The sequence below is a fragment of the Streptomyces sp. C1-1 genome, assembly GCF_050214755.1.
In the GTDB taxonomy this organism is placed as follows: domain Bacteria; phylum Actinomycetota; class Actinomycetes; order Streptomycetales; family Streptomycetaceae; genus Streptomyces.
Map to the genome: position 1 here is coordinate 3,580,451 of NZ_CP189826.1, position 225,548 is coordinate 3,805,998.

Genomic DNA, 225,548 nt, shown 5'->3' on the forward strand with positions numbered 1-225,548 from the left:
GCCGAGCGGTCAGTGGTGGCTGATCGACTTCGAGGGAGAGCCGTCGAAACCGCTGGCGGAGCGGCGGATGCCGCAGCCGACGGAGCGGGACGTGGCGGGCATGCTGCGGTCCTTCGACTACGCGGCCCACTCCGCCGAACGGCCCGACGAGGGCTGGGCCGAGACCTGCCGGGCCGCCTTCTGCACCGGATACGCGGAGGTCAGCGGCCAGGATCCACGCACCGACCCGGTGCTGCTGCGAGCATACGAAACGGACAAGGCGATATACGAGGTGCTCTACGAGGCCCGCCACCGCCCCGAGTGGCTGTCCGTCCCGATGGCGGCGATCGAGCACTACGCCGCGTCCGACCTGTACTGAACCGACCGACCCTCGCCGAGGAGGCGCCGCCCGTGACCCCCCGCCCCACGTCCAGCGGTTCGGATCCGAAGACTCCGAAGAAGACGGCCGAGGAGAGGGCCGTGAAGGCCGCGAAAGCAGTGAAGAAGGTGGCGGAGAAGGCTGTCGCGCCGAAGAAGGCGCCGGCCGCCAGGAAGACGGCCGAGAAGCCCACGCCCGAGAAGGCGGTCACCAAGAAGGCGGTCACCAAGAAGGCGGTGGCCCAAAAGGCCGTGACCAAGAAGGCCGTGACCAAGAAGGCGGTGGCCAAGGAGGCCGTGGCTGAGAAGGCTGTGGCCAAGAAGGCGACGCCCGAGAAGGCCGTGGCGCGGAAGGCCGCGGCGGGCGAGGGCACGGCGAAGAAGGCCGCCGCGAAGAAGAGCCCGGCGAAGAAGGCGGTGGCGAAGAAGGCCCCCGGCCAGGAGCCGGTCGCCGACCAGGCCGCCGCGCAGGAGGCCGTCGCCGACCAGGCCGCCGCGCAGGAGGCCGTCGCCGCGAAGGCCGTCACGACCAAGGCTGCCGCGAAGAAGGCGACCACCGCGGGGAAGATCACGCCGGCACCGGCCGCCGCGAAGAAGGCGGCTCCGGCGAAGGCCGCCGCCAAGAAGGCCCCGGCCAGGAAGGCCGCCGCGAAGAGGGCCGCACCCGAGACGACCTCCGTCGGTACCACTGCCGGCTCGCCGACCCCCGCTCCCGCGCCGGAGGTCTCCGCCGCTCTGGACGCCGGGGAGCGCGAGCGGCTGCTCGCCGGTACGCATCACGACCCGCACACCGTTCTCGGCGCCCACCTCGTCCCCGGCGGTGTCGCCTTCCGCGTCTTCCGGCCGTACGCGCTGGCCGTGACCGTCGTCGCGGGCGAGCTGCGGGCGGAGCTGAACGACGACGGGGACGGGTTCTTCTCCGGGCTGCTGCCATTGGCCGAGGTTCCGGCCTACCGGCTCCTGGTGACGTACGAGGGCACCGTCCAGGACACCGAGGACGCCTACGCGTTCCTGCCGACGCTCGGCGAGCTGGACCTGCACCTGATCGGGGAGGGCCGGCACGAGCAGCTGTGGACCGTGCTGGGCGCTCACCCGATGACCCACCAGGGCGTGGCCGGCACCCGGTTCTCGGTGTGGGCGCCGAACGCGCGCGGAGTGCACGTGGCCGGCACCTTCAACTTCTGGGACGGCACCGGCCACCCGATGCGCTCCCTGGGCTCCTCCGGCGTCTGGGAACTGTTCCTGCCCGAGGTCGGCGAGGGCGAGCTGTACAAGTTCCAGATCACCCGCCCCGACGGTTCGAAGACCCTGCGCGCCGACCCGCTGGCCCGCCGCACCCAGGCCCCGCCGGACACGTCGTCGATCGTGACCGCCTCCCACCACGAGTGGCAGGACGAGGAGTGGCTCTCCCGGCGCGCGGAACTCCCCGCCCACAAGGCACCCTTCTCGGTCTACGAGGTCCATCTGCCGTCCTGGCGACCGAGCCTGACCTACCGTCAGCTCGCCGAGCAGCTGCCCGCGTACGTCAGGGACCTCGGCTTCACCCATGTGGAGCTGATGCCGATCGCCGAGCACCCCTTCGGAGGCTCCTGGGGCTACCAGGTCACCGGCTTCTACGCCCCCACGGCCCGCCTCGGCACCCCGGACGACTTCCGGTATCTGGTAGACGCGCTCCACCAGGCCGGCATCGGTGTCCTGATGGACTGGGTTCCGGCCCACTTCCCGCGCGACGACTGGGCGTTGGCCGAGTTCGACGGACGTCCGCTGTACGAGCACGAGGACCCGTTGCGGTCGGCGCACCCCGACTGGGGCACCCTGGAGTTCGACTACGGCCGCCGCGAGGTCCGCAACTTCCTGGTGGCGAACGCCGTCTACTGGTGCGAGGAGTTCCATATCGACGGCCTGCGGGTCGACGCGGTGGCCTCCATGCTGTACCTGGACTACTCGCGCGAGCCGGGACAGTGGGTCCCGAACGAGCACGGCGGCCGGGAGAACCTGGACGCGGTGGCGTTCCTGCAGGAGATGAACGCGACGGTGTACCGGCGGGTGCCCGGCGTGGTGACCATCGCCGAGGAGTCCACCGCCTGGGACGGCGTCACGCGGGCCACGCACCACCGCGGCCCGGGCGGCTTCGGGGGCCTGGGCTTCGGCCTGAAGTGGAACATGGGCTGGATGCACGACTCGCTCGACTACATGAGCCACGAGCCGGTCTACCGCAAGTACCACCACAACGAGATGACGTTCTCGATGGTGTACGCCTACAGCGAGAACTACGTGCTGCCGATCTCGCACGACGAGGTCGTCCACGGCAAGCGGTCACTGGTGTCGAAGATGCCCGGCGACTGGTGGCAGCAGCGTGCCAACCTGCGTGCCTACCTGGCCTTCATGTGGGCCCACCCGGGCAAGCAACTCCTCTTCATGGGGCAGGAGTTCGCGCAGGGAGCGGAGTGGTCGGAGGCGCACGGCCCCGACTGGTGGCTGCTCGACCCGGGCTACGGCGCCCAGGCCGACCACCGCGGGGTGCAGGACCTGGTCCGCGACCTCAACACCGTCTACCGGCACACCCCGGCGCTGTGGCAGCAGGACATCGACCCGGCGGGCTTCGAGTGGATCGTGGGCGACGCGGCCGAGGACAACGTCTTCGCGTTCCTGCGGTTCGCCGCCGACGGGAGTCCCCTGCTGGCCGTCTCCAACCTCTCCCCCGTCGTCCGGCAGGACTACCGGCTGGGCGCCCCCGACGACGTACCGGCCTGGCACGAGTACCTCAACACGGACATCGGCAAGTACGGCGGCGGCGGTGTCACCAACGCGGACGTCATCAAGCCCGAACCGCAGGGCTGGCACGGCCGCCCGGCAAGCATCCGGCTGACCCTCCCGCCGCTCGCCACCATCTGGCTGCGGCCGGCCTGACCGCGGGGCACCGACGCGCCTCGCCCGGGTGCGAGCACCCACGCACCCGGGCGAGGCGCGTCACTCAGGTGGTGACCAGCGCCTTCGGCAGTCGTCCGGTGTGCAGGACGCCCAGGCGCTGGGTGGCTCGGGTCAGTGCCACGTACAGGTCGCTCGTGCCGTACAGCCCCGGCTCCACCACCAGGACGGAGTCGAATTCCAGTCCCTTGGCCTGCCGCGGGTCGAGGAGTACGACGGTCTTCGTCAGGTCGGGCTCGGCGCCCGCCGTCACCCCCTCCAGCCGCGCGGCGAGCCTGCGGTGCAGGTGGCGTGGGGCGATGACGGCGAGCCGGCCCTCCTCGGGGGTCAGTTCCTTCACCGCCCCGGCGACCGCGCCGGGCAGGTCGTCGGTGGCGCGCACCCAGGGCCGTACACCGGTGGAACGGACCGAGCTCGGCGGCTCGAAGCCGGGGTTCTCGGCGCGGACCACGGCCGCCGCGAGCTCCATGATCTCGGCGGGGGTGCGGTAGTTGACGCCCAGGCGGGTGTGCTCCCAGCGGTCCTCGACGTACGGCTGGAGGATCCGCTGCCAGGAGCCGACGCCCGCCGCCTCCGCGGTCTGGGCGGGGTCGCCGACCAGGGTCATCGAGCGGGTCGGGCTGCGGCGCATCAGCAGCCGCCAGGCCATCGGGGACAGCTCCTGCGCCTCGTCGACGATGATGTGCCCGAACGCCCAGGTCCGGTCGGCGGCCGCGCGCTCGGCGGCGCTGCGGTGGTCGTCCTCCTCCTGGCGCTCGGCGAACCGCTCGGCGTCGATGATGTCGTGCGCGGACAGGACCTCGGAGTCCTCCTCGTCCTTGTCGTCGAACTCGTAGGTGCGGGAGGCGTAGGAGACGTCCAGCACGCCCTGCGCGTAGGCGACCTGGGTCTCGCGTTCGCGTTCCGCGCGCGCCCGCGCGAGCCGCTCGTCCACGCCGAGCAGTTCGGCCGCCTCGTCCAGCAGCGGCACGTCCGCGACGGTCCACTCGCGGGTCACCGGGCGTCGCACGGCGGCGGCGTCCTCGTCCGGGAGGTAGCCCACGGGGTCGGCGAGGAAGTCGGCGACCAGGCGCCGCGGGGTCAGCCGCGGCCAGAGCTGGTCGACGGCGGCCCAGACCTCGGGGTTCTCGGCGAGTTCGTCGCGGATCTGGGTGATGTCGGCCGCGTCCAGGAGGCTGCCGCCGTCGTAGGGGTCGGTGCCGACGCGTTCGGCGTACAGCTCGGTGAGGGTGTTGAGGATGTGGCCCTCGAAGTGCTCGCGGGCCACGTTGTGCGGCAGCCGCGCGGCCCGGGTCTTGTCGCGGGCGACCTTCACCAGGCCGTCGTCGAGCATCAGCACCTCCCGGTCGTGCTCGATCGTGATCACCGGGTCGGGCAGCGACTGCCAGTCGCGTACGACCTCGGCGAGCACGTCCGCCATGTCGGCGCGGCCCTTCACGGCGGCCGCCTCGCGGGAGTCGGCGGCCGTCGCCTTCACGCCGGGGAACAGCTCCCCGACCGTGGCGAGCAGCACGCCCGTCTCACCGAGGGAGGGCAGCACCTCGCCGATGTAGCCGAGGAAGGCGGGGTTGGGTCCGACGATGAGGACGGCCCGCTTGGAGAGCAGTTCCCGGTGCTCGTAGAGGAGGTAGGCGGCCCGGTGCAGGGCGACGGCCGTCTTGCCGGTGCCGGGGCCGCCCTCGACGACCAGCACCCCGCGGTGCGGCGCCCGGATGATCTCGTCCTGCTCGGCCTGGATGGTCTGCACGATGTCGTGCATCCGGCCCGTGCGGGCGGCGTCGAGCGCGGCGAGCAGCACGGCGTCGCCGGTCGGGTCCTCGTGGCCGGTGCGCTCCCGGTCGCCGAGGTCGAGGATCTCGTCGTGCAGGGCGGTGACCGTGCGGCCGCTGGTGGTGATGTGCCGGCGCCTGCGCAGGCCCATCGGGGTGTGGCCGGTGGCCAGGTAGAAGGGGCGGGCGACCTCGGCCCGCCAGTCGATGAGGATCGGCGTGCGCTCGGTGTCGTCCGTGCGCAGGCCGATCCGGCCGATGTGGTGTTTCGTGCCGGAGGTGAGATCGATCCGGCCGAAGCAGAGCGAGCCGTCGACGGCGTTCAGCGCGGCGAGCAGCCCCGACCGCTCGGCGACCAGGATGTCCCGTTCGAGCCGGGCCTGCATGGGCGTGTTGCCCTGGGCGAGCGCGTCCGTGACACCGGCCTCGGTGCCTGCGCGCAGGGCGTCCACGCGGGCGTACAGGGTGTCGATGAATTCCTGCTCACCGCGAATTTCATCGCTGTTTGACAATTCCACTCCCGCGCCGATATACTGTGCCTACTGAACTTCTTTGCGACCGAAATGCCACGAAGTCGCGAACCATTGAATATACGCAAAGAAATCCCCCGGGCGCAATTGCCCGGGGGATTTCTTCTTATGCCGTCAGGTCAGAGGGCTTCCTCGATCTCCGCCAGGAGCCGCCGCTTGGGCCGCGCCCCCACCATCGACCGCACCGGCTCACCGTCCCGGAACACCATGAAGGTCGGCATGGACAGCACCTTGTAGGCGTTCGTCGTCTCCGGGTTGGTGTCCACGTCCAGCTGGACCACCTTCAGCCGCTCGCCCTCCTCCGCGGCGAGGGCGCTGAGCACCGGCCCCATCTGCCGGCACGGCGGGCACCAGTCGGTGGTGAACTCCACCAGCACCGGCAATGCCGAACCGATGACCTCCTTCGGGAAATCCGCGTCGGTCACCTCGGAAACACCAGCAGCCCTGATCACAATCCCTGCCCTCCCAGTTCGCACAACGGTGGCTCTGCGTCGAACGAGGCCAGCCGCACCCCGATCTGCGCCCGGACCGCCTGCAGCTCGCCGATCAGCTCGTCGAGTTCGGCCAGCTTGCGCCGGTAGACCGCGAGCGAGGCCGGGCAGGAGTCGCCCTCCGGGTGACCCGCGCGCAGACACTCCACGAAGGGCCGGGTCTCCTCGAGGTCGAAGCCGAAGTCCTGGAGCGTCCTGATCTGCCGCAGCAGCCTCAGGTCGTTCTCGTCGTACGTCCGGTGTCCCAGCTCGTCGCGCCGCGCGGACAGCAGCCCGCGCGACTCGTAGTACCTGAGCGCTCGCGTCGTGGTCCCGGCCCGCGCGGCCAGCTCGCCGATTCGCATGACCACGACGGTAGGCGTTGCCCCCGACGTCAAGGCAAGGCCTGTCGGAGGCGACGGGCCCGTTTTCGGGTCCGCCGCCTCGTCCCCCGGCCCTGACCCTGCTCAGGGAGATCACCGACCCGTGGGCCGGGGACTCCTAGAGCCTGCCTAGACCGGGACCCCGGCCGCCTCCTCGACCTCCAGCAGGGAGGCGCTGCGGCGCTCCTCGTCGAACGCCCTGCGGCCGCCCCGCAGCCCGAACAGCCGCTTGGCGAGGGCGATGTAGAGCACGGCGAGGATGTTGAGGACCAGGGTGGTGATCTTCAGCCAGCTGACGTGCTCGGTGAGCTCGTAGATCTCCAGCGGCAGGAAGGCGGCGGTCGCGACGACCGTCAGGTACTCCGCCCACCGCTTGGCGTACCAGAGGCCGACCGCCTCGACGAGCTCGACGATCGCGTACGCCAGCAGCAGTGCGGCCACCAGGAGCAGCGTGGAGTGCTTGTAGCCGAACGTCTTCTGGATGGTGCCGACGACCGGCGAGTGGTCGAGGTCGTAGTGGAAGTGCCGGAAGACGGGCCGGAAGACGTTCAGGTACTCGTCGAAGAGCCGGCGCACCGCGTCCTGGCTGTTGCTGAACCTCCACACCGCCGCGGCCACCAGCACGATGAACACCCCGCGCACCGCACGCTCGATCGCCAGGAAGCGCAGGATGAACAGATCGCGCAGCACCTTGCCGCGCGGCACGAGCGGCGCATCGGACGCCGGCCCCGAGCCGTGCGGCTCGCCGAGCACGAAGTCGCCGCAGCGCAGACAGCGCCAGACCTCGCCGAGCGCGGTCTCGGCGTGCAGCCGGACGCGGAGGCGGGGGTCGTCCGGCGCGTAGGTGACGTGCCCCTTGCGCGCGCAGGTCCGCCGGTCCCAGTCGATCTTCATCCCCCGTGCCTCCATACGTGCATACGGCCGTGCCGTACCGGACGGTCCGGCACGGCACGGTAGTGCATCGACGTAAGAGACGACGGTCCGGGCGGGTCAGTTCGCCGCGCTGCCGACGAGTTCCCGTTCCTCCTGCTCCCGGCTCTCCTCCCCGGCGCCCTTGGGCCTGCCCGGGAGCAGCAGGGCGACCACGACGGTGCCGATGCCCAGGACCACCGCTCCGATCAGGCTGGTGTGGGCGACCGCGGAGGAGAAGGACGAGCCGACCGCGTCGGCCATCTGCCGGGCGCCCGAGGCCAGTTCGCGCGCCTGCGCCTTGAGCTGCGCCGCCTGCTGCGGGTCGGTCGCCCGCGCGGCCTGCGCGGCCGCCTGCCGCGCCTTGTCGGAGATGCCCTGCGCGACGGCGTATCCGGCGCCGACCGAGTCCTGGGCGGTGGCGAGCGTGCCGGCGGGGAGCCTGCTGCCGGCGGTGGCGTCCGAGAGGCGACCCGAGTACGAGGTCGCCAGCAGCGAGCCGAGGATCGCGATGCCGAGCGAGCCGCCGAGTTCGATCGAGGTGTCGTTGACCGCGCCGCCGACGCCCAGCTGGGACTCCGGGAAGGCACCCATGATCGCGTCCGTGCAGGGCGAGAGCGCCAGGCCGATGGCCAGTCCCAGGATGATCAGGGGAGCGAGGAAGTCGCCGTAGGAGGACGTCGCGTCGATCCGGGTGAGCAGGGCGAGAGCGGTGGTGCCGCCGACCATGCCCGCGGTGACCGTCCACTTCATGCCGACCCGCGGAGTGAGCCAGCCGGTGAGGGCCGAGCCGACGAAGACGGCACCGGCGAGCGGGAGCATGCGCAGGCCGGTCTCGAGGGCGTCGTAGCCGAGGACGAACTGCAGGTGCTGGGTGAGGTAGTAGAAGGCGCCGAAGACTGCGAGGAAGAAGAGGGCGACGGCGAGGTTGGAGCCGGCGAAGCCGCGGTGGGCGAACCGGCGGACGTCGAGGACCGGGCGCGGGTGGCGCAGCTCCCAGGCGACGAAGGCGAGCAGGCCGGCGCCCGCGACGACCGCGGCGGTGACCGCCTTGACGCCCCAGCCGAAGTGCGGACCCTCGATGATCATGTAGACCAGCGAGCCGGTCCAGATCACCGACAGCAGCCCGCCGACGTGGTCGACACGGTCGCTGTGACCGGCCTTGGACGGCGGGACCAGGAACAGGGAGGCGACCAGGGCGACGGCGGCGATCGGCACGTTGATCAGGAACGTCGAGGGCCAGCCGTGGTTCTTCAGCAGCGCGCCGGCGACGACGGGACCGGCGGCGATGGCGAGGCCCGCCGTGGCGGTCCACAGGGTGATCGCCTTGGCGCGTTCGGCGCGCGGGAAGGTCGCGGCGAGCAGGGAGAGTGTGGCGGGCATGATCAGCGCGGCGCCGGTGCCCATCACGGCGCGGGCCGCGATGACCGTCGCGGCGCTGTCGGCGAGGTAGCCGAAGACCGCGCCGCCGCCGAAGACCGTGAGGCCCAGGAGGAGGGCGCCGCGGCGGCTGTACTTGTCGCCGATCGCGCCGAACAGCAGCATCAGCGCGGCGTACGGGACGGTGTATCCGTCGATGACCCACTGCAGGTCGGCGCTGGACAGACCCAGGTCCCGGGTCATGTCGGGGGCCGCGACCGTGAGGGCGGTGTTCGCCATCACGATGATCAGCAGGCTCAGGCAGAGGACCAGGAGCGCCCACCAACGCCGGGCATAGGGGGGCTCCGTCCGGTCGACCGGTTCGGTCAGGAAGAGTCGCATGGCAGGGGTGGCCTTCCTCGGCAACAACGTGTCTTGCACGGTGGACTGGCACTGCGGGTTGCACAGCACCGTGCACTTGCACAACGATGTGTAATGTACGCCGATTGCACAGCCATGTGCAAGTCGCCGGGAGGAACCGGCGGAGAAGGCGGAGGAGTGGGGAGAGGCACAATGTCAGCCATGACCACGGGTAGCACCAGCCGCGCCGACGCCAACCGCCGCCGCATCCTCGACGTCGCGCTCGCCGAGCTGCTGCGCGACCCCGACGCGTCCATGGACCAGATCGCCCGCGCCGCGGGTGTCGTACGACGGACGGTCTACGGCCACTTCCCCAGCCGTGAGGCGCTGGTCGGCACGCTCGTCGACGGGGCCGTGGAGGCGGTGGCGGCCGCGCACGCGGCGGGACGGGAGAGGACCGGGGACCCGGCGCAGGCACTGGCCGGGTCGGTGCTCGCGGTCTGGGAGGTCGCCGACCGCTACCGCATCCTGGTCTCCCTGGCCCAGCGCAGCGTCACCATGCAGGGCATCCGCGAGCGGCTCGCCCCGGTGCGCGAGGCCTCCGTCGCGCTGCTCCGGGACGGCCTGGACCGGGGCGTCTTCAGCTCCCCGCTGCCGGCGCCGGCACTGGCGTACGTGCACGAGCAGCTGCTGTTCGCGCTCATGGAGGCCGTGAACGACGGCCTGCTGCCGCCCGAGGAGGCAGGCCGCTCGGCCGCGGTCACCGCCCTGACGGCCGCGGGGGTACCGGCATCACTGGCCGGCTCCCTGGTGACGAAGCTGGCCGACGCCTGACGCGGGCCCTGGCCGAGCGGACCCGAAACATCCCCGGACCCCCGGCCGACGCGGGTTTCGTCCGGGGCCCGACGCACCCCCGGACGCGCGGAAGCCGAGCGGCCGGTCCACGGGGGTGGGACTCGGCCGCTCGGCTTCTGCCGCCGGGCGACTGATCTACGGGGGGAGAGTTCAGTCGCCCGGGGGGAGGAGTTGCCCGGGTCAGGCCTTTGCCAGCTCCTTCTCGCCGCCCTGCTCCGGGATCTCGGCGTGGGGCTGGACACCCTCGTCCAGGAGGGTCGTCTCGTCGAAGGGCAGCTCGCCGGCGAGGACCTGCTGGACCCGCGCCTTGTCGATCTCCTTGGTCCAGGTGCCGATCAGCACGGTGGCGACGGCGTTGCCCGCGAAGTTGGTCAGGGCGCGGGCCTCGCTCATGAAGCGGTCGATCCCGACGATCAGGCCGACCCCGTCCACCAGGGCGGGCTTGTGCGACTGCAGACCACCGGCGAGCGTGGCGAGACCGGCGCCGCTGACGCCCGCCGCGCCCTTGGAGGCCAGCAGCAGGAAGAGCAGCAGCGGGATCTGCTCGCCGATCGACATCGGGGTGCCCAGGGCGTCGGCGATGTAGAGGGACGCCATGGTCATGTAGATCATGGTGCCGTCGAGGTTGAAGGAGTAGCCGGTCGGCACGGTGATGCCGACGACGGGCTTGCTGACGCCCAGGTGCTCCATCTTCGCGATGAGCCGCGGCAGCGCGGACTCGGAGGAGGAGGTGGACAGGATCAGCAGGAACTCCCGGGCCAGGTACTTGAACAGGGTGAAGATGTTCAGCCCCGCGACGGCCCGCAGCATGACGCCGAGCACGATGAAGACGAACAGCGCACAGGTCACGTAGAAGCCGAGCATCAGCACGGCGAGGCTCTTCAGCGCGTCGAGACCGGCGGAGCCGACCACCGCGGCGATGGCGCCGAAGGCACCGATCGGGGCGGCCCACATGACCATGGCGAGGATGCGGAAGACGAGCCGCTGGATGTGCTCGACGCCGCGCAGGATCGGCTGGCCCGTGGAGCCCATCGCCTGCAGGGCGAAGCCCGTGAGCAGCGCGATCAGCAGGGTCTGCAGGACCTGGCCCTCGGTGAAGGCCGAGACGAACGTGAGCGGGATGATCGACAGGACGAAGTCGACCGGCGGCAGCGCGTCGGCGGACACCTGGTCGTGCCCGGAGGCCTTGATGGCGTTCGTGATGTGCAGCCCGTCGCCCGGGTGCAGGATGTTGCCGACGACGAGGCCGATGGTCAGCGCGACCAGGGACATCACCAGGAAGTAGCCGAGCGCGATGCCGCCGACGGCACCGACCTTCGCGGCCTTTCGGACCGAACCGATGCCGAGCACGATCGTGCAGAAGATGATCGGCGAGATCATCATCTTGATCAGGTTCACGAAGCCGGTACCGAGCGGCTTGAGCTCCACACCGGCGTCCGGCCAGATGAGCCCCACGGCGATGCCGAGTGCCACCGCCACGATGACGGCGATGTACAGGTAATGGGTGCGGTCCCGCTTGCGCGCGGGTGCGGCAGGTGCCGTATCGGGGGTGCTGGCGGCCACGGCTGCCCTCCTTGACGTCTTCGTCGGCATCACCGGCGTGCGGCTCACGTCCGGGGGATGGGGATGGGGGTGCGGTTCTCCACGGCGGCCGCGATGGCTGGAACCGAATGTCCCGCTTTCGCTCGCTGCCGCATTGCGGTGACTATCCCGTGCGGCTGTGAGGGCGGTCACCCTTCCGTTCATTTAGTTCACAATCGGCATGCGAGGCACACTGACGGCATGCGCATCCGCCTCCCCCGACCCCGCAGCCTGGCCGGCCAGCTGTTCGCCATGCAGGCCGTGCTGATAGCGGTGGTCGTGGCCGGATACGCACTGTTCACGTACGTCACCGACCAGCGGCAGGCCCAGGACGCTGCCGCCCGCCAGGCCATGGCGGTCTCCCGCTCGATCGCGGACGCCCCGTCCGTGCGCGCCGCGATCCACACCCCGAACCCCACGGCGGAACTCCAGCCGTACGCGCTGCAGGTGATGCGCGGCGCGGACGTCGACTTCGTCACGATCATGAATACGCGGGGCATCCGCTGGACCCACCCGCGCGAGAGCGAGATCGGCAAGCACTTCCGCGGCACCATCGAGCCCGCCCTGCACGGCAGGTCCTTCACCGAGACCTACACCGGTACGCTCGGCGCCTCGGTCCGGGCGGTCACCCCGATCTACGACAACGGGCGGATCATCGGGCTGGTGAGCGCGGGCATCGAGGTGAAGGCGATCAGCAAGCAGGTACAGGACCAGGTGTGGGCCCTGCTCGGTGTCGCGGCCGGCGCCCTCGCCCTCGGCGCGGTCGGCACGTACGTCGTCAACGCCCGCCTGCGCCGACACACCCACGGCATGAACGCGGCCGAGCTCAGCCGGATGCACGACTACCACGAGGCCGCGCTGCACGCGGTGCGGGAGGGGCTGCTGATGCTGGACGGGCAGTACCGGGTGGCGCTGATCAACGACGGGGGCCGGGAGTTGCTGGGACTGCCGCCGGAGGAGTCCGAGGAGGACGTGGTCGGCAGGTCGGTCGCGGACCTCGGGCTGCCCGCGCCGCTGACCGGGGCGCTCCTCGCCTCCGAGCCGCGGGTGGACGAGGTGCACCTGACGAACGACCGGGTGCTGGTGGTGAACACGTCACCGGTGTCGGGCGGCGAGCGCCGGGGCACCGTCGTCACGCTGCGAGACGTGACCGAACTCCAGTCCCTGACAGGCGAGTTGGACTCCGAGCGGGGCTTCACACAGGCGCTGCGCTCGCAGGCGCACGAGGCGGCGAACCGGCTGCACACCGTCGTTTCCCTGATCGAGCTGGGCCGCGCGGAGGAGGCCGTCGACTTCGCCACGGCCGAACTGGAACTGGCTCAGGCCCTCACCGACCAGGTGGTGGCGGCGGTGAGCGAGCCGGTCCTGGCGGCACTGCTGCTGGGCAAGACGGCGCAGGCGAACGAGCGGGGCGTGGAACTGGTGGTGTCGGAGGACAGCCGCCTCGACGACGGCCTGCTGCCGCCCTCGCTGCCGGCGCGGGACCTGGTGACGATCCTCGGCAACCTGATCGACAACGCGGTCGACGCGGCACAGGGCAGCCCGCGGGCGCGGGTGACGGTGACGGCGTACGCGGAGGGCGCCGAACTCGTCCTGTGCGTCGCGGACACGGGCGACGGAGTGGACCCCGCCCACGCCGGCCTGGTCTTCCAGCGGGGCTTCTCGACGAAGCCCGCCGGGCCGGGGGGCCGCGGCCTGGGGCTGGCCCTGGTCCGGCAGGCTGTGCAGCGGCACGAGGGCTCGCTGTCCGTGGCGGAGGCGGACGGCGGCGGAGCGGAGTTCGTGGTGCGGTTGCCGTTGGCGGAGGAGGGCGCTGTGGTCCCGGGGGGTGGCGTATGACGGGCGGACAGCCCATCCGGGTGCTGGTCGTGGAGGACGACCCGGTGGCCGCGGACGCCCATGTGATGTACGTCGGCCGGGTCCCGGGGTTCGTGGCCGTCGGCAAGACGCACAGCGGGGCGGAGGCGCGGCGGCTGCTCGACCGTACGGCGGTGGATCTGCTGTTGCTCGACCTGCATCTGCCGGACGTGCACGGGCTGCAGTTCGCGCGGTCCTTGCGGGCGGCGGGGCATCACGCGGACGTGATCGCGGTGACCTCGGCGCGGGATCTGACCGTGGTGCGGGAGGGCGTCTCGCTGGGGGTCGTGCAGTACGTGCTGAAGCCGTTCACCTTCGCGACCCTGCGCGACCGGCTCGTGCGGTACGCCGAGTTCCGCGGCGCCGCCGGCGAGGCGAGCGGGCAGGACGAGGTGGACCGGGCACTGGCCGCGCTGCGGGCACCCGGCCCGGCGGCACTCCCGAAGGGGCTCAGCGGGCCGACGCTGGAGCGGGTGACGGTCACGCTGCGCGATCGCGGCGAGGGCATGACCGCGGCCGGTGTGGCGGAGGCGGTGGGCATCTCCAGGATCACCGCCCGGCGCTACCTGGAGCACCTGGTGGAGGCGGGCCGGGCGGCCCGGGCTCCGCAGTACGGAACGGTGGGACGACCGGAGTTGCAGTACCGGTGGGTTCGGGGGGAGGCGGGGAGGTAGCGGCTCTGCGCGCCGTCGAGTTCGGCGGCCCAGGTGCGGGCTTGGGCTGCCTTGGCGGGCGAGTTGGCGCGGGTGCAGGCCTCGGCGGACTGGAGGAAGGCGGTGCGGGCCTCAGCGGGGCGGCGGTCCGCCGGGTGGGCGACGGCCAGGTTCTGGAGGGTGGCGCTACCGAGTTGATCGACGCGATTGCCACGCGGCGACGATCCCCTACGGCCTGGCACGGGGCGCGGGCCCGGTGAGGGCGTCGATCGCTTCCTCCGCCCGTCCCACGCTCTTCAAGGCGCTGCCGAAGTGGTCCTGCGCGATGGCCTCACCCAGCTGGTCGCCCGATCGGTGGGCGGCCTCCCGTGCGGCCCCCCGTGACGGCGAGCCAGTCGTCGAACTCAAAGGCAAGGCGTCGTACGGAAGTTCACGCGGCCTTCGCGTACCACACCACCTGCGAGGCGAGCCCGCACAGGGCGAGCGCCTCCACCCCCGACAGGGCGATGAGCAACCCGTTGCCACCGGCGGCCCAGAACACCACCAGCGCGGCCAGCGGCACCCCGCAGAAGGCGAGCAGGTCCACGACCAGTTGCACGGCCTTGCGAGACCTCCGCCGCGCGTCCCCACGGTGCGCCGTCTCCCACCCGAACGCCGGGGATCCCCCGCCCGGCTCGGCCAACTGAGCCAGTCTGGGACCGAGTTCGTCACGCACGTACGATCCGATCGCGGAGATCTTCTGGTCGTTGACGAGATAGGTCCACCCGAGCACGACACACACCGGCGGCAACGCGAGAAGCATCGACGGCTGCTTGGCCTGCGCGGCGGCGGCGATGACGGCGGCCACCACGGTCAAGGTCACATAGAGCAGGTTGTCGCGGAACCCGATCCGCGCCTTCTGCTCGTCCTTGATGCTCTGGTACTCGGCGAGCAGCAACTGCCCCACCGTGACGTCCCGTTCCGGCACTCGACTTCCTTCCCCCGGCAGTACCTTATGAGTGTGCCGGAGACCATATCCACCGCTCTCGTCCTGACCGCGCTTCCCCTCGAATACGCCGCCGTACGCGTGCACGTCCCGGAGCGTCGGGACCGCCCGCACCCCGACGGAACCTGGGTCGAGCAGGGCCGACTGCCGGGAACGGACTGGGACATCGCCCTCGCCGAGCTGGGCGTGGGCGCCGAGCGGGCCGCCGCTCTCGCCACCCAGCTCATCAACTGGCTGCATCCCAAGGCCGTGTTCTTCGTGGGTGTCGCCGGCAGTCTCAAGGACGACATCGGCATCGGCGACGTCGTCGTGGGCACGAAGGTGTACGAGATCCACGGCGGTAAGCAGTCCGCCGATGACGGCTTCCTGGTCCGGCCGACGGCCCTGCCTGCCTCGCACGCGCTGGAACAGGCAGCCCGTTCGGCGGTGCGGGACATGCCGGACGTGCGGGCACACTTCATGCCGATCGCCTCGGGGGATGTGGTCCTGGCGGACGCCGAGTCAGAGATCGCCCGGCACATCCGCAGGAACTACAACGACGCCGGCGCCATCGAGATGGAAGGTTCCGGCGCGGCGCAAGCGGCCCACCTCAGTGGTCATGTGGACGCGTTGGTCATCCGCGGCATCAGCGACCGCGCCGACGCCGACAAGCACAAGGCCGACGCCTCGGGTTCACAGAAGGTCGCCGCCGAACAGGCGGCCGCAGTGACCATGGCGGTCCTCCGCAAGCACAGGCCTCGCAAGGGTTCTTCCGACGCCGAGGAGGGGCCCCATCGACGCGGGGACGACGGAGCGTCGTACGGCGGAGACCACATCGACCTCAGGGGCGGTACCTTCTACGGTCCCGTCACCGGCAAGACGATCGAGCAGCGGTAGGGGCATCACCCACGGCCCGGTCCCACGCGCCACGGCCACGCTGCCGCCCCGCCCTCTGGGCTTCACCGGCCGCACGGCGGAACTGGACCGCCTGCTCCCCCACCTCGCCCCCGGCGCCGACGACTCGACCGCGCAACCGCTGTTCATCTTCGCTGTCACCGGCATGGGCGGGATCGGCAAGACGGCACTGGCGGTCGAGGTGGCGCACCGGGCGCAGGGGAAGGGCTGGTTCCCGGGCGGGACGCTGTTCGTGGACCTGCGCGGTTACGACGACGACCCGGTCACGGCCGACCAGGCGGTGCTTGCCCTGCTGGACGCGCTCGACGTAAGGAACCGGGATCTGCCGCCGACGGCGGAGCGCCAGTACGACGCCTACCGCGCGCTGCTCGCCGAGCGTCGGGAGCGCATTCTGCTGATCCTGGACAACGTCTCCGATCCGGCGCAGTTCCTGCCGCTGCTGCCGGGCACGGATCACCACAGGGTGCTGATCACGTCCCGGAAACGGCCGGATTCCCTTCCCGTTCGACGGATCGACCTCGACACGCTCGCCTCGGACGAATCGGTGGCCCTCCTGACACGTGCCCTGGGCGACTCCGACGAGCGCGACGAGCGTTGTGCGCGGGAACCGGAGGCTCTGCGGGAACTGGCGACTCTGTGCGGAAACCTGCCTCTCGCTCTGCAGATCGCCGCAGCCATGCTGCGCCGGCGTCAGCCCCGCACGATCGCTTCCTTGGTGCACGACATCCGGAAGGCCACGGACCCCACCATCGCCTTGGACGGCGGCACCGGTGCCACTGACCAGTACGGCCGCTCGCTGGTCCTCCGCCCGGTGCTGGAGACCTCGTACCGGCAACTGCCCGCCCAACAGGCGCGGTTACTGCGCCTGCTGGCCCTCGCTCCCGGTACCGAGACGGCCACGCTGGCCGCCGCGTCGCTCGCCGGTCTCGGCTTCGAGGCAACCCTGGTCCTGCTCGAGGAGCTCGCCGCCACCTCGTTGGTCACGCGGGTCCTGAGCGGCAACGGGACTGCCACGCCGCGGTGGCGGGTGCACGACCTCGTGCGGGCCTTCGCCGCCGGAGTGGTGGAGGGCGACGTGGATCTCAAGGAGGAGGGGGAGGCGGCGCGGGAGCGGGTGCTGAAGTTCTACGTCATGTGCGCGAGCCTGGCCGACCGCCGCCTGAAGTGGCTGCCGGGACAGCAGGAGCCAGAGATTTTCGAAAGCCGGGGGCAAGCGCTGGCTTGGCTGGACCGGGAACGAACCGCGCTGGTGGCGGCGGTGCAGTGGGCGGAGGCGGAGCGGTACGCGCCCCTCGCCGTGCCGCTGTCCGAGTGCCTGGCGGAGTACCTGGAGTGGCGGCGCTACTTCGACGACTGGATCACCGTCTCCCGCGTGGCCCGGGACGCGGCGCAGCGCCTGGGCGACCGCCGGGCGGAAGGCTGGGGTTGGGACTACCTGGGCCTGGCGCTGCGGAACGTCGGCCGCGTCGAGGAGGCCATCGACGCGCATCTGCGCGCCCTCGACCTGAGCCGGGCCATCGGGGATCGCCATGGTGAGGCGGTCAAATGGGAGCACCTCGCCAACGCTCTGCGCAACGCGGGCCGTACATCCGAGGCGATCGACGCGCACCTCCGCGCGCGCGACCTGTACCAGGCCGAAGACGACCGCCAACGCGAGGCCAATGTGTGGAACAACCTCGCGTTGTCCCTGCGCGACGCGGGCCGCGCCGAGGAAGCGATCGAGGCCCATCTGCGTGCCCGTGGTCTCTATCGGGCCAACGGGGACCGGCACGGCGAGGGCATCGCCTGGTACAACCTCGCCCACGCCTGGGAGCAGACCGACAGGGTGCAGGAGTCGATCGACGCATACGCCAACGCCCATGCCATCTTCAGCGAGTTCGAGGACTGGTACGGGGTCGGCCACGCCCTGAGCAACCAGGCTCGCTCGCACCTGGCCAACGACAACCGGGACGCGGCCCGCCTCGCCTACCGGCAGGCCGCCGAAGCCTTCACCCGGTCGGAGGCCTTCGACCGGGCTGCGCGTGCCCAATCCGACGCAGACGCATTGACCTGACTAGACCACTCCACTTACGTTCACCGGGCAGTCATCCCGCGCCACGACGTAGTGCAGCCGCAGGAGGTCATGCCCGTGCGCCCCACCGCCGCCTTCCCCCTCCTCCCCGTTCTCCTCACCACCGCCCTCGCCGCCACCGCCCTCACGGCCTGCGGCAGCGGCTCCGGCAGCAGTCCGGACACCGTGAAGGTCTCCTTCAAGCAGTCCACGGACAACTCCATCAAGGTGATGGACGGCTATCTCGCCGACATCAAGAAGCAGTTCGAGAAGAAGTACCCGGGCAAGAAGGTCGAGCTGATCCCGATCAAGGCCCCGGACTCGGAGTACTACACCAAGGTCCAGCAGATGCTCCGCTCCCCCAAGACGGCACCGGACCTGGTCTACGAGGACACGTTCCTCATCAACTCCGACATCACCAGCGGGTACTTGAAACCGCTCGACCCCTATCTCGCCAAGTGGCCGGACTGGAAGCAGTTCATCGACACGGCGAAGAACGCCGCCAAGGGCGAGGACGGCAAGACGTACGGCGTCCCGGACGGCACCGACACCCGGGGCCTCTGGTTCGACAAGGGGATCTTCAGGAAGGCGGGGCTGCCCGCCACCTGGCAGCCGAAGAACTGGGACGACGTCCTCTCCGCCGCCCGCGCCATCAAGAAGAAGGTCCCCGGCGTCACCCCGATCAACGTCTACACCGGCAAGCCGGCCGGTGAGGCGGCGACCATGCAGACCTTCGAGATGCTGCTCTACGGCACCGGTGACGGCACGTCCGACCCGCTGTACGACCGGGCGTCGAAGAAGTGGATCGCCGGGAGCCAGGGGTTCAGGGACGCACTGTCGTTCGTGCACACGGTGTACCGGGAGAAGCTCGGGCCCGACGTCTCCACCGCCCTCGACCCCAACATCCAGACCATCGTGGCCGGTGACCTCCTGCCCAAGGGCAAGCTGGGCATGGCCCTCGACGGGTCGTGGCTGCCGCAGGCCTGGCTGAAGGGCAGCGGGCACGAATGGCCCGAGTGGTCCAGCGAGCTGGGGCTGGCGTCCATGCCGACCCAGCACGGCCAGGCCCCCGGCAAGGTGAGCATGTCCGGGGGCTGGACCTGGGCCGTCCCCGCCAAGGCCGGCAACCCCGACCTGGCCTTCGACTTCATCAGGACGATGCAGACGAAGGCGAACGCCGAGAAGTGGTACATCGCCAACTCCGGCATCGCGGTCCGCAAGGACGTCGCGAGCGACCCGTCGTACGCCACGGCGCAGCCCGGTATCAAGTTCTTCACGGACCTGGTGGCCAGCACTCACTACCGGCCCGCCTACCCCGCGTATCCGAAGGTCTCCACCGCCGTCCAGGAGGCGATGGAGGGCGTCACGACGGGCGACATGTCCGTGGACAAGGCGGCGAGCGGCTACGACGACGCGCTCAAGGACGCCACGGACGACCAGGTCGTCCGGAAGTGAACGGCGGCACCCGCCGATGACCGCCGCACTCCCGCACACGAAGACGGTCGACGGCGGCCCGGAGACTCGAGGTTCCCTCCCTCCGGGCCCCTCGTCGGGCCGTCGCACGCCCGGCGCACGCGTCCGCCGCGCCCTGGTCCGGGCCCTGCCCGTCTCCCCCGCCCTGGTCCTGCTGCTGCTCTTCCTCGCCGGACCGATCGCCTACTGCGCCTACATCGCCTTCACCGACCTCCAGCTCACCGGCCAGGCCCACTCCTCCTTCGTGGGGCTGGCCAACTTCCGCAAGGCCTTCGCCGACGACGAGTTCCTCAACGCCGTATGGCTGACCCTCGTCTTCACCGTCGTGTCGTCCCTGCTGGGCCAGAACACGCTGGGCCTGGCCCTGGCCGCTTTGATGCAGCGCGCGTCGAAACCGGTCCGCACGCTCACCGGCGGCGTCGTCATCACGGCGTGGGTGCTGCCGGAGGTGGTCGCGGGGTTCCTGCTGTACGCGTTCTTCCGCCGCGAGGGCACCCTGGACGCCATCCTGCGATGGCTCCATCTGCCCTCCCAGAACTGGCTGTTCACGCTGCCGATCCTGGCGGTGTCGTTCGCCAACGTCTGGCGGGGCACGGCCTTCTCGATGCTGGTCTACTCGGCCGCGCTGAACGAGATTCCCAGCGAGATCACCGAGGCGGCGGAGGTCGACGGCGCGGGCGGCTGGCGCCGGATGTGGCACATCACGCTGCCCATGATCCGCCGCTCCATCGGCACGAACCTCATGCTCAACACCCTGCAGACGCTGTCCGTCTTCGGGCTCATCTGGGTGATGACGAGAGGCGGCCCCGGCAACAAGAGCCAGACCCTTCCCCTCTACATGTACGAACAGGCCTTCCAGAACAGCATGATCGGCTACGCCACCGCGGTCGCCCTGCTCCTGCTCGTGGTCGGCTCCCTCTTCTCGCTGGTCTATCTGCGCCTGCTGCGAACGGAGGTCTGACCCGCCATGGCCCCCACTGTCACCCTCGCCGCCCGCCGCCGCAGCCGCCGGCTGGCCGCCGACGCGGGCCTGCTGGCGGTCGCCGCCGCGTTCTCGCTGCCGCTGGCCTGGGTCCTGCTGTCCTCGGTGGACCCGCACGCGGACCTGCGGGTGAAAGCACCCGACGGCCTCACCCTCGCCAACTTCGACGCGATCCTGAAGCAGGACATCACCTTCACGCCGCTCCTCAACAGCCTGATCCTGTGCGGCGGGGGAACCCTGCTGACGGTGGTGTGCGCGGCGCTCGCGGCCTACCCGCTGTCGCGCTTCCGCTCCCGTCTGAACCGGCCCTTCCTCCTCACGATCCTGTTCGCGACGAGCCTGCCGATCACCGCGGTCATGGTCCCCGTGTACGCGCTGTTCGTCCAGGTGAACCTGATCGACACCATGCAGGGCACGATCCTCTTCTTCGCCGCCTCCCAACTCCCCTTCGCCATCTGGCTGATGAAGAACTTCATGGACGGGGTGCCGAAGGAGCTGGAGGAGGCGGCGTGGACGGACGGGGCGTCGTCGTTGCAGTCCCTCGTCCGCATCGTGCTGCCGCTGATGGGGCCCGGAGTGGCGGTGGTGACGGTGTTCTCGTTCGTGATGATGTGGGGGAACTTCTTCGTCCCGTTCATGCTGCTCCTGACCCCGGACCAGATCCCGGCGAGCGTGAGCATCAACGAGTTCTTCGGCAACCGGGGGATGGTGGCGTACGGGCAGCTGGCGGCGTTCTCGATCGTCTACTCGACACCGGTGATCCTGCTCTACGTGCTCATCGCCCGGCGGCTGGGCGGGGGGTTCGCGTTGGGCGGGGCGGTGAAGGGGTGACTTCACGCCACCCGCGGGCGGGGCCGACCGTGCGAACCCCTCTTCGAGGCCCGCCCGCGCGGACGACGGCCGCGGGACGCCGTCCGGACCGGCCGTCGCGCCGTGCCGGAGGCCCGGCACGCGAAGCCATCCGCGAATATGCCCGCCTACCTTGCCATTCGCCTCGTGCACGAAGATCGACCTCACCGTCCGTGACACGGTGGGTGGCCTGCCGCCGTCCTCGCCACCGCGTCCGGTCCGCGGTCGGACGATCTCCGGACCCCTCCCGGACCCCCTCAGCCGTACATTCCTACAATCCGTGATCCTGGCCGAACAGACCGTAGTCACTGCACCCCGGCGGCCCTACGTTGTGCCCGTGCGCCATCCCTCACACCACCCGGACCCCCACCCCAACCGCCCGATCCACCCCACACGGCCGCCCCAGCCGGCCCCGCCCTTCGACTCCACCGCCGCCCGCCGGCTGCGCACGGCGCTCAACATGGGCCCGGAACACGTCGCCTACGGACTGTGCTCCTCGTACGGGCTCCCCTACGTCACCCCGGATCTCGTGATCGCCTGGGAACGCGGGGTCGTCTCCCCCACCAGCCCCGAACTGGCCGCGCTCGCGGGCGTGCTGTGGTGCTCCCCCGCCGAACTCATCGGCAGGCCGCGCACCCTGCGCGAGCACCGCCTCGCCCGCGGCCTCGCCCCCGAGGACGTGGCCCGCAGCGTCGGCCTGGAACTCCTCGCCTATCTGCACATGGAGGAACACAACACCTGGCGCGGCAACGACCGTCAGTCGGCCGCCCTCGCCGACCTGCTCGACCTGTCGCTGCCGGACTTCGTCACCGTCACCGGACGCGAGCCGAAGCTCGCCGACGCCCTGCGCGGTGCGGTGACCACGCGCTGGCAGGCCTACGTCCGCCCGGTCGCCAGGATGGTGCCGCTGGACCGGCGCCTCCTGGAGGACACCCTCCAGGAGCTGCACCAGGACTACCAGGGGCAGATGGTCGCCTCACTGAGCTGGGGCGACGGAAGCGCGGCGAACGACGCCGGCCAGGCGGGACGGGACTTCCTGGACCGGATCGTCGACCACTTCTGGGGCGCCGTGCAGGACAACACCCGCTAGCGGGGGGCTAGAAGACCGACTCCGCCTCGTCCATGCGGTCCTTCGGCACCGTCTTCAGCTCGGTCACCGCCTGCGCCAGCGGCACCATCACGATCTCGGTGCCCTTCAGCGAGGTCATGTTGCCGAACTCACCCCGGTGCGCCGCCTCCACCGCGTGCCAGCCGAAGCGCGTGGCGAGGACGCGGTCGTACGCCGTCGGTACGCCGCCGCGCTGGACGTGGCCGAGGATGACCGGCTTGGCCTCCTTGCCGAGGCGGCGCTCCAGGTCGTACGCGAGTGCCGTACCGATGCCCTGGAAGCGCTCGTGGCCGAACTTGTCGATCTCACCCTTGCCATAGTCCATGCTGCCCTCGACCGGGTGGGCGCCCTCGGCCACGCACACGACCGCGAACTTCTTGCCGCGCGAGAAGCGTTCCTCGACCATCTCGGCCAGGTCCGCCGGGTCGAAGGGGCGCTCGGGCAGGCAGATGCCGTGCGCGCCGGCGGCCATGCCGGACTCCAGCGCGATCCAGCCCGCGTGGCGGCCCATGACCTCGACGACCATCACCCGCTGGTGGGACTCGGCGGTCGTCTTCAGGCGGTCCATCGCCTCGGTGGCGACGCCGACCGCGGTGTCGAAGCCGAAGGTGCGGTCCGTGGAGGAGATGTCGTTGTCGATGGTCTTCGGCACGCCGACCACCGGCAGACCGGCGTCGGACAGCATCCGGGCCGCCGTCAGCGTGCCCTCGCCGCCGATCGGGATGAGGGCGTCGATGCCGAAGGCCTCGACCATGTCCTCGGCCCGCTCGCAGGCCTCGCGCAGGCGGTCCCGCTCCAGCCGCGACGAGCCCAGTATCGTGCCGCCGCGGGCCAGGATGCCGCTGACCGCGTTCAGGTCGAGACCGCGGTAGCGGCCGTCCAGCAGGCCGGCGTAGCCGTCCTCGAAGCCGATGACCTCGTCGCCGTAGTTGTCGACCGCTCGGTGCACGACCGATCGGATCACTGCGTTCAGGCCTGGGCAGTCGCCGCCTGCGGTGAGAACCCCGATGCGCATCGTGCTGTGTCTCCTGCTCGCTGTCGGTACCGATGAGCCAGTCCGATTGTTTCATGTCCGGAGATGGTCACCGATCGCCCTTCTCCGGCACAGGGCCATGGGTCCCGGTGCGACCCCCGCCACAGGTCCTGACATGGGGGACGAATGCTGACGGGCGCCTTATCCAGCCCCGGGGGTATTGTCAAGTAGGTTCCGCTCACCTCGGTGGGCGATTTTCACGAGCCCCCATATGACCCGTAGGGACTCGGGCCGACATCGACGGGCGAGCGACGAAACGGAGAGCACGCGTGACGCGCAGCGTGTACGTGACCGGTATCGACCGCGGCGACGGCCGCCAGGTCGTCGAGCTGGGGGTCATGGAGCTCCTGACCCGGCAGGTCGACCGGGTGGGGGTGTTCCGGCCGCTGGTCCACCACAGCCCCGACCGGCTGTTCGAGCTGCTGCGGGCCCGCTACCGGCTCTCCCAGGACCCGGCCACCGTCTACGGCATGGACTACCACGAGGCCTCCGCGCTCCAGGCGGAGCGGGGCGCGGACGAGCTGGTGTCCGTCCTCGTCGACCGGTTCCACGCCGTGGCCCGCGACTTCGACGTCGTCCTCGTCCTCGGCACCGACTTCGCCGACACCCAACTGCCCGACGAACTCTCCCTCAACGCCCGCCTCGCCAACGAATTCGGCGCCTCGGTGATCCCGGTGGTGGGCGGCCGCAAGCAGACCTGTGAGTCCGTGCTCGCCGAGACCCGCAACGCCTACCGGGCGTACGACGGCCTGGGCTGCGACGTGCTGGCCATGGTGGCCAACCGGGTGGCCCGGGAGGACCGGGACGAGATCGCGGGGAAGCTGGACTCACGGCTGCCCGTGCCCTGTTACGTGCTGCCCGACGAGCCCGCCCTGTCCGCGCCGACCGTCTCCCAGATCGCCCAGGCACTGGGCGCGAAGGTCGTGCTGGGCGACGATGCGGGGCTGGCCCGGGACGCACTCGACTTCGTCTTCGGCGGCGCCATGCTGCCGAAGTTCCTCAGCGCCCTGACCCCGGGCTGTCTGGTCGTCACCCCGGGCGACCGCGCCGACCTGGTCGTCGGCTCGCTGGCCGCGCACAGCGCCGGCACCCCGCCGATAGCCGGCGTGCTGCTCACCCTGGGCGAGGCCCCCGACGAGAACGTCCTCACCCTCGCCGCCCGCCTGGCGCCCGGCACCCCGGTGCTGTCCGTACCCGGCATGAGCTTCCCGACGGCCGAGCAGCTCTTCGCGCTGGAGGGCAAGTTGAACGCGGCCACGCCCCGTAAGGCGGAGACCGCGCTCGGGCTCTTCGAGCGGCACGTCGACACCGCCGACCTCATCCGGCGCGTCTCCGCCCCCAGCAGCGACCGCCTCACCCCGATGATGTTCGAACACCAACTGCTCGAACAGGCCCGCACCGACAAGCGCCGCGTCGTCCTGCCCGAGGGCACCGAGGAGCGCATCCTGCACGCCGCCGAAGTGCTGCTGCGCCGCGGTATCTGCGACCTCACCCTGCTCGGCCCGGTCGACCAGATCCGCAAGAAGGCCGCCGACCTCGGCATCGACCTCGGCGACTCCCAGCTGATCGACCCGGCCCGCAGCGAGCTGCGCGACTCCTTCGCCGAGAAGTACGCCGCCTTCCGCGCCCACAAAGGGGTCACGGTCGAGCTGGCCTACGACGTGGTCAGCGACGCGAACTACTTCGGCACGCTGATGGTCCAGGAGGGGCTGGCCGACGGGATGGTCTCCGGGTCCGTGCACTCCACGGCGGCGACCATCCGGCCCGCCTTCGAGATCATCAAGACCAGGCCGGGCGCCGACATCGTCTCGTCGGTGTTCTTCATGTGCCTCGCCGACAAGGTCCTGGTCTACGGCGACTGCGCCGTCAACCCCGACCCGGACGCCCGGCAGCTCGCCGACATCGCCATCCAGGCGGCCACCACCGCCGAGCAGTTCGGCGTGGAGCCGCGGATCGCGATGCTGTCGTACTCGACCGGCACCTCCGGCTACGGGGCCGACGTCGACAAGGTGCGGGAGGCGACGGAGCTGGTGCGGCAGCGGCGGCCCGACCTGAAGATCGAGGGGCCGATCCAGTACGACGCCGCCGTGGAGCCGACCGTCGCGGCGACCAAGCTGCCGGAGTCGGACGTGGCCGGGCAGGCGACGGTGCTGATCTTCCCGGACCTCAACACGGGCAACAACACCTACAAGGCCGTGCAGCGTTCCGCCGGCGCGATCGCGGTCGGCCCGGTGCTGCAGGGCCTGAACAAGCCGGTCAACGACCTGTCCCGGGGCGCGTTGGTCTCGGACATCGTCAACACCGTCGCCATCACCGCCATCCAGGCCCAGACCCCGACACAGAAGGCGACCGTCCAGTGAGCGCGTCCCGCGTCCTCGTCCTCAACTCCGGCTCCTCGTCGGTGAAGTACCAGCTCCTCGACATGCGGGACAGCACCCGGCTGGCCATGGGGCTCGTCGAGCGCATCGGCGAGCAGTCCTCACGGATCAGGCACACGCACCTCGGCGGCGACGACACACGTGAGCGGAGCGGGCCCATCGCCGACCACGACGCCGCCCTGAAGGCGGTGTCGGAGGAACTGGCCAAGGACGGGCTCGGACTGGACTCCCCCGAGCTCGCCGCCATCGGCCACCGCGTGGTGCACGGCGGGATGACGTTCACCGAGCCGACCGTCATCGACGGCGCCGTGCTCGCCGAGATCGAGCGGCTGATCCCGGTGGCCCCGCTGCACAACCCCGCCAACCTCACCGGCATCCGCACCGCGCAGGCCCTGCGGCCCGACCTGCCCCAGGTCGCCGTCTTCGACACCGCCTTCCACACGACGATGCCGGAGTCGGCCGCCCGCTACGCGATCGACGTGCGGACCGCCGACGCGCACCGCGTCCGCCGCTACGGCTTCCACGGCACCTCGCACGCGTACGTCTCCCGGGCGACGGCGAAGCTGCTGGGGAAGGCGCCCGAGGACGTCAACGTGATCGTGCTGCACCTGGGCAACGGCGCCTCCGCGTCGGCGGTGCGCGGCGGCCGGTGTGTGGACACCTCCATGGGACTGACGCCTTTGGAGGGGCTCGTGATGGGTACGCGCTCGGGAGACATGGATCCGGCTGTCATCTTCCATTTGGCGCGTGTTGGCGGAATGTCCATCGACGAAATCGACACTCTTCTCAACAAGAAGAGCGGGCTGGTCGGCCTGTGCGGCGACAACGACATGCGGGAGATACGGCGCCGGGTCGACGAGGGCGACGAGGAGGCGAAGCTCGCCTTCGACATCTACATTCACCGCCTGAAGAAGTACATCGGCGCCTATTACGCCGTGCTGGGTACGGTGGACGCGATCGCGTTCACCGCGGGCGTCGGCGAGAACGCGGCAGCGGTGCGCGAGGCGGCCGTCGCGGGCCTGGAGACCCTGGGCCTCGCGGTGGACGGCGCGCTGAACGCCGTGCGCGGCGACGAGCCGCGGCTGATCTCGCCCGCGGACGCGCGGGTGAAGGTCGCGGTGGTGCCCACCGACGAAGAACTGGAAATCGCGACGCAGACCTACGCACTGGTCGGTCGGTATTGATATGCGGCTCCGCCGTGTGACAACTGAGCGGTAACAAAGCAACTGAGCGCCGGTCCGCCCATTTGTATCTTCCGCCAGACGGAATATTCCGCGGCGAAACAAACCGATAGGATCCACCCCATGCGCCGTTCGAAAATCGTCTGTACTCTCGGCCCCGCGGTCGACTCCCACGAAATGCTGGTCTCGATGATCGAGGCCGGAATGAACGTGGCCCGGTTCAACTTCAGCCACGGCACCCACGCCGAGCACCAGGGGCGGTACGACCGCGTCCGTGCCGCGTCGAAGGAGACGGGCCGGGCCGTCGGTGTCCTCGCCGACCTGCAGGGCCCGAAGATCCGCCTGGAGACCTTCGCCGAGGGTCCGGTCGAGCTGGAGCGGGGTGACGAGTTCGTCATCACCGTCGAGGACGTCCCGGGCGACAAGACCATCTGCGGTACGACCTACAAGGGCCTGCCCGGGGACGTCGACCGCGGCGACCAGATCCTGATCAACGACGGCAACGTCGAGCTGAAGGTCCTGGACGTCGACGGCCCGCGGGTGAAGACGATCGTCATCGAGGGCGGTGTCGTCTCCGACCACAAGGGCATCAACCTGCCCGGCGCGGCCGTCAACGTGCCCGCGCTGTCCGAGAAGGACGTCGAGGACCTGCGCTTCGCACTCCGCATGGGCTGCGACATGGTCGCGCTGTCCTTCGTCCGGGACGCCCGGGACGTGGCCGACGTCCACAAGGTGATGGACGAGGAGGGCCGCCGGGTCCCGGTCATCGCCAAGGTGGAGAAGCCGCAGGCGGTGGACAACATGGAGGACGTCGTGATGGCGTTCGACGCCGTCATGGTGGCCCGTGGCGACCTGGCCGTCGAGTACCCGCTCGAGAAGGTCCCCATGGTGCAGAAGCGCCTCATCGAGCTGTGCCGCCGCAACGCCAAGCCGGTGATCGTGGCGACCCAGATGATGGAGTCGATGATCACCAACTCCCGTCCCACCCGCGCCGAGGCCTCCGACGTCGCCAACGCGATCCTGGACGGCGCGGACGCGGTCATGCTCTCCGCCGAGTCCTCCGTCGGCGCCTACCCGGTCGAGACCGTCAAGACGATGTCGAAGATCGTCACCGCGGCCGAGGAGGAGCTGCTGAGCAAGGGCCTGCAGCCGCTGGTGCCGGGCAAGAAGCCGCGTACGCAGGGCGGTTCGGTGGCGCGCGCCGCGTGCGAGATCGCGGACTTCCTCGGCGGCAAGGGCCTGGTGGCCTTCACCCAGTCCGGCGACACCGCCCGCCGTCTGTCGCGCTACCGCGCGCAGCAGCCGATCATCGCCTTCACCACCGACGAGGACACCCGCAACCAGCTCACGCTGAGCTGGGGCGTGGAGTCGCACGTGGTGCAGTTCGTGAACACCACCGACGACATGGTCGACATGGTCGACCAGGAGATCGCCAAGATCAACCGCTTCTCGGCGGGCGACACCGTCATCATCACCGCCGGCTCGCCCCCCGGCGTCCCCGGTACCACCAACATGCTCCGCGTCCACCACATCGGCGGCAGCAACTGACACCGCCGCGAAGGCGGTTGTACGGCGCTGAGGGCGCCCCCCGGCAGTGGGGGGCGCCCTCAGCTCGTGCGGCTCCCGGTCAGGCCCGGCCGCTGCCCCAGCCGGAGCAGCGGGTGATCTCCTTCGTCGAGTACACGCCGTAACAGGCCTTGTAGTACACCGCGTAGCCCTCGGGAATCGCGGTGCCGTACGCCCTGTCGACGTACTTGTTGCAGCCGGCGGTGTTCCACACGTTCTCGTAGATCCCGGCGTCCGGGACCTCGACGACCGCCACGGCGGAGTGGTTGTCGCAGTCGGTGTCCCAGACCCGGATGATGTCGCCGTCCTGGTAGAACTTCGCGCACGTGGACTGCGGACCGGAGTTGCAGACCTGCGGGCCGTCCGTGCCCGCGAAGGACGATGTGCTCGTGGCGAAGACGAGCGCCAGCGCGGCGCCGAGCACCGCCAGGACGGAATAGATCTTCTTCAAAGTACACTCCCCGATCGTCGGCGGCCCGGCAACGAACAGAAGGAACGCCGCCGGACGACACCCCTGAGATCGAACATACTATCGAATACTGATCATCTGTCGACGGAATATCGAGACTCGTGTACGGCGCTGAGGGCGCCCCCCGGCAGTGGGGGGCGCCCTCAGCTCGTGCGGCTCCCGAACGGGCCTGTGGCGGCGCTCAGCCGATTCCGTCGGTCGTGTACAGGTGCATGCCCGGCACGTGCAGCGTGCCGCCGAACTGGGCGGCCTGGACGACCTTGACGTTGGTGAAGTAGATCAGAGGGATGTTCAGCGGCGGCGGGTTGTCGGGGCTGAACGTGATCGGGATCAGCCCGAACAGGTTCCCGGAGATGGACTCCGTGTACATCGTGGTGGCGCCGCCGCGGATGGTGGACGTCGTCCCCTTCCCGGCCTCCACGTGGTACGTCTTGTTCTGCTGCTTGTCCTTGACCGTCTGGTTCAGGTCGCCGATGTCGGTGCCGTTCGAGATGACGTACTTCAGCACCTTCTTGGTGGCGCCACTGGCCGTCTTCACCTCGACGACGCCCTGGTAGTCGGCCCCCTTCAGCAGCAGGGAGCTGGCGTTGAGGTACCAGGGGTCGTCCGCCACCGCCACCTTGTTGTCGACGCCGCTGACGTCCTCCGTGGCGGCGGGGCAGTTCTGCGCGTCGGTGCTGGAACTCGCCGAGGGGCTCGGCGAGGAGGTGGCCGTCTCGGCCGCCTTCTCGACCGACTTGGTGACGTCCTTGGCCGCGTCGGTGGCCGTGTCGGTCGTCTTCTTGACCGTGTCGGTGACCTTCTTGGTCGTGTCCTTCACGGTGTCGGACGCGCTCGACGTCGAGGAGTCCTTCGACGTGTCGCTCGACGAGGAGGACGCGGAGGCGGACGGCGACGGGCTCGCGCTCGACGAGGAGGTGGAGCCGGAGCCGCCGGTGAAGATCCCGGTGATCGCGTCGCCGATGTCGCCCAGCAGACCGCCGCCGCTGCCGCTGCTCGCGGACGCCGAGGGGGTCGGCGTGGGGGTGGCGCCGCCGGAGGTGTCCTTGCTCCCGCCGTCCGTCGCGGACGGGCTGGGCGTGGCCTTGTCGCCGGAACCTGAATCCGGCGAAGAGGTCTTGCCCGAGTCCGTGCCCGTGGCGGAGGAGTCCTTGGACGTGCCGGCGGAGGACGACGGCGAGGGCGTCGCCGTGTCGGAGCTCGCCGAGGCGGACGGCGACGGCGAGGCCGAGGAACCGTCCAGCGCGGCAACGCAGTTCTTGTACTCGTCGGCGGTCAGGCTCTTCGCCGTCGGCGTCGAGCCACCACTGTCGGCGAGGGCGAGCGAGGACGTGAAGCCCATGCCCATCAGGACGGCGGTCGGCATCGCCGCCATGGCTATCGCCTTGCCGGCCGGCATGTGGAACCGGGTGAACAGCGGCTTCTTGGGTGCCGCGTGGCGCGGCCCGGTTCTCACACGGGACTCGTCCACATCAGCCCCGTGGGTCACCTCGTCAGCCGGCACTGTGCCTCCCGTTCGCCCCGTTGGCCGGGCTCGTTCCTGACAGATCGTTCGGCTCGCCCACCACGGGCTTGAGGATGGTGGTGTCGGGGTCGGTGGCCTCCGGCGCACCGCCCGTCCCGGTCGTGTCCTCCTTGGCCGGCTGCTCACCGGGCTCGGCGCCCGGCGCCCAGGCGACGGCCATGGCCCCGCCCACCAACGAGAGCAGGAAGCCCATCAGGAACCCGCCGAGGTTGGACACCGGGATGGAGACCAGGCCCAGCAGGATCGCGGCGACACCCGCGAAGACCCGTACGTGCTTCTGGAACCAGAGGCTGATGCCCAGGACGACGAGCAGCACGCCGATGATCAGGGAACCGGCTCCACCGGTGGTGGCCATCGCCAACGTCAGGTGACCGATCTGGAGATGCGCGTACGGGAAGTACATGATCGGAAAGCCGGCGAGCAGGACGAACAGTCCGGCCCAGAACGGCCGCGTACCCCGCCAGGCGCGGAACTGCAGCCTCCGGCGGCTGAACTGGCCGACGGGTGCGGCAGGAGTCTCGGCGCTCATGGAAAACAGCTCCCTGGTGCGGCGTTGCTGTGGTGATCGTGCTGTGTGGTGACGCTGTGGTGGTGAGTGTGTTGCGTGTGAAGAAGGTGCGGGAAGGTGGACGGGCGGGGGCGCCATCGGCTCCCCCGCCCGTCACAGAGTGCTCAGTAGCACTCGTGCGTACCGGCCTGCACAGACATCTTCAGCCCGCTGAGCTTGAAGGTTCCGGCGGTGGTCGCCCACGCCGTCTGCTTCACGTGGCTCAGGGAGGCGTGCTCGGCCTGCTGCGCGAAACCGTAGGGGTTCGCGCTGTCCCCGCTGTGGATACCGGGGCCCTTGTTGGCGTCCTTGGCCGCCACACCGATGTCGATGCCGGTGAACGTCGCGTCGGCCGACAGGTCGTCGAGGTCGATGTAGAGGTTGTTGGCCTCGACCGGCGTGTCACCGCCGCCCGCCTTCAGGATGAGGCTGACGCTGCCCAGAATCGGAACGTCCGGGGTGACGACGGACTGGCACAGGCTCTTGATGGACGCGGACTTGAACGCCGAGACCGCGACCGGGTGAACCGTCTTCTTGCCGTCGAGGGTGTACCCCTGGTCGAGGGCTCCGTACTGCGAGAAGCCGTCACCTTCCAGCTGGTCGGCCGTGACCTTGAACTGCTGGCCGGACACGCTGAACGACGCGGCGAGAGCGCCCTGCGCGAGGGCGACACCTATCGCGGCCGTAGCGGCGACGCTGGGCACCATGACCACAGCGAACCGCTTCCATCTGGTCCCGCCACGCACCTGGGACTCCATATTTCCTCCTTCTCGGACGTACATCTCCTGGTCCCGGCTGCCCCCAGTCGGCGGCTCGTCCGGGCAGGGATGGGAGAAGTGCTACGTCCTCGGGAAGGAGAGCGCCCGTCTCGGAGGCGCGAACCGCGCACCGATCACCGGCGATCACCCCCGAGCGACAACCACTGGTCGCGCCTGACACGCATCACGCACAACCTTGCTGGACAGGCTTCACCGAGTGGGTGAAGACCCCCCTGCCCAAGAGCCGGTGCCGTCGGGCACTGGCTCTGCTCGGTGGGGACCCTGGAACTCCCGCGACCCGACCGGCTGTCGGGGTACGGGAACGGACCGAGCGTGGCCGATCGTGGTGCATTCTCGCCGCCCGCACAAGGGCCTTCGTTACTGGGTAGTAACGGCCGGATAACCGAAGGACGACCCACAGGTCTCGGGTGGCGACGCAGGGTGCACTCGGAGGCGAGGACAAAGCTATTGATCGTTGGACAGAAACCGACAGATCAACGCCCGTAACTTACTCCCAGTAACAGCGGCCGCGATTACCAAGATTTGGTAAAGCGCGGCCGCAGTGGAGCTACGTCGGCAAATCTTTCACTCGGGCATCACATGCGGTGACGTTTAGCGACTGGTCAGAACAGCGCCCGCGCCAGCGCCCGTCGGGCCGCCGCCACACGCGGATCATCCGCCCCGACAACCTCGAAAAGCTCCAGCAGTCGCAGACGTACCGCGTCCCGGTCGTCACCCACCGTGCGCCGGACGGTCTCGATGAGCCGCCCGAAGGCGTCCTCCACATGACCGCCGACGAGATCCAGGTCCGCCGCCGTGATCTGCGCCCGCGCGTCGGCCGGCTTCTCGGCCGCGTCCCGCCGCACGGCCTGGGGATCGAGCCCCTGCACCCGCTGCAGCAACTCGGCCTGCGCGAGGCCGAGTTTGGCCTCCGGGTTGGCCGGGTCGTCGCTCAGCACGTTCTTGTACGCCTGGACCGCGCCGCTGAAGTCCCCCGAGTCCAGGGCCTGTACGGCGGCCTCGAGCAGGGCGTCGTACGGCCCCGCCGGCATCTCCTCGGGCTCGGGACGGGCGCCGCCCGGCTCCGCGTCGGGGTCGACCGTCAGGCCGGTCAGGCCGAACCGCTGCTCGGCCACCTGCACCAACTGGTCGAGGGTCTGGCGGATCTGCGCCTCACCGGCGGCCCCCTGGAAGAGCGGCAGGGCCTGCCCCGCGACGACCGCGAAGACGGCCGGAATTCCCTGGATGCCGAACTGCTGCATCAGCATCTGGTTGGCGTCGACGTCGATCTTGGCGAGCAGGAAACGGCCGTTGTACTCGACGGCGAGCCGCTCCAGGACCGGGCTCAGCTGCTTGCAGGGCTGGCACCACTCGGCCCAGAAGTCGATGACGACGGGCACCTCGGCGGAGCGCTGCAGGACATCACGCTCGAAGCCGGCCTCGTCGACGTCGATCACCAGGTCCGCCGGCGAGACGGCTCCCGGGCCGCCACCCTGCCGAGCGGCCTCGGCACGCGCCTGCTCCGCCTTCTCCTTGGCCTCCTGGGCCGCCTTCACCGCGGCGAGGTCGACGACTCCGCTCATGGACATGTTCCGTGGCTGCATGCGTCTATCCTCCCCCGTACTGTGCGCGCGTGTGAAAAGCGTGGTGAAACCCGGTCATCATGCGTGGTCGCCGATGCGTGGTCGATGCGTGGTCGTACGTGGTTCGGCGCCGGGTCCCCACCCCACGCCAGTGGTCGTCACTCACGTGCGTCACCCGCGCGAGCCGCGCGAGCTTTCGCTACGAGTCGTAGCGTAATGGCACTGAGTGCCTCCGGGGTACCACCCCCCGGTGATCTCCCTCACTGCCTCACACGAACCGCCGGTTATGGTCGTGGGATGCAGAGCCACACCCGCGCCCCCCGCGCCACCGGGCGCCCGCGCAGCGCCGCCGCGGACGCCGCGATCCTGGCGGCCACGCGGGAGGCGCTGGTGGAGCTGGGCTGGTCCAAGCTCACCCTGGGAGACGTGGCGACGCGGGCCGGGGTTGCGAAAACAACCCTCTACCGGCGCTGGGCGGGCAAGAACGAGCTGGTCGTCGACGCGGTGGCGGAGCTCTTCGACGAGCTGCGCCTGCCCGACCTCGGCAGCCTCGCCGCCGACATCGAGGGCGTGGTCCTGCAGTTCGCGGCGATCCTCGCCCGCCCGGAGGCGGCGTGCGGCCTGATGGCGGTGGTCGCGGAGTCGACCCGCGACGACGCCCTGCGCGCACGGATCCGCACATCGATCGTGGAGCCGCAGAAGCGGCTAGTCCTGCAGGGCCGGGAGCGCGCCCAGCAGCGCGGCGAGCTGCCGCCCGAGCCGGACCCCGCGGAGGCGGCCCGCACGGTCGACCTCATCTTCGACGTGGTGGCGGGCGCGGTGGTCCACCGCACGCTGGTGAGCGCCGAGGCGGCGGACGAGGAGTGGGTGCGCGGCTTCACCCGGATCCTGCTGGTGGGGCTGACCTCGTGAGGCCCGGGGTGCCGAGGGGCGAGCCCCCGGCACCTGCGCACGGATGGACCTAGAAACCGGCCGGTTCGGTGTACACCCCCCACTCGTCCCGCAGCACCCCGCAGATCTCGCCCAGGGTGGCCTCGGCACGTACGGCGTCCAGCATCGGCTCGATCATGTTGGCGCCGGAGCGGGCGGCGGCGAGCATGGCGTCGAGGGCCGCCCGGACAGCGGCCTCGTCCCGGGCCGCCTTGCGGTCGCCCAGCATCCGCACCTGCTCCCGCTCCACCTCGTGGCTGACCCGCAGGATCTCCAGGTCCCCGGTGACCGACCCGGTGTGGACATTGACGCCGACGACCCTCTTGTCCCCCTTCTCCAGGGACTGTTGGTAGCGGAACGCGGACTCCGCGATCTCGCCCGTGAACCAGCCGTCCTCGATCCCGCGCAGGATGCCGGACGTGATGGGCCCGATGGGGTGCCGTCCGTCCGGATGCGCCCTGAGGCCCCGCTCCTTGATCTGCTCGAAGATCTTCTCCGCGTCCGCCTCGATCCGGTCCGTCAGCTGCTCCACGAACCACGAACCACCCAGCGGGTCGGCCACGTTGGCGACCCCGGTCTCCTCCATGAGCACCTGCTGGGTGCGCAGCGCGATCTCCGCGGCCTGCTCACTGGGCAGGGCGAGGGTCTCGTCGAGCGCGTTGGTGTGCAGCGAGTTGGTGCCGCCGAGTACCGCCGCGAGCGCCTCGACGGCCGTACGGACGACGTTGTTGTACGGCTGCTGGGCGGTGAGCGAGACGCCGGCGGTCTGGGTGTGGAAGCGCAGCCACTGGGCCTTCTCGGACCGGGCTCCGTACACGTCGCGCATCCACCGCGCCCAGATCCTGCGCGCCGCGCGGAACTTGGCGATCTCCTCGAAGAAGTCGACGTGCGCGTCGAAGAAGAAGGACAGGCCAGGCGCGAAGACGTCGACGTCCAGGCCGCGGGAGAGCCCCAGTTCGACGTACCCGAAGCCGTCGGCGAGCGTGTAGGCCAGCTCCTGTGCGGCCGTGGCCCCCGCCTCGCGGATGTGGTAGCCGGAGACCGACAGCGGCTTGTAGGCGGGGATGCCGGCGGCGCAGTACTCCATCAGGTCGCCGATCAGCCGCAGATGGGGCTCGGGCTGGAAGAGCCACTCCTTCTGCGCGATGTACTCCTTGAAGATGTCGGTCTGGAGCGTGCCGTTGAGGACGGACGGATCGACGCCCTGGCGTTCGGCGGCGACGAGGTACATGCAGAAGACGGGGACCGCCGGCCCGCTGATCGTCATGGACGTCGTGACGTCGCCGAGAGGGATGTCCTTGAACAGGACCTCCATGTCGGCTGCGGAGTCGATGGCGACCCCGCAGTGCCCGACCTCGCCGAGCGACCGCGCGTCGTCCGAGTCGCGCCCCATGAGGGTCGGCATGTCGAAGGCCACGGAGAGACCGCCGCCGCCGTTGGCGAGGATCATCTTGTAGCGCTCGTTGGTCTGCTCGGCGTTGCCGAACCCGGCGAACTGGCGGATGGTCCAGGTCCGCCCGCGGTAGCCGGTCGGATACAGCCCGCGGGTGAAGGGGTACTCCCCCGGCCAGCCGATCCGCTCGAATCCCCCGTAGGTGTCCCCTGGTCGGGGCCCGTACACCGGCTCCACGGGATCACCGGAGAGCGTGGTGAAGTCGGCGTCCCGCTTGCGGGAGGCGTCGTAGCGGGCCTGCCAGCGTCGGCGGCCTTCCTCGATGGCGTCAGCGTCCATACCCTCGAATTTACTAGGACGTCCAAGTAAATGTCGACGGCGGACCGCCGTACGCGATCCGTACGGCGGAGCGGTTACGCCTTCGCGACGACCGGAGCCTCGTCGGCGACCTTGGACTCCAGCTCGTGGGTGACCTTGCGCTCCACGAAGAACGCGGCCGTCGGGATCGTCCCGGCCAGCAGCACCCACAGCTGCTTGCCGACCGGCCACTTCGCCTTCGAGCCCAGGTCGAAGGCGAAGACCAGATAGACGACGTAGAGCCAGCCGTGGGCGATCCCCACGAAGGTGGTGAACTTGTCCGCCCCGTCGAGGTGGAGCCCGTACTTGGCGATCACGCCCAGGGTCAGCAGGACCAGCAGCACACCGGTGACGTAGGCCATGACGCGGTAGCGGGTCAGCACGCTCTTCTTCATGGCGTCGAGCGTAACCGCCCGTTCCGGGAGATCTTGGGCGGGGTCCGTGCCGGGTCAGTCCTCGTCGAAGTCGCTCGCCGCCACCCGCAGCGGCCGCAGCATCGCGAAGATCTCCGCGCACTCCTCGGCGTCGTAGACACCGAGGCCGAAGTCCATGGCCATCAGGTCACGAGTGGCCGCCTCGACCACCTCGCGGCCCTTGTCGGTGATGGACGCGAGGGTGCCCCGGCCGTCGTTGGGGTTGGGTCGCTTGGCGACCAGGCCCGACTTGACCAGGCGGTCGACCGTGTTGGTCACCGAGGTGGGGTGCACCATGAGACGCTCGCCGATCTTCGACATCGTCAGCTCGCCCTCCTTGGAGAAGGTGAGCAGCACCAGCGCCTCGTACCGCGCGAACGTGAGCCCGTACGGCTTGACCACCGCGTCGACCTCGGCCAGCAGGATCTGGTGCGCGCGCATGATCGAGGTGATGGCCGCCATCGACGGCACGTTGCCCCAGCGCTGCTTCCAGAGTTCGTCGGCGCGGGCGATGGGATCGAAGGCAAGACTGAGCGGCTTCGGCACGCCCCAGACCTTACCGGCCGGTCACATGGTGGTCAGCCCCGTCTCGCCCATCGGTCGGGAGGGTTCGGGGGCCTCCGTGCGACGGGCCTCTCGGGCGAGCAGGGCGCAGACCACGACACCCAGCACTCCCGCCCCCGCGACCGTCGCCCTCACCCCGGTGAACTCCGCGACCACCCCCGCCAGAGCCATCCCCACCCCCTGCAGCGTCATCAGCCCCGCCTGAAGCAGCGTCATCGCCCGCCCCCGCAGCTCCTCCGGCGCGGCCCGCACGAACCACTGGTCCAGGCCCAGCGTGTACGCCGACGCGGCACCCGCGACCAGCAGCAGGGCCAGCGAGGCGGCGAGGCCCGGACGCAGGGCGTAGCCGGCGTACGGCAGGACCGTCGCACAGACCAACGGGAGCACGACGCGTTCCCGGGTCGCGGGACGCAGCCGGGCGCCCGCGTACAGTTCGCCGGCGATCGTGCCGACCGGCAGGGCGCACATCAGCAGGCCCAGGCCCGCCGAGCCCGCCGACAGCTCGTCCGCGTACGGGGCCGCCAGGGCCTCCGGCGCCACCGCGAACATCGGCGGGATCCAGAACAGGAGCAGCAGGGCGCGGACCCGGCGGTCGGCGAGGACCTGGCGGGCGCCCCTGAGGGAGTCCTTCACCAGCGGGGCCGCCGTGCCGGTCCTCGCGGGCCTGCGCAGGGTGCCGAAGCGGAGCAGCAGCGCGGAGGCGCAGAAGGTGCCGACCGTGATCAGCAGCGCGTGCCGCGGCGAGACCACGATCAGCAGCAGGCCGCCCAGGCCGAACCCGACGAGCAGCGCGCTCTGACTCACGATCCGCAGCAGCGAGCGGCCCAGTACGAACAGGTCGCCGTCGCCGAGGATGTCGGCGAGCGTGGCCAGGCGGGTCCCCTGGAACACCGGCGAGACCACCGCGACGCCGCAGCGCAGGGCCAGCAGTACGCCGATGTGCGCGCCCGGCACCGTCATCAGCGCCACGCAGCCCGCGCACAGCAGGTCGCACGACACCAGCACCCGGCGGGCCGGGAAGCGGTCGGCGATGCCCGCTAGCAGGGTGCCGCCGATCACGTACGGCAGGAAGCCGAGCGCGAACGTGAGCGCGCTCATCAAGGGCGAGCCGGTGAGGTCGTAGACGAGGACCGAGAGGGAGATCTCGCTGACGATCAGGCCGAGGAGGGAGAGGGCGTGGGCCGCGAAGACCGCGCGGAACTCTCGGACGGCGAAGACGGCTGTGTAGCCGGTGGGGGGTGCGGGTGTGGGTCCGGGTGCGGGTCCGGGTGTGGGTGTGGGTGTGGGTGCTGCTGCGGGCATGGGGAGGAGCTTGGGGCTCTGGGGTGGGGCATCCTAGAGATTCGGGCTCAGGCGAATGTTGGGGCTGGTGCGAGGGGTGGTGCGCGGTGCCTTCGCGGCTCAGGTTCGGCGAGGACGACTTTCTGCGGTGCCGCTTCGCCGTGTCCCCGTTGTGGGAGACGCAGGAGGTGGTGCGCACGCTCAAGCGGCCCGAGCGGCACGGCTATCACGCGCGCTGGCTGCGGCGCGTCGGTGAGGTGGCCCGGGGGCTGGACCTCAGTGGTCTGTGGCTGCTGATGCCGCAGCCCGGTCACTGTCCCGACTGGCTGTGTCCGCCGCCGATCGGGCCGGCCGCCTCGTTCGAGGAGGAGATCGCGGCGGTGCGCGGGAGCGATCCGGAGGTGGCTCTCGCGGATACCTTGAAGTCGCTTGCCTGCACCCCCGGTGCTCTCGGTTCGGCTGTGGCCGAGCGGTGGCTCGGTGATCCCGCCGGGATGGTCGAGGAACTGGCGGACGCGATGGAGGCTGTGTGGCGCGCCCTGATCGCCCCGGACTGGCCGCGGCTGCGCGCCCTGCTGGAGGCCGACATCGCCTTCCACTCGCGGCGGCTGGCCGAGGTGGGGCTCGGCGGGCTGCTGCCGGAGATCAACCGGCGGTTCGACTGGGAGGCCGGGACGCTGACCGTCGAGATCCGTGGCGAGCACGAGCGTGAGCTGGCCGGGCAGGGGCTCGTTCTGCTGCCCAGCGTCTTCATCTGGCCGGACGTGGTCAGCACCTTCGAGCCGCCCTGGCAGCCGACCCTCGCCTATCCGGCCCGGGGGATCGGCGGGCTGTGGGCCGAGCCGGCCGAGCGCACCCCGGACGTTCTGGTACGGCTTCTGGGTCGGGGGCGAGCCGCCGTGCTCGCCGCCCTCGACGAACCGGCCGGCACCGGCGCGCTCGCCCACCGCCTGGGGCTCGCGCCGTCCTCCGTCTCCGCGCATCTGACCCTGCTGCGGGACGCCGGGCTGCTGGTCGCGCGACGGTACGGCCATCAAGTGCTGTACGAGCGGACGCCGTTGGGGATCGCGTTGGTGTCGGGGGACGGGTGAGGGTGCCTGCGGCGCCTGTGCGGGTTCGGTGGGGGTGCGCGTAGCGCCTTCGGCTCTTGGGGTGGGGCGGGGACGGGGTGGGGGGTGTCCGTCCTCGGTCGGGCGGTGCTGTCGGTCTTGCTGTGCTCGGCGTCGACGCCCGACACTGCGGGCGGGCACCCCCCACCCCGTCCCCTCTCCGCCGTCGGCGGGTGCAGGCTCCCGGGGGCGCTGGGAATTGCGCGGCCGGCCGTTGTGGGCCGCGGAGCGTGGCACTTGCTGGTGCGCTTCAGACTCGGCGGCGCAGGTGGTGGCGGATCGCTCGTTGGGCCACCGGGCCCAGGTCTTCCAGGGCGGCCACCAGGGCGCCCAGTTGTTCCAGGGCGTCCAGGGCCGCGTGGGCTCCCTGGCGGTCGACGCCCTCGTAGAGCTCGATCCCCACGAAGGACGCCGCCACGGCGCGGGCCAGGCCTCTGGGGTCGGCGAACTCCCCGAAGGGCGTGTTGGGCAGTACGCGGGTGAGGGTCTTCTCGATCTCGGCGATCCAGAGGTCCAGGCCCGCGGCGGTGGCGGGGCCCAGGGTGGCGTGGGTCTGGGCGCCTGCCAGGAGCTGGCCCAGGAGGGCGACATGGCCGCCCTCGCGTTCCTCCTCGTGGATCCGGCGGCCCAGGGTGAGAAGTTGGGAGAGAGACGTGACCGCGGCCAGGCGGCTGCGGTAGCGGGCGACCGCCTGTTCGGCGCCGTGCCGGCAGGCCGCGGCGAGGAGTTCGTCCACGGAGCCGAAGTGGTAGAAGACCAGGGCCTGGTTGACTCCGGCCGCCGAGGCGATCGTGCGGGCCGAGGTCTTCGCGATGCCCTGCTCGGTGAGGACGTTCAGGGCCCCTTCGAGCAGTTTGGTCTTCGTCTCCCGGGACTTGGCCGTCTCCGGGCTCATGCTCGGCGCTCCTCGCGGACCGGGCGCAGGCCCGGGCGGACGGCTCGGGTGCGGACGTCCGTGTACGTCGCCTCGAAGGAGCCCTCGTAGCCGAAGAGGGGGCCGAAGTGTTTGTTCACGACCCTGACTTGGATGCGGAAGCGGTTCGTCTCGTCGTCGTAGGACTCGCGAACCTGTGCTGTGGCGCCGATCAATTCGGGGACTCGGACGTCCACCTTGCCCTCTCTGAAGCGGTGTTCGCCCGAGCGGATGAGCAGGGAGCCGTCCGGCTCGGCGTGGAAGTGGAGGTCGCTCGCGAGGTGCTGGTGGGTGCCGAGGTAGTCCAGGACACGGTCCCTCTTGGGGCTCAGGACCATCTGGGCGTCGAAGCGGCGGGGGCGGCCGGGCAGGTCGAAGGTGCGCACGAAACTCACCGTCTCACGGCCGAAGGTGTCCGTGTACGGGACGTTCTCGATCACGAAGGGGACGTCGCGGCCGGGGCAGGGGACGAGGATGTTGCGGGTCGCGCCCAGGGCCAGGAAGGGCTTCACCCACGGCGCGCCGTGCCAGATGCGGTCCATCACGCCGCGTCCGGTGCACGCCTCGCCGCTCGCCAGGCCGACCGAGAAGCGGCGCCGTAACTGGGGGTGGAGGCGGTCGAAGTCGGCGCCCATGGCGGTGCGGAAGATCGACGCCGTCATCGGGGGCTTCCCAGGGTGCGCAGGAGGCGGGGGGCGCGCGTGCGGGTGGGAGGCGTGCGCAGGCAGCGGCGGGACGCCGGGGTGCAGGGCAGGGGTGCCGTGAACAGGGCCAGGGAGACGGTCACGGCCAGGAGCAGGGGCCAGGCGTAGGCCATCGGCGCCGCCAGGGGGCCCGACAGGCGCAGGAAGCGGTGCTCCAGGCCGAATCCGGCGCAGCCCGCGGTGATCAGGAGGGTGCGTACGAGCAGTTCGGTCAGCCAGTTGCGCAGCGCCCGCTCCGGGGTGATGCCCCGCTCCAGCCAGAGCCGGAGGCGGTCGAAGGACCAGGCCGTCGCCCAGCCGATCAGGGGGCGGAACAGCAGGCGGTCGGCCGCCGCGCCGAAGGCGCCCCAGCGGGGGCGGTAGTCGTAGCCGGTGAGGAAGCGGACTCCGTCGCCGTCCGGGACGTAGCGCCAGTAGCCGCTGCCCTCGGCCAGCAGGGAGAGGGGGTGCGGGGAGGAGAAGCGGAGGGCGGAGGTGCGGGTGCCGTCCGGGCGTTCCCGCTCCCCCGCCGAGACGCCGGTGCCGGCGACCGTGAGGAAGGGCAGCACCCGCGTGGCGTACCGGAAGTGCTGCGGCTCCCCCTCGGTGCGCGGCAGGTGGGAGATCTCGGTGAAGCGCAGGTCCCAGCGCTGGTGCGCGGTGGGGTCCTGGGTGTGGGTCCAGAGGTCGTCGAGGTGGGCGTGGATGCGCGCCTCCACGTAGAGCCCGGTGCGGGCCATGCGGTCCCCCTATTTTTGGTTTTGAGCGACTGCTCAATGTTGCGAGAGGGAGCGTACGTCTTTTTGAGCGATCGCTCAAAGGGGGGATACGAAAAACCCCGGCCCCTGCGGGCCGGGGGTGGCGCTTCCTACTGGGCCAGGTGGCGTTCCACCGTCTCGACCTTCGAGGTGAGGCCGTCGGTCACGCCTGGGCGGATGTCCGCCTTGAGGACCAGGGAGACGCGGGGCGCGCGTTCCTCCACGGCGGCCACGGCCCGTCTGACCACGTCCATCACCTCGTCCCACTCGCCCTCGATGCTGGTGAACATCGCGTCGGTCCGGTGGGGCAGGCCGGACTCGCGGACCACGCGGACGGCGTGGGCGACGTACTCCCCGACGTCCTCGCCGACCCCGAGCGGGGTCACGGAGAAGGCGACGATCATGCGTTCACGATCCCTTCCGCGCGGGCGCGGGAGGCGATGACCTCGTCCTCGGCGGCCCGCTTGAGCTTGCGCTCCGCGAAGAACCCGCCGGTCGGCAGGACGGAGAGGACGAAGTAGAGGGCGGCGGTCCGCAGCGGCCACTTGGCGCGGTTCCAGGCGTCCGCCCAGAAGATCACGTACAGGATGAAGAGAACGCCGTGGACCATGCCCATCACCGGCACCGCGTTGAAGTCCGTCGTCCGCTTCAGTACCGAGCAGAGCAGCAGGAGCAGGAAGGAAACGGCCTCGGGAGCCGAGACGAGTCGGAGGCGTCGGAGGGCGGTGGCGGTCTTGAGGTCCACGGGTCACCTTCGGTGGGAGACAGGTCGCTCTTTGTGAACGGATGCACAAGCGTTCCCCATTGTGACAAAGGGACGAGCGGATGTGGGTCGGGGGGTTACCTTCACACCGTGGCGATGTTCCGACTTCAAGGCACCAAGGTGCTCGCCGTCGACATGACCGGAGACGCCGTCAAGGCGAAGAACGGCTCGATGGTCGCGTACGACGGTCAGATGGCGTTCAAGAAGCTCAGTGGCGGTGGGGAGGGGCTGCGGGGGATGGTGACGCGGCGCCTCACCGGTGAGCAGATGACCGTGATGGAGGTGCGGGGGCAGGGGACCTGCTGGTTCGCCGACCGCGCGTCCGAGATCAACCTGGTCAGCCTGCAGGGCGACAAGCTGTTCGTGGAGTCGAGCAATCTGCTCGCCACGGACGCGGGGCTGCGGACCGGCACGACCTTCACCGGTCTGCGCGGGGCCTCCCAGGGGAACGGGCTGTTCACGACCACCGTCGAGGGGCACGGACAGGCGGCGATCATGTCCGACGGGCCGGCGGTGGTGCTGCGCGTGAGCGCGCAGTACCCGCTGATCGTCGACCCCGGCGCGTACATCGCGCACCAGGGGAACCTGCGGCAGTCCTTCCAGTCCGGTGTGACCTTCCGCACCCTTCTCGGGGAGGGCGGCGGGGAGGCCTTCCAGATCCGGTTCGAGGGGGACGGGCTGGTGTACGTGCAGCCGAGCGAGCGGAACACGATCGCGGGGGACGTCTGACATGGGCTTCCGGGAGATCAACTCCAAGATGATCGAGGCCACGGTGGTGCCGGGCCGGCGGCTGTTCAGTCAGCGCGGCGCGATGCTCGCGTACAAGGGCGAGGTGTCCTTCACGCCCAACATGCAGGGCGGCCAGGGCGGGATCATGTCGATGATCGGCCGCCGGGTGGCCAACGAGGCCACACCGCTGATGAGCGTCGAGGGCAGCGGGACCGTGCTGTTCGGGCACGGCGGCCACCACGTCCAGGTCATCGACCTCACCGGGGACACCCTGTACGTGGAGGCGGACCGGCTGCTCGCCTTCGAGGGCACGCTCGAGCAGGGCACGATGTTCATGGGCTCGCAGGGCGGGGTCATGGGCATGGTGCGCGGGCAGGTCACCGGGCAGGGGCTGTTCACCACGACCCTGAAGGGGCATGGCGCGGTGGCGGTCATGGCGCACGGCGGGGTCTTCGAGGTGCCGATCACCCCGGGGCGGGCCGTGCACGTCGACCCGCAGGCGTACGTCGCCCACTACGGGGACGTGCGCAACAAGCTGTCGGCCGCCCTCGGCTGGCGCGACATGGTGGGCCGCGGCTCCGGCGAGGCCTTCCAGCTCGAGCTCAGCGGAAGCGGCACGGTGTACGTCCAGGCCTCGGAGGAGAAGCTGTGAGCATGTACGGGGCTCCGGGCGGCGGCCCGACGGTCTACGACCCCATGACCCTGCCGGTCGACGACAACGTCAACAAGTACACCTTCTGCGTCGAGCTCAAGGGGAGCCAGTGGTTCCTGCAGAAGGGGAAGATGATCGCCTACTACGGCTCGATGGAGTTCAACGGCGTCGGGCACGGCCGACTCGACCGACTTGTCCGTACGTCCTTCCATTCGCCTCTGCACGCGAGCGACTGGGTCGTGGCGGAGGGCTCGGGCAAGATGCTCCTCGCCGACCGGGCCTTCGACGTGAATTCGTACGACCTGGACGACGGCAACCTGACCATTCGCTCCGGCAACTTGCTCGCTTTTCAGCCAAGTCTCGCGCTCAAGCAATCGATCGTGCCGGGTTTTCTGACACTCATCGGAACCGGAAAGTTCGTGGCCGCATCTAACGGTCCGGTGGTGTTCATGGAACCCCCGATCCGGGTGGACCCGCAGGCGCTCGTCGGCTGGGCCGACTGCCCCTCTCCGTGCCACCACTACGACCACGGCTACATGACCGGCCTCATGGGCGGCCTACGTGCGATGACGGGCCTCGGAGGGGCCTCCGGGGAGGAGCACCAGTTCGAGTTCGTCGGGGCGGGAACGGTCCTGCTCCAGTCGTCCGAGACCCTCATGGCGGAGCAGGCCGTGGGGGCGGTTCCGCAGGAGCCCGGAGTACCCGGTTCCGGGGGGCTCTTCACAGGGCCCTCACAGCCGGGAGGGGCACCGCGCCTTCCCGGACAGCTGGGAGACCTCCAGCGTCGCTTCGGGCTGTGAGCGGTAGTCTGCGGAGTGTGACGTCGAACGTGTGCGCACCGTCACGCGAAAACCCTCACTAGTTCGCTTTTCAACTTCTTAGGTAGACTTCATTCATGGAGACCGAGACGGCCACGCGCTGGCTGACCGATGCGGAGCAGTGCGCCTGGCGCACACACCTGGAGGTCAACAGGCTGTTGACGTACCAGCTCGAACGGGATCTGCAGCCGTTCGGCCTGACAATGAACGACTACGAGATCCTGGTGAACCTCTCCGAGTCGGAGGACGTACGGATGCGGATGAGCGACCTCGCGTCCGCCACCCTCCAGTCCAAGAGCCGGCTCTCGCACCAGATCACCCGCATGGAGAACGCGAACCTGGTCCGCCGGGAGAACTGCGAGTCCGACCGGCGCGGCCTGTACGCGGTGCTGACCGAGCACGGCATGGAGACGATGCAGAAGGTCGCACCGCACCACGTGGCGTCCGTACGGCGGCACTTCATCGATCTGCTGTCCCCCGAGGCCCTGTCGGAACTCGACAAGGCCCTCAAGCCCATCCAGGAACACCTGCGCGGGCAGCGGGGACGCCCCTAGGCGGCTGACCGGCAGTCCGGCGGGCGGAGTCCGAACACGGCTCCGCCCGCCGGTGCGGGGGCGTTCAGCCCTGGGTCAGTCCCGCCACCAGCTCGTCCGCCGCGCGATAGGGGTCCAGTTCGCCGCCGACGATGCGTTCCGCCAGCGCGCTCAGACGGCGGTCGCCGTGGAGGTCCCCGATGCGTTCGCGCAGGGCCGTGACCGCGATCGTCTCGACCTCACGGGCCGCGCGGACCAGTCGGCGCTCGGCGAGGACGCCGCGCTCCTCCATCCACGCGCGGTGCTTCTCCAGGGCCTCCACGACCTCGTCGACGCCCTCCGCGCGCGCGGCGACCGTCTTGATGATCGGGGGACGCCAGTCGCCGGGGCCGCGGGACTCACCGAGGCCCAGCATGTGGTTGAGCTCGCGGGCGGTGGCGTCGGCTCCGTCGCGGTCGGCCTTGTTGACGACGTAGACGTCGCCGATCTCCAGGATTCCGGCCTTGGCCGCCTGGATCCCGTCACCCATCCCGGGGGCCAGGAGGACGACGCTGGTGTCGGCCTGGGAGGCGATCTCCACCTCCGACTGGCCGACGCCGACCGTCTCCACCAGGATCACGTCGCAGCCCGCCGCGTCCAGCACGCGGATCGCCTGCGGCGCCGCCCAGGCGAGTCCGCCGAGGTGGCCCCGCGTCGCCATGGAGCGGATGTAGACACCCGGGTCGGACGCGTGCTCCGACATACGGACGCGGTCGCCGAGCAGGGCGCCGCCCGAGAAGGGGGAGGACGGGTCGACGGCAAGGACGCCGACCCGTCTGCCCTGCTTGCGGTACGCGGTCACCAGCGCCGACGTGGACGTGGACTTGCCGACGCCGGGCGAGCCCGTCAGACCGACCACATAGGCGTTGCCCGTGAGCGGCGCCAGTGTCTCCATGACCTCCCTGAGCTGCGGGGACGCCCCCTCCACCAGGGAGATCAGCCGGGCCACGGCCCGCGGCCGGCCTTCCCTCGCCTGGGCGACGAGTGTGGAGACGTCCTGCATCACAGCTCCGTTCAGAGAGGTTCGTACGACAGAGGGTTCAGGCCTTGGGTACCCGCACGATCAGCGCGTCACCCTGGCCGCCGCCACCGCACAGCGCGGCCGCACCGACACCGCCGCCCCGGCGCTTGAGCTCCAGGGCCAGGTGCAGGACGAGACGGGCACCGGACATGCCGATCGGGTGACCGAGGGCGATCGCACCGCCGTTGACGTTCACCTTTTCCGTGGACACCCCGAGGTCCTTCATTGACTGCACCGCGACGGCGGCGAAGGCCTCGTTGATCTCGACGAGGTCGAGGTCCTCGACGCTCAGGCCCTCCTTCTTCAGGGCGTGCAGGATGGCGTTCGACGGCTGCGACTGCAGCGAGTTGTCCGGGCCGGCCACATTGCCGTGGGCGCCGATCTCGGCGATCCAGTCCAGGCCCAGCTCCAGCGCCTTGGCCTTGCTCATCACGACCACGGCCGCCGCACCGTCCGAGATCTGGGAGCTCGTGCCCGCGGTGATCGTGCCGTCCTTCGTGAAGGCCGGGCGCAGCTTGCCCAGGGACTCCACGGTGGTGTCGCCGCGGATGCCCTCGTCCTTGCTGAAGACGACCGGCTCGCCCTTGCGCTGCGGGATCTCGACCGGGGTGATCTCGGCCTCGAAGATGCCGTTCTTCTGGGCGGCCGCCGCGCGCTGGTGGGACAGGGCGGCGATCTCGTCCTGCTCGGGGCGCTTGATGCCGAGGCGCGTGTTGTGCTTCTCCGTGGACTCGCCCATGGCGATGTTCTCGAAGGCGTCGGTCAGGCCGTCGTACGCCATCGCGTCGAGCATCTCGATCGCGCCGTACTTGAAGCCCTCGCGGGACTTCGGCAGCAGGTGGGGGGCGTTGGTCATGGACTCCTGGCCGCCCGCGACGATCACGTCGAACTCACCGGCGCGGATCAGCTGGTCGGCGAGGGCGATGGCGTCGAGGCCGGACAGGCACACCTTGTTGACGGTGAGCGCCGGGACACTCATGGGGATGCCCGCCTTGACGGCGGCCTGGCGGGCCGGGATCTGCCCCGCCCCGGCCTGGAGCACCTGGCCCATGATCACGTACTGCACCTGGTCGCCGCCGATCCCCGCACGGTCGAGGGCGGCCTTGATCGCGAAGCCGCCGAGGTCGGCTCCGGAGAAGGACTTGAGGGAGCCCAGCAGCCGTCCCATGGGCGTACGGGCCCCCGCGACGATCACCGAGGTCGTGCTGTTCGATCCAGACATGAGCTGCGATCCCCTTCCGGCTGCACTGCCGAGGAGTGAACGAGGGTTTACTTCGAATGTACTGAGTGGCACTCCGTGCCGTCACCGGGCCGTCGGTGTGATCGCGCGCACGTTGCGTAACCATCCGAAGAGCGCTGCACTGACAGACATGCTGACGCGAATCGACCACATCGGAATCGCCTGTTTCGATCTCGACAAGACCGTCGAGTTCTACCGGGCCACGTACGGCTTCGAGGTGTTCCACTCCGAGGTCAACGAGGAGCAGGGCGTCCGCGAGGCCATGCTGAAGATCAACGACACCTCCGACGGCGGGGCCTCCTACCTGCAGCTCCTGGAGCCGACGCGCCCCGACTCGACGGTCGCCAAGTGGCTCGACAAGAACGGCGAGGGAGTCCACCACATCGCTTTCGGTACGGCGGATGTCGACAACGAGGCCGCCGGCATCAAGGACAAGGGTGTACGCGTTCTGTACGAAGAGCCGCGACGTGGCTCCATGGGGTCACGGATCACGTTCCTGCACCCCAAGGATTGTCACGGCGTACTGACAGAACTGGTCACTTCGGCGCCTGTTGAGTCACCTGAGCACTGACCGCCGTACATAAGGGCCGGTAGGGTTGGGGGCGGTCGCTCCTCGAACCGGGGTGGCCGCACGCCGGGGTCCGGGTTTCGGGGGGCGAGCGCTGGGGCAGCAGCCCATGCTCCGCCGCGGATCTGACACCATTCCCCGGGGGCTCCGTCCGTCGGACGGACGGAGCTCGTATGGCCAGACTTGCGACCAGGGGACGGATGGGACCGCGCAGTGCGGGGCTACGAACGCCAGGAGCGAGAGCCGGCGGCTGACGTCGACCACCTCTCTCGGTTCGAGGCCGAGATGGATCGGCTGAAGACCGAGCGGGAGAAGGCGATCCAGCACGCCGAGGACCTCGGCTACCAGGTCGAGGTGCTGCGCGCCAAGCTGCACGAGGCGCGCCGCACCATCATGTCCCGGCCCGCCTTCGACGGCGGTGACCTCGGCTACCAGGCCGAACAGCTGCTGCGCAACGCGCAGATGCAGGCCGACCAGCTGCGCCAGGAGGCCGAGCGCGAGCTGAGCCAGGCGCGGGCCCAGACCCAGCGCATCCTGCAGGAGCACGCCGAGAACGCCGCCCGGCTGCAGGCCGAGCTGCACCAGGAGGCGGTCACCCGCCGGCAGCAGCTGGACCAGGAGCTGGCCGAGCGCCGGCAGACCGTCGAGTCGCACGTCAACGAGAACGTGGCCTGGGCGGAGCAGCTGCGCGCCCGTACGGAGTCGCAGGCCCGTCGGCTGCTGGACGAGTCCCGTGCCGAGGCCGAGCAGGCCATGGCGGCCGCCCGCGCGGAGGCCGAGCGGCTGACCGAGGAGGCCCGGCAGCGGCTGCAGAGCGAGGCCGAGTCGGCCCGCGCGGAGGCGGAGCAGTTGCTGCGCCGGGCGCGCACGGACGCCGAGCGCCTGCTGAACGCCGCCTCCTCGCAGGCCCAGGAGGCCACCGACCACGCCGAGCAGCTGCGCAACTCCACCGCCACGGAGTCGGATTCGGCCCGCCGCCAGGCCCAGGAGCTCAGCCGCACCGCCGAGCAGCGCATGGCCGAGGCCGAGGAGGCGCTGCGCAAGGCGCAGGCGGAGGCCGACAAGCTGGTCACCGAGGCGACCGCGCGGGCCGAGAAGGCCCTCGCCAGCGCCGAGTCGGCCAACGAGCAGCGCACGCGCACGGCGAAGGAGCAGGTCGCCCGGCTGGTCCAGGAGGCCACCAAGGAGGCCGAGTCCACCAAGGCGGACGCCGAGCAGGCCGTCGCGGACGCCCGCGCCGAGGCCGAGCGGATCGTCGCCGAGGCCGCCGAGAAGGCCCGGACGATCACCGCCGAGGAGAGCGCCACCCAGCTGTCGAAGGCGGCCAAGACCGCCGAGGACGTCCTCAACAAGGCCTCCGAGGAGGCCCGCAACACCACCAAGGCCGCCGCCGAGGAGGCCGAGCGGATCCGCTCCGAGGCCGAGGCCGAGGCGGACCGGCTGCGTGCCGAGGCGCACGACCTGGCCGAGCAGCTCAAGGGCGCGGCCAAGGACGACACCAAGGAGTACCGCGCCAAGACGGTCGAGCTGCAGGAGGAGGCCCGCCGGCTGCGCGGCGAGGCCGAGCAGCTGCGCTCCGACGCGGTCGCCGAGGGCGAGAAGATCCGCGCGGAGGCCCGCAAGGAGGCCGTGGCGCAGATCGAGGAGGCCGCCAAGACCGCCGAGGAGCTGCTGTCCAAGGCGAAGGCGGACGCGGACGAGCTGCGCCAGAGTGCCACCACGGATAGCGAGAAGGTCCGCACCGAGGCCATCGAGCGGGCGACCACGCTGCGCCGGCAGGCCGAGGAGACCCTCCAGCGCACCCGTCAGGAGGCCGAGCGGCACCGCGAGGAGGTCACCGAGCAGGCCGAGGGCATCAGGGCGGAGGCCGAGCGGGCCGCGCGCGAGCTGCGCGAGGAGACCGAGCGGGCGATAGAGAACCGGCGCGCGGAGGCCGCCGGGGAGCTGACGCGCCTGCAGTCCGAGGCCGAGGATCGGCTGGCCGCCGCCGAGCGGGCGCTGACCGAGGCCCGCGAGGAGGCCGGGCGCATCCGCCGCGAGGCCGGCGAGGAGGCCGACCGGCTGCGCGCCGAGGCCGGCGAGCGGATCCGCACGCTCCAGCAGCAGGCCGAGGCGGAGGCCCAGCGGCTGCGCGACGAGGCCGCGTCGGACGCGTCGGCCTCCCGGGCGGAGGGCGAGGCCATCGCCGTACGCCTGCGTTCGGAGGCCGCGGCCGAGGCCGAGCGGCTGAAGTCGGAGGCGCAGGACACCGCCGACCGGGTGCGGGCCGAGGCCCAGGCCGCCGCCGAGCGGCTGGGCACCGAGGCGTCGGAGACGCTGGCCGCGGCCCAGGAGGAGGCCAACCGGCGCCGCCGCGAGGCCGAGGAGCTCCTCGGCGCCGCGCGCACCGAGGCCGACCAGGAGCGCCGCCGGGCCCGCGAGCAGAGCGAGGAGCTGCTGGCCTCCGCCCGCAACCGGGTCGAGGAGGCGCAGACCGAGGCGGTCCGGCTGGTCGAGGAGGCCGACCGGCGTGCCACCGAGATGGTGTCCGCGGCCGAGCTCCACGCCCAGCACGTACGGGACTCCGTGGCCGGGCTGCACGAGCAGGCCCAGGAGGAGATCACCGGGCTGCGCAGTGCCGCCGAGCACGCGGCCGACCGCACCCGGCGGGAGGCCGAGGAGGAGTCGGACCGGGTCCGCGCCGACGCCTACGCGGAGCGGGAGCGGGCCACCGAGGACGCCAACCGCATCCGGCGGGAGGCCGCCGAGGAGACCGACGCCGCCAAGGCGCTCGCCGAGCGCACCGTCTCGGAGGCGATCGCGGAGGCGGAGCGGCTGCGCTCGGACGCGGCCGAGCACGCCCAGCGGGTGCGTACGGAGGTCTCGGACGCCCTCGCCGAGGCGGACCAGGCGGCGGCGCGTACCCGGGCGGACGCCCGCGAGGACGCCAACCGCATCCGGTCGGACGCGGCGACGCAGGCCGACACGCTCATCACCGAGGCGCGCAACGAGGCCGAGCGGCTGACCACGGAGACCGTCCGGGACACCGACAAGCTGCGCACCGACACCGTCGCCGAGGCCGAGCGGACGCGGGTCGAGGCGGTCGCCAAGGCCGAGAAGCTCATCGCGGACGCCACCGGCGACGCCGAGCGGCTGCGCGCGGAGGCCGCCGAGACCGTGGGCTCCGCCCAGCAGCACGCCGAGCGGATCCGCAGCGAGTCCCAGCGGGTCAGGGCCGAGGCGGCGGCGGAGGCCGAGCGGCTGGTCAACTCCGCGCGCGAGGAGGCCGAGCGCACCCTGGACGAGGCCCGCAAGGAGGCCAACAAGCGGCGCCAGGACGTGGCGGAGCAGGTCGACACGCTCATCACGGAGACCACGGCCGAGGCCGACAAGCTGCTCACCGAGGCGCAGCAGCAGGCGCACAAGACGACCGCCGAGGCGGAGACGCGGGCCGACACCATGGTGGGCGCGGCCCGCAAGGAGGCCGACCGGCTGGTGTCGGAGGCGACGGTCGAGGGCAACTCGCTGGTGGAGAAGGCCCGTACGGACGCGGACGAGCTGCTGGTCGGTGCCCGTCGCGACGCCACGCAGATCCGGGAGCGCGCGGAGGAGCTGCGCGACCGCATCACCGGCGAGATCGAGGCCCTGCACGAGCGGGCCCGCCGCGAGGCCGCCGAGACGATGAAGTCCACCGGCGACCGCTGCGACGCGCTCATCAAGGCCGCCGAGGAGCAGCTCGCCAAGGCCCAGGCGAAGGCCAAGGAGCTGGTGTCGGAGGCCAACTCCGAGGCCGGCAAGGTCCGTATCGCCGCCGTGAAGAAGGCCGAGGGCCTGCTGAAGGAGGCCGAGCAGAAGAAGTCGGCGCTCGTGCGGGAGGCCGAGGAGCTCAAGGCGGAGGCGATCCGCGAGGCCAAGGCCACGGTCGAGGAGGGCAAGCGGGAGCTGGAGATCCTGGTGCGCCGGCGCGAGGACATCCAGGCCGAGATCTCCCGTGTCCAGGACGTCCTGGAGGCGTTGGAGTCTTTCGAGGCACCGTCGGCGGGCAAGGACGCGGGGGTCAAGGCGGGCGCCGCGGTCGGAGCCCCTCGTTCGGGTGGCAAGCCTTCGGACGGCTGACCGACCGGTTCGAATTGCGATGCGGTCAGGGGCCTTTGACCACATTTTTGGCAAGCCGTCCGGGGGTCAGCCACTCAAAAGGGGTGTCATTCTCCAGATCAAACACGTATCCGCTCGATGACACACCGCTTCGGCCCCTAGGATTCCCCCTATCACCTCACCGGTCTCATTTGACAGGAACCCCATGAGCGACACTTCCCCCTACGGCTTCGAGCTTGTGCGGCGTGGGTACGACCGCGCTCAGGTGGACGAACGCATCTCCAAGCTCGTCTCCGACCGTGACAGCGCTCTCGCCCGCATCACCGCTCTGGAAAAGCGCATCGAGGAGCTCCACCTCGAGACGCAGAACGCCCAGGCCGCCGTGAGCGACGCCGAGCCGTCCTACGCCGGTCTCGGCGCCCGCGTCGAGAAGATCCTCCGCCTCGCCGAGGAAGAGGCCAAGGACCTGCGCGAGGAGGCCCGGCGCGCCGCCGAGCAGCACCGCGAGCTGGCCGAGTCGGCGGCCCAGCAGGTCCGCAACGACGCAGAATCGTTCGCGGCGGAGCGCAAGGCCAAGGCCGAGGACGAGGGCGTCCGGATCGTCGAGAAGGCCAAGAGCGACGCCTCTCAGCTGCGTTCCGACGCCCAGAAGGACGCGCAGTCGAAGCGCGAGGAGGCGGACGCCCTCTTCGAGGAGACCCGTGCCAAGGCCGCGCAGGCCGCCGCGGACTTCGAGACGAACCTCGCCAAGCGCCGCGAGCAGTCGGAGCGCGACCTGGCCTCGCGCCAGGCCAAGGCGGAGAAGCGCCTCGCCGAGATCGAGCACCGCGCCGAGCAGCTGCGCCTGGAGGCGGAGAAGCTGCGCACGGACGCCGAGCGCCGCGCCCGCCAGACGGTGGAGACGGCCCAGCGTCAGGCCGAGGACATCGTGGCGGACGCCAACGCCAAGGCCGACCGGATCCGTTCGGAATCCGAGCGCGAGCTGGCCGCCCTCACCAACCGCCGCGACAGCATCAACGCCCAGCTGACGAACGTCCGCGAGATGCTCGCGACGCTCACGGGCGCCGCGGTGGCCGCCGCCGGCACGCCGGCCGACGACGAGCCGATCTCCCGTGGGGTTCCGGCTCAGCAGTCCCGGTAACCAGCAGTACGTTCGAAGGCCCGCACCGTCTCCCCCGAAGGTGCGGGCCTTCGCCGTGCCCGCGGCCCTCGGGTGGCACCGGCCCTGCAGGCGTCTTAGCGTGGCCGCATGATCGAGCTGGCGGGCCTGACGAAGCGTTACGGCGAGAAGGTGGCGGTCAACAACCTGACCTTCACCGTCAGACCGGGCATGGTCACCGGGTTCCTGGGGCCCAACGGCGCCGGCAAGTCGACGACGATGCGCATGATGCTCGGTCTGGACCGTCCGACGGCGGGAGACGTCCGTATCGACGGCAAGCACTACGACCGTCTCAAGGACCCCCTGAAGTACATCGGCGCCCTGCTGGACGCGAAGGCGATGCACGGCGGGCGCAGCGCCTACAACCACCTCCTCTGCCTCGCGCAGAGCAACGGCATCCCGCGCGGCCGGGTGGCGGAGGTGCTGGACACCGTCGGTCTCACCGGCGTGGCGAGGAAGAAGGCCAAGGGGTTCTCCCTGGGCATGGGGCAGCGGCTCGGCATCGCGGGCGCGCTGCTCGGCGATCCGCGGATCCTGATGTTCGACGAGCCGGTCAACGGCCTCGACCCCGAGGGCATCCACTGGATCCGGACCCTGATGAAGTCGCTGGCCGCGCAGGGTCGGACGGTGTTCGTCTCCTCCCACCTCATGAGCGAGATGGCGCTCACCGCCGACCACCTGGTCGTCATCGGTCAGGGGCGGCTGCTCGCGGACACCTCCATGGCCGAGTTCATCGAGCAGAACTCGCGGTCCTACGTCCGCGTCCGCAGCCCGCAGCGCGAGCGGCTGCTCGACGTGCTGCACGAGACGGGCGTCACCGTCGTCGAGTCCGGGAGCGGGGCGCTGGAGGTGGACGGCGGGAAGGCCGAGCAGATCGGCGAGCTGGCGGCCCAGCACCAGATCGTGCTGCACGAGCTCAGCCCGCAGCAGGCGTCCCTGGAGGAGGCGTTCATGCGGCTGACCGCCGAGTCCGTGGAGTACCACGCGCATTCCGACGCCCCCGCCGAGCGGCGGCCGGCCTGGGGCGACGGCTGGGAGAGGAGCTGAGGATGGCGGCGATCCAGGTCGTGCGGTCCGAGTGGACCAAGATCCGGTCGGTGGCCTCGACCGTGTGGACCCTCTCCCTCGCCGTGGTCGTCACCATCGCCCTCGGCATGCTGATCTCGGCGCTGACGAAGCACGAGTTCGACAACATGAGCACGAAGGACCGGCTGTCCTTCGACCCCACCTACATCAGTTTCGCCGGCATGAGCCTCGGCCAGCTCGCGATGATCGTGTTCGGGGTGCTGGTCGTGTCGAACGAGTACAGCACCGGCATGATCCGCACCTCGCTGGCGGCCGTGCCGCAGCGCGGCACCTTCCTCGCCGGCAAGATCGGGGTGGCGTCCGGCCTCGCGCTCGTGGTGTCGATGGCGACCAGCTTCGTCGCCTTCTTCCTCGGGCAGGCGATGCTGGGCTCGCACAGGACCGCCCTCGGCGACCCGCACGTGCTGCGCGCGGTCATCGGCGGCGGTCTCTACATGACCCTCATCGCCGTGTTCTCGATGGGGGTGGCCACGATGCTGCGCTCGCCGATGCTGTCGCTGGGCATCCTGATGCCCTTCTTCTTCCTCATCTCCAACATCCTGGGGAACGTCTCCGCGACGAAGAAGATCGGCCGGTTCCTGCCGGACCAGGCGGGCAGCAAGATCATGCAGGTGGTGCCGAGGATCGACGACGACACCCCGTACGGCCCCTGGGGCGGTCTCGGGGTCATGGTGCTGTGGGTGGTCGCGGCGCTGTTCGGCGGGTACGTGTTGCTGCGGAGGCGGGACGCGTGAGCCGAGGTCCGGTTTTTACCTCCTCTTGAGCGGAACCGTCAGCGCCTCGATATCCTCCTAACCCTTACGGGGGCGTGTGCCCCGCTGTCCTGAACCTTTCGATGGGTGCGGAGCATGATCGAGGCAGTCGGCCTGACCAAGCGCTACGGCGACAAGACCGCTGTGTACAACCTTTCGTTCCGGGTGCGGCCGGGGGCCGTCACCGGCTTCCTGGGGCCCAACGGCTCCGGCAAGTCGACGACGATGAGGATGATCCTCGGCCTGGACAACCCGTCCGCGGGGCAGGTGACGATCGGCGGCTACCCGTACGCGAAGCTGCCGAACGCGCCGCGTCAGGTGGGTGCGCTGCTCGACGCCAAGGCGGTGCACGGCGGCCGGTCCGCCCGCAACCACCTGCTGAGCCTCGCCCAGCTGTCCGGCATCCCCTCCCGCCGGGTCGACGAGGTGCTGGGCGTGGTGGGCCTGCAGGACGTGGCCAGGCGCCGGTCCAAGGGCTTCTCGCTCGGCATGGGGCAGCGGCTCGGCATCGCCGCCGCGCTGCTGGGCGACCCGCAGGTGCTGCTCTTCGACGAGCCGGTCAACGGCCTCGACCCCGAGGGCATCCTGTGGGTGCGCAACCTGATGAAGGCGCTGGCGGCCGAGGGCCGTACGGTCTTCGTCTCCTCGCACCTGATGAGCGAGATGGCGCTGACCGCGGACCACCTCATCGTGATCGGACGCGGGCAGCTGCTCGCCGACATGAGCGTGGCGGACTTCATCGCCGCCAACTCCGCCGGCTTCGCGCGCGTGCGCACCCCGGACGCCGAACCGCAGCTGCGCGAGAAGCTGACGTCCGCGCTGACCGAGGCGGGCGGCCACGTGCTGCCCGAGCAGGACGGCGCCCTGCGGATCACCGGGCTGCCGCTCCCCCGCATCAGCGACATCGCGCACGACACCGACGTACGCCTGTGGGAGCTGTCGCCGCATCAGGCCTCGCTGGAGGAGGCGTACATGCGGATGACCCAGGCCGCCGTCGACTACCGCTCCACGATCGACCAGAAGGCGGGACTGATGCAGCCCCTCCCGCCCGGCGCCCAGCCCCCGATGCCGGTGCCCGGCCAGGGCCAGCCGGGCTGGTACGCCCCGCCGCCGCCCGGACAGGGCGGGCAGCCCTTCGCGATGCCGCAGGGGCAGCCCGGTCAGCCCGGCCCCTACGGCGCCGCCGGACAGCCCCCCGCGAGCCCGTACGGCGCCCCCACCACGCCGCCCGCGGGCCAGGGCAACCCGTACGCCCAGCCGGCGTCCCAGGCGCCTCAGGGACAGCCGCCGGTGCCCGCGGTACCGACCGGCGAGGCCCCCGGCACGCCGCCGCAGCCGCCGCACCCCGCGCAGCAGGCGCCGGAAGGTTCCGCCACGCCCGCCGTCCCGGCGCCGCCCGCCGGCGCGCCGCAGGCGTCCGTTCCGCAGAGCGCCGCCGCGGGCCCGCAGGACGCGGCGCCCGCGCCCGTCCAGTCCGCCGCCTCCGCCGACCTGACCAAGCCCGAGGACGTCCGATGAGCACCCCGCAGCCCCCGATGCCGCAGGCCGCCGCACCCGACTGGCAGGCGGCGGCGCCCGGTTCGCCGTATCCCGGCTACACCTCGCCGATCCCCGTGGTGCGCACCCACCTCGGGCACGCGATCGCCTCGGAGTGGACGAAGATCAGGTCGGTCCGGTCGACCATGTGGACGCTCGGCGTGTTCGTGCTGCTCGTGGTGGGGATCGGCCTGCTGGTGGCCGCGCTGGTGTCCGCCAGCGAGTCGGACGGAACCCTGGAGGGCGAGAACCCGCTGTCCTTCGGTGTCTTCGGCCTGCTCCTCGGCAGCATCTGCATCATCACCCTCGGCGTGCTGACCACCGCCTCCGAGTACGGCACCGGGATGATCCGCACCACGATGACCGCGTGCCCGTCCCGCGCCCGGGTGCTCACGGCGAAGGCGATCGTGTTCTTCGCGGTCGCCTTCACCGTGACGTTCGTGTCGGTGCTGCTCGTGGCGCTCGCCGATGTGTCCATGCTGAGCTCGGCCCGGACCCCGTCCGGCGAGGAATGGCTGAAGGGCACCCTCGGCATCTCGTTCTACATCGCCCTGCTCGGACTGCTCTCGCTCGTCATCGGCTCGGTCATCCGGCACTCCGCGGGCGCCATCACGATCATGATCGGCCTGGTGCTGGCACCGCTGGTGATCGCGCTGTTCATGTTCTCGCAGGCGCTGGAGGACGTCCGCCAGGCGCTGTTCGAGTACTCGATCCCCAACCAGCTGGCCGTCTTCTACTCCAACTCCCTCAGCGACTCCGGCGGCCCCAGCGGCTGGGACCCGCTGTGGATCGCCCTCGGCGTCACGGCCGCCGCGTTCGCCGGCGCGGTCGCGCTGCTCAACAGCCGGGACGTGTGAGCCTCCGGGAGCCCCGTCAGAACTTCGGCGTGTTACGGGACCGCTGCACCCGCGTGGTGCGGCGGTCCTTCGCGTTCCAGCACGCCTTGTGCCAGTGGCGGCGGTCGTCGACGCCCGAGTGCTCCGGCCAGGCCACCACGTGCGGCACCCCGGAGTGGATCATCTGGTCGCAGCCGGGGCAGCGGTAGGTCTTGCCCTGCGCACTCGCGCCCGCCACGTGCCGCACGCTCCACTCCTCGCCCTGCCAGCTCTCCGTCGACTGCCAGCCGCCGTAGCGGCCGGGGCGGTCGTCCTCGGCGCTGCGGCCGGACGAGCCCGACGGATCGGAGCCCTTGGGTCGGTTGCGACGCGGGGACACGGAACACCTCACGGGGCTATACAGGAAGCACGGTTCGTGTCCAGCCTACGGTCCCGGAACCCGGGTACGCGTGGGGCACCGACCCCCCGGGTCCCGCCCGCGACAGCCCGTTCTGCAGACAATCCGCAAATCTCTTCGCCAGGCCGTGACCCCCGCACGTGTCAGACGGTTATGCCGTGTGGGGGAGCTCCATGTCGGAGCCAAGGAAGCAGGAAAAGCAATGCGTGTTGGAAGTTTCGTGCTGTCGGCCCAGTTCCCGGGGCAGGGTCATGGGGAGGCGCTGCACCGCGCGGTCCGTTCGGCGGAGGTCGCCGAGGAGGCCGGTCTGGACTCGGTCTGGCTGGCGGAACACCACTTCGTGCCGTACGGGACCTGTCCGTCGGCGATCACCCTGGCGGGGTTCCTGCTGGGCCGCACCCGCCGGCTGCGGGTGGGCACGGCGGTCAGCGTGCTGCCCACCGTCCACCCGGTGGCCCTCGGCGAGCAGGCGGCGCTGCTGCACCTCACCTCCGGGGGGCGGTTCTCGCTCGGCGTGGGGCGCGGCGGACCGTGGGTGGACCTGGAGGTGTTCGGGTCGGGTCTCGCGGCCTACGAGGAGGGGTTCCCGGAATCACTCGATCTGCTGGTGCGCTGGCTGCGCGAACCGTCCGTCGGGGCGGCCGGGGACCGGTTCCGGTTCCGTGAAGTCCCCGTCGTGCCCAGGCCGTCGGAGTCCCTGACGGACGCCGACGGCCCCGAGGTCGTCGTCGCCTGCACCTCGCCCAAGAGCGTGCGGCTGGCCGCCGAGCGCGCCCTGCCGATGCTCCTCGGCATGCATGTGGGGGACGAGGAGAAGGCGGAAATGATCGCCATGTGGCGGGAGTTGGCGCGCGCGGCCGGGCATCCGCCGGAGCGCGTGATGGGCGCCGGCCACGTCTCCGCGGGCGTCTGCCAGATCGCGGACCGGCGCACGGACGCGGTGGAGGCTCTGACGAAGGCGATGCCGGCCTGGCTCAAGCAGGGGCTGGACGCGCATGTCACGGTGGACGGCCGGATCCGGCGGATGCGCGACCCGCTGGCGTACACCGAACTGCTCTGCGGGCTGCACCCGGTGGGCACGCCGCGGCTGTGCGTCGACCGGCTCACGGCGACCAGCGAGCGGACGGGCATCTCCCGCTTCGCCCTGCTGGTCGAGGGCTCCGGCGACCTGGCGGCCACCGAGGAGAACGTACGACGGCTGGGTGCCGAGGTCCTCCCCCACCTCGGCTGACCGCGTGGTCCGGCATGGGGCTTGCCGCTCCAGTACTTGATGCACCTCCCGCGTACGGAGCGGCAAGCAAGCGGCATGCCGCTCAGCAGTCCCGGAACTCCGGAGACTGGTTGAGCAGCTGACTGCGGACCGAGGTGAAGCGCGCCAGCGTCTCGTCGACGGTCGAGTCCAACGGGAACACCGCCACTCGGTGGCAGTTCTGGAAAGCCAGCCGGACACCGAAGTGCCGCTGGAGCGCGCCGCGTATCGCGTCACTCGCGAGCGCACGCAGCAGCTGACCGCGTGCCTGCTCGTCCGGCGGGGGCGTCTGGTTGTCGGCGAACTGTCCGCCGTCGACCTTCAGCTGGGCCACCAGGGAGCTGATCATCTCCCATGCGTAGGGCAGGGAGGTCCGGACGCAGTCGACGAATTCTGCTTCGCCGACCTCGCCTCGCTCGGCCTTCTCGAGTAGGGCCGGTGAGACGTCGAGCGACATGGGTTCTCCTCTCGCACCCCTGTGGTCCACAGGGGTTGCCGGACAGATGAGGGAGTTCGCGATACCGGACACGCTGTGTACACGCCTCGCGACCTCCCGTTTATACGGTAGGCAACGGACCGTGACGGCACCAGGAGATTGCGTACATAGGGGGTTCCCTTTAGGCCCACAATCGGCCACAACCGAACAGGGGCGGTCAGTCGTCTTCTGGGGCGAATCGCGTCGACACCTGCCCGTCGAGTAGCGTTGCCGACCATGCGTCTCGTCATCGCCCGATGCTCCGTCGACTACGCGGGCCGGCTCACCGCCCATCTCCCCTCGGCGCCCCGCCTGATCCTGGTGAAGGCGGACGGCAGTGTGTCGATCCACGCGGACGACCGTGCCTACAAGCCCCTGAACTGGATGTCACCGCCCTGCACTCTGAAGGAGGGCGCGGGCGACGACGGGGGCGTCTGGACCGTGATCAACAAAGCGGGCGAGAAACTCATCATCACGATGGAGGAGATCCTCCACGACTCCTCGCACGAACTCGGCGTCGACCCGGGCCTGATCAAGGACGGCGTGGAAGCACACCTCCAGGAACTCCTCGCCGACCGCATCGAGACCCTCGGCGAGGGCTACTCGCTCATCCGGCGCGAGTACATGACCGCGATCGGCCCCGTCGACATCCTGTGCCGGGACGCCGAGGGACGGACCGTGGCGGTGGAGATCAAGCGGCGCGGCGAGATCGACGGCGTGGAGCAACTCACCCGCTATCTGGAGCTGTTGAACCGCGACCCGCATCTGGCCCCGGTCCGCGGCATCTTCGCGGCACAGGAGATCAAGCCGCAGGCCCGCGTCCTCGCCACGGACCGCGGGATCGGCTGCGCGGTGCTGGACTACGACGCGCTGCGCGGCATCGAGGACGACAAGCTGCGGCTGTTCTGAGCGGCGGCGGTACGGCGAAGGGGCGGGGTTCCTGGTGGAACCCCGCCCCTTCGGTGTGCCTGCCTCAGATCACCGCGCCCGAGCTGCCGGTCGCGGGCGCGCTCGCCGAACCGCTCGTCTGGGCCGGGGCGGTGGAGGACGCCGGGGCGCCGGAAGCCGGGCCGCTGGCCGAGGTAGAGGTGGACGGGGGCTGCGCCGTCGACGACGTCGACGGCGAGGGCGACGTCGAGGTGCTCGGCGACGTCGACGGGCTCGAAGACGAGGTGCTCGGCTTCGGCGAGGTCGACGGTGACGAGGGCGGCTTCGACGGCGACTTGGACGGCGAGCTCGTCGAACCGCCGCCCGAGCCCTTCGTGCCGCTGGGCCGGTCCGACGGCGTGCTGCCGGTGTCGGACGGCGGCGTCGGGTCGTCCGAGGTGCCGTAGGTGCCGTCGGGCCCCGGATCCGTCGGCCTGCTCGTGGCCGTGCCGGTGTCGCCGCCGCCCTTGTCGGTCTTCGGCTTGTCCGCGCCGAGGGAGCCGTCGTCGACGCCCTGGCTGGCGGACGGGTTCACGCCGACCTTGTCGGAGGGGTTGTTGGCGTCGTTGTTGGAGGTCGCGCCGAGCGTGACCACCGTGCCCAGCACGGCGACGAGCAGTGCGCCCGCGCCGGCCGCCACCAGGTTGCGGCGGGCGAGACCCCTGATGCCCGCACGGTGGGTCTTGGGCGGGTGCCCGCCGGACGAGGCGGATCGGTTGACGACGATCGTCGCGCCCTCACCCGTGGTGGGGGCCGGCGGCCGGGCGGGCGGGAAGCCCGGGAGGACCGCCGGTACGCCGCCCGGCGGCGACTGGGACTCCTCGTAGCGGGCGTCCGGCACCTCCTCGCCGGCCGTCGAGACGAGACCCGGCGCCGTGCCGGTGCGGTCGGCGACCAGGGCGAGGGCACGCCGGGCGGCGACCGTGCCGCGCTTGTCGGACGTCGCGCCGCGCAGACCGAGGGAGGTCTCCAGCTCGGCGCGGGCCCGGTCGAACTCCCCGGCGCAGAGCGCGAGGACGCCCAGCTCGTGGTGGAAGTAGGCCTGTTCGGACACCTCTCCGGCCAGCCGGGCGGCCTCGGCACCGGCGCGCAGGGCGCGTTCCCAGGCGCTGAAGTCCAGTCCCGCGGCGAAGGCGGGCGCGGCCGTGCGGGCCAGCTGGACGGTGACGGCCTCCTCGTCCTCCGCGGGCGGGGTGGTGGCCGGCACCAGGACGCCGAGGGCGGCGAGCAGGGCGTCGGCCTCGGCGCACACCCGGTCCGGGGTGACCGACGGATGCCCGGCCCACCAGGCGTAGTGCTGGGCGGCGGTCAGCGCGCGGGCCGCGATGTCGTCGTTGTATCCGGCGGCCTCCAGCTGCTGGAGCACTCCGGCGGCGAGCCGGTAGCGGGAGCCGACCGGGGAGACCAGGCCGCAGGAGGCCAGCTCGCCGAGGGCGGCGTCCGCGTGGGTGTCTCCGACGAGCGCCGGCAGGTGGGCCTGGTGGGGCACCTCGCCGCCGAGGGCGACCGCGAAACGCAGGGTCGCCCGGGCCGACGGGCTCAGCCGGGCGGCCAGCAGCGGGGCGGGCGCGGCGGCCTCGCCGAGCGAGGGCAGCGGTACGGCGTCCTCCTCGGCGTCGAACGGGGCGTCGAAGGGCGCGTCCACGGGCAGCGAGTCGGCGAAGACGCCGAACTCGTCCACTGCGCCGGCCCCGGCCCGCTGCTGGTCCCGCTGCCGCAGCAGGGCGCCGGCCTGGACGAACCGCAGCGGCAGGCCCTCGGACTCGAACCAGAGGTCGCCGGCCCAGTTGGCCTCCTCCTCGGTGAGCACCCGGCCGACGACGCGCTCGATGATGTCGACGCCGCCCGCCCGCTCCAGGCCGCCGAGGAAGATCTCCTCGATGGCGGAGTCGGCGGAGGGCGCGGGCACGTCGGGCGTGGCGCCGATGACGAAGGCGCACTCGGGCGTCGCGTCGAGCAGTTCGTCGAGGGCGGCGCCGCCGAACTCGATGTCGTCCAGGACGACGACCGCGCCGACCTCCCGGACGAGGGCGAGCAGTTCCTCCCGCTCCGGGCGGTACAGGGGCGCGCTGTACACGGCGTAGAAGAGGTCGTGGAGCAGCTCTTCGGCGCTGCGGTGGAAGCCGCTGAGGCGGACGACGCCGTCGGGGGCGAGGTCCGCGCAGTCCTCCGCGACCAGGTCGAGCAGGGCGGTGCGGCCCGAGCCGGCGGGGCCGGTGAGGCGTACGGAGCGGCCGCGGGCGAGCAGGCGGACCAGACCCTCGCGCTCGTCCTGGCGTTCCAGGAGCGGCAGGACGGGCAGGGCCGGTCCCGGCGGGACGGGCGCCCGGGCGGCGCGGGCCGCCTCGGCGCGCTCGGCCGCGGTGAGCTTCTCGGGCCGGGCCGGCCGCTCCCCGGGCGGGCAGGCCTCTATCTCGCTGCCGTCGACGGGATTGACGGTGAGCAGGTGGTCGCCCGTGACGAGCTGCACCGTGCGGGCGAGCGCGGGCGTGTGCTGTCCGAAGTCGGGTGTGAGGGGGTCCCTGGGCGGGCGCTGGCGCGACGCACCGGTCTCGCCGTCATGGCCGTAGCCCTCGGGTCCCCGGTTGTTCGGGTCCATAGGTCAAGCCCCCCAAAAGCGATCGTGTGCCGATACAGCCCCTCCCGGCCTTGTCGCACACTCCGCTGTCGCTTCTGGTCCGGTGCCCGCTCGAGGGTTTCGCTGGCGGCGGGCAGCCGAACCCTAAACCTTCGCTCAGTATCTACGACAGCCCGGGGTACGGCGCCGCCCGAGACGTCACAGTGTCGTATGGATCGCGCTGACCTGCGCTTCCCGGCCGGAATGCCCGGTCGCGCCCGCCCCACGCGTGCCAGAGGTCACACGCGGGGCAGCGACTCCACTCCGATGCCCCCCTCGATCGCCAGGATCCGGTGCAGTCGGGTGGCCACCAGCAGGCGCTGCATCTGCGGCGGTACGTCGCGCAGCACCAGACGCCGGCCGCAGCGGCCGGCCCGCCGGTGGACGCCCATGATCACCCCGAGTCCGGTGGCGTCCCAGGAGTCCAGTTCGGACAGGTCGAGCACGAGGTCGCCGACTCCGTCGTCGACGGCCGAGTGCAGGACCGTGCGGGCGTCCGCCGCGCTGCGGACGTCGAGGCGGCCCCCGACGACCAGCTCGGCGTGGTCGCCCCTGATGAACATAAGCGCTCCCCGTGAGTGCGTTGCGTACTCCGTGACGGTGGCTGTGCATCGTCTGACTGCTTCAGCGGCCAGGAGGTTGCCGTCTGTAAGCGAACCGATACCGAATTCACCCCCGCGAGTGATGCTCCCGGGGTTTGTGCGGTTTGAGTGGGTGGACGTACCGATGTGGTCAGTACGTGTAGAAGCCCTGCCCGCTCTTGCGCCCGATGTCACCGGCGTCAACCATCCGGCGCATCAGCTCCGGCGGCGCGAACTTCTCGTCCTGGGACTCGGTGTAGATGTTGCTGGTGGCGTGCAGCAGGATGTCGACGCCGGTCAGGTCCGCCGTGGCCAGCGGGCCCATCGCGTGGCCGAAGCCCAGCTTGCAGGCGAGGTCGATGTCCTCGGCGGTCGCGACGCCCGACTCGTAGAGCTTGGTCGCCTCGACGACGAGGGCGGAGATGAGCCGGGTGGTCACGAAGCCGGCCACGTCGCGGTTGACGACGATGCAGGTCTTGCCGACGGACTCGGCGAACTCCCGTGCGGTGGCGAGGGTTTCGTCGCTCGTCTTGTAGCCGCGGACGAGCTCGACGAGCTGCATCATCGGCACCGGCGAGAAGAAGTGGACGCCGACGACCCGCTCGGGGTGCTCGGTGGCCGCCGCGATCTTGGTGATCGGGATCGCGGAGGTGTTGGACGCCAGCACGGTGTCCGAGCTCACGATCTTGTCGAGCGTGCGGAAGATCTCGTGCTTGACCTCCAGCTTCTCGAACACGGCCTCGACGACGATGTCGGCGTCGGCGGCGGCGTCCAGATCGGTGGTCGCGGTGATGCGGGCGAGGGAGGCGTCGGCGTCGTGCGCCTCCATCTTCCCCTTGCTCACGAACTTGTCGTACGAGGCCTTGATGCCGTCGGTGCCGCGCCTGAGGGCCTCGTCCGTGACGTCCCGCAGGACGACCTCCCAGCCGGCCTGGGCCGAGACCTGGGCGATACCGGAACCCATCAGGCCGGCGCCGATGACGGCAAGCTTCCGTGCCACGTTTGCGACTCCCCTTTGAAACGCCTTACACCACGTTTACGTATGTCTCTTCGGCGGACCTTAGCGGTCGTGAGGTGCCGTGTGTCCGGTAAGTAATGCGCGTCACGTCTCATCTGACGGACATCACACCGGCAGGGGTCATTCGACGCCACGGACGGCGTAGTTGAGCACCTTTCCGCCCATCAGCTCCTCGATGTCGCCGAGGAGGTTCAGCACCTCTCGTGACACTTCGCGTGGATCGCGCCCCTTGACCATCTCGCGGCGGACGACCGCCATGACGGCACCGTGCGCCCAGCCGAGCTGACCGGCGATCAGCTGGGGCAGGGGGTCGTCGTCGGCCGCGCCGGTCTCCTCGCGCAGGGCCGCCTCCAGGTTGTCCTGGACCTCCTGGCCGATGGCCCACAGCCGGGAGCGCAGGGTGGGGGCCTGCTCGACGACCCGCATGAAGTCGGCGATGCCCGGCATCAGTCCGAGCCGCGGCGAGACGGCCTCCGCCTCCTCGCGCAGTTCGCGCAGGACGGCGTCCGCGGCGGACTCCCCCTTGCGCCGGCCGCGCACCCACCGGGCCAGGCGGTCACCGATGTCGCCGGAGCGGTCGAAGAAGAGGTCCTCCTTGGCCGGGAAGTAGTTGTAGACGGTGTTGACCGAGACGTCGGCGGCGTCGGCGATCTCGGCGACGGTCACGGCGTCGAAGCCGCGCTCGACGAACAGGCCCGTGGCGACATCGGAGATGTACTGCCTGGTCTGCCGTTTCTTCCGCTCCCGGAGCCCCTCTGCTGGACGAGGCGGACGCGCTCGCCGACCGCCTGGTCGTCGTCGACCGGGGCGTGGTCGCCGCCGAGGGCACGCCGAGCGCCCTGAAGCTGCGCCACGCCGGCTCCATCGACGCGAGCCTGCAGGACACGTTCCTCGCCATCACCGGCCGGGGTCCGGGTAAGGCCGACCCCACCCCCGTGGCCATATAGGAAGCCGGAGACGATGCTGCTCCACGACACCGGCCTGATCTACGGCCGCTATCTCCGCCAGTCCCTGCGCTCCCGCTTCGCGCTGCTCTTCGGCGTGCTGATGCCGTTGCTGTACCTGCTGTTCTTCGGGCCGCTGCTGACCGGGCTGCCGCTGGCCTCCCGCGGCACCGGATGGCAGGTCCTCGTCCCCGGGCTGCTGCTCCAACTGGGCCTGTTCGGGGCCGCGTTCGCCGGGTTCACGGTCATCATGGAGAACGGTCAGGGCGTGCTGGAGCGCATGCGCGTGACCCCGGTCAGCCGGCTCGCGCTGCTGCTGGGCCGCGTCCTGCGCGACGCGACCGTCTTCGTCTTCCAGGCCGTGCTGCTGGTGCTCGCCGCGGTGGTGATGGGCCTGCGCGCGCCGCTGGTCGGCATCCTGATCGGCTTCGCGTTCGTGGCCCTGCTGACCGTCTCGCTCGGTTCGCTGTCGTACGCGCTGGCCCTCAAGGTCCGTACCCCCCAGGAGTTCGGTCCCCTGGTCAACGCGCTGACCATGCCGTCCATGCTGCTGTCCGGCCTGATGCTCCCGATGACCCTGGCACCGACATGGCTGGACGTGCTGTCCCACTTCGTACCGTTCCGCTATCTGGTGGACGCGGTGCGGGACGCGTACGTCGGTTCGTATGCGACACATCACATGGCGTACGGCGTCCTCGTCGCCCTCGGATTCGCCCTGTTCGCCGTGACAGTGGGCACACGCGTCTTCCGCACGGCCGGGGCGTAATTACGCTGGCCACATGGTCAATCTGACACGCATCTACACCAGGACCGGCGACCAGGGCACGACCGCCCTCGGCGACATGAGCCGGGTCGCCAAGACCGACCTCAGGATCTCCGCGTACGCCGACGCCAACGAGGCGAACGCGGTGATCGGGACGGCGATCGCGCTGGGCGGTCTCGACGCGGAGGTCGTCGAGGTCCTCACCCGCGTCCAGAACGACCTGTTCGACGTGGGCGCGGACCTGTCGACGCCGGTCGTTCAGAACCCGGAGTTCGCGCCCCTGAGGGTCGAGCAGTTCTACATCGACAAGCTGGAGGCGGACTGCGACCGCTTCAACGAGCGGCTGGAGAAGCTGCGCTCCTTCATCCTGCCGGGCGGCACCCCGGGCGCGGCCCTGCTGCACCAGGCCTGCACGGTCGTACGACGGGCCGAGCGCTCGACGTGGGCGGCGCTGGAGGTGCACGGCGAGGCGATGAACCCGCTCACCGCGACCTACCTCAACCGCCTTTCGGACCTGCTGTTCATCCTGGCCAGGACGGCCAACAAGGACGTCGGGGACGTGCTGTGGGTGCCGGGCGGGGAGCGCTGAGGCCCCCCGCCCCCCGCCCCTTCCTTCAGCGATCCGTGGCGTCCCGGGCCGCGTCCTCGTCCGCGCGGGCGAGGGCGGACTCGGCGGCGGCCACCTTCTTCTGCATCTCCGAATAGCCGGAGGGGGTGGCGGCGGCCCTGTCCGGGGTGCCGGTCGGGCCGCCGTCGTGCGCGCAGGCCGTGGCGAGCCCGGCGAGCAGGACGACCGCGGCGGCCGCGAGCCTCGGCCGCATCAGCTCGCGCCCCCGTCGTTGTCCTTGCACCAGGTCCGGACGTCGGCCAGGTCCTTCTGCCGCTGTCCCAGGGTCGTCACCAGGGACTTGCGGAAGGTCAGCCGGTCCTGGAGATAGGTGGCGATCTCGGAGTGCCCGGCGCTCTTGGCGTTGTCCACGCGCTGCTGCAGGCGGGCGATGGAACCGCGCTGGTCGGCGCCCGCGTTCAGGCGAGCGAGGGCACGGTCGATGCGGCGGTCGATCTTCGGCGCCCGCTTGCACAGCGCCTGCGCGCCGTCGCCGGTCGGGGCCGCCGCCGGCGACGGTGTGCTCTCGGCCACGGCCGCACCGGTGGTGCCGGCCAGGATCGCCGCCACGGCCGCCCCCACGAGGAGGGTGCGCCGGTCTCGTCGTACGTACATCTCTGCCTCCGTTTCCCGCGGACGGCCCCCTTCGTCCGTCCGCTCGCCGGGGAGGCTAGGAGCCGTCCTTGGGGAAACTCTGTGACCGTTTCGTCCCGGCTGTGTGGATCAGCCAGTCGCGCTGCGCGGGGAGCGGGCCGCCGGTCGACGGCAGCCGCACCTCGAAGCGGGCACCGGCCCCGGACGGGCCGTCGGCGACGGTGACACTCCCCCGGTGCAGGGCCGCCTGCTGGGCCACAAGGGTCAGACCGAGCCCGGAGCCGGAGCTCGCGGGCCCGCGTGCGAAGCGCTCGAAGATCCGTGCGCGGGCGTCGGCGGGCACCCCGGGCCCGGCGTCGTCCACGGTGACGACGACCTGCTCGCCCACGCGCCGCACCCCCACCGTCACAGTGGCCCGGCCGTCGGCGTCCCTGCCGTGCGTCAGGGCGTTGGCCAGCAGGTTGTCCAGGAGCAGCCGCAGACCGGGCTCCCAGCCGGGCACCGTCGCACCGGGTTCGGCCCGTAGCGTGATCGTTGCGTCCGGAGCGCGCCGCCGGGCCTCCGCGACCGCCGCGTCCGCCGCCTCCGACACGTCCACGCTTCCCAGGGCCTCCGCCTCCACCAGGTCGCCGCGGCCCAGTTCGCGCAGCATCACCAGCAGGTTCAGCAGCCTGGCGTGTTCGGTGCGCAGGTCGGTCAGGACCTCCGTGCGGTCCGGTCCGGGGAGGTCGGGGTGGGCGGCGAGGATGTCGAGGTTGGTGCCCATGCTCATCAGCGGGGTGCGCAGTTCGTGGGCGGCGGCGGAGGAGAAGGAGCGGGCGGTGTCCAGGGCCTCGGCCGTGCGTGCGGCCTGCTCGTCGTAACGGGCCAGGACCGTGCGCAGAGTGGCCGCCAGTTCGTCGACCTCGGTGACCCCGCTCGGCTCGTCGGGCAGCCGGGTGCCGCTGGTGCGCGGGTCGAGTCCGGCGGTACGGCGGCCGAGCCGGCGCAGCGGACCGGTGGCACCGGTGGCCACGGCCCAGGCGAGCAGGCCGGACAGCGGGGCGGCGAGCAGAGTCGTGACGGCCACCCGGCGCCTGACCAGCCGGAGTTGGGCCTGGTCGGCGGCGTTGGGCGAGAAGACCCAGAGGGTGCCGGTGCCGCGCGCGGTGGTGATCGTCCTCGACAGGGCACGCCAGCTGGTACCGCCGTCGCGGACGGTCACCGGTCCCCCGGTCCCCTCGGGCAGCGGCACCGAGGCGTCCGGCTGGGGGCCGCCGCTGAAGGTGGCGTCCGGGCCGACGACCCGGACGCCGACGTCGAGGGCCGCGCTGAACAGCCGGCGTTCACGGGTGTCGGCGGCCCTCGGACGGTCGTTGGCCGTGGCCCGCAGCAGGGCGCGGGCGTCGACGGTGAGGGCGGTGGCACGGGTGCGGAGGTGGTCGTCCTCGGCACCGTGCAGGTCGTGGCCGACGAGCCGGAGCAGCAGCCAGCCGGAGGCCAGGACGAGCAGCGGCACGGTGACGCCGACCGCGAGCCCGATCCGGGTGGAGATCCTCACGACTCCTGCCTCAGGACGAAGCCCACCCCGCGCACGGTGTGCACGAGCCGGGGCCGGCCGTCCGCCTCCAGCTTGCGCCGCAGATAGCTGACGAACGTGTCGACGGCGTCGGTGCGCACGTCGAAGTCGTAGCCCCACACCCGTTCCAGCAACTGGTCTCGGGTGAGGACGAGCCCCGCGTTGCGGGCGAGCACCTCCAGCAGCTCGAACTCGCGGCGGGTCAGCTCCAGCGGCCGCCCGTCCCGTTCGGCGGTGCGGGCGGCCGGGTCGATCACCAGACCGGCGACCCGGAGCGCCTCTCCCGCGGGCGGCCGGCGCCGCAGCAGGGCGCGCAGCCGCAGCACCAGCTCCTGCAGGGCGAACGGCTTCACCAGGTAGTCGTCGCCGCCCGCCTGGAGGCCGGCGATACGGTCGGCGGTCTCGTCGAGCGCGGAGAGCATCAGCACGGGCAGGTCAAGGCCGTCCTCCCGGAGCCGTTCGCACACCTCGATTCCGCTCATGCCGGGCATCGACACGTCGAGGACGAGGACGTCGGGCGGCGTCTGACGGATCGCGGCCAGCGCCTCGCGGCCGCCGTCCGCCGTGCGCACCCGGAATCCGCTCAGCCTGAGCCCGCGTTCCAGTGAGCGCCGGATGGCCGCGTCGTCGTCCACGACCAGCACGGCCCCGGAACGTTCCGCCTCGCTCATGCACCCCTCCTCGCTCACCGCCCGGTCAGCGTACGGTCCTCCGCGGGGCGGGCGGCAGCGGTCGCCGGAGCCTTCTTGGGCCAGATCAGGTAGGTCAGCGCGACGATGCCGTGGATGCCCAGGGCCCGCAGCGCCACCAGCTGGAAGGATCGCAGGGACGAGGTGTCGCCGTCGCCGACGTACCGGATCGCGGCCTGCAGCAGGGCGCAGGCGACCACGACCGCCAGCAGGGTGCGCAGCCACAGGCCGCCCTCGTGGCGGGCGCGGGCCATGCCGTACCGCGGGGGCTTCGGCGGGCGCGGGGTGCCCGCGAGGCGGTGGGCCGCGTGGCCGTCGAGCCACCGGATCGTGCAGTGGCCGTAGGCGACGGTGTAGCCGATGTAGAGGGCGGCCAGGCCGTGTTCCCAGCCGGGTTCGGCGCCGTTCCTCAGGTCGATCGCCGTCACCGCGAACAGCACCAGCTCCAGCACGGGCTCGCACACCAGGATCGCCACGCCGGTGCGACGCCACCTGAGCAGATAGCGGACGGCGAGGCCCAGGGCCAGCAGCACCCAGAAGCCCACTTCGCAGGCGATGATCAACGTGACGACCACGGCACGCTCCTTTCGGTCACCCTTCCAGGCTCGCGGCGCGTCCGGCCGTTTTCGTCGTCGGTGGTGACGAACCCGCCGTACATCGAAAGATGCAGTCCAGGACCGTCCCCCGGCATCAGGCGCGGGTCGCGCCAACCGTGTTGGATGGGGCCATGCCCCTGCCCCGCCCGCACCGCTTCGACGTGTTCGTCGCCGTCGGCGGGCTCCTCGGTGGTCTGCTCCTGGTGCGCATCGGCCTCGCCACCCGGCCCGCCGACGACCCGATCACCCTCTTCGACGGGCCCTGGCCGATCCTGCCGCCGCTCGTCGTCATGGCCGGCTGCGAGCTGCTGCGCCGCACGGCACCGCGCGCGGCGCTGCTGGCCGGCACGGTCGCGGTCTGCGCGGACGTCGTGACGCAGGGCAACCTGGCCACGGTCCTGATGTTCACCGACCTGCTCTACGCGGCCGTCTTGTACGGCCCGCTCGCCTCGGCCCGCCGCATCCAGTGGATCACCGGGCTGCTCACGGTGGCCGCGACGCTGGTGCCGTTCGCGGTGTGGCGGGTCCCGCAGGCGCTGCTGATCGGTGTGGTCGTCGGTGTCGTGGCGTACGGGCCCGCCGCCACCGGCTGGATCGTGCGCGACCACCGGGACGCGGCCGAAGCGGCCCGGCTGCGCGCCGAACAGACCGCGCTGCTCGCCGAGATCGACCGCAGTCAGGCGGTTGCCGCGGAACGGGCGCGGATGGCGCGGGAGTTGCACGACATGGTCGCCAACCACCTGTCCGCCATCGCCATCCACTCGACGGCCGCGCTGTCCATCGACGATCCCGCGACCTCCCGGGAGGCGCTCGCCGTCATCCGCGAGAACAGCGTCGAGGGGCTCGCCGAGATGCGCCGGCTGATCGGCATCCTGCGCGACGGGCACGGCGGACCCAGCGCGGTCCCGGCCCTCGACGGCCTGCCCGCACTGGTCGACGGCGCCCGCGCCAACGGCCTGGACGTCACCCTGGACGCCGAGCACGGCCGGGTCCCCGTACCCGTCGAACTCGCCGCCTACCGCATCGTCCAGGAGTCGTTGACCAACGCCCTCAAGCACGCCTGCCCCGGCCGCGTGACCGTGCGGCTGGCCCGGCTGGACGGCACGCTCGACGTGGAGGTGAGCAGTCCGTACGGCCGTCGGAACGGGCCGCGCGCCCCCGGTTCCGGGGCCGGGCTGGTCGGCATGCGGGAGCGGGCCGCGCTGCTCGGCGGCACGTTCGCGGCGGGGCCGGAGGGCGCGCTGTGGACCGTCCGCGCCACGCTTCCCGTGACCGAAGGAGACCCCGAATGATCCGTGTCCTGGTCGCCGAGGACCAGTCCGCCGTCCGCGCCGGTCTCGTCCTGATCCTGCGCAGTGCACCGGACATGGACGTGGTCGGCGAGGCGTCCGACGGCGAGCAGGCGGTGGCACTGGCCCGGGATCTGCGCCCCGACCTGGTCCTGATGGACGTTCAGATGCCGCGCCTGGACGGGGTGTCGGCGACCCGGCGCATCGTCGAGGAGCGGCTCGCGGACGTGCTGGTGCTGACCACCTTCGATCTGGACGAGTACGTGTTCGGGGCGCTGCGCGCCGGGGCGGCCGGGTTCCTGCTGAAGAACACCGACGCCGCCGACCTGCTGGCGGCGGTGCGGACGGTGGCGCGCGGCGAGGGCCTGATCGCGCCGGCCGTCACCCGCCGGCTGATCGCCGAGTTCGCCGCCGTGCCGGTGCGGGAGCCGAGGGACGCGGCGGTCCTCGACGCCCTCACCCGGCGAGAACGCGAGGTGCTGTCCTGCCTCGGCGAGGGCCTGTCCAACGCCGGCATCGCCGACCGCCTCGACATGGCCGAGGCGACGGTGAAGACGCACGTCAGCCGCCTGCTGGGGAAGCTGGAGCTGCGCAGCCGGGTCCAAGCGGCGGTGCTCGCACAGGAGTTGGGGGTCTGAGACAACCCGGGCGCAAGTGGTCCAGACCTATTGACCGATGGTCCAGACCTTTCTATTCTCGCGACACCGTGGGCGTGAAGGCTCAGTCGCGCCCCCACCCCCTTGACGAAGAGGGAGGCGCAGCATGCGCTTCAGACACAGAGCCGCGGCAGGGTTCGCGACCCTGTTGCTCCCCCTGGCCGGACTGGTCGGCCTCGCGAGCCCCGCCCAGGCCGCGACGAACGGGACCGCCACGTACACCAAGACCCAGGACTGGGGAACCGGCTTCGGCGGTCAGTGGACCATCAAGAACACCGGCTCCAGCAGCATCAGTTCCTGGAAAGTCGAGTGGGACTTCCCCTCCGGTACGTCCGTCACCTCCGCGTGGGACGCGGACGTCACGAGCTCCGGCACCCACTGGACCGCCAAGAACAAGTCGTACAACGGCACCCTGGCCCCCGGCGCCTCGGTCTCCTTCGGCTTCAACGGCGCGGGCTCCGGCTCCCCGTCCAACTGCAAGCTGAACGGCGACAGTTGTGACGGCACCACGGTCCCCGGCGACGCGGCACCGTCCGCGCCGGGCACCCCCACCGCCTCCTCGGTCACCGACACCACGGTGAAGCTGTCCTGGAGCGCCGCCACCGACGACAAGGGCGTGAAGAACTACGACGTCCTGCGCGACGGCAAGACGGTCGCGACGGTCACCACGACCTCGTACACGGACACCGGCCTCACCGCCGGCACCGACTACTCCTACACCGTGCAGGCCCGCGACACGGCCGACCAGACCGGTCCGGTGAGCGGCGCGGTCGCGGTGCACACCACCGGCGGCACCACCGACCCGCCGCCGACCACCGGCGACAAGGTCAAGCTCGGCTACTTCACCGAGTGGGGCATCTACGGCCGCAACTACAACGTCAAGAACCTCGTGACGTCCGGGTCGGCCGCGAAGATCACGCACATCAACTACGCCTTCGGCAACGTCACCAACGGCCAGTGCGCGATCGGCGACTCCTACGCCGACTACGACAAGGCGTTCACCGCCGACCAGTCCGTCAGCGGCGTCGCCGACACCTGGGACCAGCCGCTGCGCGGCAACTTCAACCAGCTGCGTGAGCTGAAGGCCAAGTACCCGAACATCAAGGTGCTGTGGTCCTTCGGCGGCTGGACCTGGTCCGGCGGCTTCGCCCAGGCCGCGGCCAACCCGGCCGCGTTCGCGCAGTCCTGCTACAACCTGGTCGAGGACCCGCGCTGGGCCGACGTCTTCGACGGCATCGACATCGACTGGGAGTACCCGAACGCCTGCGGGCTGTCCTGCGACACCAGCGGGGCCGCGGCCTTCAAGAACGTGATGTCCGCGCTGCGCGCCAAGTTCGGCTCGAACAACCTGGTCACGGCGGCCACCACGGCCGACGGTTCGGCCGGCGGCAAGATCGAGGCCGCCGACTACGCGGGCGCCGCGCAGTACGTCAACTGGTACAACGTGATGACGTACGACTTCTTCGGCGCCTGGGACGCGCAGGGCCCGACCGCCCCGCACTCCCCGCTCACCTCGTACTCTGGCATCCCGAAGGCCGGCTTCACCACGGCCGACGCGATGGCCAAGTTCAAGGCGATCGGCGTCCCCGCGAAGAAGCTGCTCATCGGCATCGGCTTCTACGGCCGCGGCTGGACGGGCGTGACGCAGGACGCGCCCGGCGGCACCGCCACGGGCCCGGCGGCCGGCACCTACGAACAGGGCATCGAGGACTACAAGGTCCTCAAGACGTCCTGCCCGGCGACCGGCACGGTCGCGGGAACGGCGTACGCGCACTGCGGCAGCAACTGGTGGTCCTACGACACCCCGTCGACCATCGCCGGAAAGATGAGCTGGGCCAAGTCCCAGGGCCTCGGCGGCGCGTTCTTCTGGGAGTTCAGCGGTGACACCAGCAACGGAGAGCTGGTGAGCGCCATCAGCAACGGCATGAGCTGACGGTCTGGATCCACCACCTGGGGCGCGCGGCAGATGCCGCGCGCCCCAGGCGTGCGCGGCGTGGGGTCATCCGGCCCCTGTGGCGGGAAGGTCGGCAGGTGCGCGGCACCCCTGACCGGGCACATCCTGTATCTCAGGCACTAAGCGGAAGAACTCATTCATGGGGGAAGAATGAAACGCAGGTCCCACAAGTCACATAAGAACGCACGGCCGACCGCCTCCAGGGCGGTCTCCTACGGGGGGTTCGCCGGGGCCGCGGCAGCGGCTCTGCTGGCCGCGTCGCCGGTGAACATAACGGTGACGTTCGGCCCCGAGCCGCGTACCGTCGTCGCCTCGCAGGCCGACGTACCGAACCCGGTGTGTCAGGCCACGTTGACCCGCTGACCGGGAGGCGCCGCCTCCAGCCAGGCCAGGAAACCGGTCAACGCGTCATCGCTCATGGCGAGTTCGAGGCGCGTGCCGCGGTGCAGACAGGTCAGGACGACGGCGTCGGAGAGGAGGGCCAGCTCCTCCTCTCCCTCGGGGAGACGGCGGCCGGCCACCTCGATCGCGGCGCGCTCCAGGACGCGGCGCGGCCGGTAGGCGTAGGAGAAGACGCGGTACCACTCGATGCGGTCGCCGTTGTAGCGGGCGACGCCGTAGCTCCAGCCTTTTCCGCTGGTGTCGGGTTTCTCGGGGACGTCCCAGCGCAGCGAACAGTCGAAGGTGCCCCCGGAGCGCTGGATGAGTCTGCGGCGGAGGCCGAAGACGAAGAGCCCCAGCACCACGAGTGCCACGACGATTCCGCACACAGTCAGAGCGAGGACCATCGACACCGACCTCCTCGTCTCCTAGGTACCGAATACAGGTAACGGAACGGAAAAAACATCCATATCTGCCTCAGCCGCGGTCGGCGCCGGATTGCTCCGGTGCCGACCGCGGCTGAGTGACGTCATGCAGCTCCGCGCGGCCTCAGCGCGTGGCCGCCGCACGCAGTCGTACATCCGCGCGGCGCTCGGCGGCGGCGTCGCCCTCCGCCTTCGCCCGCTCCAGCTCGCGCTCCACGCGCTGGACGTCGATCTCGTCCGACAGCTCGGCGATCTCGGCCAGCAGCGACAGCTTGTTGTCCGCGAACGAGATGAAACCGCCGTGCACCGCGGCGACGACCGTCCCACCATCACTCGTACGGATGGTCACCGGGCCCGACTCCAGCACACCGAGCAGCGGCTGGTGACCGGGCATGACGCCGATGTCGCCGGACGTGGTGCGCGCGACGACCAGGGTGGCCTCGCCGGACCAGACCTCTCGGTCGGCCGCGACCAGCGCGACGTGCAGCTCAGCAGCCAAGGTGGCTCCTCGGGTCACCACCCGGCGGTTCGGCCGGGTGTTGGTTACAAGTCTAGTAGGCGTGAAAGAGGGGGCGGGACGCACCCGCCCCCTCAGTCGAACTCAGGGAGTTCAGGAGACGCCGAGCTCCTTGGCGTTGGCCTTGAGGTCCTCGAGGCCACCGCACATGAAGAACGCCTGCTCAGGGAAGTGGTCGTACTCGCCGTCGCAGATCGCGTTGAAGGCCGCGATCGACTCCTCCAGCGGGACGTCCGACCCGTCGACGCCGGTGAACTGCTTGGCGACGTGGGTGTTCTGGGACAGGAAGCGCTCCACGCGACGGGCACGGTGGACGACGAGCTTGTCCTCCTCGCCGAGCTCGTCGATACCGAGGATCGCGATGATGTCCTGGAGGTCCTTGTACTTCTGCAGGATCGTCTTGACGCGCATGGCGGCGTCGTAGTGGTCCTGCGCGATGTAGCGCGGGTCCAGGATGCGGGACGTGGAGTCCAGCGGGTCCACGGCCGGGTAGATGCCCTTCTCCGAGATCGGACGGGAGAGAACCGTCGTCGCGTCGAGGTGGGCGAAGGTGGTGGCCGGGGCCGGGTCGGTCAGGTCGTCCGCGGGGACGTAGATCGCCTGCATCGAGGTGATCGAGTGACCACGGGTCGAGGTGATGCGCTCCTGGAGGAGACCCATCTCGTCCGCCAGGTTCGGCTGGTAACCCACCGCGGAGGGCATACGGCCGAGCAGCGTGGAGACCTCGGAGCCGGCCTGCGTGAAGCGGAAGATGTTGTCGATGAAGAACAGCACGTCCTGCTTCTGGACGTCACGGAAGTACTCGGCCATGGTCAGGCCGGCCAGCGCGACGCGCAGACGGGTGCCCGGGGGCTCGTCCATCTGACCGAAGACCAGCGCGGTCTTGTCGATGACGCCCGAGTCCGACATCTCCTCGATGAGGTCGTTGCCCTCACGGGTGCGCTCACCGACACCGGCGAACACGGAGACACCGTCGTGGTTGTTGGCGACGCGGTAGATCATCTCCTGGATGAGCACCGTCTTGCCGACGCCGGCACCGCCGAACAGACCGATCTTGCCGCCCTTGACGTACGGGGTCAGCAGGTCGATGACCTTGACGCCGGTCTCGAACATCTCGGTCTTCGACTCGAGCTCGTCGAAGTTCGGGGCCTTGCGGTGGATGGACCAGCGCTCACCGTCGTAGGTCTCGTCGACGTTCAGCACCTCACCGAGGGTGTTGAACACCTTGCCCTTGGTGAAGTCACCGACGGGGACGGTGATGCCCGTGCCCGTGTCGGTCACCGCGGCCTGGCGGACCAGACCGTCGGTCGGCTGCATGGAGATGGTGCGGACCAGACCGTCACCCAGGTGCTGGGCGACCTCCAGGGTCAGGATCTTCTTCTCGCCGGCGTTGGCCGGGTCGGCCACCTCGACGTGAAGGGCGTTGTAGATCTCCGGCATCGCGTCGACGGGGAACTCCACGTCGACGACCGGGCCGATGACCCGGGCGACGCGGCCCGTAGCCGTCGCGGTCTCAACAGTGGTGGTCATTAGCGGTCACTCCCCGCGGTCGCGTCGGCCAGGGCGCTCGCGCCACCGACGATCTCGCTGATTTCCTGGGTGATTTCGGCCTGGCGGGCCGCGTTGGCAAGCCGGGAGAGCGTCTCGATGAGCTCGCCCGCGTTGTCGGTCGCCGACTTCATCGCGCGCCGCGTGGCGGCGTGCTTCGAAGCGGCCGACTGGAGCAGCGCGTTGTAGATACGGCTCTCCACATAGCGCGGCAGCAGGGCGTCGAGGACGTCCTCCGCCGAGGGCTCGAAGTCGTACAGAGGGAGGATCTCGCCCTTGGGCATGGCCTCCTTGGCGACCTCTTCGAGGCTGAGCGGCAGCAGACGGTCGTCGAGGGCCGTCTGCGTCATCATCGAGACGAACTCGGTGAAGACGATGTGGAGCTCGTCCACGCCGCCCTCGGCCGTCTCCTTCTCGATGGCCTCGATCAGCGGAGCCGCGACCTTCTTGGCGTCCGCGTACGTGGGCTCGTCGGTGAAGCCCGTCCACGACTCCGCGACCTTGCGCTCACGGAAGTTGTAGTGGGCGACACCACGGCGGCCGACGATGTAGGTCTCGACCTCCTGGCCCTCGCGCTCCAGCCGCTCGGTGAGCTGCTCCGCCTTCTTGATGGCGTTGGAGTTGAAGGCACCGGCCAGACCACGGTCGCTCGTCAGGAGCAGCACCGCGGACCGCGTGACCGTCTCGGCCTGCGTGGTCAGCGGGTGCTTGGTGTTCGAGCCGGTACCGACCGCCGTGACCGCGCGCGTCAGTTCCCGCGCGTACGGCGTGGAGGCCGCCACCTTGCGCTGCGCCTTGACGACGCGCGAGGCGGCGATCATCTCCATCGCCTTGGTGATCTTCTTGGTCGCGGTGACGGATCGGATGCGACGCTTGTAGACCCGGAGCTGGGCTCCCATGAGTCAGGTCCCTTCCTTACGTCACTTGGCGGCGGCCGGGGCGTCCTCGCCGAGAAGCTTGCCGTCCGAGGTCTCGAACTGCTTCTTGAACTCGGCGATCGCGTCGGCAACAGCGGTGAGGGTGTCGTCCGACATCTTGCCGCCCTCCTTGATGGAGGTCATGAGGCCCTGCTCCTTGCGGTGCAGGTACTCGAGGAGCTCGCGCTCGAAGCGGCGGATGTCGTTGACCGGGACGTCGTCCATCTTGCCGGTGGTGCCGGCCCACACCGAGACGACCTGGTCCTCGGTCGACATCGGCTGGTACTGGGCCTGCTTCAGCAGCTCGACCATGCGCTGACCGCGCTCCAGCTGCGCCTTCGACGCGGCGTCCAGGTCGGAACCGAAGGCGGCGAACGCCTCCAGCTCACGGAACTGGGCAAGGTCGACGCGCAGACGGCCGGAGACCTGCTTCATCGCCTTGTGCTGCGCGGAACCACCGACTCGGGAGACGGAGATACCGACGTTCAGCGCGGGGCGCTGACCGGCGTTGAACAGGTCCGACTCCAGGAAGCACTGGCCGTCGGTGATGGAGATGACGTTGGTCGGGATGAACGCCGAGACGTCATTGGCCTTGGTCTCGACGATCGGCAGACCCGTCATCGAGCCGGCGCCCATCTCGTCGGAGAGCTTCGCGCAGCGCTCCAGCAGACGGGAGTGCAGGTAGAAGACGTCACCGGGGTAGGCCTCACGGCCCGGCGGGCGGCGCAGCAGCAGCGACACGGCGCGGTAGGCGTCGGCCTGCTTCGACAGGTCGTCGAAGATGATGAGGACGTGCTTGCCCTCGTACATCCACTGCTGACCGATGGCCGAACCGGTGTACGGCGCCAGGTACTTGAAGCCGGCCGGGTCGGACGCCGGGGCGGCGACGATGGTCGTGTACTCCAGCGCGCCGTTCTCCTCCAGCGCGCGGCGGACCGACGCGATGGTGGAGCCCTTCTGGCCGATGGCGACGTAGATGCAGCGGACCTGCTTGTTCGGGTCGCCGGTGCGCCAGTTGTCGCGCTGGTTGATGATCGTGTCGACGGCCAGGGCGGTCTTGCCGGTCTGGCGGTCGCCGATGATCAGCTGACGCTGACCGCGGCCGATCGGGGTCATGGCGTCGACGGCCTTGTAGCCGGTCTCCATCGGCTCGTGCACCGACTTGCGGGCCATGACTCCGGGAGCCTGGAGCTCCAGGGCACGGCGGCTGGACGTCTCGATCTCGCCGAGGCCGTCGATCGGGTTGCCGAGCGGGTCGACAACGCGGCCGAGGTAGCCCTCGCCGACGGCCACGGAGAGCACCTCACCGGTACGGGAGACCGGCTGACCCTCCTCGATGCCGCTGAACTCACCGAGGACGATGGCGCCGATCTCGCGCTCTTCCAGGTTGAGCGCGAGGCCGAGGGTGCCGTCCTCGAACTTCAGCAGTTCGTTGGCCATGGCCGAGGGCAGGCCCTCGACCTTCGCGATGCCGTCGCCGGCAAGGGTGACCGTACCGACCTCCTCGCGCGAGGCCGCGTCCGGCTTGTACGACTGGACGAAGTTCTCCAGCGCGTCCCGGATCTCCTCCGGCCGGATCGTGAGCTCCGCCATCTGGGTTCCCTGCTCTCCTTGTTGGGCCCGAAGTTTCAACTTGGGGGTCTGGGGGCGACCCCCAGGAATCCTCTGCACGGCCCAACTCGGGCCGTCTTACTACGTCGTATTGAGTTGCTGCTAGCTCGCCAGGCGGCGGCCGGCGTCCTCGATGCGGTCCGCGATCGAGCCGTTGATGACCTCGTCGCCGACCTGCACCCGGATCCCGCCGAGGACCTCGGGGTCCACGTCGATGTTGAGGTGCATCTGGCGGCCGTAGAGCTTGGCGAGGGCGGCGCCCAGGCGCTGCTTCTGCGTGTCGCTCAGCGGCACCGCCGAGGTGACGACGGCGACCAGGCGCTCCCGGCGCTCGGCGGCGAGCTTGGACAGGGACTCCAGTCCCGACTCCAGGCTACGTCCCCGCGGCGCGGTCACAAGGCGCGTCACCAGACGCTCGGTCGTCGCGGCGGCGCGACCGCCCAGCAGCCGGTGCAGCAGCTCGACCTTCGCCGAGGTGCCGGCGGCGCGGTCGGTCAGCGCGGCACGCAGCTCAGTGTTGGAGGAGACGATCCGGCCGAACCGGAACAGCTCGTCCTCGACGTCGTCGAGGGCGCCCCTCTTCTGCGCGGCGGTGAGGTCGGCGGTGTTCGCCAGTTCCTCCAGCGCGTCCACCAGGTCGCGCGACTGCGACCAGCGGGAACGCACCATGCCGGACACCAGGTCCACGGCCTGGCCGCCGACCTGGCCGCCGAGCAGACGCTCAGCGAGCCCGGCCTTGGCCTCACCGGCCTGCGCCGGGTCGGTCAGGACCCGACGCAAGCTGACCTCGCGGTCGAGCAGCGCGGTGACGGCGGCCAGCTCGTCGGCGAGCTTCGCCGCGTCGACGGACGTGGAGTCCGTCAGCGCGTCGAGACGCTCGCGTGCGGCGGCCAGTGCCTCGCGGCTCGCTCCGTTCATCGGGTGGCCTCGGCCTTCTCCTCGAGCTCGTCGAGGAAGCGGTCGATGACGCGGCTCTGCCGGGCGTGGTCCTCGAGGGACTCACCGACGAGCTTGCCGGCCAGCTCGGTCGCGAGGTGACCGACGTCCTGCCGGAGCGCGGACGCGGCGGCCTTGCGGTCGGCCTCGATCTGCGCGTGACCCGCGGTGACGATCTCCTCGCGCTGCCGCTGGCCCTCGGCGCGCATCTCGGCGATGAGCGCGGCACCCTGCTCCTGCGCCTCCTGGCGCAGACGCGCGGCCTCGTGCCGGGCCTCGGCGAGCTGGGCCTTGTACTGCTCGAGAACGCTCTGGGCCTCGACCTGAGCGGCCTCGGCCTTCTCGATGCCACCCTCGATCGCCTCGCGGCGCTCCTCCAGAACCTTGTTGATGTTCGGGAGCAGCTTCTTCCAGAAGAAGAAGAACACGATGGCGAAGGCGATGGTGCCGACGAGCAGCTCGGGGCCGGGAGGAATGAGCGGGTTCTGCTCTTCCTCGGCCGCCAGCTGAACCAGGTTGGCGATCACATCAGTGCCTTTCGTCGATGCGTGTCAGTAAGGAGTGATTACTTACCGAACACGAACGGCATAACGATGCCGATGAGGGCGAGCGCCTCACAGAACGCGAAGCCCAGAATCTGGTTGGCGCGGATCAGACCGGCCGCCTCGGGCTGACGGGCCAGGGCCTGGGTGCCGTTACCGAAGATGATGCCGATACCGATGCCCGGGCCGATGGCCGCGAGGCCGTAACCGATGGAGCCGACGGAGCCGTGGACGGTCTCTGCAGCGAGGGTCTGGAGAGCGGACATGCCGGTTCTTCCTTCTCTTTTACGGACCGGTGGGGGTTGGCCACCGGACGATTGGGGGTCAGCGGGCAGTGCGATCAGTGGTGCTCGGCGAGAGCGCCCTGAACGTAGGAACAGGCCAGGAGCACGAACACGTACGCCTGGATGGCCTGCACGAAGAGCTCGAAGAGGACCATGATCACGGTCATGACGAAGGAGACGCCCGCCGCCGGGATCATGTAGCTGTTCAGCAGGTACCAGCTGGCGACGGTGAACATCACCAGGAGCAGGTGACCGGCGAACATGTTGGCGAAGAGTCGGACCGCGTGGGTGAAGGGCCGAACGAGAACGTTGGAGAAGAACTCGATGACGACCACGAGCGGGAGAACCGCGCCGAGCGACTTGTCGTAGCCGGTGAGGTTCTTGAAGCCGCCGGCGAATCCGTGCTTCTTGAAGGTCAGCACCATCCAGGTCACGTAGACGACACCGGCGAGCACGGCCGGGAACGCAATGATCGACGCGACCGGGAACTGTGCCAGCGGGATCACGGACCAGACGTTCATGATCCAGATGAAGAAGAACAGCGAGACCATGAGCGGGACGTACTTCTCGCCCTCGCGCTTGCCCAGCGTCTCGTAGACGATGCCCCGGCGGACGAAGTCGTAGCCCGCCTCGCCGACCATCTGCAGCTTGCCCGGGACGACCTTGGCCTTGCCGAAGGCGGCCGAGAAGAAGACGGTGACGATCAGGGTGGTGATGAGAGCGAGCAGCATCACCTTGTTGAACTCGAACCCGCCGACGGTGAAGAGCGGCTTGAAGAGGAAGGAGTTCAGCCCCGGCGCCGGGAAGCCGCAGCCGTTGTCGGACAGAATGCGGCAATCCCACTCAAAGGCGAGCTGGGTCGGGTCAGCACTCACCGCGGGCTCCTTCGGCATGACGCATGGGTACGGCAACCTCGTTGTGTCGGCGCGGCGCGCGGCCGCGGGTCGGCACCGGACTGGTGTTACGGATGTGGGGGCGGCTGAGGGGCTTCGAGCCTCGCGATCGAACAGGCGTCAGCTCAGATGCCCGCGCCCGCGATGCCGCAGTTGGCACCGGACGATAGCAGGAGATCTCACAAGCCTTTATCCCGCCCCTACCTCTCACGACGACGACCCTGTCTTCTCGGGCCTGCCGCTCTTCTCGGAGTCCGGATCGACGTAGAAGATCTTGGACTTCATGTGTGCACGGGCCTGGGTGGCCATCCACACGACGGTCGCGACCACCAGGGAGAGCGCGAACGCCTTGCCGTTGAAGAGAGAGGTGCCCTTGAAGACGGCCACGAAGATCATGAGCAGCAGGAGTTGGGCGACATAGAGCATCAGCCCCATGGCCTGGAACAGCTGCGGGAGCGTTTTTGCCGTCCACTGCAGGACGTAGAGGCCGAGGCCCATGAAGAGCATCGACAGCACGACACCGACAGCCGCCCCGATCGCACCCTTGCCACCGGCGACCGCAGCGCTGACGGCGACGGCGACCACGCCGGCAGCCGCTGTGGGCACAGCGATCGGCACTAGGTTCCGGACGTCGTTGGACGGCATGGCGGCAACTCCGCTTTCAAAGGGGGGCAGGTGTCGTCATGGACGAGCGTAGTCCCGGGGCGAGGGAGGAACTCACGGCCAATGGACCGTCGCACTGCGGTCCTTTGGCTCTGTCCGGGGTTCTCGTGAACCGTATCACAAACTATTTGATGCGGTCTTTACCAAGAAGGTGTGCTCGCTGTCACACATGAGAGTGACAGTGCCCGTCTGTGCAAAAACAGGGCCAAGTTGTCTGGTATTGAGTCGCTTTGCAACCCCACGACTTGGCAATGCTCTAGTCAGATTCTTACCTTGCGAACGTCAGCGGGACGTTCCGGCCTTTCGCCTGTCCAAGAAGCGCGAACGGGCACCGAGAGCGGTCGCTCCGTTGACTCCCGCCACACCCGCCACGACCGGAGTGCGCTCCTCCGCGTCGCACGGCTCCTCCTCCGAGGCCTCAACTGCCGCCTGCGCCAAGGCCGCTGAGGCGGCACGACGACGGCGGTAGCGCGGCGGCACGAAGGCCTCGGCCCAGCGCGGGGTGCGCGGCGTGAAGCGCGGCAGCAGGAGCAGACCGAGGCCGATCGCGCTGAGGATCACGATGCCGAGCACGATCCACATTGACGCGGAGTTGACCGAGTAGGCGAGTGCGCCGAAGGCGATCAGCGCCGACCAGAAGTACATGATCAGCACGGCCCGGCTGTGCGAGTGGCCGATCTCCAGCAGCCGGTGGTGCAGGTGCCCGCGGTCCGCGGCGAACGGCGACTGGCCGCGCCAGGTGCGGCGCACGATCGCCAGCACCAGGTCGGCGGCGGGGATCGCGATGATCGTCAGCGGCAGCAGCAGCGGGATGTAGACCGGCACCATCTGGTGCACGGCCTGCCGCTCGGACCCGCCGAACAGGCTGTCCGGGTCGACCTGCCCGGTGATGGAGATCGCGCCCGCGGCCAGCACCAGCCCGATCAGCATCGAGCCCGAGTCGCCCATGAAGATCCGCGCCGGGTGCATGTTGTGCGGCAGGAAGCCCAGGCACATGCCCATCAGGACGGCCGCGAACAGCGTCGCCGGGGCGGCCGCCTCGATGCCGTACGAGTACCAGATGCGGTACGAGTACATGAAGAACGCGGCGGCCGCGATGCACACCATGCCGGACGCCAGGCCGTCGAGGCCGTCCACGAAGTTCACCGCGTTGATGGTGATCACGACGAGCGCCACCGTCAGCAGCGTGCCCTGCCACTGGGTCAGCGCCACCGTGCCGACCTTGGGGATCGGCAGCCACAGGATCGTCAGACCCTGCATGACCATCACGCCGGCGGCGATCATCTGGCCGCCGAGCTTGATCAGGGCGTCGATCTCGAACTTGTCGTCCAGCACACCGATCAGCCAGATCAGCGCGGCGCCGGACAGCAGCGCCCGCGGCTCGTTGGACTTGGTGAAGACCTCGTTGAGGTTCGTCAGATGGTCCGCGACCAGCAGCCCGGCGCACAGACCGAAGAACATCGCGATACCGCCGAGGCGCGGAGTCGGTTCCCGGTGCACGTCACGGGCCCTGATCTCCGGCATGGCTCCGGCCACGATCGCGAACTTCCGTACCGGCCCTGTCAGCAGATACGTCACCGCGGCCGTGATGCAGAGCGTCAGCAGGTATTCACGCACGGGCTTCCCCACAGGTCTCGCTGGCCATCTCAGCCCCACACCCTAGCGACGGACGCATATGAGTGGGGACTTCCGGGTAGCGACGATGGTTGCACGCGTGGCTGTGCGTGCGGTCGCACACACGTGGACGCAGGTGCGCCTACCCCCGCTCAGCCGGGATACGGCTGAAATCTACCGGCCAGCTCACGCACTTGATCACGCGCCTTCTGACTCTCCACCTCACCGCGCAGCACTTGTGCGAACAATGCGGCGATGTGAGACATCTCCTCCTCCCCCATCCCCTGTGTGGTCACCGCCGCCGTGCCGAGCCTCAGCCCGCGCGCGTCCCCGTGCGGCAGGGCGCAGCAGTCCAGCACCATCCCGGCCGCCGCGAGCCGCCCGCGCGCGGTGCGCCCGTCGACGCCGAGGGGCGCGGGGTCGGCGGTGATGAGGTGCGTGTCCGTGCCGCCCGTCGTCACGACCAGTCCCTCCGCGGCGAGCCGGGCCGCGAGGACTTTCGCGTTGGCGACGACCTGATGGGCGTACGCGGCGAACGCCGGTGTTGCCGCCTCCCCGAACGCGACGGCCTTGGCGGCGATGGTGTGCATCTGCGCCCCGCCCTGGGTGAACGGGAAGACCGCCCGGTCGACCCGTTCGGCCAGGTCGCTGCCGCACAGGAGCATCCCGCCGCGCGGCCCGCGCAGCACCTTGTGCGTGGTCGCGCAGACGATGTCGGCGTACGGCACCGGGCTGGGCGCCGCTCCCCCGGCGACGAGCCCGATGGGATGGGCGGCGTCGGCGATCAGATAGGCGCCCACCTCGTCGGCGACCTCACGGAAGAGGGCGTAGTCGATGTGCCGGGGGTAGGCGATGGAGCCGCACACGATCGCCTTCGGCCGGTGGCTGCGCGCCAGCGTCCTGACCTGGTCGTAGTCGATGAGCCCGGTCTCCGCGTCCACCCCGTAGCCGACGAAGTCGAACCAGCGGCCGGAGAAGTTGGCGGGCGAGCCGTGGGTGAGGTGGCCGCCGTAGGGCAGACCGAGGGCCAGGACGGTGTCCCCGGGCCGCAGCAGTGCCGCGTACGCGGCGAGGACGGCGGACGAGCCCGAGTGCGACTGGACGTTGGCGTGCTCGGCGCCGAACAGGGCCTTGGCGCGGTCGACGGCCAGCCGCTCGGCGACGTCGACGATCTCGCAGCCGCCATGGTGCCGGGCGCCCGGATAGCCCTCCGCGTACTTGTTGGCCAGCGCCGATCCCAGCGCGGCCAGCACGGCCGGCGAGGTGAAGTTCTCGGCGGCGATGAGCTGCAGCGTCGTCGACTGCCGGTCGAGCTCCCCGAGCAGGATCTCGGCCAGCTCGGGGTCCTGCAGCCGCAGGACGTCGGCGGTCGCGGGGGCATGGGTGACCGGCATGGTGGGCTCCGTACGTCGACGGTGACGTACGACCAATGTAGGCCCGGTACTGGTGGGGCGCCCGGTCGTGAGGTCTCTTCCGGGGAACCGTTGAGCCCCTTGACGACCCGTTGGCCGCCCGGGTCACCTGCGCGCGGGCACTCCGGTCAGCGCCGTCACCACCGGATCGAGCGCCTGGTGTATCTCGTCGCCGATCGACCGGAAGAAGGTCAGCGGTGCCCCGTACGGGTCGTACACCTCGTCCGCCTCCGCGGTGGGCGCCAGCAGCCACCCGCGTAGAGCCGCCGCCGCGCGCACCAGGGCCCGCGCGCGCACGACTATGCCCTCCTCCAGCGGGGGCAGGGTCGCCGGGTCGATCGCGCGGACCAGACGGGTGAACTCCTTCAGCGTGAAGGTGCGCAGGCCCGCCGAGTGGCCCATGGAGATGACCTGGGCACGGTGGTCGCGGGTGGCCGTCAGGACGAGGTCGGCCATGATGACGTGCTCGTCCAGCAGCTCCCGGCCGGTGAACTCGGAGGCGTCGGCGCCGAAGTCGGCCAGCACGGTCTCCGCGTTGGCTTCCATGGGCGCGCCCTCGTGGCCCCAGGTGCCCGCGCTCTCCACGATCAGCGCCGCGCCCAGGACGCCGAGCCGCTGTTTCACGTAATGCCGGGTCAGCCGCTCGGTGATGGGCGAGCGGCAGACGTTGCCGGTGCTGACGTGGAGGATGCGGAAGCAGTCGCGCGGAAGCCCCACGAACGTCGTCGTGATCTCCGCCATGCCTTCCCCGTTGCCTATGCCACGCCCCGCGTCAGGGGCCGTCAATTGGCCACCTCGAGGTCTGGTACGACCTTGCGCAGCTCCTCCGGCGACAGCGCGCCCTCGCGCAGCAGTACCGGCACCGGTCCGCTGACGTCGACGATGGAGGACGGCACGTTGCCGGGGGTGGGGCCGCCGTCGAGGTAGACGGAGACCGAGTCGCCGAGCATCTCCTGGGCGGCGTCGCAGTCCTCCGGCGCCGGGTGGCCGCTGATGTTGGCGGAGGAGACCGCCATGGGGCCGACCTCGGTCAGCAGCTCGATGGCGACGGGGTGCAGCGGCATGCGGACGGCCACCGTGCCCCGGGTGTCCCCCAGGTCCCACTGCAGGGACGGCTGGTGCTTGGCGACCAGGGTCAGCGCGCCCGGCCAGAACGCGTCGACCAGCTCCCAGGCCATCTCGGAGAAGTCCGTGACCAGGCCGTGCAGCGTGTTCGGGGAGCCGATCAGGACGGGGGTGGGCATGTTGCGGCCCCGGCCCTTGGCCTGGAGCAGGTCGGCGACGGCCTCCGAGGAGAACGCGTCGGCGCCGATGCCGTACACCGTGTCGGTCGGGAGGACGACCAGCTCGCCACGGCGGACGGCGGACGCGGCCTCGCGCAGACCGGTGATGCGGTCGGTCGCGTCGTTGGTGTCGTATCGCCGTGCCATATCTAGCGGGCCTCCTCGTACACGTGCTGCGGGCAAAGGACTCGGGCGGTGCTCACGGCAGTGCCTTGCGGGCCGTGGCGAACCGGGGGCGGTTGTTGAGGTCGGGGTGGTCGGCCGCGTCGGCCCAGCCGCGCTCCTCGGTGAAGATCCACGGCACCTGGCCGCCCTGGGTGTCGGCGTGCTCGATGACGACGACGCCGCCCGGGCGCAGCAGCCGGTGCGCGGTCCGCTCCAGGCCGCGGATGAGGTCGAGGCCGTCCTCCCCGGAGAACAGGGCGAGTTCGGGATCGTAGTCCCGGGCCTCGGGGGCGACGTACTCCCACTCGGTCAGCGGGATGTAGGGCGGGTTGGAGATCACCAGGTCGACCTGGCCGTCGAGGTCGCGGAAGGCGTCCAGGGCGTTGCCCTGCCGCAGGTCGACCCGCGAGCCCTCGACGTTCTTGCGGGTCCACGTCAGGGCGTCCTCCGACAGCTCCACGGCGTGCACCTTGGAACGCGGGACCTCCTGGGCGAGGGCGAGCGCGATGGCGCCGGAGCCGGTGCACAGGTCGACGATGGTCGGCTCCACGACGTCCATGGCGCGCACGGCGTCTATGGCCCACCCGACCACGGACTCGGTCTCCGGCCGCGGCACGAACACGCCCGGCCCGACTTGGAGTTCGAGATACCGGAAGTAGGCGCGCCCGGTGATGTGCTGCAGCGGCTCGCGCTGCTCGCGCCGGGCGATGACCTCCCAGTAGCGGGCGTCGAAGTCCGAGTCCTTCACGGAGTGCAGCTCGCCCCGCTTCACGCCGTGCACGAACGCGGCGAGCTCCTCCGCGTCGTTGCGCGGCGAGGGCACGCCGGCGTCGGCCAGCCGCTGGGTGGCCTGTGCCACCTCTGCGAGCAGCAGGTTCACGCAAGTCCTCCGTGTCGTACTGGGTCGTGCGTACGTACCTCTTACGCGGCCGCCAGCTTCGCCGCCGAGTCCGCGTCGACGCAGGCCTGGATCACCGCGTCGAGTTCGCCGTCCAGGACCTGGTCCAGGTTGTAGGCCTTGAAGCCGACGCGGTGGTCCGAGATGCGGTTCTCCGGGAAGTTGTACGTGCGGATCTTCTCGGAGCGGTCGACGGTGCGGACCTGGCTGCGGCGGGCGTCGGCGGCCTCCTTCTCCGCCTCCTCCTGCGCCGCGGCGAGCAGCCTGGAGCGCAGGATACGCATCGCCTGCTCCTTGTTCTGCAGCTGGCTCTTCTCGTTCTGGCAGGAGGCGACGACTCCGGTGGGCAGGTGCGTGATGCGCACCGCGGAGTCGGTCGTGTTGACCGACTGGCCGCCCGGCCCGGAGGAGCGGTAGACGTCGATGCGCAGGTCGTTGGGGTTGATCTCGACGTCGACCTCCTCGGCCTCGGGGGTGACGAGGACACCGGCCGCGGAGGTGTGGATACGGCCCTGGGACTCGGTCGCCGGCACGCGCTGCACGCGGTGCACACCGCCCTCGTACTTCAGCCGCGCCCAGACGCCCTGACCGGGTTCGGTGGCGCCCTGGCCGCCCTTGGTCTTCACGGCGACCTGGACGTCCTTGTAGCCGCCCAGCTCGGACTCGGTGGCGTCGATGATCTCGGTCTTCCAGCCGACGCGCTCGGCGTAGCGGAGGTACATGCGCAGCAGGTCCCCGGCGAACAGGGCCGACTCGTCGCCGCCGGCGCCCGCCTTGATCTCCAGGATGACGTCCTTGTCGTCACTCGGGTCGCGCGGGACCAGCAGCAGACGCAGCTTCTCGGTGAGTTCCTCGCGCTGCTTCTCCAGCTCCTTGACCTCGGCCGCGAACTCCGGGTCGTCGGCGCCGAGTTCGCGCGCGGTGTCGATGTCGTCGCCGGTCTGCTTCCAGGAGCGGTACGTGGCGACGATGGGAGTCAGCTCGGCGTAGCGCTTGTTGAGCTTGCGCGCGTTGGCCTGGTCGGAGTGGACCGACGGGTCGGCGAGCTTCTTCTCCAGGTCGGCGTGCTCACCGACGAGTTCCTCGACGGCCTCGAACATCTTGGGCTCCTGTACTGCGATGCGGAAGGGAAGGCGGGCGACCAAAAACGCCGGTCCCGGCGCGCCTGTGGAAGGGCGCGGCCGTGGACCGGCGCATTGGAGCTCGCTACTTCTTGGAGCCGGCCGCAGCCTTGCCGAAGCGGGCCTCGAAGCGGGCCACACGGCCACCGGTGTCGAGGATCTTCTGCTTGCCCGTGTAGAACGGGTGGCACTCGGAGCAGACCTCGGCGCGGATGGTGCCGCTGGAGATCGTGCTGCGGGTGGTGAACGACGCGCCACAGGTGCAGCTGACCTGCGTCTCGACGTACTCGGGGTGGATGTCGCGCTTCAAGGTGTCTCCTAGTTTCGGGAGGGCGCCGGGTCGCCGCCGCGGGATGCGACAGGCGTGAACCGGAGCCGACGTACCAGTCTGCCAGGACTGGGGCCATCCCCCAAAACCGGGGGCCGGGACGATCTATTCCACGACGCCCTTGGCGTTGCCCGACGCGGTGTCCTTGACGGCGCTCGCGGGGATCGCCCGGTCGTTCTTCAGGGCTTCCCAGACCTGCCGGGCCTTGGCCTTCTCGACGATGACGCGGTTGAGGTCCGCCGGGTCGTAGCGGACCGGCATGGTCACCATGTGCATGTCGCCGGAGCCGATGCCCTTCAGTCCGTTCGCGAAGGACATGAGCGACTTCACGGACCCGAGGTCGGAGTCGGTGGTCACGGTGCTGGTGGCGGTGTCGGCGAGGTCGTAGAGCTTCTTCGGGCTGGTGAAGATGCCGACGTGCTTGACCTGGTCGGCCAGTGCCCTGATGAACGCCTGCTGGAGCTGGATGCGGCCGAGGTCGGAGCCGTCGCCGACGCCGTGCCGGGTGCGGACCAGGCCGAGGGCCTGCTTGCCGTCGAGCTTGTGCGTGCCGGCCTTGAGGTCGAGGTGGCTCTGCTTGTCGTTGATGTCCTTGGTCGTGGTGACCGGGACACCGCCGAGTTCGTCGATGAGCTTCTCGAAGCCGCTGAAGTCGACCTCGAGGTAGTGGTCCATGCGCAGGCCGGTGAGGGACTCGACCGTCTTCACGGCGCAGCTCGCGCCGCCGGTCGAGTAGGCGCTGTTGAACATCACGCCCGAGGCGGCGTCGTGCTTGACGCCCTTGGAGTCGGTGCACTCGGGCCGGTCGATCAGGGTGTCGCGCGGCATGGAGACGACGCTCGCCCTCTTGTGGCCCTTGTAGACGTGCACGATCATCGCCGTGTCCGAACGGGCGCTGCCGTCGTCGGCGCCGCCGCCGAGCTTCTTGTTGCTGCCGGAGCGGCTGTCCGAGCCGAGGACCAGGATGTTCTCGGAGCCGTTGTCGGCCTTCGCCGGCCGGTCGGTGCCCAGGGCGCCGTTGATGTCGACGCTCTTGATGTTGCCGTTGAGCTTGAAGTAGAGGTAACCGGCGCCGGTGCCGCCCAGCGCGACGATGCCCGCGGCGGTCCAGGCCATCAGGATCAAGGCCTTGCGGTGTTCGCTGCGCGGCTTGCGGCGGCGGCCCTTGGCGCGGTCGCGCCGGCCCTCGGTGCCGGTCCCGCCCGGTATGCCGGGCTCCGGCGTGCTCTCGGCAGACATGTGCTCCTCGAATCTCGTCCGGTCGGATACCCCCTGCTTCCGGGGACAGGCCTGGAAAGGCGCGGCTGGTTACCGCTCCATCGTCGCTCCGTCGGGTCAGACGGGGAAACTCGAGAAAGGGTTGCACAACGCTCTGTGCCCAACCCGTGGAGGATTGGGCACAGAGCGTGAACATGTACACCGGGGAGTCCCGGTTCACCTGCGATGTCAGCCGAAGATGTCGTACTGCTGGAAACCGGTACCGACCGACACTCTTGTGGCAAAGATCTCGCTCGTCGCCTTACCGGTGCCCTTGTACAGGTAAAGGGTGCCGCCGGACGTACGGGCCAGGAAGTCCGCCTTGCCGTCGCCGTTCACGTCGCCGATCGCGTCGAAGGCGTTGTAGCCCGTCCAGGCGCTGCGCACCTTGATGCGGGACGAGAAGGCGCCGGTGCCGGACTTGCCGGTGCCCTTGTACAGGTACAGGTCGCCGGTGGACTTGTTGCGGGCGAGCAGGTCGGCCTTGCCGTCGCCGGTGAAGTCGCCCTTGCCGCGCACCATGTTGTACTGGTTCCAGCCGGTGCCGACCTGCACACGGGCGGCGAAGGTGCCGTTGCCGTTGCCGGGGTAGATCCACAGGGTGCCGCCGGAGTCGACCGACAGCAGGTCGGGCAGGTAGTCACCGGTGACGTCGCCGGGGGCGATGATCCGGGTCCGGGTGGTCCAGCCGCTGAAGATCTTGGTCTTGGACCAGGAGTCGCTGGACGGCACGTAGTGCAGCCAGTAGACGTCGCCGGTGGAGCTCTGGCGCAGCACGAGGTCCTGGTAGCCGTCCCGGTTCAGGTCGGTCTGCAGCACCAGGTTCACTCCGCTGTACGACCCCAGCGACTGCCGGGCGGCGAACGCCGAGCCGGTGGAGTCCTTCTCGTACGCCTCCTGCGTCGAGGAGTTGCGCACGAACAGGTCGGCCTTGCCGTCCGTGTAGCTGAGGTTGGTGTCGTCGACGTTCGCGTAGGCGGCACCGATGTAGGTGCTGACCTTCGAGAAGACGCTGTAGTAGCCCTTCGCGACGCAGTCCGTGACACCCCACGAGACGACGCCGACGATCCGGTTGTTCACGACGAGCGGTCCGCCCGAGTCGCCGTTGCAGGCGGCCTTGGTCCCGGTGTCGCTGCCGCTCTGCACGCCGGCGCAGACCATGTGTCCGGCGATGTACTCGGAGCCGTACACGTTCGAGCAGGTCGAGTCGGTGTGGATGGTCAGCGCCGCCGACTTCAGCGTGTCGGAGATGTCCTGGCTGGTGGAGCTGGTGCGCCCCCAGCCGTAGACCGTGGCGCTGGTGCCGCCGGCGTACGAGGCGGTGTCACCGGACGTCGTCATGCGGATCGGCGTCGCCTTGACCGGGGAGGCCAGGGTGAGGACGGCGATGTCGTTGTTGATCGTCGTCGGGCTGTACGACGGGTGGTTCCACTGCCGCAGCGGCAGCGAGACGGTGCCGCCGTGCAGGTCGGTGTTGCCGGAGCTGTCGGTGGTCGGCAGCTGGCTGGTGCCGGTCAGGACGGCGCCGTAGGCCTTCCAGTTGTAGCTCTTGCCGTTCTCGTCCTTGACGCAGTGCGCGGCGGTGAGGATCTTCGTCGGCGACACGACCGTGCCACCGCAGAAGAAGCCGATGTCGTCGCTGGTGTCGGAGGACGTGCCGTTGTCGTCGTAGTACCACAGCTGCGCCATCCAGGGCGCCGAGGTGATGGCGGTGTCGGTGCCGCCGATGACGTACGGGCTGACCGTGGAGCCGGAGGTGGTGGTGCTCGCGCTGTACGACGACTTCTGGGGAGCGGCCTCCCCGGCGGTGCCGTCGGTCGCGAGCGCGCCCGCGATCCGCTCGGTCAGCTCGGCGGTCGGCACCGAGCTGGTGGCGGGCTTGGCGGTCGGCGTCGGCACGGAGGTCGCGGCGCTGGCCGAGGAGGTCAGCACGGCGGCGCCGACGGCCGCCGCGACACCGGCGGCGGCGAGGGGCAGCACGAGACGCATCCGGCGTCTGTGACGACCGCTGCCGGACAGGGATGTGGACAAGGGTGTTCCCCCCGGGGCACAGGTGATGGGAGGGGCGGCATAGCACGCCCGTTCCTATCAGCGCCAAAAAGGCGCCCTCCGTCACACACGTGACGGAGGGCGCCTTTCGAGGCGGCTGCGGTCAGTCGCCGTTGCCGGGAGTCGGCGTCGTCTTCTGGATCTGCATCAGGAACTCGGCGTTCGACTTCGTCTGCTTCATCTTGTCGAGAAGCAGCTCGACCGCCTGCTGCTGGTCGAGGGCGTGCAGCACCCGGCGCAGCTTCCAGACGATCCCGAGCTCGTCGGGAGCGAGCAGGATCTCTTCCTTACGGGTACCGGACGCGTCCACGTCCACCGCCGGGAAGATCCGCTTGTCGGCGAGCTTCCGGTCGAGCTTGAGCTCGGCGTTGCCGGTGCCCTTGAACTCCTCGAAGATGACCTCGTCCATGCGGGACCCGGTGTCCACCAGGGCGGTGGCGAGGATGGTCAGCGAGCCGCCGTCCTCGATGTTGCGGGCCGCACCGAAGAAGCGCTTCGGCGGGTACAGGGCGGTCGAGTCGACACCACCGGACAGGATGCGGCCGGAGGCGGGCGCGGCGAGGTTGTACGCACGGCCCAGACGCGTGATCGAGTCGAGCAGCACGACCACGTCGTGGCCCAGCTCCACCAGACGCTTGGCGCGCTCGATGGCGAGCTCGGCGACCGTGGTGTGGTCCTCGGCCGGGCGGTCGAAGGTCGAGGAGATGACCTCGCCCTTGACCGACCGCTGCATGTCGGTGACCTCTTCCGGACGCTCGTCGACCAGGACGACCATCAGGTGGCACTCGGGGTTGTTGTGCGTGATCGCGTTGGCGATCGCCTGCATGATCATGGTCTTGCCGGTCTTCGGCGGGGCCACGATCAGACCGCGCTGGCCCTTACCGATCGGCGACACCAGGTCGATGATGCGCGTGGTGAGGACGCCCGGGTCCGTCTCCAGGCGGAGGCGGTCCTGCGGGTAGAGCGGGGTGAGCTTGTTGAACTCCGGGCGGCCGCGGCCGTGTTCGGGCGCCATGCCGTTGACGGAGTCCAGCCGCACGAGCGCGTTGAACTTCTCGCGCCGCTCGCCTTCCTTGGGCTGACGGACCGCGCCGGTGACGTGGTCGCCCTTGCGCAGGCCGTTCTTGCGGACCTGGGCGAGGGAGACGTACACGTCGTTCGGCCCGGGGAGGTAGCCCGAGGTACGGATGAAGGCGTAGTTGTCGAGGATGTCGAGGATGCCCGCGACCGGGATCAGGACGTCGTCCTCGGCGAGCTGCGGCTCGGTGGCCATCTCGTCGCGGCCACGACGGCCACGGCGGTCGCGGTAACGCCCGCGACGGCCACGGCGGCCGCCGTCGAAGTCGTCGTCGTCCTGCTGCTGGCGGTTGTCCTGACGGCCGCCGCCCTGCTGGTTCTGCTGCTGACCGCGCTGGCCCTGCTGGTCGTCGCCCTTGCGACGGTCCCCGCGGTCCTGGCGGTCACCGCGGTCCTGGCGCTCGCCGCGGTCCTGACGGTCACCGCGGTCACGGCCGCGGTCCCGGCGGTCGCGGCGGCCACGGCCCTCGCCGTCACCGGCGTCGCCCTTGGCGTCGTTCTGCGCCTGCGGGGCGGAGGTCTCGGCCCTGGCCTCGCTCTTGGCCTCGGCGACGACGGTCTCGGCGCCCGAACCCGTGGGGGCACCGGCCTCGGCGGTGGCGCGGCGACGACGGCGCTCGGTGGGGGCGTCGTCACCGGCGGCGGGCTGGCCGGGGATCTCGATCTGCTGCTGGGCCACGGCCTTCTCGGCGGGGGCCTCGGTCGCCTTCTTCTCGGCGACGGGAGCGCCGTCCTCGCCGGTACGGGCCTTGGAGGTGGCCCGGCGCTTCGGCTTGGTCTCGGTGGCGGCGTCGGCCTTGGGGGCCGCAGCACCCCCACCGGCCTGCGCCTCCTTGATGACCTCGATCAGCTGGCTCTTGCGCATCCGCGCGGTGCCCCTGATGCCGAGGCCCGAGGCGACCTGCTGCAGCTCGGCCAGCACCATGCCGTCGAGGCCGGTACCGCGGCGCCGCCGGGAGCCGGCACCGGTGGCAGGCGCGGAGGCGTCCGTGGCGGGCGCGGCAGCGGTCTCCTCGACACGTGCGCCCATCAGATCGGTGGTGTCGCTCACGAAGGGTCCTTCCCTGGAGCGGACGTCGGCCTTCTGGCTCGGCGACCGGTTGTGCTGTCCGGCAGTGGTCCTTGCTGTGTGGACCGTGCCGGGGCGGTGGTCCGCCAATGCAGGCGGAGGGAATATCTGGGATGGCGCTGACCAGAGCCTGGGCCGTGGCACCGGGTGTCAGTGTCACGTGGCTCGGTAGCACCGATTCCGGAGCGTGCCCGGCAAGTCGCTCAGTGCTCGCGTACGAGGTACTGCCCGCGTACGTCGTACGGAACACAGTGCGGCTTGGGAGGCTCCCGGAAGAATGTCTGTCCCGGACGGGGACACGAAGCACCTCGCCATGGTGGGGTCGGGTGCAGACTTGAGATTAACACTACCGGATCCAACAAACATTCCCCCTCTCGAAATCCGGCAACCGCGTGTCAGGACGCAAGCGGCAACACGCTCGCTCCCTGCGCGTCGAGGTCGAGCCGGTTCGCGGCCCAGCCCTCGCCTGCCAGATGGGCCACCTTGTCGGCGCTGTCGGCGTCGACCAGCGCCAGCACGGTGGGTCCCGCTCCTGAAATGACTGCGGGGACCCCGTCGGCCCGCAGCCGCTCCACCAGCGCGGCGCTCTCCGGCATGGCCGGTGCGCGGTACTCCTGGTGGAGACGGTCCTCGGTGGCGGGCAGCAGCAGCTCGGGGCTCCTGGTCAGGGCCTCGACGAGCAGGGCCGCCCGGCCCGCGTTGGCGGCGGCGTCGACGTGCGGCACGGTGCGCGGAAGCAGTCCGCGCGCGGTCTCGGTCAGGACCGGCTTACCGGGCACGAAAACCACCGGAACGATGGAATCGGCGGGATCCAGCCTGATCGCCCGGGCGGCGCCGGCCTCCATCCAGGCGATGGTGAAACCGCCGAGCAGACACGGGGCCACGTTGTCGGGGTGGCCCTCGATCTCGGTCGCGAGCTCGAGCAGCGCCGTGTCGTCCAGCCGTGCCTCGCCACCTATCGTCACGGCGCGCGCGGCGACGATGCCGGCGCAGATGGCGGCCGAGGAGGAGCCCAGGCCGCGGCCGTGGGGGATGCGGTTGGCGCACACGATCTCAAGTCCCCGCGGCTGCCCGCCGAGCAGGTCGAAGGCGGTGCGCAGGGACCGTACGAGAAGGTGGCTCTCGTCGCGCGGGAGCGTCTCGCTGCCCTCGCCCGCGATGTCGATGTGCAGCCCGGAGTCGGCGACCCGGACGACCACGTCGTCGTAGAGCCCCAGCGACAGGCCGAGGGCGTCGAAGCCCGGGCCGAGGTTGGCGCTGGTGGCGGGAACGCGCACCCTTACGGCGGCGGCGCGGAAGGCTGGACCGGCCATCGCTCGACGACTCTCCTTGAGCTGCGTGATTGTCGAAAACCTTCGAGGACTTTCGCTACGTGCGTGAGGACCTGGAGGTCCGCGGGAACCGCTTCCGGGCCGCGGAGACGGCGCGGCACCCGGCTGTATGCGGAGGCATATGCAGCGGGCGGGTTCGGTACAGCCTATCGAAGGAAGGTTCTGTGGCGACATAGGGCGCACAGGAGGCGCACGATGCGTGTCGTAAGCCCCCTGTGCACCCCCGTCGGGGATGTCCCTCGGTGTGCGGCTACGCCAGTCCGAGGCGCTCGGCCGCCGTCACCGCGTCGACCGGGACGGTGACCGGCTGCGGGGCGCCGGCGACGGCCCAGTCCGGGTCCTTCAGTCCGTTTCCGGTGACCGTGCAGACGATGGTCTGACCCGGGTCGACCTTGCCCTGCTCGGCGGCCTTCAGCAGACCGGCCACGGAAGCGGCCGAGGCGGGCTCCACGAAGACGCCCTCCTGGGAGGCCAACAGCCGGTAGGCGCGCAGGATCTCACGGTCCGTCACCTCGTCGATGAGGCCGCCGGACTCGTCCCGTGCCGCCAGCGCGTACTGCCAGGAGGCCGGGTTGCCGATGCGGATGGCGGTGGCGATCGTCGACGGGTCCTTGACGATCTCGCCGCGCACGATGGGGGCGGAACCGGAGGCCTGGAAACCCCACATGCGGGGAGTCCGGGAGGAGACGCCGTCGGCGGCGTACTCCTTGTAGCCCTTCCAATAGGCCGTGATGTTGCCCGCGTTGCCCACCGGCAGGACGTGGATGTCGGGGGCGTCGCCCAGCATGTCCACGATCTCGAAGGAGGCGGTCTTCTGCCCCTCGATACGCACCGGATTGACCGAATTCACCAGCGCGACGGGGTAGTTGTCGCTCAGCGCGCGGGCCAGGGTGAGGCAGTCGTCGAAGTTGCCGTCGACCTGGAGGATCTTGGCGCCGTGCACGAGGGCCTGGCCCATCTTGCCCAGCGCGATCTTGCCCTGCGGCACGAGAACGGCCGAAACCATGCCCGCGCGGACGGCGTAGGCGGCGGCGGAGGCGGAGGTGTTGCCGGTGGAGGCACAGATGACGGCCTTCGCCCCCTCCTCCTTGGCCTTGCTGATGGCCATGGTCATACCGCGGTCCTTGAAGGACCCGGTGGGGTTCGCGCCCTCCACCTTCAGGTGGACCTCGCAGCCCGTGCGCTCGGAGAGCACCTGCGCGGGCACGAGGGGCGTGCCGCCCTCGCGGAGCGTCACGACCGGCGTGGTGTCGGAGACGGGCAGCCGGTCCCGGTACTCCTCGATGATTCCGCGCCACTGGTGGGTCATTGCTGGTTACTCTCCTTCAACCCGCATGATGCTGGCGACACCCCGCACGGTGTCGAGCTTGCGCAGCGACTCGACGGTCCCGGACAGGGACGCGTCGGACGCGCGGTGGGTGACGACGACGAGAGAGGCCTCGCCGTCCTTGCCCTGCTGCCGAACGGTATCGATGGACACCCCGTGCTCGGCGAACACGGTGGCCACCTGGGCGAGAACACCCGGTTTGTCCGCGACGTCGAGGCTGATGTGGTACCGGGTGACGACCTCACCCATCCCCGACACCGGCAGCGCGGCATACGCCGACTCGCCGGGCCCCGTCGCCCCGCTGAGCCGGTTGCGGCAGACGGCGACGAGGTCGCCGAGAACGGCGGAGGCGGTCGGCGCGCCGCCCGCTCCGGGGCCGTAGAACATCAGCTGTCCGCTCGCGTCGGACTCGACGAACACGGCGTTGTACGCGCCGCGCACGGAGGCGAGCGGATGGGTCAGCGGGATCATCGCGGGGTGCACGCGCGCGGTGATCGAGCCGCCGTCCTCGGCCCGCTCGCAGATGGCGAGCAGCTTGATGGTGCAGCCCATCTCCTTCGCCGAACGGAAGTCGGAGGCGGTGACCTCGGTCATGCCCTCGCGGTAGACGTCGTCGAGACGTACGCGGGAGTGGAAGGCGATGCCGGCGAGGATGGCGGCCTTGGCGGCGGCGTCGAAGCCCTCGACGTCGGCGGTGGGGTCGGCCTCCGCGTACCCGAGCGCGGTGGCCTCGTCGAGGGCCTCCTGGTAGCCGGCGCCCGTGGAGTCCATCTTGTCGAGGATGAAGTTGGTCGTCCCGTTGACGATCCCGAGGACCCGGTTGACCTTGTCGCCGGCCAGGGACTCGCGCAGCGGCCGGATCAGCGGGATCGCGCCCGCGACGGCGGCCTCGTAGTACAGATCCCTGCCGCGCTCCTCCGCCGCCGCGTGCAGCGCGGCCCCCTCCTGGGCGAGCAGCGCCTTGTTGGCGGAGACGACGGACGCGCCGTGCTCGAAGGCGGTGGTGATGAGCGACCGGGCGGGCTCGATCCCGCCGATCACCTCGACCACGACGTCGATGTCGCCGCGTTTGACCAGGGCGGTGGCGTCGGTGGTGACGAGGCCCGGGTCGATGCCCTCACGCACCTTGCTCGGACGCCGGACGGCGACGCCCGCGAGTTCGACGGGAGCGCCGATCCTCGCGGCGAGGTCGTCGGCGTGCGTCGTCATGATGCGCGCCACCTCTGAGCCGACGACCCCACAGCCCAGCAGCGCCACCTTCAGCGGACGCGTACGCATCATCCGACCTCGTTTCCTCATACCGTCAACGGTGGGTCCAGTCTCACTCACCGGACGGGACTTTCTGTCGATTGTCCGGATCGTGAGACATCTATTTCATTTGTCGGGGGGTGGAGAACCGCAGATCTTCCACCCCGCCTCCCTGTCTACGGGGCTCACCCGACGTCGAGACGCAGGAGGTCCTCCTCCGTCTCGCGGCGGACGATGACACGCGCCTCGCCGTCGCTCACGGCGACCACGGGCGGACGCAGGACGTGGTTGTAGTTGCTGGCCATGGACCTGCAGTAGGCACCCGTCGCCGGTACGGCGATCAGGTCGCCCGGCGCCAGGTCGCCCGGCAGGAACGCGTCCTTGACCACGATGTCCCCGCTCTCGCAGTGCTTGCCGACGACGCGGGCGAGCATGGGCTCGGCGTCGGAGGTGCGGGAGACCAGGGCGACGCTGTACTCGGCGTCGTAGAGCGCCGTGCGGATGTTGTCGGACATGCCGCCGTCGACGGAGACGTAGGTGCGGAGGTTGTCGAGGGGCTTGATCGTGCCGACCTCGTACAGCGTGAAGGCGGTCGGTCCGACGATGGCGCGCCCGGGCTCGACGGAGATGCGGGGCGTGCGCAGCCGGGCGCCCTCGCACTCGCGCGTCACGATCTCGGTGAGGGCCTTGGCGATCTCGTGGGGCTCACGGGGGTCGTCGGCACTGGTGTACGCGATCCCGAGCCCACCGCCGAGGTCGATCTCCGGCAGCTCGACCCCGTGCTCGTCACGGATGTCCCTGAGCAGCCCGACCACCCGATGGGCGGCGACCTCGAACCCGGACATGTCGAAGATCTGCGACCCGATGTGGCTGTGGATCCCGATGAGCTCCAGCCCGTCGAGCTGCAACGCCCGCCGCACGGCCTCCGCGGCCTGCCCGCCGGCCAGCGGGATGCCGAACTTCTGGTCCTCATGGGCGGTGGCGATGAACTCGTGCGTGTGGGCCTCGACGCCGACGGTGATACGGATCTGCACCCGCTGCCGCTTGCCCAGGGACTGGGCGATGTGGGCGACCCGCACGATCTCCTGGAAGGAGTCGAGCACGATCCGCCCGACACCGGCGGTGACGGCCCTGCGGATCTCCTCGGTCGACTTGTTGTTGCCGTGGAAGGCGATGCGGTCCGCGGGCATGCCCGCGGAGAGGGCGGTGGCGAGCTCGCCGCCGGAGCAGACGTCGAGGTTCAGCCCCTCCTCGTGCAGCCAGCGCACCACTGCCCGGGACAGGAACGCCTTGCCCGCGTAGAAGACGTCGGCGTCCTGCCCGAAGGCGGTGCGCCAGGCCCGCGCCCGCGCCCGGAAGTCGGTCTCGTCGAGGACGTAGGCGGGAGTCCCGTACTCCTCGGCGATCCGTCTGACGTCGATGCCGCCGACGGTGACGACGCCGTCCTCGCCACGGCCGACCGTCTGCGCCCACACCTTCGGGTCGAGGGCGTTGAGGTCGGTGGGCGGCGCGGAGTAGTGGCCCTCGGGGAGGACATCGGCGTGACGGGGCCCGGCGGGGTGTGCGGAACGGCTCATCTCAGTGGCTTTCTTGGCTCTCTCTGGGGGCTTTGCGGGGTGTCGAGGGGGAGCTTTGGATCGTGGATCGCGGACCGTGAACCACGCAGGTCGGCCGGGTTGGTCCGACGGCTGTCGAGCTGTCGAGCTGTCGAGCTGTCGAGCTGTCGAGCTGTCGAGCTGTCGAGCTGTCGAGCTGTCGAGCTGACCAACGGTCCGATGGTGTGGCGGGTGTGGCGGTGTGGCGGTCCGACGGTGTGGCGGTCCACGGTGTGGCGGTCTACGGCTCCAGGCGACTCCTCCGGCTGCCTCTAGAGGTGGTCGGGTGCGTCGATGCCGAGCAGGGACAGGCCGCCGGCCAGCACCGTCCCGGCGGCTTCGGCAAGGGCGAGCCGGGCACGGTGGGCGGCCGAGGGTTTCTCCTCGCCGAGCGGGAGTACGGCAGGGAGAAAGGGGAGCACGGCATCGGCGACGGTGACGAGGTGCCGGGCGAGACGGTCGGGGGCACGGTGGGCCGCCGCCAGGGCCAGAACACGGGGGTGGTCGGCGAGGGCGGTGAGGAGAGGGGTGAGGAGGGGGGTGAGGTTTTGCGCGGCGGCGTTATAGGGGTGGGCGCCGAGGACGCGGTCGCCGAGAGCTGGATCGCCGGGCTCGGCGGCGAAGCCCAGGGAGGCGGCGTTACGGCTGACGGCCCGGGTGCGGGCGTTGGCGTAACGAACGCGGAAGAGAGGGTTGTTCTCGCGTTGGACCAGATGATCGGCGGTGATCCGCGGCCGGTCGTGAGCGGCGGGGTACAGCAGCGCCCAACGGGCGGCGTCGGGGCCGAGCGGGGCGGGGTCCTCGGGCGCCGGGACGGGCCGGAGGTTGACGGGCTCGCGGTGGTCGACCTCGGCGCGGCCGCCCTGTGCGGCGACGAGCCGGGTGAGCGCGTCGGCGACGACCTCGGCACGGACGTCGTACGGGATGCGCAGCTCGACGATCCGGTCGGCGAGGGCGTCGCCATGGCCGTACTGCGTACCCTCCGCGAGGATCTGGCGGGTGAGGGTGAGCGCGGCCGGCGCGGTGTCGCTCAGGCTGATGTTGAGGAAGCCGGGCCGGGTGACGGTGACGTCGGCGACGCCGGCGGTCCCGGCGAGGTGCTGCCGGAGGATCTCGGCCACACGGAGGGGCGGCTGGCCGGCGGGGCGGGCGAGCTGGAGGGCGATGTTGGTGGCGTAGTCACCGCAGCCACCGGGGCCGGGGGTCGTGACGACGGCCCGCGCCGGCACAGGGACGCTGAGCTCGCCCTCGTCGACAGCACGACGCACCGCGCGCAGCACGGTACGGGAGAGCTCGACGGGGGTCACGGGACAAGCGTATGGGAGGAGGGGGGTGGGTACGCGAGCCGGTTTGGAGAGGTCCCGGGATGTGGGACGGAGCGGGGGTCTCCCGACGTGGCCCGCGAGACGAACACGAACGCGCGTCGGCGAACCACCCTCAGCACCGCCGGCCCCTCCTCAGCCACCGCCGCCCCTCCTCAGCCACCGCCGGCCCCTCCTCAGGCGCCGGCGGCCCGCCCGGCACGCTCGGATTCTCGGGAGTCCCACGATTCTCGGGCCTCCCGAGAATCCGGTGGAGATTCCAGAGATTCCGGAGATTCTCGGGATCCGAGGGAGGAGTCGTCCCCTCCCGCGCCACCCCCGTTCCGCCTCTGCTGGATCAACTGCTCTACGAGGCGGACGAGTTCGGCGGGCTCGAAGGGCTTGGCGAGAAAGGCGTCGACACCGACGTCGAGCCCGGTCTCGACCTCGTAGGAGGTGCAGGCGCTGACGATGGCGAGGGGAAGGTCACGGGTACGGGGGTCGGAACGCAGCCGGGCGGCGGTGCGCAGGCCGTCCAACCGAGGCATGACCACGTCGAGGGTCACGACATCCGGCCGCACCTGATGAACGACATCCAGACACTCGGCACCGTCGGCCGCGGTCACGACCTCGAGCCCCTCCAGCTCGAGATTGACCCTGATCAACTGCCGGATGACCTTGTTGTCGTCCACAACAAGCACCCGGCCCGAAGTGCCTGGCACAACTCGAGAGTAGGTCGAGACAGGCCACCGCGTCCGGGTTTTCCATACTTCCGCCCCGGGCGTGGGACGGGACGGGCGATCGAGGAGCGGCCGGCGGACGCACCCTCTCGCCACCTCGCGAAGTGACTGGACACCAAGCGGAGCGACACCCGGCCCGGACCTCAGGAAACCCGTTCATGAACACCCCGAGGGAACTGGTAGGGTTCTACCCGTCGCCGCCAAGCAAGGCGCCCGACACGCCCCCGTAGCTCAGGGGATAGAGCAACGGCCTCCGGAGCCGTGTGCGCAGGTTCGAATCCTGCCGGGGGCACTCGCCCAGGATCAGCAGAAACATGGCGCTGACCAGGGCGGATGCCGATACGAAAGAGCGGGAACCAGTCTCACTGGGTCCCGCTCTTTCTCATTGTTTCGCGCTGATCGCGATAGACCTGCGATAGACCGGCGGATGCACGACTACCGGCGGGGCCTCAGGAAGGGCAGCCGATCAAGCAGTGCCATCGCAGCTCGCCGACGCTCCGTACCGCTACCTGTGAAGAGGAGCACGTACACCGCGGCCACGAAGGCGACCACGATCGAACTTGCCAGGAGCAGGGCCAGAGCCAGGAACCACGACTGGAACCGCGAAGAGTGATACACGGCCAGTGCTGCGCCTGTCGGGATCGTCAGCCCCGAGAGAACAAGGCCGCGAATGCGGTAAGGCTGCTGTGGCTGCTCAGGAGCGTCGTTGTCGCGAAGCATGTCAGGACTCCCGCGGCACTGCCCCACGTCCTGACCGCTGCGATTCGACACAACGATAAGGACGCGGGCCCCCGGGGACCTTGGCCGCCATTCCAGGGTGACGTGGGCACCCAAGCAGCGATGGGCGTACGCGACTTGCCCAACGGCACTCTATAGCAACCTGGACCTTGCAGATAAAAAGCTATGTCAACCCTCAGGCTTTCATTCAGCCCAGTCGAGTTCCTTTTCGATCTTCATGTTCATGGCCTCCTCCTGGCCGTAGAGGCACCCCTCGTAGACGCGGTGGATCACCTCGGGCGAGTTGCCAACCCGACGGGCAACCTCGGCAACGGGCACGCCGGCGTTCAGCCAGGTCGTGATGCAGGTGTGTCGTAGGTCGTACGGCCGCCCCCCGAGGATGGAAGCCTGAAGGTCCGGAGGGAGCGCGTACTCCCGAGCGTCCCGCCACACGCGCCAATAGGTGCTGCTCCCCACGAGACCGCCCCGCTCGTTCGTGAAGAGCCGCCCGTCCTTGGCCGTGCCGAACTCCTTCAGGTGAGCACGAAGCATGGCCACGAGCGGTGGGGGGATCGGGACCGGCCGGTCTTCCTTGGGTTCCCTCGACTTCAGACCGCGCTTGTCGTGGCGTTCTCCGCTGTCTGTCCACTGTTTGCCAGACACGGGGTGCGTGTCGTGGAGCGTCAGGACGCCCCAACCCTTCTCTGGGAGGAAACAATCAGCCTTTCTGAGGCCCACAGCCTCACTCGGGCGGAGCCCCGCGAAGTACATGACCGCGTAGAAGCCCACCAGGCGCCGGCCTTTCTTGCGGTCCCATGTCCCGACGTAGGAGACCGAGGCGAGGAGTTGAGCGGCCTGCGTCTTGTTCACGAGAACACGGGGGTCCACACGGTCCGATGAGGAACTCTTCACCTTCTTTATGGCGGTGAGTGGGTTCTCCGTCAGTAGCTTGCGTTCGATGGCGTATTCAACTGCCGTGTTGAGCGCGCGCCGACGACGACGGGAGGTCTCCCCCGCCGCGGGAGTGCCATCCAGTTTGAAGGAGATCCGATACTGAACATCGCGGAGAATCTTCGGGTCTTTCAGCGAGGAGACGAGAAGCGATTTCTTGGAGATCCACCCGTAGGCGTCTTCAAGTTCCTCCGGCGGGTCGAGTTCGGCGTTCTTGGGAATGACCGCCCATCGGAAGGCAAGACGCAGCTCTTCCGGTGACGGCATCTTCTGCTCCTGCTCCACCAGGGCCAGCGTCACCGCTGCGAGCCCGTCGGCGATTCCCTCACGGGTCTTGGCCGCGGCGGTCGGCCACCGCATCGCCATGTACTCGCGGCAGAATGCGAACCAGGGAAGTTCCTCACGGACTTGCTCCGCAGTGGCCTCAGCCCGTACCTCAGATTCAGGCAGTCCGTCGGCAATGCGGAATGCCTCGCCGCGGCGCATTGCCTGCCACAGTTCAGATCTGCGGCTCTCTGCGAGAGCTACCGTGGCGAAGGTGGCGCTACTGACCTTTCCTCCGACTTTCCAGCGGAGTTGGTAGGGGCGGGTCTTGCTCTGCGCCTTGGTCACCTTCCACAGGCGCACGTCAAGCGAAAACCCGTCCGGGGCCGAGCGGTTGTTCTGCCCGGCCCCGTTGTCGGTGTCTTTCGTCACGCGCTCTCCTCCAGCGTCTGGAGCCACCGACTCAGTTCGGACCGGCGGATGCGCACCGCGCCGTTCGGGAGCTTGATGGACTTCGGGCCCTTCTTGTACTGCCGCCAGCGGTAGAAGGTCGCTCGCGGTACGCCTATCTCTTCGATCACTTCGGGGATGGTGAGCATCTCGTCGCGGGGCTTGGCCACGACTCCTCCTTGGGCGAGAGAGCAAGGGAAGGTGGTGGGACCAGCCGAGAGCCGCCACAGAAACCACGAAAACCACAGAAACCCTGGAATGGCGGGCTGACCTGCGGCGATGCCCCGCGGCGGGGGCTGCCACAGAAATCGCGGAAAGTTCCACAGAAATAGGCGGCCGGACCGGTGGGCTCGGTGCCGAGCTATTTCTGTGGCTTCTCGGTTCGTTTCTGTGGCAGCGCTCGGCAAGCCCCTGACAGGACTGTCTGCGCTGGTCAGGGGCTCGCCGGGGTTATTTCTGTGATTCTGTGGTTTCTGTGGCGGGGGTCAGGCGGTCGGGTCGGTCAGGCGCGGGTGGATGAGGTAGCGGGGCGAGGGCGGCCGGCCGCGTCCTCCGGTGCGCTGGACGGCTTGGGCGCGCACGTAGCCGTGGTCTTCCAACAGGGCCAACACCGGATCGAGGTCGTTGGCGGTGCGGAACTCGGAGCGGGAGAGCTTGACCATCAGGTCCCGCTTGCTGACCTCACGCCACCCATGGGCGTGGAGCACTTCCAGCACGGTGCGGGCCCGCTCGACGATGCGGTCCGCGTCCATGGAGTCGAACGCGGCGAGGCTGTGGCTGATGAAGTACTCCGCCAGCGCGATCGCGTCGCGCATGGTCGCTTCCGCCACGGGCACCGTGTGCCCCTTGGTGAGGTGTTCGGCGAGGTGCAGCAGAGCGGCCATACGGGCGGTGGCGCCGACCAACTTTCCGCCCCAATCGCCGATCTGGCCCATGATGCCGCCGCGGGCTTCCAGCATCGGTTCCACCCGCGCCTGAAAGGCTTTCAGGGCGGCGACCGCCTCGGGGGTGAGCTGGATGAGAGCCGGATCGGTCCACTCGGCGAGGAACAGCGTCAGGTCCAGGACGTGGCGCCGGTAGGTCTCCATCACCTGCTCAGGGATGGGGTCCGGCTCGATCTTGCGACGGCCAACCAGAGACTCAGGAACCGAGTAGAGGAACCTGCCGAGCAGCCCGCGGCCCTTGAACCCGTCCTGGCGCCCGATGTCGTCCAAGACCTGCGGCTGCACGCACAAGCCCATGGTGAGGGCGGGGTGTTCGATGTATTCCTCTCGGGTCTGCCGGTCGACCTTGAGGCGGTCGCCGGCGTGGCCTTTGAGGAAGACGCCCATGTTGGGCTTGCCGGAGTAGCGTCCGGCGATGATGTCGAAGATGTCGCCCTCCGCGGACATGACGGAGATCCGGCCGCCCTGCTCGGCCATGCGGGAGGTGACCGTCTCGGCGGTGGTGTCATCGGCGAGCAACTGCGGTTTGGCCGGCACTGTGACGCTGTCCGCGGTCTGCGCCAGCGCGATCGCTGTGGCCACCAACTGATCCCGCTCGTCCGCGCCCGCTGATGCCGCCTTGGACGCGGCCTTGTCGGCTGCCTCCTTGGCGAGACGGGCGGTCATCTCGGCTTCCACGATGGCCGGTTGGGTCAGCGTGCGGAGCTGCTGTTCGGCCTCGTACAGCGGGTCGGTGAGCAGGCCGAACACGGCGGATTTGCGGTTGGCGGGCGGCAGCGAGACGACGACGTAGAGGTTGGTGGGCTCGCGCCAGTGCCCGCGTACCTGCACCACTGCCCTACCGCCCGCCGCGGTGGCGAGCACGGACAGGGAGATGCATCCGGCGAGGTCGACGGGGGTCTGTGTCTCCTCGGCGACCGCAGCCACAAATTCCCGTAGCCACCCCGGTAGGGAGGCTGTGGGGAAGGGGGCGAGCTTGCGGGGGCCTGCGAGGGGGACGGGGTCCTCCCACACGGGGGCGGGCGGCTCGTCAAGAGTGGGCAGTCCGGCCCACAGGTCGGCGTGGTCCACAGGCTGTGCGGTCATGAGGCTGCCCTCCCTTCGGTGGGATCGCCGATGTGCGGGTCAGGACCAAGTGCAGTGCGGACGCCTTCGGCGACGTCCCTTCGGTCGCCTACGGTTGCCCGTGGTGCGGCCTGTGTGGCGTTCTGAGGCTGTTTCAGGGGGTTGAAGGGCTTATAGGTCATGCGGCGCCCCTCTCGGTCGCGCTGAGGCCGTTGGTGACCGCGCGGCGGGCGTAGGGCTCGGGGACACCGACCGAGACGGCGGCGGCCACGATCTCTGCTCCGATGACGTCCAGTCCGCACGGTCCGGGGCAGGCGGCGTGTTGTGCGGCGAGGAATCGGGCCACGCCGAACGCCTGTGATCCGGCGCCGGATTCGACGCGGGAGCGGACGAGGGTGAGGCCGCGTTCCAGGCCAGTGCGGACGTAGCTGTCGGTGTGTCGGCATCCGGTGGCAACCGTCCGGTCCCAGGTGGCGCGCTCAGGGAGGGAAGAGACCACCTCGCCGCGGGCGGGGGTGGTCTCTTCCTTCGCCCCCAGGGCGCGGACGGCCGACGGCAGATCGGTCATGCGGCCGGTGCCCGGACCGAGCCAACGGGCGTACGACATCAGGGATTTGATGTCGACGCCTGCCCGGAACGCGTTGTGCGATCCCATAGCGCCCCGGTAGATCCAGTGTTCGCCGCGCGTCGTCGCCACGGTTCGGGTGGTGGGCAGGGTCTCGCGGGCCCATGCGACGGCCGCCGCGTTGTCGAGGTCGACCACGGTCAGCCTCGCTCCTCCGGGGTGGTAGCCGACGCACACGGCCCGCTCCCATGCCGCCACCCACAGCGGCGAGGTGAGGACGTTCGGGTCGGTGGTGGCGGCGGCCCATGCGTGGCAGGGGGCGGGGCAGTTGCAGGTTCCCGCGCGCTTCATGTTCGGCCGCCCGCCGCACGCGTTTTTGGCGCAGGCACGGCAGTTGCCGAACGGCACCTTTCCGTCTCGCAGCGGCAGCACCGGCACACCGACCACAGCCAGGTGCAGCGCGGTCCGCAGATGGCGAATCGCGGGGCTCATGCGACCGCCCCCAGCGTCCCCATGGCTTCGAGGTAGGCGCGGCCGATGAACTCCGTGTAGGCGGGCGGGATCGCCTCGGTCAGCTCCTCGCGGACGTCGGTCCACGTGATGCCCATCGCCGCCTGAAGCTCCGGAACGGACGGCTTGCCCCCGCCGCTGCCGTACGCGGCCACATAGGGACCGTCGTAGAAGCGACCGTGCCGGTAGCCACGCACCCGCCCGCGGTGCGGGACGTGCGCCGGCCGTGCGGTGGTCCAGCCGCCCAACTCGAAGTTGCGGTGCCGGATGACCCCGAGCCCGAACATCTCGCCGCACAGCGTGAGGTCTTTGCGGATCTCGGCGCGGCCGTTGGGCTGCTCGATGACGTACGGCAGGCCGGTCTTGTCGAGCAGGTCGCGGGTTGGCGCCACCAGGTCGACGTGATCTCGGCCCCAGCCCTGCGATGCGTTGGTGCCCACGGTCAGCGCGCATCCGTGTTGGCACGGCGGGGACGCGTGGACGAGCCGGTACCGGCGGATCTGACCCGTGGCGATGAGGTGCGTGAGGTAGGCGAGAGCATCGCCCTGGTGGCGCGGGAAGGGGTAGTTGGAACGGTGGGCGATGTCGCAGCCGTCCACGGCGAACCCTGCGCGGGCGTAGCCGACGGCTGCCCCGCCGGCGCACGAGAACAGATCCAACAGGCGCGGCCGGGCCTGGTCTCGCCGGAAGGGGGTGGGTTGGGTCATGCTGGGGGTCTCCTGTTTCTGTCGAAGGGACGGAGAACCGGGGCGGTCGCGGTCTTTGGCGAGAGGCGACCGCCCCAGCCACAGCTAGAGGTCGGTGAGCGCGTCGGTGGGGATCTCGTAGACGTTGATGACCTCGTTCACGCCGGTCCAGTAGCCGGGCGTGTAGCGGACGTAGCCGACGTGCAGCGGCGTGCCGTCGTAGGCAGTGGTGGCGTACACGTGCACCGCGTCCACGACCTTGGCGGGCTGCTTGCGGGCGCTGCGGATGGCGGTGACGGCCTCGTGTGCGGCCAGCCGGATTCCGCCGCTGCGGCGGTCGTCGATGTGGGTGTACTGGGTGGCGCGGCGGGCGATGGCGGTGCGTGCCATGGCGGTTGCCTTCCTTCGGATCAGTGCTGGCTGTTGGTGGAGGGGAGTTCGGGCAGGCCTGCGGTCTCCAGCGCCTTGGGGTCGAAGCCGGGCAGCGTGGAGCGGATGACGAGCGCCTGTGCGAGCTGTTCGGCGTAGGCGGCGCCGCTACGTGCCACCTCAACCTGCGTCTGAGCGCGCAGGGTTTCGACGCGTTCGATGTGGGCGTACTCCTCGCGCCGCTCGCTCGTCTGCCGCTCGTAGGCGACGGTCTCGCGACGGTCGTGGCGCCAGTAGCGGGCGGCGAGGCCGTAGGCGCCGGCGGTGGCCAGGGACCACAGCAGCAGGGGCAGCGGGAGCCCGTCGGCGTATCCGGCCACGCCCGCGAAGGCGAGCGCCCCGGAGGCAGCGAACGCGGTCCCGACGAGTACGGAATCGCCGGTGCTGTTGCCCGCGGCCACGCCCGCGGCGGCAGCCCCGGCGGACAGCACCGCCATCAACGCGGCGTTGCCGACGGAGTGTTCGGCGCCGTTGGCGTTCCAGATCCGGGCGAGTGCAAGCACGGTCGTGGTGGCGATGGCGGGCGCAGCCTTGGGCGCGGCACTGGCGAGCCAGTGCCGCGCGACGATGGGGTCGTTCACGAGTACTCCTCCGGTCAGTTGCCGAGCTGGGACAGGAAGCGGGCGAAGGACGCCACCAGGTCGTGAATCGGGCCGTAGGCGCCGGTCCCGGCGGTGAAGAAGCCGAACAGGAACAGCAGCACCGCTGCCCCCGCGCCGGTCGCCCTGGTCTTGACGGCGAACACGGAGGCGATGCCGAAGAGCAGCACGGCGGAGAAGGTGAGAGTCATCGCGAGCCCTCCGGGCGCGGGGTGTCGGTGCCCGCGCGGTAGATACGGGCCCAGCGGTTGTAGAGCCAGCGGCCGACGCGTATGCGCTTGCCGGTGGCGTGGCAGCGGCGGCAGTCCTTGCCGCGCTTGAGCTGTCCCTTGCGGTTGGTCTTGAGCGCGTGGCCCATGCCGCGGCACTTGCGGCAGTCGCCGAACGGCGAGGCGGCACACACAGCGACGTAACACAGCGTGACACCGAGCAAGAGTGTGATAGCGAGCAGGGTGAAGGTCATGAACTGCCCTTCCAGGCGGGTTTCAGGGGTTTCCGCAGGCAGGCCGCTACGCGCTAGCGGCCTGATCAGGGCGGATTTGGGGCGCTATCGGAGCCGCTATCGATAGCAGGGTGTGGCGCTATCGATAGCGGCCCCGGAGGCTCAGCCCGCGTCGCGCTTTCCGTCACGCTCCGCAATCGCTGCGGTGATGTGGGAGCGGTCGATGCCCCGCTTGTTGGTGAACTTGCCCTCGATGCGGCGGCCCACCTGGACGGTGGAGACGCCGCGGGGCTTCAGGGCTGCGGCGAGCGCGTCGGCGTCCCATCCGTCGTAGACCTCGGGGCGCAGCTCAGCGAGCCGCGCGACGACGGTCTCGGACCATGCCTTGGTCTCCTTGGCGGGGACCACGGCGAGGATGTCGGCGAGCAGGTCGTAGCCAGTGCTTGCGTCCGTCTCCGGCTCTTCCCCGAGCGCGTGCCCGGACAGCAGTCCGGCCAGCTCACGGGCCTTGCGAGCGCGAGCCGCGATGCTGTCGGCGCCGGGCCCGTCCACGTAGACCGAGCCCACGATCCGCGCGTCGGAGCCTTCACCCACGAAGTAGTGGATGCCCTTGTCGCCCCAGGCGAACATGGTCGCCCGCACGCCCCGCTTGTAGGCGGACGTGCCGAGCACCATGTCGTTCTCCAACTGCCCCATGACCTTCAGGCACCAACGCGCCGACGCGTTCGCGCTGATGCCGGTGGGCAGCGCCTTCGCGTCGGGACGCTGGGTAGCGAGCAGGAGCACGATGCCGGTGGCCGGACCGCGCTTGACCAGGTCGGTTGCGATCTCCTCGAACTCATCCTTGTGCTTGGGGTGTTCGAAGAGCACCTGGCACTCATCCACCCCGATCACAATGGGGTGCAGGCCAAGGGAGCGCTTGTCGGCGAGTTCGCTGGTCACCTTGGACTCCGGGCAGATGTCCCGCGGAAGCGAGCGGATCACCTTGGTGCGCCGGCGCAGCTCCTCGCGCAGCGCCCTGAAGTCGGCAAGGGCGTACTCGATGGCCTCGTCATCGTCGCCCGCGGCGTGCCGGTGCGAGACCGCGTTGCCGACCGGGTCCAGATCGCCGGTGCCCTTCATGTCGTAGGTGTGCAGCTCCGCCCGCGGGTCCAGCGCGGCGATCAGCAGCAACAGCCTGAGCAGGAAGGTCTTGCCCATACGCGGGATGGCGCCGATGATGCCCGCGATGTACATCAGGGTGACCTCGACCCAGCGTCCGCGCTGGTCGGTGCCGTAGGCGACGGGCTTGAACAGGTTCACCGAACCGCTGGTCAGCAGCGGCCACTTGGGCTTGCGGGAGGTCGACATGTCCTGATCGCCGACCCACAGCACCAGGTGCCCCGTGTGCTCGTTCGGGACCGCCTCGGGCCACACACAGCCCAGCGGCCGGCGCAGACCCGAGGCGAGCCGGTCGCGCCGCTCGATGACGTCCGTGACCGTAACGCCGTACGGGAGGTTGCCCTCCGCACGCCAGCCCGGACCGTCGCGGGTGATCGGGGCGGTGAACTCGAAGCCGTCCCGTCCCTTGCCCTGCGCCTGGTTGATGGCGGGGATGCCGAGCGAGCCGAGCGCCCGCAGCACGATGTCCGACGTGAGCTTGACCGCCTTGGGCAGCTCCACCGCGCGGTGGATGACCGGGTCGTCCGCCTTGCGGCCGGCGAACCCGAGCGCCATCACGACCGCGCTCACCGACACCGCCTGAAGCCAGTCCGGCGCGAGCACGTACATGGCGAGCGCGGAGCCGAGCCCGATGAACATCGCGAGCACCGCCACCAGGGTCCGCAGTCGGACCCGACCATCACGCTGCCGGGACAGCTTCAGGTACTCGGCCGCGTCCTCGCGGCGGACCGCGGCGAGGCGGACCGGTTCGCCCTCGCGGTCGGCCACCCACCGCATGGTGCCGCCCAGGAACTTCGCGGCCCCGGACGGAGCCTGAAGCGTGAGCCGCGCGGCATAGACCGGCGAGCGCAGCGCGTGGTAGCCGACCGAGTGGGCGTAGTGGCGTGCCACCCATCCGGTGGCGGTCTTCAGCTCCGCCGTGGACTTCAGCCACGCCGGAACGACGTCACGGCGCTGCGCAGCGTGCAGCCGACCGAGGTAGCCCGGACCGGCCGCCTTGGCGGTCGGAAGGTCGACCAACCGGCGGGCGGTCGGGTCGCCCGACTCGGCAGCCGACCGACCGGTCTCGGAGTCGGCCGACGGGTCCGAGTCGGGTCGGGTGGTCGGGTCGGCCGACTCGCTGCGGGCCGATCGGGCCTTGTCGAGGTCGACCACCTCGCCCCCGGAGTCGGCCATTTCGGCTTCCAGCCGGTTGAAGAGTTCGTTGTCGTCGTCGGGGTGCTTCACTGGGATTCCTTCCACTTTCGGGTGTGAGGGAGAGCGGGTCCGGCCGACGCTGTAGGAGGTGAGCGGCCGGACCCGCGGGTTACATGCCGGGCGGGAGTGCGCTGCCATTGGGGAACTCGAAGACCGTGACCAGGACTTCAAGGCCGGGGTCGTCGGCGTAGGCAACGCGGGTGTAGACGACCGTGAACGGGGTGCCGTCGCGGCCGGTGGTCGGATAGGCGCGGACGTCGTGGCCCCAGGCCCGGCGTCGGCTGACTGTGAACCGGGCGTAGGACGCCGGGATCACGCCGTGCACACCGAACCTGGGGCCGGACAGGCAGACGGCCCGCGCGGAGTCGGCGGGCAGCGGCCGACCGAGCGGGTCACCCGAGCCGCGGAAGAGACGGGTGATCCGTTTCAGGTTCACCACCAGCTCGACTTCCTCTTGGGCACGAGGTAGGGGCAGCCGTTGTTCATGTGGTCCAAGCACGGCCGGCAGTCCTCGCGGGGCTTGAGGCGGCGGTGGATGCTCCGGTCGTGGGCGTGCTGCCAGCACTGCGGGCACTCGCCGGGCGGTGTCTCCTTAACCGCCATGGTCACCACCACCCCGAGGACTTCTTGGCGGCCTTGGCGGCGGCGGCCTCGTTCACGATCCGCTGCCGCTCCGTCTGCAACGCGGTCAGCTCCGCGGTCAGCCGGGTCTGCACCGACTGCCACAGCGTGTCCAGCTTCCGTTCCGCGCGGGCGGGGCTCTTGCCCCGCGCGACCTTGTAGGAGCCTCCGGCCAGCCCCCGGAGCACCGCGCGCCGTTCCTGGCCGGTCAGCGGCCACATCTCGCCCTTGCCGACCGCTTCGAGCTTGCGTTCCGTCTGCCGGATCTCGCGGTCCAGGCGGCTGGTGTTGGGCTTGGCCATGGTCAGCCCCTCCTCGGGGTGTCGGGGTAGGCGCAAGGCACGCACAGGCCGATGGAGGTCGGGATGACGTATCCCGCATCGGTGCGGCACTGCGGGCAGGTCCGGCGGGCGCACATCGCCTTGGCGAGCGCGGCCCGCTTGCCGGGCGTCATCGGCCGCACGGGCTTGGCACGGTCGACGCGGTACAGGTAGGCGACCAGCGGGCCGCGCCGATAGCGCGGGCGCAGCACCTGCGCCGCGATCGGCTGACCGCCCGGACGTAAGCCACGGGCACGCAGTTGGCGGCGCGTGGCGAGCCCGTCGGGGGCGTAGCGCCACGGGTAGGTGGGGATGCCGTACTGGCTGCCGGAAGGGTCGTAGCACTTGCCGAATGCCGCGGGCATCAGGCGGCCTCAGCCGATGCGTCATCCTGACGCGAATCGGTAACGGCGTTTTCGTCGACCGCGTGCAGCGGGCGGCCGTCGGCGCGCTCGGACTTCAACGCGTCGCGCAGTGCACGGGCGTTGGTTGCCGAGCAGTGCACCGCGCTGCGGATGCGGTCCGCGGTCAGCTCCGCGTCCTTCCACTCCGCGGTGACCGTGCGCGCCTCGGTCAGCAGCTCCTCGAAGGTGCGCTGCGCCTTCGCCTTCGCCTTGCCTTTGGCGGGGGCCTGTCGGCGCGGGCGCGGCTTGGCGTCGACCGGGGGCGCCGGCGTGTCCGCCGGGGGCAGCGCGGGGGTGGGCTCTTCGGTGGCGGGGGCGAGGTCGCCCATGCGCAGCATCACGCGCTCGCGGCGCGGGGTCTTGGAACGCCACTGTCGGCCGTACTGCTCGCGCAGGTCCGCGCGAGCCAACTGCCGTTCCTTCTCCCGCGCCAGTGCCTCCCTGTAGGAGGTGACCTCCCACAGCGTCATGCGGCGCCACAGCGCGAAGGTGGAGGGGAAGGCGAGCAGCCAGCGGGAGAATCGGATCTTCTCCATCCGGCGACCGGTGGCGGCGCCGATCCGCACGGCGTAGATGTGCGCACCGATCTCGGAGAACACCACCCACAGCAGCGGCATCGTGCCGTGCGCGACCTTGGCCGACAGGGAGTGTCCGGCCGCGATGTTCAGCCCGCACGTGATCAGCGTGAGCACCCAGGGCACGAACCGCACCCACGCAAGCGCCATGTCCATCCGGATCAGCAGCAGGTTGGCCACGGTGAACACCGGAATGGCCACGTCGATACCGACCGGAAGCATCCACGGCGAATGGAAACCCCAGCTCACCGCGGCGGCGGACACCGCGTCGAAGGAGGAGATCAGACCCAGCGCGCCGACCGCGGCGGCAGCGAACGCTCCGACTCCGGCAAGGCCCAGCTCCGGGCGGGTCAGCGGCGGCACCCCGGACGCGGGCGCCTCGGGGGCAGGAGTGGTGGTCATGCCGCAGCCCCCTTGCGCGCCCTGCGACGGCGGGCGGGACGGACCAGGGGGACGACGTCGAACAGGTCCGGGTTCTCCTCGATGACCTGCGCAGCGATGCGGACCAGGTCATCGGGAAGCTCGGGGCTGTCGGCGAGGATGTCGCGCGCCGCGTCCTCGCGGGCCGCGCGCTCTTCGTCCGTCTCGCCCGCGACCCCCAGCCACAGCTCAACCGGGGTGCCGAGCGCCAGTTCCGCGAAGTCCTCGGTAGAGATGGCCTGTTGGCGGCCGATGTACGTACGCATGGCAGTTCTCCTGACATCGAAGGGATGCCGGGGCGGTCGCGGTCTTTTGGCGAGAGGCGACCGCCCCGGAAAGACAAGACCCGCACCGCAGACGGGCGGGGTGGTGCACGGAGCGGGGAGGGTCAGACCGTGGCGATGATGAGCGCGGCGATCAGCAGCCACAGGTGGTGGAAGGACTGGTCAAGGGCGTACGCGCCGGTACCGATGTGCGGGTTGTCGTCGCGCCCGGCGCGCGGGGTGCCGAGCCGGTAGAACTCGCCCTTGCCCGTCACCTTGGCCAGCCACGCGAGCGTGCTGCGCCGGTCCGCCCACCAGTGCGTAACCGCGTCGACGCCGAGCCCGGCGACGATGCCGAGCACGGACAGGCGCAGGTCCAGCAGCCAGACGACCGGCAGTAGCACCGCGACCTTGGTGGCGGTCAGGGTCGCGACGTGCCGGGCGTCGGCGAGGCGGCCGACCCAGCCGGGGCGCCCCTTGTGCGCGGACTGGTGGGAAGTCTGCACCCAGTGGTCGCCCACGCTGTGGGCGACGTACAGGGCGACGAACACGGCGGCGAAGGTGGCGGCAGCCATGGCGGTCACCGGCTTTCGTCGCGGGACTGGACGAGCTGAATGGCCAGCCGGGCGAAGTGGGCAACGGCGTCGAAGTCCGCGAACGTCACGCCGTAGGTCTCGGCAGCCTGAAGCATGCCGTGCAGGATCGACGCGGCGTCGGCCACCTGAGCGGCCGTCGGACGGTGGCCGGGGGCGAACTCCATGGCGGCCGAACCGATGCGGTGGGCGATGTTGTCGAGGTCGCGCTGATTCACGGATCTTCTCCTGATGTCGAGGGACTTGAAGCCGAGGCGGTCGCAGTCCTTGGCGAGAGGCGACCGCCTCGCAGGGCGGAGCGGCGGGGTCAGATGTCCGAGACGATCCCGGCTCCCCGCAGCGCTGCTCGTACGAGACGAGCAGCGGAGGCAACCGGCCGCCGTGCGAAAGCGCGGCGGTGAGATGAGGTGGTGCGTTGTCTCCTTCATCGCGACCGCGCTCCCGTGTCAGGTAGAGCTGTCCGGCCTCGAAGTAGGCGTATGGAGACATGACCTTTCGGTCTAAGCCCTCCGGTGAATGCCAAGGCGCCGGGTCGCCTCCCCCCGTCCAACGCGGGGCTCCTGGTCATGCGCTCGTTCGGTCGCTGACGCGACCCGATCGAGAGGAACATGTATTACGTGTTCCTCATCTTGCAGAGAGAGGTTCGCCCCGTCAAGCCCTTCGGCTGTTGGAGGTCTGCGAAGCCCTCGCGCTCGATGTACCTACAGACTGGCGTCGGCAGCGACGACGTTCGACTTCGCGGTTGCGCGGCTCAAGTCGTCCTTAGCTACCGTGAAGTCGAACCAAGTCGTCCCAAGCAGTAGGAGGTTGGCATGGCGAACGAGCGACTGCGCGGCGCGATAGTGGACTTGGGCCTGACGCTCGATGAGGTCGCCGAACGGCTCGGGGTCGCGGCCAAGACGGTCGAGCGATGGATCAACGAACCTGAGCGCAAGCCGTACCGCCGCTTCCAGTTCGCAACCGCATCCCTGTTGAGGTGCGAGGTGTCGTACCTGTGGCCGGATGAGCGCACGTCGGCGGAGGTCGCGGCCGCCGGCAACGCGGAGTTGGTCAGGCTCTATCCACACCGGTCCGTCGTGATGCAAACCCTCTGGACGAACCTCTACTCCAAGGCGACCCGACAGTTTGACCTGTTGGTGTACTCCGGGTTCTGGCTCACGGAAGACGCGTCGTTCCACCGCATCGTGAAAGAGAAGTCAGCCGACGGAGTGCCCATCCGCTTCATCCTGGGAGAGCCCACGTCGCCGGCCGTCGCGGTCCGCGGCGAGGACGAAGGAATTGGCGGGGCGATGGCAGGCAAGATCCGGAACGCCCTCATCAACTACGGCCCGCTCTTCGGTCTCCCCGGGGTGGAGTTCCGGTTGCACAGTACGACCCTCTACAACTCCATCTACCGGGCCGATGACGAGATGCTGGCCAACGGGCACCTCTACGGCGTCGGCGCCTACATGGCCCCTGTGCTGCACCTGCAACGCGTGCCCGGCGGTGAACTCTTCGACGCCTACGCTGAGAGCGTTGAGAAGGTCTGGGAATCGGCCCGCCCGATCTCTTCACCCGCCGATTGGGAAGGCACTGCCTGATGAGCCGCATCGACTACTTCCGCGACCCGAACGCACCTCAGGCAAACTCGGTGGTGCCCTCGGTCACCGCGATCGTCCGAGACGACACGGGGCGGTTGCTGCTCATCCACAAGACCGACAACGACCTGTGGGCGCTGCCCGGTGGTGGCCACGACATCGGCGAACGCATCGCTGACACCGCCGTACGTGAGGTCGCGGAAGAGACCGGCATTGACGTCGAGGTAGACAACATCGTCGGCCTCTACACCGACCCTGAGCACGTGCTGGCGTACGACGACGGAGAGGTCCGGCAACAGTTCTCCATCTGCTTCCGAGCCCACCCTGTCGGGGGTTCGCTGCGTACGAGCAGCGAGTCAAAAGAGGTCCGCTGGGTTGACCCAACGGACCTTGACGGGCTGGACATTCATCCGTCGATGATGCTGCGCATCCGCCACGGTCTCGACGACTCGCGGCGAGAGCCCTACATCGGCTGACTGTCGGCGGAGACCTGCGCCAACCGGCCCTCAACACGCTTCGCCGCCGCGTGGATCTCAGGGGCCGCGCGCTGGATGAACCGCCCGACGATCGTGTCCGGACCGTACCGCTGCACGATCTCGTCCAGCCGCTCGGTCGAGGTGGTCTGCGTTCCGTCGGGCGTCGTCGTCATGTCGCAGAAGAGCAGGGCGTCGACCAGGTCCGGACGCTCTAGCTCGAACTCCCCTTCAAGCTCCTGCCTCAGCCCGCGTTCCTCGGCTTCCAGCAGGGCGCAGGAGTGGTGGGCCACGAGACGAACGACCCGCTCGTCTGCCTTCTCCTGGTCGCGGAGGAACCGCGCACCGTCCAAGGGGTGAAAGCCGGTCGTGGCGATGGCCGGCGAGTAGCCGATGTCATGCAGCACCGCGGCGGCTTCCAGCAACTCGGCGTCGTCGCCCATGATCGGGCCCAAGGAGCGAGCGCGCTTGGCGACCCCCAGCGAGTGCGCCCACCGGCGCGGGAGCGGATCGGACAGCAGCGATTCGGAGAGCGAGTACGCCCACTCAGTCAATCCCATGGCAGCCAAGACTACGGCCGGACAGTGGGCGTCGGGAGAGCACGCACTGTTCGCCCCTTCCCGTGAACAGTGGTGAGCAGACCGTTTCCTTCCATCTGAGCCAGGATGCGCCGCACTGCGGTACGCGAAGCGCCAAACCGCTCGCAAAGCTTGGCCTCCGACGGGTACGTGTCCCCAACTGAGAGTGAGTCCTCTGTCATCACGGCTGTCATCCGCTCCGCGAGCGACCGTGGGTCACCGCCCCGCACGACGCGCCACCCGATCCCGGGAGCAGACTCAACCACACCGTCAGCTTCAAGAGCCTTGAGAGCACGACGGATGGTGTTACGGGCGACGCCGTGCGAGCGCATGAGAGCAGCTTCTGACGGCAATGCTTCGCCGACGTCTCCCGACTCAATCTGCTGGCGCAGCAACTCAGCGACCTGCAAGTAGGTACCTCGCGGACTTGCTTGCGGCACATCAACTCCCTGATCGCGTTGCGTCCCCACGGCTACGAAGAGCCCTCCATCCCTTCGACAAGCCTCTCACGCGCTGCTCGTACCCATTGTGTTTGAGTGTGATCGTGGCCAAATACCCTAACGCAAGACTCCTCTGCATTGCGAAGCAGCGAGATGCCTTGCTCAAGGTTCCCTGACTGTGCATGAGCTAGTGCCAAGTCGATCTCTGACTGGATCGTCTCAGGGTTGTCTGGACCCAGCACCCTTAGCCGTCCAGCGAGCGTTTCTCTCAACAGGGAGATCGCTCGATCAAATTCCTCATGAGCTTGCCAGGCGAGGCCAAGATTCCCCTGGGCCGTGAAGGTATCGGGATGGTCTTCTCCCAGCACTTCGCGACACAACTCAAGAGTTTCGACGAACAAGGAAATTGATCGGTCTACATTCCCCGACATCAGGTAAGCATGGCCAAGGTTGTTCCGAGAACTGAGCGTCTGCGGATTCCTTGGACCAAGGACGCGAATTCGTTCAGCGAGTACCTCTTCATGCAAAGAGATAGCCCGCCCAACATCTCCGGCAGAGACGTACGCATTCGCTAGGTTGTTGCGGGAACTCAACGTCTCCGGATGATCCGGCCCCAGTACCCGCATACGCGCACTAAGCGTCGCCTCAGAGAGAGTGATGGCTCGCTCAACATCCCCAGCCTCCGCATAGGCGTAAGCCAGGTTATTGCGGGCACTCAACGTCTCCGGATGGTCCGGCCCCAGTACCCGCATACGCGCATTAAGCGTCGCCTCAGAGAGAGTGATGGCTCGCTCAACATCCCCAGCCTCCAAAAGGGCAGAAGCAAGGTTATTTTGGAGCGTTAGAGTAAGCGGATGATCACGCCCATTGAACCGAAATGAGGAATCAAGTGCCTCACTCAACAACGAGATGGCTCGGCTAGTTTCGCCCAGCTCCCTCAGAGTGTTAGCTAGGTTGTTCTGGGATGTCAGAACATCGGGATGTCCGACACTCAACGACCGCTTACGCTGAGCCAAAATGTCAAGATACAGATCTGCTGCCTCCCTCGTTTGCCCCATGGAGACATACACGCTTGCGAGATTGTTAAGAATGACTAGATTTTTCGAACTTCGCGCGCCGTAAATCGTCGAACATTGCTCAGACGCATCGGAATACAATTGCCGCGCTTCTGCGTAGTGACCCTTTTGGGACAGAAGGGAGGCTAGACCCGTCTTTGTTTCCAGAACGTCCGGACTCAAATCCCCGAGATGTCGCTGCTGGTCATCCAGAACAGTACGGTATAGCTGTTCAGACTGAAGCAACTGAGCCAGCTCGCTACGAAGAGAGAGGACGCTTGGATGCCATTCGCCCAAAACGTCTGTCAAGTGTGCGATGCGCTGCTCAAGCTCATCCCGAGTAGCCCCTCGTTCCTCAGCCGAGAAGTCCAATGTATAGGCCGTGGAGATCGCAGACGCAGCAATGCCCGAATTATTGGCAGAGATTGCCGAATCTCCAATAAATTCCGTCTCCTCGATAGAACGCATTGCATAGTGGCGCCTACTTAGACCATCACACTTATCGGCGACTTCTTGCGTCATTTCTTGAATATTCTGACCCGAAGGACAGTAATGGATGGCTAGTGGGTAGCGCGCTGCGGCCGCCGCGAGTCGATCTGGAATTTCAGCATTCGTAAGGAGCAGCCCGTATACACCTTTGATTGGACTAAGAAGCTTGTCTAGACGTCGAACCTGTTCAGCAAGATCTAGGACCCAGGCGCTCTGCACTGACCGGCCATACATTTTAGCTTCAACCGCAACGATGAATCCCTGTCGCGTTACCAGCGCATCAGGCTCCAGGTCACCAAAGCGTGGCCTTAGAGCAACTTCCCACCCTCGTTCAGAGAGAGCTGCTGACAGAACTTGGAAGAACTCTTCCTCTTCGGCCCGATTCACGGCCCGCTCCTAACATATTTCCAGGAGAGTTCTTTCTTCCACTCTCGCCAGTTAATGATAATCGGGATAGGCGTTGTAATAGCCGTAACGAAGAGAGATAGTGTAATGCCAAGAAGGTTCGCTTCTCGGTCAGGACCTGAGTGTGGGGTGAAGACCTGCCAAAGAATCAGCCCGATAGCCGTCAGTACGAAAATGCCCGAAAAGGAAAAGGCGACACGCGCCCCTGTCGAATGCAACGGGGAGGTCATATCGCAAGTCAGCAAGGTGCCTCTCGAACTCGTGTCCTCGATGACACATCTCGTAAGGCTGACCTTTCCTGATCTGCCATCCGTCTTGAGAGATCTTTCCAGGCCGGACCAAAGGATGCTCGTCGATCTAACCAGTAGTTCAACAACAGTTACACTGCGCGAACCGGCACTAGGCGTAGCTTTGACGTGAAATTCAAGGGATGAAGTACTCATGCAGTACAAGTGAACTTCGCAGTCGTTCAGCGGAATTACAAAGTCCATCCCGCCCGCCGCGGCACGAGGGAATGCGGTCTGAATCTTGGTCAGCAATGCCGACGAATCCATCTCGGCATGCTCGATCAGCCCAGTCACCGTAATTTGCGGAGACGCCACCCTGCGATGCACCCCCGGCACCCGTAGAGCTTGGGCACCAGGTGGACCCCGGCACCAGGGCACCTAGCTTAGCTGGCGGGCACTCTGGGGATCGCAACGCGCCTGGTGACCCACTCACCGAGAGCCAGCCTCGCTGGCATAGGAAGCAAACCCGTCTCACGCGCCACCCGTGGGCATGACTGCGCCGCAGGAGGCGGGCGCGGGTCGGCCGGCCCTCGGGGGCGTCCCGCCACCAGGGGGTGGCCACGCACGATATGCGATAGAGATCAGCCCATGACTGAGGAGGACAGAGAGAACGTGCAGGTCAGCCCGCACTCATGGAGTCGTCTAGGCATGCCCTCCGGAGCCGTGTGCGCAGGTTCGAATCCTGCCGGGGGCACCTCGAAGAAGGTGCCTAGAGACCCCGCCACCAGCGAGAACGCTGCGTGCGGGGTCTTTGCGTATGTGCAGCCGTGTGCCGTCGGGAGAACCGCAGGTACCCAAGCCCCCTCGGGCAACGTGCAGGTGAAGATCCCGGGCATGTGGCCACACGATCAGCCTTAAGGCCTCACGCTGCCAGCTGTGAGGTTCCGCAGTGCGAGACCTGGGGTGCGGCCGATCAGCCGGAGTGGCCAGCGCGTTGGATCGAGGAGGAGAGATGCTGGCGAACCTACTGCCTGGGCTTCGTGACGTCCGGGCACCGCTGTCGGCGGGGTGCATTTGGCTTCTGACCCTCTGGCTGATCGTGGAGCATCGGGTCCCGACACGGGAACAAGCTCATGGTGTGTGGGCGTCGCTGTACCGCCTCGGCGGTTTGCTGGGCCCTGCCGCTCTCCTGGCGTCCGCAGCCTTTGCCGCGTATCTCATCGGCGCGATGTTGATGGTCCGAGTCGCCACGGTGAATGTGCAGGAGGCACGGAAGACCGCGAGGCTCAGGAACATTCAGATGGCCCTCAGACCGCGCGTATCGAAGCTCGCGTTCGATGACCTGATTCGCTTCCTTCAGACGCAAGGCCGAGTGCCCGTACCCGGGCAAGGAGAGGTGAGAGATCCTCGGCGCGAGCAGGGTGAACGCGGGCTCGTCAACCTCGTGGCCCGTGACGTTCTTGGCGAGACCAGGCAGCTTCGGATAAAGCTGCTGATCGCCAACTACGACTTGTTCAACGAGTACGACCGGGCCGTGGGTGAGGCAGAGTTCCGCAAGAACGTCGCTTACGCCCTCGTGGGTTTGGCTGCCGCGCTCAGCCGGCTCTACTCCCCTTGGTGGGCTCTCATGCTGATCGTGCCTCTCCGGCTCTACATCGCCGGGGTGGGAAGCGAGCGGGTAGCCAATGACGTCATCATCCAGGCTGTAGTGGCGGGACTTCTGGAGCCCGCCACGTTGACCGGAGCCGCGGGTCTGCCGGCAGTTCCGGCGGAGCGCGGTCCACAGGGTCCATAGGGTCGGGAGAGTCCGGAATGCCGGCTGCACGATGCGGCTTCGGATCTCTCCAAGGCTTCGGACGGGGGCCGCGTGAGCCGTGTGGTCCGCGTCAGGCAGTCTTCCATGGCGTGCTCCTCGCCCGGACCTTTTGGTCACATGGCGACGGGACCCCGGTGAGTGCGAGACCGCAACGGCGGTCGTGGAGTCCCACCTCGTGAAGATCGAGCGGGTGGTTGACCGGACCCGCGCCTCACATGCGGGGCAGCCGTTCCCAGTGGTTCATCCCTGGCGCACGGGACAGCACTTGCCCAAGTTGCCCGGTTGGGAGAGCAGTTGTGCCAGATGTCTCTCGGCGTGTGCCGTCATGGCGGAGTGGTTTGCCGTTCGCGCGAGCGGCAACGCGAAGTCCATGAGTCAATCGAACAGCGAAACGAAGCGAACTTCCGCATCCAGTCGCAGTGCAGCGGCCAAGGCCCGGCGGGCCACGGCGAAGGCAACTGCTCCTGCGTCGCAGGCGGCAGACAAGGCAGCCGAGAAATCGGATGCTGTCGAGTCGGCGGCCGTGGGCGCGGCCGAGCGTACGGCCGGGGCGAGCACCGCGGTCGTGCACGGCGCGGCCGAGCGTGTCCAGGCCGGCCGGCAGGCCGTCATCGCCGCCTCGGGACAGGCCGTCGCCTTCGCCAGGACGGCGTGGACGCTGATCGCCCAGCGAAGGCTCCTCGCCGCTGGTGTGGGCGCGGGGTTGTCGGCGTTGGGTACCACGTCATACCTGGCGGGTCGCCGTGCGGGGCGCCGCACGCAGGGTCCGATCACCCGTCTGACCGGTGGGCGGATCTGACGCGAGAGGCGGGTCCGTTGCTTGATCGGCAGCTGACATCTACGGCTGACATCGACACGCCGGGCGGAGGCGTACATCAGCGTCTCCGTCCGGCCGCCGCATTGGTCGCCGGCAGCGGCCGGAGCCGGCTCGGTGCGAGGTGCTGAAGCGGGTGTCGATCAACAGGGACTGATCTGGCCAACCGTTGGAGCTCGGCAAACCGCTTGTCCTGGCGACGGCTTTCCTCGCCTCGGTTGCCGAGAGCACGCGCGTGAGCCTGTCCTGGCGTTCGTCCCGGCGGAAGCGATCAGCCATAGGAACCCAACCCTCGAGTGCCCTTGCGGACCGTGCCCTTGAACTCCACGGTCGACAGGTTCTTGGCGCCCGTGAAATCGGCGCCGCTCAGGTCCGCTCCGGTGAAGTCCGCGTCGCGGAGGTCGGCCTCCCTCAAGTCCGCGCCGCGCAGGATGGCGCCGGGCAGGCTGGCGCGGACGAGACTGGCCCGCTGCAGACGGGCACCCTCCAACTCGGCCCTTGTCAGGTACGTATCGTCGAAGTGGGCCCCTGTCGCCTGGATCCGCCTCAGGTCGGCGCGCACGAGGTGTGACCGGGCCAGATCGGCGTCGGTCAGGACCGCGTCCGCCAACTCGGTCCCGTCCAGGGTTGCTTCGCGCAGAGATGTGCCCACCAGGACCGCCCCGGCCAGATGGGCGTGCTCCAAGTCCGCGCTGCCCAGGTCTGCGTCGCTGAAGTCGGCCTCCGGGAAATTGATACCGATCACGCGTTGGCGGGCCCGGTCCCACATCCCCATGTAACCCAGGTTGCGCAGGCGGACGTTGCGCAGGTCGAAGTCACCGCTGCCGTCACGCGTGGCATCCCGGTTGGCCAGTACCGTCATGGCCGCCTGCACGTCCGTGGCCGGGCGGGCATCGGCTGAGCCGTCCACCTGCCCGTGAGTGTGCTCACGGACGTATGCCGTCAGGAGAGTGACGACGGTGGGCTGGTCGTACGGCGAGTCCCGCATGAGGCGTTCCAGGCCGTAGATGCCGCCGAGGCGGACGTCCACGGCCGACGAGGAGAGGTTGCCGATCGCCGCATTGAAACGGCCGGTGACCTGTCCACGCTCCGCGATCCGCAGCTGTTCGCCCGACTGCTCGACCGAGACCCAGGTGAACAGCAAGGCGGCAAGAGCCGCGAGCCCCGGCAGCGATGTCGCCGCCAGTGCCACCCATTGCAGGCGGTTTCCCGTCGTACGGTCGTCCGCGCGAGGGCGTCTCGCGCGGCGTCGGCTTCCGTGACGTGTGCCTCGGTGAGAAATTCGGCGCAGCTGCGCCGAGGTGCTCAGCCTTGTCATACCGGCCATGGAACCCCGGAACCTTGGATGGACCGGCATTCTGGCCGCGCGGCGGACGACAGCTTCGGGCGAACGGCCGAATTCTCACCCACGTCGGTCAGGCCGAGGAGCGGATCCGGCGCAGGACGATCAGGCAGCCGACGAGTTCGAGGAAGGCTCCGCGGATGTCAGACCGCGTAGACAGCACGGACACAGGCGCCGGAAGCGATGCAACGACGCGAACGTGTGCCGCGGAACCCCAGCGGTAGCGGCTCGGTCCGCTGCCATGGGGTGTGCCCCCGTGCCATGGGGTGTGCCCCAGCCGGTCGCGTCGGCCCCGAGTGGTGGGATGGCATCGAGCCGGGCATGAGCTGGGTGACGCCGTTCACGGTTGCCGCTGGTGAGGATGACGGCCGTCGAGCGCCGAGCCCTCGGTGATCAGGTCGGAGCCGACCCGGCACCGGTCGACCGGTGCCGTCCGGCCTCACTCGGCAGTGCCCCCGTGAAGCCTTTCCCCGACTCCGGCCATATTTCTTGGCGCAAGAGAGCACCGGCCAAGCTGTGTCCTTGCTAGGATCAATTCAGGCTTCCCCGGGAGAAGATCTTGGTAGAAGTACGACGCATCGGAGATAGTCACTCCACTTCGGCAGATATCGTGCTGCTTCACGGTCTCGGCGGCGATTGGCACGGGACGTGGTCCCGTAAGGGAACCAAGGGAAATTATCTCTCCTGGCCCACCTGGCTGGCGGAAGACGATTCCAGATTCGCCGTATGGTGCGTCGATTATCCGGCAGCGGCCACGCGATGGCACGGACAAAGTATGCCGATAAGAGACCGGGCCACGAACCTCTTGGCCGCACTGCGGGACGGAAACGATATCGGCAGGCGGCCTTTCATCCTCGTCGGGCACAGCCTCGGCGGGCTGGTGATCAAGCAGATCATCAGGCACAGCAGCACGATGGGCGACCAGTACTCGGGATTCTGTGACAATCTCGCGGGGGTCGTGTTCTTTTCCACCCCCCATACAGGCTCGGGGCTTGCCTCCCTGCTGAGTTATCTGAAATCTGCGCGATCGACGCCGCTCGTGAAAGAACTGGTCACCGACCATGCATACCTACGCGAGCTGGATGACTGGTACCGCAACCACACGGTGCGCGAAGGGCTGGCGCATCTCAGCTTTTTTGAGATGCAGGACACCAAAGGTCTGCGAGTCGTGGGCGAGTCTTCGGGAAATCCGCACCTGCCCGGAGCGACGGCGATTCCGGTCGATGCCGACCATCGCACCATCTGCAAGTTTTCCGACAGAACGGATCTCACCTACATCCAGGTGAAACGCTTCCTTTCCAAGCAGTTCGAGGAGTCGGCTCCTCCCAGAGCCTTACAGGCCCGGGAGAAGCCGACCGACGTTTCAGGCGCCGTGCCCGTACGGCCCACGACGGGCGGCGCATGGTCGGACGCCGACGCCGTCGCGGAAAAAGTGCTGCTTGCGCTGCTGTCAGAGCAATTGCCAAGCGGAGGTTGGGCCCGATCCCTTGCTCGCTGGATGACAAGGTACGCCGCCGCTTCAGAGAGGCAGGCGCCGGACAGACCGCCCATGCGAATCCACGGGGGTATCGATGTCACGTGTTCTGCACTGAACGCACTGACATCGGTGAGCGACGCCAGTTCCGGACGCCTGCGGGCAGCGCTGCAGGAACCCTTGCAGGCAGGCACGAACTTCCTGCGCAAGCGAACCCCCAGCGGTGGAGCCGTCGGGGCCACCATACAAACGCGCACCGCTCCGACAGAAGTCCGCATACGTCATACAGCACTCACCCTGGCCACGCTGCTGAGACTGCAGCGCAGCTTCGGCGAGACAGATCCTTATCCAGAAGTCGTGCGCAGCGCCAATTACCTGGTGGCCTCGCTGGACCATTGGCGACTCGACACATCAGGGACCTTCGGCATGCTGGCCGGCGCCTGGGCGCTGTACGAACTCCTGGCAACCGACAACGCAATCCTGGGCTCACATCTCTCGGAAAAACTGAAGAACACCTTGTCGACCACCGTCGATGAAATGGCCCAAGAAATGGAGCGCCGCATAGCGGCAGCTTCCGGCGACACCTCACTTAAGTCCACCTACGCCCGCTTCGGCGCATACGGTGACCTGTCGGCGCTGGCTCAGTCCAGTTTCCTTTTCAGCGCCAAGCACCTGACTTCCCTCCGGCTCGGGCGCAAACCGCTCGGGTTGGCCCAGCAGTACGTATACGAGCAGATCATCGCCACATGCCAGAGGATCGCTCTTGCCGTACTGCGGGGAGAGGACTCACGTGACGGGCTCCTCGCAGTCCCCACCCCCAGCGGACCGCACGCTGACATCGGCCTGACCATCCAGGCACTGTCCGTGTTCGACGATCTCTGCGCGGCTCATCCTTCGGACGACAAGACGGCCTCAGCCGGCGAGATACTGCGCCGTGCTCTGGATCGCACGTTCCAGTCGGCCGATGAAGTCGAACTGGAAGCGAAGCTCCGCTACACACATGGTGCGCAGTTTGCCGGCCTTCTCCAAGACCCAGCCGTCACACATGCCTTTCATGTGGACAGGACACTGCATCTCACGGCCTCCCGCACAAGCAGAGCGACTCTGAGCCAACGCGACATTTCGAACCAAGCCGTTCTGTGCGCCGAGCATCGTGGGAGCTCGGCAACCGCAGTCGAGTCCTCGAACTGCACGGCCTGGGCAAGAGCATGGTCGAGAATCCTGGAGAACGGCTACTACCTGCCGGACGATCAGAAGGTGGAGGAATCGGCAACCACCACCGCATGGCGTCCGCAACAGCCGACGGCGGGAAGAGTGCGCCGCATTCTTTCCGAGAATGCGGGATCGAACATCCTCTGGATCACGGGTGACGCAGAGAATTCTGTCGGCCTGACGCCTCACGGACAGCCACGGTTGGTGGAATACGACTTCGCCGACTGGCTCCGCTCGGGATCCTCTCCGACGCAAGGCGAATTCGATCTGGTCTACCTGCCGACCATCGCTTCGTCTTCCCAGACGGACACCCTTCACTCCGCATTGGAACGGGCCGGACGTTACCTGGCCAGTGCCGATTCCCAAGGAATCATGTGTGTTCGTTTCGGAGACCATCGATTGATCTCAGAGAGCAATGAGAGAATTCTGTTCATGGAGAACAGTGCCCAACTGGAACAGCTTCTCCAGGACTGTCGATTGAGGTTGCTCGGCATTGAGAACATGCATAGTTCACTGGACGGGGTCGAGTCGATCATCAGGTTCTCTGCGAATATTTGAGAAGTGAGATGCTGGGGGGCGAAGGTTGCACTTCGAGGAGTACAAGACCATGGACCGCCTCACCGTGAGGCAGCGCGTACATCTGCTTCACAGTGATCCCCCCGATGACATCGAGGCATCCACACTTTCCTTCGCGCCGGTGGATCACAGTGCTTCGGTTCTGGACATCGGCTGCGGGACGGGCAGCTTCCTCGCCCGCCTCTCGCATCCACACCGGACGGGGCGAGTACTCGGTCTGGACATCTCCGAGGCGGCCGTGGCCAGCGTGACCGCCCACGGTGTCCCGGCTGTGCGCGGCGAGGTCCATCGGCTTCCGTTCAAAGAAGGCGAATTCGATGTCGTATTCGCTCGTCACATGCTGGACCATATACACCGGGTTCCCGAAGCACTCGAAGAGTGCCGACGAGTTCTCAAGCGGTCGGGGAGATTCGTCGCCGTGGTGAACGACGCGGGGCAGGCGCCGATGCTCAGCAAACTCATCACACGGACGGTGGAATCCTACGGGATCGACATCACCCCTCCGGACGCGCGACCGGAAATCGACTCGGGAAATCTTCCCGCCATGATCGAGGAAATATTCGGGAACGTTCAGGTGAAGAGCGTTTCCGGCTTCCTTGTGTTCGACGAACCCGACCCTCTCATAGAGTTCGCGGTATCGCTTCTCACTTTCTATGGCGTTCCCGTCGCCAGCAGCGAATTCTCCGCCGTGTGCGCCTCGATTGCGGATGAAGTCAATTCCGCATTCCGGCAACCAGGGTTCTCCTGGCGTGATCGCAAGGGTTATTCGATCAGCATGGCGGTCAAGGGCTGAAAGGTCCTGGAAGCGCCGGTTCTGGCCGTTGGCCCGTACCGGCACTCACGCCGACCGCTTCCGTGGCGTCGTCTTCTTTGCCGCCGTCTTCTTCGCCGTCCCCGAAGTCGCCGTCTTCTTTGCTGATGCCGTCTTCTTCGTGCTGCTCCGGGTCGACTTGGAGGTCGACTTCCGGGTGGAGGCCGTGGGCTTCTTGGCGGATGCCGTCGTCTTCTTCGCCGTCGACGTGGACTTCTTGCCGTCGGTCTGTTTCGGCGTCGAGCGGGACGTCTTGCGGGCCGGGATGCGGGTGACTTCCGCTTCCTCCTCCGGCTCCTCGCCGCGCGACTCCCTCGCCGCCTTCACGCTCTTCTCCAGGGCCGCCATCAGGTCCAGCACCTTGCCGCCCCGTGCCGGCTCCGGGGTCTCCGGCGGTGCCTCGCCCGCCGCCTTCGCCGCGACGACCTCCTCCAGTGCCTCGCGGTACTCGTCGTGCAGCTCGGTCAGGTCGATCTCCCCCAGCGTGTCCATCAGGGCGTCCGCCAGGTCGAGCTCCTTGTCGTTCACCGTGACGTTGGTGTCGGGGGCGACGCCCTCGGGGGCCCGTACCTCGTCCGGCCAGAGCAGGCCGTGCATCGCGATCGCGTCCCCGACCACCCGCAGCATGCCCAGCCGTTCCTTCCCGCGCAGCGCGAATTTGGCGATCGCCACCTTGTTGCTGCGCTTGAGCGCCTCACGCAGGAGCGTGTACGGCTTGGCGGCCGGGGCGCCGCCCGCCGCCAGGTAGTACGCCGCGTCCATCTGCATCGGGTCGATCCGGTCCGCCGGCACGAAGGCCACGATCTCGATCGTCTTCGCCGTGGGGAGCGGCAGATGGGCCAGGTCCTCGTCCGTGATCGGGATGATCGAGCCGTCCGCGTCCTCGTAGCCCTTGCCGATCTCCGCCCCGCTGACCTCCTTGTCCTCCGCCTCGCAGAACTTGCGGTAGCGGATACGGCCGCCGTCCTCGGTGTGGATCTGACGGAAGGAGATCGAGTGGCTCTCGGTGGCGTTGACCAGCTTGATCGGGATGCTGACCAGGCCGAAGGAGATGGCGCCGTTCCATATGGATCTCACGTGCGGCACCCTTTCGGTCGCTTTGTGGCGTTCTGTCACTATTTGCGTGAGATTCTCATCGTATGACGCCCATCACGGAGGTGGAGGGGAGACGGCTCGCCCTCAGCAACCTGGAGAAGGTGCTGTATCCGCAGACCGGGTTCACCAAGGCCGAGGTCCTGCACTACTACGCGGGCAACGCCGAGGTGCTGCTCCCTCACCTGCGGGATCGGCCGGTTTCCTTCCTGCGCTACCCCGACGGGCCGAACGGGCAGGTCTTCTTCGCCAAGAACGTGCCGCCCGGTACGCCCGAGTGGGTCACCACCGCCGAGGTGCCCCGGTCCGAGGGGCCCGCTCGGATGGTCCTCGTGCAGGATCTGGCGTCCCTGATGTGGGCCGCCAATCTCGTCACCGAGTTCCATACGCACCAGTGGGTGATCCAGGACCCCGGAGTCGCCGACCGGATCGTCTTCGACCTCGATCCCGGCGCGCCCGCCACCGTGGTCGACTGCTGCGAGGTCGCCCTGTGGCTGCGCGAGCGGCTGGCCGCCGACGGGATCGACGCCTGCGTCAAGACCTCCGGCTCCAAGGGGCTGCATCTGCTGGCGGCCGTGCGCCCGACGCCCTCCGATCAGGTCAGCGACTATGCGAAGCAGCTCGCCATCGAGGCCGAGCGGGCCATGCCCCGGCTCGCCCTGCACCGGATGACCCGCAGTCTGCGACCGGGGAAGGTCTTCGTCGACTGGAGTCAGAACGCGGCACGGAAGACCACCGCCACGCCCTACACCCTGCGCGCCCGCCCCGAACCCACCGTCTCCGCGCCGGTGACCTGGACCGAGGTCGAGGACTGCGAGGCGCCGGGGCAGCTCACCTTCCTCGCGCCGGACATCGCCCCTCGCGTCCAGGACTACGGCGACCTGCTGGCGCCGCTCCTCGATCGGGCGAACGCCGGGGCAGTTCCATGAGCCACCGCTCCGCGATCAGGCGAACGCCCGCGCATTTCCATCAGCCACCGCTCCTCGATCGGGCGAACGCCGGGGCAGTTCCATGAGCCACCGCTCCGCGATCAGGCGAACGCCCGCGCAGTTCCATGGGCCGCCGCTCCTCGATCGGGCGAACGCCGGCTCAGTTCCATGAGCGCCCCCTCACACCCGCCCCCACGTCCCCCGGTCCCTCGCCATCGCGTGCAACGCCTCGACGTCGGCCGGCTTCAGGACGCCGCCGGTGCGGGACAGGCCCTCGACCTCCGTGTCGCGCAGGACGCGGACCTCGCGTGGTGGGACGGGGACGGAGACGTCCGTGGGGGCGACCAGGACGAGGACCGGGTGGACCTCGGCGGTGAGGGCGTAGGACGCGCGGTCGGCGTCGCCGCGGATGCGGCGCAGCAGGGGCTGGGGGTCGCGGCGGCCCAGGGTGACCATGGGGTCGGCCACCGTGACCCGCTGTTTGCGGGCGGGCAGGGTGTGGAGCGCGAAGAGGCCGCCGGGGCCGATCGCCAGGTGGTGGATGCGGTCGCCGCCCGGGAGCGGGACGGAGTGCAGGGCGTGCCAGCCCGCGCCGTCGAGACGGTCCAGAGTGTCGCCGACCGTCTGTTCCGCGGCCAGGGCCCGGCGCCGCGGGTCCGGGCGCAGGCGGTGGGGCGGGCCGGGGTCGCGGTCCAGGGAGACGATCAGGGCCTCGCCGGGCCGGTTGGGCGCCAGGTCGTCGTCCGGGTGGAGGGAGAGCCTGGCCAGTTCGGCCGGCGTGGGCACCGGTGGCGGGCCGACCGTCACCGGGCCGGTGAGGAAGGGGCCCAGCACTTCCAGTACCTCGTCCGCCTCCTCCTCGCTGAGCAGGTTGATCCTGGCCGCCTCCCGGTCGTACCAGGCGATGTTCCGGCCGTCCGTACGGCTCACGTAGAGCCGTTCCTGACCATGCCGCCAGGTCGGTATGACGCGCAGTCCGTTCATGCACCATCACCCCTCGACCATGGGAACAGGCGGGGTGCTCCATCGGCAAGAACCCGGCTACCTTTGAGAGCAGTTGGGCCCCGTTGGAGGGGAGTTGGGGAGGCGTGATTGCGTACCCGCAGAAAACAACCCGACGTACCGGCTCCGGACGGCCCCTGGAACGAGATCGTGCCTGGTCTGTGGATGGGCGGGCACGAGTTCCGGGGCCGGACCGGACAAGTGGAGACGGTCGTCGTACGGGATGAGTTCGATCTCGTGCAGACCCTGCTGAGACTGCCCGGATACGGTCCCGATCCGGGCGTCGAACATCATGTGTGGCCCATCCCTGACGGGCCGCTGGACGGGACCCAGCTCGCGGGGGTCATCCGCCTGGCGCGGGCCGCGAGCGAGGCACTGGACGAGGGCCGCAAGGTCCTCGTCCGCTGTTACCACGGGTACAACCGCTCGGGTCTGGTGGTCGCGCACGCCCTGGTGCGGCGCGGGCACCCGGCGGAGGAGGCGATCCGGCTGATCCGGGCCCGGCGCTCGCCCTGGGCGCTGCACAACGACCTGTTCGTCGACTATCTGCGGGCCGGGCTGCCGACGGCCCGGCTGCTGGAGGAGCTGGCCGAGTAACGAGGTAATCGTTTCTTCGGCGCCATAGGGTGTACTGGGCCACCGATCGTTCTCAGCCAAAGGATCAGGCCGCAGGATCAGGATCAGGCCGCAGCAACAGCAGCATCAGCAGGATCGGCCACAGCATCAGCAGCAAGACCAGGAACAGCAACAGGAACAGCAACAGGAGTCCCGTGCCCCGCCCCCTCCGCACCGTCCTCGCCGCGGTCGCCGTCACGCTGCTGGCGGCGACCGCGGCCGGCTGCGGTGACGCGGGCGGGCTGGAGAGGGCCGGTGCGACGCCGACCGCGACCAGCCCGGCGAAGCTGTGGCCGGACCTCGCCCCCGCGTCCAGTCCGGCCTGGGACTACGACAACGGCGAGGCCGAGGCCATGCACATCACCGCGCCCGGCGACGACATCCGCAAGGTGCCGCCGGTGGATCTCGTGCGGCGGGAGATCGCCCAGCACCCGGACGACTACGCCGGGTCGAAGGCGCCGTACCGCGTGACGGCCCGCCGGATGGCGTACTGCGGCGAGCAGCCCGCCGACGGCAGGTGTCCGCTGCTCAAGGCGTACTACCGGGACATGACAGGGGACGGGAAGCCCGACCTGGCGCTGGGCTTCCGGCTGCTGCCCGGCAACCAGACGGCGGTGCGGGTGTACACCGTCGAGGCCGGCCGGGTGGTGCAGGTGATGTCGAACAACGACGCCGTCAGCGGGGTCGAGCTGGCCGGGCGGTCGGTGATCATCCACGCTCCGTCCGACCTCGCGGACTACGAGTACCGCTTCCAGTGGACCTGGGACCCGGAGCAGAAGGTGATGCTGCTCACCCAGGACGAGATGCTGCACTTCGGCAGGAGAGAGGGCGGCCGGCGACACGCCGGACACCCCTCTCCTTCGTCCCCCTCCCCTTCGTCCCCGTCCCCCTCGGCGACCCCGTGAGCGGGCTCGCGCTGCCCCAGTGGGCCGGCACGCTCGCCGTGAAGGCCGCGGTGTTCATCGCGGTCATGTCCTGTGCGCTGGCGGCGCTGCTGGGCGTCCTCGTGCACGTCTCGGTGACGAACCAGACCGTCGGCCAGGCCCGCGACCTGGCGCTGTCGCGGCTGACGGACGCGACGCGGGCGTACCAGGCCGGGGACACGCTGCTGCCGGGCGCGGGGGTCGACCCGCCGGGGCTGCCGCCGGCGCTGCGCGAGCTGGCGGCGGACGGCGAGCGCGGCACGATGGTCTCCCGGCACCACGGGCATCCGACGATGTGGGCGGCCGGTCCCGCCGACCGGAACCGGGCGCTGGCCGTCGAGGTCGACTACTCGCAGCAGTCCCGCACCATCGCGGGGCTCGACGGGGCCATCCTGTGGTCCTCGGGGCTGGCGATCGGGGCGACGCTGCTCGTGGGGGCGTTCGCGGTGACGCGGGTGACGCGGCGGCTGCACGCGACGGCGACCGTGGCGCGCCGGATCAGCGCCGGTGACCTGGACGCGCGGGTCGGCGATCCGCGGACCAAGGATCCGACGCGGCCGCAGGACGAGGTGGGCGCGGTGGCCGCCGCGCTGGACTCCATGGCGGCGTCGCTGCAGGGGAAGCTGCTGAGCGAGCAGCGGTTCACCGCGGACGTGGCGCACGAGCTGCGCACTCCGCTGACCGGGCTGCACGCGGCGGCCGAACTGCTGCCGCCGGGGCGGCCCACGGAACTGGTGCGGGACCGGGTGGCGGCGCTGCGGACGCTGACCGAGGACCTGCTGGAGATCTCCCGGCTGGACGCCGGCCGGGAGAAGCTCGACGTGGACACCGAGGAGCTGGGTGCGCTGGCGGTCCGGGTGGTGCGGGCGTCGGGTACGGACACGGAGGTCGTCGTCGTACGCGACGTGCGGGTGGAGACCGACCGGCGGCGGCTGGAGCGGGTGCTGGGCAACCTGGTCGCCAACGCGCACAAGCACGGGCGGGGGCCGGTGTCGGTGACGGTGGACGGGCCCGTGGTGGCCGTCCGGGACCACGGGGAGGGGTTCCCGGAGTATCTCCTGGAGCACGGTCCGCAGCGGTTTCGGACGGAGGGCGGGGCCACGGGGCACGGGCTGGGGCTGACCATCGCGGTCGGGCAGGCGGAGGTGCTCGGGGCCCGGCTGGAGTTCGCCAACGCGCCGGACGGCGGAGCGGTGGCGGTCCTGACGCTCCCTCAACACGACCCGGCCGCCGTCGACGGCTCGACCTGACGGACAGTCCTGCTCCCCGATGGCCCAGCGTGGCGGGCGGTCGCCGGGCGCTCCTCCTAACGTGGCGGATAGTCAGGTTCATCCCTTTCGTGGAGGTACCCCATGTCCCTGCGCTCCCCCCGCGGCACCCTCACCCGCCTCGCCATAGCCACCGCCGCCGGCGCCCTCCTCGCCTCCGTCGTCGCCACCCCCGCACTCGCCGACGACCAGGGCAACGGAGGCGGCGACCAGACGGCCGGCCGTGACAACAGCTGGAACGGGAACGGAGGAGGTGACCAGAACGCCGGGAGCAGCGACGGCTGGAACGGGAACGGGAACGGGAACGGAGGCGGCGGCCAGAACGCCGGCGGCAGCGACGGCTGGAACGGGAACGGGAACGGAGGCGGCGACCAGAACGCCGGGAGCAGCGACGGCTGGAACGGGAACGGAGGCGGCGACCAGAACGCCGGCGGCAGTGGCAGCTGGAACGGCAGCGGGGGCCACCACAACCAGAACGACCCGCGGCTGTACCGGGGCGTCGTCACCGCGAGCGAACTGTTCCTGCGCAGCGCGCCCAACCGCGGCAGCCAGGTGATCCGAGTGGCCCACCGGGGCGAGCGCGTCTCGATCTTCTGCAAGACCACCGGCCAGAACGTCCAGGGCAACAACCTCTGGTACCTCCTCACGGACGGCACCTGGGCCTGGGGGGCGGCCCGTTACATCGACACCATCGGGCCCACGCCACGCTGGTGCTGAGGCTCTCAGGTCACAAGACCCACTATTTGGGTAAGTTCCGGACATGACCAACGCCGGAACCGCCGTGGCCGAGGCGGACGCCCCCGCTCCCGCCGTCCGCCTCCCCCGGCGCCGCGGCATCGAGCTGGCCCTGATCGTCCTCGCCGTCCTGCTCTGCGTGTACGGCTACTGCGACGTCGGCCTCGCCAGGAACGGCACCGTCCCGTCCGGTGCCGCCGGTTACGGCGCCGGGCTCGGCGTGCTCGCACTGCTCGCCCATTCCGCGGTGCGGCTGCGGGCCCCGTACGCCGATCCGCTGCTGCTGCCGATCGGCGTGCTGCTCAACGGCCTCGGCCTGGTGCTGATCTACCGCCTCGACCTGGAGACGCCCGGCGACCGGGCGGCGCCCACCCAACTGGTGTGGTCCACGCTGGGGGTGGCCCTGTTCATCCTGGTCGTCCTGATGCTGCGCGACCACCGGTGGCTGCAGCGCTACTCCTACGTGTGCGTCGCCGCCGCCCTCGTCCTGCTGCTGCTGCCGATCCTCTTCCCGGCCGTCAACGGCGCCCGGATCTGGATCCGGATCGCCGGATTCTCCATCCAGCCCGGCGAGTTCGCGAAGGTGCTGCTGGCGGTCTTCTTCGCCGCGTACCTGGCCGCGAGCCGCAGTGCGCTGGCGTACACGGGCCGACGGGTGTGGTTCGTGCAGCTGCCCACCGGGCGGGCCCTCGGCCCGATCCTCGCCATCTGGCTGCTGAGCGTCGGGGTCCTGGTCCTGGAGCGCGATCTGGGCACCTCCCTGCTCTTCTTCGGCCTGTTCGTCGTGCTGCTGTACGTCGCCACCGGCCGCACCGGCTGGATCGCCGTCGGCCTGCTGCTGGCGTCCCTGGGGGCCGTGGCCGTCGGCTGGCTGGAACCGCACGTGCACGGCCGGGTGGAGGACTGGCTGCACCCGCTCGGGTCGATCGAGGCGGGTCTGGGACCGAACCAGCTGGCCCAGTCGCTGTTCGCCTTCGCGGCGGGCGGTGTCCTGGGCACGGGCCTGGGCCTCGGTCACTCGGTCCTCATCGGCTTCGCGGCCAAGTCGGACTTCATCCTGGCCACGGCGGGCGAGGAGCTGGGCCTGGCGGGCCTGTGCGCGATCTTCCTGCTCTACGGTCTGCTGGTGGAGCGCGGCTACCGGGCCGGCCTCGCCCTGCGCGACCCCTTCGGCCGCCTCCTCGCGGTCGGTCTGGCGTCGATCGTCGCGCTGCAGGTCTTCGTGATCGCGGGCGGGGTCACCGGCCTCATCCCGCTCACCGGCATGGCGATGCCCTTCCTGGCGCAGGGCGGCTCCTCGGTCGTCACCAACTGGGCCATCGTCGCCCTGCTGATCCGGATCAGCGATCGCGCCCGCAGGCAGTACGACGGTGCGAGCGCCCCGTGACCCGGTACATCCGGCACGCGGCCGTCTTCTGCGCCCTCCTCCTGGTCGCGCTCCTCGTGAACGCCGCCCGCATCCAGATCGTCCTGGCCGGCCCCTACGACCACAATCCGGCCAACCGCCGTCCCACGATCGCCCGTTACGACCGGCCGCGCGGCGACATCCTGGTCGGCGGACAGTCCGTCACCGGCTCCCGGGACTCCCGCGAGCAGCTCCGCTACGAACGGACGTACGCGGACGGGCCGTTGTACGCGCCCGTCACCGGCTTCGCCTCGCAGATCTACGGCACCACACTGCTGGAGCACACGCACGACGCGATCCTCTCCGGCGCCGACCCGGTCCTCACGCCGCTCCCGCTGTGGAACGACCTCACGCGGGCCCACACCCTGGGCGGGCACGTCGTCACGACACTCGACAAGGCGGCGCAGGAGGCGGCCTACGAGGGCCTGAACGGGCGCAAGGGCGCGGTCGCGGCCGTGGAGCCGGCCACCGGGAAGGTGCTGGCACTGGTGTCGTCGCCGTCGTACGACCCGGGCGTGCTGTCGGGGAACTCCGCGGCCACCGAACGGGCCTGGGCGCGGCTGAACGCCGATCCGGACAAGCCGATGCTGAACCGGGCGGTGCGGCAGACGTATCCGCCGGGCTCGACGTTCAAGGTGGTCACCGCGGCGGCGGCGCTGGACGCGGGGGTCGTCACGGACGTCGACCGGCCGACGGACTCGCCCGACCCGTACCGGCTGCCGGGTACGCGGACGCTGCTGGCGAACGAGGGCGACGGCTGTGAGGACGCACCGCTGCGGGACGCGTTCGAGTGGTCGTGCAACACGGTGTTCGCCAAGCTCGGGGTGGATGTCGGGGTGGCCGACATGGCGGCCACGGCGCAGGCTTTCGGCTTCAACGACCCGGGTGTGCGCGTGCCGTTCTCGGTGGTGCCGAGCACGTTCGACACGACGGTCGACAAGGCGCAGCTGGCGCTGTCCTCGATCGGTCAGTACAACACCCGGGCCACGCCACTGCAGATGGCGATGGTCGCGGCCGCCGTGGCGAACGACGGGGAGCTGCGGCAGCCGTACCTGGTGGAGCGGACCACGACGGACGGCGGCAGCACGCTGTCCGCGCCGGGGCCGCGCCCGGGGCGCCAGGTGATGCGCCGTACGACGGCGGAGCGGATGAGGGAGCTGATGGAGGACGTGGTCACGAAGGGCACCGGCACCAACGCGGCCATCCCCGGAGCGACGGTCGGCGGCAAGACCGGTACGGCCCAGCACGGCGTCGGCAACGCCGGTACGCCGTACGCCTGGTTCGTGTCCTGGGCGCAGGGAGACCGCGACCCGGAACCCCGGGTGGCGGTGGCCGTGGTGGTGGAGGACGCGTCGGCGGACCGGGGGGAGATCACCGGCGGAGGGGTGGCCGCGCCGATCGCACGGGCGGTGATGGAGGCGGTCCTCGACTCCTGAACCGACCTCGGCTCCCGAACGGTTCCCGACTCCCGAACGGCCCTCGGCTCCCGGGAGGGCGTTCTCGATCGATGAGACGGGTCTACCGGACGAAACAGCTCCCGACCTAACGTTCGGTCCATGAATTCAGCCGCGTACGAACTCGCCCAGGTCAACATCGGCCGTCTCAAAGCCCCGCTGGACTCACCGCAGTTGAAGGACTTCGTCGACAACCTCGACCCCGTGAACGCCGACGCGGACGCCGCCGACGGGTTCGTGTGGCGGCTGCAGAGCGACGGCGGTGACGCGACGGACATCGCCGTGTTCGGCGACGAGTGGCTGATCATCAACATGTCCGTGTGGCGGGACACGAACGCCCTGACGGCCTACATGTACCAGGGCCGGCACCGCGAGATGCTGGCGCGGCGCCGGGAGTGGTTCGAGCGGGTCGCGGAGGCGATGGTGGCCCTGTGGTGGGTCCCGGCGGGCCACCGCCCGACGGTCGCGGAGGCGGAGGAACGCGTCCTGCGTCTGCGGGCCGACGGCCCCACGCCGTACGCGTTCACCCTGCGCACCTCCTTCCCGCCGGGCACGGCGGCCCCGGTGCTCGCGGATCTCCCCGAGGACCTGGGCTGCCCGGTCTGACGCGTCGTCACCCGATGGGCTTGCGCATCTCCGTGCGGATCTGCGCCGTCGTCGCCGCCGCCTTGTCCAGGTCCACCTCGGAGGGGTCCTGGCTCATGGTGGCGGTGGTGACCTCGGCGACGGAGGCGCCCGTGTTGCCGTCGGCCCAGCCGCAGACCGGCACGGTCACCTGGGTGCCGAGCTGGGTCTGGGTGAGCACCTCGCAGGTGACGGTGATCCCGTCGGTGCCCTCGGGGTGGAAGTCCTGCGCGGGGACGGCCACCTTGGCGCCGGCGCCCTCGGCGGCGCCCCGCATCATGTTCTTGCGGGTCAGTTCGGTGTGGTTGAACCGCCCGTACATGCCGGACACCACGAGCGTGCCCCTGGTCTGGTCGCCGCCGAGGCTGTACTGGCCGACCACGGCCCGCACGTCCTTGGCGTCCCAGGCGCCCTCCGCCTCGCTCTCCACCTTCTGGCCCTCGGTGTCGGAGAGGTCCTTGGCGAGCTCGTAACGGCCGTCCACCAGGGTCTTGGGCAGCGACAGCGTGAACTTGGCCTCGGGGAAGCTGCCGCCCGTCACCTTGGCGCCGACCATCGCGAGCCCTACGACGACGGCCACGATCAGCGCGACGACTCCGCCGACGATGCCGAGCACGAGACCGGTCCGGCGCCGGCGCGGGGGCGGGGACATCGGCGGCGCGCCCCAGCCGTAGGGCTGCTGCTGCGGGTAGGGCGTTCCGTACGGCGGCTGCGGTTGCGGTTGCGGTTGCGGGTACGGGCCGGAGGCGTAGGGGCCCTGCGGGGGCTGCTGCCCTCCGTAGGGATTCGGCGGCCCGTAGGGGCCCTGCGGCGGTGGTGGCGTGGACACGTCGGCACGTTACTGCATACGGGCGCATCCGCGACCCATGACCCGAATGTCAGCCCTCCCCGACGCCCGCCTCGACGGCCTCCGTCACCTCCGCGACCCGCTCCCGCTCCTCCTCCGCGAACCGCTGCGCGTCCAGCCGCTCGGCGATCTCCTCGTCCTGCGCCATCAGCAGGTCAAGGTTGGAGTCGCCCATCTCGAAGACGCCCATGTCGACGTAGGCCTGCTGCAGCCGCTTGCCCCACAGGCCGATGTCCTTGACGCAGGGCACGATCCGGGAGAACAGCAACTGCCGGAACAGCGCGAGGAATTCGGACTGCTCGCTGTACTCCTCGGCCTGCGCGGTGGGGATGCCGAAGTTCTCCAGGACCTCGACGCCCCGCAGCCGGTCGCGCATCAGGTAGCAGCCCTCGATGACGAACTCCTCGCGCTCGCGCAGTTCGGCGTCCGTGAGCTGTTTGTAGTAGTCGCGCAGCGCCATGCGCCCGAAGGCGACATGCCGGGCCTCGTCCTGCATGACGTAGGCGAGGATCTGCTTGGGCAGCGGCTTGGTCGTCGTGTCGCGGATCATGCCGAAGGCGGCCAGCGCCAGCCCCTCGATCAGCACCTGCATGCCCAGGTAGGGCATGTCCCAGCGGCTGTCGCGGAGGGTGTCCCCCAGCAGCGACTGGAGGTTGTCGTTGATCGGGTAGACCATCCCGACCTTCTCGTGCAGGAAGCGGCCGTAGATCTCGGCGTGCCGCGCCTCGTCCATGGTCTGCGTCGCCGAGTAGAACTTGGCGTCCAGATCCGGCACCGACTCCACGATCCGCGCGGCGCAGATCATCGCGCCCTGCTCTCCGTGCAGGAACTGACTGAACTGCCAGGACGCGTAGTGCTGCCGCAGCTCGCCCTTCTCCCGTTCGCTCATCTTCGCCCAGTACGGCGTGCCGTACAGCGAGATGGCCTCGTCCGGAGTGCCCAGCACGTCGTGCGGGTCGACCTCCAGGTCCCAGTCGATGCGCCGCTGCCCGTCCCACTGCTTGTCCTTGCCCTTCTGGTACAGGGCGAGCAGCCGGTCCCTCCCGTCGTCGTACTCCCAGCTGAAACGGGCCGCACCGGAGGCGGGAACCTGCCAGAGATAGTCACCGGGGTCATTGGTGTACAGCTCGTGGGTCGGCATACCCCGCAGGCTCACACGTAGACGCCGAGTCAACAAGTCCCGTGCAGGGGATTGACTGCCTTGCTGACAAGCAGTCTCATAAGAGCCATGACGACTCTCACGGAAGCCGACGCGCTCGACGGCCTGCGCGACGCTCTCGGGCTGCTCAAGGACCGCGAGCAGGTCGCCGAGCGACTCCTCGCGTCCTCCGCCAAACACTCCTTCGACCCCGACAAGGAGCTGGACTGGGACGCCCCCTTCGAGGAGGGCAAGTGGTTCTGGCCACCGGAGCTGGTGTCCCTCTACGACACCCCGATGTGGCGGCGGATGAGCGAGGAGCAGCGGATCCTGCTGTCGCAGCACGAGGCCGCCGCCCTCGCCTCGCTGGGCATCTGGTTCGAGATCATCCTGATGCAGCTGCTCGTGCGGCACATCTACGACAAGGCGGCGACGAGCGCGCACGTGCGCTACGCGCTCACCGAGATCGAGGACGAGTGCCGGCACTCGAAGATGTTCGCCCGGCTGATCTCGCACGGGGGCACGCCCTGGTACCCGGTGGCACGGGCACACCAGCACCTCGGCCGGCTGTTCAAGACGATCTCGACCACGCCCGGGTCGTTCACCGCCACGCTGCTGGGCGAGGAGGTCCTCGACTGGATGCAGCGGCTGACCTTCCCGGACGAGCGGGTGCAGCCGCTGATCCGGGGCGTCACGCGCATCCACGTCGTGGAGGAGGCCCGTCATGTGCGGTACGCGCGTGAGGAGCTGCGGCGGCAGATGGTGACGGCGCCGAGGTGGTCGCAGGAGTTCACCCGGGTCACCTCCGGCGAGTTCGCGCGGGTGTTCTCGGTCGCCTTCGTCAACCCCGAGGTCTACACGAACGTCGGGCTCGACAAGCGGGAGGCCCTGGCACAGGTGAGGGCCAGCGGGCACCGGCGAGAGGTCATGCAGACCGGCGCGAAGAGGTTGACCGACTTCCTGGACGACATCGGTGTGCTGCGGGGGGTCGGCAGGCGGCTGTGGAGGTCATCGGGTCTTCTGGCCTGACGCAGTCTGCGGCCCGGTGGGGGCTGGTCGCGCAGTTCCCCGCGCCCCTCGATCAGGTCCGGCTGGGTTCTTTCAGGGGCGCGGGGAACTGCGCGACCAGCCACGACGCACCTGTGGACGCCCGACTACGCTGCACCCATGACCCCTGCCGCGCCCGCCTATCGCCGCCTGAGTGTGGAGGAGCGCCGTAGCCAGCTCCTCGAAGCCGCCCTCGGCCTCTTCGCGCACCGCGCGCCCGAAGAGGTCTCCCTGGACGACGTGGCCGAGGCGGCCGGAGTCTCCCGCCCCCTGGTGTACCGGTACTTCCCGGGCGGCAAGCAGCAGTTGTACGAGGCCGCGCTGCGGTCGGCCGCCGACGAGCTGCGGCTGTGCTTCGACGAGCCCCGGGAAGGGCCGCTCCTGCCCCGACTCGCCCGCGCCCTCGACCGCTACCTGGCCTTCGTCGACCACCACGACGCCGGGTTCAGCGCCCTCCTCCAGGGCGGCAGCGTGGTGGAGACGTCCCGGACGACCGCCATCGTGGACGGCGTGCGCCGGGCCGCCGCCGAGCACATCCTCAGCCATCTCGGGGTGAGCGACCCCGGTCTGCTGCTGCGCATGACCGTGCGGATGTGGATCACCGCCGTGGAGGCGGCCTCGCTCATCTGGCTGGACGAGGACAAGCAGCCACCGCTCGACGAGCTGCGGGACTGGCTGGTGGAGCAGTTCCTGGCCGTGCTGACCGTGACCGCGAACCGGGACCCGCAGACCGCGGCGCTGGTGCGGACCATGGCCGAGGATGTCTGACACTGGTGCCGTGAGAAGCGAACCGACCCCCTTCGAGGGCGGGCCCATGGACGGCCGGGTACTGCCGGTGCTGGTCGGTGCCACCGGTCACCCGCCCAAGACCTACCGCATCCCGGTCCCCGACCCGGCCGGCGGTCCGGACACCGTGCTGGTCTACCGGCGGGTGCCCCGCGGGCACAGCAAGCGGCTCGGGATCCCGCGGGGCTGGAAGTACGCGTACGACCCGGAGGGCAGGGACACCGGCCGGCCGAAGTGGCCCTGGTCCAAGCCGGACGCCACGCCGGGCGGCAAGCCGGAGGACACCGACGGGTGACGAGGTTGCGCCGAACCGCGCACACTCGGCGCGCGAAGCTCCGGCGTCCGTCGCAGGCTCGCGGTGCGGGGCGGAGGGGCTGCCCCGCACCGGAGGTGATGGCATGTCAGAAAGGCTTCTGCGTCTGGTCTGTACGGTCGCGGTGGCGGCCGGCACCGTCCTCGCACCGCTGCCCGCCACGGCCGCTCCAGAGCCCAGGACCGGCGAGCGTCCCGTCTCCGAAGTACTGACGGACCTTCAGCGGCTGTACCGGGAGGCCGAGCGGGCCACCGAGACCTACGACGTCACCGAGGAGAAGCTGGGCAGGCAGCGAGCCGAGGTGGCACGCCTGGACACCGAGCTGACCCGCACCCGGCTCGCCCTGCGCGACAGCCAGGGGGCGGCGGGACGACTGGCCCGCGAGCAGTACCGGAACAGCACCGCCCTCTCCCCCTACGTCCGCCTGCTCCTCGCCCGCGACCCCCAGCAGGCCCTCGACGAGAGCCATGTCATCGGCCAGTTGGCCCAGGAGCGCGCCAAGACCGTCGGCCGCCTCACCGGCACCGAGAAGAAGGCCGACGACCTCGCCCGCAGGGCGCGCAAGGCCCTGGACGACCAACTCACCCTCGCCGCACGGCAGAAGAAGAACCGCGACGACGTACAGAAGCGTCTGCGGGACGTCGAGGAGCTCCTCGTCTCGCTCACCCCTCAACAGATCGCCGCGGTCGACGCGTTGGAGAAGAGCGGAGTCGACACCGCGCAGCGCTCGCTCGTGACCTCCGGGGCGCTCGGCGACGAGCGCGAGCCGTCACATGCGGGCGACCGGGCCCTGCGCTACGCCGTGCAGCAGCTCGGAAAGCCGTACGAGTGGGGTGCGGCGGGCCCACAGTCGTACGACTGCTCGGGGCTGACGTCGCAGGCCTGGGGGCACGCCGGGACGCCGATCCCCCGCACCAGCCAGGAGCAGTGGGCGCGGCTGCCGAGGGTCCCCCTCGACCGGCTGCGCCCCGGTGACCTGGTGGTCTACTTCCCCGAGGCCACGCACGTGGCGATGTACCTGGGGGCCGGCAAGGTGATCCAGGCCCCCAGGACGGGCGAGCAGATCAAGGTCTCCCCGATCGCCTCGTATCCCGTCCTCGGGGCCGTGCGGCCGGACGGTGATCAGGCTCCCGCGACCGAGGCGAGGTAGGCCTCGGCCTTCGCCGGCTCGTAGAAGAAGTTCTCGAAGTCGGCCGGGTTGTCGAAGCCGTTGGCGAACCGGTCGGCGACCGGCTGCAGCTGCCCGGCGGCGCCGATCAGGTTGAGGATGTGCTCCGGCGGCGGCGCGAGCATCGCGTTCGTCCACTTGGTGACGTGCTGGGCCGTCTTCCAGTAGCGGTCGAACGTCGCCTGCATCCAGCTCTCGTCGAACTCCTTCTCGCCGTTCTCCAGGATCGACGCGAGGTAGGCGGCGGCGCACTTGGAGGCGGAGTTGGAGCCCTGCCCGGTGATCGGGTCGTTGGCGACGACGACGTCGGCGACACCGAGGACCAGGCCGCCGCCGGGGAGGCGGCCGATGGGGTTGCGGACGGTCGGGGCGTAGCGGCCGGACAACGTGCCGCCGGCGTCGGTCAGTTCGACCTTGGTGGCCCGCGCGTACTCCCAGGGCGTGTACCGCTCCATGAGTTCCAGGGTCAGGGAGAGGTGCTCCGCCGGGTCCTTGACGCCGTTGAAGACGTCGAGCGGGCCGCCGGGTATGCCCTCCCAGAACAGGATGTCGGCGCGGCCGGAGGTGGTGAGCGTCGGCATGACGAACAGCTCGCCCACGCCCGGGACCAGGTTGCAGCGGACCGCCTCGCGGTCCGGGTGCTCGGCACGCGGGCCGAGTCCGTGGACGTAGGAGACGGCGAGGGCGCGCTGCGGCTCGCTGTACGGGGAGCGCGAGGCGTCGCGGCCGAACATCGACACCAGCTCGCCCTTGCCCGCCGACACCAGCACCAGGTCGTAGGTGCGGGAGAAGTAGTCGAGGTCGGACACGGCCGCGCCGTGGATGACCAGCTGGCCGCCGCGCTGCGCGAAGGTCTCCATCCAGCCGGCCATCTTCACCCGCTGGTCGACCGACTGCGCGTACCCGTCGAGGTCGCCCACCCAGTCGATCGCACGGGCCGCCGGGCCCTCGCTCCAGGAGCCGGGGGCCGCCACCGAGACGCCGAGCCCTTCGATCTTCGGGGCCTGGGACTCCCAGAAGTTCAGCTGGAGATCGCGCTCGTGCTGCAGTGCCGTGTGGAACATGCACTGCGTCGACATGACCCGGCCGGAACGGATCTCGTCCGCCGTCCGGTTGGACATCAGGGTGACCTCGTACCCGTGCGACTGGAGGCCGAGGGCGAGCTGGAGTCCGGACTGGCCGGCTCCTACGACGAGTATCTTCCGCATGCGGGTGACTGCTCCTAAGAGGGCGACTACTCGGGGGTCTCGTCGAGCGCGTGGCCGACGAGGGACAGGAGAGTCTCGATCACCGAGATCCTCCGCCGCGCATCCATGATCATTACAGGTATGTGCGCGGGGATCGTCAACGCCTCCCGCACGTCCTCCGGTTCGAACAGCTCGCTGCCGTCGAAGTGGTTGACCGCGACGACGTAGGGCAGTCCGCAGCTCTCGAAGTAGTCGAGCGCGGGGAAGCAGTCCTTCAGGCGGCGGGTGTCGGCCAGCACGACGGCGCCGATCGCACCGCGCACCAGGTCGTCCCACATGAACCAGAACCGCTGCTGACCCGGCGTGCCGAACAGGTAGAGCACCAGGTCGTCGTCGAGCGTGAGACGGCCGAAGTCCATGGCCACCGTGGTGGTCAGCTTGCCGGGCGTGGCGGTGAGGTCGTCGGTCTCCTCGCTGGCCTCGGTCATCAGCGCCTCGGTCTGCAGGGGCGTGATCTCCGAGACGGCGGTGACCAGGGTCGTCTTGCCGACGCCGAACCCGCCCGCCACGACTATCTTCGTGGCGATCGGGGCGCGGGTGCGGTCCGTCTGCCAGGACTGCAGGTTCTCGTCGGGGTCGACGAAGGCGGCGACGCCAGCGGCGTCAGAGACGGCGGAGTCCACTCAGCACCCTTTCCAGCAGAGCGCGGTCCGGACGGCCAGTGCCGTGACCGGTCCCGGTGCCGTACACACGGATCTTTCCCTGGTCCGCGAGATCGCTGAGCAGCACGCGGACCACGCCGAGCGGCATCTTCAGCAGCGCGGCGATCTCGGCCACCGTGCGCATGCGGCGGCACAGTTCGACGATGGCCTGCATCTCGGGCATGACCCGGGTGCTGAGGGAACCATTCGTCAGTTCCTTGCGCTCCTGCGGGGCCTCGAGCGCCGCGACGAACGTCTCCACGAGGAGGACGTGTCCGAAGCGGGTACGGCCGCCGGTGAGCGAGTAGGGGCGGACGCGGGCTGGTTTGCGGTCGCCGCCGCGGACGGGGAGCGTCCGCCTCTGCTGCTTGTCACTGGTCATCGGGCACTCCCGGCGGACTCCTGCTCCAGGGATTTTCGCAGCTCGCTGCGGAGCTCGGGGGTCAGGACGTGGCCGGCGCGGCCGACGAACAGCGCCATGTGGTACGCCACCACGCTCATGTCGCAGTCCGCGGAGCCGTGCACGCCGAGCAGTGAGCCGTCGCTGATCGACATCACGAACAGGCTGCCCTCGTCCATCGCGACCATCGTGTGCTTCACGGGGCCGGAGTCCATCAGCCGGGCGGCGCCGATGGTGAGGCTGCCGATGCCGGAGACGATGGTGGCGAGGTCGGCGGCGGAGCCGCGGGGGCCCTTCGCCGCCGTGCGGGTCTGCGCCTGGCGGGCCTCGTCGTTCCGGCCCGGGTCGGAGGAGAGCAGGAGCAGGCCGTCGGAGGAGACGACCGCCACCGACTGGATGCCCGGCACCTCCTCGACCAGGTTCGTCAGCAGCCAGTGCAGGTTACGGGCTTCACTGCTCAGTCCGAAGGTACTGGGCGCGGTCAACTGCTTGCCTCCTCGACTGTGCCCCCCGTGGCTTCTTCGGATGTGGCTGATTCTGTGGCGGGAGCCTGGGTCTGACCGGTCTGCTCGGCGATCTCCGCCTGTACGTCGCGGTAGCCGGCCTCCGCCCCCCGACGGAAGCCGCCCAGCCTGCGGCGCAGAGCATCGGCGTCGACGGATCCGCTCCGTTGGCGGGGTGCCTCGGTGGGGGTGGTGATCTTCGGGGTGCGCTTGGGGAGGCCCTTCGCGGTGACGGGCTCCTCCTCGTCCGGGGTACGGGTGTGTTCGGCCGCGGCCTCGGCTTCGCCTTCGGCCCGGTTGTTCCCACCCGCATCACCCGTGCGGCTTTCGTCGCCGGGTGCGGATGGCCCCGCTGGGGCGTACTCGCCGTCGGCGGCCGCGGCGGCGGGAGCGGGAGCGGGAGCGGTCTGGGTGTAGGCGTCGTCCGCCTCCGGCGGGCGGCCGTGGGCCTCCGGCACGTTGGCCGGGTCCTCCGCCGCCGCGGCCGGGCCCTCCGTGGCCGGGGCCGGGATCAGGAGTTCCATCGTGGTCTCGGCCGGGCGCTCCGGGGCGGGCGCGAGGTCGTCGCCGGCCGCGCGCGGGGCCGGGAGGTCTGCTGCGGCTACCGGGGTGGCGCCGACGTCCTGGGTTTCCGGGCTCTCCCGTACGGCCTTCTCCGCCAGGGCGACCAACGGGTCGGCGGCGGGCGTGCGCGCGGGCAGGAGGTTGGAGTTGGCCTCGGCGTCGGCGCCGGGGAGGGAGAACGTGTGGGCGGTGGGGACCGAGGACGACGAAGTCGGCACCGCGGACGACGGGGCCGCCGCCAGCAGCGGGCCCGGCAGGACGACGACCGCGGCCACCCCACCCTGCTTCTGCTCGCGCAGCTGGACGCGGACGCCGTGCCGGTGGGCGAGGCGGGCGACGACGTACAGGCCGAGACCGAGCCCCTCCTCACCCTCCTGGTCGTAGGGGGACTCGGGGTCGAACTCGGCGAGGCGGGCGTTCAGCCGGGTCATCCGGTCCGCGGTCATCCCGATGCCCTCGTCCTGGACGGAGAGCATGACCTCGCCGTTCTCCAGCAGCCAGCCGGAGACCTCGACGGGCATGTCCGGCGGGGAGAAGGACGCCGCGTTCTCCAGCAGCTCCGCCAGCAGGTGCGAGAGGTCGTCCGCGGCGAAGCCCGCCACATGGGCGTGCGGGGGAAGGGCGGAGATACGGACCCGCTCGTAGCGCTCGATCTCGCTCACCGCGGCCCGCACCACGTCGACCAGCGGCACCGGACCCGCGTGCTGCTGAACGTGCTCCGTACCGGCGAGGACCAGGAGGTTCTCGCTGTGGCGGCGCATGACCGTGGCGAAGTGGTCGAGCTTGAACAGGGTCGCGAGGCGCTCGGGGTCCTGCTCGCGCTCCTCCAGGCCCTCGATGACCGTCAGCTGGCGCTCGACCAGGCCGAGCGTGCGCAGCGCCAGGTTCACGAAGGTGCCGCCGATGCTGTCGCGCAGGCGCTCGAGCTGGGCGGCGGAGTCGGTCAGTTCGGCGCGCAGCTCCTCGCGGGCGTCGGCCATCTTCTGCCGCTGCCCGACCAGGTGCTTGCGGTCGGACTCCAGCGTGGTGACGCGTTCGTGCAGGGCGGCGGCGTGCGCGTGCAGGGCGTTGACGGACCGGACGACCTGGGCGAACTCGTCGTTGCGGCCGGTGAAGGTGACCGGTTCCTCGGCGACGGGGTCGGCCGACTCGGCCAGCCGGGCGGAGCCGCGGCGCAGCACCGACAGGGGTCGGGTGAGGCTGCGGGCCATCCCCGTGGCGACGCCGACGGCCAGCAGCATCAGCGCGCCCAGGACGGCGATCCGGATCTCCAGCGCGGTGACGTCGTCGTCGCGCAGCTTCGCGAGGTCCTTGGTGCGGCGGTCGTAGAGGGCGGACTCGACGCCGCTCATCATGTCGACGCGGGCCGAGAGCGCGGCGTCGACCTTCCCGGCGCGGGTGCCGAGTTCGGAGTCGCTCAGGGTCGGCTGGTCGGTGAGGGAGGCCAGGTACTTCTCGGCCTGGTTGACCTCGGCGCCGGTGACGGTGGAGTCGTACGACGCGAGGGCCTCCTTGGGCGCCGTCTCGCGGAAGCCGGCGAGGGCGGCGTCGGAGCGCAGCCGGGCCTGCTGGGCGGCGGCGGTCAGGGCGTCGCGCGTCTTGGCGTCTGCGCTGGAGGAGGAGGTGGTCGTGGTCGGCAGGCCGGTGACGGGGCTGATGACGGTCTGCGTGGAGCGCGGCACCGCGAGGGCCGCCAGCAGCAGCCCGCGCGCGGCGGCCGACTGCTGTACGGCGGAGTCGAGCTGGGCGAGCGCGTACGCGCCGCCTCCGGCCCTGGGCGGCACCTTCTCGGCCAGCTGCTCGGCGAGCCGGTGCAGCCCAGCGATGGCGGCGGAGTAGGCGTCGTGCGTCTGCAGGGCGCTGCTCTTGCCGGTGAGCGCGGAACGGCGCAGGCTCGCGATGCCGTCGAGGTCGCCGCGCAGCGAGGCGGGGAGGTCGGGGTCGGCGCGCAGCTCCTCGATCTGCCGGTCGACGCGGGCGCTGCGCTGCTCGGAGGGCGCCTTGGACTTGGACCGGCCGGCCGCGATGTACGACGTGACGTCGTCCCGCTCGTCGGCCAGGGAGTGCGCGAGGACCAGCGCGTCCTGGGTCTGCCCGGCCAGCGTCACCAGGTCCTGGGAGTCCTTGAGCTGCCCGGAGGCGGCCAGGACGGACGGGGCTCCCGCGCCGGCTATGGCGGCGGCCACGACGGCCACGGCGACGATGAGCCGATTGCGTACGTGGGTGGGCCGGCCCTTGCCGGTGACGGTGCCGGAGGGCTGCTCCGAACCCCCTTGAGGGGCCGTCTGCTTGCCTGTGCGACGAGGCCGCGTCTTCTGCACCGGTGCTCGCATTCCTGACTCGTGATACTCGTGGGCCTGGGTGACGTTCCGTCAACTGACGCCGACCACGCACCCGGGTACGGGTCCCGACCCTCCCAACTCCGTTGGGCAGCGGTCGCGCATCACCTGACCCGCCACCCGAAGGAGTGAACCTCGGAGAGGAGTTGGCGGGCAAGTTCCTCCGGCGATTGCGGCCGCCCTTCCGGGCGGGCCGGTTGGACGTCTGCCACGGGCGGTGGCAGTATTCGCCGCCGCGCTTTCCCAGAACAACGAATTACACCTCAAATCAGACGTCTGACCTGCGTGAGTGCGCCAATTCGGCGACCGATGGCCGCCTTTGGTGAACGCCGTGAAGACGTCGTGGAGACTGGCCGGATGCGTACGGAACTTGTTTCGGAACCCGGCGAACCGGGCCACCCCAACGAGGACTTCGCCGCGGTGGCGCTGCCCGCTTCCGGCCAGGGCGGCGCGGTGGTCGTCCTGGACGGGGTGACGCCGCCGCGTGGCGGGACCGGCTGTCTGCATTCGGTCCCCTGGTACACGGCCCACCTGGGCGGCTCGCTGACCGAACTGACCGTTTCCCTCCCGGATGTGCCGCTGACCGAGGCGCTCTCCCGCGCCATCATCCGTACCGCTGAGGCACATGAGCGGACCTGTGACCTTTCTCACCCGCGCACTCCGCAGGCGACCGTGGTCGTCGCCCGGTGGGGCGCGGAGACGGTCGAGTACCTGGTGCTGTCCGACTCGGCCCTGCTGCTGCGGTCTCCGCGCGGCGTGGTCACCGCGGTGCTGGACGACCGTATCTCCCGGCTGCCGGCGGCCTCGCTGGCCACGGACGCGATCGTGGACGCGACGGTCCGCAACAAGGAGGGCGGCTTCTTCACGGCGGCGGCCGACCCGGCCGTGGCGGCACGGGCGGTGACCGGCGTGGTGCCCCGGGGCGAGGTGCGGGCGCTGGCCGCGCTGACGGACGGCGCCGCGCGGTGGGTGGAGCGGTTCGGGGAGGGCGGCTGGGCGGACTGTCTGCACTTCGTGCGCAAGGAGGGGGCGCGGGCGCTCGTGAACCGGGTCCGGGAACTGGAACGGGCCGACGAGCGCGAGCGGGTGCATCTGCGGCGCAGCAAGACGCACGACGACGCGACCGTCGTGTACGTGGAACTGCCGTGAGCCGCGGGGCCGGCCGGCACGGGCTCAGCCGGCCCGGCCGCCGGTCGGGGTGATGGCGTGCCACTGCCCGTCCCTGCCCTGACCGTTGGTCTGTCCGGCCGCCGTGTCGCCCACGTAGCGGTACAACGGCCAGCCGGCGAGGGTGAGCTGCGTCCTGCCGTCGCGGTGGACCGTGCCGAGCAGGCCCTTGTCCACCCCGGAGGCCTGAACCGCGCCCTGCACGATCACGGGGATCCAGGTCTTCACGCACGCGCCGGAGCACGTCCACCGGGACGGGTTCGGCCGGTCCCGGTCGTACCGGTAGAGGGTCATCCCGCTGCCGTCGGTGACCGTGCCGCCCGCGCTGCGCACGGCGGTCGTGACCGACTGCGCGCCGCCCGCCGGAGAGGGGTCGGCCGGTGCGGAGGAGGCCGGTGCGGAGGTGGCGGGGCCGGAGGAGGCGACGGCCGCCGGGGCGACGGTGCCGGAGGCGTCGGAGCCGGCGGAGCTGCACGCGGCCAGCAGGAACGCTGCGATGAGGCCGGTGGCCGAGGCGAGCACGATGCGGTGCGGGATCACGGGGTTGCCCTTCTGCGGGAGTCGCCGTCCTGTCACCCCTTGGTACGTCCGGCGGTCGCCGTGCTCTCAGCGTCCGGCGCCACATGACGCACTCTTGAACGACCGGCCGACCCCGCGGCCGGGTCGCCTACCGCTCCATACCGCGGTTCAACTGCCCCAGTAGGTGCGCCAGTTGGGCCACCTCCCCGCGGTCCCAGTGGGACAGCTGGCTGAAGTACCGGGCCCGTCGGGCGTCGCGCACCTTGGCGACCCGCGCGTGCCCCTCCCGGGTCAGATGCACCAGCCACGCCCGTCCGTCGGCCGGGTCGGGCTCGCGGGCCACCAGGCCGAGATCCTCCAGCGCCCGGAGCTGACGGGACATGGTGGCCTTGCCGACGCCGATGTAGGCGGCGAGTTCGGTCGCGCGCTGGCGGCCGCACTCGTCCAGCCGGATCAGCAGGCCGTAGGCCGCCGACTCCAGGTCGGGGTGGACCTCGCGGGCCATCTCGCCCTGGTTGGCGCGGGCGCGCCGGAACAGGATCGTCAGTTCGCGTTCCAGGGACAGGTACTCCTGGTCTGCACCACTCGCCGACGGCTCCGCTCCGAGCCGGCGTCCGTCGCCGTTTCCGCCTTCGTGCACGTCAGTCCCTGCCTCGGTTTTCCCCGTACTGAAAGTTTCCGCCAAACCCCGTCATCGCCGCAGCTCCGTCAGTATTTCGCAGGGCTAGACCAACGGCACCGTCCGGCCCCTCTTCCCAGCCGCTCGTCTACGTGCGTAGCTTCGTTGACGAGCCGGGCCCGGCCGCCCGCGCCGCCCGGTCCACCGGCACCCCGGTGTTCCCCCCACCGAGCATCACCGAGCCTTCGGAGGCACGCCATGCCCGTGCACAGACCGAACCCGCTCCGCCCCCGGCGCCTCTTCCTCGCCGGCCTTCTGCTCGCCGCCCTCACCCTCGCCCTCGCCGCCCCGGCCGACGCGGCGACCACCCCGGCCCGCGGCTCCGCCCACATGGGCATGGGCGTCCTCGCGCACGACGGACAGCACGGCACGCCCGCCCCCACCGCCGTCACCCAGACAGAGGGCGTCGACGTCTCCGGCTACCAGGGCAACGTGGCCTGGTCGACCCTGTGGAGCAGCGGGGTCAGGTGGGCCTACACCAAGGCGACCGAGGGGACGTACTACACCAACCCCTCCTTCGCCCAGCAGTACAACGGCTCCTACAACGTCGGCATGATCCGTGGCGCGTACCACTTCGCCACCCCCGACACCACCAGCGGGGCGACCCAGGCGAACTACTTCGTCGACCACGGCGGCGGCTGGTCCCGCGACGGCAAGACCCTCCCCGGCGTCCTCGACATCGAGTGGAACCCGTACGGCGCCGCCTGCTACGGCAAGTCGCAGTCCGCGATGGTGAGCTGGATCGCCGACTTCCTGAACACCTACCGGTCGCGCACCGGACGGGACGCCGTGATCTACACGGCCACCAGCTGGTGGACCGACTGCACCGGCAACTACGGAGGCTTCGCGGCGAGCAGCCCGCTGTGGATCGCGCGGTACGCCTCGGACCCGGGGACGCTGCCGGCCGGCTGGGGCTACTACACGATGTGGCAGTACACCTCGTCCGGTCCGACCGTCGGCGACCACGACAAGTTCAACGGCGCCCTGGACCGCGTACAGGCTCTCGCGAACGGCTGAGGCACCGGCGTACGGCGAGGGCCCGGGCCTCCCTCACGGGACCCGGGCCCTGCCTGTCCGGCGGCGTCCGTCACGCCGCCACCGGAACCTCCGGCTCGGCGCCGCTCTTCGCGGGCGCGAGCGCCAGCTCCAGGACCTGACGGACGTCGGTCACGGCGTGGACGTCGAGCTTGTCCAGCACCTCGGCCGGGACGTCGTCCAGGTCGGGTTCGTTGCGCTTGGGGATGATCACCGTCGTGACCCCCGCCCGCTGCGCGGCCAGCAGCTTCTGCTTCACCCCGCCGATCGGCAGGACCCGGCCGGTCAGCGAGACCTCACCGGTCATCGCCACGTCCGTGCGGACCAGCCGGCCCGACAGCAGGGACGCCAGGGCCGTCGTCATCGTGACGCCGGCGCTGGGGCCGTCCTTGGGGACCGCGCCCGCCGGGAAGTGGATGTGCACGCCGCGGTCCTTGAGGTCCGCGACCGGCAGCTCCAGTTCCGCGCCGTGCGAGCGCAGGAAGGACAGGGCGATCTGCGCGCTCTCCTTCATGACGTCGCCCAGCTGGCCGGTGAGCGTCAGGCCCGCCGCGCCCGTCTCGGGGTCCGCGAGGGACGCCTCGACGAACAGGACGTCGCCGCCCGCGCCGGTGACCGCCAGGCCCGTCGCCACACCGGGCACGGCCGTACGGCGCTCCGCCGGGTCCTGGGCCGACTCCGGGACGTGGTGCGGGCGGCCGATCAGACCGCGCAGATCGGCGTCCGTGATGGTGAACGGCAGCTCCCGGTCGCCCAGTTCGTGCTGGGCCGCGACCTTGCGCAGCAGCCGCGCGATCGACCGCTCCAGGGTGCGCACGCCCGCCTCACGGGTGTACTCGCCGGCGAGCTTGCGCAGGGCGCTCTCGTCCAGGGTCACCTCGTCCTTGTCCAGGCCCGCCCGCTCCAGCTGGCGCGGGAGCAGGTGGTCGCGGGCGATGACGACCTTCTCGTCCTCGGTGTAGCCGTCCAGGCGGACCAGCTCCATCCGGTCCAGCAGGGCCTCCGGGATGGCTTCCAGGACGTTCGCCGTCGCGAGGAACACGACGTCGGACAGGTCGAGTTCGACCTCCAGGTAGTGGTCGCGGAAGGTGTGGTTCTGCGCCGGGTCGAGGACTTCGAGCAGGGCGGCCGCCGGGTCGCCCCGGAAGTCGGAGCCGACCTTGTCGATCTCGTCGAGCAGGACGACCGGGTTCATCGAACCGGCCTCCTTGATCGCGCGGACGATACGGCCCGGCAGCGCGCCGACGTACGTACGGCGGTGGCCGCGGATCTCCGCCTCGTCGCGGACGCCGCCGAGGGCGACGCGGACGAACTTGCGGCCCATGGCGTGCGCGACGGACTCGCCGAGCGAGGTCTTGCCGACGCCGGGCGGGCCGACCAGGGCCAGGACGGCGCCGCCGCGCCGGCCGCCGATGACGCCGAGGCCGCGGTCGCTGCGGCGCTTGCGCACGGCCAGGTACTCGGTGATGCGCTCCTTCACGTCCTCCAGGCCCGCGTGCTCGGCGTCGAGGACGGCCTTGGCGCCCTGGATGTCGTAGGCGTCCTCGGTCCGCTCGTTCCACGGCAGTTCGAGGATCGTGTCCAGCCAGGTGCGGATCCAGGAGCCCTCGGGCGACTGGTCGCTGGACCGCTCCAGCTTGTCGACCTCCTTGAGGGCGGCCTCGCGGACCTTCTCCGGCAGGTCTGCGGCCTCCACCCGGGCGCGGTAGTCGTCGGACTCCTCGCCGTCCTGTTCGCCGTTGAGTTCGCGCAGCTCCTTGCGCACGGCCTCCAGCTGGCGGCGGAGCAGGAACTCGCGCTGCTGCTTGTCGACGCCCTCCTGGACGTCCTTGGCGATGGTCTCCGCGACGTCCTGCTCGGCGAGGTGGTCGCGCAGGTGCTGGGTGGCGAGCTTGAGGCGGGCGACCGGGTCGGTGGTCTCCAGCAGTTCGATCTTCTGTTCGGTGGTCAGGAAGGGCGAGTAGCCGGAGTTGTCGGCGAGCTGGGAGACGTCGTCGATGGCCTGCACGCGGTCCACGACCTGCCAGGCGCCGCGCTTGCGCAGCCAGGCGGTGGCGAGGGCCTTGTACTCCTTGACCAGTTCGGCGACGTGACCGGGCAGCGGCTCGGCAACGGTCTCGTCGATCCGCGTGCCCTCGACCCACAGCGCCGCGCCCGGCCCGGTGGTGCCGGCGCCGATCTTCACGCGGCCGCGGCCGCGGATCAGCGCGCCCGGGTCGCCGTCGGCCAGCCGGCCGACCTGCTCGACGGTGCCGAGGACACCGGTGCCGGCGTACGTCCCGTCGATGCGTGGAACCAGGAGGACCTTGGGCTTCCCGGGCTCGGACCGGGCGGCGGCCTGGGCGGCCTCCACCGCGGCGCGTACGTCGGCGTCGTTGAGGTCCAGCGGAACCACCATGCCGGGCAGCACGACCTCGCCGTCGAGCGGCAGCACAGGCAGGGTGAGCGGTGTGGACGTCGAACCCATGATCTCCCCTTCGGCAGTCAAGTTGAGCTATGCCGACTCAATGCGCGGGGGCCCGTGGATGTTCCCGGGGTCTTGCGCCGTTCGCTGTAAGCGATCAGCACGGGGCCTGACGCGGCGTAGGTTGGATCACGTCCCGGTCAGCGGCACTGAGGGGTGGACATGTCCGGTCACGTCGTCAACGGTCTGTACGAGGTTCTGGACGACCGCTTCCTCACGGGGCGCTGCGCCAACGGCGACGGGCGGCTGGAGGTGCTGTACGACGACTGCCGCTGGGCGGAGGGCCCGCTGTACGTGCCCGCGTGGCGGCAGCTGGTCTGGAGCGACATCCCCAACGACCGGCTGCTGCGGTGGGACGAGGCCACCGGCGCGGTGAGCGTCTTCCGGCACCCCGCCGGTCACGTCAACGGCAACACCCTCGACCGGCAGGGGCGGCTGGTCAGCTGCGAGCAGGGCAACCGGCGGGTGACCCGCACCGAGCCCGACGGCACGGTCACCGTCCTCGCCGACCGCTACGACGGCAAGCGCCTGAACAGCCCGAACGACGCCGTCGTGCGCTCCGACGGCACGGTCTGGTTCTCCGACCCGGACTTCGGCATCCTCAGCGACTACGAGGGCCACCGCGCCGAGTCCGAGATCGGCGCCTGCAACGTGTACCGGATCGACCCGGCGAGCGGGCGGGTGCGGCTGGCCGCCGACGGGTTCGAGGGACCCAACGGCGTGATCCTGTCGGCGGACGAGCGCCGGCTGTACGTCTCCGACTCGCGGGCCGCCCGCATCCGCGTCTTCGACGTCGCCGACGACGGCACGCTGTCCGGCGGGAAGGTCTTCGCCGCGGCCGGGGAGGGCGTGCACTACGACAACATCCGGCTCGACGACCAGGGCCGGCTGTGGGCCGCCGCCCTGGAGGACGGGGTGCACTGCTACGACCCGGACGGCACCCTCATCGGCCGGCTCCGGGTGCCCGGGACGGTGGCCAACGTGACGTTCGGCGGCCCGAAGAACAACCGCCTGTTCATCACGGCCGCGACCACGGTGTACTCCCTGGTGATGTCGGTGACGGGCGCGCCGCGCGTCTAGGGCGCCCTAGGACCGGGCCGCCAGGGCCTCCTGGCGCCAGCGGCGGACCAGCGGCCAGGTCGCGATGCCTATCGAGAGGGAGATCAGGTGACCCCAGTTGGTCATCGGGTCGGTGAACTCGATCAGGTCCTCCACCAGCATGCCGCCGAACAGGATCAGCAGCGGCCAGCGCAGCCACGGACCGAGCAGGCCGGCGAGGGCGCCGACGGCGGTGGCCACGCCGAAGCTGATGCCGTAGTCGAGGCGGTGCAGGGAAGTGTGCGGCAGGTGCCCGGCCAGGACCGCCAGCCCCACGGAGCCCTCGGTCGCGAGGGTGGCCAGGACGTGGCCGAGGAGGAAGACGACGACCGCGCGGGCGCCGCCTATCCGCCGCTCCAGGGCCGTCAGGACGAGCAGGAAGCACACGACGTACGGCGACACGAGCCCGCCCGCCACCCACAGCGCGCTGGCCAGCAGGACCAGGACCGGGGTGCGGATGAGGTGGGCCACGTCCGTGCTGGATCCCTGCTGCAGGGCGTCGACGAGGGCCGGGGAGGCGTAGGCGGCGACGAGCGAGGTGACGGCGAGGACGGCGGCGTAGGCGAAGGTGACCGGGGTGCCGGTGGGGGTGGGCAGGAGACGCCAGGGGCGGACCGCGCGACGCGCGCCGGCGGGTGCCGGCGCCGCGGCCGGGCCCCGCTGCCGTGGCAGGCCGTCCAGCAGGTCGGAGACCTCGGGGAGGGGCGCGGCCAAGGAGTGGGCGTCGGCCGTCGCGGCGGGTTCCACGGTGAGGTGCTCCTTCCGTTTCACCCCACCTTTCGGGGCCCCACGGGCCACTGTCTATGACCGACGCCACGCGTGAGCCGATTCTCAGGAACCTCTAAGACGTTTCCTGCGTCCGCCCCTTCGGCTAGGGCCTGAGCAGGACCACCTCCCTGGCGTGAGCGGCCCTGGTCGCCGGGTCCCAGTCGCCGGTGCAGTAGACGCAGGCCTCGGCGACGGAGCCGTCCCTGACCTCTGCGCGCATCAACTCCCGGCAGTACCAGGTGCCTTGTCCGTCCTCCCAGCTCTCCTCGAACTCGAGGACGAAGCCGGTGGGGGTGGCGTCGACCCGGTGGCGGGGGACCGTGCCGAGGACGGGGTGGCCACGGCGGCGCAGCGCGACGAGCTCCTCGCGCCCCCGGGCCTGCAGCCGCCACTGCGGCAGGGTCAGGTCGAGGAACACGTCGTCCGTGAACAGCCCCGCGGGGGCTGTGTTGGTCTCCAGGAACCGCACGAAGAGGTCGGCGAGTTCCTTCACCCGGGTGTCGGTCGCGGTGCTCATGACCGGCCCTCGGCCTCGGCGAGGTTGCGGCCGACGACCTCCATGGTGCGGTTCAGCTCGGCGGTCGGGCTGAACTCCACGACCTCGGTGCCGGCGAAGATGAGCGGGAGGTGGCCGGGGGCGCCGTAGTAGGTGTCGCCGGCGTGGAAGACCTCGTCGTGGTCGGCGTAGCGCAGGACGAGCCTGCCGCTGATGACCTGGCCCCAGTGCGGGCACTGGCAGCGGTCGTCGGGCAGACCGCGGAACAGCTGTGCGGGGTCCATGTCCGCCTTCATGGTCTCGTAGCCGACGGTGTACGGACCGACTTGCGCGTAGCGTCCTTCGATGACCGGCTCGTCCACCAAGAGGTCGGCCTCGGCCTTGGATGTGCGGGGCATGATGTCCTGCCTTCCCTCGGAGTTTCTCCGTCGGGAAGAAGGCGTCAGATCCGGCGGCACGATGTGAGGCGGGGGCTCACAGACGCCACTCCGGCGGCTGTTCCGGCTGGTAGACGCAGAGGGTTCCGGTGCGCACGGCCGTGCGCAGATGGCGGCCGAGCTCGGGATGGACGGCGGCGACCCGCTCCACCGCGGCCCGGATACGGGCGGTGACGGCCGTGCGGGCACGTTCGGCGGGGGAACCGGTACGGCGGACCCGGCCCCCGATCCCGTACGCGGCGGCGAGCTGCCCGACGAGGGCGTCCCGCTCGACGGCGATCCGCTCCGAACGTTCCGCGTCCCCCGTGGCGTCGGCGTCCCGCGCGTCCTCCTCCAGTTCCCGCAGCCGACGGCGGTAGGCGGCCCGGGCGACGGCGTCGACGGCCTCACCGGTGTCGCCCTGGGGGTGCAGACCGGTGGCGTCCCCGTCACCCGGGCCCACGGGCCCGGGTGACGCCAGCTCGACTGCGGGCACGGGGGTGCCGGGGCGGGAGAGGAGAACGGCGAGGTCGTGCAGGCCCTTGCCGTCGGGGACCCGCACCTCACGACCGGCGTAGCGCAGGTGCCAGAGGGGACCTTCGTGGTGGAAGAGGGCGGTGTCGGGGACGGTGGGGATGGTGGCTGCGGGGGGTTGTGACGTCTCGTGCGTGATCCGGTCGACGAGGGCGACCGCGCCCGCCGCCCCGGCCGCCCGCAGGGCCTCCGTACGGTGCGCGCGGGCCCGGTCCGGGTCGCCCATGGCCGCGGCCAGCAGGGCGAGATGCCGGTCGACGGGACCCCGTACCGCCGCGCCGATGCCCTCCACCACGAACAGGCCGGCGTAGGGGGCGAGGAGGTCGTACAGGACGGGAGCGGCGGGGTGGGAGCCCACGGCGGCCACCGTCTCCGCGGCCTGCGCCACCATCGGCAGCCACTCGCTGTCCCGGGGCGCGCCGCCGAGCCGGGGTGCCACGGCCGACAGCCGGCGCGCGGCCTCCTCCGGGCGGCCGGACTGGGCGGCCAGGAGGGCGAGCGTGACGCGCGGCCACAGCAGCGGGGAGCGTTCCAGCACGGCCGCCTCGGCCCTGACGCTCAGCAGCCCGGCACGGTCGCCCGTCTCGGCGTACAGGCACCAGCGCTGGGTGACGGCGAGCAGGCCGGCGTTCGCGCTTCCGGCCCTGCGGCCCAGCCGCTCGACCTCGTCGAGTGCGGTCGCGCAGTCCTCGTACCGGCCCTCCATCAGTGCCCGCGTGCCGCGCCACAGCGGCACGTACCAGGCGTACAGGGGGCGCCGCAGCGGTCGTACGACCGTCTCGTACGCCGCCGCCTCCGCGTCGGCCTCGGCGAACGCGCCGGTCTCCATCAGCGCGACCGACCGCAGCCGTCGGCCGAGGAGTTCGAGGGCCGGATCGCGCAGGTCGCGGGCGGTTTCGATGATCCGCTCGGACCAGGCGAGCCGGTCATGGCAGTGGTCGGGGCCGGGCCGGGCGTCGCACAGCGCGGCGAGGGCCGCGGCGAGGGTGGCCGGGTCACCGGCCTCGCGAGCCGTCCGGACGGCTTCCTCGGCGAGGGCGAGCCGCCGCCCCACCGACTCGACGAGTCCGACGGCGAGCGAAAGCCGAGCGGTGACGGCGGCCCGGAGGGCGGTGAAAGGCGCTGCGGGCGGGGAGCTGTTGTTCGTGAGGGCGGCCCTCGCCTCCGTCAGCAGGTCGACCTGTGGGCGGTCGTCCAGGTCGACCTCGAACCCGACGGGCCCGGTACCGAGCCCGAGCGCCGCCCGCGCCAGCAGGTCCGGGCGCCCGACCTCCCGCGCCAGCCCGGCGGCTCTGAGCAGCGCGCCCCGAGCGGCCTCCCGCTCCCCCGCGCCGAGCCGCGCGGCACCGAGCCCGAGCAGCATCTCGACCAGCTCGGCACGATCGGGGGAGTCGGCGCGGGCCTGCTCGACACGGCCACGGGACGCGATGGCGGCCGGCTCCTCCCCCGCGTCGCCGTTACCGTCGGTCCAGGCGTCGACCGCGCGCTCGTACCAGCGGGCCGCGTCCTCGAAGGCGAACAGGGCCTCCGCCCGGGTGGCCGCCGCGCAGGCGTAGCGCGCCGCGTCCGCCGCGTGTTCGGGGCCGGCGAGGAACAGGTGGTGGGCGACCTCCGCGGGGCCGGTGTCACGGCCGCGGCGGGCGTAACCGGCCAGGACCTCCGCGGCGGTGTGGTGGAGGGCGGCGCGGTCGGCTGGGGCGAGGACGTCGTACACGGCGTCCCGGAGCAGGTCGTGGCGGAACCCGGCCCGGTGGGCGCCCACCTCCGCCAGCAGCCCGGCCCCGGCGGCCTCGCCCAGCAGCGACCGCACTTCCGCCAACGGCACCTCCGCGGCCTCGGCCAGCACGTCCAGCCGGAACCGGGTGCCGAGCACGGCGGCCACGTCCAGCAGACGCGCGGCCCGCGGGGTCAGATCGGCCAACCGCTCCCCCACGGCGGCCCGCACGGCACCCGGGAAGACACCGGCGCCCTCCCCGTCCGCCGCCTCGCCGCTCCAACTCCCGTTCCGCAGCAGCTCGGTGACGAAGAACGCGTCGCCGCCGGTGCGCCGTACCAGCGACCGCACGGCCTCCGACTCCGGTACCGCGCCGGTCACCGCCTCGACGAGCGCCGCCACATCCCTCTCGGGCAGCGGCCCGAGCACCGACACGCGTCCCCGCCGCAGCAGTTGTGCCCGGACCCGGTCCCGGCCCGGCCCGCCACCACCACCGCCCTCCCGCCAGGCCGCCTCCTCGTCACGAGCCGTGGCCACCAGCAGGAGCGGCATCGTGCGGGCGGTGTCGGCCGTCTCCAGCAGGAGGCGCAGCGAGGACGCGTCGGCGGCGTGGGCGTCGTCCAGGACGACGAGGAGAGGACGGCGCCGGGCGGCCGTCGCGAGGAGCTCGGCCACGTCGGCGGTCAGGCGCAGGCGGGCCGCCTCCGGGTCCGCGCCGCGCAGGGCGCCGGGGCCGGCCCCGGCCACCAGCGCCCGCAGCGGCGGGGACGCGGCGACCAGCCGGCCGCATGCCACGTCGTCGGCGACGAGCTCGCGCAGCAGCCGCGACCAGGGTCTGAACGCGCGGCCGACGGTCTGCGGCGGGCACCACGTCCACAGCGTGCGGAAGCCCTCGGCGTGCGCGGCGGCCTCCTCGGCCGTACGGGTCTTGCCCGCGCCCGCCGGCCCGGCCAGCGTCACCAGTCCGCCCCGGCCGGCCGCGGCGGACTCCAGAGCCGCGCGCAGCTCACCCAGCACGCCCTCGCGTCCCACGAACGGGTATTCCGCGGCCATACATCCACCACGCACTTCCGCCGTCGCACGCCGACCTCGCACCCGTCTGACGCCGGCTCTCTCGCCGATCTCCCGCTGTCTCGAGCGTAGGCACCGACCGCGGCGCGCGCGAGGCATGGGTGCCGGGCGCGCGAGGCATGGGTGCCGGGCGCGCGAGGCATGGGTGAGGGCGCGCCGCGGCGGCGGCGGGGCGGACGGAGGGGCGGACGGCGGGGCGGACGGAGGGGCCGAGTGCGGCGGCCCCCGCGCCGGCCGCCCGGCAATTGCCCGCGCCCCCGTTCCAGGTTCGTGCAGGATGGGACCATGACCGCCGCCTACGACACGCCAGTTGTGCTGGACCGTCGCGAGGGTCCCTACGGGGAGGTCGCGCTGCGCCGGCACGGGGAGTTGCTGCAGATCATCGCCAACGGGTGTTTCCTGATGGACACGTCGGACGGGCGCTCGGAGCGCCTGCTCGTCGACGTGGCGCTCGCCGAACTGGACGACCGGCCGAACCCCGACGTGCTGATCGGAGGCCTGGGCGTGGGCTTCTCGCTCGCACACGCCGCGGCGAACCCGCGCTGGGGCGCCGTCACCGTCGTGGAGCGGGAACCCGCCGTCGTCGACTGGCACCGCCGCGGGCCCCTTTCGGAAATGTCCGGCCGGGCCCTCGCCGATCCCCGCACCACCGTCGTGGAGGCGGATCTCGTCGAATACCTCCGTGAGACATCCGCCACTTACGACGCCCTCTGCCTGGACATCGACAACGGTCCGGACTGGACTGTCACCGACGGCAACGACGGGCTGTACTCGCCGGCCGGACTCGCAAGCTGCGCAAGGGTGTTGAAACCCGGCGGCGTCCTCGCGGTGTGGTCCGCGCGGCCCTCTCCGGAATTTGAAGGAACACTGCGGAATGCCGGGTTCCAGCGGGTGCGTACCGAAGAGATCCCGGTTGCCCGGGGCGTTCCGGACGCCGTGCACCTCGCCGTCCGACCTGGATAGCCGAAGCGCGGTTACTCCCCGTACTCTGCTTCCCTGACGCGGATCATTCAAGCGTCAATCGCAAGCATGCGCAGGCATGAGCCAGTCAGAAGGAATGACCCCACGCATTCCGGAAAGCAACTCAGGGGCGGGCGATGGAGCAGACCCACACATCCCACAACGGCACGACGGCGACCCCTGGCGCACAGCGCCGGGTGCTGGTGGTCGAGGACGACCCGACCATCGTCGACGCCATCGCGGCCCGCCTGCGCGCCGAGGGCTTCCTCGTGCAGACCGCGGGTGACGGCCCGGCCGCCGTCGACACCGCCGAGGCCTGGCAGCCCGATCTGCTGATCCTCGACATCATGCTGCCCGGCTTCGACGGTCTGGAGGTCTGCCGCCGTGTGCAGGCCGCCCGTCCGGTGCCGGTGCTGATGCTCACCGCGCGCGACGACGAGACCGACATGCTGGTCGGGCTCGGCGTCGGCGCCGACGACTACATGACCAAGCCGTTCTCGATGCGGGAGCTGGCCGCGCGCGTGCACGTCCTGCTGCGGCGCGTGGAGCGGGCCGCGCTGGCCGCCGCGACGCCGAGAAGCGGCATCCTGCGCCTGGGCGAGCTGGAGATCGACCACGCGCAGCGCCGGGTGCGGGTCAGGAGCGAGGACGTCCACCTCACGCCGACCGAGTTCGACCTGCTGGTGTGCCTGGCCAACACCCCGCGCGCGGTGCTCTCCCGGGAGCAGCTGCTGGCCGAGGTGTGGGACTGGGCGGACGCGTCCGGCACGCGCACCGTCGACAGCCACATCAAGGCGCTGCGCCGGAAGATCGGCGCCGAGCGGATCCGCACCGTGCACGGTGTGGGCTACGCGCTGGAGACCCCGACGCCATGAGCGGCGGTCCGTCCGCACGGAGAGGCCCCGGAGAGCAGCCGGAGCCCTGGGGCGGCCTGCGCCCGTTCTCGATCAAGACGAAGCTGGGCGCGCTCGTCGTCATCGCGGTGCTCATCACCACCGGCCTGATGATGATCGCGATGCGCACGGCGACCGAGCTGCGCTTCATCACGGTCTTCTCGATGATCGCCACACTGCTGATAACGCAGTTCGTGGCGCATTCGCTCACCGCGCCGCTGGACGACATGAACGCGGTGGCCGGCGCCATCTCGCACGGCGACTACACGCGCCGGGTGCGGGAGAACCGGCGCGACGAGCTGGGCGACCTGGCGCAGACGATCAACCGCATGGCCGACGACCTGGAGGCCCAGGACCGCCAGCGCAAGGAGCTGGTGGCGAACGTCTCGCACGAACTGCGCACGCCGATCGCGGGGCTGCGCGCGGTGCTGGAGAACATCGTGGACGGCGTCACGACCGCCGACCCCGAGACCATGCGCACGGCCCTGAAGCAGACCGAGCGGCTGGGCCGGCTCGTGGAGACGCTGCTGGACCTGTCCCGGCTGGACAACGGCGTCGTACCGCTCAGGCAGCGGCGCTTCGAGGTGTGGCCGTATCTGTCGGGCGTGCTGAAGGAGGCCAACATGGCCGTGCCGGCGCGCGCGGGCATCGCCTCGGGCTCCGGCAGCAGCACGCGCACGGACGTCCATCTGCACCTGGACGTCTCCCCGCCGGAGCTGACCGCGCACGCGGACCCCGAGCGCATCCACCAGGTCGTGGCGAATCTCATCGACAACGCGGTCAAGCACAGCCCCGCGCACGGCCGGGTGACGGTGAAGGCCCGGCGCGGCGCGCTGCCGGAGTCGCTGGAGCTGGAGGTGCTCGACGAGGGCCCCGGCATCCCGCGCTCGGAGTGGCACCGCGTCTTCGAGCGCTTCAACCGCGGTGGCGCGGGCTCGTCCAACGGACACAGCGGCGACGGCGGTACGGGTCTGGGGCTGGCGATCGCCCGCTGGGCCGTCGATCTGCACGGAGGCCGGATCGGAGTGGCCGAATCCGTGCGTGGCTGCCGGATTCTCGTCACCCTTCCGGGAGAGACATCCGTTCAAAGTTGACGTAAAGTCCGAACCGGAGCCTCAAGATCCATCCGTGTCGCCGGGCCGGACCCGCTGACTGACACGTGTGATCAGGAACACGCCCACAGACGGTGTCTGCCGGGCTTGATCGGCGAACCCGCGGGAAGTCTCACCAGAAGCGGAACCTCGCTTGTTTCCCGCCATTTCCACGCCCGAAACACGATTTCAGATGTGACTTACGCGACGATGACCTTGCTCGGCCTGACCTACCCGCCCCAGGGGGCGTAGCCTTTATTCCCGCTGTCCATCACCTTGTGAAGCGGAAGAGGGCGGTTGCCGCCGTGTCGCCACAGTCCCCCAGTAACTCGAGCATCTCGACCGACACCGACCAAGCCGGGAAGAACCCCGCTGCTGCGTTCGGTCCCAACGAGTGGCTCGTCGACGAGATCTATCAGCAGTACCTCCAGGACCCGAACTCGGTGGACCGAGCCTGGTGGGACTTCTTCGCCGACTACAAGCCGGGAGCGGCCGCCTCGGCTCCGACGACGGCTGCCGCGGAGACCACCACAGCGGCCCCCGCCGCGGCTCCGGCGGCCCCGGCCGCCGCCTCCGCTCCCGCGCCCGCCCAGGCCGCCCCCGCGCAGCCCAGGCCCGCTGCCGCCGCCCCGGCCCCCGCGAAGCCGGCCGCCGCCGCCCCGGCGCCCGCCGCGGCCAAGCCGGCCGCCGCCAAGCCGGCCGCGAAGGCCGAGCCCGCCGCCCAGGCCGCCGACGGCCCGGAGCTGGTGACGCTGCGCGGCCCCGCCGCCGCCGTCGCGAAGAACATGAACGCCTCGCTGGAGCTGCCGACGGCCACCTCGGTCCGCGCGGTCCCGGTGAAGCTGCTGTTCGACAACCGCATCGTCATCAACAACCACCTCAAGCGCGCCCGGGGCGGGAAGATCTCCTTCACGCACCTGATCGGCTACGCGATGGTGCAGGCCATCAAGGCCATGCCGTCGATGAACAACGCGTTCGGCGAGAAGGACGGCAAGCCGACCCTGATCAAGCCGGCGCACGTCAACCTCGGCCTCGCCATCGACCTGGTGAAGCCCAACGGCGACCGCCAGCTCGTCGTCGCGGCCATCAAGAAGGCCGAGACGCTGAACTTCTTCGAGTTCTGGCAGGCCTACGAGGACATCGTCCGCCGCGCCCGCGACGGCAAGCTGACGATGGACGACTTCACCGGTGTCACGGTCTCCCTGACCAACCCCGGCGGCCTCGGCACCGTCCACTCCGTGCCGCGGCTGATGCCCGGCCAGTCGGTGATCATGGGCGTCGGCTCCATGGACTACCCGGCGGAGTTCCAGGGCACCAGCCAGGACACCCTGAACAAGCTCGGCATCTCGAAGGTCATGACGCTCACGTCGACCTACGACCACCGGGTCATCCAGGGCGCCGCGTCCGGCGAGTTCCTGCGCCAGGTCGCCAACCTCCTGCTCGGCGAGGGCAACTTCTACGACGAGATCTTCGAGGCGCTGCGCATCCCCTACGAGCCGGTCCGCTGGCTCAAGGACATCGACGCCAGCCACGACGACGACGTCACCAAGGCCGCCCGCGTCTTCGAGCTGATCCACTCCTACCGGGTCCGCGGTCACGTCATGGCCGACACCGACCCGCTGGAGTACCGCCAGCGCAAGCACCCCGACCTGGACATCACCGAGCACGGCCTCACCCTGTGGGACCTGGAGCGCGAGTTCGCCGTCGGCGGCTTCGCCGGCAAGTCGATGATGAAGCTGCGCGACATCCTCGGCGTGCTGCGCGACTCGTACTGCCGCACCACCGGCATCGAGTTCATGCACATCCAGGACCCCAAGCAGCGCAAGTGGATCCAGGACCGCGTCGAGCGCCCGCACGCCAAGCCGGAGCGCGAGGAGCAGCTGCGCATCCTGCGCCGGCTGAACGCGGCGGAGGCGTTCGAGACCTTCCTGCAGACGAAGTACGTCGGCCAGAAGCGCTTCTCCCTCGAGGGCGGCGAGTCGGTCATCCCGCTGCTGGACGCGGTCCTCGACTCGGCCGCCGAGTCCCGCCTGGACGAGGTCGTCATCGGCATGGCCCACCGCGGCCGCCTGAACGTCCTGGCCAACATCGTCGGCAAGTCGTACGCGCAGATCTTCCGCGAGTTCGAGGGCAACCTCGACCCGAAGTCGATGCACGGCTCCGGCGACGTGAAGTACCACCTGGGCGCCCAGGGCACCTTCACCGGCCTGGACGGCGAGCAGATCAAGGTCTCGCTGGCCGCGAACCCCTCCCACCTGGAGACGGTCGACCCGGTCATCGAGGGCATCGTCCGCGCCAAGCAGGACATCATCAACAAGGGCGGCACGGACTTCACGGTCCTGCCGATCGCCCTGCACGGCGACGCGGCCTTCGCAGGCCAGGGCGTCGTGGCCGAGACCCTGAACATGTCGCAGCTGCGCGGCTACCGCACCGGCGGCACGGTCCACATCGTCATCAACAACCAGGTCGGCTTCACCGCGGCGCCGGAGTCCTCGCGCTCGTCGATGTACGCCACCGACGTGGCCCGCATGATCGAGGCCCCGATCTTCCACGTGAACGGCGACGACCCGGAGGCCGTCGTGCGCGTCGCGCGGCTCGCCTTCGAGTTCCGCCAGGCGTTCAACAAGGACGTGGTGATCGACCTCATCTGCTACCGCCGCCGCGGTCACAACGAGTCGGACAACCCGGCCTTCACCCAGCCGCTGATGTACGACCTGATCGACAAGAAGCGCTCGGTGCGCAAGCTGTACACCGAGTCCCTGATCGGTCGCGGCGACATCACCCTGGAAGAGGCCGAGCAGGCCCTGCAGGACTACCAGGGCCAGCTGGAGAAGGTCTTCACGGAGGTCCGCGAGGCCATCACCGCCCAGCCCACCTCGGGCCCGGTGTCGGACCCGAAGGCGGAGTTCCCGGTCGCCGTGAACACCGCGATCTCCACGGAGACCGTGAAGCGGATCGCCGAGTCCCAGGTCAACATCCCGGACTACTTCCACGTGCACCCGCGTCTGCTGCCGCAGCTGCAGCGCCGGGCCGCGATGGTCGAGGACGGCACGATCGACTGGGGCATGGGCGAGACCCTCGCCGTCGGCTCCCTGCTGCTGGAGGGCACCCCGGTGCGCCTGTCCGGCCAGGACTCCCAGCGCGGCACCTTCGGCCAGCGTCACGCGGTCCTCATCGACCGCGAGACGGGCGAGGAGTACACCCCGCTGCAGTACCTCGCCGAGGAGCAGGCCCGCTACAACGTCTACAACTCCCTGCTGTCCGAGTACGCGGTCATGGGCTTCGAGTACGGCTACTCGCTCGCCCGTCCCGACGCGCTCGTGATGTGGGAGGCGCAGTTCGGCGACTTCGTCAACGGCGCGCAGACGGTGGTCGACGAGTACATCTCGGCGGCCGAGCAGAAGTGGGGCCAGACGTCCGGCGTCACCCTGCTCCTCCCGCACGGCTACGAGGGCCAGGGCCCGGACCACTCCTCGGCCCGCGTCGAGCGCTTCCTGCAGCTGTGCGCGCAGAACAACATGACGGTCGCGATGCCGACCCTGCCGTCGAACTACTTCCACCTCCTGCGGTGGCAGGTGCACAACCCGCACCACAAGCCGCTGGTGGTCTTCACCCCGAAGTCGATGCTGCGCCTGAAGGCCGCCGCGTCGAAGACGGAGGAGTTCACCTCGGGTCAGTTCCGCCCGGTCATCGGCGACTCGTCGGTCGAAGCGGCAGCGGTCCGCAGGGTCGTCTTCGTGGCGGGCAAGCTGTACTACGACCTCGAGGCCGAGCGGCAGAAGCGCGGCATCACGGACACCGCGATCATCCGTATCGAGCGTCTGTACCCGCTGCCGGGTGCCGAGCTCCAGGCGGAGATCGCCAAGTACCCGAACGCCGAGAAGTACCTGTGGGCCCAGGAGGAGCCGGCGAACCAGGGTGCCTGGCCGTTCATCGCCCTCAACCTGATCGACCACCTGGACCTGGCGGTCGGCGCGGACGTCCCGCACGGCGAGCGCCTGCGGCGCATCTCGCGCCCGCACTCCTCGTCCCCGGCGGTGGGTTCCGCCAAGCGCCACCAGGCGGAGCAGGAGCAGCTGGTGCGAGAGGTGTTCGAGGCGTGAGCCTCTGAGCATCGCTCGACCGACCGGATCGACGGATCGGCCCCATCGCCTCGGGTGAGGCGGTGGGGCCGATGTCCGTCACAGGTCCCGGCTGAGGTACGAGGGCCTGCCGGGCGGTTCGTAGAGCAGGGCGATGCCCCGGGCCCACGCCGCGTCGGGGTCGTCGCGCAGCCGCAGGGTCCAGACCGCGGCGAGCAGGCCCTCCGCGGATCGCGCCCCGCGGACCAGCTCCTGCGCGCGCTCGACGAACCGGTCGCAGTCCTCGTGGTCCGTGCCGCGCCGCCACAGCACCAGCGCGTGACCGTTCGCCCCGGTCGCCTCCAAGACCGCGAGCCCCTGGCCGCCTCCACCCAGGCAGCCGCAGTAGACGGGGACCGCGGTCATGGGCGAGGTCATCACCTGCAGTTCCAGCGACGCGGAGTCGTGGGACAGCGGGATCGGCACCAGCGGACCGTTGGCCACTCCGGCCCAGCGCAGCAGGCGCAGGGAGTCGTCCTGGGCCGTGGGGGGCAGCAGGGGGTGTTCGAGCGCCACGGTGACGCTCGCGCGTTCGCCCAGTGGCGGTTCCTGCGGTTCCCCGTCGAGCAGCCACTCGTCCACTGGCTCGGCGAGCAGGTCGTACGGCATGGAGAACTCGATGTACAGCGGCTGGTCGAAGGCCCGCGACAGGCGGAGGGACGCGGTGAGGGAGGGCGCGAGGGCCTCCCGCAGGCCGGCTCGGGCGTGCCCGCTGGAGACGTGGGGCATCGGCCATCGGCGGCTGCCGCCGTAGCGCGACACGTTCCAGCGGTGTCCGCCCCGGGTCTCCCGGATCTCGACGAGGACCGGCATGCGCGACTCCCTGCGTCTGGCGTCGAGGAGTTCGCTCACGCCGGACCGGGCCGCGCCGTCGGGAAGCCCGCGGACGACGTCCTCCATCCAGGTGCGCAGCAGGGACAGCGCGCCGGGGTCGTCGTGGCCGTCGGGGGCGTCGATGCGCGCGGACCACACGTGGGCGGCGTACAGCGCCACCTCGGCCAGGCCGCCGCCCTGTGCGATCAGCAGCCGCACTCCGTCGCGCCAGGCCCGCAGCCCGTCAGCGGGCAGCCGCGACGCCGGCCCGGGCAGGAGGAGCCGCATCTCCCGCTCCCCGGTCGGGGGCTCCAGGGCGGCCAGGATGCCGTACAGCCGCGTGCGCAGTTCCGGGGTGAGGTCGCCGTCGGCCTCCTGGTGCAGGCCTTGCTGGAGCGAGGTCCAGGACGGGCCCGAGCGGGTGCCCGGTTCCCGGCGCAGGTGGTGGCGGTCGTGCTCGCGCATGATCTGCCGGGCCAGGTCGCCGTCACCGAGCAGCGGAAGCGGTACGGCGAGGCTCCCGTCGCTGACTGCGTCCCCCGGACCCCACAGGGCGCCCACGACGGCGGCTCGGTCGAGGTCCAGCACCGGTCCGCCCATGCTCGTCACCGAGGCCCGGAAGCCGCCGATGTGCAGCAGCTCGCCCCGGCCCGTGACCTCCCCCCTCGCCTGCCAGGGCTCCCGGGCCGTGACGCCCAGCGCCAGCACGCGGTGGACGTCGGTGCCCGCGTGGTCGTCCAGCCAGAGGCACTCGTGCTCGAACCGCTCGCGGAGTCTGATCAACACGGGATCGGGGCCGTCGAACTCGGAGTCGAGGCGCACAACCTCCCCCTCCACCAGACGGCCGTCGTACGTCCGTACCCAGGCCGTCCCGCCGAGGCCGACGACCGGCCACAGGGTCAGCACCCAGCCGGGCGCGACGAAGAAGCCGACTCCCCTGAGCGGGGAGCCCTTCCGGGTGTCGCTGACGCCCACGACCGCCCGGCGGCCCAGTTCCTCGAGTTCCGCGGGGCGGGACGGGGCGCCGAGCGCGAACTCCCGCTCCGAGGGCGCGGATTCCGGCCGGCCCTCCACGATCTGTGCCAGCGCTCCCGGCCGGTCGCCGCAGAAGTCGGCGATCGTCTCGGCTTCCTCGGCGGACACCGCCAGGGCGCGCATGACGTACTCCAAGGACTCCGCGCGCTCGAAAGGCCCGAGAGGCACATTCCGCTCGTCGAGCGGATCGGCCGGGCGGCGGGTCGTGGCCAGCACATGCGCGTGAGGGGCCAGTTGCGACAGCCCCGCCGACCCGCTGTGGTCCCAGTCGTCCAGGACGACCAACCGACGGTCCGGCACCCGAGCACCCGAGGACCGGCCGGTCGTCCCGGCGAACTCGGCGACCAGTCGATCCGTCCGCTCCCGGGCTTCCTCGTTGCCGTGACCGGTGTTCGGCAGCCAGTGCACCACGTCGTAGTCGCTGCCGTAGCGGTGCGCGTACTCGACCGCGACGGCGGTCTTGCCCGAGCCCGGTGCGCCGCTCAGCACACAGACGACCCCCGCCCGCCGTGCCTGCCGCAGCTTCTCCGGCAGGGCGTCCAGGAGGTCGTCGCGGCCGGTGAAGTGCCGGTCTCGGGCCGGGACCCCGCGCCACACCGCGGGTTTCGAGCCGGGGAAGCGTGGCGTCGCGGTGATCCGCCGCTGCCACGCTCCGGCGTCGGTGCCGGTGGAGAGCGCGGCCAGCAGCCGGCGTTCGGCGTCGGCCTCGCCGACGGAGACGGCGGTGGTGGCGACCGGGAGCAGCCCGTTGAGCCGGACCCGCAGCTCCAGCCGTTCGCTGAGGACGACCGCCACGAACAGGCCGGGACTGCCCCCGACGACCTGCCGGAACGCCTCTCGCCACTCGTCGGGGTCCCGCCTGCCCTGTTGCAGGAGGTGTTCGCTGAGCATCAGGAGGATCCGGCCGGAGGGCTGTACGAGTTCGAGGTCCCGCAGCGTCGCCAGTGCCTCGACGAGTGGGCGCCGCCCCGGATGCCAGCGGACGAGGGTCGCCCGGTGGCCGTGCGCGCCGAGCACCCGCTCCGCCCACGCGGCCCACGGCCGGTCGTACCCGGCGTGCACGATCCTCAGCACCTCTCCGGGGCGTGTCCCGTCCCGCTCGCCGGTGTCCCCCGTCCCGGCCGGGTCGGAGCCGCCGTACCGTCGCACCACCAGCCGCGACACCTCGGCGAAGGCCGCCGGTACGCCCGCCTCGTCGCCCTCGGGCGGTGCGTCGCCGCTGAGTTCGGCGAGCGCCAGCGCGGGGAAGTTGCGGGCCCGGCGCCCGAAGTGGCGGTCGACGTAGTCGCCGCAGTGGCGGAGGACGAGGAGCGCGTCGCCCTTGGGCAGCAGCTGGAGCAGCAACTCCCGTACGCCCGGGCGGAACGCGTACCAGTCGTCGGCGGGACCGCGGGTGACCAGGCCGCTGAGGAGCACCTCGGCGAGGACGTCCGGGCCGGTGTCGGGCAGCATCGCGCGCTGGACGAGCTGCATCACGGGGGTGGTGAGGGGGACGGCCGACAGGGAGACGACGAACTGGACGGCGTGATGGGAGGCGGACAGGCGGAAGGCGCGCAGCAGTTCCGGCGCCTGCGGGGCCCGGTCGGCCGGGCGCGGCGGTGTCGGCTCCTGGTCGGCGCGGACCCGGCCTGCCGCCGCGGGGAGGGTCAGGCCGGTGCCGCCGGACACCAGTCGCGCCCAGGCCAGGAACGCCGCGCCGGTGAGGGCGAGCACCGGTACGGGCAGCCCGTCGGCGGGGTCCCCCGGCGCCGCGAACTCCATACGGGCGCCCAGCCCTTCGCGCCGCCGGAGCGTGCCGGCCGCGGCGGGCAGGTGGGTGCGCCGCCACATCCGCTGGGGCAGGGGTTGTACGACGGCCACGGGTGCGGCCTGCGCCCAGTTCCACAGCAGCCGCTGCATGGCGCCGTCCCGCCACAGTGGTCCGGCGCAGTCGCTGAGGACGAGGGTGAGTTGGTGGCCGGTGGGGTCGCGGAGCTGATCGGCGGTGCGCGAGGCGTGGTCCGGGGCGCGGTCGGGGCCGACCAGAAGGGCGCCGGCGCGCTCGTGGACGTAGTGCACGACCACTTCGCGGAACGCGCCGGTGCCGGCGCAGATCTGGGCCAGTTCGCCGAGGGTGCGGTCCCAGACACCGGTCGAGGTGGAGGCGTCCATCAGCAGCCGCAGGCGGGCCTGACGGCGGGTCACCGGGCGGAGCACGGGAAGGAGCAGGCCGGTCTCGGCGGCGCGTTCGGCGGTGGCCTGTTCGTCGATGTGGTGGGCGGCGGCCCGGACGGGCGGGCGGTAGCGCTGGAGGGGCCGCAGCGCCCGCTGGAGGCGCAGGGAGCGGGGCAGCGCGGTGGCCATGGGGGCGCGCACCCGGACGGAGGTGTCGCCCGGCGTCGGGGCGGGGCGGGGCGAGGCCTGCCGGGGGCCGGGGCCGGGTGTGTCGGGGTGCAGGCGTGTGCGGGGGGCGTCCTCGGTCGGGGCGCCGTGGGTGGCCGGTGGTTCCCCGGCGGGCGGCACGGGCCGCGGATTGGCCCGGTCCGGTTGCGCCGGCTCCGGCGGCCGTGAGGGCGGCTCGGGGTCCACGGGCCGCAGCCGTGCCGGTGCCACGTGCCGGGCCAGCCAGAGGGCCTCCGCCAGCTCGCGCGCGGTCGGCGCGAGGCCCGACGCCACGAGTCGTTCGGCCAGTTCGGCCAGCGCGCCCGCTCCCTCGTCCATCAGCGCGTTCCGTGGTCGCCGTGGTCGAGCGGGCGCATCAGCAGCTCGGCGAGCCGCCGCCGGTCGGGGCGGTTGTCGCGCAGTGCCTCCTGGGTGAGGTAGATGGCGTTGAGCAGTTGGTCGGCGGCTCGGAGCGAGCCGGGGCTGCTCTGCAGGAAGTGCCGGATCAACTCCTCGTGGTCCTCGGTGTCCCGGTCGCCGAAGTGGGCCCGGACCATGGCGGAGAGCCGGCCCGCGCCCCACTCGTCGTTCTTGGGCGAGGGCAGGTCCAGGTGGATGCAGCGGCGCAACAGCGGCGCGGGGAAGTCGCGTTCGCCGTTGCTGGTCAGGACGACCACGGGGAACGCCCTGCAGCGCACCTTGCCCCCCGTGAGGGCGGCCTGCCGGCCGTCGTCCGTGAGGACCTCGGCGGTGGGCTGCTTGCGGGCGATCCGTTCCAGCTCCGGGATGCCGAACTCGCCTTCCTCCAGGGTGTTGAGCAGGTCGTTGGGCAGGTCGATGTCGCTCTTGTCGAGTTCGTCCACGAGCAGCACGCGCGGGCGGTCGTACGGCAGCAGGGCGGTGCCCAGGGGACCGAGCCGCAGATAGCCGCCGATGTCCTCGGTGTGGGGGCGGCCCATCTCCCTCGCCATCTGGATGTCCTGGAGACGGGCGATCGCGTCGTAGGCGTAGAGGCCGTCGCGCAGGGTCGTGCGGCTGACGACGGGCCAGTGCAGCACCCGGCCGAGGCCGAGTTCATGGGCGATGGCGTGGGCGAGGGTGGACTTGCCGGAGCCGGGGTCGCCGGTGACGAGGAGGGGGCGGCGCAGGTAGAGGGCGGCATTGATCAGTTCGAGTTCCTCCGGGCGCCAGGCGAGCGCGCGGGCGCCGCGGGTGCCGAGGCGGCGGACGGACTCACTGCCCAGCGGAGGTGCCTCGGTCAGGGCGGGGCCGCCGTCGAAGTCGCGCCAGGGCGGCGGGGCGGGCAGCCGGGCGATGCCGTCGTGGGGCTCGCCCGAGCCCTGGAAGACGTACCAGTCTGGGGTGGTCACGGGCTCTCCTGCGGGTGCGTGGGCGGGACGGCGGTCGGCGCGCGGCCGGCGGGCGGGCCGAAGGGCCGGGAGCTCATGGGGAGTTCACCCTCTCGTCGCACAGCGGCAGCGGCCGGTGCGGGTCGTCGTACAGCAGCGCGAGCGGCTCGGCCCACTCGGCAGCGGTGTCGAAGTCGCCGATGCGTTCGCGCAGGCGGCGCAGTTCCTCGGGCAGGAGGGCGGCACGGCCGGTGCGGCGCAGCAGTTTGGCGGTGTGGTCGTGCAGTTCGCGGCACTGGGGGCCGCACCCGTAGGTGTGCTGGGTGTTGCGGGCCCACAGGGCGATGCCGTAGCCGGCGGCGATCACCTCGCGCAGCGACTCCACGCTCTCCGCGGCCGTCCGGCACAGCACCGGTACGGCCGCATCGCACGCCGTCGCGAGGAGCTGCCCGGCGAGCGCCGGCGAGGGCAGGGGCAAGGCCTGGAGGCCGCCCTCGGTGACACCGAGCCAGCGGTCCCGCCATGCCTGTACGGACGGCTCACCGCCGCGGCGCAGACAGCGCAGGACCACCTGGCGGTGGGCGCCGAAGGGGCGTTCGGCGGGGTGCGGCCGGTAGCTGCGGACGGCGGGCTGGGCACGCCACAGGTCCACGTTGACGTCGAAGTGCTCTACGGGCAGGGCGAGTTCGAGCCGGGCCAGGCACCCCTCGGAGTCGAGCTGGGCGAACGCCTCCGCCAGCGGGACGCTCAGCTCGTACGGCAGGGCGGCCAGCGGGACGCCCTCGGCGCTGTCGCCCTCGGCCCAGGACCGCACGGTGTCGGGGCCGCGCGTCCACGTCCAGACGCGCCAGTGGAAGCGGTCGGCGGGCCGGAAGGCGTCGGGTTCCAGTTCGACGGCGACGACGGGGGCGGTGGAGGTGGCGGGCTCCGGGCCGGGGAGGCCCCGGGGCTCCGCGTGGCGCGACGCGACCGGGTGGGAAGCCGCGCCGCACCGGACGGCGGCGTCCGGAGCTGCCCGCGCCTTCAGCAACGCCCTTACGGGGTCGGGCAGTTGCTCCATCCGGTCGTACAGCCAGTCCTCCAGGGCCGCGGTCGCCTCGGGGGCCTCGGGTGCGCAGCGCCGGGCCACCAGCAACAGGTAGTGCAGAAAGGCGAGTTCGGCACGTTCGCCCCGGTCGTACAGCCAGCCCTGGCCGTCGCGCCAGTCGCGGGGCGGCGGGGCTCCCCGCCAGTGCGGTTCGACGTCCAGGACGGCCTTGATCAGGCCTCGGAGGGTGTCCGTGCCGTCGGGGAGCGGCAGGTCGGCGAGCAGCGCGCAGGCGGTCGCGGCGTCGTGCGGGGTCCATTCGGGCTCGGCCGCCCGGAGCAGCCGTTCCTGGGCTGCGACCCAGCTGCCGCGCCAGGCGTCCCTGGCCGTGCGCCGCCGATGGTGCCACCGGTCGTGGGCCCGGATCAGCGCCCGATAGGGGTCGGGACCCAGCTCGTCCTCGGCCTCGAGCACCAGCGCCTCGGTGAAGCCCCGCAGTGCGGTGACCGCGATGGCCAGGCCGCCGTCCGCTCCCCTGCGGCGGGCCTTGACGACCCCGGCGACCACACCCTGGTCCCGGTCGAGGACGGGGCCACCGGAGGCGCCGTGCGGTATCTCGGCCTCCGGCCCGAGCGTGACGCCGTAGTCCCCGTCGGTGCCGTTGACCTGGCAACGGCCGCTCCACCGGTCGGGCCCGCCCTCCCGGGGGCGCCAGCCGAGCGCGGTGATGTCGTGGGGGCGGTCGTAGCGGTCGCTGAGGCGTACGCAGGGGTGGCTCACCTCGTCCAGCAGCCGCAGCAGGACGAGGTCCTGTTCGGTGTCGGGACCCGAGCCCAGCCAGTACGCGGGCCGTGCGCGGGCCGCGCCGTGCTCGCCGCGCACCCGCAGCACGCCGGTCCGCGCGCCCTCCCGGCCGAGCAGCAGGACGTGCGCGCAGCTCAGCACCCAGCCCGGCGCCACGAAGAAACCGCTGCCCCACAGGGTGTCCGCGTCCTGGTCGGGACCGAGCCGGACGGTGGCGTCGCGCGCGAGGTCCTCGACCTCGGACGCCGTCATGGCCGGACGGCGGCCGCGTCGTCCTCGGTCTCGCCCGTCGTGCCGTCCGCGGCGGTGCGCCAGGTCAGGGTGACCGAGATCGCGGCCTTCGCCTCACCGTCGGCCAGCACGGCGACCGCCTTGCCGGTCTTGGCCGCCAGCTCCACGCCGAACGTGGCACTCACCTCGTCGGGGCGCGCCGCGCGGGCCGCGTCCAGCACGGCCGCGCCGACGCCGGCCACCAGCTCGTTCAGCCGGTCGACGCGTGCCGTCAGCCGGTCCAGGGCGCCGACGTCGTCGTAGGAGAGGTCCTCCTGATCCGCGCCGGTCTCCTCGGGTCCGAGCACACTGACCCGCGCCAGCGCCGTCCGCCCTCCGGGCAGCTCGATCTCCTGGATCATGCGCTCCATGCTCCCCCGCATTCCAGAGCAACGCCCGTGTGCTCCAGCCTGGTTGACGTACCCGGTGCACCGGTGGGCGCACCACCGACATTGTGCCCGCACGCGCGCGTGCGGGCAGCGCAAACCCGTCGGTACGGGCAGCGAGCCGAGGCGCATAACCTGGAGGAGTACGACCCCAGGCCCCAGGCCCAGCCCCAGGAGAGCGTTCCGTGTACTTCACCGACCGAGGCATCGAAGAGCTCGAGAAGCGGCGCGGCGAGGAGGAGGTCACCTTCGAGTGGCTCGCCGAGCAGCTGCGTACGTTCGTCGACCTCAACCCGGACTTCGAAGTTCCGGTGGAGCGCCTGGCGACGTGGCTGGCCCGCCTGGACGACGAGGACGACGAGTAGAGCCGCGGCGCTTCGAGACCGGACGGGGCTTCTGGGGCACGCCCCGCGATGCGGGCGACGCCGCCTCGCTCGGCGTGAACGCGTCCTTCACGAGTGGCGGACCGTCGGTCGCCGTCAGTCGCGCGGTCGTACCAGCTCGTACGCGAGTCCGAGCGCCCCGTGCGCCAGCAGGAGCACCCCCGCCGCGGCCCAGCCGCCGCTGCGCCTTCGTGCGCCGAGGACGGCGAGCGGGACACCGGCCACCACCTGGGCGAGGGCCAGGGCGCGGGACTGGGGCGTGCCGGCCCAGGGACGCCACCGGCTCAGGCGGCCGCCGCTGTCGACGACGTCCAGCTCCGCCCGTACGGCCTCGCGCCATCCCGGCCACTCCACCGGACGGGCGTCCCGCTGCTCCCGGGCGGCCTCGCGCAGGCGGTCGGCGGACTCACCGGGGGCGAGTCCGGCCGGCAGGGCGACCCCCGCGCGCGTGAGGACGGCCAGCAGGGCCCGCAGACGGGCCGCGGCGTCGATGGCGGGGTCGGGTTCGGTGAGTTCGTCGAGGGCCTGTACGTCCAGCACCGGGTCGAGGCCCAGGCGGGCCGCGAACGTGCGCATCGCCTCGCCCTCGCCGGCCGGTGTGCCGTTGGCGAGCCAGACGTAACCGACGGGGCGGCGGAAGCCGGACGCGAGGGTGTAACCGGAACGGTCGGCGTCCCACCACAGGGCCAGTACGGGCCACGGGGCGCCGACGGCCAGGGCGGTGGCCCAGCCGGTCAGGACCCCGTCCACGGGTTCGCCGCCGTCCCGCCAGGGCCGACCCTCGGGCACGAGGACGCTCCAGGTCTCGCCGGCTCCGGCGAGCAGCATCGGTTCGCGCAGCAGCTGGGCGGCGAAGGCGACGGAGTCGGGCTCGGACCGGCAGAGCAGCAGGCCTCCGGCGGGGGCAGCACGGCGAGGAGTATCCGTCGGCATGGTCACAAACTAGGACGATTCCGCCGCCGGGTCGATTTCAGGGCGGGCGACACCACCGGCGGCGGTGGCGGGGTCGGTGGCGGGGTCGGTGGCGGGGTCGAGGTCGGTGGCGGGGTCGAGGTCGGTGTCGGTAGCGGGGTCGAGGTCGGCGGCGGGGTCGAGGTCGGTGTCGGTAGCGGGGTCGGGGTCGGCGGCGGCGGCGGTGGCGGTGGCGGTGGCGCCGATGTCGCCGTGTCACCGGAAAGAGTGTCTTGACTTTCCGCGTCCGCGATATATCGTGAAATCAAGAAGACGCGATATGGCGCGTTGCGACGGGGAGGTCAGCACCATGCCCGAGTGGTCCGTCTCAGAGCCGCGGAAGCTCACGTTCGACGAGCCCGTGCGAGAGCTCCACGTACGCATCGTCAACGGAACGGTGAACGTGGTGGGCACGGACGAAGGTTCCGCCCGCCTGGAGGTCTCCGACCTCGCAGGACCACCCCTGGTGGTCACCCAGCAGCACGGCACACTCACCGTGGCCTACGAGGACCTGCCCTGGAAGGGGTTCCTCAAGTGGCTCGACCGCAAGGGGTGGCGGCGCAGCGCCGTGGTCTCCCTGGCCGTGCCGGCCGACACCCGCCTCGAGGTGGGCGTGGTCGGCGCCGCGGCCGTGGTCTCCGGCCTGGAGGGGCGCACGGAGGTCAAGGGGGTCACCGGGGACACGACCCTGGTGGGGCTCACCGGCCCGGTGCGCGCCGACACCGTCTCGGGAAACCTGGAGGCGCAGGCGCTGCGGGGGGACCTCCGCTTCAACTCCGTCTCCGGGGACCTGACCGTCGTCGAGGCGGGCTCCTCGGTCAAGGCGGACTCGGTGAGCGGCTCGATGATCGTCGACCTCGACCCGGCGAGCCGGCCGACCGACATCAGTCTCACGAGCGTCTCCGGCGAGATCGCCATCCGGCTGCCCCACCCGGCGGACGCGAGGGTGGAGGCGAACACGGCGAGCGGGACGGTCTCCAACGCCTTCGAGGACCTGCGGGTCAGTGGCCAGTGGGGCGCCAAGCGCATCACCGGCCGGCTCGGCTCGGGCAGCGGCAGCCTCAAGGCGACGACGGTCTCCGGCTCGATCGCCCTGCTTCGCCGGCCCCCGATCGAGGACGAGCCCTGGGACGTCGATCCGGAGGACATCGGCCCGGTCGTCGAGGACCCGGCCCCGGGCGGTGCGGGGACGGAGGCGACACCGTCGGACGCGGCCCCCGGGGACACGGGGACCGACTCCCCGCCATCGGACGCCGCACCGCAGGCGGACTCTGCGGACACCCCGGCGGACGGAGCGCACGGCGGCTCGGGGGACAATTCCGTTTCCGGCCAGGACAGTGGCGCGAGCGACGCCCCGGCCGACGGCACGACCGACAAGAAGGTGCTCTGACATGCCCCCCGTCTTCGCCCACGGCCGCCTCCGCCTCTACCTGCTGAAGCTGCTGGACGAGGCCCCGCGCCACGGCTACGAGGTGATCCGCCTCCTGGAGGAGCGGTTCCAGGGGCTGTACGCACCGTCGGCGGGCACCGTCTACCCCCGCCTCGCCAAGCTGGAGGCCGAGGGCCTGGTCACCCACACCACCGAGGGCGGTCGCAAGGTGTACGCCATCACGGACGCGGGCCGCGCCGAACTGGCCGACCGCTCCGGTGAACTGGCCGACCTGGAGCTGGAGATCCGCGAGTCGGTCGCCGAACTCGCCGCCGAGATCCGGGCCGACGTGCGCGGTGCCGCGGGCGACCTGCGGCGCGAGATGCGGGCGGCGGCCACCGAGGCCCGGCGGGGTGGGGGCGCAAAGGACCACGGTGAACGTGACGGTTCTCCGCAGGACTTCGGCGACTACGACGAGAAGGAGGCCTGGCGCGCCGCCAAGGAGGAGATGCGGCGGGTCAAGCAGGAGTGGAAGGAGCAGGCCCGGCGGGCCAAGGACGAGAGCCGGCGGGCCCGCGAGGAGGCCCAGCGGGCCCGGCGTCAGGCCAAGGAGGCACAGGAGCGGGCCCGGGCCCAGGCACAGGAGGAACTGCAGCGCATCGGGCGGCGCGTGCAGGAGCAGGTCCAGGACCACTTCGCGCGCGGTGACTGGCCGACGGGGGTGCGCGAGGGCCTGACGGAACTGGCCAAGGAGTTCGGGGACTTCGGGAAGGACTTCGGCAAGGAGTTCGGGAAGGACTTCGGATTCGGACGGAACGGCACCGGAACCGGCGCCTCGGCACCGCGGCCGGAGTACGCGCCGACGCCCGAGGACTTCCCCGCCGAGTACGAGCCGGCCTGGGCGCACGAGGACGCCACCGGCGAACCGGCCCGTGACCTCGACCGTCTCCTGGACCGCTTCCGCGACGACATCCGCGACGCGGCCAGGGACCACGGCGTCACGGAGGACCAGCTCCGCGAAGCGCGCCGCCACCTGTCGACGGCGGCGGCCCACATCGGGGCGATACTGCGCGGCCCCAGGGTCTGAGCACCGGAGGACCGCTTCCCCTCGCGGACGCCACAGCCACCGACGTCAGCCCCGAGGGAAGCGGACTCCGCCCGACCGGCCGCCCGCCCGCCCGATTGGCCGGCCGACTGGCCGGCCAAGGCCCTACCACCGGCGAAGGCCCTACCCCCTCAGCCAGCCCCCAGCCGCCTACCCCCGCCCGGGCCCCTCAGCCGGCCTTCGCTCGCCCCCCGTCCCCGCCGTACAGGACCCGCGTCAGGGACTCGTGTGTCACGCCGTGGTCGGCGAGGGCCTCGGCCGCCACGCCGCCGCCGGCGGTCAGCGCCAGCAGCAGGTGCTCATCGCCGATGTGCCGGTCGCCGTGGGCGATCGCGGTGCGCAGCGACCTCTCGAGGACGCCCTTGGCGTCGCGGCCGAAGGCACGGCGGCCCGACCACCAGCCCTTGTCCCCCCGGTCACCGGACATGGCTCCCACGCCGTGCACCTCCTCGACCCGGGCGACGATCTCCGACACGTCGATGCCCAGCCCGGCGAGGGCGTCGGCATCGGCCCGGGAGAGCCCGGCGCGCCGTCGCCCCTCGGCCACGGCGTCGCGTACGGACTCCCTGCCCTCACCGGCCACTCCCAGCGAGGTCAGCGCGAAAGAGGCCCGGCTGCCTTCCCGTTCGAGCAGCGCGAGCAGGAGGTGCTCGGCGTCGACCGTGCCCGCCCCCGCCCGCTCCGCGTGCTCCACCGCGCCCCGCACCACCGCACGGGCGTCCTTCGTGAACCGTTCGAACATCAATGCCTCCCGTACTTCTTGTGCACGGCCTGCCTGCTGACGCCGAGTTCCGCGGCGATCTCCTGCCACGACCAGCCCTGATTGCGCGCACTGCGCACCTGCACCGCCTCCAGCTGCTCCAGCAGACGGCGAAGTGCGGCGACGGCACGGAGTCCGACCCGTGGATCGCGGTCGCCGGCACGCTCGGCGAGATCCGTTGCTTCGGTCATGGCGTCAACCTACGTTGACAAGCCGCCCCCGTCAACCATGGTTGACAAACGCGGACGGCCGACCCGGAGAACGGGTCGGCCGCAGGCACGGACCAAGGGCGGGAGAAGCGTCAGTCGTTGGTGAGGACGACCTTCCCGAACAGCTCCCCGGACTCCATCCGCTCGAAGCCCTCGCGCGCGCGGTCCATCGGCAGCACCTCGTCGATGACGGGACGCACGCCGGTGGCGGCGCAGAAGGACAGCAGGTCCTCCAGTTCGTCCTTGGTGCCCATCGTGGAGCCGACGACCTTGAGTTCGAGGAAGAAGATGCGGGTGAGTTCGGCATGCGAGGGCCGGTCGCCACTGGTGGCGCCGGAGATGACGAGCGTGCCGCCGGGGCGCAGGGACTTGATGGAGTGCGACCAGGTGGCGGCGCCGACGGTCTCGATGACGGCGTCGACCCGCTGCGGCAGCCGGGCGCCCGACTCCACCGCCTCCACGGCCCCCAGCTCCAGGGCCCGCTTCCGCTTCGCCTCGTCCCGGCTGGTGGCGAAGACCCGCAGCCCCGCGGCCCTGCCGAGCACGATCGCGGCCGTGGCGACACCACCGCCGGCGCCCTGCACCAGCACCGAGTCCCCCGGCCGGACACCCGCGTTGGTGAAGAGCATCCGGTACGCCGTGAGCCAGGCGGTCGGCAGACAGGCGGCCTCCGCGAAGGAGAGCTCCTTGGGCTTGGGCAGCACGTTCCAGGTCGGCACGGCGACCTGCTCGGCGAAGGTCCCCTGGTAGCGCTCGGTGAGGATGGAACGGGGTTCCCTGGGCCCGACCCCGTGTCCGCTCTGGCCGATCACCGAGTGCAGCACGACCTCGTTGCCGTCCTCGTCGACGCCGGCGGCGTCACAGCCGAGGATCATCGGCAGTCGCTCCTCGGGCAGACCCACGCCCCGGAGCGACCAGAGGTCGTGGTGGTTGAGGGAGGCGGCCTTGACGTTGACGGTGCTCCAGCCGGGCCGGGCCTCGGGAGCGGGGCGGTCCCCGAGTTCGAGGCCGCTCAGCGGCTGGTCGCGGTCGATTCGGGCGGCGTAGACGGCGAACATGACCTTGACGATAGGCGGCGACCCGAACCGACGGAACCGTGCGGCCCTGTGACACATGCCCTCTTGCACCCGCCGGCCCGAGCGCCGGCGGCACATTCACTCACACGGGTGGGCGGCCGGGTAAAGAAATGACCCCGCCCGACCGGACGGGGTCATTCAACGGGTCATTCGGCCGATGCGACGGCCGACGAGGCGGACGTCAGCGCCGCGCGACGCCCTCCGCGCGAGCCGCGGCGGCGACCGCGGCCGTGACGGCCGGAGCGACGCGCTCGTCGAACGGCGACGGGATGACGTAGTCCGGGGCGAGGTCGTCCCCGACCACGCCCGCCAGCGCCTCGGCGGCGGCGATCTTCATGCCCTCGGTGATCCGGGAGGCCCGCACCTGCAGCGCGCCCGCGAAGATGCCCGGGAACGCCAGCACGTTGTTGATCTGGTTCGGGAAGTCGGACCGCCCGGTCGCCACGACGGCCGCGTACTTGTGCGCGACGTCGGGGTGGACCTCGGGGTTCGGGTTGGCCATGGCGAACACGAACGCGCCCTCGGCCATCGAGGCGACGGCCTCCTCCGCGACCGTACCGCCGGAGACGCCGATGAAGACGTCCGCGCCCGCCAGGGCGTCCTCCAGCGAACCGGTGATGCCGGCCTTGTTGGTGAAGCCCGCGAGTTCCCGCTTGACCGGCGTGAGGTCCTCGCGGTCGGCGGACACGACACCCTTGCGGTCGGCCACGGCGACATCGCCGATGCCGGCCTCGACCAGCATCCTGGCGATGGCGACACCGGCCGCGCCGGCGCCGGAGATGACGGCCCGCAGGTCGCCCAGGCCCTTGCCGGTCAGCCGTGCGGCGTTCCTGAGGGCCGCCAGCGTCACGACCGCGGTGCCGTGCTGGTCGTCGTGGAAGACCGGGATGTCGACGCGCTCCTGAAGCTTGCGCTCGATCTCGAAGCACCGGGGTGCCGAGATGTCCTCCAGGTTGACGCCACCGAAGGAGGGCGCGAGCCGGACCACGGTCTCGACGATCTCGTCCACACCGGTGCAGTTCAGAGCGATCGGCACGGCGTCCACGCCGCCGAACTGCTTGAACAGGATGGCCTTGCCCTCCATGACCGGGAGGGAGGCCTCGGGGCCGATGTCCCCGAGTCCGAGAACGGCGGTGCCGTCGGTGACGACGGCCACCACGGACGACTTCCACGTGTAGTCGTGGACCAGCTCCGGCTGATCGGCGATCGCGGTGCACACGCGCGCCACGCCGGGTGTGTATGCGAGGGACAGGTCGTCCTTGTCACGGACCGGCACGGTGGCCTGCACGGCCATCTTGCCGCCGCGGTGCAGCGCGAACGCCGGATCGAAGGAATCGAGGGGCTCCGCCCCGCCGTCCTGGTCCGTACTGCTGTCGCTGCGAGGATTGACGATCTCCGCTGCCACTTTGTTTTACCCCTTAAGTCTTCAATGGTTGAGGGTGGCCACTCCTGGTGAGAAGTGGGCGGGACCGCGCATGCCCCGATCTGTTGATGCGTACGGGTCATACGCGACGGGCGCGCCGCACACGCGCCTCGAGCCCCGGATGAGGGGTGTAAAGAACCTTCTTACCGGACGGACCCGTCGAGGACGAGTCCATTAAGTGCAAGGTCACACCACAGCACCGGAAGGTCACATCTAGGTGACGAGAATCGTCCCGAAATATAGGGAACAGACCCTCGACCTGCGCTCGACGACCGGTCGAACAGTGATCAACACCTCGTCATACAGGTCCGCATCCTGAGATCCGCCGGAGATCTTCCGGCCGGAATGACGGTTTTCCGGAGATGGTCCTGTCATCTTGTCCGGACCTGGCCGGGTTCGGGGGTCACCCGTTACCCGATTTTGACATCGCTGGCCCCCTGAACGGCGACGTCCGAATGGCAAGATGCCGTAAACCCACGAGGTCGCGACACCCGATTGTGTGTGTTCTCGTCGACCCATCGGCAACTCCACCCATCAGCCGGAGGAACCCAAAATGACCGCAAGCTCCACCCGTCGTGCGACCGCCGCGCACCACCGTCTGGCCGCGGTCGGTGCGATCGCGGTCGCAGGCACCCTGATCCTCACCGGCTGCGGTGACCAGACCAAGAAGGACAACTCCAGCAGCAGCGCGTCGACGAGCACCGCCCCGCTCGCGAGCAAGCTGCCCGCCTCGATCCGGGACAAGGGGGTCGTCCGAGTCGGCTCCGACATCGCCTACGCCCCGGTCGAGTTCAAGGACAGCTCGGGCAAGGTCGTCGGCATCGACCCGGACCTGGCTGCCGCGATGGGCAAGCAGCTCGGTGTGAAGTTCGAGTTCCAGAACGGCACCTTCGACGCCCTGCTCACCGGTATCCGCTCCGACCGGTACGACATCGCCATGTCGGCCATGACGGACAACAAGAACCGGCAGGAGGGCGTCGACCCCGACACCGGCAAGAAGGTCGGTGAGGGCGTCGACTTCGTCGACTACCTGACCGCCGGCGTCTCGATCTACACGCGCAAGGGCGACACCAAGGGCATCGCCTCGTGGTCGGACCTGTGCGGCAAGAAGCTCGCCGTGGAGCGCGGCACCGTCTCCGAGGACCTGGCCAAGTCCGAGGCGAAGAAGTGCCCGAGCGGCAAGAAGATCACCATCGAGGCCTTCGACGACGACCAGCAGTCCCAGACCCGTCTGCGCTCCGGCGGCGCGGACGCGGCCTCCTCCGACTTCCCGGTCGCCGCGTACGCGGTGAAGACCTCCGGCGGCGGCAAGGACTTCCAGATCGTCGGCGACCAGGTCGAGGCGGCGCCGTACGGCATCGCGGTGTCCAAGGAGAACACCCAGCTGCGCGACGCCCTGCAGGCCGCGATGAACGCGATCATCAAGAGCGGCGAGTACCAGAAGATCCTCGACAAGTGGGGCGCGGAGGACGGCGCCGTCAAGGAGTCCGTGATCAACGGCGGCAAGTGACCGCGCGAGCGGTCACTGTTCGAGCGGGCACTGAGAGGCAATACCCGTGACTTCTGACATCGACAACAAGACGGCGGGCCCGGAGGGCATGCCCCAGGCCGGTCCGGAGGCCATCAAGGCCATTCCGGTACGGCACTACGGGCGCTACGTCTCCGCCGTCATCGCGATCGGCCTGCTGGTCGCGATCATCTACGCGTTCGGCCAGGGAAAGATCAACTGGAGCGCGGTCCCCGACTACTTCTTCGACGACCGGATTCTGAAGGGTGTCTACAAGACCCTTCTGCTGACGGTCCTGTCGATGCTGATCGGCATCCTGGGCGGCATCGTCCTCGCGGTGATGCGGCTGTCGAAGAACCCGGTGACCTCGTCCATCGCCTGGTTCTACATCTGGTTCTTCCGGGGCACCCCGGTCCTGGTCCAGCTGTTCGTCTGGTTCAACCTCGGCCTGGTGTTCACGTACATCGACCTCGGGCCGTTCTACAAGCAGTACTGGTCCGTCTTCATGACGCCGCTGCTGACCGCGCTGCTCGGCCTCGGTCTCAACGAGGCTGCCTACATGGCGGAGATCTGCCGCGCCGGTCTGCTCGCGGTCGACGAGGGACAGACCGAGGCGGCCCAGGCGCTGGGCATGGGCCACGGAAAGACGCTCCGTCGGATCATCATCCCGCAGGCGATGCGCGTGATCGTGCCGCCGACGGGCAACGAAGTGATCAACATGCTGAAGACGACCTCGCTCGTGGCGGCCGTCCAGTTCCAGGAGCTGTTCCGGTACGCCCAGGACATCGGTCAGAACTCAGGCGCCCCGGTGGAGATGTACTTCCTCGCCGCGGCCTGGTATCTGATCATGACGTCGGTCCTCAGCGTGGGCCAGTACTACATCGAGCGGTACTACGCGCGGGGGTCCAGCCGCCAGCTGCCGCCGACACCGTTGCAGAAGGTCAGGGCCAATCTGCTGTCGCTGGGCCGGCCGAAGGGAGCCGTGGGCGCATGACCGACAAGCTGAGCAAGCAGACGGACACCGGCGTTCCGCGCGACCCGTCCCTCGCCATGGTCAAGGCCGAGGGCGTCCACAAGAGCTTCGGTCCCCTCGAGGTCCTCAGGGGCATCGACCTGGAGGTGAAGTCCGGCGAGGTGTTCTGCCTCATCGGCCCCTCCGGCTCCGGCAAGTCGACCTTCCTGCGGTGCATCAACCACCTGGAGCAGGTCAACGCCGGGCGGCTCTACGTCGACGGGGAGCTGGTCGGCTACCGCCAGAAGGGCGACAAGCTGTACGAGCTGAAGGACAGCGAGGTCGCCGTCAAGCGCCGGGACATCGGCATGGTCTTCCAGCGCTTCAACCTGTTCCCGCACATGACCGCGCTGGAGAACGTCATCGAGGCGCCGGTCCAGGTCAAGAAGCAGAACAAGGCGGAGGCCAGGGAGCGCGCCAAGCAGCTTCTCGAGCGCGTGGGTCTCGCCGACAAGGCGGGCAGCTTCCCCTCGCAGCTCTCCGGCGGTCAGCAGCAGCGCGTGGCCATCGCCCGCGCGCTCGCCATGGACCCGAAGCTGATGCTCTTCGACGAGCCGACCTCCGCTCTCGACCCGGAGCTGGTCGGAGACGTCCTCGACGTCATGCGCGACCTCGCCGAGTCCGGTATGACGATGATCGTCGTCACCCACGAGATGGGCTTCGCCCGCGAGGTCGGCGACAGCCTGGTCTTCATGGACGGCGGTGTGGTCGTCGAGTCCGGTCACCCGAGAGAGGTCCTGACCAACCCTCAGCACGAGCGCACCAAGTCGTTCCTTTCCAAGGTCCTGTGACCTGAGACGAACGACGGATGCCGCCCACCCCGGCCGGGGTGGGCGGCATCCGCTTTTCACCACCGCGTCAGAGGTTCAGCCAAGGGCTGCGCGGCGAAAGGTTGCCCTCCGTCTGCACGTTGTACATGTGCACGAAGGTCGTGAACTGCCCCGAGCCGTGGAAGTCCTTGCCGTTGTAGTGCTTCTTGACCACCTTGCCCGACGGGCAGGGGTACACCTTCTTGGAGACGATCCTCTCACCGGTGGTCAAGACGGTGATCAGGATCTTGCACCTGGGGTGCCTCTTCCCCATCGACACGATCGCGTAGGGGTGGCCTTCGTGCTTGGCCTTCTTGCTGATGCACGACTTCCACAGGATCACGGTGTCGTCGTTCGGATACGTGTCCACGTCCGAGTAGGAGTAGCAACCACCCCTCCCGGACTCGGCGTACGCGGAAGGCGCGGTGGCCAGTCCGGCGGAGGCGACGAGCGCGCACGTCGCCGCGACGCCCGTGGTCATCCTTTTCAACTTCAACTTCACGACAGAGCTCTCCCCGTTCGACAAGCGTCCAGCAAATGGTCGGGGAAGATCATTCGTCATACGTGCCAAGTTGCGCAAGTGAGCTATTTCAGCGCCAGCAGCAGCGTGTCCGAAGGTGAGCACCACACCGGGCGGGCTTCGGCGAAGCCGTGGGTGAGGAGTGCGCGGGCGTGCCAGGCCGCGGACGGCATCTCGCCGTCGGCGTGGTCGCCGTAGATCTCGAAGCGGCGGGCCGTCGGGGTGGCCAGGACCGGGTCCTTGGCGGCCCGGGCCCACCACTCGGCCCAGTCGAGGGCGCCGTCGCTCTGCGCCCGGCCCATGCGGGCGTGGCGCTGGATGCGCTCGGCCGCGTTGATGCGGGGCGTGGTGTCGTCGGGCATGTGGTCGGCGTTCATGAAGACGCCGCCGTGCCGGACGAGTCCGGCGAGCCGGCCGTAGAGGTCGTCCAGGGCGTCGGTGCGCAGCCAGTGCAGGGCGGTGGCGGTGAGGACCGCGTCGTAGGTGTCGTACGGCAGCCGCGCGGGCCAGTCCGGGTCCTTGAGGTCGGCCTCGACGAAGCCCACCCGCTCGTCGCCCTCGAAGGTGCCGCGCGCGATGGTGAGCAGGGCGGGGTCGAGGTCGATTCCGGTGCTGGTGGCGTTCGGGAACCGGTCGAGCAGGCGGGCGGTGATGCTGCCGGTGCCGCAGGCGAGGTCGAGGACGCGCGGCTCGGTGCCGACGAGGGCCTCCACCATGTCGAGCATGACGCGGAACCGCTCCTCGCGGTCCGGCATGTACCACTCCTGCTGCCGGTCCCAGGAATGCTGGTATCGCAGTGCCCACGCACGGCTGCCGGCGTCCGTCGCGTCCGTCGTCATCGCTGCCCCTCCACCGTCGACGTTCGTAATACCCTGGAAGCACGATCGTCTGTTACCGACCGCACCCCCGACCCTAGAGTGCCTGCGTAAGGACCACAAGTGGAACTGGCCTATTACTCGGACTACGCCGTACGGCTCGTCAACACCGAGGAGCCGAAGCGGGGCAAGGACGCGCTCACCTCGGTGGAAGCGGTCCGGGATCTCTTCGGCGGGAACAAGGAGGCGGCCCGGCGCGCGACGGACGCGGACGTGACGCGTTTCCGCTCGGTCCGGGCGCGGCTGCGGGCGGTCTTCGAGGCGGCCGACGCCGGTGACGAGACGCTGGCGGTGAACCTGCTGAACTCGCTGCTCCTGGAGTTCCCGGTCAGCCCCCAGATCTCGGGGCACAACTTCCGGGACGACGACGGCCGCCCCCTGTGGCACATGCACCTGGCCGACCACCCGTCGAACGCGACCGCGGGCTACGCGGCCACCGCGGCGATGGGCCTGGCGTTCCATCTGACCGAGTACGGCGTCGACCGCCTGGGGCTGTGCGAGGCGGCGCCGTGCCGCAACGCCTACCTCGACACCTCGACGAACCGCTCCCGCCGCTACTGCTCCGACCGCTGCGCCACCCGGGCGAACGTGGCCGCCTACCGGGCCCGCAAGCGCCTGGAGGCCGACCGGTCGGAGACGACGGGCCACGCGGCCGACAGCGCCCAGCGCGCGAGCGCGAACGGGGAGCGCTGACCGGCCTTCAGCGGCCGGTACCGGAAGCGGACCCTGCCCAGTACCAGGTCCTCCGGGACGGTCCCGTAGTCCGTGCTGTCACCGCCCGCGTAGGGGTTGTCGCCGAGCACCCACCAGCCGCCCTCGCGGCGCTCGGCGGCCCGCTTGACGACCAGCAGGTCCTGCTGGAAGGGATGCCTCAGTACGACGACGTCACCGGGCCGGATCCGGGCGCCGTACTGCACCACGAGGCGGTCCCCGTGATGGAGCGTGGGCACCATGGACGGTCCGGTCACCTCCGCCACCCCGAAGGGCAGCAGCGCCCGTCCGCGCTCGACGTCCTGCGACAGCTCCGGCATCCCCGGCACCTCCCCGGTCCGATCCTCCACCAGTCTCAGTCTCACCCTGGACTTTTGTCCTAAGCCCATGGGGGCACTCGCGAAATAGCCTCTCCCAGGGAGTAATGTCGCACCTGAGAAGACGATCACGAGGAAGGAACGCTTCATGCTTTCCCGCCTGTTTGCCCCCAAGGTCAAGGTCAGCGCGCACTGCGACCTGCCCTGCGGCGTGTACGACCCGGCCCAGGCCCGCATCGAGGCGGAGTCCGTGAAGGCCGTCCAGGAGAAGATGGCCGGCAACGACGACCCGCACTTCCAGGCGCGTGCCACCGTCATCAAGGAGCAGCGTGCCGAGCTCGCGAAGCACCACGTCTCCGTGCTCTGGAGCGACTACTTCAAGCCCCCGCACTTCGAGAAGTACCCGGAGCTGCACCAGCTGGTCAACGACGCCCTGAAGGCCCTCTCGGCCGCCAAGGCGTCCACCGACCCGGCCACCGGCCAGAAGGCCCTGGACTACATCGCCCAGATCGACAAGATCTTCTGGGAGACCAAGAAGGCCTGACAAGCCTTCCGTTCGCGGGGACCGGCGATCGGTGCACCATCGCGGGTCCACGGGCTTCCCGAAGGGGTCCGACCGGAAAACCGGTCGGACCCCTTCGGCGTTCCCGCATCCGGGGCCTCCCGTGGTCCTCCCCCGCCTAACGGCCGCCGTCGTCGTCCTCCCCCGCCTCCAGCAGTCCCGCCGCAGCGCCCACGATCCGCGGGTCGGGGCTGCCGACGACCTCCCCGTCCTTGTCCAAGCAGGGGCTTCGTCATCCCGTAGTCCTTTCCGGTGCTCAGTGGAACTGCGGCACGATCAGCCAGATCCCGTACGCCACCACGGCCGCGCAGGCCAGGAAGCACAGCCCCGCCTGGGCCATGCCTGGGGACGAGGCGCCCTCCCCCTCCTCACGGGCGCCCTCGTGGCGCGCGAGGCCGAGAACCCCGAGGGCGAAGACGACGACCACGGCGACGGTGACGCCGATGCTCACCGCGGTGACCTGACCGAGTGCGTTCCAGTCGAGACTCATCGAAACTCCCCCTGCCTCAGGCGGCCGTGCCGACGCGGGCCGGCGGCTCGGTGCGGATGGTGACCTCGTGGGCGTCGTTGACGTTGTTCGCGTGCACCGGGTTGCGGCGCGAGAGCAGGACGATGCCCGCGGCGAGGGCGGCGCCGACCAGCGCGACGACGACGGTGCCGAGGTCGCCGCCGTGCTTGACGGCGCTCGCCGAGACACCGCCGACGAGCGCGGCGGCGGGCAGCGTGATCAGCCAGGCGGCGACCATGCGGCCGGCGACGCCCCAGCGGACCTCCGCCAGCCGCCGGCCCAGGCCCGCGCCGAGGATGGAGCCGGAGGCGACCTGCGTGGTGGACAGGGCGAAGCCCAGATGCGCCGAGGTCAGGATGACGGTCGTGGAGGCCGTCTCCGCGGCGAAGCCCTGCGGGGACTGGATCTCGGTCAGGCCCTTGCCCATCGTGCGGATGATCCGCCAGCCGCCGATGTAGGTGCCCAGGCCGATGGCGAGGCCGGCCGAGGCGATCACCCACACCGGCGGGCCGGCGTCGTGGCCGAGGGCGCCCGCGGAGATCAGGGTGAGGGTGATGATGCCCATGGTCTTCTGCGCGTCGTTGGTGCCGTGCGCGAGGGAGACCAGGGAGGCCGAGGCGATCTGACCGAGCCGGAAGCCCCTGGTGACCGAGCCCCTGCGGGCGCGGGCGGTGAGCCGGTAGGCGAAGTAGGTGGCGATCAGGGCGGCGACGCCGGCCACGACGGGCGAGGCCACGGCCGGGATCAGCACCTTCTCGACGACCTTGTCGAAGTGCACGCCGTGCGAGCCGGCCCCGACCCACACGGCCCCGATCAGTCCGCCGAACAGCGCGTGCGACGAACTCGACGGCAGCCCGAGCAGCCAGGTCAGCAGGTTCCACAGGATCGCCCCCACCAGCCCGGCGAAGATCATCGCCGGGCTGACGAGCGTGTCGTCGACGATCCCCCCGGAGATCGTCCTGGCGACCTCCGTCGACAGGAAGGCCCCGACGATGTTGAGGACTCCGCTGATGAGGACGGCCGTCCTGGGTTTGAGGGCGCCGGTGGCGATGGAGGTGGCCATCGCGTTCGCCGTGTCATGGAAACCGTTGGTGAAGTCGAAGGCGAGAGCCGTGACGATGACGACCGCCACGAGGAACGTGATGTGGTCCATCGCCCCATGGGAACAAGCGCTTTCGTACAGCAGGCGAACTGAGGGCGAAGCCCAGTTCGGCTTCCCGCGCCCGGCCGGTGAGGATCGTGCGATGCTGACGTGGTGAATCGTGAGGATCTGGTACGGCTGCGCAGGGCGCGCGACCGCATGGACCGCGAGTACGCCGAGCCCCTCGACGTGGCCGCGCTCGCGCGCACCGCCCTGATGTCGCCGGGCCACTTCCAGCGCAGCTTCCGCGAGGCCTACGGCGAGACCCCGTACGGCTATCTGATGACCCGCCGCGTCGAGCGCGCCAAGACCCTGCTGCGCGGCGGCGACCTCACCGTCACCGAGGTCTGCATGGCGGTCGGCTGCACCTCCCTCGGCTCCTTCAGTGCCCGCTTCACCGAGCTGGTGGGCGAGACACCCAGCTCCTACCGGGCCCGCTCGCACGAGGAGAGCGCGGAGATCCCGCCCTGCGTGGTGCGCGCGTACACGCGTCCACGACGGACGTGACGCCGGTCGTCGCCTTAGGTTGGAACCATGGACCTGAAACTGCACAACTGTTTCATCGCCGTCGACGACCACGACAAGGCGATCGCCTTCTACTGCGACGTCCTGGGCCTGGAGATCCGCAACGACGTCAAGTACGAGGGCATGCGGTGGACGACCGTCGGGCCGCCACTGCAACCGGACGTGTCGATCGTCCTGGAGCCGCCCGCGGCCAACCCCGACCTCTCGCCCGCCGACCGTGAGGTGATGGAGCAGCTGCTGGCCAAGGGTGTGCTGCGCGGGGTCAACTTCACCACCGAGGACTGCGACGCCCTCTTCGCCCGCGTCGAGGCGTCCGGCGCCGAGGTGATCCAGGAGCCGACGGACATGCCGTACGGGGTGCGCGACTGCGCGTTCCGCGACCCGGCGGGGAACATGCTGCGGTTCATGGAGCGGCAGGGCTGAGGGCCCACCGCCGGCCGCCGCGGCGCGACAACCCGGTCACGCCCAGGGCTCCACGTCCACGACGGCTCCCACCGGTATCGGCCCGTACACGTGCGGGAACTCCTCACCGCCGGGCTTGTTCGCCTCGTACCTCACGGGTACGTCGAGACGGTCGGGGTCGATGACCAGGACCACCAGGTCGTCGAGACCGGCGAAGAAGCGGCGGGCGGTGGCCGGGAGTTGGGCGCGGGTGGAGCAGTGGACGAAGCCCTCCTGGCCCAGGGTGCGGCCGCGGGTGGACATCTCGTACGTGCCCGTCGCGCGGGCGGCCTCCCACAGGGAGCGCTCGGTGATGTGGACGATGTGGTCGGTCATGGGGGCACGTTACGGCGCCCGACGCGCCGCCCGCTGCCGCAGGTAGCGCTGCTCGGGCAGGCTGAGGGTGTTCGCGGCCGCCGTCTCGTAGGCCGCCCGGGCCTCCTCGTACGCGCCCGCCCGCTCCAGCAGATGGCCGCGGACGGCGTCCAGACGGTGACCGGGGGCGGGCTGCAGCAGGGCCAGTTCGGCGAGCCCGGCGCAGGGTCCGTCGACCATGGCGAGCGCCACGGCGCGGTTGAGGCGTTCCACGGGGCCCGGGACCCGGCGGACCAGCACCTCGTACAGGCCCAGGATCTCCTGCCAGTCGGTCGCCTCGGCGCTGGGTGCCTCGTCGTGCACGGCGGCGATGGCGGCCCGCAACCCGTAGGGGCCGGCGCGGCCTCGGGACAGCGCCCGCGTGACCAGCGCGACGCCCTCCTCGACGGCCGCCCTGTCCCAGCGGGACCGGTCCTGCTCGTCGAGGGGGACGAGTTCGCCGTGCGGTCCGGTGCGGGCGTCGCGGCGGGCGTCGGTGAGCAGCATCAGGGCGAGCAGACCGGCCACCTCGCCGTCCTCGGGAAGCAGCCGGTGGACGGCCCGGGTCAGGCGGATCGCCTCGGCGGCCAGGTCACGGCGTTGCAGGCTCGCGCCGGAGGTCGCCGTGTAGCCCTCGTTGAAGATCAGGTAGAGGGTGTGCAGGACGGCCGGCAGACGGCTCTCCCAGTTGTCCGGCCGCCCGAAGCGCACGCCCCGCAGCTTCTGCTTGGCCCGGCTGACCCTCTGTGCCATGGTCGCCTCGGGCACGAGGTGCGCGCGGGCGATCTCCGCGGTGGTCAGGCCGCCGACCGCGCGCAGGGTGAGCGCGATCCGGGCGGGCGGGGTCAGATCCGGGTGGCAGCACAGGAACAGCAGGCTGAGGGTGTCGTCCTCGCGGGGCGCCCGGTCCGCGCCGGAGACCCGCAGGCTCAGCGCGGCCGCCCGCTCCTCGCGCGCCCGCCGCGCCTCGTCGGCCCGCAGGGCGTCCGTCAGCCGCCGCGCGGCCACCTTGATCAGCCAGCCGCGCGGGTTGTCCGGCACGCCCGCCGAGGACCACTGCCGGGCCGCCGCGAGCAGCGCCTCCTGTACGGCGTCCTCGGCCGCGTCGAAGTGTCCGTACCGCCTGACCAGCGCGCCGAGGACCTGCGGGGCGTGGATGCGCAGCAGGTCCTCGACGTCGGTGGCGGTCCGCACGGGGCTCAGACGTCCGCGGAGGGGTGGTCGATGGGCCGGATCACCACCGGGTAGCTGGGCGCGCCGGCCGGCTGGGGGCACTGCAGGACGCGTTCGGCGATCTCCGTGACGCGCTCCAGGCTCGCGCAGTCCAGGACCCAGTAGCCGGCCAGCAGTTCCTTGGTCTCGCCGTACGGGCCGTCGGTGATCACCGGCTTGCCGTCGTCGTCCAGGCCGACCAGCCGGGTCCTGGCCGGCTCGACGAGGCCCTGGGCGTCGACGAGTTCGCCGGTCTCGGCGAGGTCGTCGTTGAGGGCGCCCATGAACGCGTACATCGCCTGGATCTCCTCCTGGCTCCAGGCCGGGGAGGTCGCGTTGCCGCTGCCCCGCATGGCCTCGTAGTCCGCCTGTGTGCACTCCACCATGACCAGGTACTTCATGATTCGCTCCTTCGGCCGGGGCCGCCCGCGGCGGGCGGCCTGCACAGGGGACGTCGGAGCCGGCCCGCGATTCTCGACACGGGCTCTCAGGATTCTTCGGGGACCGTCCCGCCGGGTTCCCCTCGGGGCTCGGCGACACCGGGGACGTACGCCTCGCACTCGGGGTTGCGGCAGGGGCCCGGCGTCCACACCGGGACCCAGGCGCCGAGCGTCTTGTGCCGCTTGACGACGGTCTCCACGGGCTGTCCACAGACGGGACAGACCCGGTCCGAGCGGTCCATGCCCTCAGGGTAGGCCGGTCACCGCTTGCGCGCAGGGCCCTGGATCGCGGTGTCCCGCTGGGTTTCTCAGGGGGTGCGGGGTTCGCGCCACATCGGCCACATGGTGGGGCCGTCGGGAAGGGCGAGGGGGGCGCGGGCGGGCTCGAAGCCGAGGCGCTCGTACAGGGCGCGGCTGCGGGCGCTGCTCGCCTCCAGGTAGGCGGGGAGGTCCTCGCGGTCGCAGCGGTCGAGGACGTGCCGGATCAGCGCGGTGCCCAGGCCCTCGCCCTGCCGCCGGGGCTGCACGCCGATCATCCACAGGTACTCGTGGGCGCGGCCCGCGGGATGGATGTCCGCCGTCAGCCGGCCGATCAGTTCGACGCGCTCGTTGTCCGGGTCGACCGCGGCCCGCAGCTGCTGCGCGCCGTCGTCGTCGGGGTCGTGCGCCTCGGCGGGCACCGGCAGCCACAGCGCGCACGCGCTGCCGTCCTCGGTGACGTCGATCCGCCCCTCGGCGAGCACGATCCCGGTGAAGGCGGCCATCAGCCTGTGGTGCGTCGTACGGCGGTACTCGTCGCCCGGGAAGACCCAGCCGCTGACCGGATCGTCCTGGAAGGCCTCGTCCAGCAGCCGGACGACCATGTCGCGGTCGCCCTCGTCCGCCGTCCGGATCGCCACACCCATGTGCCGTCCCTCCGTCTCAACCGACCTTGATCGCACGGGGGTTGAGCCTATCCGGAAGGCGGGCGGACGACAGGGGCAAAATGCGACGCGGGCAGACAGGACGTGGAGGATGACGGGGCCCGCACACCGTGGGGATGTGCGGGACCCGTCGGCCGGGGTCCTCGGCGGCCGTACGGGGTCAGGAGCCGTACGGCCGGGCCGGTGGGGCCCCGGGGTCTTCGGGCGGCCCGGTCAGCCGGTGCGCCGCGTCACGAACTCCGCCAGCGCCAGCAGCCCGCCCGCCGCCTCCGGGTCGGGGACCGCGCGGGACAGCTCGTCCATCGCACGGGCCATCCGGTCGGCGGCCTCGTCCTGCGCCCAGTCCCGCCCGCCGGCCCGCTCGACGGCGAGGGCGGTGAGCGCCACGTCCTCCTTCTCGTACGGCGCCGCGTACAGTTCGGCCAGTTCGGCGGCCGCCGGTGTGCCCGAGGTCAGCGCGGCGACCACCGGCAGCGACTTCTTGCGGGCGGCCAGGTCGGCACCGGCCGGTTTGCCGGTGCGGTGCGGGTCGCCCCATATGCCGATGACGTCGTCGATGAGCTGGAAGGCCAGCCCGGCCTGGCGGCCGAACGCGTCCAGCGCCTCGACGTGCTCCTGCTCGGCGCCCGCGTACAGCGCGCCGAGCGCACAGGCGCACCCCAGCAGCGCGCCCGTCTTGGCCTCGGCCATGGTCAGCACCTCGTCGAGGCGGACCTCGCCGGGCCGGCGCCGCTCCAGTGCCGTGTCCGCGTGCTGCCCGGCGCACAGTTCGACGACGCAGGCCGCGAGCCGGGCCGCGGCCGCGGCGGCCGCCGGGTGCGGGTCCTCGGCGAGCAGTCCGAGGGCCAGCGCCTGCAGGGCGTCCCCGGCGAGGATGGCGTCGGCGTCACCGAACACCGTCCAGGCGGTGGGCCGGTGGCGGCGGGTGGTGTCGCGGTCCATCACGTCGTCGTGCAGCAGCGTGAAGTTGTGCACCAGTTCCACCGCGGCCGCCGCCCTTACGGCCGCCGCGGCCGCCGCCGGTCCGCCGAGCGCGGTGGCCGCGGTGAGGACGAGCGCGGGGCGTATCGCCTTGCCGGCGTTGTCGGCCGACGGTGTCCCGTCGGCCCGCTCCCAGCCGAAGTGGTAGAGCGCGATCCGGCGCATGGAGCCGGGCAACGAGTCGATGGCGGCGTGTAGTTCGGGGTCGACCGACGCCCGGGTGCGCTCCAGGATCACCGTCGCCTCGTGGCCGTCGAGCGGCGGCGGTCCCGCGGCGCGGTACCGCACCGCCGTGGCACGGTCTCCCCCGTCGTCGGAGCGATGCTGAGTCTCCGCCACGGACTCGGCGGTCATGGGCTCCTCCTCGGTCGGTCCGCGGACGGCGGCGTCTGCGCTCCGGCCGGGCGCATACGACCGAGGTCTACCCGTCCGGCCGGGCGGGGACACTGCTTCCAGGTGGCGAAACGTCACCTCCAGCGGCCGATCTCGACGTTCTCCAGGACGCCGAGCGCGTCCGGGACGAGGACCGCGGCCGAGTAGTAGGCCGTCACCAGGTACTTGATGACAGCCTGTTCGTTGATGCCCATGAAGCGCACGGACAGGCTCGGCTCGATCTCGTCCGGGATGCCGGCCTGCTGCAGGCCGACGACGCCCTGCTCGGCCTCGCCGGTACGCATGGCGATGATCGAGCTGGTCCGCGCCTCGGTGACGGGGATCTTGTTGCACGGGTAGATGGGCACACCCCGCCAGGTGGGGATGCGGTTGCCGCCCACCTCGATGGTCTCCGGGACCAGTCCGCGCTTGTTGAACTCGCGGCCGATCGCGGAGATCGCGCGCGGGTGCGCCAGCATGAACTTGGTGCCGCGGCGCCGGCTGAGCAGTTCGTCCAGGTCGTCGGGGCTGGGCACCCCGTCGTGCGGCTGCAGCCGCTGGTCGTACTCGCAGTTGTTCAGCAGCCCGAACTCCCGGTTGTTGACCAGCTCGTGTTCCTGGCGCTCCTTCAACGCCTCCACGGTCAGCCTCAGTTGCTGCTCGGTCTGGTTCATCGGCTGGTTGTAGAGGTCGGCCACGCGCGTGTGGATGCGCAGCACGGTCTGGGCGACGCTCAGTTCGTACTCGCGGGGCCGGGCCTCGTAGTCGACGAAGGTGTGCGGGATGTCCGGCTCGCCGGAGTGGCCGGCGGCGAGCTCGATCGCCTTCTCGCCGTACTTGTTGGTGTCCTGCTCGGGGACCGCGCGCTGCCGCCGGAGGTGTTCGCGCAGGGACTCGGCGCGCTCCGCGACCTGCTCGACGTCCTGCCGGGACAGGATCAGCACCGTGCAGGCGGTGGCCGCGCGGGCCGTGTACTCCCAGATGGCGTCCGGGTCCAGCAGGGCGGCCTCACCCAGGTAGGAGCCGTCGCCGAGCACGCCGAGGACCGCGTCGTCACCGTAGGGGCCCGTGCCGACCTTCTCCACCCTGCCGTGCGCCAGCAGGTAGACCTTGTCGGCCTGGCCGCCGAAGGAGGCGATCACCGACCCGGGCGCGTACTCCTGCTGCCGGCAGCGCTGGGCGAGCTCGGACAGCACCTCCTCGTCCTCGTAGGAGCGCAGCGCGGGCAGCTCGCCCAGTTCGGCGGGGATGACCTCGACCCGGTCGCCCGTCTTCACGAACGTGATGCGGCCGTCCCCCACGGCGTAGGTCAGTCGCCGGTTCACCCGGTACGTGCCGCCCTGCACGTTCACCCACGGCAGCATGCGCAGCAGCCAGCGGGAGCTGATCTCCTGCATCTGCGGCGCGGACTTGGTCGTGGTGGCCAGGTTCCGCGCGGCGGCGGTGCCGAGACTCTGCTGCGGCCTGCCCTGCTCCGTACGGACCTCTTCGCCTACCGACATATGAGAATTGCCCTCCCGGTCATGGACGGCGGTCGAACCGCACCGCCCATCGCGATCTGCGTTGACCAGCCTTCCATCACGGAGCGTGTCGGTGCTATTACCCGAAAGAGCGGGAATGGATCACCGGCGGTCTGGGCAGAACCGCGGTTCGCGTACAGCGGGCCGGGAGTGCCGCGTGTCCGAAAAGCACCCCCTCGGCGCGAGCACGATGTGTAACCACCCGTGCACTGTCGGTAAAAGAAGCGGCATGAGGAGGCCGCAACCGGCGGCCGTCAGCACGGCACGAAGGAGGCGGTCATGGCCTCACCCATGTCCGCGGGCAGTTTTCTCGACGCTCTCCGGGCGGAGGGCGTCACCGTCGTCGAGGTCGGCGACTGGGCGCATCACAACCGCAACCACAAGGGCCCGTGGGGGCCGGTCCACGGCGTGATGATCCACCACACGGCGTCGAGCGGCAGCGAGCGGACGGTGGAGATCTGCCGGGACGGCTACGCGGGCCTGCCCGGCCCGCTGTGCCACGGCGTGATCACCAAGGACGGCACCGTCCACCTGGTCGGCTACGGCCGCGCCAACCACGCGGGTCTCGGCGACGACGACGTGCTGCGCGCGGTGATCGCCGAGAAGGCGCTGCCGCCGGACAACGAGGCCGACACGGACGGCAACCGGTACTTCTACGGCTTCGAGTGCGAGAACCTGGGCGACGGCGAGGACCCCTGGCCGCAGGCGCAGTTGGAGGCCATCGAGAAGGCGGCGGCCGCGGTGTGCCGGCATCACGGGTGGACGGAGCGGTCGGTGATCGGGCACCGGGAGTGGCAGCCGGGGAAGGTGGATCCGAAGGGGTTCACCATGGCCTGGATGAGGGAGCGGATCCGGGAGCGCCTGAAGTGACACCCCAGGTCACAATGGTGGAGTGACCGGCCTCGACACCCTGCGCCCCCGCCTCCCCTCCCCGCTGCAGGAGCTGTCGGACCCACGCTTCGCCCGCCACGGCCTGCGCCTCCTCCTCAAGCGCGACGACCTCATCCACCCGGACCTGGTCGGCAACAAGTGGCGCAAGCTCGCGCCCAACCTTCGCGCCGCGGCAGGCCGGACGCTGGTCACCTTCGGCGGGGCCTACTCCAACCACCTGCGGGCCACGGCCGCGGCCGGCCGCCTCCTCGGGTCGGCGACCGTCGGCGTGGTCCGCGGCGAGGAGCTCGCCGGCCGGCCCCTCAACCCGTCCCTGGCCCGGTGCGCGGCCGACGGCATGCGGCTGCACTTCGTCGACCGGTCGACCTACCGCCGCAAGGCCGAGCCGGACACCCTCGCGCGCGTGCTGCGCGCGGCCGGCGCGCAGGAGGCGTACGTCGTGCCGGAGGGCGGCAGCAACGCGGCGGCCGTACGCGGCTGCCGGGCCCTGGGCGAGGAGCTGGGTGGTCACGCCGACGTCGTCGGCATCGCCTGCGGAACCGGCGGCACGCTGGCCGGACTCGCCGCCGGACTCGCGCCGGGCCGACGGGCCCTCGGCATACCGGTCCTTCGGGGCGGCTTCCTGAGGGCCGACATAGGGCGGCTCCAGGAGGAGGCCTTCGGCGGCCCACGCGGCACCTGGCACCTCGACGACCGCTTCCACTTCGGCGGCTACGCGCGCGTGCCCGCCGGACTCGATGCCTTCGCCGAGGACTTCGAGCAGCGTCACTCGGTGCCGGTGGAGCGGCTGTATGTCGCCAAGTTGCTGTACGGACTTGTCGCCCTGGCCGAGGAGGGGGCGTTCGCGCGCGGGACGACCGTGGCGGCCGTGGTGACGGGGCGGCCCTTCCCTCAGGCGCCGCCCACCGACCAGGCGCCGCCCACGGACTAGGCGCCGTCCACCGCCTCCCGGTAGGCCGCCGCCTCCTCCAGGTCCAGCCGGCGCAGCAGTGTCCGCAGCATCTCGTCGTCGATGTAGCGGCCGTCGCGGAGGCGGACGAACATGGCGCGCTCGGCGCCGATCATCTCGCGCGACAGGCGGCGGTAGGTGTCGTCGACGGACTCGCCCGTGACCGGGTTGGTCTGGCCTAGGCGTTCCCAGACGGCGTTGCGGCGGCGCTCCAGGCTCTGGCGGAGGCGGTCGGCGAGGGGCGGCGGAAGGCTGTTGCGCTCGTCGGTGAGGAGTTCGTCGAGGCGCTGCTCGGCGACCCGGGAGGCCTGGGCCTGGGCGTTGGCCTCGGCGAGGGTCTCGGCCTGGGCGTCCCGGCCGGGGAATTTGAGCAGGCGGATCACCGGGGCCAGCGTGAGGCCCTGTACGACCAGGGTGCCGATGACGGTGGTGAAGGTCAGGAAGAGGATGAGGTTGCGCTGCGGGAACGGTTCGCCGCCGTGCACGGTGAGCGGGATCGAGAAGGCGATGGCCAGCGAGACCACGCCCCGCATGGCGGCCCAGGAGGTGACGATCGGCCCTCTCCAGGTGGGGTTGTCCTCGCGTTCCCTGATCCGCGCCGACAGCATGCGGGGCACGAACGTCCCGGGGTAGACCCAGACGAACCGGGCCGCGACGACCACCAGGAACAGGGCGATCGCGTACCAGGCGGCGTCCACGCCCTTGTACTCCCCGAGCCCCCTGAGCACCACCGGCAGCTGCAGTCCGATGAGCGCGAAGACGGCCGACTCCAGGACGAACGCGACCACCTTCCACACCGCCTCCTCCTGGAGCCGGGTGGCGAAGTCGACCTCCCACGCGCGGTGCCCGATGTAGAGGGCGACGACCACGACCGCGAGGACACCGGAGGCGTGCACCTGCTCGGCGACGGCGTAGGCGACGAACGGGATCAGCAGGGACATGGTGTTCTGGAGCAGGGCCTCCTTCACGTGCGTGCGCAGCCAGTGGATCGGCAGCATCAGCACCAGGCCGACCGCGACACCGCCGACCGCCGCCAGCAGGAACTCGCCGATCCCGCCGATCCAGGAGGCGCCCTCGCCGACGGCGGCCGCGACGGCGACCCGGTAGGCGGTGATCGCGGTGGCGTCGTTCAGCAGGGACTCGCCCTGCAGGATCGTGGTGATCCGGGACGGCAGTCCGACCCGGCGGGCGACCGCGGCCGCGGCGACCGCGTCCGTCGGCGCCACCACGGCGCCCAGCGCCAGTGCCGCGGGCAGGGGCAGGCCGGGCACGATCTGGTAGGCGGCCCAGCCGACGACGAAGGTCGCGAAGAGCACGTATCCGACCGACAGCAGGGCCACCGGCCGTATCGAGGCCCGCAGATCGAGGTACGAGCTCTCGACGCCCTCCTTGTGCAGCAGCGGGGGCAGCACCAGCGGCAGCACGATCTCGGGGTCGAGGGTGTAGTCCGGCATGCCCGGGATGCCCGACACCACCAGCCCCACGGCGACGAGCACCAGGGGCGCGGGCACCGGGGTCCGCCGGGCCGCCGCCGCGACCGCGGTGCTGCCCGCCACCAGCAGCAGCAGTGGCATCACGTCCATGGCCCTCGCCCGCCCTCGTTCATCGTCTTCCGCCCGCCCTCGATTTTCCGCGCGACCATCCGCGCGGCCGTCGTAACCTGGCAATCATGAAACAGTGCACGCACGCCGACGCGCTGCCGCACCCGGAACCCGAGCCGCTGAGCGAGACGTGTCCGGAGTGTCTGCGGGACGGCACGCACCCGGTGCAGCTCCGGCTGTGCCTCACCTGCGGCCACGTCGGCTGCTGCGACTCCTCGCCCGGCCGGCACGCCACGGAGCACCACAAGGACTCCGACCACCCGATCATGCGGACGTTCGAGCCGGGGGAGAACTGGCGTTGGTGCTTCGTGGACCACGTTCTCGTGTGACCCTGGAGGGCCGGGGACGGGCAACGATCCGGACGGTTCGACCGTCTGACGTCTGGGTACGTCAACCCGGCGCGCGTTCTTCCCAATTGGAGCCGCAGACCTCTAGACACGGAGCGTATCCACAGTTTTACTGTGAGTGACGGCAAGGGGTTGGGGTCCTGGGGACAGGAAAGTTGAGAGCGCGATAGCGTCACCGCTGAAGCACATGTCGCGTTACCCCGAGGGGCGACCCTCGGCCCTGTAAAGCTTGTACCACCATGGAGGTGAGGGTGTCCCAGATCGCAGGCGAGCCCGCGACCCAGGACTTCGTGGAAGTCCGGCTGCCGGCCGCGGGTGCCTACCTGTCGGTGCTGCGTACGGCCACGGCCGGTCTCGCGGCCCGTTTGGACTTCACCCTCGACGAGATCGAGGACCTGCGCATCGCGGTGGACGAGGCCTGCGCGATCCTGCTCCAGCAGGCCGTGCCCGGCTCGGTGCTCAGCTGTGTCTTCCGGCTCGTCGACGACTCTCTCGAGGTCACCGTCTCGGCCCCGACCACGGACGGTCACGCCCCCTCGCGGGACACCTTCGCCTGGACCGTCCTGTCCGCTCTCGCGGGCAAGGTCTCCTCCGCCGTGGACGAGGACAAAACCGTTTCGATCAGCCTCTACAAACAGCGCGGCGCGGGACCCGGGCCGGCGTGAGGACAGGGGACGGGCCGGTGCGTGACGAAGAGCGCGGCACAAGGGAGCTGCCGGCCGACGGCACGGGTGGGTCCCGCAGCACGGGCGACGCAGTCGAGGGCATGGCGGGCATTCCCGAGCAGGCCCGGCCGCACCCGGAGGACACCTCCCTCGCGGCCGGCTTCCTGGACGACGGGCAGTGGGATCGGGAAGGTGTCGCGCCGGGTACGCCCGCGGACGGACCGACGGGGATCTCCCCGGCCCGCCCGGCGGCGAGGGCTCGGCGAAGGACAACGGGCGGGACGATGAGCGAGCACGAGCGAGACGACCAGCAGGACGCGCAGAGCGTGCCGCGGGCCACACAGCACGACGCACAGGACCGCAGCGGGGCGCGCGCCATGTTCGTCGAACTGCGGGGGCTGGAGGACGGCAGCCCGGAGTACGCGGAGCTGCGCAACCGGCTGGTCCGGATGCACCTGCCGCTCGTCGAGCACCTCGCGCGCCGCTTCCGCAATCGCGGCGAGCCGCTGGACGACCTCACCCAGGTCGCCACCATCGGCCTGATCAAGTCGGTCGACCGCTTCGACCCGGACCGCGGCGTGGAGTTCTCCACGTACGCGACACCGACGGTCGTCGGCGAGATCAAGCGTCACTTCCGCGACAAGGGCTGGGCGGTCCGCGTGCCGCGCCGCCTGCAGGAACTGCGCCTGGCGCTGACCACGGCGACCGCGGAGCTCTCCCAGCAGCACGGCCGCTCCCCCACGGTGCACGAGCTCGCCGAGAAGCTCGCCATCTCGGAGGAGGAGGTCCTGGAGGGCCTGGAGTCCGCCAACGCGTACTCCACGCTGTCCCTGGACGTCCCCGACACCGACGACGAGTCCCCGGCGGTCGCGGACACCCTCGGCGCGGAGGACGAGGCGCTGGAGGGCGTCGAGTACCGCGAGTCCCTCAAGCCGCTGCTGGAGGACCTGCCGCCCCGCGAGAAGCGGATCCTTCTCCTGCGCTTCTTCGGCAACATGACCCAGTCGCAGATCGCGCAGGAGGTCGGCATCTCACAGATGCACGTCTCGCGCCTGCTGGCCCGCACACTGGCCCAGCTGCGGGAGAAGCTCCTGGTGGAGGAGTAGGCCGACGACCGCTACGGCGTCGTGGGACTACCGCCCGCCGTCCTGTGTGCGGCCCGGACCCTTGATCCCGAGGGCCTGGGTCGTCGCGGGATTGACCAGCAGCACCAGGGAGGCGACGGCGACGGCCGCCAGCGCGATCCCCGCCGGAACGGCCACGCTGTCGGCCTGCAGCAGGCTGTACGCCACCGGCAGCGCCATGATCTGCGTGATGACGGCCGGGCCCCGGCTCCAGCTCCTGCGCTTCAGCAGCCCGCGGGCGGCCAGCAGCGGCAGCAGGGCGAGGACGATCAGGGTGATGCCGCCGGTGACGGCGGAGCCGCGGTCGTCCGGGGCACCCGCCAGACCCTCCACGAGCATCCAGACACCGCCGGCGACCAGTGCCAGCCCCTCCAGCGCGGCGAGCGCGGCCGCGTAGGTCAGGCGGCGCGGGCGGGGGCCGCTGTCTTCCTCGGTGGCGGGGGTCTGCTCAGTGGTCACCTCTGAAGGGTAGCCCCGGGGACGCGGGCCCCCTCGGCGAGGTCGAGACGCCACCCGTGGTGAGCCTCACGCCCCGGCCTCTTACCTGATCCACACCTCGCCCTGTGCCCGGTACCACCCAGTAGGTACGCTGCAACCCATGCGTGCACTTCTCGTGGTCAACCCGGCAGCCACCACCACAAGCGCACGTAGGCGCGATGTCCTCATCCACGCCCTCGCGAGCGAGATGAAGCTCGAAGTCGTCACGACCGAGTACCGCGGCCACGCGCGCGACCTCGGCCGGCAGGCCGCGGAGAGCGACGACATCGACCTCGTGGTCTCCCTCGGCGGCGACGGCACGGTCAACGAGGTGGTCAACGGCCTGCTGCACGCCGGCCCCAACCCGGACGGGCTCCCCCGCCTCGCCGTGGTCCCCGGCGGCTCCACCAATGTCTTCGCCCGCGCGCTGGGGCTGCCCAACGACGCCGTCGACGCGACCGGCGCGCTGCTGGACGCGCTGCGCGAGGGCAGCGAGCGCACGGTCGGCATGGGCCTCGCTGCGGGCACGCCGGGCACCGAGGACGAGGCGGTGCCCGCCCGCTGGTTCACCTTCTGCGCGGGGCTCGGCTTCGACGCGGGCGTGGTGGGCCGGGTGGAACAGCAGCGCGAACAGGGCAGGAAGTCCACGCACGCCCTTTACCTGCGCCAGGTGGTACGGCAGTACCTGCAGGAGCCGAACAAGCGGCACGGCACGATCACCCTGGAGCGGCCCGGTGAAGATCCGGTGACCGATCTGGTGCTCTCCATAATCTGCAACACCTCGCCATGGACGTATCTGGGTAATCGTCCGGTGTACGCGGCACCTAAGGCCTCGTTCGATACCGGGCTCGACGTACTCGGTCTCAGCCGTATGTCCACGGTCGCGGTTGCCCGGTATGCCACACAGTTGCTCACTTCGTCCGCCGACCGCGGACCCCACGGCCGGCACGTGGCAACCCTGCATGACCTGGACCGGTTCACCTTGCATTCGAAGGTGCCTCTGCCCCTTCAGATGGACGGCGACCACCTCGGACTGCGTACCAGCGTGACGTTCACAGGCGTACGCCGTGCACTGCGTGTGATTGTGTGAGCAGAAGGGGCTAAAGTCCTTTCACTCGAACGTTTAGGCCAGGGTCCACCCCATGGAAGTACGGCTGTGACCTAGTCGACACCGAGGAATCAAAAAAAACTTTCCAGAAGGGGTTGTATCCGCCGCTGAGGTTTGCGAGTCTCTACGTGGCGATCGGGACAGCCCGCAACACCGGCATCCACAGATCACCGGAACCCCTCTTCAATTCACAGGACCCGCGCCAGGGAACTGGCGGTAGGCCCTTCACTTGTTGAGGGATTCGTGAAAGCGTTCACATTCACAAGCAACTTGCACGTAATACCAAGGAGAGGTAGCAGCCATGGACTGGCGTCACAACGCCGTTTGCCGCGAGGAAGACCCCGAGCTCTTCTTCCCCATCGGCAACACCGGTCCTGCGCTGCTGCAGATCGAGGAAGCCAAGGCCGTCTGCCGTCGCTGCCCCGTCATGGATCAGTGTCTGCAGTGGGCGCTCGAGTCCGGTCAGGACTCCGGCGTCTGGGGTGGTCTCAGCGAGGACGAGCGTCGCGCGATGAAGCGCCGTGCCGCCCGCAACCGGGCCCGTCAGGCCTCCGCCTGACCCACCCGCCCCACAAAGCCTGAGCTTGGCGGCGCGTACAGCGAGTACGCATCTCCCGCCCCCGAGCCGCAGCGCGCAGTACCCCCGATGCGCAGCACAAGCTGGCAACGAGCATTCGAGCCCCGGACCCGGGAATGGGTCCGGGGCTTCTTGCTGCCTACTTGCCGGCCCGCACCGGCACGTCGAGGATGACCCGGGTGCCCCGCTCGGGAGCCGGGACCATGTCGAACGTACCGCCCAACTCCCCTTCGACCAGCGTCCGTACGATCTGCAGGCCGAGGTTGCCCGCGGTGTGCGGGTCGAAGCCCTCGGGCAGGCCGACGCCGTCGTCCTGGACGGTGACCAGCAGGCGGGTCTCCTTCGTGGTGCCGCCGCGGACGGCCGAGACCTCGACCGTGCCGGTGTCGCCCTCGCGGAAACCGTGCTCGAGGGCGTTCTGCAGGATCTCCGTGAGCACCATGGACAGCGGGGTGGCGACCTCCGCGTCCAGGATGCCGAACCGGCCCGTGCGCCGGCCGGTGACCTTGCCCGGCGAGATCTCCGCGACCATGGCCAGCACGCGGTCGGCGATCTCGTCGAACTCCACGCGCTCGTCCAGGTTCTGAGACAGCGTCTCGTGCACGATCGCGATGGAGCCGACCCGGCGCACCGCCTCCTCCAGCGCCTCGCGGCCGCGCTCTGAGTCGATGCGCCGGGCCTGGAGGCGAAGGAGGGCGGCGACCGTCTGGAGGTTGTTCTTCACCCGGTGGTGGATCTCCCGGATGGTCGCGTCCTTGGTGATCAACTCGCGTTCGCGGCGGCGCAGTTCGGTGACGTCCCGGAGCAGGACGAGTGAACCGATGCGGGTGCCCTTGGGTTTGAGCGGGATCGCGCGGAACTGGATGACCCCGTCGTGCGCCTCGATCTCGAACTCGCGCGGCGCCCAGCCGCTGGCCACCTTGGACAGCGCCTCGTCCACCGGGCCGCGCGTCGGGGCGAGTTCGGCGGTGGTCCTGCCGAGGTGCTGGCCGACGAGGTCGGAGGCGAGGCCCATGCGGTGGTACGCGGACAGCGCGTTCGGCGAGGCGTACTGGACGATGCCGTCCGCGTCGAGCCGGATCAGGCCGTCGCCGACGCGCGGGGCGGCGTCCATGTCCATCTGCTGGTTGGCGAAGGGGAAGGCGCCGGCCGCGATCATCTGCGCGAGGTCCGAGGCGCTCTGGAGGTAGGTCAGCTCCAGGCGGCTCGGGGTGCGCACGGTCAGCAGGTTGGTGTTGCGGGCGATGACGCCGAGGACGCGCCCCTCTCGTCGTACCGGGATCGACTCGACCCGGACCGGGACCTCCTCGCGCCACTCCGGATCGCCCTCGCGCACGATCCGGCCCTCGTCCAGGGCCGCGTCCAGCATGGGGCGGCGGCCGCGCGGGACGAGGTGGCCGACCATGTCGTCCTGGTAGGAGGTGGGGCCGGTGTTGGGCCGCATCTGGGCCACGGACACGTACCGGGTGCCGTCGCTGGTGGGGACCCACAGGACGAGGTCGGCGAAGGAGAGGTCGGAGAGCAGCTGCCACTCCGAGACCAGCAGATGGAGCCACTCGAGGTCGGAGTCGTCGAGGGCGGTGTGCTGGCGGACCAGTTCGTTCATGGAGGGCACATGTGCGAGCGTACCTGGCGGTATGTGTGGCTTAGAAACACCCGCGGGCCGCGGCGCCTGGGAGGGACCCTCAACCCTCCCGGCACCGCAGCCCGGAGCAGTATCGGCCGCGGGGTGTGCGGTCCCGGTGTCGGCCGAAGGTTGAGGAGCCGGGGCAGTCAGGGCAGAGAGCTCCGGTTCCTCGGTCCGCCTTCCTGTGCGGGGAAGACGGAAGCCTGTTCGTGCTGCTGCGCACTGTTTCAATTGTGGACTAGACCACTCGGGGTGTCCATGCGTTGGAGCCTGTTCGTTGTTGTTATTTCCCGACCGGCTCCAACCAGTCGCCGCCCCGACATCCATCACGCAGCCTAACCCGTGTGGGTTCATGCGCGGGGCCAGTTGGCCATGGCAATTTCCGCGGCGGCCGGGCTCAGTGGGTCTCGGTGACCTTCGCCAGGGCGCGGGGCGCGTCCGGGTCCTGACCGCGCGCGATGGTGACCTCGTAGGCCAGCAGCTGCAGGGGGATGATCTCCAGGATCGGCTGGACCTCCTCGGCGACACCCTCGGTGGGCAGGACGAAGCCGGCCGAGGCCTGTTCGACCTGGTGGGCGGGGCCGACGACGAAGAGGTCGGCCCCCCGCCCGCGCAGCCGGTCGAGGACGGGCTGGAGGGCCTCGCCGCCCTTGCCGTCGGTGACCACCGCGATCACCGGGGAGACGTTGTCGACCATGGCGAGCGGGCCGTGCAGGAGGTCGGCGCCGGAGTAGGAGAGAGCGGGGATGTAGCTGGTCTCCATCAGTTTCAGAGCGGCTTCCTTGGCCGTGGGATAGCCGTAGCCGCGGGAGGTGATGACCATGCGTTCGGCGAAGCGGTATCGGGCGGCGAGGGCGCGGACCTCGTCCTGGCGGGCGAGCAGTTGCTCGGCGAGGTCGGGCAGCGGCTTCGCGGCGGCGCCGTCGCCGCCGCGCAGGCCTTCGACGAAGAGGTAGAGGGCGAGCAGGGTGGCCGTGTAGGTCTTGGTCGCGGGGAGGGCCTTCTCCGGTCCGGCCATGACGTCGACGTGGTACTCGGAGACACCGGCCAGCGGGGAGTCGGGGTTGTTGGTGACGGCGAGGGTGATCGCGCCGGCCTCGCGGGCGGCCCTGGTCGAGGCGACCAGGTCCGGAGAGCCGCCGGACTGGCTGACGGTGATCACCAGGACGTCGGTGAGGTCCGGGCGGGCGCCGTAGGCCGTGGTGGTCGACATCGAGGTGAGACCGCAGGGCAGGCCGAGGCGGATCTCGAGCAGGTACTTGGCGTAGAGGGCGGCGTTGTCGGAGGTGCCGCGGGCGGTCAGCAGGACGAAGCGGGGGCGGCGGGCGGCGATCGCCTGGGCCACCTGCCGGACGGCGGGGGCGCCCTCGTCCAGGAGGCGGCGCAGCACGGCCGGCTGCTCGGCCATCTCCCGGGCCATGGTCCGGCCCGGGGCGTCGGTCCGGGGCTCAGGTGTCGTGGCGGTCATGGTCGGTTCCTCCTGGCTCGGTCCGCGGGGCAGCACCCATTCCACTCCCCCGGGGCGAATGATGCCCGTCCTGGGGGTGGAATCGGAGTGCCTCGGCTCCCCTGGGCCCCAGGGGCCGCCTCTGTTAGATTGGTCTAAACCACCTGACCCTTCCAGGTACCGGTTGAGTCCCCCTCTTTCAGATCGGCAGGCCCAGCGTGGAAGTTGTCATCGTTCCGGACGCCAAGGCGGGCGGCGAGATCGTCGCCGAGGCCATGGCACGGCTCCTGCGGCGCAAGCCGGACGCGCTGCTCGGCGTGGCCACCGGCTCGACCCCGCTGCCCGTCTATCAGGCGCTGGCCGCCAAGGTGGCCGCCGGTGCCGTGGACACCTCCCGGGCCAGGGTTGCGCAGCTCGACGAGTACGTGGGGCTGCCGGCCGAACATCCCGAGTCGTACCGGTCCGTGCTGCGGCGCGAGGTGCTGGAGCCGCTGGGCATCGGGGTGGACGCGTTCATGGGGCCCGACGGGACGGCCGAGGACGTGGTGGGGGCCTGCGAGGCGTACGACACGGCGCTGGCCGAGGCCGGGGGCGTGGATCTGCAGCTGCTCGGAATCGGGACGGACGGGCACATCGGCTTCAACGAGCCGTGTTCCTCGCTCGCCTCGCGGACGCGGATCAAGACGCTGACCGAGCAGACCCGGATCGACAACGCGCGGTTCTTCGCGGGTGACATCGAGCAGGTGCCGCATCACGTCATCACCCAGGGCATCGGGACGATCCTCGACGCCCGGCACGTCGTGCTCCTCGCCACCGGCGAGGGCAAGGCCGACGCGGTCGCCGCGAGCGTGGAGGGGCCGCTGGCCTCGGTGTGCCCGGCGTCGGCGTTGCAGTTGCATCCACATGCGACGGTCGTGGTGGACGAGGACGCCGCGTCCAAGTTGAAGCTGGCGCACTATTTTCGGCACACCTACGTCAACAAGCCTGAGTGGCAGGGCATTTAAGGACGGTTTCGTCTGCCGGGTGGCGTGGTCTTCGGGCTGCGGGACGTGGTGGGTCGCTCGCGCAGTTCCCCGCGCCCCCTTGGGGCGTGGCAAAGGCGCCGGTTTCCTTTCGAGGAACCGGCGCCTTTGGCGTCGTAGGGGCTAGGGCCTGTCGTTTGGATCGGCTCGGCTGCAGGGGACGGTGCCTTGCGGCCGAGCCGAGCGGGGTCTGGTGCGTGCAGCTGCAAGGCGGAGGAGGGAGTCGACGCGGAGCGTCGGCGAGTGACGACAACGCGGCAGATGTACGCACCAGACCCCGCGACGCCGAGCTGATCCAAACGACAGGCCCTAGGCGCCTGTGATGGTCTCCGCTGCCGCGCGGCCGCAGACCCTGGCCGCGCCGTGGGTGGCGATGTGCAGGGTGCCGCGCGGGGGTGCCTGGGGCAGGCCCATCTCTATCACGATCGTGTCGGGACGGGTCCTGAGGATCGTGTCCAGGGCGGCGGCCATCCAGGGGTGGCGGTGCTCGTCGCGGACCACGGCGACGATCCGGCGGGGGCCCGCTGCGGCCAGCGTGGCAAGGCCCGCGTCCTCGCCGGAGAACGTGCCCGTCTCCGTGCCCGGCAGGAGCCGGAACAGCTCCGCCGCCACCCCCCAGGGGGTCTCGTCGCCGACCGCGATGTTGGCCACCGGGGTGAGGGCGGCGACATAGGGCGGGTCGGTGAGCGGGGTGAAGGTGTCCGCGCCGGTCAGGCGCAGGGCCCGGCGGGCCGCGCGCAGGCCGACCTCGGGGTCGGGGACGGGCTGCGGCCGGGCCTCCTTCGCCGTGGTCGTCCAGCGGGCCAGGGACCTGACCCGCTCCGCCGCCTCCGCGAGGCGCGCCTCGGGCAGTTCGCCGGAGCGGACCGCCGAGACGAGGGCGTCCCGCAGGCGCCGTACCGTCTCGTCGTCGGCGAGGCCGCCGCCCACGCAGATCGCGTCGGCGCCGGCGGCGATCGCGAGGACGCTGCCGCGTTCGATGCCGTACGTGCCGGCGATCGCCTGCATCTCCATGCCGTCGGTGACGATGAGACCGTCGTAGCCGAGTTCGCGGCGCAGGAGGTCGGTGAGGACCCGGTGGGAGAGGGTCGCCGGGCGGTCCCGGTCCAGGGAGGGGACCAGGATGTGGGCGCTCATCACGGCGCGGCTGCCGGCGGCGATCGCCGCGCGGAAGGGGGCCAGTTCGCGTGCGGACAGCACCTCGGCGGGCACGTCGATGTGCGGGAGCGCGTGGTGGGAGTCGACGGCCGTGTCGCCGTGGCCCGGGAAGTGCTTCGTGCAGGCCGCCACTCCGACCGACTGCAGGCCGGTTACGTAGGCCGCGGTGTGGCGGGCCACCAGGCCGGGTTCGGCGCCGAAGGAGCGGACGCCGATCACCGGGTTGGCCGGGTTGGAGTTGACGTCGGCGGACGGGGCCCAGTTGAGGTTGACGCCGCAGGCGGCGAGGCGGCGGCCCAGTTCGGCGGCCACGTCGCGCGTGAGGTCGACGTCGTCCACCGCGCCCAGGGCGTTGTTGCCGGGGAAGGAGGACCCGGTCCGCACCTCCAGCCGGGTCACGTCGCCGCCCTCCTCGTCGACGGCGACGAGGACGTCGTCCCGCTCGGCGCGCAACTGGGCTGTCAGCGAGGACAGTTGCTCGGCGGAGGCGATGTTGCGGCCGAAGAGACCGACGGAGGCGAGGCCCTCCCCGAGGCGCCGCAGCAGCCAGTCGGGGGCCGTGGTGCCGGTGAAACCGGGCTGCAGGACCGTCAGGGCGTCGCGCGTCAGCGTGTCTGTGCCGCTGGCGAATGTCGTCATCGGGGGGCGTTATCCCTTCACTGCGCCCGCGGTCAGGCCCGCGGCCATCTTGCGCTGGACGAGGAGGAACAGCACGACGATCGGCACGGCCATCATCGTGGCGCCGGCCATCATCGGGGCGTATTCGGTGCCGTGCTTGGTGGTGAAGTTGCCGAGCCACACGGTGGCCGTCTGGTGCTCCTGGCTGAGCAGCATCAGGGCGTAGAGGTACTCGTTCCAGGCCTGGATGAAGCCGTAGACCGAGGTGGCGACCATGCCGGGAGCGAGGAGCGGGAAGACCACGCGGACGAAGGCGGCGGTGCGGGAGCAGCCGTCGACCATGGCCGCCTCCTCCAGTTCCCGGGGGATGTTGACGATGAAGCCGCGCAGCGTCCACACCGTGAAGGGGAGGATGAAGGTCAGGTAGGTGATGATCAGTCCTGTGAGCTTGTCGTACTGCTCCAGGTCGTTCAGGAGCAGGAAGACCGGGATGATCATGGCGACCAGCGGGACCATCTGGACGGCGAGGATGCCGACGATGACGATCTTGCGGCCGCGGAAGGCGAACCGGGAGATGGCGAGCGCGGCCAGCATGCCGACGACGATGCCGATCGCGACCACGGACAGGGAGACGATCAGGCTGCGGCCGACCGGGCCCCAGAAGTCCGCGATGTCCAGTGCCCGGCGGAAGTTGTCGAGCGTGAAGCCGGTCGGGAACAGGCTCGGATCGGGGTCGATGGTGTCCTTGGCCGGCTTGATCGCCGTGTTGAGCATCCAGTAGACGGGGAAGCCGGCGGTGACGAAGACCAGGAGACCGAGGAAGTTCCAGCCGAGCCTGGACCTGCGGGGCCGCGAACTGCCGCCCGAAGTCGCCACGGCGTTCATGATGGTCATTCGACCTCTCCGATCTTCAGCATCTGGCGCATGTACACCGCGACCACACCGAGCAGCAGCACCACGGTGATCAGGGCGATCGCCGAGCCCTGCGCGTAGTCGTTGACCACGAAGGCCCGGTCGTATGAGTAGGTGGTCAGCAGCTGGAACTCCTGCTCGGGATGGCCGTTGCGCATCACGAAGACCTGCGGGAAGACACCCATGTCCCAGATGACCGACAGGGTCGTGAGCATCACGATGATCGGCTTGAGGATGGGCAGGGTGACGTAACGGAACACGCCCCAGGAGCCCGCGCCGTCGAGCCGGGCGGCCTCCTCCAGTTCGGCCGGGACCTGGGTGAGGCCGGCACTGAGGGTGATGACGACGAAGGGGACCGCCCCCCACACCACCAGCAGCATGATCACGGCGAGCCCCTGTGGGCCGCTGGCGAACCAGTTGTGGCCGATCAGGTCCACGCCGGGCAGCTTGCTCAGCAGCGCGTTGAGGATGCCGTAGTCGGCGTCGAACAGCCACTTGAAGACCGTGGTGGCGACAATGATCGGCATGCCCCAGCTGGCCACCAGCGCGATGTTGACCAGTGTCTTCACCCAGCCGGAGACCCGCTGCAGCAGCAGGGCGATCAGCATGCCCAGCACCATCGTGAACACGACCGAGCCGGCCGCGAAGACGATCGTGCGCAGGACGACCTGCCAGAACTCGCCGTCGCCCAGCACCCCGCTGAAGTTGTGGAACCCGACCCAGTCGGCCGGCTGGAAGCCCCACAGCTGGGACTGCCCGAACTTCTGGAAGGAGAGGGTGACCAGACGGACCAGCGGATAGCCGAGGACCAGCGCCAGGATCAGCAGACAGGGCGCGAGCAGCAGCCAGGGCGTGGCCGCGCCGCCCGACGTCCCGCCTCTGCGGGGGGCCTTGGCGACCGGCGGTGGTGGCGGCGCCTGCCGCGGCGGCGGCACCTTGGCAGGGGTGGTGGTGTCTGCGGCACTCATCGCGCGCTCCTCAGCGGTCCCTCAGGTCGTACGGACAGCGGGGTTCCGCCGAGACGGAACCCCGCTTGCAGGTCACTTGGTGTTGATGACCTTGTCGATGGCGGTGTCCGCGTCCTTCGCGGCGGCCTCGACCGACTTCTTGCCGGTGCCGATGTTCTGCAGCATCGTCTGCAGGACCTGGGCCTTCTCGACCTGTCCCCAGCCGGGGGCCATCGGGACGAACCAGTTGGACTCGGCCGCGGTGGCCGGGACCGCCGTCGCGGGGTCGTTCTTGAGGGTCGCGAGGTCGGTCTTGTTGTTGGGCAGGTTGCCCTTGGCCATCAGGCCCTTCTGGCCGGCGGGGCCGGTGAAGGCGTTGATCCACTCGGCGGCGACGCCCTGCGCCTTGGACTTGACCGGGATGGCGAGGTCGGAACCGCCCAGGAAGACGGGCATGTTCTTGCCGGACGGACCCGGCATCACGAAGTTCTCGAGGTTGTCCTTGAGCTTGCCGGTCTTGTCGTTCTTCGGGTCGGCGGAGGTCGCGCCCTCCCACGCGGCACCGAAGATCATGCCGGACTTGCCCTGGCCGTAGACGATGTAACGGTCGGACTCGTCCTTGGTCTTGTCGCCGTGCATGTACTTGTCGACGACGTTCTTGAACTCGGTCAGGCCCTTGATGGACTCGGGCGAGGAGAGGTTGGCCTTCCACTGGCCGCCCTCCTGCTTGGCTATGGAGCCGCCGGCGTCGTAGACGAAGGACATGGCCGCGTACCAGTCACGGGTGGGCTGGTACCAGGCGGAGAACTTGTCGCCCTCCTTCTTCTGCACCTTGTCGAGGGCGGCGGTCAGTTCGGCGTACGTCTTGGGAGCGGACTTCACACCGACCGAGGCGAAGAGGTCCTTGCGCCAGTTGGCGACGCGGCCGCCGGCGTAGTACGGGACGCCGTAGGTCTTGCCCTGGTACGTCACCGAGGCCTTGAGGCCGTCGAGCCAGGCCGAGGAGTTGTCGAACTTCGACGCGTCCACAGGCGCGAAGGCGCCCTTGACCATGTAGCCGAGCATCTCGGTGTTGCCCATCTCGACCACGTCCGGCGCCTTGTCGGTGGCGAGGACCGCGTCGAGCTTGGTGTTCTTGTCCGGCCAGCCGTAGTACTCGTGCTTGATCTTGATGCCGGGGTGCTTCTTCTGCACGGCCGCGTCGGCCGCCTTCACCAGGTTCGGCCAGTTGTTCTGGGCGTCGACGGTGAGCCAGACCGTCAGCTCCTTGGCGTCGGTGCCGGACGTCGAGCTCTTGTTGTCGCTGCCCCCACACGCAGCGACCGAGACCATCATGCCCGCGATACCGATCGCGGCTGCCAGCTTGCGCTTCACGCCATCCTCCTCAGGGATGCCCACACCTCCCCGCCCATGCGCCGGGACCTGAACCAATGGTGTAGACCAGTACCGGGAGCTTGGACCAGACCAGGAAGCCTGTCAAGGGCGCTCGAAACCGCCCTGACCAGCCGTTATGCGACCTACATATGCAGGAACCTTTAAGTAAGAAACCAGCGAAATCAGCGTCGGCGGAGTACTCTCGTCCGCTAGACCACTTGGCCCTGTGGACTAGACCAACAAAGACGGCGACGGTATACAGAAGGGATCACGAAGTGACCCGCATCCGTCAGCCGGGAAGGCAGAGCATGAGCAGCGACGTCAGCAGTGCGGAGACCGAGGGCGGGGCAGGCGTCCGCACCGCGCGCGTGCCCAAGTACTACCGCCTCAAGAAGCACCTGCTCGACATGACGGAGACGCAGTCGCCCGGCACCCCGGTACCGCCCGAGCGCACCCTCGCCGCCGAGTTCGACACCTCCCGCACGACCGTGCGTCAGGCGCTGCAGGAGCTGGTGGTCGAGGGCCGCCTGGAGCGCATCCAGGGCAAGGGCACCTTCGTCGCCAAGCCGAAGGTCTCCCAGGCCCTCCAGCTCACCTCGTACACCGAGGACATGCGGGCGCAGGGCCTGGAGCCGACGTCGCAGCTGCTGGACATCGGGTACATCACGGCCGACGACCGCCTCGCCGAACTGCTCGACATCACCGCCGGCGGCCGGGTGCTGCGCATCGAGCGGCTGCGCATGGCCAACGGCGAGCCGATGGCCATCGAGACCACCCACCTCAGCGCCAAGCGCTTCCCCGCCCTGCGCAGGTCCCTCGTCAAGTACACGTCCCTGTACACGGCGTTGGCCGAGGTCTACGACGTCCATCTCGCCGAGGCCGAGGAGACCATCGAGACCTCGCTGGCCACCCCGCGCGAGGCGGGTCTGCTCGGCACCGACGTCGGCCTGCCGATGCTGATGCTCTCCCGCCACTCCTACGACAAGGACGGCGAGCCGGTGGAGTGGGTGCGGTCGGTGTACCGCGGGGACCGGTACAAGTTCGTGGCGAGGCTGAAGAGGCCGATGGAGTAACGCACATGGTGTAGCGCAACCGCCGCCGCTGTTCTACGGTCCTCCCGACTCCGTCTGGACGGGAGGACCGCCTCGTGCGTACCGCGAACGTCCGAACCATCGTCATCTGGACCCTCGTTGCCCTGGTCGGCGCGGCGGGCTGGTCCGTCCTCGCCCTCGCCCGGGGCGAGAACGTCTCCGCCGCCTGGATGGTCGCGGCCGCCCTGGGCAGTTACGCGATCGGCTACCGCTTCTACGCGAAGTTCATCGCGAACCGGGTCCTGAAGGTCGACGGCACCCGCGCCACCCCGGCCGAACGCCTCGACAACGGCATCGACTTCCACCCCACCGACCGCCGGGTCCTGCTGGGCCACCACTTCGCCGCGATCGCGGGCGCCGGTCCGCTGGTCGGGCCCGTGCTGGCCGCGCAGATGGGGTATCTGCCCGGCACCGTCTGGATCATCGCGGGGGTGATCTTCGCCGGGGCGGTGCAGGACATGGTGGTGCTGTTCTTCTCCACCCGCCGGGACGGCCGTTCCCTCGGCCAGATGGCCCGCGAGGAGATCGGCCCCTTCGGCGGCGCGGCGGCCCTGATCGCCGCCTTCGCCATCATGATCATTCTGCTCGGCGTGCTGGCCCTGGTCGTCGTCAACGCCCTCGCCGCCTCGCCGTGGGGCACCTTCTCCATCGCGATGACGATCCCCATCGCCCTGTTGATGGGCTTCTACCTGCGCGTCCTGCGGCCCGGCCGGATCGCCGAGGTCTCCCTCCTCGGCGTCGCGCTGCTGCTGCTCGCGCTGGTCGCGGGCCGCTGGGTCGCCGAGTCCTCGTGGGCGGACACGTTCACGCTCGCGCCGTCGACGCTGGTGATCTGGCTGGTGGCCTACGGCTTCATCGCCTCGATCCTGCCGGTCTGGATGCTGCTGGCGCCCCGCGACTACCTCTCCACCTTCATGAAGATCGGCACGATCGCGCTGCTCGCGCTGGGCGTGGTGATCGCCCTGCCGACGCTGAGAATGGACGCGGTGACCGGCTTCGCCACCCGTGGCGACGGCCCGGTCTTCGCCGGCTCCCTCTTCCCGTTCGTCTTCATCACCATCGCCTGCGGCGCCCTGTCGGGCTTCCACTCGCTCATCTCGTCCGGCACGACGCCGAAGATGATCCAGAAGGAGACGCAGGTCCGCGTGATCGGCTACGGCTCCATGCTGATGGAGTCGTCGGTGGCGGTCATGGCGCTGGTCGCGGCGAGCATCATCGACCCGGGGCTGTACTTCGCGATGAACGCGCCGGCCGGCGTCATCGGCACGACGGTGCAGAACGCCTCGCAGGTGGTGAGCGGTTGGGGCTACCACATCTCCCCCGCCGACCTCGCGCAGGCCGCGAAGAACGTCCAGGAGTCGTCCCTGCTCTCCCGCACCGGGGGCGCGCCCACCCTCGCCGTCGGCGTCTCGGAGATCTTCTCCAAGGTCACCGGCGGAGGCCTGCGGGCCTTCTGGTACCACTTCGCGATCATGTTCGAGGCACTGTTCATCCTGACCGCGCTGGACGCCGGCACCCGGGTGGGCCGGTTCATGCTGCAGGACATGCTGGGCAATGTCGTACGGCCGTTCAGGAACATCGGTTGGAAGCCCGGGCTGGTCCTCACCAGCGGCGTCGTGTGCGCGCTGTGGGGCTACTTCCTCTGGGTCGGCGTCCATGAGCCGCTCGGCGGGATCAACCAGCTCTTCCCGATCTTCGGTATCTCCAACCAGTTGCTGGCCGCCGTCGCCCTGGCCGTCTGCACCACGCTGCTGGTGAAGTCCGGCCGGCTGAGGTGGGCGTGGATCACGGCCGTCCCGCTCGCCTGGGACGCCACGGTCACCCTGACCGCGAGCTGGCAGAAGGTGTTCTCCTCCGACCCCAAGGTCGGTTTCTTCGAGCAGCGTTCCGTCTTCCAGGACGCGATCGACGCCGGGAAGGTGCTCCCGCCCGCCAAGAACATGGACGACATGCACACCGTGGTCGTCAACTCCACGGTGGACGGCGTCCTGTCGGCGGTGCTCGCCCTGCTGATCGTCGTCGTGATCGCGGACGCGCTGCGCGTGTGCGTACGGCACATCCGCAGGCCCGCGCTGTCCACGCTCAGCGAGTCGCCGTACGTCGAGTCGAGGATCACCGCGCCGGCGGGCCTGGTCCCGACCCGCGCGGAGAGGGAGGGGGAGCGCCGTGCGGTCGTCGGCACTGCTGCGCCGGGCGATTAGGGGAGTGTGCTGGTACGTGCGGGAGCTGACCGACGAGTCGGCGTACGAGCGGTACGTGGCGCACGTACGCAGGACGCACCCCGACGCGGCTGTGCCCTCCCGGCGCGAGTTCGAGCGCATGCGGACGGACCGTCAGGAGGAGGACCCGCGCCAGGGCTTCCGCTGCTGTTGACACCGATGTCGGGCCTTCACGGAATCGACATACCGATATGCGGACGAGGTCTTCCGCTGCCGTGACGGCGTGACCTAGATTGCCTGCGCATTACATCGTGATCGCCGGTGATCGTGAGGGGACGGAGCCACCGTATGTCCGAAGTGCCCGAAGTGAGACCTCCGGTGGTGACCCCGGTCCGGGTGGTCATCGCCGTCTGCCTGATCGCGCCCTTCGTGGCGATGCTGTGGGTCGGTTCCTACGCCAAGACGGACCCGGCGTTCATCGGCATCCCGTTCTTCTACTGGTACCAGATGCTGTGGGTGCTGATCTCCACCGCGCTGACCATGACCGCGTACAAGCTGTGGCAGCGTGACCAGCGCGCCCGCGCCTCGCAGAAGGGCGGTGCGTCGAAGTGAAGGACGGTGTGAACGGCGTCGCGCTCGGCGTCTTCATCTTCTTCTTCGTGGCCGTCACGGTCATGGGCTTCCTGGCCGCGCGCTGGCGCCGGGCAGAGACCGAGCACTCGCTGGACGAGTGGGGCCTGGGCGGCCGGTCGTTCGGGACCTGGATCACCTGGTTCCTGCTCGGCGGCGACCTGTACACGGCGTACACCTTCGTCGCCGTGCCGGCGGCGATCTACGCGGCGGGCGCGGCCGGATTCTTCGCGGTGCCGTACACGATCCTCGTCTACCCCCTGATCTTCACCTTCCTGCCCCGCCTGTGGTCGGTCTCGCACCGCCACGGGTACGTCACCACCTCGGACTTCGTGCGCGGGCGGTTCGGCTCGAAGGGTCTGTCGCTGGCCGTCGCGCTGACCGGCATCCTCGCGACGATGCCGTACATCGCCCTCCAACTGGTCGGCATCCAGGCGGTGCTGGACGTGATGGGCGTCGGCGGCGGCGAGAACACCAACTGGTTCGTCAAGGACCTGCCGCTGCTGATCGCCTTCGGCGTGCTGGCCGCGTACACCTACTCGTCCGGTCTGCGGGCCCCCGCCTTGATCGCGTTCGTGAAGGACACGCTGATCTACATCGTCATCGCGGTGGCGATCATCTACATCCCGATCAAGCTGGGCGGGTTCGACGACATCTTCGCCAAGGCCGGCCAGGCGTTCAGCCAGACCAACCCGGTGACGGGCAAACCGCGCGGCGCGCTGGCTCCGGCGGAGGCGACCCACTGGACGTACGCCACCCTGGCGCTCGGCTCCGCGCTCGCCCTGTTCATGTATCCGCACTCGATCACCGCCACGCTCTCCTCCAAGAGCCGCAACGTGATCCGCCGCAACACCACGATCCTGCCGCTGTACTCGCTGATGCTCGGTCTGCTGGCGCTGCTGGGCTTCATGGCGATCGCGGCCGGAGTCAAGGTCACCAACGGCCAGTTGGCGATCCCGCAGCTCTTCGAGGACATGTTCCCGAGCTGGTTCGCGGGCGTGGCCTTCGCGGCGATCGGCATCGGCGCGCTCGTGCCGGCGGCCATCATGTCCATCGCGGCCGCGAACCTGTTCACCCGCAACATCTACAAGGACTTCATCAAGCCGGACGCGACGCCCGCACAGGAGACCAAGGTCTCCAAGCTGGTGTCCCTGCTGGTGAAGGTCGGCGCGCTGGTCTTCGTCCTGACCATGGACAAGACGGTCGCCATCAACTTCCAGCTGCTGGGCGGCATCTGGATCCTGCAGACCTTCCCGTCCCTGGTCGGCGGCCTGTTCACCCGCTGGTTCCACCGCTGGGCGCTGCTCGCCGGCTGGGCGGTCGGCATGGTCTACGGCACCCTCGCCGCCTATGGCGTCGCCTCGCCGACCAACCCTTCGCAGAAGCACTTCGGCGGCTCCAACGCGGAGATCCCGGGCATCGGCGAGATGGGCTACATCGGCCTGACGGCGTTCGTGCTCAACGTGGTCGTCACGGTGGTCCTGACCTTCGCCCTGAAGGCCCTCAAGGCGCCGGACGGCGTCGACGAGACCCGGCCGGAGGACTACACGGCGGACGCGGGCGACCCGGGCGTCCAGGTGGAGCTGCCGTCGGCCACGGCGGGGACCTCGCACTAGGCGCTGCGGCACACGATCTGCGGGCCGTCGGAGAATCCGGCGGCCCGTTGTCGTACCCGTGCGGCAGACTCGGGCCCATGGACATCCTGATCAGGCCGGTGGAACCCGGTGAGTTCGGTGCCCTCGGCGAGATCACCGCAGGGGCCTACGTCCAGGACGGCCTGCTGGCCTTCGGCGAGAGCGACTGGTACCTGAAGGAGCTGCGCGACGTCGCCAAGCGGGCGTCGGCCGCCGACGTCCTGGTCGCCGTCCGCGACGGCAGCCTCCTCGGCGGCGTCACCTTCGTCCCCGCCGGCGGCCCGATGGCCGACCTCGCCCGCCCCGGCGAGGCCGAGATACGCATGCTGGCCGTGGACCGCGCGGCCCGCGGCCGGGGCGTCGGCGAGGCCCTCGTACGGGCCTGCGTCGACCGCGCGAGAGCCTCGGAGTGCACCGGCGTGGTGCTGTCCACCCAGCGGAAGATGCACGCCGCGCACCGCATCTACGAACGCCTCGGCTTCCTCCGCGCGCCCGGCCGCGACTGGAATCCGATCCCCGGCGACACGTTCACGCTCCTCACCTACGAGTTGGCGCTCTGACACGCTCCGAAGTCGCCGCGACACAACATATGGGGGTGCTGTTCTCACCCGACACAAGATGTATGCTCATGCTCGCTGTCGCCGCAGGGGAATCCGGTGTGAATCCGGAACTGTCCCGCAACGGTGTACTCATGCGCTTTCATCCGCGTATGGGCGTCAGTCCGAGGACCTGCCGACAGTGCGCCCGGCCGCCGTGGCCCGGGCGCCATGACGTCCGGGCCTCGTGGAATGGGCCGGTGGACGCGACGCCCCGTGCGCTCGTGAGCTGCCCCCTGCCCGCAAGGCCCCGTGCCGAGCGAGGGAGAGCCCCACGTGACCATCGCGCCAGCCGATCCGGCTTCAGCGGCGACGGAGACCGACGGTCCCGGAACCGCACTGCTGCGGACCCTGACCGAGCTCACCGCCGACCTTCCCGACGCCGACCCCGGCCGGGTCGCCGCCGCGGCGCTGCGCGGCCGGTCGGCGCACGCCGACGAGGCGGAACTGCGCGAGCTCGCCACCGAGGCGGCGGCGGGCCTCATCTCCGAGGACCCCGCCTACAGCAGGCTGGCCGCCCGGCTGCTGACCATCGGCATCGCCGCCGAGGCCGCCTCGCAGGGGGTCACGTCGTTCACCGGGTCCGTCGCCGTCGGGCACCGCGAGGGCCTCATCGCCGACCGCACGGACCGGTTCGTACGCGTCCACGCCGACCGCCTCGACGCGCTGATCGACCGCCGGGCGGACGACCGGTTCGGCTACTTCGGCCTGCGCACCCTGCACAGCCGCTACCTGCTGCGGCACCCGATCACCCGCAAGGTGATCGAGACGCCCCAGCACTTCATGCTGAGGGTCGCCGCCGGACTCGCCGAGGACGACAGCCGTCGCGCCCTGGACGAAGTCGCCGCCCTCTACGGCCTGATGAGCCGTCTCGACTACCTCCCCTCCTCCCCCACCCTCTTCAACTCCGGCACCCGCCACCCCCAGATGTCGTCCTGCTACCTCCTCGACTCCCCCAAGGACGAGCTGGACTCCATCTACGACCGCTACCACCAGGTCGCCCGCCTCTCCAAGCACGCCGGCGGCATCGGCATCGCCTACTCCCGCATCCGCGGCCGGGGTTCGCTGATCCGCGGCACCAACGGCCACTCCAACGGCATCGTCCCGTTCCTGAAGACCCTCGACGCCTCGGTCGCCGCGGTGAACCAGGGCGGCCGGCGCAAGGGTGCCGCCGCGGTGTACCTGGAGACCTGGCACTCCGACATCGAGGAGTTCCTGGAGCTGCGCGACAACACCGGCGAGGACGCCCGCCGCACGCACAACCTGAACCTCGCGCACTGGATCCCGGACGAGTTCATGCGCCGGGTCGACGCCGACGAGCGGTGGAGCCTGTTCTCCCCCGCGGACGTGCCCGGGCTGGTGGACCTGTGGGGCGAGGAGTTCGACACGGCGTACCGCGCGGCGGAGGCGGCCGGACTGGCGCGCAGGACCCTGCCCGCGCGCGAGCTCTACGGCCGCATGATGCGCACCCTCGCGCAGACCGGCAACGGCTGGATGACCTTCAAGGACGCGGCCAACCGCACCGCCAACCAGACCGCCGAGCCGGGTCACGTCGTCCACTCCTCCAACCTCTGCACGGAGATCCTGGAGGTCACGGACGACGGGGAGACGGCGGTGTGCAACCTGGGTTCGGTGAACCTGGGGGCGTTCGTCCGCGACGGCGACATGGACTGGGAGCGGCTGGACGAGACGGTCCGCACGGCCGTCACCTTCCTGGACCGCGTGGTCGACATCAACTTCTACCCGACCGAGCAGGCGGGCCGTTCCAACGCCCGCTGGCGCCCGGTGGGCCTGGGCGCGATGGGTCTGCAGGACGTCTTCTTCCAGCTGCGCCTGCCCTTCGACTCGGCCGAGGCCGGGCGGCTGTCGACCCGGATCGCCGAACGGATCATGCTCGCCGCGTACGAGGCGTCCGCCGACCTCGCCGAGCGGAGCGGACCGCTGCCGGCCTGGGAGAAGACCCGCACGGCCCGCGGTGTCCTGCACCCCGACCACTACGACGTGGAGCGGGCCTGGCCCGAGCGCTGGGCGGCCCTGCGCGAGCGCGTCGCCGCCGTCGGCCTGCGCAACGCCCTGCTCCTCGCGATCGCCCCGACGGCCACCATCGCCTCGATCGCCGGTGTCTACGAGTGCATCGAGCCGCAGGTGTCGAACCTGTTCAAGCGCGAGACGCTCTCCGGCGAGTTCCTCCAGGTCAACTCCTATCTGGTGCGGGACCTGAAGGGGCTCGGTGTCTGGGACGCCCGGACCCGCGAGGCGCTGCGCGAGGCGAACGGCTCGGTGCAGGACTTCGCCTGGATCCCGGAGGAGGTGAGGGCGTTGTACCGCACCGCCTGGGAGATCCCGCAGCGCGGCCTGATCGACATGGCGGCGGCCCGCACCCCCTACCTGGACCAGTCGCAGTCCCTGAACCTCTTCCTGGAGACGCCGACCATCGGCAAGCTCTCGTCGATGTACGCGTACGCCTGGAAGAAGGGCCTGAAGACGACGTACTACCTGCGCTCCCGCCCGGCGACCCGCATCGCGCGGGCGGCCCGGGCCCAGAGCGCCGTCCCCGTCCAGCAGGCCGCCGACCCCGAGGCGGTCGCCTGCTCCCTGGAAAACCCCGAGTCCTGCGAGGCCTGCCAGTAATGACTACCCGTAACACCAACCTCCTCGACCCGGGTTTCGAGCTGACGCTGCGCCCCATGCGCTACCCCGACTTCTACGAGCGCTACCGGGACGCCATCAAGAACACCTGGACCGTGGAGGAGGTGGACCTCCACTCGGACGTTGCCGACCTCGCGAAGCTGACGCCCGCCGAGCAGCACCTGATCGGGCGGCTGGTCGCGTTCTTCGCGACGGGCGACTCGATCGTGGCGAACAACCTCGTGCTGACCCTCTACAAGCACATCAACTCCCCGGAGGCGCGCCTGTATCTGTCGCGCCAGCTGTTCGAGGAGGCCGTGCACGTCCAGTTCTATCTGA

At 70.4% G+C, this 225,548-nt stretch carries 214 protein-coding genes, 1 tRNA gene, 1 pseudogene and 1 riboswitch (2 of these 217 running past the window's edge); of the genes and pseudogenes, 87 read left to right on the plus strand and 129 right to left on the minus strand.

The genetic code is table 11. The features are described from left to right. Both ACQF4J_RS16085 and glgB read left to right on the plus strand, forming a co-directional pair. Positions 1 to 358: the 3' portion of a maltokinase N-terminal cap-like domain-containing protein gene (locus tag ACQF4J_RS16085; protein WP_351561600.1), read on the plus strand. 1,031 nt of this gene lie to the left of the window's left edge; 358 of the gene's 1,389 nt are visible here — the last part of the coding sequence; its start codon lies beyond the left edge, outside the window; it ends in the stop codon at positions 356 to 358. A gap of 32 nt (positions 359 to 390) precedes the next feature. Then, a complete protein-coding gene (gene glgB, locus ACQF4J_RS16090; protein ID WP_427165899.1) occupies positions 391 to 3,267 on the plus strand; it encodes a 1,4-alpha-glucan branching enzyme in 2,877 nt (958 codons plus the stop codon). 64 nt (positions 3,268 to 3,331) lie between these two features. On the opposite strand, the gene ACQF4J_RS16095 is transcribed toward glgB, so the two are convergent. From ACQF4J_RS16095 to ACQF4J_RS16115, 5 genes are all read right to left on the minus strand, one after another. Beyond that, a complete protein-coding gene (locus ACQF4J_RS16095; protein ID WP_351561640.1) occupies positions 3,332 to 5,548 on the minus strand; it encodes a HelD family protein in 2,217 nt (738 codons plus the stop codon). 155 nt (positions 5,549 to 5,703) lie between these two features. Continuing rightward, positions 5,704 to 6,036, minus strand: a complete 333-nt coding sequence (locus ACQF4J_RS16100) for a thioredoxin family protein (protein WP_427165901.1) — start codon at positions 6,034 to 6,036, stop codon at positions 5,704 to 5,706. After that, positions 6,033 to 6,419: a MerR family transcriptional regulator gene (locus ACQF4J_RS16105; protein ID WP_351561591.1), complete on the minus strand. Its 387-nt coding sequence runs from the start codon at positions 6,417 to 6,419 to the stop codon at positions 6,033 to 6,035. The genes ACQF4J_RS16100 and ACQF4J_RS16105 overlap by 4 nt, the downstream gene beginning before the upstream one ends. 147 nt (positions 6,420 to 6,566) lie before the next feature. Next, a complete protein-coding gene (locus ACQF4J_RS16110; RefSeq protein ID WP_351803682.1) occupies positions 6,567 to 7,331 on the minus strand; it encodes a DUF2127 domain-containing protein in 765 nt (254 codons plus the stop codon). 96 nt (positions 7,332 to 7,427) lie between these two features. Continuing rightward, positions 7,428 to 9,107 carry an MFS transporter gene (locus tag ACQF4J_RS16115; protein WP_351803680.1) on the minus strand — a complete coding sequence of 560 codons (1,680 nt, stop codon included), beginning with the start codon at positions 9,105 to 9,107 and terminating at the stop codon, positions 7,428 to 7,430. Between the two features lie 180 nt (positions 9,108 to 9,287). On the opposite strand from ACQF4J_RS16115, the gene ACQF4J_RS16120 reads away from it, so the two are divergent. Next, entirely contained in the window at positions 9,288 to 9,899 is a 612-nt protein-coding gene (locus ACQF4J_RS16120) for a TetR/AcrR family transcriptional regulator (protein WP_351561582.1), read from the plus strand. Between the two features lie 201 nt (positions 9,900 to 10,100). Here the strand turns inward: ACQF4J_RS16120 and ACQF4J_RS16125 are convergent, their stop codons facing one another. Next, positions 10,101 to 11,513 carry a cation:dicarboxylate symporter family transporter gene (locus ACQF4J_RS16125; protein ID WP_351561638.1) on the minus strand — a complete coding sequence of 471 codons (1,413 nt, stop codon included), beginning with the start codon at positions 11,511 to 11,513 and terminating at the stop codon, positions 10,101 to 10,103. A gap of 189 nt (positions 11,514 to 11,702) precedes the next feature. Here ACQF4J_RS16125 and ACQF4J_RS16130 point away from each other — a divergent pair, with 189 nt between their 5' ends. Both ACQF4J_RS16130 and ACQF4J_RS16135 read left to right on the plus strand, forming a co-directional pair. After that, entirely contained in the window at positions 11,703 to 13,340 is a 1,638-nt protein-coding gene (locus tag ACQF4J_RS16130; protein ID WP_351561579.1) for a sensor histidine kinase, read from the plus strand. Continuing rightward, positions 13,337 to 14,032 carry a response regulator gene (locus ACQF4J_RS16135; protein WP_427165905.1) on the plus strand — a complete coding sequence of 232 codons (696 nt, stop codon included), beginning with the start codon at positions 13,337 to 13,339 and terminating at the stop codon, positions 14,030 to 14,032. The genes ACQF4J_RS16130 and ACQF4J_RS16135 overlap by 4 nt, the downstream gene beginning before the upstream one ends. A 409-nt stretch (positions 14,033 to 14,441) precedes the next feature. Here ACQF4J_RS16135 and ACQF4J_RS16140 read toward each other — a convergent pair whose 3' ends face one another. Then, positions 14,442 to 14,978, minus strand: a complete 537-nt coding sequence (locus tag ACQF4J_RS16140; protein ID WP_351561573.1) for a hypothetical protein — start codon at positions 14,976 to 14,978, stop codon at positions 14,442 to 14,444. 27 nt (positions 14,979 to 15,005) lie between these two features. Between ACQF4J_RS16140 and ACQF4J_RS16145 the strand changes: the two genes are divergently transcribed. The 6 genes from ACQF4J_RS16145 (at position 15,006) to ACQF4J_RS16170 (ending at position 22,334) form a co-directional block, all read left to right on the plus strand. Continuing rightward, the gene (locus ACQF4J_RS16145) at positions 15,006 to 15,872 is read left to right on the plus strand and encodes a 5'-methylthioadenosine/S-adenosylhomocysteine nucleosidase (protein WP_351803676.1); all 867 of its coding nucleotides are present in this window, start codon (positions 15,006 to 15,008) and stop codon (positions 15,870 to 15,872) included. A gap of 163 nt (positions 15,873 to 16,035) precedes the next feature. Then, positions 16,036 to 17,943, plus strand: coding sequence for a tetratricopeptide repeat protein (locus tag ACQF4J_RS16150; RefSeq protein ID WP_427165908.1), 1,908 nt, complete (start codon positions 16,036 to 16,038; stop codon positions 17,941 to 17,943). 69 nt (positions 17,944 to 18,012) lie between these two features. Continuing rightward, on the plus strand, positions 18,013 to 19,395 hold the full coding sequence (locus tag ACQF4J_RS16155; protein ID WP_351561565.1) for an extracellular solute-binding protein: 1,383 nt from the start codon (positions 18,013 to 18,015) through the stop codon (positions 19,393 to 19,395). 16 nt (positions 19,396 to 19,411) lie between these two features. Continuing rightward, the gene (locus ACQF4J_RS16160; protein WP_351561562.1) at positions 19,412 to 20,374 is read left to right on the plus strand and encodes a carbohydrate ABC transporter permease; all 963 of its coding nucleotides are present in this window, start codon (positions 19,412 to 19,414) and stop codon (positions 20,372 to 20,374) included. A 6-nt stretch (positions 20,375 to 20,380) separates the two neighbouring features. After that, on the plus strand, positions 20,381 to 21,226 hold the full coding sequence (locus ACQF4J_RS16165; protein ID WP_142142566.1) for a carbohydrate ABC transporter permease: 846 nt from the start codon (positions 20,381 to 20,383) through the stop codon (positions 21,224 to 21,226). 355 nt (positions 21,227 to 21,581) lie between these two features. Continuing rightward, positions 21,582 to 22,334, plus strand: coding sequence for a helix-turn-helix domain-containing protein (locus ACQF4J_RS16170; RefSeq protein ID WP_427165909.1), 753 nt, complete (start codon positions 21,582 to 21,584; stop codon positions 22,332 to 22,334). Positions 22,335 to 22,341: 7 nt separating this feature from the next. Here the strand turns inward: ACQF4J_RS16170 and ACQF4J_RS16175 are convergent, their stop codons facing one another. Then, entirely contained in the window at positions 22,342 to 23,367 is a 1,026-nt protein-coding gene (locus ACQF4J_RS16175) for an ATP-dependent 6-phosphofructokinase (protein ID WP_200704423.1), read from the minus strand. Between the two features lie 287 nt (positions 23,368 to 23,654). On the opposite strand from ACQF4J_RS16175, the gene pta reads away from it, so the two are divergent. From pta to pyk, 3 genes are all read left to right on the plus strand, one after another. Then, entirely contained in the window at positions 23,655 to 25,745 is a 2,091-nt protein-coding gene (pta, locus tag ACQF4J_RS16180; RefSeq protein WP_351561557.1) for a phosphate acetyltransferase, read from the plus strand. Beyond that, entirely contained in the window at positions 25,742 to 26,947 is a 1,206-nt protein-coding gene (locus ACQF4J_RS16185) for an acetate kinase (RefSeq protein ID WP_351561554.1), read from the plus strand. Before pta ends, ACQF4J_RS16185 begins: the two co-directional genes overlap by 4 nt. A gap of 120 nt (positions 26,948 to 27,067) precedes the next feature. After that, positions 27,068 to 28,492: a pyruvate kinase gene (gene pyk, locus ACQF4J_RS16190; RefSeq protein ID WP_351561551.1), complete on the plus strand. Its 1,425-nt coding sequence runs from the start codon at positions 27,068 to 27,070 to the stop codon at positions 28,490 to 28,492. Positions 28,493 to 28,571: 79 nt separating this feature from the next. On the opposite strand, the gene ACQF4J_RS16195 is transcribed toward pyk, so the two are convergent. The 5 genes from ACQF4J_RS16195 to ACQF4J_RS16215 all read right to left on the minus strand — a co-directional run bounded on the left by ACQF4J_RS16195 (position 28,572) and on the right by ACQF4J_RS16215 (position 33,413). Next, complete coding sequence (locus ACQF4J_RS16195) at positions 28,572 to 28,961, minus strand: hypothetical protein (protein WP_351561548.1); 390 nt, start codon at positions 28,959 to 28,961, stop codon at positions 28,572 to 28,574. 199 nt (positions 28,962 to 29,160) lie between these two features. Then, the gene (locus ACQF4J_RS16200) at positions 29,161 to 30,483 is read right to left on the minus strand and encodes a hypothetical protein (RefSeq protein WP_351561545.1); all 1,323 of its coding nucleotides are present in this window, start codon (positions 30,481 to 30,483) and stop codon (positions 29,161 to 29,163) included. Further along, positions 30,473 to 31,033, minus strand: coding sequence for a DUF6114 domain-containing protein (locus ACQF4J_RS16205; protein ID WP_351561542.1), 561 nt, complete (start codon positions 31,031 to 31,033; stop codon positions 30,473 to 30,475). Before ACQF4J_RS16205 ends, ACQF4J_RS16200 begins: the two co-directional genes overlap by 11 nt. Before the next feature lie 143 nt (positions 31,034 to 31,176). Beyond that, positions 31,177 to 31,809, minus strand: a complete 633-nt coding sequence (locus ACQF4J_RS16210; RefSeq protein ID WP_351561539.1) for a DUF6230 family protein — start codon at positions 31,807 to 31,809, stop codon at positions 31,177 to 31,179. A gap of 623 nt (positions 31,810 to 32,432) precedes the next feature. Beyond that, positions 32,433 to 33,413 carry a tetratricopeptide repeat protein gene (locus ACQF4J_RS16215; protein WP_351803666.1) on the minus strand — a complete coding sequence of 327 codons (981 nt, stop codon included), beginning with the start codon at positions 33,411 to 33,413 and terminating at the stop codon, positions 32,433 to 32,435. Between the two features lie 276 nt (positions 33,414 to 33,689). On the opposite strand from ACQF4J_RS16215, the gene ACQF4J_RS16220 reads away from it, so the two are divergent. Next, a complete protein-coding gene (locus ACQF4J_RS16220; RefSeq protein WP_351561533.1) occupies positions 33,690 to 34,304 on the plus strand; it encodes a TetR/AcrR family transcriptional regulator in 615 nt (204 codons plus the stop codon). A gap of 49 nt (positions 34,305 to 34,353) precedes the next feature. Here the strand turns inward: ACQF4J_RS16220 and ACQF4J_RS16225 are convergent, their stop codons facing one another. From ACQF4J_RS16225 to ACQF4J_RS16240, 4 genes are all read right to left on the minus strand, one after another. Next, entirely contained in the window at positions 34,354 to 36,054 is a 1,701-nt protein-coding gene (locus ACQF4J_RS16225; RefSeq protein WP_351561530.1) for an acyl-CoA mutase large subunit family protein, read from the minus strand. Between the two features lie 74 nt (positions 36,055 to 36,128). Next, on the minus strand, positions 36,129 to 36,467 hold the full coding sequence (locus ACQF4J_RS16230) for a DUF3817 domain-containing protein (protein ID WP_351561527.1): 339 nt from the start codon (positions 36,465 to 36,467) through the stop codon (positions 36,129 to 36,131). Positions 36,468 to 36,521: 54 nt separating this feature from the next. Further along, a complete protein-coding gene (locus tag ACQF4J_RS16235; RefSeq protein ID WP_351561524.1) occupies positions 36,522 to 37,031 on the minus strand; it encodes a MarR family winged helix-turn-helix transcriptional regulator in 510 nt (169 codons plus the stop codon). A gap of 21 nt (positions 37,032 to 37,052) precedes the next feature. Then, entirely contained in the window at positions 37,053 to 38,351 is a 1,299-nt protein-coding gene (locus tag ACQF4J_RS16240; protein ID WP_427165915.1) for an MFS transporter, read from the minus strand. Positions 38,352 to 38,437: 86 nt separating this feature from the next. On the opposite strand from ACQF4J_RS16240, the gene ACQF4J_RS16245 reads away from it, so the two are divergent. Further along, positions 38,438 to 39,421, plus strand: coding sequence for an ArsR/SmtB family transcription factor (locus ACQF4J_RS16245; protein WP_351561518.1), 984 nt, complete (start codon positions 38,438 to 38,440; stop codon positions 39,419 to 39,421). Between the two features lie 268 nt (positions 39,422 to 39,689). On the opposite strand, the gene ACQF4J_RS16250 is transcribed toward ACQF4J_RS16245, so the two are convergent. The 5 genes from ACQF4J_RS16250 to ACQF4J_RS16270 all read right to left on the minus strand — a co-directional run bounded on the left by ACQF4J_RS16250 (position 39,690) and on the right by ACQF4J_RS16270 (position 42,538). Continuing rightward, positions 39,690 to 40,334: a TetR/AcrR family transcriptional regulator gene (locus ACQF4J_RS16250; RefSeq protein WP_351561515.1), complete on the minus strand. Its 645-nt coding sequence runs from the start codon at positions 40,332 to 40,334 to the stop codon at positions 39,690 to 39,692. Beyond that, the gene (locus ACQF4J_RS16255; protein ID WP_351561513.1) at positions 40,331 to 41,014 is read right to left on the minus strand and encodes a DUF4166 domain-containing protein; all 684 of its coding nucleotides are present in this window, start codon (positions 41,012 to 41,014) and stop codon (positions 40,331 to 40,333) included. The genes ACQF4J_RS16250 and ACQF4J_RS16255 overlap by 4 nt, the downstream gene beginning before the upstream one ends. After that, positions 41,011 to 41,775 (minus strand): hypothetical protein, encoded by a 765-nt coding sequence (locus tag ACQF4J_RS16260; RefSeq protein WP_351561510.1) that lies wholly within the window; start codon positions 41,773 to 41,775, stop codon positions 41,011 to 41,013. Before ACQF4J_RS16260 ends, ACQF4J_RS16255 begins: the two co-directional genes overlap by 4 nt. Positions 41,776 to 41,903: 128 nt before the next feature. Beyond that, positions 41,904 to 42,197: an MTH1187 family thiamine-binding protein gene (locus tag ACQF4J_RS16265; protein WP_427165916.1), complete on the minus strand. Its 294-nt coding sequence runs from the start codon at positions 42,195 to 42,197 to the stop codon at positions 41,904 to 41,906. Continuing rightward, positions 42,194 to 42,538, minus strand: coding sequence for a DUF3817 domain-containing protein (locus ACQF4J_RS16270; protein ID WP_351561504.1), 345 nt, complete (start codon positions 42,536 to 42,538; stop codon positions 42,194 to 42,196). Before ACQF4J_RS16270 ends, ACQF4J_RS16265 begins: the two co-directional genes overlap by 4 nt. A gap of 114 nt (positions 42,539 to 42,652) precedes the next feature. On the opposite strand from ACQF4J_RS16270, the gene ACQF4J_RS16275 reads away from it, so the two are divergent. From ACQF4J_RS16275 to ACQF4J_RS16290, 4 genes are all read left to right on the plus strand, one after another. Then, positions 42,653 to 43,285, plus strand: a complete 633-nt coding sequence (locus tag ACQF4J_RS16275) for an AIM24 family protein (protein WP_351561502.1) — start codon at positions 42,653 to 42,655, stop codon at positions 43,283 to 43,285. Between the two features lies 1 nt (position 43,286). Beyond that, positions 43,287 to 43,937 carry an AIM24 family protein gene (locus ACQF4J_RS16280; protein ID WP_351561499.1) on the plus strand — a complete coding sequence of 217 codons (651 nt, stop codon included), beginning with the start codon at positions 43,287 to 43,289 and terminating at the stop codon, positions 43,935 to 43,937. Positions 43,938 to 43,939: 2 nt separating this feature from the next. Next, a complete protein-coding gene (locus tag ACQF4J_RS16285) occupies positions 43,940 to 44,737 on the plus strand; it encodes an AIM24 family protein (RefSeq protein ID WP_351561632.1) in 798 nt (265 codons plus the stop codon). 95 nt (positions 44,738 to 44,832) lie between these two features. Further along, positions 44,833 to 45,309, plus strand: coding sequence for a MarR family winged helix-turn-helix transcriptional regulator (locus tag ACQF4J_RS16290; protein WP_200699370.1), 477 nt, complete (start codon positions 44,833 to 44,835; stop codon positions 45,307 to 45,309). A 64-nt stretch (positions 45,310 to 45,373) separates the two neighbouring features. On the opposite strand, the gene meaB is transcribed toward ACQF4J_RS16290, so the two are convergent. Both meaB and ACQF4J_RS16300 read right to left on the minus strand, forming a co-directional pair. Then, positions 45,374 to 46,330, minus strand: coding sequence for a methylmalonyl Co-A mutase-associated GTPase MeaB (gene meaB, locus ACQF4J_RS16295; RefSeq protein WP_427165918.1), 957 nt, complete (start codon positions 46,328 to 46,330; stop codon positions 45,374 to 45,376). 37 nt (positions 46,331 to 46,367) lie between these two features. Beyond that, the gene (locus tag ACQF4J_RS16300) at positions 46,368 to 47,570 is read right to left on the minus strand and encodes an acetyl-CoA C-acetyltransferase (RefSeq protein WP_351561492.1); all 1,203 of its coding nucleotides are present in this window, start codon (positions 47,568 to 47,570) and stop codon (positions 46,368 to 46,370) included. Positions 47,571 to 47,718: 148 nt separating this feature from the next. Here ACQF4J_RS16300 and mce point away from each other — a divergent pair, with 148 nt between their 5' ends. From mce to ACQF4J_RS16335, 7 genes are all read left to right on the plus strand, one after another. Further along, the gene (mce, locus tag ACQF4J_RS16305) at positions 47,719 to 48,159 is read left to right on the plus strand and encodes a methylmalonyl-CoA epimerase (protein WP_351561489.1); all 441 of its coding nucleotides are present in this window, start codon (positions 47,719 to 47,721) and stop codon (positions 48,157 to 48,159) included. A 210-nt stretch (positions 48,160 to 48,369) separates the two neighbouring features. Then, the gene (gene scy / locus ACQF4J_RS16310; RefSeq protein WP_351561481.1) at positions 48,370 to 52,251 is read left to right on the plus strand and encodes a polarized growth protein Scy; all 3,882 of its coding nucleotides are present in this window, start codon (positions 48,370 to 48,372) and stop codon (positions 52,249 to 52,251) included. 184 nt (positions 52,252 to 52,435) lie between these two features. Continuing rightward, positions 52,436 to 53,371, plus strand: a complete 936-nt coding sequence (locus tag ACQF4J_RS16315; RefSeq protein ID WP_351561478.1) for a cellulose-binding protein — start codon at positions 52,436 to 52,438, stop codon at positions 53,369 to 53,371. Positions 53,372 to 53,479: 108 nt separating this feature from the next. Next, entirely contained in the window at positions 53,480 to 54,436 is a 957-nt protein-coding gene (locus ACQF4J_RS16320; RefSeq protein WP_351803658.1) for an ABC transporter ATP-binding protein, read from the plus strand. A 2-nt stretch (positions 54,437 to 54,438) separates the two neighbouring features. Next, positions 54,439 to 55,209, plus strand: a complete 771-nt coding sequence (locus tag ACQF4J_RS16325) for an ABC transporter permease (protein WP_427165921.1) — start codon at positions 54,439 to 54,441, stop codon at positions 55,207 to 55,209. Between the two features lie 114 nt (positions 55,210 to 55,323). Then, a complete protein-coding gene (locus ACQF4J_RS16330; protein WP_427165923.1) occupies positions 55,324 to 56,745 on the plus strand; it encodes an ATP-binding cassette domain-containing protein in 1,422 nt (473 codons plus the stop codon). Beyond that, positions 56,742 to 57,620 carry an ABC transporter permease gene (locus ACQF4J_RS16335; protein ID WP_351561466.1) on the plus strand — a complete coding sequence of 293 codons (879 nt, stop codon included), beginning with the start codon at positions 56,742 to 56,744 and terminating at the stop codon, positions 57,618 to 57,620. Before ACQF4J_RS16330 ends, ACQF4J_RS16335 begins: the two co-directional genes overlap by 4 nt. 16 nt (positions 57,621 to 57,636) lie before the next feature. On the opposite strand, the gene ACQF4J_RS16340 is transcribed toward ACQF4J_RS16335, so the two are convergent. Then, complete coding sequence (locus ACQF4J_RS16340; protein ID WP_351561463.1) at positions 57,637 to 57,978, minus strand: ATP/GTP-binding protein; 342 nt, start codon at positions 57,976 to 57,978, stop codon at positions 57,637 to 57,639. Between the two features lie 220 nt (positions 57,979 to 58,198). Between ACQF4J_RS16340 and ACQF4J_RS16345 the strand changes: the two genes are divergently transcribed. Next, the gene (locus tag ACQF4J_RS16345; RefSeq protein ID WP_351561460.1) at positions 58,199 to 59,227 is read left to right on the plus strand and encodes an LLM class flavin-dependent oxidoreductase; all 1,029 of its coding nucleotides are present in this window, start codon (positions 58,199 to 58,201) and stop codon (positions 59,225 to 59,227) included. Positions 59,228 to 59,309: 82 nt separating this feature from the next. On the opposite strand, the gene ACQF4J_RS16350 is transcribed toward ACQF4J_RS16345, so the two are convergent. After that, positions 59,310 to 59,702 carry an SCO5389 family protein gene (locus ACQF4J_RS16350; RefSeq protein ID WP_351561457.1) on the minus strand — a complete coding sequence of 131 codons (393 nt, stop codon included), beginning with the start codon at positions 59,700 to 59,702 and terminating at the stop codon, positions 59,310 to 59,312. A 255-nt stretch (positions 59,703 to 59,957) separates the two neighbouring features. On the opposite strand from ACQF4J_RS16350, the gene nucS reads away from it, so the two are divergent. After that, the gene (gene nucS, locus ACQF4J_RS16355; RefSeq protein WP_351561454.1) at positions 59,958 to 60,629 is read left to right on the plus strand and encodes an endonuclease NucS; all 672 of its coding nucleotides are present in this window, start codon (positions 59,958 to 59,960) and stop codon (positions 60,627 to 60,629) included. Positions 60,630 to 60,693: 64 nt separating this feature from the next. On the opposite strand, the gene ACQF4J_RS16360 is transcribed toward nucS, so the two are convergent. The 4 genes from ACQF4J_RS16360 to ACQF4J_RS16375 form a co-directional block, all read right to left on the minus strand. After that, on the minus strand, positions 60,694 to 63,246 hold the full coding sequence (locus ACQF4J_RS16360) for an ATP-binding protein (RefSeq protein ID WP_427165924.1): 2,553 nt from the start codon (positions 63,244 to 63,246) through the stop codon (positions 60,694 to 60,696). A gap of 257 nt (positions 63,247 to 63,503) precedes the next feature. Then, positions 63,504 to 63,827, minus strand: coding sequence for an STAS domain-containing protein (locus tag ACQF4J_RS16365; protein ID WP_351479815.1), 324 nt, complete (start codon positions 63,825 to 63,827; stop codon positions 63,504 to 63,506). A gap of 169 nt (positions 63,828 to 63,996) precedes the next feature. Next, positions 63,997 to 64,845: a 3-hydroxyacyl-CoA dehydrogenase family protein gene (locus ACQF4J_RS16370; protein ID WP_427165926.1), complete on the minus strand. Its 849-nt coding sequence runs from the start codon at positions 64,843 to 64,845 to the stop codon at positions 63,997 to 63,999. A 138-nt stretch (positions 64,846 to 64,983) separates the two neighbouring features. Then, positions 64,984 to 65,577, minus strand: coding sequence for a TetR/AcrR family transcriptional regulator (locus ACQF4J_RS16375; protein WP_427168587.1), 594 nt, complete (start codon positions 65,575 to 65,577; stop codon positions 64,984 to 64,986). Between the two features lie 44 nt (positions 65,578 to 65,621). Here ACQF4J_RS16375 and ACQF4J_RS16380 point away from each other — a divergent pair. The 3 genes and pseudogenes from ACQF4J_RS16380 to ACQF4J_RS16390 form a co-directional block, all read left to right on the plus strand. Next, positions 65,622 to 65,810 (plus strand): annotated as a pseudogene (locus tag ACQF4J_RS16380) (ABC transporter ATP-binding protein); the annotation flags it as partial. A 13-nt stretch (positions 65,811 to 65,823) separates the two neighbouring features. Then, positions 65,824 to 66,573 (plus strand): ABC transporter permease, encoded by a 750-nt coding sequence (locus ACQF4J_RS16385; protein WP_427165928.1) that lies wholly within the window; start codon positions 65,824 to 65,826, stop codon positions 66,571 to 66,573. A 13-nt stretch (positions 66,574 to 66,586) separates the two neighbouring features. Continuing rightward, positions 66,587 to 67,159, plus strand: coding sequence for a cob(I)yrinic acid a,c-diamide adenosyltransferase (locus tag ACQF4J_RS16390; protein WP_351561443.1), 573 nt, complete (start codon positions 66,587 to 66,589; stop codon positions 67,157 to 67,159). A gap of 25 nt (positions 67,160 to 67,184) precedes the next feature. Here the strand turns inward: ACQF4J_RS16390 and ACQF4J_RS16395 are convergent, their stop codons facing one another. From ACQF4J_RS16395 to ACQF4J_RS16415, 5 genes are read right to left on the minus strand one after another with little or no spacing between them, the layout of a single operon-like run. After that, positions 67,185 to 67,391 (minus strand): hypothetical protein, encoded by a 207-nt coding sequence (locus ACQF4J_RS16395; RefSeq protein ID WP_351561440.1) that lies wholly within the window; start codon positions 67,389 to 67,391, stop codon positions 67,185 to 67,187. Beyond that, positions 67,391 to 67,792, minus strand: coding sequence for a hypothetical protein (locus ACQF4J_RS16400; RefSeq protein WP_351561437.1), 402 nt, complete (start codon positions 67,790 to 67,792; stop codon positions 67,391 to 67,393). Before ACQF4J_RS16400 ends, ACQF4J_RS16395 begins: the two co-directional genes overlap by 1 nt. 55 nt (positions 67,793 to 67,847) lie before the next feature. After that, positions 67,848 to 69,311, minus strand: a complete 1,464-nt coding sequence (locus ACQF4J_RS16405) for a sensor histidine kinase (RefSeq protein WP_427165929.1) — start codon at positions 69,309 to 69,311, stop codon at positions 67,848 to 67,850. Further along, positions 69,308 to 70,000 (minus strand): response regulator transcription factor, encoded by a 693-nt coding sequence (locus tag ACQF4J_RS16410; protein ID WP_351561426.1) that lies wholly within the window; start codon positions 69,998 to 70,000, stop codon positions 69,308 to 69,310. Before ACQF4J_RS16410 ends, ACQF4J_RS16405 begins: the two co-directional genes overlap by 4 nt. A 14-nt stretch (positions 70,001 to 70,014) precedes the next feature. Continuing rightward, a complete protein-coding gene (locus tag ACQF4J_RS16415) occupies positions 70,015 to 70,593 on the minus strand; it encodes a hypothetical protein (RefSeq protein ID WP_351803652.1) in 579 nt (192 codons plus the stop codon). Positions 70,594 to 70,745: 152 nt separating this feature from the next. Between ACQF4J_RS16415 and ACQF4J_RS16420 the strand changes: the two genes are divergently transcribed. The 3 genes from ACQF4J_RS16420 (at position 70,746) to ACQF4J_RS16430 (ending at position 74,492) form a co-directional block, all read left to right on the plus strand. Beyond that, entirely contained in the window at positions 70,746 to 71,906 is a 1,161-nt protein-coding gene (locus ACQF4J_RS16420; RefSeq protein WP_427165931.1) for a sensor histidine kinase, read from the plus strand. Then, positions 71,903 to 72,541, plus strand: a complete 639-nt coding sequence (locus ACQF4J_RS16425; RefSeq protein ID WP_351561419.1) for a response regulator transcription factor — start codon at positions 71,903 to 71,905, stop codon at positions 72,539 to 72,541. Before ACQF4J_RS16420 ends, ACQF4J_RS16425 begins: the two co-directional genes overlap by 4 nt. 124 nt (positions 72,542 to 72,665) lie before the next feature. After that, positions 72,666 to 74,492: a glycoside hydrolase family 18 chitinase gene (locus tag ACQF4J_RS16430; protein WP_351561417.1), complete on the plus strand. Its 1,827-nt coding sequence runs from the start codon at positions 72,666 to 72,668 to the stop codon at positions 74,490 to 74,492. 362 nt (positions 74,493 to 74,854) lie between these two features. Here ACQF4J_RS16430 and ACQF4J_RS16435 read toward each other — a convergent pair whose 3' ends face one another. From ACQF4J_RS16435 to ACQF4J_RS16560, 26 genes are all read right to left on the minus strand, one after another. Next, positions 74,855 to 75,301 (minus strand): DUF2550 domain-containing protein, encoded by a 447-nt coding sequence (locus tag ACQF4J_RS16435; protein ID WP_142142521.1) that lies wholly within the window; start codon positions 75,299 to 75,301, stop codon positions 74,855 to 74,857. A gap of 142 nt (positions 75,302 to 75,443) precedes the next feature. Beyond that, on the minus strand, positions 75,444 to 75,818 hold the full coding sequence (locus ACQF4J_RS16440; protein WP_079659511.1) for a F0F1 ATP synthase subunit epsilon: 375 nt from the start codon (positions 75,816 to 75,818) through the stop codon (positions 75,444 to 75,446). Between the two features lie 111 nt (positions 75,819 to 75,929). After that, entirely contained in the window at positions 75,930 to 77,366 is a 1,437-nt protein-coding gene (gene atpD, locus ACQF4J_RS16445) for a F0F1 ATP synthase subunit beta (RefSeq protein WP_351561414.1), read from the minus strand. Then, positions 77,366 to 78,283 carry a F0F1 ATP synthase subunit gamma gene (locus ACQF4J_RS16450; protein ID WP_351561411.1) on the minus strand — a complete coding sequence of 306 codons (918 nt, stop codon included), beginning with the start codon at positions 78,281 to 78,283 and terminating at the stop codon, positions 77,366 to 77,368. Before ACQF4J_RS16450 ends, atpD begins: the two co-directional genes overlap by 1 nt. Positions 78,284 to 78,304: 21 nt before the next feature. Further along, positions 78,305 to 79,894 carry a F0F1 ATP synthase subunit alpha gene (gene atpA / locus ACQF4J_RS16455; protein ID WP_351561408.1) on the minus strand — a complete coding sequence of 530 codons (1,590 nt, stop codon included), beginning with the start codon at positions 79,892 to 79,894 and terminating at the stop codon, positions 78,305 to 78,307. Between the two features lie 120 nt (positions 79,895 to 80,014). Next, a complete protein-coding gene (locus tag ACQF4J_RS16460) occupies positions 80,015 to 80,830 on the minus strand; it encodes a F0F1 ATP synthase subunit delta (protein ID WP_351561405.1) in 816 nt (271 codons plus the stop codon). Next, positions 80,827 to 81,375, minus strand: coding sequence for a F0F1 ATP synthase subunit B (locus ACQF4J_RS16465; protein WP_427165934.1), 549 nt, complete (start codon positions 81,373 to 81,375; stop codon positions 80,827 to 80,829). Before ACQF4J_RS16465 ends, ACQF4J_RS16460 begins: the two co-directional genes overlap by 4 nt. A 38-nt stretch (positions 81,376 to 81,413) precedes the next feature. Next, complete coding sequence (atpE, locus tag ACQF4J_RS16470) at positions 81,414 to 81,656, minus strand: ATP synthase F0 subunit C (RefSeq protein ID WP_383676820.1); 243 nt, start codon at positions 81,654 to 81,656, stop codon at positions 81,414 to 81,416. Positions 81,657 to 81,730: 74 nt separating this feature from the next. Then, positions 81,731 to 82,501, minus strand: coding sequence for a F0F1 ATP synthase subunit A (gene atpB, locus ACQF4J_RS16475; RefSeq protein WP_427168588.1), 771 nt, complete (start codon positions 82,499 to 82,501; stop codon positions 81,731 to 81,733). Between the two features lie 273 nt (positions 82,502 to 82,774). Then, a complete protein-coding gene (locus ACQF4J_RS16480) occupies positions 82,775 to 83,212 on the minus strand; it encodes a hypothetical protein (protein WP_351561400.1) in 438 nt (145 codons plus the stop codon). Between the two features lie 300 nt (positions 83,213 to 83,512). Then, positions 83,513 to 84,847, minus strand: coding sequence for an MraY family glycosyltransferase (locus ACQF4J_RS16485; protein ID WP_351561398.1), 1,335 nt, complete (start codon positions 84,845 to 84,847; stop codon positions 83,513 to 83,515). Between the two features lie 149 nt (positions 84,848 to 84,996). Then, positions 84,997 to 86,238, minus strand: coding sequence for a serine hydroxymethyltransferase (gene glyA / locus ACQF4J_RS16490; protein ID WP_351803650.1), 1,242 nt, complete (start codon positions 86,236 to 86,238; stop codon positions 84,997 to 84,999). A gap of 123 nt (positions 86,239 to 86,361) precedes the next feature. After that, a complete protein-coding gene (locus tag ACQF4J_RS16495) occupies positions 86,362 to 87,042 on the minus strand; it encodes a protein-tyrosine-phosphatase (protein WP_351561394.1) in 681 nt (226 codons plus the stop codon). Beyond that, positions 87,039 to 87,686 (minus strand): L-threonylcarbamoyladenylate synthase, encoded by a 648-nt coding sequence (locus tag ACQF4J_RS16500; protein WP_351561392.1) that lies wholly within the window; start codon positions 87,684 to 87,686, stop codon positions 87,039 to 87,041. Before ACQF4J_RS16500 ends, ACQF4J_RS16495 begins: the two co-directional genes overlap by 4 nt. Before the next feature lie 52 nt (positions 87,687 to 87,738). Continuing rightward, complete coding sequence (gene prmC / locus ACQF4J_RS16505; RefSeq protein WP_351561390.1) at positions 87,739 to 88,584, minus strand: peptide chain release factor N(5)-glutamine methyltransferase; 846 nt, start codon at positions 88,582 to 88,584, stop codon at positions 87,739 to 87,741. Positions 88,585 to 88,625: 41 nt separating this feature from the next. After that, positions 88,626 to 89,702 (minus strand): peptide chain release factor 1, encoded by a 1,077-nt coding sequence (gene prfA, locus ACQF4J_RS16510; protein ID WP_351561388.1) that lies wholly within the window; start codon positions 89,700 to 89,702, stop codon positions 88,626 to 88,628. 106 nt (positions 89,703 to 89,808) lie between these two features. Then, positions 89,809 to 90,033, minus strand: coding sequence for a 50S ribosomal protein L31 (rpmE, locus tag ACQF4J_RS16515; protein WP_019753312.1), 225 nt, complete (start codon positions 90,031 to 90,033; stop codon positions 89,809 to 89,811). A 123-nt stretch (positions 90,034 to 90,156) separates the two neighbouring features. Next, positions 90,157 to 91,290, minus strand: a complete 1,134-nt coding sequence (locus tag ACQF4J_RS16520; protein ID WP_351561386.1) for an LCP family protein — start codon at positions 91,288 to 91,290, stop codon at positions 90,157 to 90,159. Between the two features lie 207 nt (positions 91,291 to 91,497). After that, positions 91,498 to 93,297 (minus strand): trypsin-like serine protease, encoded by a 1,800-nt coding sequence (locus ACQF4J_RS16525; protein ID WP_427165940.1) that lies wholly within the window; start codon positions 93,295 to 93,297, stop codon positions 91,498 to 91,500. A 163-nt stretch (positions 93,298 to 93,460) separates the two neighbouring features. Next, positions 93,461 to 95,485, minus strand: a complete 2,025-nt coding sequence (rho, locus tag ACQF4J_RS16530; RefSeq protein WP_427165941.1) for a transcription termination factor Rho — start codon at positions 95,483 to 95,485, stop codon at positions 93,461 to 93,463. A gap of 413 nt (positions 95,486 to 95,898) precedes the next feature. After that, positions 95,899 to 96,816 carry a homoserine kinase gene (thrB, locus tag ACQF4J_RS16535; RefSeq protein ID WP_351561380.1) on the minus strand — a complete coding sequence of 306 codons (918 nt, stop codon included), beginning with the start codon at positions 96,814 to 96,816 and terminating at the stop codon, positions 95,899 to 95,901. A gap of 268 nt (positions 96,817 to 97,084) precedes the next feature. Then, complete coding sequence (gene thrC / locus ACQF4J_RS16540; protein ID WP_351561378.1) at positions 97,085 to 98,143, minus strand: threonine synthase; 1,059 nt, start codon at positions 98,141 to 98,143, stop codon at positions 97,085 to 97,087. A 6-nt stretch (positions 98,144 to 98,149) separates the two neighbouring features. Continuing rightward, positions 98,150 to 99,442: a homoserine dehydrogenase gene (locus ACQF4J_RS16545; RefSeq protein ID WP_351803646.1), complete on the minus strand. Its 1,293-nt coding sequence runs from the start codon at positions 99,440 to 99,442 to the stop codon at positions 98,150 to 98,152. Positions 99,443 to 99,594: 152 nt separating this feature from the next. Beyond that, a complete protein-coding gene (gene lysA, locus ACQF4J_RS16550) occupies positions 99,595 to 100,986 on the minus strand; it encodes a diaminopimelate decarboxylase (protein ID WP_427165944.1) in 1,392 nt (463 codons plus the stop codon). Between the two features lie 290 nt (positions 100,987 to 101,276). Further along, entirely contained in the window at positions 101,277 to 102,311 is a 1,035-nt protein-coding gene (gene nrtL / locus ACQF4J_RS16555) for an ArgS-related anticodon-binding protein NrtL (protein ID WP_427165946.1), read from the minus strand. A 191-nt stretch (positions 102,312 to 102,502) separates the two neighbouring features. After that, a complete protein-coding gene (locus ACQF4J_RS16560; RefSeq protein WP_427168589.1) occupies positions 102,503 to 103,006 on the minus strand; it encodes a response regulator in 504 nt (167 codons plus the stop codon). A gap of 259 nt (positions 103,007 to 103,265) precedes the next feature. On the opposite strand from ACQF4J_RS16560, the gene ACQF4J_RS16565 reads away from it, so the two are divergent. Continuing rightward, positions 103,266 to 103,337, plus strand: a tRNA-Arg gene (locus ACQF4J_RS16565). Between the two features lie 143 nt (positions 103,338 to 103,480). On the opposite strand, the gene ACQF4J_RS16570 is transcribed toward ACQF4J_RS16565, so the two are convergent. The 19 genes from ACQF4J_RS16570 to ACQF4J_RS16660 form a co-directional block, all read right to left on the minus strand. Continuing rightward, positions 103,481 to 103,765: a hypothetical protein gene (locus tag ACQF4J_RS16570; protein ID WP_427165947.1), complete on the minus strand. Its 285-nt coding sequence runs from the start codon at positions 103,763 to 103,765 to the stop codon at positions 103,481 to 103,483. Positions 103,766 to 103,966: 201 nt separating this feature from the next. Further along, complete coding sequence (locus tag ACQF4J_RS16575) at positions 103,967 to 105,409, minus strand: tyrosine-type recombinase/integrase (protein ID WP_427165949.1); 1,443 nt, start codon at positions 105,407 to 105,409, stop codon at positions 103,967 to 103,969. After that, positions 105,406 to 105,597 (minus strand): helix-turn-helix transcriptional regulator, encoded by a 192-nt coding sequence (locus ACQF4J_RS16580; protein WP_101400676.1) that lies wholly within the window; start codon positions 105,595 to 105,597, stop codon positions 105,406 to 105,408. The genes ACQF4J_RS16575 and ACQF4J_RS16580 overlap by 4 nt, the downstream gene beginning before the upstream one ends. A 315-nt stretch (positions 105,598 to 105,912) precedes the next feature. Beyond that, positions 105,913 to 107,457 (minus strand): YfjI family protein, encoded by a 1,545-nt coding sequence (locus tag ACQF4J_RS16585; RefSeq protein WP_427165951.1) that lies wholly within the window; start codon positions 107,455 to 107,457, stop codon positions 105,913 to 105,915. Positions 107,458 to 107,614: 157 nt separating this feature from the next. Beyond that, the gene (locus ACQF4J_RS16590) at positions 107,615 to 108,493 is read right to left on the minus strand and encodes a DNA primase (protein WP_427165953.1); all 879 of its coding nucleotides are present in this window, start codon (positions 108,491 to 108,493) and stop codon (positions 107,615 to 107,617) included. Beyond that, a complete protein-coding gene (locus ACQF4J_RS16595; protein ID WP_427165955.1) occupies positions 108,490 to 109,218 on the minus strand; it encodes a DNA methylase in 729 nt (242 codons plus the stop codon). Before ACQF4J_RS16595 ends, ACQF4J_RS16590 begins: the two co-directional genes overlap by 4 nt. Positions 109,219 to 109,302: 84 nt before the next feature. Beyond that, positions 109,303 to 109,587 carry a hypothetical protein gene (locus tag ACQF4J_RS16600; protein ID WP_427165956.1) on the minus strand — a complete coding sequence of 95 codons (285 nt, stop codon included), beginning with the start codon at positions 109,585 to 109,587 and terminating at the stop codon, positions 109,303 to 109,305. Between the two features lie 20 nt (positions 109,588 to 109,607). Beyond that, positions 109,608 to 110,207: a hypothetical protein gene (locus ACQF4J_RS16605; RefSeq protein ID WP_427165957.1), complete on the minus strand. Its 600-nt coding sequence runs from the start codon at positions 110,205 to 110,207 to the stop codon at positions 109,608 to 109,610. Positions 110,208 to 110,221: 14 nt separating this feature from the next. Next, the gene (locus ACQF4J_RS16610; RefSeq protein WP_427165958.1) at positions 110,222 to 110,416 is read right to left on the minus strand and encodes a hypothetical protein; all 195 of its coding nucleotides are present in this window, start codon (positions 110,414 to 110,416) and stop codon (positions 110,222 to 110,224) included. Further along, positions 110,413 to 110,688, minus strand: coding sequence for a hypothetical protein (locus ACQF4J_RS16615; RefSeq protein WP_427165959.1), 276 nt, complete (start codon positions 110,686 to 110,688; stop codon positions 110,413 to 110,415). The genes ACQF4J_RS16610 and ACQF4J_RS16615 overlap by 4 nt, the downstream gene beginning before the upstream one ends. A 141-nt stretch (positions 110,689 to 110,829) precedes the next feature. Then, on the minus strand, positions 110,830 to 113,055 hold the full coding sequence (locus tag ACQF4J_RS16620; protein ID WP_427165960.1) for a cell division protein FtsK: 2,226 nt from the start codon (positions 113,053 to 113,055) through the stop codon (positions 110,830 to 110,832). A 79-nt stretch (positions 113,056 to 113,134) separates the two neighbouring features. Further along, on the minus strand, positions 113,135 to 113,464 hold the full coding sequence (locus ACQF4J_RS16625) for a hypothetical protein (protein WP_427165961.1): 330 nt from the start codon (positions 113,462 to 113,464) through the stop codon (positions 113,135 to 113,137). Next, the gene (locus tag ACQF4J_RS16630) at positions 113,458 to 113,628 is read right to left on the minus strand and encodes a pRL2-8 (RefSeq protein ID WP_427165963.1); all 171 of its coding nucleotides are present in this window, start codon (positions 113,626 to 113,628) and stop codon (positions 113,458 to 113,460) included. The genes ACQF4J_RS16625 and ACQF4J_RS16630 overlap by 7 nt, the downstream gene beginning before the upstream one ends. 2 nt (positions 113,629 to 113,630) lie before the next feature. Further along, the gene (locus ACQF4J_RS16635; protein ID WP_427165964.1) at positions 113,631 to 113,948 is read right to left on the minus strand and encodes a hypothetical protein; all 318 of its coding nucleotides are present in this window, start codon (positions 113,946 to 113,948) and stop codon (positions 113,631 to 113,633) included. 2 nt (positions 113,949 to 113,950) lie between these two features. After that, on the minus strand, positions 113,951 to 114,331 hold the full coding sequence (locus ACQF4J_RS16640) for an RRQRL motif-containing zinc-binding protein (RefSeq protein WP_427165966.1): 381 nt from the start codon (positions 114,329 to 114,331) through the stop codon (positions 113,951 to 113,953). Then, positions 114,331 to 115,347 (minus strand): DUF2637 domain-containing protein, encoded by a 1,017-nt coding sequence (locus ACQF4J_RS16645; protein WP_427165967.1) that lies wholly within the window; start codon positions 115,345 to 115,347, stop codon positions 114,331 to 114,333. The genes ACQF4J_RS16640 and ACQF4J_RS16645 overlap by 1 nt, the downstream gene beginning before the upstream one ends. Next, positions 115,344 to 115,631, minus strand: a complete 288-nt coding sequence (locus ACQF4J_RS16650) for a hypothetical protein (RefSeq protein ID WP_427165969.1) — start codon at positions 115,629 to 115,631, stop codon at positions 115,344 to 115,346. The genes ACQF4J_RS16645 and ACQF4J_RS16650 overlap by 4 nt, the downstream gene beginning before the upstream one ends. Before the next feature lie 122 nt (positions 115,632 to 115,753). Further along, the gene (locus ACQF4J_RS16655) at positions 115,754 to 116,203 is read right to left on the minus strand and encodes a transcriptional regulator (protein ID WP_427165971.1); all 450 of its coding nucleotides are present in this window, start codon (positions 116,201 to 116,203) and stop codon (positions 115,754 to 115,756) included. 5 nt (positions 116,204 to 116,208) lie between these two features. Beyond that, entirely contained in the window at positions 116,209 to 116,439 is a 231-nt protein-coding gene (locus ACQF4J_RS16660) for a hypothetical protein (protein ID WP_427165973.1), read from the minus strand. 594 nt (positions 116,440 to 117,033) lie between these two features. Between ACQF4J_RS16660 and ACQF4J_RS16665 the strand changes: the two genes are divergently transcribed. Then, complete coding sequence (locus tag ACQF4J_RS16665; RefSeq protein WP_427165974.1) at positions 117,034 to 117,801, plus strand: helix-turn-helix domain-containing protein; 768 nt, start codon at positions 117,034 to 117,036, stop codon at positions 117,799 to 117,801. After that, complete coding sequence (locus ACQF4J_RS16670; RefSeq protein ID WP_266526881.1) at positions 117,801 to 118,274, plus strand: NUDIX domain-containing protein; 474 nt, start codon at positions 117,801 to 117,803, stop codon at positions 118,272 to 118,274. Before ACQF4J_RS16665 ends, ACQF4J_RS16670 begins: the two co-directional genes overlap by 1 nt. Here ACQF4J_RS16670 and ACQF4J_RS16675 read toward each other — a convergent pair. Genes ACQF4J_RS16675 through ACQF4J_RS16685 form a run of 3 tightly spaced genes read right to left on the minus strand, consistent with a single transcriptional unit; the run spans position 118,262 to position 121,220 of the window. Next, entirely contained in the window at positions 118,262 to 118,831 is a 570-nt protein-coding gene (locus ACQF4J_RS16675; RefSeq protein ID WP_388072302.1) for an HD domain-containing protein, read from the minus strand. The two genes, ACQF4J_RS16670 and ACQF4J_RS16675, sit on opposite strands and share 13 nt — an antisense overlap. An 11-nt stretch (positions 118,832 to 118,842) precedes the next feature. Continuing rightward, a complete protein-coding gene (locus ACQF4J_RS16680) occupies positions 118,843 to 119,289 on the minus strand; it encodes a GntR family transcriptional regulator (protein WP_427168590.1) in 447 nt (148 codons plus the stop codon). 32 nt (positions 119,290 to 119,321) lie between these two features. Beyond that, complete coding sequence (locus ACQF4J_RS16685) at positions 119,322 to 121,220, minus strand: tetratricopeptide repeat protein (protein ID WP_427165975.1); 1,899 nt, start codon at positions 121,218 to 121,220, stop codon at positions 119,322 to 119,324. Positions 121,221 to 122,477: 1,257 nt separating this feature from the next. On the opposite strand from ACQF4J_RS16685, the gene ACQF4J_RS16690 reads away from it, so the two are divergent. Beyond that, positions 122,478 to 123,260: a hypothetical protein gene (locus ACQF4J_RS16690; RefSeq protein ID WP_427165976.1), complete on the plus strand. Its 783-nt coding sequence runs from the start codon at positions 122,478 to 122,480 to the stop codon at positions 123,258 to 123,260. Positions 123,261 to 123,456: 196 nt separating this feature from the next. Further along, entirely contained in the window at positions 123,457 to 124,080 is a 624-nt protein-coding gene (locus ACQF4J_RS16695; protein ID WP_427165977.1) for a hypothetical protein, read from the plus strand. A gap of 286 nt (positions 124,081 to 124,366) precedes the next feature. Here the strand turns inward: ACQF4J_RS16695 and ACQF4J_RS16700 are convergent, their stop codons facing one another. Continuing rightward, the gene (locus ACQF4J_RS16700) at positions 124,367 to 125,287 is read right to left on the minus strand and encodes a pentapeptide repeat-containing protein (protein ID WP_351561253.1); all 921 of its coding nucleotides are present in this window, start codon (positions 125,285 to 125,287) and stop codon (positions 124,367 to 124,369) included. A gap of 925 nt (positions 125,288 to 126,212) precedes the next feature. Here ACQF4J_RS16700 and ACQF4J_RS16705 point away from each other — a divergent pair. Both ACQF4J_RS16705 and ACQF4J_RS16710 read left to right on the plus strand, forming a co-directional pair. After that, a complete protein-coding gene (locus ACQF4J_RS16705) occupies positions 126,213 to 128,681 on the plus strand; it encodes an esterase/lipase family protein (RefSeq protein WP_427165978.1) in 2,469 nt (822 codons plus the stop codon). Positions 128,682 to 128,730: 49 nt separating this feature from the next. Further along, positions 128,731 to 129,492, plus strand: coding sequence for a class I SAM-dependent methyltransferase (locus tag ACQF4J_RS16710; protein WP_427165980.1), 762 nt, complete (start codon positions 128,731 to 128,733; stop codon positions 129,490 to 129,492). Between the two features lie 45 nt (positions 129,493 to 129,537). Here ACQF4J_RS16710 and ACQF4J_RS16715 read toward each other — a convergent pair whose 3' ends face one another. Then, positions 129,538 to 130,596, minus strand: a complete 1,059-nt coding sequence (locus tag ACQF4J_RS16715) for a Ku protein (protein WP_351803587.1) — start codon at positions 130,594 to 130,596, stop codon at positions 129,538 to 129,540. Positions 130,597 to 130,649: 53 nt separating this feature from the next. On the opposite strand from ACQF4J_RS16715, the gene ligD reads away from it, so the two are divergent. Beyond that, entirely contained in the window at positions 130,650 to 131,531 is an 882-nt protein-coding gene (gene ligD, locus ACQF4J_RS16720; protein ID WP_351803585.1) for a non-homologous end-joining DNA ligase, read from the plus strand. A gap of 180 nt (positions 131,532 to 131,711) precedes the next feature. On the opposite strand, the gene ACQF4J_RS16725 is transcribed toward ligD, so the two are convergent. Further along, positions 131,712 to 132,515, minus strand: coding sequence for a nuclease-related domain-containing protein (locus tag ACQF4J_RS16725; RefSeq protein WP_351561243.1), 804 nt, complete (start codon positions 132,513 to 132,515; stop codon positions 131,712 to 131,714). A gap of 108 nt (positions 132,516 to 132,623) precedes the next feature. On the opposite strand from ACQF4J_RS16725, the gene ACQF4J_RS16730 reads away from it, so the two are divergent. From ACQF4J_RS16730 to ACQF4J_RS16760, 7 genes are all read left to right on the plus strand, one after another. Further along, a complete protein-coding gene (locus ACQF4J_RS16730; protein WP_351561241.1) occupies positions 132,624 to 133,130 on the plus strand; it encodes a protein-tyrosine phosphatase family protein in 507 nt (168 codons plus the stop codon). 173 nt (positions 133,131 to 133,303) lie between these two features. Further along, the gene (locus ACQF4J_RS16735; RefSeq protein WP_351800495.1) at positions 133,304 to 134,053 is read left to right on the plus strand and encodes a hypothetical protein; all 750 of its coding nucleotides are present in this window, start codon (positions 133,304 to 133,306) and stop codon (positions 134,051 to 134,053) included. Beyond that, positions 134,050 to 135,321 carry an ATP-binding protein gene (locus tag ACQF4J_RS16740; protein ID WP_427165984.1) on the plus strand — a complete coding sequence of 424 codons (1,272 nt, stop codon included), beginning with the start codon at positions 134,050 to 134,052 and terminating at the stop codon, positions 135,319 to 135,321. The genes ACQF4J_RS16735 and ACQF4J_RS16740 overlap by 4 nt, the downstream gene beginning before the upstream one ends. Before the next feature lie 102 nt (positions 135,322 to 135,423). Next, the gene (locus ACQF4J_RS16745; protein ID WP_351800498.1) at positions 135,424 to 136,056 is read left to right on the plus strand and encodes an SH3 domain-containing protein; all 633 of its coding nucleotides are present in this window, start codon (positions 135,424 to 135,426) and stop codon (positions 136,054 to 136,056) included. Positions 136,057 to 136,099: 43 nt separating this feature from the next. Then, complete coding sequence (locus ACQF4J_RS16750) at positions 136,100 to 137,461, plus strand: FtsW/RodA/SpoVE family cell cycle protein (protein ID WP_427165986.1); 1,362 nt, start codon at positions 136,100 to 136,102, stop codon at positions 137,459 to 137,461. Next, on the plus strand, positions 137,458 to 138,915 hold the full coding sequence (locus ACQF4J_RS16755; protein WP_427165988.1) for a penicillin-binding transpeptidase domain-containing protein: 1,458 nt from the start codon (positions 137,458 to 137,460) through the stop codon (positions 138,913 to 138,915). The genes ACQF4J_RS16750 and ACQF4J_RS16755 overlap by 4 nt, the downstream gene beginning before the upstream one ends. Positions 138,916 to 139,035: 120 nt before the next feature. After that, complete coding sequence (locus ACQF4J_RS16760) at positions 139,036 to 139,539, plus strand: DUF3291 domain-containing protein (protein WP_351561231.1); 504 nt, start codon at positions 139,036 to 139,038, stop codon at positions 139,537 to 139,539. 7 nt (positions 139,540 to 139,546) lie between these two features. Here ACQF4J_RS16760 and ACQF4J_RS16765 read toward each other — a convergent pair whose 3' ends face one another. Together ACQF4J_RS16765 and ACQF4J_RS16770 are read right to left on the minus strand one after the other, a co-directional pair. Further along, positions 139,547 to 140,386 carry a hypothetical protein gene (locus tag ACQF4J_RS16765; protein ID WP_351800501.1) on the minus strand — a complete coding sequence of 280 codons (840 nt, stop codon included), beginning with the start codon at positions 140,384 to 140,386 and terminating at the stop codon, positions 139,547 to 139,549. Positions 140,387 to 140,435: 49 nt separating this feature from the next. Next, entirely contained in the window at positions 140,436 to 141,545 is a 1,110-nt protein-coding gene (locus ACQF4J_RS16770) for a ferritin-like domain-containing protein (RefSeq protein ID WP_427165990.1), read from the minus strand. 87 nt (positions 141,546 to 141,632) lie between these two features. Here ACQF4J_RS16770 and ACQF4J_RS16775 point away from each other — a divergent pair, with 87 nt between their 5' ends. The 4 genes from ACQF4J_RS16775 (at position 141,633) to ACQF4J_RS16790 (ending at position 144,838) form a co-directional block, all read left to right on the plus strand. Beyond that, positions 141,633 to 142,571 (plus strand): AurF N-oxygenase family protein, encoded by a 939-nt coding sequence (locus ACQF4J_RS16775; RefSeq protein WP_351561225.1) that lies wholly within the window; start codon positions 141,633 to 141,635, stop codon positions 142,569 to 142,571. 138 nt (positions 142,572 to 142,709) lie between these two features. Continuing rightward, complete coding sequence (locus ACQF4J_RS16780; protein WP_351561223.1) at positions 142,710 to 143,357, plus strand: TetR/AcrR family transcriptional regulator; 648 nt, start codon at positions 142,710 to 142,712, stop codon at positions 143,355 to 143,357. Beyond that, the gene (locus ACQF4J_RS16785; RefSeq protein ID WP_351561221.1) at positions 143,350 to 143,670 is read left to right on the plus strand and encodes a hypothetical protein; all 321 of its coding nucleotides are present in this window, start codon (positions 143,350 to 143,352) and stop codon (positions 143,668 to 143,670) included. Before ACQF4J_RS16780 ends, ACQF4J_RS16785 begins: the two co-directional genes overlap by 8 nt. A 103-nt stretch (positions 143,671 to 143,773) precedes the next feature. Then, positions 143,774 to 144,838, plus strand: a complete 1,065-nt coding sequence (locus tag ACQF4J_RS16790; protein ID WP_351561219.1) for a C40 family peptidase — start codon at positions 143,774 to 143,776, stop codon at positions 144,836 to 144,838. Here the strand turns inward: ACQF4J_RS16790 and ACQF4J_RS16795 are convergent. The 5 genes from ACQF4J_RS16795 to ACQF4J_RS16815 are packed head-to-tail and all read right to left on the minus strand — an operon-like array spanning position 144,811 to position 150,532. After that, on the minus strand, positions 144,811 to 146,064 hold the full coding sequence (locus tag ACQF4J_RS16795; protein WP_427165993.1) for a styrene monooxygenase/indole monooxygenase family protein: 1,254 nt from the start codon (positions 146,062 to 146,064) through the stop codon (positions 144,811 to 144,813). The two genes, ACQF4J_RS16790 and ACQF4J_RS16795, sit on opposite strands and share 28 nt — an antisense overlap. A 26-nt stretch (positions 146,065 to 146,090) precedes the next feature. Next, on the minus strand, positions 146,091 to 146,726 hold the full coding sequence (locus ACQF4J_RS16800) for a GTP-binding protein (protein ID WP_200702155.1): 636 nt from the start codon (positions 146,724 to 146,726) through the stop codon (positions 146,091 to 146,093). Further along, positions 146,707 to 147,126, minus strand: a complete 420-nt coding sequence (locus ACQF4J_RS16805) for a DUF742 domain-containing protein (RefSeq protein ID WP_351800507.1) — start codon at positions 147,124 to 147,126, stop codon at positions 146,707 to 146,709. The genes ACQF4J_RS16800 and ACQF4J_RS16805 overlap by 20 nt, the downstream gene beginning before the upstream one ends. After that, positions 147,123 to 147,629: a roadblock/LC7 domain-containing protein gene (locus ACQF4J_RS16810; RefSeq protein WP_351561213.1), complete on the minus strand. Its 507-nt coding sequence runs from the start codon at positions 147,627 to 147,629 to the stop codon at positions 147,123 to 147,125. Before ACQF4J_RS16810 ends, ACQF4J_RS16805 begins: the two co-directional genes overlap by 4 nt. Further along, on the minus strand, positions 147,626 to 150,532 hold the full coding sequence (locus ACQF4J_RS16815; RefSeq protein ID WP_427165995.1) for a sensor histidine kinase: 2,907 nt from the start codon (positions 150,530 to 150,532) through the stop codon (positions 147,626 to 147,628). The genes ACQF4J_RS16810 and ACQF4J_RS16815 overlap by 4 nt, the downstream gene beginning before the upstream one ends. Positions 150,533 to 150,907: 375 nt before the next feature. Here ACQF4J_RS16815 and ACQF4J_RS16820 point away from each other — a divergent pair, with 375 nt between their 5' ends. After that, complete coding sequence (locus tag ACQF4J_RS16820) at positions 150,908 to 151,699, plus strand: protein phosphatase 2C domain-containing protein (protein ID WP_427165997.1); 792 nt, start codon at positions 150,908 to 150,910, stop codon at positions 151,697 to 151,699. A 24-nt stretch (positions 151,700 to 151,723) separates the two neighbouring features. On the opposite strand, the gene ACQF4J_RS16825 is transcribed toward ACQF4J_RS16820, so the two are convergent. After that, on the minus strand, positions 151,724 to 152,293 hold the full coding sequence (locus tag ACQF4J_RS16825; RefSeq protein WP_427165999.1) for a hypothetical protein: 570 nt from the start codon (positions 152,291 to 152,293) through the stop codon (positions 151,724 to 151,726). Between the two features lie 91 nt (positions 152,294 to 152,384). Then, a complete protein-coding gene (locus tag ACQF4J_RS16830; protein ID WP_351561203.1) occupies positions 152,385 to 152,876 on the minus strand; it encodes a MarR family winged helix-turn-helix transcriptional regulator in 492 nt (163 codons plus the stop codon). A gap of 237 nt (positions 152,877 to 153,113) precedes the next feature. Here ACQF4J_RS16830 and ACQF4J_RS16835 point away from each other — a divergent pair, with 237 nt between their 5' ends. Further along, positions 153,114 to 153,932, plus strand: a complete 819-nt coding sequence (locus ACQF4J_RS16835; RefSeq protein ID WP_351561201.1) for a lysozyme — start codon at positions 153,114 to 153,116, stop codon at positions 153,930 to 153,932. A gap of 70 nt (positions 153,933 to 154,002) precedes the next feature. Here the strand turns inward: ACQF4J_RS16835 and lon are convergent, their stop codons facing one another. Further along, entirely contained in the window at positions 154,003 to 156,417 is a 2,415-nt protein-coding gene (lon, locus tag ACQF4J_RS16840; protein ID WP_351800517.1) for an endopeptidase La, read from the minus strand. A gap of 159 nt (positions 156,418 to 156,576) precedes the next feature. Between lon and ACQF4J_RS16845 the strand changes: the two genes are divergently transcribed. Beyond that, the gene (locus ACQF4J_RS16845; RefSeq protein WP_351561197.1) at positions 156,577 to 157,494 is read left to right on the plus strand and encodes an SMP-30/gluconolactonase/LRE family protein; all 918 of its coding nucleotides are present in this window, start codon (positions 156,577 to 156,579) and stop codon (positions 157,492 to 157,494) included. Between the two features lie 6 nt (positions 157,495 to 157,500). On the opposite strand, the gene ACQF4J_RS16850 is transcribed toward ACQF4J_RS16845, so the two are convergent. From ACQF4J_RS16850 to ACQF4J_RS16865, 4 genes are all read right to left on the minus strand, one after another. After that, positions 157,501 to 158,283, minus strand: a complete 783-nt coding sequence (locus ACQF4J_RS16850; protein ID WP_351561195.1) for a rhomboid-like protein — start codon at positions 158,281 to 158,283, stop codon at positions 157,501 to 157,503. 100 nt (positions 158,284 to 158,383) lie between these two features. Continuing rightward, entirely contained in the window at positions 158,384 to 158,797 is a 414-nt protein-coding gene (locus ACQF4J_RS16855) for a hypothetical protein (protein WP_427166002.1), read from the minus strand. After that, positions 158,794 to 159,174 (minus strand): hypothetical protein, encoded by a 381-nt coding sequence (locus ACQF4J_RS16860; protein WP_351561191.1) that lies wholly within the window; start codon positions 159,172 to 159,174, stop codon positions 158,794 to 158,796. Before ACQF4J_RS16860 ends, ACQF4J_RS16855 begins: the two co-directional genes overlap by 4 nt. A gap of 76 nt (positions 159,175 to 159,250) precedes the next feature. Continuing rightward, positions 159,251 to 162,493 carry an ATP-binding protein gene (locus ACQF4J_RS16865; RefSeq protein ID WP_427166004.1) on the minus strand — a complete coding sequence of 1,081 codons (3,243 nt, stop codon included), beginning with the start codon at positions 162,491 to 162,493 and terminating at the stop codon, positions 159,251 to 159,253. Between the two features lie 303 nt (positions 162,494 to 162,796). On the opposite strand from ACQF4J_RS16865, the gene ACQF4J_RS16870 reads away from it, so the two are divergent. The 4 genes from ACQF4J_RS16870 (at position 162,797) to ACQF4J_RS16885 (ending at position 169,558) form a co-directional block, all read left to right on the plus strand. After that, a complete protein-coding gene (locus tag ACQF4J_RS16870; RefSeq protein ID WP_351561187.1) occupies positions 162,797 to 163,474 on the plus strand; it encodes a spermidine synthase in 678 nt (225 codons plus the stop codon). Between the two features lie 134 nt (positions 163,475 to 163,608). Continuing rightward, a complete protein-coding gene (locus tag ACQF4J_RS16875; protein WP_058923261.1) occupies positions 163,609 to 164,346 on the plus strand; it encodes a response regulator transcription factor in 738 nt (245 codons plus the stop codon). After that, a complete protein-coding gene (locus ACQF4J_RS16880; protein ID WP_351561185.1) occupies positions 164,343 to 165,458 on the plus strand; it encodes a HAMP domain-containing sensor histidine kinase in 1,116 nt (371 codons plus the stop codon). The genes ACQF4J_RS16875 and ACQF4J_RS16880 overlap by 4 nt, the downstream gene beginning before the upstream one ends. Before the next feature lie 302 nt (positions 165,459 to 165,760). After that, positions 165,761 to 169,558, plus strand: coding sequence for a multifunctional oxoglutarate decarboxylase/oxoglutarate dehydrogenase thiamine pyrophosphate-binding subunit/dihydrolipoyllysine-residue succinyltransferase subunit (locus ACQF4J_RS16885; protein ID WP_351561181.1), 3,798 nt, complete (start codon positions 165,761 to 165,763; stop codon positions 169,556 to 169,558). A 78-nt stretch (positions 169,559 to 169,636) separates the two neighbouring features. Here ACQF4J_RS16885 and ACQF4J_RS16890 read toward each other — a convergent pair whose 3' ends face one another. The 4 genes from ACQF4J_RS16890 to ACQF4J_RS16905 form a co-directional block, all read right to left on the minus strand. After that, positions 169,637 to 174,124 (minus strand): SAV_2336 N-terminal domain-related protein, encoded by a 4,488-nt coding sequence (locus ACQF4J_RS16890; RefSeq protein ID WP_427166006.1) that lies wholly within the window; start codon positions 174,122 to 174,124, stop codon positions 169,637 to 169,639. Beyond that, positions 174,124 to 175,155 carry an AAA family ATPase gene (locus ACQF4J_RS16895; protein ID WP_427166007.1) on the minus strand — a complete coding sequence of 344 codons (1,032 nt, stop codon included), beginning with the start codon at positions 175,153 to 175,155 and terminating at the stop codon, positions 174,124 to 174,126. The genes ACQF4J_RS16890 and ACQF4J_RS16895 overlap by 1 nt, the downstream gene beginning before the upstream one ends. Before the next feature lie 73 nt (positions 175,156 to 175,228). Then, positions 175,229 to 177,217, minus strand: a complete 1,989-nt coding sequence (locus tag ACQF4J_RS16900) for a trypsin-like peptidase domain-containing protein (RefSeq protein ID WP_351800525.1) — start codon at positions 177,215 to 177,217, stop codon at positions 175,229 to 175,231. Beyond that, on the minus strand, positions 177,214 to 177,597 hold the full coding sequence (locus ACQF4J_RS16905; protein WP_351561174.1) for a CU044_2847 family protein: 384 nt from the start codon (positions 177,595 to 177,597) through the stop codon (positions 177,214 to 177,216). The genes ACQF4J_RS16900 and ACQF4J_RS16905 overlap by 4 nt, the downstream gene beginning before the upstream one ends. A gap of 209 nt (positions 177,598 to 177,806) precedes the next feature. Here ACQF4J_RS16905 and ACQF4J_RS16910 point away from each other — a divergent pair, with 209 nt between their 5' ends. Beyond that, the gene (locus tag ACQF4J_RS16910) at positions 177,807 to 177,986 is read left to right on the plus strand and encodes a DUF6104 family protein (protein WP_003992906.1); all 180 of its coding nucleotides are present in this window, start codon (positions 177,807 to 177,809) and stop codon (positions 177,984 to 177,986) included. A 114-nt stretch (positions 177,987 to 178,100) separates the two neighbouring features. Here the strand turns inward: ACQF4J_RS16910 and ACQF4J_RS16915 are convergent, their stop codons facing one another. Then, on the minus strand, positions 178,101 to 178,937 hold the full coding sequence (locus ACQF4J_RS16915; RefSeq protein ID WP_351561172.1) for a hypothetical protein: 837 nt from the start codon (positions 178,935 to 178,937) through the stop codon (positions 178,101 to 178,103). A gap of 328 nt (positions 178,938 to 179,265) precedes the next feature. Here ACQF4J_RS16915 and ACQF4J_RS16920 point away from each other — a divergent pair, with 328 nt between their 5' ends. Then, positions 179,266 to 180,345 carry a DUF4097 family beta strand repeat-containing protein gene (locus tag ACQF4J_RS16920; protein ID WP_351800528.1) on the plus strand — a complete coding sequence of 360 codons (1,080 nt, stop codon included), beginning with the start codon at positions 179,266 to 179,268 and terminating at the stop codon, positions 180,343 to 180,345. A gap of 1 nt (position 180,346) precedes the next feature. Next, positions 180,347 to 181,411: a PadR family transcriptional regulator gene (locus ACQF4J_RS16925; RefSeq protein ID WP_351561166.1), complete on the plus strand. Its 1,065-nt coding sequence runs from the start codon at positions 180,347 to 180,349 to the stop codon at positions 181,409 to 181,411. Between the two features lie 187 nt (positions 181,412 to 181,598). Here the strand turns inward: ACQF4J_RS16925 and ACQF4J_RS16930 are convergent, their stop codons facing one another. From ACQF4J_RS16930 to ACQF4J_RS16945, 4 genes are all read right to left on the minus strand, one after another. Continuing rightward, positions 181,599 to 182,171, minus strand: coding sequence for a Clp protease N-terminal domain-containing protein (locus tag ACQF4J_RS16930; protein ID WP_351561165.1), 573 nt, complete (start codon positions 182,169 to 182,171; stop codon positions 181,599 to 181,601). Next, positions 182,171 to 182,380: a helix-turn-helix domain-containing protein gene (locus ACQF4J_RS16935; RefSeq protein WP_016437953.1), complete on the minus strand. Its 210-nt coding sequence runs from the start codon at positions 182,378 to 182,380 to the stop codon at positions 182,171 to 182,173. The genes ACQF4J_RS16930 and ACQF4J_RS16935 overlap by 1 nt, the downstream gene beginning before the upstream one ends. 110 nt (positions 182,381 to 182,490) lie before the next feature. After that, the gene (locus ACQF4J_RS16940; protein WP_351561163.1) at positions 182,491 to 183,456 is read right to left on the minus strand and encodes a zinc-binding dehydrogenase; all 966 of its coding nucleotides are present in this window, start codon (positions 183,454 to 183,456) and stop codon (positions 182,491 to 182,493) included. A 199-nt stretch (positions 183,457 to 183,655) separates the two neighbouring features. Further along, a complete protein-coding gene (locus ACQF4J_RS16945; RefSeq protein ID WP_351800531.1) occupies positions 183,656 to 184,879 on the minus strand; it encodes an NAD(P)-dependent malic enzyme in 1,224 nt (407 codons plus the stop codon). A 571-nt stretch (positions 184,880 to 185,450) separates the two neighbouring features. Here ACQF4J_RS16945 and ACQF4J_RS16950 point away from each other — a divergent pair. From ACQF4J_RS16950 to ACQF4J_RS16960, 3 genes are read left to right on the plus strand one after another with little or no spacing between them, the layout of a single operon-like run. Further along, positions 185,451 to 186,407, plus strand: a complete 957-nt coding sequence (locus ACQF4J_RS16950) for an ABC transporter substrate-binding protein (protein WP_351561159.1) — start codon at positions 185,451 to 185,453, stop codon at positions 186,405 to 186,407. A 46-nt stretch (positions 186,408 to 186,453) separates the two neighbouring features. Further along, entirely contained in the window at positions 186,454 to 187,398 is a 945-nt protein-coding gene (locus ACQF4J_RS16955) for an amino acid ABC transporter permease (protein ID WP_351561157.1), read from the plus strand. Then, positions 187,395 to 188,207, plus strand: a complete 813-nt coding sequence (locus tag ACQF4J_RS16960; protein ID WP_351561155.1) for an amino acid ABC transporter ATP-binding protein — start codon at positions 187,395 to 187,397, stop codon at positions 188,205 to 188,207. Before ACQF4J_RS16955 ends, ACQF4J_RS16960 begins: the two co-directional genes overlap by 4 nt. A 67-nt stretch (positions 188,208 to 188,274) precedes the next feature. On the opposite strand, the gene ACQF4J_RS16965 is transcribed toward ACQF4J_RS16960, so the two are convergent. Together ACQF4J_RS16965 and ACQF4J_RS16970 are read right to left on the minus strand one after the other, a co-directional pair. Beyond that, positions 188,275 to 188,706: a hypothetical protein gene (locus tag ACQF4J_RS16965; RefSeq protein WP_351561153.1), complete on the minus strand. Its 432-nt coding sequence runs from the start codon at positions 188,704 to 188,706 to the stop codon at positions 188,275 to 188,277. 104 nt (positions 188,707 to 188,810) lie between these two features. After that, positions 188,811 to 189,584, minus strand: a complete 774-nt coding sequence (locus ACQF4J_RS16970) for a class I SAM-dependent methyltransferase (RefSeq protein WP_351561151.1) — start codon at positions 189,582 to 189,584, stop codon at positions 188,811 to 188,813. A 99-nt stretch (positions 189,585 to 189,683) separates the two neighbouring features. On the opposite strand from ACQF4J_RS16970, the gene ACQF4J_RS16975 reads away from it, so the two are divergent. Beyond that, positions 189,684 to 190,313 carry a CGNR zinc finger domain-containing protein gene (locus tag ACQF4J_RS16975; RefSeq protein ID WP_351561149.1) on the plus strand — a complete coding sequence of 210 codons (630 nt, stop codon included), beginning with the start codon at positions 189,684 to 189,686 and terminating at the stop codon, positions 190,311 to 190,313. On the opposite strand, the gene sodX is transcribed toward ACQF4J_RS16975, so the two are convergent. Further along, positions 190,217 to 190,651, minus strand: a complete 435-nt coding sequence (sodX, locus tag ACQF4J_RS16980) for a nickel-type superoxide dismutase maturation protease (RefSeq protein ID WP_142147322.1) — start codon at positions 190,649 to 190,651, stop codon at positions 190,217 to 190,219. The genes ACQF4J_RS16975 and sodX overlap by 97 nt on opposite strands. Before the next feature lie 145 nt (positions 190,652 to 190,796). Here sodX and sodN point away from each other — a divergent pair, with 145 nt between their 5' ends. Beyond that, positions 190,797 to 191,192, plus strand: coding sequence for a superoxide dismutase, Ni (gene sodN / locus ACQF4J_RS16985; protein ID WP_023546844.1), 396 nt, complete (start codon positions 190,797 to 190,799; stop codon positions 191,190 to 191,192). 274 nt (positions 191,193 to 191,466) lie between these two features. Here sodN and ACQF4J_RS16990 read toward each other — a convergent pair whose 3' ends face one another. After that, complete coding sequence (locus ACQF4J_RS16990; RefSeq protein ID WP_351561147.1) at positions 191,467 to 191,700, minus strand: hypothetical protein; 234 nt, start codon at positions 191,698 to 191,700, stop codon at positions 191,467 to 191,469. 16 nt (positions 191,701 to 191,716) lie between these two features. Then, positions 191,717 to 192,871 carry an inorganic phosphate transporter gene (locus ACQF4J_RS16995; protein ID WP_351561145.1) on the minus strand — a complete coding sequence of 385 codons (1,155 nt, stop codon included), beginning with the start codon at positions 192,869 to 192,871 and terminating at the stop codon, positions 191,717 to 191,719. A gap of 102 nt (positions 192,872 to 192,973) precedes the next feature. On the opposite strand from ACQF4J_RS16995, the gene ACQF4J_RS17000 reads away from it, so the two are divergent. After that, entirely contained in the window at positions 192,974 to 193,366 is a 393-nt protein-coding gene (locus tag ACQF4J_RS17000) for an AraC family transcriptional regulator (protein WP_351561618.1), read from the plus strand. Positions 193,367 to 193,393: 27 nt separating this feature from the next. Then, positions 193,394 to 193,807, plus strand: coding sequence for a VOC family protein (locus ACQF4J_RS17005; protein ID WP_351561144.1), 414 nt, complete (start codon positions 193,394 to 193,396; stop codon positions 193,805 to 193,807). Positions 193,808 to 193,843: 36 nt separating this feature from the next. On the opposite strand, the gene ACQF4J_RS17010 is transcribed toward ACQF4J_RS17005, so the two are convergent. From ACQF4J_RS17010 to ACQF4J_RS17040, 7 genes are all read right to left on the minus strand, one after another. After that, positions 193,844 to 194,161, minus strand: a complete 318-nt coding sequence (locus tag ACQF4J_RS17010) for a DUF952 domain-containing protein (protein WP_427166012.1) — start codon at positions 194,159 to 194,161, stop codon at positions 193,844 to 193,846. Positions 194,162 to 194,170: 9 nt separating this feature from the next. After that, positions 194,171 to 195,373 carry an RNA polymerase sigma factor gene (locus ACQF4J_RS17015; protein WP_351800543.1) on the minus strand — a complete coding sequence of 401 codons (1,203 nt, stop codon included), beginning with the start codon at positions 195,371 to 195,373 and terminating at the stop codon, positions 194,171 to 194,173. A gap of 5 nt (positions 195,374 to 195,378) precedes the next feature. Then, on the minus strand, positions 195,379 to 195,792 hold the full coding sequence (locus ACQF4J_RS17020; protein WP_351561139.1) for a YciI family protein: 414 nt from the start codon (positions 195,790 to 195,792) through the stop codon (positions 195,379 to 195,381). An 86-nt stretch (positions 195,793 to 195,878) separates the two neighbouring features. Then, complete coding sequence (locus ACQF4J_RS17025) at positions 195,879 to 196,073, minus strand: hypothetical protein (RefSeq protein ID WP_351561137.1); 195 nt, start codon at positions 196,071 to 196,073, stop codon at positions 195,879 to 195,881. 66 nt (positions 196,074 to 196,139) lie between these two features. Beyond that, a complete protein-coding gene (locus ACQF4J_RS17030; protein ID WP_427166015.1) occupies positions 196,140 to 196,736 on the minus strand; it encodes a GNAT family N-acetyltransferase in 597 nt (198 codons plus the stop codon). Between the two features lie 231 nt (positions 196,737 to 196,967). Further along, positions 196,968 to 198,089: a family 2 encapsulin nanocompartment cargo protein polyprenyl transferase gene (locus ACQF4J_RS17035; protein WP_351561133.1), complete on the minus strand. Its 1,122-nt coding sequence runs from the start codon at positions 198,087 to 198,089 to the stop codon at positions 196,968 to 196,970. Positions 198,090 to 198,202: 113 nt separating this feature from the next. After that, complete coding sequence (locus ACQF4J_RS17040; protein WP_351561131.1) at positions 198,203 to 199,609, minus strand: family 2B encapsulin nanocompartment shell protein; 1,407 nt, start codon at positions 199,607 to 199,609, stop codon at positions 198,203 to 198,205. 297 nt (positions 199,610 to 199,906) lie between these two features. Here ACQF4J_RS17040 and ACQF4J_RS17045 point away from each other — a divergent pair, with 297 nt between their 5' ends. After that, positions 199,907 to 200,497: an N-acetylmuramoyl-L-alanine amidase gene (locus ACQF4J_RS17045; protein WP_351561129.1), complete on the plus strand. Its 591-nt coding sequence runs from the start codon at positions 199,907 to 199,909 to the stop codon at positions 200,495 to 200,497. A gap of 22 nt (positions 200,498 to 200,519) precedes the next feature. After that, complete coding sequence (locus ACQF4J_RS17050; protein ID WP_427166018.1) at positions 200,520 to 201,449, plus strand: 1-aminocyclopropane-1-carboxylate deaminase/D-cysteine desulfhydrase; 930 nt, start codon at positions 200,520 to 200,522, stop codon at positions 201,447 to 201,449. Here ACQF4J_RS17050 and ACQF4J_RS17055 read toward each other — a convergent pair. Beyond that, entirely contained in the window at positions 201,446 to 203,050 is a 1,605-nt protein-coding gene (locus ACQF4J_RS17055) for a Na+/H+ antiporter (protein ID WP_351561125.1), read from the minus strand. The genes ACQF4J_RS17050 and ACQF4J_RS17055 overlap by 4 nt on opposite strands. 86 nt (positions 203,051 to 203,136) lie before the next feature. Between ACQF4J_RS17055 and ACQF4J_RS17060 the strand changes: the two genes are divergently transcribed. From ACQF4J_RS17060 to ACQF4J_RS17070, 3 genes are all read left to right on the plus strand, one after another. Next, positions 203,137 to 203,397 (plus strand): UBP-type zinc finger domain-containing protein, encoded by a 261-nt coding sequence (locus tag ACQF4J_RS17060; RefSeq protein ID WP_142142397.1) that lies wholly within the window; start codon positions 203,137 to 203,139, stop codon positions 203,395 to 203,397. A gap of 269 nt (positions 203,398 to 203,666) precedes the next feature. Then, positions 203,667 to 204,080 (plus strand): anti-sigma regulatory factor, encoded by a 414-nt coding sequence (locus ACQF4J_RS17065; protein WP_004925829.1) that lies wholly within the window; start codon positions 203,667 to 203,669, stop codon positions 204,078 to 204,080. Further along, positions 204,077 to 205,186, plus strand: coding sequence for an RNA polymerase sigma factor SigF (locus ACQF4J_RS17070; RefSeq protein ID WP_351561123.1), 1,110 nt, complete (start codon positions 204,077 to 204,079; stop codon positions 205,184 to 205,186). Before ACQF4J_RS17065 ends, ACQF4J_RS17070 begins: the two co-directional genes overlap by 4 nt. Before the next feature lie 27 nt (positions 205,187 to 205,213). On the opposite strand, the gene ACQF4J_RS17075 is transcribed toward ACQF4J_RS17070, so the two are convergent. Further along, positions 205,214 to 205,663, minus strand: coding sequence for a hypothetical protein (locus ACQF4J_RS17075; protein ID WP_351561121.1), 450 nt, complete (start codon positions 205,661 to 205,663; stop codon positions 205,214 to 205,216). Between the two features lie 139 nt (positions 205,664 to 205,802). Here ACQF4J_RS17075 and ACQF4J_RS17080 point away from each other — a divergent pair, with 139 nt between their 5' ends. Then, positions 205,803 to 206,771 (plus strand): diacylglycerol/lipid kinase family protein, encoded by a 969-nt coding sequence (locus tag ACQF4J_RS17080; RefSeq protein WP_351561119.1) that lies wholly within the window; start codon positions 205,803 to 205,805, stop codon positions 206,769 to 206,771. A gap of 319 nt (positions 206,772 to 207,090) precedes the next feature. Next, a complete protein-coding gene (locus ACQF4J_RS17085; protein ID WP_006142322.1) occupies positions 207,091 to 207,348 on the plus strand; it encodes a WhiB family transcriptional regulator in 258 nt (85 codons plus the stop codon). 157 nt (positions 207,349 to 207,505) lie between these two features. Here ACQF4J_RS17085 and ACQF4J_RS17090 read toward each other — a convergent pair whose 3' ends face one another. Both ACQF4J_RS17090 and ACQF4J_RS17095 read right to left on the minus strand, forming a co-directional pair. After that, a complete protein-coding gene (locus ACQF4J_RS17090) occupies positions 207,506 to 208,981 on the minus strand; it encodes a sensor histidine kinase (protein WP_351561117.1) in 1,476 nt (491 codons plus the stop codon). 409 nt (positions 208,982 to 209,390) lie between these two features. Continuing rightward, on the minus strand, positions 209,391 to 210,461 hold the full coding sequence (locus ACQF4J_RS17095) for an SIS domain-containing protein (RefSeq protein WP_351800552.1): 1,071 nt from the start codon (positions 210,459 to 210,461) through the stop codon (positions 209,391 to 209,393). Positions 210,462 to 210,658: 197 nt separating this feature from the next. Here ACQF4J_RS17095 and nagB point away from each other — a divergent pair, with 197 nt between their 5' ends. Then, positions 210,659 to 211,444 (plus strand): glucosamine-6-phosphate deaminase, encoded by a 786-nt coding sequence (nagB, locus tag ACQF4J_RS17100; protein WP_351561113.1) that lies wholly within the window; start codon positions 210,659 to 210,661, stop codon positions 211,442 to 211,444. A gap of 327 nt (positions 211,445 to 211,771) precedes the next feature. On the opposite strand, the gene ACQF4J_RS17105 is transcribed toward nagB, so the two are convergent. The 4 genes from ACQF4J_RS17105 to ACQF4J_RS17120 form a co-directional block, all read right to left on the minus strand. After that, positions 211,772 to 213,259: a glycoside hydrolase family 3 protein gene (locus ACQF4J_RS17105; protein WP_427166020.1), complete on the minus strand. Its 1,488-nt coding sequence runs from the start codon at positions 213,257 to 213,259 to the stop codon at positions 211,772 to 211,774. Between the two features lie 9 nt (positions 213,260 to 213,268). Beyond that, entirely contained in the window at positions 213,269 to 214,123 is an 855-nt protein-coding gene (locus tag ACQF4J_RS17110) for a carbohydrate ABC transporter permease (protein WP_427168591.1), read from the minus strand. A gap of 5 nt (positions 214,124 to 214,128) precedes the next feature. Further along, positions 214,129 to 215,118 (minus strand): carbohydrate ABC transporter permease, encoded by a 990-nt coding sequence (locus tag ACQF4J_RS17115; protein WP_351561109.1) that lies wholly within the window; start codon positions 215,116 to 215,118, stop codon positions 214,129 to 214,131. Between the two features lie 72 nt (positions 215,119 to 215,190). Beyond that, positions 215,191 to 216,471, minus strand: a complete 1,281-nt coding sequence (locus ACQF4J_RS17120; protein WP_351561107.1) for an extracellular solute-binding protein — start codon at positions 216,469 to 216,471, stop codon at positions 215,191 to 215,193. A gap of 308 nt (positions 216,472 to 216,779) precedes the next feature. Between ACQF4J_RS17120 and ACQF4J_RS17125 the strand changes: the two genes are divergently transcribed. From ACQF4J_RS17125 to ACQF4J_RS17160, 8 genes are all read left to right on the plus strand, one after another. Further along, positions 216,780 to 217,544, plus strand: a complete 765-nt coding sequence (locus tag ACQF4J_RS17125; protein ID WP_351561105.1) for a GntR family transcriptional regulator — start codon at positions 216,780 to 216,782, stop codon at positions 217,542 to 217,544. Positions 217,545 to 217,618: 74 nt separating this feature from the next. Beyond that, the gene (locus ACQF4J_RS17130) at positions 217,619 to 219,763 is read left to right on the plus strand and encodes a carbon starvation CstA family protein (RefSeq protein WP_427166022.1); all 2,145 of its coding nucleotides are present in this window, start codon (positions 217,619 to 217,621) and stop codon (positions 219,761 to 219,763) included. Then, positions 219,729 to 219,935: a YbdD/YjiX family protein gene (locus tag ACQF4J_RS17135; protein ID WP_351561102.1), complete on the plus strand. Its 207-nt coding sequence runs from the start codon at positions 219,729 to 219,731 to the stop codon at positions 219,933 to 219,935. Before ACQF4J_RS17130 ends, ACQF4J_RS17135 begins: the two co-directional genes overlap by 35 nt. A gap of 134 nt (positions 219,936 to 220,069) precedes the next feature. Next, positions 220,070 to 220,333 (plus strand): DUF3311 domain-containing protein, encoded by a 264-nt coding sequence (locus tag ACQF4J_RS17140; protein WP_200705400.1) that lies wholly within the window; start codon positions 220,070 to 220,072, stop codon positions 220,331 to 220,333. After that, complete coding sequence (mctP, locus tag ACQF4J_RS17145) at positions 220,330 to 221,967, plus strand: monocarboxylate uptake permease MctP (protein ID WP_351800558.1); 1,638 nt, start codon at positions 220,330 to 220,332, stop codon at positions 221,965 to 221,967. Before ACQF4J_RS17140 ends, mctP begins: the two co-directional genes overlap by 4 nt. Before the next feature lie 77 nt (positions 221,968 to 222,044). Continuing rightward, positions 222,045 to 222,545: a GNAT family N-acetyltransferase gene (locus ACQF4J_RS17150; protein WP_427166024.1), complete on the plus strand. Its 501-nt coding sequence runs from the start codon at positions 222,045 to 222,047 to the stop codon at positions 222,543 to 222,545. A 62-nt stretch (positions 222,546 to 222,607) separates the two neighbouring features. Continuing rightward, positions 222,608 to 222,736, plus strand: a riboswitch (cobalamin riboswitch). Positions 222,737 to 222,857: 121 nt separating this feature from the next. Then, complete coding sequence (locus ACQF4J_RS17155; protein WP_351561096.1) at positions 222,858 to 225,212, plus strand: ribonucleoside-diphosphate reductase subunit alpha; 2,355 nt, start codon at positions 222,858 to 222,860, stop codon at positions 225,210 to 225,212. Continuing rightward, positions 225,212 to 225,548, plus strand: the 5' portion of a protein-coding gene (locus ACQF4J_RS17160; protein ID WP_351561094.1) for a ribonucleotide-diphosphate reductase subunit beta. 677 nt of this gene lie beyond the right edge of the window; 337 of the gene's 1,014 nt are visible here — the first part of the coding sequence; the start codon lies at positions 225,212 to 225,214; its stop codon lies beyond the right edge, outside the window. Before ACQF4J_RS17155 ends, ACQF4J_RS17160 begins: the two co-directional genes overlap by 1 nt.

Excerpts from the sequence above, each read along its gene's own strand:
- ACQF4J_RS16410 (WP_351561426.1), bottom strand. The coding sequence starts at position 70,000 with ATGAGCGAGGCGGAACGTTCCGGGGCCGTGCTGGTCGTGGACGACGAC.
- ACQF4J_RS17150 (WP_427166024.1), top strand. The coding sequence starts at position 222,045 with ATGGACATCCTGATCAGGCCGGTGGAACCCGGTGAGTTCGGTGCCCTC.
- ACQF4J_RS17005 (WP_351561144.1), top strand. The coding sequence starts at position 193,394 with ATGGACCTGAAACTGCACAACTGTTTCATCGCCGTCGACGACCACGAC.
- ACQF4J_RS16150 (WP_427165908.1), top strand. The coding sequence starts at position 16,036 with ATGGGCGGGATCGGCAAGACGGCACTGGCGGTCGAGGTGGCGCACCGG.
- ACQF4J_RS16805 (WP_351800507.1), bottom strand. The coding sequence starts at position 147,126 with ATGACCAGTGACAAGCAGCAGAGGCGGACGCTCCCCGTCCGCGGCGGC.
- glyA (WP_351803650.1), bottom strand. The coding sequence starts at position 86,238 with ATGCCGGTCACCCATGCCCCCGCGACCGCCGACGTCCTGCGGCTGCAG.
- ACQF4J_RS16435 (WP_142142521.1), bottom strand. The coding sequence starts at position 75,301 with ATGGTCCTCGCTCTGACTGTGTGCGGAATCGTCGTGGCACTCGTGGTG.
- ACQF4J_RS16255 (WP_351561513.1), bottom strand. The coding sequence starts at position 41,014 with ATGACGGCGTCGATCTTCCGCACCGCCATGGGCGCCGACTTCGACCGC.
- ACQF4J_RS16865 (WP_427166004.1), bottom strand. The coding sequence starts at position 162,493 with ATGGCCGCGGAATACCCGTTCGTGGGACGCGAGGGCGTGCTGGGTGAG.
- ACQF4J_RS16110 (WP_351803682.1), bottom strand. The coding sequence starts at position 7,331 with ATGAAGATCGACTGGGACCGGCGGACCTGCGCGCGCAAGGGGCACGTC.
- ACQF4J_RS16520 (WP_351561386.1), bottom strand. The coding sequence starts at position 91,290 with ATGTCTGCCGAGAGCACGCCGGAGCCCGGCATACCGGGCGGGACCGGC.
- ACQF4J_RS16500 (WP_351561392.1), bottom strand. The coding sequence starts at position 87,686 with ATGGCACGGCGATACGACACCAACGACGCGACCGACCGCATCACCGGT.
- ACQF4J_RS16785 (WP_351561221.1), top strand. The coding sequence starts at position 143,350 with ATGTCTGACACTGGTGCCGTGAGAAGCGAACCGACCCCCTTCGAGGGC.
- ACQF4J_RS16615 (WP_427165959.1), bottom strand. The coding sequence starts at position 110,688 with ATGACCTTCACCCTGCTCGCTATCACACTCTTGCTCGGTGTCACGCTG.
- ACQF4J_RS16175 (WP_200704423.1), bottom strand. The coding sequence starts at position 23,367 with ATGCGCATCGGGGTTCTCACCGCAGGCGGCGACTGCCCAGGCCTGAAC.
- ACQF4J_RS17055 (WP_351561125.1), bottom strand. The coding sequence starts at position 203,050 with ATGGACGTGATGCCACTGCTGCTGCTGGTGGCGGGCAGCACCGCGGTC.
- ACQF4J_RS17125 (WP_351561105.1), top strand. The coding sequence starts at position 216,780 with ATGAGCAGCGACGTCAGCAGTGCGGAGACCGAGGGCGGGGCAGGCGTC.
- nucS (WP_351561454.1), top strand. The coding sequence starts at position 59,958 with ATGCGTCTCGTCATCGCCCGATGCTCCGTCGACTACGCGGGCCGGCTC.
- ACQF4J_RS16995 (WP_351561145.1), bottom strand. The coding sequence starts at position 192,871 with ATGGACCACATCACGTTCCTCGTGGCGGTCGTCATCGTCACGGCTCTC.
- sodN (WP_023546844.1), top strand. The coding sequence starts at position 190,797 with ATGCTTTCCCGCCTGTTTGCCCCCAAGGTCAAGGTCAGCGCGCACTGC.
- ACQF4J_RS16125 (WP_351561638.1), bottom strand. The coding sequence starts at position 11,513 with ATGCCGACGAAGACGTCAAGGAGGGCAGCCGTGGCCGCCAGCACCCCC.
- ACQF4J_RS16835 (WP_351561201.1), top strand. The coding sequence starts at position 153,114 with ATGCCCGTGCACAGACCGAACCCGCTCCGCCCCCGGCGCCTCTTCCTC.
- ACQF4J_RS16645 (WP_427165967.1), bottom strand. The coding sequence starts at position 115,347 with ATGACCACCACTCCTGCCCCCGAGGCGCCCGCGTCCGGGGTGCCGCCG.
- ACQF4J_RS16105 (WP_351561591.1), bottom strand. The coding sequence starts at position 6,419 with ATGCGAATCGGCGAGCTGGCCGCGCGGGCCGGGACCACGACGCGAGCG.
- ACQF4J_RS16780 (WP_351561223.1), top strand. The coding sequence starts at position 142,710 with ATGACCCCTGCCGCGCCCGCCTATCGCCGCCTGAGTGTGGAGGAGCGC.
- ACQF4J_RS16745 (WP_351800498.1), top strand. The coding sequence starts at position 135,424 with ATGTCCCTGCGCTCCCCCCGCGGCACCCTCACCCGCCTCGCCATAGCC.
- ACQF4J_RS16890 (WP_427166006.1), bottom strand. The coding sequence starts at position 174,124 with ATGGACGAGGGAGCGGGCGCGCTGGCCGAACTGGCCGAACGACTCGTG.
- ACQF4J_RS16880 (WP_351561185.1), top strand. The coding sequence starts at position 164,343 with ATGAGCGGCGGTCCGTCCGCACGGAGAGGCCCCGGAGAGCAGCCGGAG.
- ACQF4J_RS16915 (WP_351561172.1), bottom strand. The coding sequence starts at position 178,937 with ATGCCGACGGATACTCCTCGCCGTGCTGCCCCCGCCGGAGGCCTGCTG.
- prfA (WP_351561388.1), bottom strand. The coding sequence starts at position 89,702 with ATGTTCGAGGCCGTCGAGGAACTCGTCGGTGAGCACGCCGACCTGGAG.
- ACQF4J_RS16965 (WP_351561153.1), bottom strand. The coding sequence starts at position 188,706 with ATGACCACGGGCGTCGCGGCGACGTGCGCGCTCGTCGCCTCCGCCGGA.
- ACQF4J_RS16970 (WP_351561151.1), bottom strand. The coding sequence starts at position 189,584 with ATGACGACGGACGCGACGGACGCCGGCAGCCGTGCGTGGGCACTGCGA.
- ACQF4J_RS16250 (WP_351561515.1), bottom strand. The coding sequence starts at position 40,334 with ATGAGCCCGGAGACGGCCAAGTCCCGGGAGACGAAGACCAAACTGCTC.
- ACQF4J_RS16205 (WP_351561542.1), bottom strand. The coding sequence starts at position 31,033 with ATGAGCGCCGAGACTCCTGCCGCACCCGTCGGCCAGTTCAGCCGCCGG.
- ACQF4J_RS16900 (WP_351800525.1), bottom strand. The coding sequence starts at position 177,217 with ATGACGGCGTCCGAGGTCGAGGACCTCGCGCGCGACGCCACCGTCCGG.
- meaB (WP_427165918.1), bottom strand. The coding sequence starts at position 46,330 with ATGCAGGACGTCTCCACACTCGTCGCCCAGGCGAGGGAAGGCCGGCCG.
- ACQF4J_RS16925 (WP_351561166.1), top strand. The coding sequence starts at position 180,347 with ATGCCCCCCGTCTTCGCCCACGGCCGCCTCCGCCTCTACCTGCTGAAG.
- ACQF4J_RS17025 (WP_351561137.1), bottom strand. The coding sequence starts at position 196,073 with ATGGACCGCTCGGACCGGGTCTGTCCCGTCTGTGGACAGCCCGTGGAG.
- ACQF4J_RS16325 (WP_427165921.1), top strand. The coding sequence starts at position 54,439 with ATGGCGGCGATCCAGGTCGTGCGGTCCGAGTGGACCAAGATCCGGTCG.
- thrC (WP_351561378.1), bottom strand. The coding sequence starts at position 98,143 with ATGACCCACCAGTGGCGCGGAATCATCGAGGAGTACCGGGACCGGCTG.
- ACQF4J_RS17095 (WP_351800552.1), bottom strand. The coding sequence starts at position 210,461 with ATGACCGCCACGACACCTGAGCCCCGGACCGACGCCCCGGGCCGGACC.
- mce (WP_351561489.1), top strand. The coding sequence starts at position 47,719 with ATGCTGACGCGAATCGACCACATCGGAATCGCCTGTTTCGATCTCGAC.
- ACQF4J_RS17060 (WP_142142397.1), top strand. The coding sequence starts at position 203,137 with ATGAAACAGTGCACGCACGCCGACGCGCTGCCGCACCCGGAACCCGAG.
- ACQF4J_RS16635 (WP_427165964.1), bottom strand. The coding sequence starts at position 113,948 with ATGGCCAAGCCCAACACCAGCCGCCTGGACCGCGAGATCCGGCAGACG.
- ACQF4J_RS16770 (WP_427165990.1), bottom strand. The coding sequence starts at position 141,545 with ATGCCGACCCACGAGCTGTACACCAATGACCCCGGTGACTATCTCTGG.
- ACQF4J_RS16275 (WP_351561502.1), top strand. The coding sequence starts at position 42,653 with ATGTTCCGACTTCAAGGCACCAAGGTGCTCGCCGTCGACATGACCGGA.
- ACQF4J_RS16145 (WP_351803676.1), top strand. The coding sequence starts at position 15,006 with ATGAGTGTGCCGGAGACCATATCCACCGCTCTCGTCCTGACCGCGCTT.
- ACQF4J_RS16425 (WP_351561419.1), top strand. The coding sequence starts at position 71,903 with ATGATCCGTGTCCTGGTCGCCGAGGACCAGTCCGCCGTCCGCGCCGGT.
- ACQF4J_RS16115 (WP_351803680.1), bottom strand. The coding sequence starts at position 9,107 with ATGCGACTCTTCCTGACCGAACCGGTCGACCGGACGGAGCCCCCCTAT.
- ACQF4J_RS16285 (WP_351561632.1), top strand. The coding sequence starts at position 43,940 with ATGTACGGGGCTCCGGGCGGCGGCCCGACGGTCTACGACCCCATGACC.
- ACQF4J_RS16335 (WP_351561466.1), top strand. The coding sequence starts at position 56,742 with ATGAGCACCCCGCAGCCCCCGATGCCGCAGGCCGCCGCACCCGACTGG.
- ACQF4J_RS16385 (WP_427165928.1), top strand. The coding sequence starts at position 65,824 with ATGCTGCTCCACGACACCGGCCTGATCTACGGCCGCTATCTCCGCCAG.
- ACQF4J_RS16130 (WP_351561579.1), top strand. The coding sequence starts at position 11,703 with ATGCGCATCCGCCTCCCCCGACCCCGCAGCCTGGCCGGCCAGCTGTTC.
- ACQF4J_RS16320 (WP_351803658.1), top strand. The coding sequence starts at position 53,480 with ATGATCGAGCTGGCGGGCCTGACGAAGCGTTACGGCGAGAAGGTGGCG.
- lysA (WP_427165944.1), bottom strand. The coding sequence starts at position 100,986 with ATGAGCCGTTCCGCACACCCCGCCGGGCCCCGTCACGCCGATGTCCTC.
- ACQF4J_RS16820 (WP_427165997.1), top strand. The coding sequence starts at position 150,908 with ATGCGTACGGAACTTGTTTCGGAACCCGGCGAACCGGGCCACCCCAAC.
- ACQF4J_RS16545 (WP_351803646.1), bottom strand. The coding sequence starts at position 99,442 with ATGATGCGTACGCGTCCGCTGAAGGTGGCGCTGCTGGGCTGTGGGGTC.
- ACQF4J_RS16225 (WP_351561530.1), bottom strand. The coding sequence starts at position 36,054 with ATGGACGCTGACGCCATCGAGGAAGGCCGCCGACGCTGGCAGGCCCGC.
- ACQF4J_RS16960 (WP_351561155.1), top strand. The coding sequence starts at position 187,395 with ATGACCGACAAGCTGAGCAAGCAGACGGACACCGGCGTTCCGCGCGAC.
- atpE (WP_383676820.1), bottom strand. The coding sequence starts at position 81,656 with ATGTCCGCTCTCCAGACCCTCGCTGCAGAGACCGTCCACGGCTCCGTC.
- ACQF4J_RS16610 (WP_427165958.1), bottom strand. The coding sequence starts at position 110,416 with ATGACTCTCACCTTCTCCGCCGTGCTGCTCTTCGGCATCGCCTCCGTG.
- ACQF4J_RS16420 (WP_427165931.1), top strand. The coding sequence starts at position 70,746 with ATGCCCCTGCCCCGCCCGCACCGCTTCGACGTGTTCGTCGCCGTCGGC.
- ACQF4J_RS16690 (WP_427165976.1), top strand. The coding sequence starts at position 122,478 with ATGCTGGCGAACCTACTGCCTGGGCTTCGTGACGTCCGGGCACCGCTG.
- ACQF4J_RS16525 (WP_427165940.1), bottom strand. The coding sequence starts at position 93,297 with ATGCGTCTCGTGCTGCCCCTCGCCGCCGCCGGTGTCGCGGCGGCCGTC.
- ACQF4J_RS17010 (WP_427166012.1), bottom strand. The coding sequence starts at position 194,161 with ATGACCGACCACATCGTCCACATCACCGAGCGCTCCCTGTGGGAGGCC.
- atpA (WP_351561408.1), bottom strand. The coding sequence starts at position 79,894 with ATGGCGGAGCTCACGATCCGGCCGGAGGAGATCCGGGACGCGCTGGAG.
- ACQF4J_RS16750 (WP_427165986.1), top strand. The coding sequence starts at position 136,100 with ATGACCAACGCCGGAACCGCCGTGGCCGAGGCGGACGCCCCCGCTCCC.
- ACQF4J_RS16905 (WP_351561174.1), bottom strand. The coding sequence starts at position 177,597 with ATGATCCAGGAGATCGAGCTGCCCGGAGGGCGGACGGCGCTGGCGCGG.
- ACQF4J_RS16845 (WP_351561197.1), top strand. The coding sequence starts at position 156,577 with ATGTCCGGTCACGTCGTCAACGGTCTGTACGAGGTTCTGGACGACCGC.
- ACQF4J_RS16280 (WP_351561499.1), top strand. The coding sequence starts at position 43,287 with ATGGGCTTCCGGGAGATCAACTCCAAGATGATCGAGGCCACGGTGGTG.
- ACQF4J_RS17035 (WP_351561133.1), bottom strand. The coding sequence starts at position 198,089 with ATGACCGCCGAGTCCGTGGCGGAGACTCAGCATCGCTCCGACGACGGG.
- ACQF4J_RS16315 (WP_351561478.1), top strand. The coding sequence starts at position 52,436 with ATGAGCGACACTTCCCCCTACGGCTTCGAGCTTGTGCGGCGTGGGTAC.
- ACQF4J_RS16585 (WP_427165951.1), bottom strand. The coding sequence starts at position 107,457 with ATGACCGCACAGCCTGTGGACCACGCCGACCTGTGGGCCGGACTGCCC.
- ACQF4J_RS16670 (WP_266526881.1), top strand. The coding sequence starts at position 117,801 with ATGAGCCGCATCGACTACTTCCGCGACCCGAACGCACCTCAGGCAAAC.
- ACQF4J_RS16930 (WP_351561165.1), bottom strand. The coding sequence starts at position 182,171 with ATGTTCGAACGGTTCACGAAGGACGCCCGTGCGGTGGTGCGGGGCGCG.
- ACQF4J_RS16160 (WP_351561562.1), top strand. The coding sequence starts at position 19,412 with ATGACCGCCGCACTCCCGCACACGAAGACGGTCGACGGCGGCCCGGAG.
- ACQF4J_RS16650 (WP_427165969.1), bottom strand. The coding sequence starts at position 115,631 with ATGCGTACGTACATCGGCCGCCAACAGGCCATCTCTACCGAGGACTTC.
- ACQF4J_RS16940 (WP_351561163.1), bottom strand. The coding sequence starts at position 183,456 with ATGTTCGCCGTCTACGCCGCCCGAATCGACCGCGACCAGCCGCTGAGC.
- ACQF4J_RS16665 (WP_427165974.1), top strand. The coding sequence starts at position 117,034 with ATGGCGAACGAGCGACTGCGCGGCGCGATAGTGGACTTGGGCCTGACG.
- ACQF4J_RS16860 (WP_351561191.1), bottom strand. The coding sequence starts at position 159,174 with ATGCCCCGCACATCCAAGGCCGAGGCCGACCTCTTGGTGGACGAGCCG.
- ACQF4J_RS16640 (WP_427165966.1), bottom strand. The coding sequence starts at position 114,331 with ATGCCCGCGGCATTCGGCAAGTGCTACGACCCTTCCGGCAGCCAGTAC.
- ACQF4J_RS17110 (WP_427168591.1), bottom strand. The coding sequence starts at position 214,123 with ATGAACGCCGTGGCGACTTCGGGCGGCAGTTCGCGGCCCCGCAGGTCC.
- ACQF4J_RS17030 (WP_427166015.1), bottom strand. The coding sequence starts at position 196,736 with ATGGGTGTGGCGATCCGGACGGCGGACGAGGGCGACCGCGACATGGTC.
- ACQF4J_RS16935 (WP_016437953.1), bottom strand. The coding sequence starts at position 182,380 with ATGACCGAAGCAACGGATCTCGCCGAGCGTGCCGGCGACCGCGATCCA.
- ACQF4J_RS16795 (WP_427165993.1), bottom strand. The coding sequence starts at position 146,064 with ATGCGGAAGATACTCGTCGTAGGAGCCGGCCAGTCCGGACTCCAGCTC.
- ACQF4J_RS16300 (WP_351561492.1), bottom strand. The coding sequence starts at position 47,570 with ATGTCTGGATCGAACAGCACGACCTCGGTGATCGTCGCGGGGGCCCGT.
- ACQF4J_RS16705 (WP_427165978.1), top strand. The coding sequence starts at position 126,213 with ATGCCGATAAGAGACCGGGCCACGAACCTCTTGGCCGCACTGCGGGAC.
- ACQF4J_RS16450 (WP_351561411.1), bottom strand. The coding sequence starts at position 78,283 with ATGGGAGCCCAGCTCCGGGTCTACAAGCGTCGCATCCGATCCGTCACC.
- ACQF4J_RS16360 (WP_427165924.1), bottom strand. The coding sequence starts at position 63,246 with ATGGACCCGAACAACCGGGGACCCGAGGGCTACGGCCATGACGGCGAG.
- pyk (WP_351561551.1), top strand. The coding sequence starts at position 27,068 with ATGCGCCGTTCGAAAATCGTCTGTACTCTCGGCCCCGCGGTCGACTCC.
- ACQF4J_RS16630 (WP_427165963.1), bottom strand. The coding sequence starts at position 113,628 with ATGGCGGTTAAGGAGACACCGCCCGGCGAGTGCCCGCAGTGCTGGCAG.
- ACQF4J_RS17140 (WP_200705400.1), top strand. The coding sequence starts at position 220,070 with ATGTCCGAAGTGCCCGAAGTGAGACCTCCGGTGGTGACCCCGGTCCGG.
- ACQF4J_RS16215 (WP_351803666.1), bottom strand. The coding sequence starts at position 33,413 with ATGCAGCCACGGAACATGTCCATGAGCGGAGTCGTCGACCTCGCCGCG.
- ACQF4J_RS16265 (WP_427165916.1), bottom strand. The coding sequence starts at position 42,197 with ATGATCGTCGCCTTCTCCGTGACCCCGCTCGGGGTCGGCGAGGACGTC.
- ACQF4J_RS16655 (WP_427165971.1), bottom strand. The coding sequence starts at position 116,203 with ATGGCTGCCGCCACCTTCGCCGCCGTGTTCGTCGCCCTGTACGTCGCC.
- ACQF4J_RS16155 (WP_351561565.1), top strand. The coding sequence starts at position 18,013 with ATGCCCGTGCGCCCCACCGCCGCCTTCCCCCTCCTCCCCGTTCTCCTC.
- ACQF4J_RS16350 (WP_351561457.1), bottom strand. The coding sequence starts at position 59,702 with ATGTCGCTCGACGTCTCACCGGCCCTACTCGAGAAGGCCGAGCGAGGC.
- ACQF4J_RS16950 (WP_351561159.1), top strand. The coding sequence starts at position 185,451 with ATGACCGCAAGCTCCACCCGTCGTGCGACCGCCGCGCACCACCGTCTG.
- sodX (WP_142147322.1), bottom strand. The coding sequence starts at position 190,651 with ATGCCGGAGCTGTCGCAGGACGTCGAGCGCGGACGGGCGCTGCTGCCC.
- ACQF4J_RS16920 (WP_351800528.1), top strand. The coding sequence starts at position 179,266 with ATGCCCGAGTGGTCCGTCTCAGAGCCGCGGAAGCTCACGTTCGACGAG.
- ACQF4J_RS16775 (WP_351561225.1), top strand. The coding sequence starts at position 141,633 with ATGACGACTCTCACGGAAGCCGACGCGCTCGACGGCCTGCGCGACGCT.
- ACQF4J_RS16760 (WP_351561231.1), top strand. The coding sequence starts at position 139,036 with ATGAATTCAGCCGCGTACGAACTCGCCCAGGTCAACATCGGCCGTCTC.
- ACQF4J_RS17115 (WP_351561109.1), bottom strand. The coding sequence starts at position 215,118 with ATGAGTGCCGCAGACACCACCACCCCTGCCAAGGTGCCGCCGCCGCGG.
- ACQF4J_RS16330 (WP_427165923.1), top strand. The coding sequence starts at position 55,324 with ATGATCGAGGCAGTCGGCCTGACCAAGCGCTACGGCGACAAGACCGCT.
- ACQF4J_RS16290 (WP_200699370.1), top strand. The coding sequence starts at position 44,833 with ATGGAGACCGAGACGGCCACGCGCTGGCTGACCGATGCGGAGCAGTGC.
- atpD (WP_351561414.1), bottom strand. The coding sequence starts at position 77,366 with ATGACCACCACTGTTGAGACCGCGACGGCTACGGGCCGCGTCGCCCGG.
- ACQF4J_RS16600 (WP_427165956.1), bottom strand. The coding sequence starts at position 109,587 with ATGGCACGCACCGCCATCGCCCGCCGCGCCACCCAGTACACCCACATC.
- ACQF4J_RS17105 (WP_427166020.1), bottom strand. The coding sequence starts at position 213,259 with ATGACGACATTCGCCAGCGGCACAGACACGCTGACGCGCGACGCCCTG.
- ACQF4J_RS16460 (WP_351561405.1), bottom strand. The coding sequence starts at position 80,830 with ATGAACGGAGCGAGCCGCGAGGCACTGGCCGCCGCACGCGAGCGTCTC.
- ACQF4J_RS16165 (WP_142142566.1), top strand. The coding sequence starts at position 20,381 with ATGGCCCCCACTGTCACCCTCGCCGCCCGCCGCCGCAGCCGCCGGCTG.
- thrB (WP_351561380.1), bottom strand. The coding sequence starts at position 96,816 with ATGGCCGGTCCAGCCTTCCGCGCCGCCGCCGTAAGGGTGCGCGTTCCC.
- ACQF4J_RS16430 (WP_351561417.1), top strand. The coding sequence starts at position 72,666 with ATGCGCTTCAGACACAGAGCCGCGGCAGGGTTCGCGACCCTGTTGCTC.
- ACQF4J_RS16480 (WP_351561400.1), bottom strand. The coding sequence starts at position 83,212 with ATGCCGTCCAACGACGTCCGGAACCTAGTGCCGATCGCTGTGCCCACA.
- ACQF4J_RS16790 (WP_351561219.1), top strand. The coding sequence starts at position 143,774 with ATGTCAGAAAGGCTTCTGCGTCTGGTCTGTACGGTCGCGGTGGCGGCC.
- ACQF4J_RS17020 (WP_351561139.1), bottom strand. The coding sequence starts at position 195,792 with ATGAAGTACCTGGTCATGGTGGAGTGCACACAGGCGGACTACGAGGCC.
- ACQF4J_RS17085 (WP_006142322.1), top strand. The coding sequence starts at position 207,091 with ATGGACTGGCGTCACAACGCCGTTTGCCGCGAGGAAGACCCCGAGCTC.
- ACQF4J_RS16390 (WP_351561443.1), top strand. The coding sequence starts at position 66,587 with ATGGTCAATCTGACACGCATCTACACCAGGACCGGCGACCAGGGCACG.
- ACQF4J_RS16395 (WP_351561440.1), bottom strand. The coding sequence starts at position 67,391 with ATGCGGCCGAGGCTCGCGGCCGCCGCGGTCGTCCTGCTCGCCGGGCTC.
- ACQF4J_RS16675 (WP_388072302.1), bottom strand. The coding sequence starts at position 118,831 with ATGGGATTGACTGAGTGGGCGTACTCGCTCTCCGAATCGCTGCTGTCC.
- lon (WP_351800517.1), bottom strand. The coding sequence starts at position 156,417 with ATGGGTTCGACGTCCACACCGCTCACCCTGCCTGTGCTGCCGCTCGAC.
- ACQF4J_RS16120 (WP_351561582.1), top strand. The coding sequence starts at position 9,288 with ATGACCACGGGTAGCACCAGCCGCGCCGACGCCAACCGCCGCCGCATC.
- ACQF4J_RS16210 (WP_351561539.1), bottom strand. The coding sequence starts at position 31,809 with ATGGAGTCCCAGGTGCGTGGCGGGACCAGATGGAAGCGGTTCGCTGTG.
- ACQF4J_RS16345 (WP_351561460.1), top strand. The coding sequence starts at position 58,199 with ATGCGTGTTGGAAGTTTCGTGCTGTCGGCCCAGTTCCCGGGGCAGGGT.
- ACQF4J_RS16365 (WP_351479815.1), bottom strand. The coding sequence starts at position 63,827 with ATGTTCATCAGGGGCGACCACGCCGAGCTGGTCGTCGGGGGCCGCCTC.
- ACQF4J_RS16260 (WP_351561510.1), bottom strand. The coding sequence starts at position 41,775 with ATGGCCCGCACCGGGCTCTACGTGGAGGCGCGCATCCACGCCCACCTC.
- ACQF4J_RS16855 (WP_427166002.1), bottom strand. The coding sequence starts at position 158,797 with ATGAGCACCGCGACCGACACCCGGGTGAAGGAACTCGCCGACCTCTTC.
- ACQF4J_RS16400 (WP_351561437.1), bottom strand. The coding sequence starts at position 67,792 with ATGTACGTACGACGAGACCGGCGCACCCTCCTCGTGGGGGCGGCCGTG.
- ligD (WP_351803585.1), top strand. The coding sequence starts at position 130,650 with ATGACGCCCATCACGGAGGTGGAGGGGAGACGGCTCGCCCTCAGCAAC.
- ACQF4J_RS16870 (WP_351561187.1), top strand. The coding sequence starts at position 162,797 with ATGACCGCCGCCTACGACACGCCAGTTGTGCTGGACCGTCGCGAGGGT.
- ACQF4J_RS17080 (WP_351561119.1), top strand. The coding sequence starts at position 205,803 with ATGCGTGCACTTCTCGTGGTCAACCCGGCAGCCACCACCACAAGCGCA.
- ACQF4J_RS16230 (WP_351561527.1), bottom strand. The coding sequence starts at position 36,467 with ATGAAGAAGAGCGTGCTGACCCGCTACCGCGTCATGGCCTACGTCACC.
- ACQF4J_RS16725 (WP_351561243.1), bottom strand. The coding sequence starts at position 132,515 with ATGAACGGACTGCGCGTCATACCGACCTGGCGGCATGGTCAGGAACGG.
- ACQF4J_RS16220 (WP_351561533.1), top strand. The coding sequence starts at position 33,690 with ATGCAGAGCCACACCCGCGCCCCCCGCGCCACCGGGCGCCCGCGCAGC.
- ACQF4J_RS16990 (WP_351561147.1), bottom strand. The coding sequence starts at position 191,700 with ATGAGTCTCGACTGGAACGCACTCGGTCAGGTCACCGCGGTGAGCATC.
- ACQF4J_RS16590 (WP_427165953.1), bottom strand. The coding sequence starts at position 108,493 with ATGAGCCCCGCGATTCGCCATCTGCGGACCGCGCTGCACCTGGCTGTG.
- ACQF4J_RS17045 (WP_351561129.1), top strand. The coding sequence starts at position 199,907 with ATGGCCTCACCCATGTCCGCGGGCAGTTTTCTCGACGCTCTCCGGGCG.
- ACQF4J_RS16875 (WP_058923261.1), top strand. The coding sequence starts at position 163,609 with ATGGAGCAGACCCACACATCCCACAACGGCACGACGGCGACCCCTGGC.
- ACQF4J_RS16710 (WP_427165980.1), top strand. The coding sequence starts at position 128,731 with ATGGACCGCCTCACCGTGAGGCAGCGCGTACATCTGCTTCACAGTGAT.
- ACQF4J_RS16570 (WP_427165947.1), bottom strand. The coding sequence starts at position 103,765 with ATGCTTCGCGACAACGACGCTCCTGAGCAGCCACAGCAGCCTTACCGC.
- ACQF4J_RS16240 (WP_427165915.1), bottom strand. The coding sequence starts at position 38,351 with ATGCCCGCAGCAGCACCCACACCCACACCCACACCCGGACCCGCACCC.
- ACQF4J_RS16135 (WP_427165905.1), top strand. The coding sequence starts at position 13,337 with ATGACGGGCGGACAGCCCATCCGGGTGCTGGTCGTGGAGGACGACCCG.
- ACQF4J_RS16595 (WP_427165955.1), bottom strand. The coding sequence starts at position 109,218 with ATGACCCAACCCACCCCCTTCCGGCGAGACCAGGCCCGGCCGCGCCTG.
- ACQF4J_RS17040 (WP_351561131.1), bottom strand. The coding sequence starts at position 199,609 with ATGTCGGTAGGCGAAGAGGTCCGTACGGAGCAGGGCAGGCCGCAGCAG.